We start from the raw sequence: 230,686 nt of genomic DNA on the forward strand, positions 1-230,686 counted from the left end.
GTGCAAGGTGAATCATTTTCGCACCTGCATCTTGGTGCTGACCTTTACCTGCTAGGGCAATACTTAATGTCATACCTCGAGCACCTTCACCTTTTAGGATGACCGCTGGGTATTTCATTGTCAGCTTAGAACCGATGTTTCCATCAATCCATTCCATTGTCGCATTTTCTTCACATACTGTACGTTTCGTCACAAGGTTGAAGACGTTGTTTGCCCAGTTTTGAATCGTTGTATAACGGCAGTAGCCGCCCTTTTTAACGACGATTTCAACAACCGCACTGTGAAGTGAGTTTGTTGTGTAAACTGGTGCTGTACAGCCTTCTACGTAATGCACATGTGCGCCTTCATCAACAATGATCAGTGTACGCTCGAACTGACCCATGTTCTCAGAGTTGATACGGAAGTATGCTTGAAGTGGTGTATCTACTTTGACGCCCTTTGGTACGTAGATAAATGAACCACCAGACCATACAGCCGAGTTAAGCGCAGCAAATTTGTTGTCAGTCGGAGGAATGACTTTTGCCCAGTGCTCACGGAAGATGTCTTCGTTCTCTTTTAATGCGCTGTCTGTATCTTTAAACACAATGCCTAGATCTTCAAGGTCCTGCTTCATGTTGTGATACACAACCTCAGATTCATACTGAGCAGATACACCTGCTAAGTACTTTTGCTCTGCTTCTGGGATACCAAGCTTATCAAAGGTTTGTTTGATTTCTTCTGGTACTTCATCCCAAGAACGCTCAGAGCGCTCTGATGGCTTTACGTAGTACGTAATTTCATCAAAGTTTAATGCATTTAAATCTCCGCCCCATTGTGGCATCGGCATGTTGTAAAAGTGCTCAAGAGATTTCAAACGGAAGTCGAGCATCCACTGAGGCTCTTCTTTCATACGAGAAATTTCTTCAACGATCTCTTTTGTCAGTCCGCGCTCTGAACGGAAAATGGAAACGTCTTTATCAGAAAAGCCGTATTTATATTCACCAACATCTGGCATTTTTTTAGCCATCCATTTTCACTCCAATCTTATGATTTGCCGTTATCTTCGGCAGATGCGCCTTTTTCAAGCGCCTTCCAGGATAATGTTGCACATTTGATGCGGGCTGGGAATTTTGCCACTCCCTGCAGCGCCTCAATGTCACCAAGATCAATGGAATCGTCGTATTCTTTTCCTAGCATCATATCGGAGAAAATCTGAGACATTTTCAAAGCTGTTTCAATATCTTTCCCTTTAATTGCCTGCGTCATCATAGAGGCAGATGCCATCGAAATAGAGCATCCTTCTCCTTCAAATTTCGCATCAATGACTTTTTCGTCTTCGATTTTCATCGTGAGACGAATGCGGTCACCACACGTTGGGTTGTTCATATCGACGACAATACTGTCGTTTAACACACCTTTGTTTCTCGGATTTTTATAATGATCCATAATCACTTGTCTGTACAGTGTGTCTAAGTTTACATTAAAAGACATTCGTAAAATACTCCTTTGTCTTACGGAGCGCTGCGATGAGCTCGTCAATCTCTTCTTCTGTATTGTACAGATAGAAGCTTGCTCTTGCAGTCGCTGATACACCAAGCCATTTCATGAGCGGCTGTGCACAGTGGTGTCCAGCACGAATGGCGACACCTTCCGTATCCAGAACAGTTGACGCATCATGTGGATGGACGTCGTCTAAATTAAACGTCACAAGTCCAGCTCGGTGCTGCGGTCCATAAACAGTCGCACCGTCAAGCTCCTTAAAGCGCTCAAGCGCATAAGTGGCAAGCTGATGCTCGTAACGGCTGACTTCCTCCATGCCAATGTCATTTAAGAAATCAATCGCTTTTCCTAGTCCAACTGCTCCGGCAATAATCGGTGTTCCCGCTTCAAATTTCCACGGCAGCTCTTTCCAAGTAGAATCATACAAATCCACAAAGTCGATCATTTCACCGCCAAACTCAGCAGGCTCCATATTATTCAAAAGGTCCTTCTTCCCGTAAAGTACACCGATGCCAGTCGGTCCACACATTTTATGCCCAGAGAATGCGAAAAAGTCACAATCTAAGTCCTGAACATCAATTTGCATGTGTGGCGTGCTTTGCGCACCATCGACGACAATGATTGCCCCATGATCATGGGCAATTTTAGCGATCTCTTTAATCGGGTTGATGGTTCCTAATACGTTTGAGACATGTGTGACAGCGACGATTTTCGTTTGATGTGTGACCGTTTGCTTCACATCTTCAAGCGATAGCGTGCCGTCTTCCTGTAACGGAATATATTTCAATGTGGCGCCAGTTGCTTTTGCTGCTTGCTGCCAAGGGATGATATTCGCATGATGCTCCATGTGCGTAATGACAATCTCATCGCCTTCTTTGAGGTTTGCTCTAGCATAGCTGATCGCCACTGTGTTTAGTGCAGTTGTTGTACCTCTAGTAAAAATAATCTCCTGGACAGATGAAGCACGGATGAATGCACGAACTTTCTCTCTCGCACCCTCGTATGCGTCCGTTGCTTTTGTGCCAAGGGTATGAACACCCCGGTGGACGTTCGAGTTGTAAGACCGGTAATACTCATTCATTGCATCAATGACCACTCTTGGTTTTTGAGAAGTCGCTGCACTGTCCAAATACACCAAATCATGTCCGTTCACTTGCTGATGAAGGATTGGAAATTGCTCACGAACGTCTTTGATATTCATTATTTTACTTTCCTTTCAATCACAGAAACGAGCTGCTTTTTAACTCCTTCAATCGGCAGTTCTTTGACGACTGGATTTAAGAAGCCATAAATCACAAGTCTTTCTGCATCTTCTTTGGAAATCCCGCGGCTCATGAGGTAATACAATTGAATTGGATCGACACGTCCAACAGAAGCAGCGTGCCCTGCTGTGACATCATCTTCATCAATTAATAGAATTGGGTTTGCGTCACCGCGTGCTTTTTCACTCAGCATGAGAACACGTGATTCCTGCTCTGCATTTGACTTCGTTGCGCCATGCTCGATTTTACCAATTCCGTTAAAGATAGAGGATGCTTGATCCTTCATCACACCATGCTTCAAGATATACCCTTCAGAGTTTTTACCGAAGTGGATGATGCTTGTTGTAAAGTTTTCTGTTTGATTGCCCCGGCCGACAACAACGGATTTTGTATCACCGAATGTACCGTCGCCCATAAGCTTTGTGATATTTTCAGACACGACGTCTCCATCATTCATCAGGCCAAGCGCCCATTCGATTTTACTGTCACGGCCATTTGCCATACCACGTCTGTTCACATACACTGTGACACCTTCTGCAAGGTTATCTACTGCACCGTAAGTGACGCGGGCGTTTGCTCCCGTGAACACTTCAGACACGATATTGAAGATCGCATCTTCCGGCTTTGCCGTACTGATGTAGTTTTCTACATATGTCACAGCACTATGGTCGTCTGCTACGACGATGACATGGTTGAACAAAGTCGTGTCGTCATTTTCATGCAGGTAGACGGCTTGAATTGGTGCTTCAAGCTCCACATTTTTCGGTACATAGAGGAAAGCTCCGCCATTGACTAAAGCAGCGTGTAAAGCTGTTAGTTTATGCTCATCTACTTTCACTGCATCAGTCATGAAGTATTTCTGCACTAGATCTCCATGTTCGCGGATCGCTGTATGAAGGTCAGTGAAGATCACGCCTTTGTCTTTCGCTTCCGTTGAAAGAGACAAGTATGCTGGCGTTTGATCACGCTGAATGTAGACTGTCTTATCCGTGTCCTCTAAATCAATGAGAGATTTCACTTCTTCAGGAAGCTCTTCTAATGATCCAAATGGCGCACTTTCGACTGTATGCTGTTTGAAATTGGTTAAATTCCATTTAGAAATATTCGTTTTGTCAGGCTTTGGCATTGGAAGGTCTTCTGCTTTTTCAAGAGCCTGTAAGCGAAGGGAGCTCATCCATGCCGGTTCCTGATGCTTCTCGGAGAAGCTTTTGACATAATCTTGATCTACTGATAATTTCGTTTCTAATGTCATCAATAATCCTCCTAACGCTTACGCTTCTTGACCAACAGTTTCGTCTTCAATTCCTAACTCTTTTTTAATCCAGTCATAGCCTTCTGCTTCTAAACGCTGCGCGAGCTCTGGTCCGCCAGATTTCACGATACGTCCTTGCATCATGACATGAACATGATCTGGTGTGATGTAGTTCAGTAGACGCTGATAGTGAGTGATCATTAAGCAGCCGAAGCTTTCGCCGCGCATTCTGTTAATTCCTTTAGAAACCACTTTCAAAGCATCGATATCAAGACCAGAATCGATTTCGTCAAGAATCGCAATCTTTGGTTCAATCATCATTAATTGAAGAATTTCATTGCGTTTTTTCTCCCCGCCTGAGAAACCTTCGTTTAGGTAGCGCTGCGCCATGTCTGGGTCCATTTCAAGGAACTCCATGTTTTCGTCCATTTTGCGGATGAATTTCATCAGAGAGATTTCATCGCCTTCTTCTCTGCGAGCGTTAATAGCAGAACGAAGGAAGTCCGCATTTGTGACACCACTAATTTCAGATGGGTATTGCATCGCAAGGAAAAGACCTGCTTGAGCGCGCTCATCTACTTCCATTTCAAGCACATCTTCGCCATCTAGCAAAATGCTGCCTTTTGTTACTTCATATTTAGGGTGTCCCATAATTGCAGCAGATAAAGTTGATTTACCTGTACCGTTTGGTCCCATTACTGCGTGGAATTCTCCACCTTTTATCTCGAGGTTTACACCCTTTAAGATTTCTTTCCCTTCAATCTCAACGTGCAAGTCCTTAATTGTTAATGTCGAAGCAGTCATATATCGATACCTCCAAAATAATCATTATTCTCAATTTATTCTCATTCTAATTTTATAACAAATTAAAAGTGAATACAACACATTCACGATATACGTGAGAGGATGCTCTCAAAATTCTAACAAAAAAAGCCGGTAGATAAAAGGATTTATGTCGAAAAGACTGTTTTCATAAAGAAAGGACGGGAAACTGTTCTCCCCGTCCCTTAGCTATTTAATAGCCTCGTATATTCATTTTTGCGAGCTGTCTTTTCTCATCTCGATAGGACTGCTCTCGTTTATATTCCACTTTCATCCGTAAGTCATGGTCTCTTTCGTACTCTGCATAGCTCATGCCATGAGCTTTATGCATGGCCTTTTCCATCTCGGCGGTATAATCCAATCCCAGTGTACTATGGTCCGAACAAATAATAAACCATTCCCTTCTTTGAGTGTAGCTTTATTATATCAAAGACATGCGGCTTCACTCAAAAGGGATATGACGTTCTATGCTGGCATATTTTCTCACACAATCTGCTGAGAACGACTCAACTCCCTGATATGGAAAAATACCGTCTTATCCTTCCCTTAATGCGTCTGTCCTCCAAATTCATCAATACATTGCTGAACGACAGTAATCCCTTGACTCAGTGCTGCCCCGCCGCCAAATGCTGCCGCCACGCTGACAACCTCCAGCAAATTCTCTTCTGTCGCGCCTTGATCGAGCGCTCCCTTTGTATGATAAATCATGCAGTATTCATCCTGTGCATGAATACTGATGCCAAGGGCAATCATTTGCTTTTCCTTTTGCGTTAATGAATCGCTCTGAAAGCATTGCTCCGTAAATTCATTGAATTTCTTCCCAAACACCGGCATTTTCTTCTGAAATTCACCCATTGCCGTTTTATAATCCGTCAATGATTGCTGCATAGATCCGCTCATATGCTGTTCATTCATCTTTATTCCATCCCTTCAGGTCATTTGTTCGTTTTTATTATGAGCGAGATTTGAAAAAATACACAAAAAACCTCGCTTTGATGAAAGCGAGGTTGAATCGTTGTTATTCAGATACCGGTAGAACTGCACCGTCGTATTTTTTGTCGATGAATTCTTTAATTTTATCAGAGTGAAGAACTTCCATTAATGTCTTGATCTTCTCTGATTTTTCTTCACCTTTGCGAACAGCCACGATGTTTGCATACGGGTTGTTCTTTGTTTGCTCAAGTTCGATTGAATCGTTTTTCGGATTCAATTTATTTTGGATCGCATAGTTGACGTTGATAAACACAGCAGCGCCTTCACTGTTTTCATAAGCTTTCGCTGTTAGTTCAGGAGCGATTTTTTTGAACTTTAGGTTCTTTGGGTTTTCTTTGATGTTCTTTACCGTTGAGTTGATTGTATCAACCTTTGGATCAAGCTTAATGACACCGGCATTTTGTAATAGAGCAAGCATACGTCCTTGCTCAGCTACGTTGTTTGTCATAATGATGGTGCCGCCATTTGGAATATCTTTTACTGATTTGTATTTCTTAGAGTAGATACCGAAAGGCTCAAGGTGAACCGCACCAGCACTTACTAGGTTATAATCTTTGTTTGATTTGTTCTCTTCGTTCAAGTAAGGGATATGTTGGAAAAAGTTTGCATCCACTTCTTTTTCAGCTAACGCTTTGTTGTACATTTTATAATCACTAAGTACTTTCACTTTGAGATCGTAGCCTTTTTCTTTTAGAAGTGGTTTTGCTTCTTCAAGAATCTCGGCATGTGGTGTTTTTGAAGCCGCAACCGTAATGGTTTTGCTATCACTTGCGTTATTAGATGAACCGCATGCAGCTAAGATGCCTGCAAATGCTAGTAATAGTGCACTTAAAATCAATTTCTTCATGAATAAATCCTCCCTTAACGTTTATCAATTTTATTTGTAATCAAATCACCGATTATTTGAATAATAAAGACGATGATGAGAATAAACACAGTGGCGACAAGTGTGACATCTGTATTACCAGATTGGTATCCCTCTACATAAGCGAGGTCACCAAGTCCGCCTGCCCCAATTGCACCTGCAATCGCAGTTGAGCCAATTAGAGCAATCGCTGTTACGGTAATACCTGAAATGAGGGCTGGCAATGATTCTGGTAGCAATACTTTGAAAATGATGGTCGACGTTTTCGCTCCCATTGATCGTGCTGCTTCAATGACTCCTTTGTCTACTTCACGCAGTGCAATTTCGACAAGGCGTGCATAGAATGGAGCTGACCCTATGACAAGGGCAGGGAGGGCTGCATTGGGACCTAGAATTGTGCCCATAATAAGTTTTGTAAACCCTAATAATAGAATGATTAAAATGATAAAAGGAATCGATCTAAAAATGTTGACGACTGCACCGATGACGGTGTTGATTGGTTTATTCTCCCAAAGACCGCCTTTACTTGTGAGAAAGAGCAGGAGTCCAAGAATAATACCGATGACAAAGGCAAACGCCAATGAAATGAGTGTCATATAGACTGTTTCACCCGTTGCATTCCAAATGACATCTAAATCAACGTTCGGAAACCATTTCTCAAACATGTGTCATCACCTCGATTTCAACCTGTTTGCTTTGGATATAGGCGATGGCTTTTTCTACCTCGGTCTCTTCTCCATTAATATGGATAAAGAGTGTTCCAAACGCGCCTTCCTGCGTTTGAGAAATCTTTCCTTGAAGGATGTTTACATCGACATTGAAGGATCGAATGATTTCAGTGATGAGCGGCTGCTCGGCAGAATCACCAATAAAGGACAACCGTACGACCTGACCTTCTTTTACACGCTCTAAGACGTGCTCGATTGTTTCTTTCGCTTCCTCTGGCTCAGCAAGCTGCTGTACAAATCGCTTCGTCATTTCTTCCTTTGGCTGTCTGAACACGCGTAATACTTCGCCTTCTTCGACAATACGTCCATTCTCCATGACCGCCACGCGATGACAAATTTTGCGAATGACGTGCATTTCGTGTGTAATCAACACAATCGTGAGCCCTAGTCGTTTATTGATATCCGCCAAAAGCTCAAGGATGGAATCGGTTGTTTGCGGATCAAGCGCAGACGTCGCTTCGTCACAAAGAAGAACCTTTGGATCATTTGCTAATGCTCTCGCAATCCCCACACGCTGCTTTTGTCCGCCGCTTAGCTGAGACGGATACGCATTTTCTTTTCCTTCTAAACCGACTAATTTAATCAGTTCATTCGCACGTTCTCTCCGTTTTGATGCCTTTACACCTGCGATCTCAAGCGGGAACATAATATTTTGTCTCACCGTTCTTGACCAAAGTAGGTTGAAGTGCTGGAAGATCATACTGATTTCTTGTCTTGCTTTTCGAAGTTTCGCATTCGATACTTCATTGATCCGGTTGCCTGCCACTTCAACAATTCCTGCTGTTGGCAGCTCCAGACCGTTTAATAGGCGAATAAGCGAGCTTTTTCCGGCACCGCTATACCCGATAATTCCGAATATTTCACCTTTATCGATATCCAAGTTAACTTCTTTCACGGCATCAACATTTCCGCTTTTAGAGTGGTACGTTTTTGATACATTCTGTAAATGGATCACAGTCTGTTCACCTGCTTTCTTGCTGAATCTATAGGTTGCCATCACATACGTTATTTATTCTTCCTGCTGTCATGCCTCTAGCCTGACACCAGGTCAGTAAAAAAGACCTAACTGCAACGCAAGCAGAAAGGCCTTTTATGTTCAATACGCCTTTCTCTCATCTTTCAAAGCATTGCGGCTTTGAGTGAATTGGCACCAATTTCAGCTATGCTGACGGTTGCCGGGTTTCATAGGGCACGTCCCTCCACCTCTCTTAATAAGAGAAAATATGTTGTTTTATGTGATGTTCATGTTTTTACTAACGTAGAATATCATGCTACCCGAGATATGTCAACGCTGTAAATCGCTAATTTCCAAGTAAACGACTACGTTATCATTTTTCGAAAAAAACCGTTCGTCAGCCAAAGCACAGCCTCTAGTCTTAGGAGCGCACGGAATGATCCTTTTACTTTTACTTGTCCTCTGCTAATTAACTGCTGTAAGGACATATCTCCATCTAATAATTGAAGTATTTCTTTTCTCTCACCATAAAAGATGAGATCCGATAACTCAATTGCAGGTAGTTTCTTCACTTCACCACGCTCATCCACAATCAATGTACAAGAGTCAGTTTCCGCCTCAAATGTAATCTTCAAGGATGATGATGAGAGCAGCGGTTTTAATAATAAACGCTGCCCTGTGTTCCCATGGGTTTTCACATTTTCCACATGTATAACCTCCCTGTCATTTGGTTATACATAACATTTCTCTACAAACATTGGCTTGTCCTTTATAAATAACTCGACAAATTTTCAGACGAATTGCTTGAAATATGACAAAAAACCGCTTTATTTAGCGGTTTCAATCATTTCATGAAGATATGGAACGGAGTGAAAGGCATAGCCTTTTTGCACCAGCAGCTCACCTTTTTTAAACAGTAGAAAGCAAGGAACGCTTTCGATCTCAAAAGCTTTTGCAAAGCCTGGTGAGTAGTTTAAATTGTTTTCATAAAATGGTACATCCGGCTGCATGGTGTCTACGACTGTCAGCATTTTCTTTGCCAGCTGACATGTCCCGCAAAACGGTGTATATAAGTATAAAAGAAATAAATCGTCCTCTATTTCCTTGAATTCGTGTTCTTCAATCTCTTTCATAATACGTCCACCCTCATAAATATTTCGAATGAACATCAATGTTTGCAGCTAATAGGATAGATGCAATGTGGGCTGACGGTGAAGCGGCCACTTCGCGGTATGTTCTGTCGACAAAAAGATGAAGTGCTTCAGGGAATTCTTTTCGAAATTGCTTCCGCAGTTTGTCGCCTGCATCGTCGCTGTCTGCTAATATGTAAACGTCTTTCCCTAATAATTCGTCTACAAGCTGATCCAGCTTCGATGTACTGATCGTGCCATTGGTGCAAATGATGGTAACAGGTTCACTTATGACTTCTTTTAGCTTTTGTTTGTCTGTTTTACCTTCTACAATGATGACCTTTTCTACCTCTACATTCATCACGATCACCCGGCCCTTTTGACGTTGTTCACTTCTCCCTTAGATTACAATCTTTCATTCAGGTTGTAAAGATTGGGCGCTTGCACTAAAAAGACTGCAGCTTATGCTCACTGCAGCCTCATCTGTGATTAGCACCAGCCATTTTCATCATCACAGTCTACATATTTTTCTGTCCCGTGGGTCAATGTATCCGTCAGACGATAAAAACGATTTTGATCATAGGAATAACCTGATTTTAACTCATAGTGGTTTTCACTAATCATCGTGCCAATCTCTTCATTTTGATGATACAGCACCATGCCGCTTTCTTTGAATCGTCCAGTGACATGATCTGTTATATCCACCTGTTCTTTTTGAAAAGACAAATTGGACACCCCCCATAAAGGTAGAGTGTCCAATTTCACGTGAATTAGTCTTCTTTTGTCATTTCTTCATATTGCTCAGCAGTCATCAAGTTCTCGATTTCAGATGCATCAGCTGGCTCTACCACGATCATCCATGCTTTTTCGTATGGAGAGTCGTTGACGAATTCAGGGCTGTCATCCAGCTCATCGTTCACTTCGACGATTGTGCCGTTGATCGGTGCGTAAAGCTCAGAAACTGTTTTCACTGATTCTACACTTCCGAAAGGCTCGTCCTCTTTGATTTTGTCTCCTACTTCAGGAAGCTCAACGAACACGATATCGCCTAGCTCAGATTGAGCAAAATGCGTAATACCGATACGCACCTTATCCCCTTCTACTTTGACCCATTCATGTTCTTCTGAATAACGTAAATCTTTTGGTGTGCTCATTCAATACCCCTCCAGTCTTTTCTTTCAATCTATATTGAAGATACCACAATCTGAATGAAAGTTACATCATTTCCAGACGCTTTTAAAGGTATCTTCATTAAATCCAACTGTGACTCGTTTACCGTCTGTTGTAATCGGACGCTTGATCAGCATTCCGTTCGATGCGAGTAATTCTAGCTGCTCGTCCTCTGACATTGCAGGAAGTTGATCTTTCAGCTGTAGCTCCCGGTATTTCTGTCCGCTTGTATTAAAGAACTTCTTCAGCTCTAAGCCGCTTTTTTCGTAAAGGGCTTTTAATGTTTCTTTATCAGGCGTCTCTTCGACGATATGTATGCTGTTGATGTCTTTATTGTGTTCTTCCAACCATTTTTTTGCTTTTCGGCATGTACCGCAAGATGGGTATTCATAAAAATCTAAAGCCACCATTTTCACCTCCTGCAAATTGTGAGAACATTTTATCACAAAATATTTTAAAAACCTAAATGTATGCTTACAAAAAGGTGCGGATATCACTCCGCACCTTTTAAGCTGTCCTTATACGATATATTTCTCTGCTTCAAAGATTCGTTTCGCCACTTCGCGCTTTTTGGCGATGACATTGATCGGGGTGAATCTTGTCAGTTTGCGAAGAGCTGACAGACTCATGCGGAGTGAATCTCCTTCTTCCATCGCGATCAAGGATTCTTTTGCATGGGCTTCAATTTTTAAGAAGGCTTCCTGCGTGAAAATTTGTGTGTAGGCAAGCTTTTGAGCGTTCTTTTCTAGCCCTGATGAAGCGATTGCCTTTTCGGTACGCAGAATCGCCGATTCAGCAGCAAAAATTTCATTGACGATATCCGCTATGTTCACAAGGATTTCTTGCTCTTTGTCTAAAGCTTTTCCATACTTCATCGCTGCCATACCAGATACCATAAGGGCGATCTTTTTCGCATGGGCGAGTAAATATTTTTCTTGATCGAGCGGCTGATCACCCGGCTCTTCCGGCATCATCATCATGAGCTCTTCCTGTAAGGTTTGCGCTTTTTGAAGCAGCGGAAGCTCCCCTTTCATCGCTTTCTTCAGGAATGTGCCTGGCACAAGCAGACGGTTGATTTCGTTTGTCCCTTCAAAAATACGGTTAATCCGCGAGTCACGATAGGCTCTTTCGACCTCGTATTCTTGCATGAATCCATATCCGCCGTGAATCTGCACGCCTTCATCTGCAATATAATCTAAAGTTTCAGAGCCAAGCACTTTACAAAGAGAGCATTCAATCGCATATTCTGCAATGGACTGGGCAATTTGTTTGCCGTCCTTTTGCTCTTCTTCACTTAATAGACCCATGCGCTGTTCAAATAATCCGACTGTGCGGTAAACAGCACTTTCCATCGCATAGAGCTTTGCAGACATGTTGGCTACTTTTTCACCAATTAAGCTGAATCGAGAAATTGGTGTTTGGAACTGCTTACGCTGGTTTGCATATTCTGCCGATAATTGAATGACACGTTTTGACGCACCAATTGTCCCGACAGCCAGCTTGTAGCGTCCGATATTCAAAATGTTAAAGGCAATGACATGACCTCTGCCAGCTTCACCTAGTAAATTCTCCTTCGGCACTTGAGCATCTTCAAGAATTAACGTTCTCGTCGAGGACCCTTTAATGCCCATCTTTTTCTCTTCAGGTCCAGTTTTGACACCTGGAAAATCCTTTTCTACGATAAAAGCAGAGAAGTGTTCACCATCAATCTTCGCATATACGACAAAGACGTCGGCAAATGCGGAGTTTGTAATCCATTGTTTTTCCCCATTAAGCACATAATGGGTTCCAGCATCATTCAGGACTGCAGTCGTTTTTGCTCCAAGAGCGTCAGAGCCTGATCCTGGCTCAGTTAGAGCGTACGCCGCAATCGTTTCTCCAGAAGCGAGTCCAGGCAGGTATGCTTCCTTTTGCGCTTGATTTCCAAACAGCACGATTGGCAGAGATCCAATGCCGACATGGGCGCCATAGGAAAGTGAGAAACTCCCTGCTCTGGAGAATTTCTCGGTAATGATGGCTGAACTGATTTTATCTAATCCGAGTCCGCCGAATTCTTCAGGCACATCAGCTCCTAGAAGTCCAAGCTCTCCAGCCTTTTTGAGAAGCCTGACGGAATGCTCGAATTCATGATGTTCAATTTGATCTATATACGGAACAACGTCTTGTAAAATATAATCCTCTGTTGTCTTTCCAATCATTTGATGCTCATCAGAGAAATCCTCTGGTGTAAAGATATGCTCATAATTCGTCTCATCAATTAAGAAGCTTCCACCCTTTTTTACCTCTTCCATTGCTTTCATCCTGATTCCCCCTTTAGATCAATTCAAAAATTCCTGCTGCTCCCATGCCCCCGCCGATACACATTGTGACGATGCCAAATTGCTCGTTTCGCCGTTTCATTTCATGAATGAGTGACAGTGTCAGTTTCGTTCCTGTACAGCCGAGCGGATGCCCTAGCGCGATTGCCCCGCCATTGACATTCACTTTCTCTTCATCGATCCCTAAATGACGAATGACTTGAATTGCCTGAGAGGCAAACGCTTCGTTTAATTCAAACAGCCCGATATCCTTCAGCTCAAGTCCAGCGATTTTTAGCGCACGCGGAATGGCTTCAATCGGACCGATTCCCATCACCTCAGGCGGTACGCCGCCAACAGCAAACGCCCGGAACTTGGCAAGAGGCTGAAGGGAAAGTGAGGATGCTTTCTCACGGTCCATCATCATCACACACGCAGCACCGTCACTTGTTTGAGAAGAGTTCCCTGCGGTCACCGTGCCTTTTGTTGAGAAAGCCGGACGCAAAGTGGAAAGAATCTCCTCCGTTGTGCCCGCTCTCACGCCTTCATCCTGTGAGAACGTGAATTGATGTTCTTCTAATTGATATTGCTCCCCTACCCGCCGCTCTGTTACATCAACGGATACGATTTCATCTGAAAATTTACCTTCCTGTAATGCTTTGGCTGCCTTTTGATGACTTCTTACCGCAAAGGCGTCCTGATCTTGACGTGTGACCTGATACTTTTGCGCCACTTGCTCTGCCGTGTGGCCCATGCTCATATAATATTCAGGCGCTTGCTCTGCCAATTGAGCATTCGGACGAATGGAATGACCCATCATCGGCACCTGTGACATCGATTCGACTCCTCCGGCTAAGATCGTTTCTGCCTGGCCGAGCATGATTCGTTCACCCGCATAAGCGATTGACTGAAGACCAGATGAGCAGTAGCGGTTAATGGTGATGGCAGGTACTGTATAAGGAAGTCCTGCTAATGCTCCAATATTCCGAGCCACATTTAACCCCTGCTCTGCTTCTGGTGTTGCACATCCGATGATCAAATCATCTATCTGTCCGTCGTAATTACCGGCACGCTTTAATGTTTCTTTTACACACAATGCCCCCATATCATCAGGCCGAACATGTTTTAACGATCCTTTTTTCGCCTTCCCTACTGGTGTTCTCGCGCCAGCGACAATGACTGCTTCTCTCATTTTGACTCCCCCTTAGTTACGTAAAGGTTTTCCTTTGACGAGCATGTGCTGCATGCGTGCCTGTGATTTCACTTCTCCTACAAGACTTAAAAAGGCTTCCCTTTCAAGCTCTAATAAGTATTGCTCCTCTACCTCTGTTCCAAATGGCAGTTTCCCGCCGGAAATGACATGAGCTAATTTTTTGACAATGGTCATGTCATGCTCTGAAATGTATCCAGACAATCTCATATTTTCAGCCGCCAATATCATTGCTGCATAGCCTGTTTCTCCCATGACGGGCACCTTTTGCTTGAGCGGTGCACGATAACCCGCTTTATCAAGAGAGAGAACAAGTTGTTTCGCATCATAGATCAGGTGGTCCCCGTTCATACTGATTCGGTCACTCACGCGGAGCATGTTCATATCCCGCGCTTCCTCAGCCGAAGTGGATACTTTAGCCATTGCAATCGTTTCAAATGTTTTCAGCGTGGCATCTTGTATAGCGGTCTGCGTCGGCTTAGCTGATCCTTGCAGATGGCGAAGGTATAATTCTTTGTTTCCACCACCGCCCGGAATCAGTCCAACTCCAGCCTCGACAAGACCCATGTATGCTTCACTGGACGCTTGAATAGCTGCTGCCGGCAGACAAACCTCTGTTCCGCCTCCGAGTGTCATACCAAACGGTGCAGCAACGACTGGACGGTCGCTATATTTCACCTTCATCATTGCCTGCTGGAAGCGGCGGATCACAAAGTCAATTTCAAAGAAATTATCGTCCTGAGCTTCCATTAAAATCAGAGCAAGGTTGGCACCAACACAGAAGTTCTTCCCTTGGTTTCCGATGACAAGCCCTCTATAATTCTGTTCCACCTCATCGACAGCGCGATTGATCATGTCAATGACATCTAGTCCAATGGCATTGCTTTTGGAGTGAAATTCGAGCAAGACGACATCATCACCGATATCAATCAAGCTCGCACCAGAATTTTTAAAAATCACGCCCTGCTTCTTTTTCAATTTCGCTAAAGAAATATTCTTTTCGTTTCCTTTTTCCTGTTCATAAGCCCCATTGTGATAAAACGCACGCTCTCCATCAGCATTCTCTTGATAGAATGTGTCGTGTCCTTCTGACAGCATGTCTTGCACCCACTGCGGGATGCTGTGACCTTCTGCTTCCATGCGCTCAGCTGCTTTTTTCACACCGATTGCATCCCAGAGCTCAAATGGACCGTGCTGCCAGCCAAATCCCCATTTCATTGCGTTATCGATGCACTGAATATCATCCGCAATTTCGCCTTTTAACTGAGCTGAATAAAGGAGCACAGGTGCCGTCATGTTCCAAAGCAATTGTCCTGCACGGCCATCTTGATAAATAAGCGCTTTCAATTTCGCTTTCGTCCCTTTTTGCTGCTTCGCCATCTCAATGCCTGGATCTTTAAGCTTCGTTCGTTCTCCATATGTGAGCGTCACAGGATCAAGTTCTAAAATGGCCTTTCCATTTTTTTGATAAAATCCTTGCCCTGCCTTGCTGCCAATCCATCCTTTTTCAAGCATTCTTTCAATAAACTCAGGCAGCTGGAAAATATCTTTTTCCTTTCCTTCTACTTGGTCATATACGTTGCGAGCTACATGGGAAAACGTGTCGAGCCCTACGACATCAAGTGTACGGAAGGTCGCACTTTTCGGTCTTCCAATGAGGGGGCCTGTGACCGAGTCCACCTCTCCAATGGTGTATTTGTTTTCAAGCATTTCACGCACTGTCACAAGGAGTCCATAAGTACCAATACGATTGGCAATAAAGTTCGGCGTATCTTTCGCTTCAACGACGCCTTTACCAAGTACATCCTCGCCAAACGTTTTCATAAATTGGAGTACTTCTGGATCTGTTTCTTGAATAGGAATGATTTCTAAAAGCTTTAAATAACGGGCTGGGTTAAAAAAGTGTGTGCCTAAAAAGTGGCGTTTAAAATCATCTGATCGGCCTTCTGCCATTTTTTCAACCGAAATACCGGATGTGTTACTTGATACGATGCTGCCTTCTTTGCGGTGTTCGTCGATGAGAGAGAATACGTGTTGTTTGATGCTGAGTTTTTCAGTGACGACTTCAATGATCCAGTCAGCATCATGTAATAAGGAAAGGTGATCTGTGAGATTTCCCGGTGTGATGTATGATAGGTTTTTTGCTGATGTAAGAGGTGCTGGCTTTTGCTTTAACAATTTTTTCATCGCTTCTTGACTTAATCTATTCCGAACACTAGGGTGATCAAGCGTTCTCTTTTTCGCCGTTTCTTCCTTTGTCAGTTCGTTTGGCACAATATCTAGCAATGTTACTGGTATCCCGATATTGGCTAGATGCGCAGCAATGCCTGAGCCCATGACACCTGAACCAATGACAGCCGCCTTGCGAATATGTTTGCCCATAAATATCCCCCTAAACATTTTGAATGAACAGTCATTCATTTTTTGTCCAAAAAAAAGCAATGCCTCTTTCTTTATCTTAAAAGATTTTCCGAAACAGTTCAAGAGCGGATTTCAAAAATTTACACATTCTCATGTGCCTTACTTTGCGGCGTATGAATTAAAGATGAGAGGGCATTGTAAGAATGGAGGTGATGTCCACATGTCTCGTTTGAAGAAAAACCCATCGAAAGCAGGCGTAAGTGCTGCAAGTGTAAAAGGAAACGCAGGTCCATCACAGGAAGCAGACCTAGGCGGCAAAAAGACCAGTCAAAATCAGCAATATAAAAAGAATCAGTAAGGAAACAAAATCGTAAGGAGGAACACATCTTGAACAATCAGCAAATGAATATGCCCCCGCAAGTCATTTCAGTGAAGGATTCCTTGTACTTAGAGGATATGCTGAATTGGAACTTGATCGCTATGAAAAAGGCTCACTTTATGGCCGAGCACTGCCAAGACCAGACTTTGAAACAAGAATTAAATCAAGTGGGCCAAATGCATCATCAGCATTACACACAAATTCTTCAGCATTTAGGCAGCTCAGGGCAAGGCCAGTCTACTGGCTTTATGCAATAGGAGGAAAAAACATGGAACAACAAAACCAACAAAAAATCGGGAATCCACAAACTCCGGTTCCCACGACAACAAACATGAATGATCGTGATTTTGTCACAGACCTTTTGTCGACTGAAAAATATATGACAAGCGGTTACAACACAGCGCTCAATGAATTCAGTCATGAATCTCTTTACCAAGATATTCAGCGAATTGCACTGGAAACACAGAAGACACAAAGACATTTATACGATGTCATGTTCCGATATGGCTGGTATTCTGTTGAAGCCGCTGAACAGCAAAAACTCCAGCAGGCACACCAGAAATTCCAGCAAACACTGACAGATCAATCTCCATACGGACCATCACAGATGTCATAAAGAAAAACTGCCAGTGTAGTGCTGGCAGTTTTTTAACGGTCTTGATTGGCTCGATGAGCTTCGTTCATTTGTTTGATCCGCTGAATTGTTTCTTTGATTTCTTCCTTCGCCTCTGGATACGTTTCATTAAAGTGCTTTGCTAGAGGCGGCATGCTTTTTGCAATATGAGAATAAATCACCCACTGTTTCACATCTTGTTTCAGCGCGTCAAGTTGATTCACCAAGCAGCAGCTCTGTATATTTATCAAGCAAGCCCTCAAGCTTTTCATCTAATTCATTTCCCATTGAGTTTCCGCTCCCTTTTTAAGAAAAAAGCCTGACTCTGTGCGTAACAGATGTCAGGCTTTTGACATACGATTATCTTGCAGCAAGAAATGTCTCCGCTTGCGCTTGCTGCACAATACAGCGTCCTCTACCGTGCGGAATACATAATGGTGTTCCAAATAAAGGATCTGTCGTCACTTGGCAGTTCATATCAAAGACATTTTTCACGAGATCACAATTAATAACTGTTTCTGGTCTGCCTTCTGCATAAATCGTCTTGTCTTTAATCGCTACAAGGTGATGAGCATATCTGCATGCGAGATTCAGGTCATGAAGAACCATGACAATCGTGCGCTGCTCTTTTTCATTTAAGTCAAACAGAAGGTCTAGAATTTCAATTTGATGCGTCATGTCTAAATACGTCGTCGGCTCATCTAACAAGATGATATCCGTCTCCTGCGCTAACGTCATCGCAATCCATGCACGCTGCCTTTGTCCACCTGATAATGAATCGACTGTTCGATCAGCGAGGTCTTCCATCTTTGTTGACTTCAGTGCGCGATTCACCGCTTCCTCGTCTTGCTTCGACCACTGCTTCAGCCAATTTTGATAAGGATATCTGCCTTGCTTCACTAATTGATGCACCGTCAATCCTTCTGGCGCTTCTGGTCCTTGCGGAAGAATGGCGAGCTGTTTCGCTACTTCCTTTGTTGGTAATTTGGCAATGGAATGACCTTCAAGCAGGACAGAACCACCCATTGGCTTCATGAGACGGGCCAAAGAGCGAAGTAGCGTGGATTTACCGCATCCATTGCTGCCAATAAATACTGTGATTTCACCCTTAGGGATTGATACATTTAGTTCATCTATGATCATTGTTTCTCCGTAGCCTAAGCTTAAACCTTCAGTAGAAATGGCACTCATTCCGCTCAAACGCTCCTTTTCTCATGCAAATTTTTTATATGAAATATCGTCTATGTATAGACGGAAAAGATCACTTATCTCAATTTAGTGTATCAGATTTAAGTGATCTTGAAAATCATTTTCAATTAAAAAATGAGAAAGTCTCGTTTTACTTCTTCTTTTGGAATGTACGTTTGGTCCCATCTTCAAGCTTAATATCGACCTGAATCCGCTGATAATCATCGTCTAGATTAAAAGCGGCTAATAGCTCATTTACATACGCATCATTGATCTTCTCACTAGGAATAGACATATCATTTAGCTTCATCTTCATCTCGCGTAATGCTTCTTCACCTTCATAGCGGACACCGTTCATATGATCACGGATAAGTGCTTCTTCTTTGCCTTTCGCCTGACGATAGGTGGCTTCGTATAATTCGCTTTTCTGCCCGTATTGAACATGCAGGTGGAGATGCTCAAATGGAAGTTCCTTCATTTGAACCGCTGAGAGACTCTCTGCTTCTGCTTCCTTTGTTTGCTGCAGCGGTTCGATTGATTGGCAGCCAGACAGCATAAAAAGCAGCACTCCTATTTGTCCCGCCTTCTTCCAACACATCATGTGCTTCCTCCTATTTCTTATCATCGCTTTTTATTCTTCTCCATCCTGCTTTTCGTTATTCAATAAAACAGCGGACTATGGTAGATTGAAACAAAAAGGAGAACGAGATGATGAAAAGAACAGCCATTGTAACTGGTGCCAATAGCGGCTTCGGCAAGCTCATCACGATAGGTCTCGCCAAGCAAGGCTATACAGTGATTGCAGGGGTCAGGCAGGAAGCCAATGCAAAAAAGCTTGCCGAAGAGATCAAGCAAGCCTCTTTATCCGAAGCGATACATATTGAAGCATTAGATGTGACAGATACGCAGTCGATTCAAGCATTTCAGAAAAAGCTACATGCTTACGCCCCCATAACCTTGCTTGTCAACAATGCGGGAACAGCCTATGCGGGTTTTGCTGAAGAAGTTCCTGTTGACACGTACCGCCGGCAATTTGATGTAAACGTCTTCGGAGTCATGGAAGTGACACAAGCCGTCCTTCCGTTTATGACAAATGGTGCAAAGATATTCAATATGAGCAGCATCAGCGGATTAATGGGAATGCCCGCACTTTCTCCATATGTATCCTCCAAGTTTGCTTTGGAGGGCTATACAGAGAGCTTGCGCATTGAACTGGCCTCGTTCGGTATACAGGCAGCCTTGATCGAGCCAGGCTCTTTCCAAACAAATATTTGGAACACGTCTATGAACGAGCACATGTTGCAGCCAGGGGAAGGATCGAAATACACAAGCATCTATCAAAAGATGATGGTTTATATCAATGCCCAGAAAACCAACTACGGTGACCCGCGTGAAGTCGCAGAGCTTGTGATTCGATTAGCCGAGAAGAAACGGCTGAAAAAGTTGAGATATCCGATTGGGAAAGGGGTGCGACTTTCATTCACAGCAAAGCAGCTCTTGCCTTGGAGCATGTGGGAAAAGATCATATTACGTACACTCTCTTCAAAAAAATAAGCATAAAAAAACAGGTAGACCTTTAACGTCCACCTGTTTTTTCATTTATTCGGTTTCAGACTGTCCAAGGGTAATGTCTAGATTTTTATTTTTCCCTTCACGAATGACAGTCATTGTCGTTTTATCGCCGACTTTTGTTTCTTTGTACAAAATTTCTTTCAGCTGAGAGCTGTTTGCCACGTTTTTCCCTTTGAATTTGATGATGACATCTCCAGATTTCAAGCCTGCTTTTTGTGCAGGTGATCCTTTTGATACATCTTTTACATAAATCCCTTTGCCGATTTGTTTATCAAATAAGCCGAGCGTATTTTCTTGATACGTTTCAGGCACTTGCTCAAGGTCAATCATTTGTACGCCAAGGTAAGGACGTTCAACCTTTCCATTTTTCAACAGCTCATCTACAATCGGTTTGACATCGTTACTTGGAATCGCAAAGCCAAGTGATTCCACACCGCTTTCGCTAATTTTTAAACTGTTGATGCCAATCACTTGACCATCTGTATTGATAAGCGGTCCCCCGCTGTTCCCGGGGTTAATCGCTGCATCTGTTTGCAGTACATTCATTTCCACCGTACCAGATGATGTGTTCGCTTCAACTGTACGATCAAGACCACTAATAATCCCTTCTGTCACAGTACCAGAGAACTGTGCACCGAGCGGGTTCCCAATTGCGATCACTTTGTCTCCAGCACGGAGCTTAGAAGAATCACCAAAGCTCGCCACTTTATCAATGCCGTCTGCATTGATTTCAACAACAGCTAAATCTGTCATCACATCATTGCCGACCAGCTTTGCGTCTTTTGTTTTCCCATCATAAAGTGTGACCTTCAGTTTATTGGCACCCTCGACTACGTGGTTATTTGTAATAATGTACGCTTTTTTGCCATCTTTTTTAAAGACGACACCAGAACCCGTTCCAGCTTCAGCTTCTGTTGAGTCACCGCTAAGGCCAAACGAATTTTGTGTAGATTGATAGTTTGAGACTCCTACAATGGTTGGCTCTAAATCTTCTACCATATCAGCGACATTCGTGGCATTGGTGATTTGTTTTGTTGAGAAATTATCAGAAGCTGCCGGCTCACTTGAAGCTGTTTGCGTTTGTGTGTTTGCAGCTGTGTCCTGTGACTGCGGCAAAAGCGGTGTAATGCCAAGCACAAGGCCTCCGCCAATAATCCCTCCAAGGATCGGACTGAGCCATGCCGCTTTCCGCTTTTTCTCCTTTTTCGACGCACGGTCATCCTCCATTTGAGGAGAATGGTTTGTCACACTCTCCTGAGTGGCAGATGCTTCGTTTTCATGAGGTTGATAAACGAGTTCCTTTTCTTTTTCTGGTTCGTCTATTTGTTTCTCATTCTCTTGATGCACATCTTCTTGATGATTCATCTTCTTCTCTTCATCTTCTCTTCGGAAATCCATCGCTTGCACTCCTTTACATCGTGTTCATGACTGCTTGATTCATATGTTTAGATAGGACTCATGTCCTCTTAATGGCAATATCATTGAAGATACTTCATGACAATATGTCAAATTATATAATACTTATTGATAGAAAAAAAGCAAGGTGCGCACATTCGTGAAAAGCACCTATTTATCTACCTTTTGTCTATGCCCTTTTTTCCCTTGAGCTTATCATAAACAAACATTATGGGATAATGATGAGAAGAATATGTGAAATTGTGAAAAAAGCATGTGATTGTTGACATGCCGCCTTTGTATCCCGTTATAATGACGTTGAGAGGATGTGGAAGACTTTGTCGTACACCATTTATTTAGTGGAAGATGAACAAAACTTAAACGAACTTTTAACCAAATATTTAGAAAGTGAAAATTGGAATGTCTCCTCTTTTTTAACCGGAGAAGCGGCACGCCGGGCAATGAACAAGCCGCCGCATCTATGGATTTTAGATATCATGCTGCCTGATACAGATGGCTACACACTCATTAAAGAAATCAAAGCCGCATCACCTGACATACCGGTCATTTTCATTTCGGCACGCGATGCAGATATCGACCGTGTCCTCGGCTTAGAGCTGGGAAGCAGTGATTATATTGCGAAGCCATTTCTTCCGCGCGAGCTGATCATTCGGGTACAAAAGCTGCTTGAGCTTGTGTACAAAAATAGCGATACTCCGCAGCAGAAAAGCGTCACACCCGTCTCCTCCTATGTCATTCATGAGGATGTAAGAGAGGTGTATGAAGGAGATCAGCTGATTAACTTAACTTCTAAGGAATTTGACTTGCTGCTTTTATTTACACATCATCAGGGACATGCTTTTTCTCGTGAAGATATCCTCGTCAAAATTTGGGGACACGATTACTTCGGAACAGATCGTGTGGTCGACGACCTTGTCAGACGGCTACGCAAAAAAATGCCCGACTTAAAGGTCGAGACCATCTATGGATTTGGCTATAGGATGCTAAAAGGATGAAGAACAAACCGCTCGCTTTTCAAATTTGGGTCGTCATCTCTGGTATTTTGCTCACGATCTCGATTGTCCTGATCATCCTATTTTCCAATACATTACGAAACTTTTTCACGAATGAAATTTATAAAAATATCGAAAATGAACAGCAGGTGCTCACAGAATATCCGTTGAACCGAGACGGCTCGCCAAAGTCGACACCGGAAAACCGCTCGGTGCAGCACATTCTGATTCCGTCAGATGAATTAAACCAAATGACGCAGTTTTTCCCGCACGCCTTTATTGAGAAAATCCAAGCCTTTGTGAAAAAACAAAAAAGCGCAACGAAACGCTATTCTGAAGAGGTGAATGGCCAGCACATCTTTTTTGTCATCAAAAAAGTATCAACAGACAATACACAATATATTCTTCTGTCCTATGCACCAGACTCTTATCGAGACGACCTGTCCTTTACGCTGTTTAAACAGCTGATATTTATCCTGGGCACCGTTATTTTATTAAGCTGGATTCCATCGATTTGGCTTGCCCGCTACTTATCCCGTCCAATCGTTGCGTTTGAAAAGCACGTGAAGCGGATTGCGCAAGAGGACTGGGACGACCCTGTCATCGTTGACCGGCAAGATGAGATCGGGAAGCTTGGTCATACCATTGAAGAAATGAGACAAAAGCTCATTCAAAAGGATGAAACAGAACGGACTCTTTTGCAAAATATATCACATGACTTAAAGACACCTGTCATGGTCATCCGCGGCTATACGCAGTCGATTAAAGATGGTATTTTTCCTAAGGGAGATCTTGAACAAACGGTGGAAGTCATTGAAGGTGAAGCGGAAAAACTTGAGAAGAAAATCAAGGATTTGCTGTACTTAACAAAGCTTGATTATTTATCAAAACAACACCCCGCACATGCTTCCTTCCTACTCAGTAATACGATGCTGGAAGTGGTCGACCGAATACGCTGGTCGAAAAATGAATTGCAGTGGAACGTGGACTTAGATGATGAGGCTGCTCTTGAAGGCGATCCAGAACAATGGAGCAAATTATTTGAGAATGTACTAGAAAATCAACTCCGCTACGCAAAAAGTAAAATTGATATCCAAATGAAACAGGAAGAGGATCAAATACGCATTGTCATTCGTAATGACGGTCCTCACATTGAAGAACATATGCTATCCAACCTATACGAACCTTTTAGTAAGGGAAAAAAGGGCGAATTCGGTATTGGATTAAGCATTGTCAAAAAAATTCTCTCCATGCATCAAGCGTCTATATCAATTGAAAATGATGATCTAGGTGTACGTTATACGATCACGGTTCCAAAGAAGAGACTGTAGGTTTTTGACCGCAGTCTTTTTTAGATGAATGAATACCCATTGAAATCACGGTATGTGGCTTTGATTTTCTTGCCAGCTTGATACATCCATTTCTTTTCAATGGTTGTCTCTTTCGGCATTTTGACTTTTTCTACTTGTATTCCTTTTGTTCGCAAGCGTCTCATCATATCATCGATTTCTCTCATGGAACATCATCCTTTCACATTTTTTGACCAGTTGGTCACCTTACTTTATAATATAAAGAATTACACTGTAAAAAACAAGTTACAATCTGATTAATTTTTGAAAACTTTCGTCGTTTATGACCGATAAGTCATATCTCTTTGCGCACGTTTCCTAAGACATTTGTCTCTCGGTAAGAAAGGATGACATTCATATTGAAAAAGAAAGAAAAAATGATCATTGAGGCCGGCATGAAATTGTTTGCCAGCAAAGGCTACAATACAACGTCTGTTCAGGAAATTGCGGATGAATGCCACATGTCAAAGGGTGCTTTTTATCTTTATTTCAAATCAAAGGAAGCACTGCTCATTTCAATCTTGCATTACTATTATGATAAGGTATTTACCCGGATTCATGAGGTTCAAACAGAGGGCGGCACACCAAAAGAAGCCTACCGCAAACAGCTCACTGTCTACTACGATAATATTTTGCAGCAAAAGGATTTTATTAAAATGCAGCTGAGCGATCGAGCACTGCCAATGAATGAAGAAACGCAGCAGCTCGCAAAACAAATCAGACTTGCCACCATTCAGCTTCACATTGATAACATTAAGCAGGTATATGGAGATGCAGCGATTCCTTATATGGCTGATCTTTGTTTGACGATTGAGGGCATGAGCCACGTTTATTTCGAGCTTGCGATTTTATATGATTTTCAGCTGGAGGCTGAGGAGCTAGCTGCAACGATGATTCACCGTATCGATGATTTGATGGGCGGTATGATGGAGCGAAATGATTTTCCGCTCATATCTGTAGATCAAGCGAGCGATTGGTTTGGTCCTATTTACGAACGGTCATTCGACCCGCTGACAGAATCTCTTTTAAAAGAATTAAGAGAGCAGGCTGAAGCACACTATGAAGTGAAAGACGAGCCAGATTTATTTGAAGCGCTTGGCATTTTAGAAAATGAATTAAACAAACAAAAACCAAGACAAGTCATCGTAAAAGGCATGCTGTATCAATTAAAATTATACGCACCGCTCCAAACCAACTCTGAATCACTTTTGCGTATTTTGAAAGAGGATCATTTGTAGAACCCAGGGCAGTCCCTGGACTTTCATTTTGTTCGATACTCTCAAAGAAAAAAACCAGGGGCTGCTGCCCCTGGTTTCTTATTTTGCTTTCGGTGTCACCATTTCTTCTGGTTTCACAAACTCTTCAAATTGCTCTTCTGTTAAGAGCTCTAATTGAAGTGCTGCTTCTTTTAATGTTAAACCTTCTTTGTGAGCAAGCTTTGCAATTTTCGCTGCATTTTCATATCCGATGTGCGGGTTGAGTGCCGTCACAAGCATCAATGAATTGTTCAAGTTTTTCTCGATTGTTTCTAGGTTTGGTTCGATTCCAACTGCACACTTGTCATGGAATGAGTTCATGCCGTCAGCAAGTAATTCAACTGATTGTAAGAAGTTATAAATGATGACCGGCTTAAATACGTTCAGCTCAAAGTTTCCTTGGCTAGCGGCAAAACCGATTGTTGCATCATTCCCCATGATTTGTGCTGCAATCATTGTTAAAGCTTCACTTTGAGTTGGGTTGACTTTACCTGGCATAATGGAGCTTCCTGGTTCATTTTCAGGAATGATCAATTCACCAATTCCGCAGCGCGGACCACTTGCCAGCCATCTCACATCATTGGCAATTTTCATTAAATCAGCTGCAAGTGCTTTTAGGGCACCGTGTGCATACGTAATTTCATCATGGCTTGTCAGCGCATGGAATTTGTTTGGTGAAGAATTGAATGTTTGACCTGTCAGTTGGCTGATTTCCTCAGCGACATATTGTCCGAACTCAGGATGTGCGTTAATCCCTGTACCAACAGCTGTTCCGCCAATCGCAAGCTCTCTCATTTTTTCAGTTGATTCTAGAATCATTTCTTTTGAACGATCCAGCATGTACACCCAGCCGCTAATCTCTTGACCTACTGTCAGTGGTGTTGCGTCTTGTAAGTGCGTACGGCCGATTTTAACAATCTCTTGATACGCTTTTGCTTTCTCATCAAGAGTGGCTCTTAATTGATCAATCGCCGGCAATAATTTTTTATACACAGCTAAAACAGCTGCCACGTGCATAGCAGTTGGGAATGTGTCGTTTGAGCTTTGGCTGCGGTTGACGTCATCATTCGGATGAATGCTGAACTCACTATTTTTATCTTTCAAGTAAGCAGTTGCTCTATTTGCAACGACTTCGTTCATATTCATGTTACTTTGTGTTCCACTGCCTGTCTGCCATACAACAAGCGGGAAATGCTCGTCATACTTTCCGCTGATGATGTCATCACATACAGCAGCAATTGCTTTTGCTTTTTCGCTTTCAAGGTTGCCAAGACGTTCGTTGGCAATCGCTGTGCTACGTTTCAAAATTGCAAACGCATTCACAACTTCCTTTGGCATTTTCTCAGAACCGATTTTGAAATTTTCTTTGCTTCGTTGTGTTTGTGCACCCCAGAACTTGTCCTTTGGCACCTTGATTTCGCCCATTGTATCTTTTTCGATTCTAAATTCCGTCATTATGTATCCCTCCATAGCTTCTCATCACTCAACTCTATTCTATACAAAAAACCAAAATCCTTTAAGCGTTTTCAATTAAAATTTTATCTTTATTTTAATTTTAGTTCAATATAAACGCGGACATCTTTCGAATATTTGTATTTTGGGTTCGTTTTTCCGTAATCCTTTGATGTATATGTCACTTCATAATGCTTGTCAAACGACTGTAGAATACGGTCAATCTCCTCTTTTGTTCCTGCTAAACGAATTTGCGCCATCTTGTTTCCTCCAAAACCCTCATTCTTTCTTTTACCACAAAATAATGTAACACAGAATATTGTTTTTTCAAGCAGGTAATGCTAAGAAAAAGTTATTGAGGCGGGTGATCCTTTTGAATCAGACTCCATTGAAAGAGCACTTATACGATAATCTCTCCGTCATTCTCCCGCAATTAAAGGAAATGGACGATTTGGTTCATGAGAAAAAAACGCTGCCTCACGGGCAAGTCGTTTACTATTTATACATAAAAGAAATGAACGAAAAGATGGAGATTCAAACCTTTTTGAAGCTGCTTCTCCAAGATCAAGATCATACGTCTCTCACAAAAGAGAAGCTGGAATCCAATTTATCGATGATGACCACACGTTCGGTGAAGACCTCTGAACAATTGGTCGATGCGATTTTTGAAGGGCATTGCGTGGTGCTCATTAATGGATTTCAGCATGCTTATATTTTAGAAACGCATGGAACGAAGAAACGCAGTTTAGGGGATGCTACCTCTGAAACAGTCGTGAGAGGACCAAAAATTGGCTTTATTGAAGATTTAAATACGAATTTAGCGCTTGTAAGACAGCGCTTGAAAAACCCCGATCTTAAAACCGTCGATATGAAGATTGGTCTACAGAAATACACTCAGGTGACCATCATGTACATCGACGGTATCGTTCAAGTGCCTGTTTTAAAGGAAGTCAAAAAACGGCTCAAGCAAGTCACCATTGATGATATACAAGACTCTGGTGTTCTTGAGGAGCTGATTGAAGACAATGTGTATTCTCCTTTTCCACAAATTCAAAACACAGAACGGCCGGATAAAGTGGCGTCTGCTTTAAATAATGGCCGGGTCGCCATCTTTGTCGATCATTCACCTTTTGTGTTAATTGTACCTGCATCCCTTGCGACGATTATGCAATCACCCGATGATTATTATGAAAGATGGATCGCCGCCTCTCTTATTCGTTTGCTGCGGTTTACCTCAATCTTTCTGACGTTATTTTTATCAGCCATTTATATTGCGCTTGTGTCGTTCCATCAAGGTCTTTTGCCAACCACTCTGGCTATTACGATCTCGAGCACAAGGGAAAATGTCCCGTTTTCACCCATTGTCGAGGCACTCATCATGGAGATAACCATTGAGCTGCTGCGAGAAGCTGGCTTAAGGCTGCCAAACCCGCTCGGTCAAACGATCGGACTTGTTGGCGGGGTTGTCATTGGACAGGCTGCCGTTCAGGCACATATTGTCAGCTCAATCATGGTGATTATCGTTAGTGTCATTGCACTTGCATCCTTTACTGTTCCTCAATATGGGATGGGCATGTCCTTTCGTGTGCTCCGCTTTGTGTCCATGTTTACTGCGGCTACCTTTGGTTTATATGGGATTGTGCTGTTTATGCTTGTACTCCTTACTCATCTCACGCGGCAAAAAAGTTTTGGCACGCCTTATTTCTCACCAGATTTTGTATTCAGCTATAAAAACGAAGACAATTCCATTATTCGATTGCCTTTAAAAAATCAAAAGAAAGGAGAACGACATGGTCAATCATAAAGAGTCGATTACCAGCTATCAGGCAAGTGCCATTATTGCCAATACAACACTAGGCGCAAGTATGATGATTCTACCAAGATCAATGGCTCAGGCTGCGGCTACACCTGACGGCTGGATTGCACTCTTACTCGTGAGTGTCATTTACATTGTGTTTATTTTTGCAAATGTCCTCATGATGAAAAAAGTCCCCTTCTCCTCTTATTATGATTATACGAACGAGGGGCTTGGAAAATGGATTGGCGCTCTTGCCAACCTCTTGATTATTATTTATTTTCTTGGCGTCGCCAGCTATGAAGTACGAGCGATGTCGGAAATGGTGAAATTCTTTCTGCTTCAAAACACGCCTGTAGCGGTGACAATGATCAGCTTTATTATAGTTGGTTTTTATCTTGTGATTGGCGGGATTGGTGATTTAGCCAGGCTTTTTCCTTTTATTTTGATTGTGACGCTCATCATCTTATTTGTCGCTTACGGACTTAGCTTGCAAGAATTTAAGTTAGATAACCTCCGGCCCGTTTTAGGAGAGGGGTTCTCCCCTGTCTTCAATTCCTTTAATGCATCAGCCATATCGTTTGTCGGCATTGAAATGATGCTGTTTATGCCTGCTTATATGAACACGCAAAAACACACTTTTGCTTATGGAACAGTCGGCTTTTTGATTCCTGCGATTATTTATATTTTCACTTATATTCTTGTGATAGGTGCGCTGACGGTCAAAGAAACGGCGGCTTTGACTTGGCCGACCATTGCCTTATTCCAATCGTTTGATATTCAGGGGATTTTTATTGAACGAATTGAATCATTTTTGCTTATCGTTTGGCTGGTTCAGCTGTATACAAGCTTTGTCGGATATACATTTTTTGCCGCAATCGGGGTATCCAGACTGACCAAGTTTCCTAAAAAGGTAGTCGTCGCTCTAATGGGAATTGTCATTTACTTTGCAGCGATTTTCCCAAAGGATGTCGATACAGTGCGAGATTATTTAACCTATGTGAACAACCTCTTTTTTCTGCTGTTCGGCATTCTCCCGTTTCTCTTATTTATAATCGTTTTTTTCAAAAGGAGGCGGAAAACAGCATGAAAAAGAAGGCAGCTTGTGCTCTTTTGATGCTGGTTCTATTAAGTGGTTGCTGGGATAGTACAAATATTGAGGAGCTCAACATGGCGATTGGGTTTGCAGTAGATAAAGGGGACCAAGGACATAAATTAAAGGTGTCTATGCAAGTCCTCGTTCCTCAAAAGATTGATCAGGAAGCAAGCGTCAAAGACCCTACGAAAATCATTGAAACAAGCGGGGATTCTATGCATCAAATTTTCCGCACAACGGCGCTGAAAAGCCACCGCATTTTCGCCCAGCAGCTAAGGGTGTATTTGTTTTCTGAGGAGCTCATCAATGAGAATAATTTCGACCTCGTCATTAATCAATTCATTCGAGACAATGAAACGCGGAGAGGAAGCCTCGTCTTTATGACCTCTGAGAAACCTGGGGACATGCTGAAAATCAATGACGACGGACAGCCAGCCTCTTCGACCTTATACGATCTTTCAGAAAACAGAAAAACGACCATTTCCATGTTCAAGACGGTCTCATTAGGAGATATTTCTTCTGCCATGCAAAACAATGTATCTTTTGCTCTTCCGAAAGTCAGCGTCGATCAAGGAAAATTAATACTCGACGGTGCCTCTATTATTAAGAATAGACGATTTCTCACCAATATCTCTCCGTCAGCAGTGGAGTCATATAATTTGTTAACAGGGGACGGAGAAGGCGGAGTCATACAATTTGAATATGATCACAGCCTCTACTCTTTTGAGATTTTCAAAATCAAGCACCATATCAAAACGCATAAATCAGCCAGTGGAAAATATCAATTTGATGTGTCAGTGGAGCTTGATGGGCGATTGTCTGAGGATTGGAATGAACGCGAAAACGCTTTTAATGAAAAGTATCTCAGAGAAATCGAAGGCGCTGTCAAGCGTCGATTAGAGAAAAGCGTTAAAGATTTCATCGAGGAATTACAGCATGAGATCAAAGCAGATATTTGCGGGTTTTATCAAAAGGCGAGTATTGCCTACCCAAAGGACTTTCGAAAAGAAGCAAAACATTGGGATGAGATTTTTAGTGAATCAGATATTCGTTACAAAGCAAATGTGAAAATCCGTGACTTCGGGACTAAGGGCGCAACACAATCCTGATAGAGTATGTTAAAATGGTAAGAAAAAAAGGGTGTCAATCATGAAACGAGCTTTACTTTCGGCCGGCATTCTATTTTTGATTCTAGGAATACTCCTGTTAGTCGTTGTATTCATGCAATCAAAAGAAGATTTCTTCATTGAAGCCGACAGCTTTTCGAGCACATTTTTGATTGTGATTTATTATGGACAAACCCCTGCGCTCCTTCTTATTGGAGGCGGTTTATTCGTCGGACTTTCACAGATCATTGGTTTGCAGGAGAAAAAAGCAGCAGTGGCAAAGGAGAGCGTACAGCTATTATCCGAGATGAAGAAAGCCCTAGAAGACAAATCGGCCGAGGAGCAGGAGGCTTTTCCAGTTCCTGAGCTCCATCAACTATCCGAACGTCCGATCACAGGACAGAAGGACTAATTTTACGCATGTTCTAGCAGCTTTCATTTGAAAGCTGTTTTTTTATTTTATTGAATCAGCTTATGACGATGCGCATACACAGCCGCTTGCGTCCGGTCTTCTACATCGAGTTTGGAAAGAATGTTGGTAATGTGTGTCTTCACTGTTTTAATTGTAATAAATAGTTCCTCAGCAATGACCTTATTCGATTTTCCATCCGCAATCAGCTTCAAGATTTCCATTTCTCTTGCTGTTAATGCATCATGAAGGATCGATCCATTTGAGGAATGACGGAGTTTATTCATGACCTTTCCAGCCACTTTTGATTCAAGTCTTGGTTCGCCGATACTTGCAGACCGAATGGCATCCGCAATTTCTCCTGCCTTGGATGTTTTTAATAAATAGCTTAAAGCACCTGCCTCAATCACTGGATAGACTTTATCATCGTCAATAAAGCTCGTCAGAACGATAATTCGAGCATCTTCAATTTCTTGGCAAATTCTTTTCGTTGCTTCGATGCCATCCATTCCTTCCATGACAAGATCCATTAAAATCACATCTGGCTTTAATTCAACCGCAAGCTCTACACCTTTTTGTCCATCTGACGCTTCACCAATGACTTCAATATCAGCCTGCGCCTCTAAAAAGGCAGCAAGCCCCATTCTCACCATTTCGTGATCGTCGATTAAAAGTACTCGAATCATCGAACGTTCTCTCCTTTTCCTTCATCAAAAATGGGGACCTTCACATCGATTTGTGTTCCTTTTCCCTCAAATGACATAATCTCTGCGACACCGCCTACTTCACTTGTTCTTTCACGAATCGATTCAAGTCCGTAGGAAGCTGTCTTCACATGATCTGTTTGAAAACCGATCCCATTGTCGATAATCTTCAGCTGCACCTGCCGATTTCGAATGAGCAGACGTACCGTCACCTTTGTCGCCTTTGCATGCCTGAACACATTTGATAGGGCTTCCTGTACAATTCGGAAGAGGTGATCCTCTACTCCTTTAGACAGCGGAACATCATCTTCTATTTCCCAATCAATATCAATCGGCTGCTTTGCTTGAAATTCATTTAGGAGTTCAATCAAGCCTTTTTTCAAGTCTTTTCCTTCAAGGGTGATCGGTCTTAGATGAAGCAAAAGCGCACGCATTTCATTTTGTGCATCGCCAGCCATTCGTTCGACTAGGCGCATTTGCTTTAAAATCTTTTCATCCTTTTCCTTCATGCCTTCAAGAATCGCAGAGGTCATCATCGAAATCGCAAACAACTGCTGGCTGACCGCATCATGCAGTTCTCGTGCTAGACGCTGACGTTCTTCTGAGACGACGGATTTCTTCATTTGCACCTGCCATTCAGCCCGTTCATTCGAGAGCTTTTGCAAAGAAGCTACTTGCCCTTCAACTCGTTTCGCCATTTCATTTAATTGATCTGCCGCTAAGCCAATTTCATCGTCGCCAAGAGACGGCAGTCTGTATGCAAAGTTCCCATTTTCAAACTTTAAAATCGACTCTACAAGCTGATCGAGACGCTTCTTATGCTGATAGCCAAATACATGCGAGGCAGAAACCCCAATAACAAGACTAATGATCAGTAAAATACAAAAAAACGGAATGCCGAACCAGCGGGTAGAGAGGAGAATCATCGGATCAAGCTGATAATAAAAAAACATGGGCAGCATCGTCATGATGACAACACCAAGCGAGATCCCTACTCCAAGACGAATAGATTGCCACTGGATACCTAGATGGAGTTTCCTCATAAGTATCTCACATCCACATCTCCAATCAGTAAAGAGATGGAGATTTTCACTTTTCGTTTGCTCTCATCGTAATTGTTGGTCATCACATACACTTTACTGCCGAATCCGCTTCTTTTTTCATCAATAATTTTCATATCACCAATTGCAGCTGAAGCACTCACACATACTTCAATATCCTGCGGTACGTAAATATCCACATCTCCGATGAGCCCGCTAATCACGATCGTGCTCTCTTCTTCTGCGATGATGGCCTTTGATAAGTCGATTTTGACATCCCCGATAAACCCTGAAATCGTCAAATCACTTAATTGAAACGGCTTTTTCATCAGCCTGACTTCACCGATAAAAAAGTCATGCTCTTTGCGCGGCTTTGTCTGGCTCTTTGTTTTCTTTTGGTCGCCCTCTTTTTCAAGATTGACTTTCAGCGAAGGCTTTCCATCGTCCGATGCTTCCTTTTTATCGACATCAAAAACGGGTTTATTCTTCAATAAGCGATAGCCGGCATATATCAAAAAGGCCGCAAATAAATATCCTGTTAGACTAAATGTAATATTGAGCAGGAATTTTAAAAAGAGAAAGCCAGCAAAAATATAGGAAACTGAACCGAGCCAACGTTTGGATCGTGAGTGCAGCCAATAGCCAGCCAGCGCAAAAAATACAGGCCAAAACAAATCGGCTCCGATCCCAATAATTTTGAGAAATAGATTAATCCCAAAAATCACGACAATGATGCCTAAAATTTGATTCCTTGAAAAACGCAGTTGACTCGCCTCCTTCCTTTCTTCCGTTCATTACCGTAGCTTTAAGTTTCCACTTGTCATTTCAATATCGACTAAGTGTGTTCCTTTTCCCCGCGTGCCTGTAAATCCGCGCCCTTCACTATCCACTTGATCAAATTGATAGGAATGATCGACACTGCCACTTGTTTTTTTCACCCGGACATTGAAATCTCCTTCATCCGGTAAATTAAATTTGGCACTGCCTGATGTCATATGAAAGGAGACAGGTGACGCAATGGTATCAAAACTTGCCGTTAATCTACCGCTTGTCATGCCTAGTTGCAGCTCCCCTTTGACATCTTTAATATCGGCACGTCCCGAGGTTGCCCCAATATCACTATTTTTCGCATCGATGTGAGACACGGAGAGTCTGCCCGATGTCGCTTTGATTTCTACATTTTTTGCTGAGAAATTCTCGGCTTTGAGGTTTCCGCTTGTTGATTTGAGCGTCACATCTTGAAGAGACAGCTTCCCTTCGCCATCCATCTCGCTGACCCCGCTTCCACCCGTAATCTTCACATTTTTATGATAATCTGTTGGAATTTTGACTAAGAGTTCTCCTTTTTCAAATGAGGAGAAAAACAAGAATCCTTTATTTTCAGCACGGACGTTGAATGTACTGCCTGTTTGGTCCGCATACATTTTCCCTTTCCCATTAACGACAATCACGGAAATATCGGAACGATTTTCAGGCTTTACCTTCACGCGAAACCCAGAAAGAGAGATATCTAATTGATCAATTTCATCTTTTTTCGCTGAAGCTGTTGTGACTGCTTTTTCACGGGAGAAACTCAAATGAAAGAGATCTTCATTTTTGAAAAGCATCCCAATCATTAAAAAGACACCTACAAGTATACAAATTAGACCGATTAACCGCTTCATTCGTACCATCCTTTTATCTTCTGACCTTTTCATTATAAGGAAAAGCGAAACAGAAAGAAATCAAATATCGGAAGAAAAATCCTGCTTTTCTTCCGATCTGACATCGATTCCTTAGTTTGCTTGCTGCTCAGGCTTCTTCTCCAGCTTGAGCTTCTGCCATTCTTTTTCAACCTCATCCGCATAGTCTAGATGAGCATATGCTCCTTGATCGGCAAATTGTGCATAGCTGCCCGCTTTTGTCTCCATTTCTTCGATACGGTTCTCCATTCGAAGAAATTCCTTATATGCACTTTCACTGTCTACTTTGTTCATGGATTCGTTCATATGCTGCTTTGCCTGTGCAGCATTTGCTCTTGCAATCAGAGCCTGCTTCTTGTCTTTAATATCACGCAGCTTCGTTTCTAACTGCTGCAATTGCTCTTTCAGCTCTTTCAATTGTTTCACAGAGTGCTGATAAGCTTCCTGATATTCCTGGTGCTTTTCTTCAAAATACTTCATTTCTGTGAGCGCTTTTCGTGCAAGTTCCTCTTCTCCCGCATGATATGCCAGCTCAGCCTGCTTCTTTCTTTTATCAGCAAATGCTTCTGTCTCTTCTGCTTTGTGCAGGAAGCCTTGTTGAATCGTTTGCTGTTTGATGATCGCATGTTTCGCTTTGGCAATATCGTCCTCCATATCACGAACGTACTGATTCAGCATGACACGCGGATTCTCCAATTTATCTAAGCCTTCATTGACCGTTGCAACAAACATATCTCTTACTCTTCTGAATACCATTTGATATTCCTCCTCTTATTTTTTCTTTAAAAAGTCTTCCCATTCTTGATCAAATGACGTGTGAATAGGTTCTTCCATTTTCGGTGCCGTGTTTGGCTCCATATATGATCTGCTTGATGATTCTTTTGCCTGTTCACCATTGATCATCGTCCAGCCGAAGTAGAGAAGCCCCCCAGCCAATGCGATTCCAAGGATAAATGGCAGAGATTGCACAACAATCAGTACACCAATGACCGCTAGAATGACACCGAAGGTTTGACTGCCTTTCTCATATTTCTTTATACCTACATAGATGAGCCACGCCCCAATCAGAATCGGGATCAGCCCTCCTAGTGAACCACCGAAGAAGATGGATAGACCGACAAACATTAAAATCGAACCGATGATGGTTTTACTTGTTATTTTCATCTTCATGCCTCCTTTCTTGCTCCTTGCTTTTACTTTAGTCAAAAAAGAGAGCTGGCAAAACGTGTCGCAGATTGATCTTTCATTGCGACCAGAGTCGTAACTTCGCTCAGACTAAGCGATAGAACCTAATAAAAAAGCACTCTTCTCATTCGAAGAGTGCTTCAGATTGTTGACAAAGGGCTAAAATGATCTTTATTTTAGCCCTTTGTCTTCTTTTCAGCGTGTAGACCGAAACACGTCTGCGCTTCGTTCATATTCAACATCAGCTTCACCGAGCCGATGATTCACGACTCGTGCGGCTGCAAATAAATAGTCGGATAGACGGTTCACATAGGTGAGTGTAACCGCTGGAATCTCCTCCTGCTTCGCAAGCGTCACAATATGCCTCTCTGCTCTTCTGACGACTGTCCGCGCCACATGTAAGAGAGCAGCGCCTTCCTGGCCGCCCGGCAAAATAAACTTTGTGAGAGGCGCGGCTTCTTCTACATAGACATCCATTCTTTGTTCAAGGACTGCCACTGATGCTTCAGTTAATTTGCCTTCTTTACGTGGTTTGACTGCTGCCAAATCACCGCCGCAGTCAAAGAGCTCGTGCTGTATCACAATCAGCTCTGACAAAATGTCTTGAAACAATTCTCCATGCTGACGTAAATGTGCATGTGCGAGTCCAATGAAGCTATTCGCCTCATCTAACGTGCCGTACGCCTCGACTCTTACATCATCTTTATCGGCTCTCCCGCCGATCAAGCCTGTTTGGCCTTGATCCCCTGTTTTTGTATAAAGTTTCATCGGTGTCCCTCCTTGTCTATTGCTTTGTCCTTTTAGTATAACCTGAAGTGCAAAGGATGTATTTGTTTAACTAAAGCACTGTGATTTTCATCGCATCATAAACAAAAAAGCGAACCCTTTGGTTCACTTTTGAATGGCATTCAATGTATAAAGAAGACGGTGCACTTTCTGTTTTAATCTTTCATGTAAATGCTCATCATCTTCTGTTTCTTGCATACCCGCAGCAGCGATACAAAGATGATGAATGGACATGCTCGTCTCCTGTTTAATCATGTGGACAAGCTGCCCCATGAGCTGAACAGACGATCCGTCTGATAAAGATTCTTTCAGTACAAGCCAAATGGTCAGCTCTTCTTGATGACGCATGCCGTAAAGCACCATGTCGTTTTCTGTGTCTTCAGCAGCAAATTGGTTTGGTCCACTCGTTTGGTCGTAAAACAATATTCCTTCACGATCATCCAGCTCGTCACGAAGTATCTCCGTTCCTGTTCCGAGAGATCTTTTCCAAAAGAAGCCGCCCCTTTTCTGATGTGAGGAAAGGACGCGGAGCGGCTGTTTGAGGGAAAACGTCATTCCTTCTGAGCCATACGTTTTCCAGCCATCCGCTAACTTTGCATTTGATGCTATAGAAGCCCCCGCAGGCTCAATGATCAGCTGAGGGTTTGCTCTTCGCGGGTGTTGGAGCGGTGTTACCTCTGTTTCATACACACGGTTGATTCGCTCAGGCGTCAAGACGTGATGCGGCAGTCCTATCATTTCCGTCTTTCCTTCATCAAGCAGCAGCAGCCGGTCACAATATAAACTGGCGATGTTCACATCATGAAACACGCCGATCACCGTTAGCCTAGAGGTAGTGGTCTCTTCTTTAATTAAATCAAGCAAGTCTTTTTGATAGGCCAAATCAAGAAAACTGGTTGGTTCATCCAGCAATAAATATTCAGGCTGCTGGGCTAATGCCTGTGCCAAGTACACACGCTGCTGTTCTCCCCCGCTCAACTCATGAATGGATTGATCCTTAAATTGTGCAACATCCGTTTGTTCCATTACTTTGTTTACGACCTGCATATCTTCTCGAGTAACAGATTGCAGCCATCCTTTTTGATATGGGTAACGACCGAATTGAACCGTTTCTTCCACTGTAAATGAGAAGGCTTGGTCCGTTTTCTGCGGTAGAACAGCCATTTTTTGCGCAAACGCCTTTGGACGGTAGGATTGAACCAATTGACCGCTCAGGCGTACCTCGCCACTCTCAGGTGCCAGCATCCCAGAAATCATTTTAAGCAAGGTCGACTTCCCGCTTCCATTTGGACCAAGTATACCGAGAAATTCTCCTTGCTTTACCTCAAGGCTGATGCCACGTATGACCTCTTTCTCTCCATATCCACCTCTGATTTCCTTCACTTGAATCATAGATGTGTCCCTCCTCTATATTTACGGATGAGGATGATACCGAATACAGGGGCACCAATTAACGCAGTAATGATGCCAATCGGTAATTCAGTCGGTTCAATGATCGTACGGGATAACACATCTGCTAAAACGAGAAAGGAAGCGCCGTTCAGCATAGACAAAGGCAGGAGGTGCCGGTGGTCTGTGATGGCTAAGAGGCGAATAAAATGCGGAATCACAAGTCCCACAAATCCGATCGTCCCTGACACCGCTACCGCACTACCAGTCAGAATTGAGCCAGCAAGCAGCACTATATATTTGCTCCTTTTCACATGTACACCTAATAGCTGTGCCTTCTCCTCGCCATACGTCATGACATTCAAATCTCGTCCCATCAGCATTAATGCAAAGGTCCCCACAAGAAAGAAAGGAAGGAAAAGCGCAATATAGCGCCAGCCCCTCATGGACACACTGCCGAGAAGCCAATGAATAATCTCTTTTAGATCATCACCTGTTAAAGCAATCATCAATGATATAAGCGCACCCAAAAAAGAGCTAAAAATCACCCCTGTTAAAATTAAAGAAGAGATGCTCATCCCCCGATGAACAAGACGCGCAAAAAAGAGGACGAGACATAGGGTCACAAGCGCTGTTGTCATACTGAAAAAAGGCAGTGTGAAACTGCCGAGCAAAGGGAGCTGCAAGCTGAAAAATAGTGTCGCGACGGCTCCAACTGATGCCCCTTGAGATACACCTAGCGTATATGGGTCAGCGAGAGGATTTTTTAATAAACCTTGAAAGGCTGCACCTGATAACGCCAGCGCTGCTCCGACTAGTGCCGCTAATATCACTCTCGGCAGCCGGATATTCATCATAATATTGCGATCAATTGAATCTATTGTGCCAATCTGCACCCCGAATAGTTCATGAACAAATATACGGAGAATAGAAGGAATGGGAATCCCTAAGCTTCCAAAGGAGATTCCCATTCCAATGCTCACCACAAGAAGTAAAACACTTAGTGTGTATGCGATGATGAATTTATTTGAACGTGTCAGGATAGATGCTTTTCGCAAGAGCCTCGACTCCTTCAACCAATCGCGGTCCCGGTCTTGATGCGAGATCCGTATTCAATTGAAAGACTTGTTTTTCCTTCACTGCTTTGATCGCATTCCAGCCGTCTCTCTTTTTCAGATCAGCTAAGCTGGAACCATCAATTGTGACGATCACATCAGGATTTCGTTTGATAATCGCTTCTTCTGTCATTTGCACCCAGCCAGTTTGATCGCCAGCAGCATTTTTCGCATGGATAACAGAAAGCATTTCGTCCATAAATGTATTTGTACCTGTTGTATAGATTTCAGGCGCACCTGATACTTCGACAAAGACTGTTTTTTGTTCGTCTTTGGAGATCGCCTCTGCTTGTTTCTTGATGTCATTCAATTTTGTTTTCATCTCATCTACAAGCTTTGTTGATGCTTCTTTTACACCTGTTGCTTCACCGATCAAATTGATCGATTTGTACACATCCTTAAAGGAGGTGGCATCATTTACAGTCAGTACTTGAATTCCTGCATCTTCAAGCTGTTTAAATCCATCTTTTGATCCCATCTGCGATGCATGAGCTAATACTAGATCAGGCTTTAAGGAAATGACCTTCTCGACATTGAATTCAAGTCCGCCAATCTTCTCTACCTTTTCAACTTCCTTTGGATAATTGTCAAAATCTGATCGTCCAACCATTTTATCGCCAAGACCAAGCGCATAGGCAACCTCTGTATTACTTGGAATTAATGAAACAATACGCTTAGGCTGCTCTTTGATTTCGACTGTTTTACCAGCTGCATCTTTAATCGAGACAGGAAATGCCGCAGCCGCTGTTTCGTTATTTTGTGAACTCTTTGCTTTATGGTCTGTCTCAGCACCTGCACATCCTGCTAAAACACCCATCACAAGCAATAGCGATAGCCAAATGGCCGTTAACTTTTTCATGAATGAACCCCCTGGTTTATGTACTGCTTGACGTCATCTCTTCCGTCAATTCTTTTCTAATTTCGGGAATATTATACTACAGTGCAGATAGGTTGTATATGTGATTTCTAAAAGCGTCTTTTTCGTTCTTACTAAAAGAAAAACAGCCTCCGAAAAGACTGTTTTTCACTCATCTATCAATTGATTTGTTCCCCATTGATGACGACTTTCTGAAAAGAAGGAGATACTGCATGCTCCAAAGAAAGTGGATACGTCACATGATCTATGACACAATTTTTCATGTTGAAGTGTGTAACGGGGGAATGTGAGTAGGCGGCTATTTTCACACCATATCGTCCGCCGCTGCTTTTCAGTCCTTCTACTTCAATATGACGCACAACAGGACGATGTGGACCCGCATCCCCTTCCTCATACATCATGTCGATACAGACCACTTCATGCTTTAAGCTTTTGACTGTGTTGTTTTTAAAGTAAATATGTTCAATGGTACCGCCTCTGACAGAGTTGGTTTTAATACGCAGTGCCCGGTCAAGGTTCGGACTATCCATTACATTATTCTCTGCATATACATACCTGACCCCGCCAGAGATTTCACTCCCGATCGTCACTCCGCCGTGTCCATCACGCATCTCATTTCTACGAATGACAATGTTTTCAGATGAAACCCCTATTCTCCGCCCGTCCTCGTTTCTGCCAGATTTGATGGCAATACAATCGTCTCCATTATCAAAATAACAATCTTCAATGAGCACATTCCGGCAAGACTCCGGATTAACACCATCTGTATTTGGTCCATGCCCGATGATATGGACTCCACGGACGATGACATTTTCACTTAGCACAGGATGAATTTGCCACATCGGTGAATCCTTCACTGTCACTCCTTCAATGAGAACTTGCTGGCATTGGTAGGGCTGGATAAAGCTTGACCTTAAATAATGGCCTTCTCCAAACACTCTTTCTTCTACTGGTATCCTCTTTTCAGCCATTTCAAATAGAAGCTGCCGATCCCGGTCCTGAGACGGCTGGCCATTCGTGCCATACTTCCAAGGCCACCAATGATGTTCATCCCCTCTGCCATCAAGCGTTCCAGCTCCTGTGATGGCGATATTTTCTGCATGGTGTGCATAAATGAGAGGTGAATAATTATAAAGCTCAATCCCTTCATATCTTGTCAGTACAATCGGCAGATAATCCTTTGGATCTTGGCTGAATGCCACATAGGCTTTCTCATGCAAATGCAGCTCTACATGACTCTTCAATTCTAGAGCACCTGTCACAAACGTCCCTTCTGGAATAAGCACACGTCCCCCTTTCAAACGGTGCGCATCATCAATCGCAGACTGGATAGCATCTGTTGAAAGCTCTATCCCTTTCCCATCTGCACCATAATGAACCACATTAAATTCACGATCAGGGAACAGCGGCGCTTTTATCTGCTTTAACACTTGATCGATTCCGTTTGCTTTTTTGTCTTTCTTCTCTTGCCTTGCTAAACGCATGAGTCCGATTCCTGTGAGTACCGTTCCTGCTGTGATATACATCAAATCCCGCATTTTAAACACGTTCTCATCCCCCAGTCGCCTTAAAGTGTGACACCTGTTTTGAAAATAGCCAGCTCTCTAAAATTGTTTTTTTCATGATTTAATAGCTTTCCGCTCGCCACATCAATGACAGTTGAAATGAATTTTTCTAATACAACATCTTCTGGTACATCTTCAAGCAGTTCTCCCGCATTAAAGTCAATCCAGTGCTTTTTTGTTTCATATAAGGCTGTATTCGTCGAGACTTTCATTGTAGGGACAAACGTACCAAATGGTGTCCCTCTTCCTGTTGTAAAAAGGACCAACTGACAGCCGGAAGCAGCAAGTGCGGATGAAGCAACCAAATCATTACCTGGCGCACTTAATAAATTCAGGCCCTTTCGCTTCAGCAATTCCCCGTATCTCAATACATCTTGAATGTCAGAAGTCCCTGCTTTTTGTGTACAGCCGAGAGATTTATCCTCTAATGTCGAAATTCCACCAGCTTTATTTCCCGGGGAAGGATTTTCATATACTGGCTGTCGATGATCCATGAAGTATTGTTTAAAGTCATTGATCATTTGCACAATATTGTCGAAAGTCGCTTCTGATTCCGCTCTCTCCATTAAAATCGTTTCAGCTCCAAACATTTCGGGCACTTCTGTTAACACTGTCGTGCCGCCTTGAGCAACAATAAAATCGGACAGCCTTCCTAAAAGCGGATTTGCGGTAATGCCGGAGAATCCATCTGATCCTCCGCACTTCAAGCCGATTTTCAGCTCAGATAACGGGATCTCTTCACGGTGATCTTCTTTCGCCGCATCATAAATTTCCTTGAGTAAAGCGACTCCCGTCTCAATCTCATCTCCTACTTCTTGGCTTCTTAAAAATTTCACTCTCTCACGGTCATATTCACCTAATGTGGACTGAAAATCTTCAATATCATTATTTTCACAACCAAGTCCAAGGACGAGCACCCCTCCAGCGTTAGGATGCTTCACGGCATTTTGTAAAATGGTTTTTGTATTTTCATGATCGTCCCCAAGCTGGGAGCATCCATAATTGTGCTTTAATACGAGAGCTGTTTCAAACGGATGGATGTTTCCGCCCATTTCAGCGGTGAATATTTGGATGATTTGATCGGCAATGCCATTCACGCATCCAACGGTTGGGACAATCCAAAGCTCATTGCGAATCCCGCTTTCCCCATTTTTTCGTTTATATCCTTTAAATGTAAGATTCGTTTTTTCATAGGGGTTGTCTGTGAATGAAGGCTCGTATTCGTAATCGAGCTTTCCTGATAGATTGGTTTTGATATTATGCGTATGCACCCATTCTCCAGCAGAAATGGTAGTCGTTGCATGCCCAATGGGGTAGCCATATTTCATGATATTCTCTCTTTGCTTGATATCAGCCAAAGCAAACTTATGACCTTTGGGAACGTTCTCTTTTAAGACAACAGAGTGATCTTGATGATGCAGCTCCTCACCTTGTTCAAGTACTTTTAATGCAATACCGACATTATCTGAAGGGTGAATCACAATAAAATCTTTCATGCCTTCTCCCCCTGACTTTCATATTGATGATGCAGCATTCGTTGAACAGCCGCTCTCATCCCTTGCTCCTGTATGAAGGTAAGCTGATCAGCTACAGCGTGACTCAAATCATCTACATCCGTTAAATTTTTCCCCCATAATGGCTCACATGATAGAATCCTGGCTGCGATCGCTTCATTGGATTGGTTCTCCCCTTCCCAGGCTTCCTTCATAAATGCCATTACAGTCTCATCATCCTTTATCCTTTCTGCATATGCTCTGTAAAAATAAATGAGACTGCTGAGTGAAAACACGAGTTTCATTGGCAGCTGTTTCTTTTGCTCAACATAATCAAGCAATGACGGAAGAACTCGGGTTCGGAACTTGGATATACCATTGAGCGCAATATCGAGCAATTGATGCTTCACAAATGGATTGCAAAAACGATCCCAAACCGATTGTGTATAAAGAAGAAGCTCATCTTGAGAGAGCTCAAGCCCTGGCAGTACTTCCTCCTCCAGCATACGCCGGATGAACGGACCAACATGCTTGTCATCCACAGCTTCTTTTACAGTGTCTATACCACATGAGTAAGCGATTGGCACCATTGCTGTATGTGCACCATTTAAAATTCGTACCTTGCTCATGCGATAAGGCGCAATATCTTCTACAAAAAGGACATTTAATCCTGCTTTTTGAAAGGGAAGCTCTTTTTGTACGAAGGCAGGTGCTTCAATAACAAAGAGGTGATAATATTCTGCCGTGACAAGCAACTCGTCGATATACCCATCTTCCTTTTGGACAATTTCAGCTGCTTCCTTAGAAAACCCAGGAACAATCCGATCCACAAGCGTATTACAAAACGTGTTGGCTTCCTTGATCCATGTGATAAACGCAGGCGGCAGGTCCCACTCAGCTGCCATGTCTATCACATATTCCTTCAAGCGGTCACCGTTATGTTCGACCAGTTCACATGGAAGGATGATCAGCCCTTTTTGTTCATCTCCAGTAAATGCTTTAAAGCGGTGATATAAGAACGCTGTCAGCTTTCCTGGAAAACTGGCTTGCGGTCGATCCTCCAAGCGATCCTCCTTTCTGAACATAAGTCCTGCCTCTGTCGTGTTTGAGAAGACAAAGCGGAGATCGGGGTTTTCAGCTACGTATAAAAAACCATCGTAATCCGTATACGTACTGATTCCTCTGCTGATCGATTGAATGATCATGCGCTCATTCATTTCTTGCTGGTCATGATAGCCCTGTATACATAAAGTATATAAGCCATCTTGTTCATTTAAAGCCGCAACGGATCCTTTTCGCGGAGGAACAACAACAGCTCTTCCTTTAAAATCTGTGCAGTCGTTCAGCTTCTGGATGTGCCAATTAATAAATCCTCGCATAAAATTCCCTTCACCGATCTGCAAAATGGTTTCCGGAAACTCAGGCACCGGGCATATGGTTTTTGATAAACGTTTCAAATATATTCCCCTCTCTGCGCTTTATGCACACGTGAACATTTTTATTTAAAAGGTGCTGATTACTGCACCTTTTTGACTGAATCTCTGATCATCAGCTCTGTGTGGACATAGATTTTTTCCATATGATCTTCTTCCTGCTCTTCACCGTTTATGACTGATAGGATGGCTTCTGCTCCAAGTGCACACATTTTTTCGATAGGCTTTTTTACCGTTGTCAGTGCAGGCGTGGTGTAGGATGAGAATGCTATGTCATCAAAACCGATAATAGAGATATCACCTGGACATGTCTTGCCTTTTGCATATAAAGCATTCATCGCACCAATGGCCATGTCATCGTTAGAGCAAAAAAGCGCTGTTGGCGGATGATCAAGGGTCAGCAGGGATTCCATTGATTCATAGCCGCTTTTCATGTGGTAGTCACCTGTGATCATATATTCTTTCTTCATAGGAATATGGTGATCAATTAACGCTTGGAGAAAGCCAGCTTTTCTCTCCTGAGTCGATTTAAAGCCTTCTTTTCCTTCAATGATGGCGATTTGATGATGGCCTTGCTGAATGAAATAGTGCGCTGCCTGATATGCTCCTTGACTATCATCTGCTAATATATTCATCACTTCATTACTTTCTACACGGCGATTCAGCACAATGATTGGAATGCCCTGTTTCTTGACATGATGGATAAACGCTTCATCGTGCTCGCTTTGACTCATAAGCAAAATGCCATCGTAGCGCTGTTTATGAATGGTTGTGTAATCGTGAAAGTCGTCAATTCCCCTTACAAACAGATTATAATGCTCAGTCATCACGCTATTGACGCCCTTTAACGCATCTACAAAGAAGCTTGAAGATGTGCCTTCTGTTAAACTCGTAAAAAACAGACCGATTGTAAACGATTTTTGTGATACAAGGCCTCTGGCATGGACATTCGGTGAATAATTCAGCTGTTTTGCAATCGACAAAATCTTTTGTTTTGTCTTCTCTTTAATAAAAGGACTATTATTCAAAGCCCTTGATACCGTAGTATGAGAGACGTTTGCCAATTTTGCTATGTCTTTAATTGTGACTGTCATGCTATTCCGCCTTTTATGATTTTTTTCCATCTTATCATAAAACCGCTTTCATTTTCTTACCTTTTTCCTCATGTGATTTTACTTTGATGCTGGAGCTGCTTTGCCCGGTCAAATTGAAAATATTGCCTGGCATTTTCATAGCTGATTCCTTTCACGATCCCCCCTAACAGCTCAAGGTCATAGGGGACTTCTCCTTTTTCTACCCAATCTCCGATGATATCACAAAGCAGTCTTCGGAAATATTCATGCCTTGTATACGACAAAAAGCTTCGTGAATCAGTCAGCATCCCGATGAAACGGCTGATCAGTCCAATACTGGAAAGAGCCATCATCTGCTCTGTCATTCCTTGCTTCGTATCATTAAACCACCAGGCTGTGCCGTGCTGCATCTTCCCCGGTGTCTTCCCGTCTTGAAAGCTTCCAGCCAATGTTGATATCACCACATTGTCCCTAGGATTCAAGGAATAGAGAATGGTGTTTGGCAAAGCATCTTCTTGTTCTAAACGATCTAATATTCGGCAAAGCGGCTTTGCAATGTCCTCATCATTCATCGCATCATACCCCGTATCTGGTCCGAGCCGCTCAAACATTTTTGTATTGTTGTTTCTAAGCGCATTGATATGAAGCTGCATCGCCCAGCCACGCTCACAGTATGCCTGACCTAGCATAATGAATGTCTCTGTTTTAAACTTGATCTTCTCTTCTTCCGTCAATGGATGACCAGACATTCTTTTATGAAAGATGGTCTCCACTTCTTCTTCTGACGTTTCTTCATATGTCATTTCATTTATAGCATGATCTGAGATCAAACAGCCGTGTTCATGGAAGAAATCAATTCTTGCACGGAGTGCTTTTAAGAAGTCTTGGTAGGATTGTATTGGAGTAGCTGAAACCTCTGCCAGCTCGTGAACATATTTTGCAAACAGATCATTCGCTATATCGAGTGCTTTATCAGGTCGAAACCCTGGGAGCACTTGTACAGAGAATTCCTCTTCCCGCAGTTTTTGATGATAGTGAAGCGAATCGACCGGATCATCTGTTGTCACAACGGTTTCAACGTTTGATTTCACAATGAAGTCCCTCGCACCAAATCCCTCTCCTTGCAGCTTTTCATTGACTTTCTTCCAAATAATGTATGCGTTTTTTTCGTTTAATAGGTCTTCGACTTCAAAATATCGTCTTAGCTCTAGATGAGTCCAGTGATAGAGTGGATTTCCAATGGTCATGGGTACGGTCTTCGCCCACGCCAAAAATTTCTCATGATCTGATGCATCCCCCGTAATGTGCGTTTCAGGGATGCCATTTGTTCTCATGGCACGCCATTTGTAATGATCTCCATAAAGCCATGCTTCGGTGATATTTTGGAAGGTTTTATTTTCATAGATGTCTTTAGGACTTAAATGACAATGGTAATCTATAATTGGAAGGTCCTTTGCAAACTCATGGTATAGCTTTTCCGCCGTTGGACTGTTTAGTAAAAACTGCTCATCTAAAAAGGCTCTCATCAAATTCCCCCATCCCTCTTATCGTATGAAAAATAATTTGTTCACGTTAACAATTTAATTGTAATCGTTTACAAAGTTGATTTCAATCCTAAAACAGGAAAAAACGATCTCCTTAAGAAAGGAAAATCGTTTTTTGCCTATTTTACAGAAGGTGATTTTTTAAGGATAATCGCAATAGTTGTTCCAGCACCTAGTTCACTTTCCACTTGAATATCACCGTCATGCAGCAAGACAAGCTCTTTTGCTATTGCCAGCCCAAGTCCTGTTCCATTCGTTGGGTCATTTGTATTTGTCCCTCTGTAGTAGCGGTTAAATAAGTGATCTACCGTTTCTTGTGCCATTCCGCATCCGTTGTCTTTCATTTCGATCCGAACTTCTTCATTTGTTTCAGATAAAACAGCTGTAATATGAGTGCCTTTTTGGTTATGCTTGACTGCATTCGCCAGCAGGTTCTCAATCACTCGTCTGAACCAGGCTTTGTCGATCTCAAACATGACACCGTTTGTTTGATCTTCAAAAGAGGATGAAAAATCCTCAGAAAAGGAGCTTCTTGAAAACTCGTCCATAATAGAGGCTAAAAATTCACCCAGCTCGACCGGCTTTCGATTAATAGGCAAGGCCCCATTTTTCAATCGGTACGTGAGGTTTAAATCCTCAATCAAGGTCGACATGTATTCTGATTTCTCACGAATCACCTGTCCCATTTCCATGACTTCTTCCTTGGACCATTGATATTGATCAGATTCAAGCATGAGCCCATAGCCGTAAATCGTACTAAGAGGTGTTTTCAAATCATGAGACAATCCTGCAATCCATTCTTCCCTTGTAGTTTGAATTTTTCTTCGGTTTGCTTCATTCTCTTTTAATGTAAGCGTGAGCTGATCCATTGTTTTTAGGATATCCTCAAATAATCGGTATTCCCGCTTAATACGACCTTTTTTATTTTTACTGATTGGAATTCCTTTTCTATTTGTTGGTTCCTGCAATTTATTTCTTGATAAGAAAATCAGCCAGCGGATAATGTGATAGATCGGCAGACCATAGCGATACGAGTACCATAATGTCATGACGATAATAACCGTAAGTGCAAGACCTGCAATTAAAATGGTTGTATATTGATTTAAAGCGTCTGTCTCTTTATCGTAAAGTTTGTCTGGGCTGTATACTTTATTTGGTACCGAAACGATGATATACAGGTTTTTATTCACTTTGATATAAGACAGGTCACTTCTAAACTCCCAAGGCTTCGATTGATACTTGAGCAGTTCAACATCTGTTACATCATGTTTCAAATTGGTATTGGCTCGAATGCCTTTTAAATATTTTCCTTCATCATTGAACAGATGCACCGATCCATTCATTCTCTTCAAAAATTCTTTCGTTTCAACCGAATATTGAGATAGTGCAGCCAAATCTTTCTCGTGCTGCTTCAGATAATTGGCGACCTTTGTGCTGTTCGTTTTGAACCCGTATAACACGATAAAGCTTTTTTGATCAATCTCAATTGGCCAGAAGTACATCTTGTAATCTTTAAATTGTCTTTTTTCAAAGATCTTGATCATTTCATCCTTTTGATAGGATGTTGGAATGGTCTTAGGACGGTGATAGCTATAGACGTTATGTTTTTTTGAATCAATCACTTGCAGCCAGCCGTCTCGTTTTTTCACTGCTTGCTTGAGCTGATCATCGGCTTCCATTTTTCCATCCTCGTTAAAATAAAGCCAGCTCATGAGTGTGTCTCCATCAGCTTTTGTTAAACCGGTTTCGGCCATGTTCTCGTAGTGTTTTTTAAAATATAAATTCTCAGAGAACGTATTCCCGATCATCAGAATGGCAATCACAATAAACATCTGTCCGACAAAGTGAAAGAAAAGTTTTGTTCGTAAATTCATGAATTAATTAAGAACCTTCACAGGGTGCGGAATAAATTTATATCCCATACCACGGATGGTCACAATATATTCAGGCTGACTTGGATCTAATTCAATCTTTTCTCTCAGCTTTCGAATATGAACCATGACGGTGTTGTTATCACCATACGACGGGACGCCCCATACTTTCTCATAGATTTGATCTTTTGAAAGAACCACATTCGGATGATCACAAAAGTACTTCAGCAAGGATAGAAGCTGAGCTGAGCATGCCGTCATCTCTCCTCTCACTTTCAGTTCGGCTGAATGAGGATGATATGAGAAATGGGCATATTCATATTGGTTTTGAGCCTCTTCTTGCTCTTCCTGTAAGGAGATATATGTTCGGTTTAAGTGAGCCTTAATTCTAGCCACAAGCTCTAGTGGATTAAATGGCTTTGTAATGTAATCATCTGCCCCCTGCGCAAAGCCGGTCAGTTTATCTACATCAGACGTTCTTGCAGTTAAATAGAAAATGGGTGCTTTCGTATATTTTCTTATTTCAGGAAGAACATCAAAGCCAGACTTACCGGGCATCATCACATCTAGAAGTAAGAGGTGGATGTCCTCGTTTTTGACAACATCTAATGCTTCATCTGCATGGTAGGCTTTATAAATATGCTTGAATCCTTCTTTTTTTAATACGCGTTCAACCATTTTTACAATTGCTTCTTCGTCATCTGCAATCAATATTTTTGCTGTTTCCACGCATCTCTTTCCTTTCTAGCTATGATCTCTAACCGTATATTACCATTGTCTAAAGTAAAAAAGTACCTCTTTTTCTGCATAAAAGCGAAAAAATATCAACTGGAGAAAATGGAAGTACTAGGAAGTTTCAGAGACGCAAAAAAACTCGGCTATTCCACCGAGTTCCTTTTACTTTTATTATCCATTCACAGCTTCTAGCTTTCTTTCATGATTCATTAAGTCATATGTTAAACAGATCGGCTTATTTGTTCTAGGATCAAGTACAATTTCTGCATCAATGTGGAATACCTGACCAAGCACCTCTTTGGTCATGACCTCATGAGGCGTCCCATCTTTGATGACTTTTCCTTGATTGAGGGCAATCATGTAATGAGAAAAACGTGCCGCATGATTCAAATCATGAATGACCATCAACACAGTTCGTCCCTGCTCTCTGTTTAACCGTTCTAACAGCTGAAGAATCTCGAGCTGATGCGCAAGATCCAAATACGTCGTTGGCTCATCTAATAGAAGCAGTTCTGTTTCCTGGGCAAGTGCCATCGCAATCCATACACGCTGACGCTGTCCACCGGAAAGTGCTTCAATTGGCCGGTCATGAAAAGCGATCATGCCCGTTTCCTCAAGTGCCCATCTGATGATTCGTTTATCTTCATTTGATAAGCGACCAAATCCATTTTGATGCGGGAAACGTCCATATGACACAAGCTCATACACTGTCAGTCCGCTTGGTGCTTCGGGCGTTTGCGGTAAGATCGCCATTTGTTTTGAAATTTCTTTTGTAGGCGTTTGATGAATAGCCTGGCCATTTAAGTAAACAGCGCCTTGATGGGACTTCATGATCCGGGACATTGTTTTTAAAATCGTTGATTTCCCGCATCCATTCGGCCCGATCAGTGTTGTCACCTTGCCTTTTGGGATACTGATATTTAAATCATCTACAATCAAACGGTCCTGATAACCGATACAAAGCTTTTCTGTTTCGAGCGATTTCATATGTTTTTCTCCTTCCTCATTAGTTCGTTTTCATCAATAAGTAAATGAAGTAAGGTGCGCCTAAAGCAGAAACGACAAGGCCAACTGGCACCTCTGATGGTGCAAGTATGACGCGGCCAAGTGTATCTGCCAGTAATAATAACAGTGCGCCAATCAACGCGGAGGCCGGTATCATTCCTTGATGCTTTGGCCCAACAAGCTTTCTCGCCAAGTGCGGTGCGGCTAACCCTAGGAACGAGATACTACCTGCAACAGCGACACTTGCACCTGCTAATGCAACGGCAATCAGCATCAGAAAGCTTCTTTCTTTATGAACCGAAATCCCTAAGCCATAGGACAGCTGGTCACCTAAATTCATGATATTTAAGTAGCGTGCTCTCACAAGCGCTAACACAAGGAAAATGAGCATCCATGGCAGAACAGAAAGGACATACGTCCAGCTTGAGCCCCAAATGCTTCCTGATAACCACACGATGGCTTGGTTAAAATCATTTGGGCTCATTTTTAATTGAATGACCACAATTGCTGCTGAAAACGCAGCATTAACGCCAATTCCCGTTAAAATCAATCGAACAGGTGTGATGCCTTTTTTCCACGCTAACACATAGATGAGAAATGCAGCAAAGCCTGCACCTGCAAATGCGAAAAGCGGCAGTACAAAAATCGTCAAATTACCTAAGTTCGACATCGTGCCTTGGAATGCAAAGATAAAGAGCACAACGGCAAATCCTGCACCCGCATTCACACCAAGAATACCGGGATCAGCCAAGCCGTTTTGAGAAACACCTTGCCAGATAGCTCCTGATACAGCGATGGAAGCACCAACAAGTAAAGCGATGATCATTCTTGGAAGTCTGAATTCGAACAGCACCAGCTCATCCATTTCACTTCCGAATCCAAAAAATGTTTTCAATGTATCTATCGGAGAAATACGAATTTCTCCGGTATTTAAACTAATCAGAAATACCGCGACGATGGCTAAAAAGATCATGAGCATCGTTCGTTTATATTTCTTTTTCTTTGCCTGCTGGACCATTTCCATTTAAATTCCGCTCCTTTCACGTCTAGCTAAATATAAGAAGAAAGGAACGCCTATAATCGCAGTAATGGCACCGACTGGCGTTTCAAATGGAGCATTGACCAGCCTTGCAGCAATGTCTGCATAAATTAACAAAATGGCACCTAAAATAGCTGAGCAAGGGATAATCCATCGATAGTCCACTCCGACCAAGAATCTAGTGACATGGGGAATGACAAGCCCGATAAAACCAATTGAGCCTGCCACCGACACAGCAGCACCGGTTAAAAGAATTACGACCAATATTCCTAGCACCTTGACCGTTTTCGTATACTGCCCGAGCCCTTTAGCCAATTCATCACCTAAGCTCAGTACAGTGATCGAGCGAGCAAGGATCATCGCAATCAAAAGTCCTGCAATGGCGACTGGAATAATGACCTGAATGTTGCTCCAATTCACACCTGCCACGCCGCCCGCATACCAAAAGCTCATGTCCTGAGCGACATCAAACCGGATGGCAATTGCTGAAGAGATGGAGCTTAAAAGTGCTCCAACCGCCGTACCTGCTAGTGCGAGCTTCACTGGGGTCAGTCCTCCCTTAGACAGAGTACCGACACCAAACACAATAGATGCACCGAGTGCGGCTCCAGCAAATGACCAAAGAATTAATGTGAAAGAAGATTGGCCTGGGAAAAACGCAAATGCTATAGCAATCGCAAATGCAGAGCCATTTGTCACGCCCATAATTTCAGGAGACGCAAGCGCATTTCTTGTCATCCCTTGCATAATGGCACCTGATACGGCTAAAAAGGCACCGACGAGTGCAGCCCCAACTGTACGCGGCAGCCTCAATTCCCGAATGATTTGATGTGAAGTTTGCTGTGGATCAAAATGAAAAATGGCTTCCCATACAGTGTGTAGATGAATGTTTGCCGCTCCTAATGATACCGATAAAAAAAGACCAAATGCTAAAGCGATAATTCCTATGATGACAACAGCTGCTGTTCCAAAAGGCTTCGTGACAATATCCATTGCATCGTCCTTGGCTGGCAGCTGTTTATTCGATTGTGAGCCCAAAACCAGTCTCTTCCTTTCCGTTCATATCTATTCCTCATTAGTGATAATGATTATCAATCTCGAAGTCTAGTATATCATTTTCTTTTCTTTTTGAAATCATTGTTCTGAACATTTTCTTTATTTTCATCAAAAAACCGGGAGAAACTTACCATTTTTCTTTAGGTCTTAAAATAGCCGATGCATTTTTCATCCCATCATGTTACGATATAATTGAAATTGAGAATCATTATCAAAAGAAAGTGAATAGGAGAGAATCTTTGTGAAAAAACGATCGGGATTTCTTTTGATTTTCTTAGCCATTCTTATGCTTTTTACAGCTGCTTGCGGCAGCACTTCAAATAAAAAATCTGGCGCCAACCAGAATGACACAATCACCTATCAGGATGTCAAAGGTGAGGTCAAACTCCCTAAAGATCCGAAACGAATTGTGCTTCTGGCAGAAAGCTACTACGGAGACCTCGTGACACTTGGCAAGACGCCAATTGCTGCAACTGCACCCATCTTTAAAAACCCTTTCTATAAGGGAAAAACGGATGGTGTCAAAAACCTTGGAACAACCCCTTCTGTCGAAAAGGTAGCGGCTTTGAAGCCAGATATGATTATCGCTTGGGGAGAAGACGAGAAATTTGATCAATACAAAAAAATTGCTCCAACCGTTGCAATTAAATACAATCAATATTCCTTTAAAGATCAGCTAAAAGAATTCGGTAAAATGACAGGTACACCGAAAAAAGCAGCAGAATGGATCACAAAATGGGATACAAAAATAGCTGAGGTAAAGCCTAAAGTAACAAAAGCGGTCGGCAGCAAAACCGTTTCAATCGTGTCGCCTTTTGATAAAGGTATTTATATCTTTGGAAACACCTTTGCGCGCGGAGGCGAAATTATTTATGACGAGCTGAAATTACGTGCGCCAAAGGCAGTTAAAAAAGACGCTATCGACAGCGGTGTCGGCTATGCAAATATTTCCCTTGAAAAGCTGCCAGAATACGCAGGCGACTATATTTTCACTAGTCCATGGAGTGGTTCAAAAAGTAAAGGAGACCAAGTGTATGAAAGCAGCATTTGGACATCACTGCCTGCTGTACAAAATAAACACGTATTTGAAATCGATCCTGTCGGGTACTTCTTTAATGACCCAGTGTCACTAGAAGGACAGCTTGAGTTTATTGTGGACCGATTAACATCCGCATCATAAAAAAAACGTTTCTCCATTTCTGGAGAAACGTTAACCTTATTCTGTTCCTTTGGCGAATCCTTTTGACATGAATGGATAAAGCAAAATACCTACTAAGAACAGACCGATCCCAAGTCCAAATGTTTTCAAATCAGCTGTGCCTGAAATAATGACCCAAGCGGAATACCCCATCGCAACAAGCGCAATGATTCCGTCTCTTGTTCGCTTCCCTTTTTGAAGATCATACGTGTCACCTTGCATGATGACCTTAAAGCTATAGATCGAAGATACAATATACGGAATGAGATACGCAAGTGTCGCTGATGTCGTTAAAAAGGTAAAAGCTTCATTAATCGTACGGGACATCACTGAGAAAATAAACAGTTGTGACATGATATTTGTAACTGTCAAAGCAAAAACAGGACTGCCTTTTTTGTTTGTTTTTGCAAATACTGCTGGGAAATCGCCAGCCTTTGCTGCTTGATACGGTACTTCTGAACCAAGTAAGATCCAGCCAAGCATCGAGCCAAATAAACAAATGATCGCAAGCAGTGCCATGACTATTCCGCCAGCCGGTCCAATAATGAGCTGAAGCACGTCAACGAATGGTTTATCTGAGCCTTGCAACTGATCATGCGGCAGGACGCCCATTGTAATCAATGTAATAATCATGTAGATGGAAAGTGCGATTAAAAGACCTGTAATCGTTGCACGTTTCACATCGCGCTGCGAGGATGCTCTCCCTGATAAAATCACAGCTGATTCGATGCCAATAAATGCCCATAGTGTGGAAATGGCCGCATGATGAATTTGGCCTCCAAGTCCGAGCACTCCTTCGCCTTCTGCTGCAACTGGGAAGTAATAATGTTCAAATAATGCCGTTTGGAATGCAAATAATCCCGCAACAATAAAAAGGACGAATCCAAGTACCTTTGAAAAGGTCGTAATAAAGTTTAATTTACTTGCAGCACTTAAGCTTGTAATCAAGATCGTATGTGTGCCCCAAAGAAGAATGGTACATACAATAAACGTTGTCAGCTGACCAAGTGTGATCGCTTCTTTTCCAAAGGTGAAAATCTCCGTCTTCACGGTGAGAATAGGGAAAAATGTCGTTAAATAACCGGCAAGACTCGTAATAATTGCGACATTACTAATCCAGCTTGCCACCCAATATCCCCAAACCATTGTAAAACCGGCCGCTTTCCCTTTTTTCGGATCGTTAAAAAGCGCTCTTGCATAACTTTGTGGTCCAGCCGTCAGCTGCGGCTTATGAATGGACAAATGCCCAAAAACAAGTGCAATCATCAGCACACCGCCACCTGTAACAAGCCATGCCATCGTCACACCTAAAGGACTGGCATGCTGGGCAAGTGTACTTGGCAGCATAAAGATGCCTGACCCTACCATATTTCCGACGACAAAAGCCGTCAATAACCAAAAACCCCATTTTTTTGTCTGTTCCATTTCCGTACCTCCGTTATATTCACTTCGGACCAGACCCGGCAGTATCTTCATTGATATATTCGTGAAGCAATGACTTGTATTCTTTATGTTCATCATGGGTCACTTTCTTAACAGCATACCCTTATCTTAGATACTCAGAACATAAAAAAAAGCCTGAACAACAGTCCATGCTTTTCAAAACATACACCTTGATCTCCGGATAGCCCTCCACGCTTCAAAGACGTGGCAGTCCTGCATTTATTCAATGCAGACCCAGCATAAAGAAAGTTGGAGCTCTCTCTACACTTCGGCGCTGATGCCTTTTTTCTCATGATCTTCGATTCCATCTCTCCCATGAGTGACTCATCATCCGCGCAACCTCTACCTCACTGAGACATAGCGTGAGGATTTCTATTCATTTTTACTACACGAAGGTTATCAAACATTCTCACATCTGTCAAAGGGAAAAACATAGAAAAAAGGCAGAGAATCATTTCTCTGCCTATTACCTGCTTATTGATCGTTGTTTTTCTTCTTTTGTACAGCTTCCTGAAGCGGATCGCCTGCTAGCTCTTTGCTTGCTTCTTCTAACAGCTGATCAACCTGCTTGTGGTCTTGCTCGCTTTTCGCCTTTTTATCCTTTTGGAAAAATGACATCGCTGTTTCCTCCCTTTTCATAAAATGCGGTTGCCTGTTTAATTTGTGCTACAGTGCGCCTCATTATACAAGGTGGAAAGGCTCAATCATCATGGAAGGTCTGTCTCATTTTTTGCAAATACGTCAAAAAGGTCTTTAAGTCTTCCTTTGTGAAGTCTGACATCATATGCTGAATCACCTTTCCGAAAAGACGTGTATGCTTTTCATAAATCGCTACCCCTTTTTCCGTAGCTTCTAACCGGACTAGCGTGGGGTCGTCTTTGTCACGTTCTCTCTGAATATAGCCCTGCTCACATAATTTATTGAGTGCAATGGAGGCTGCACCTGGGTTTAAGGAGAGTCTTTGTTTCAGCTCTTCGGCATGTGATACTTTGCCTTGTATCAAAATAGAAAGAGCATATATCTGCGGTGGCGTGATGTCTTTTTCTAACTCAAGTAACTTGCGGTTTAATTTACGGCTGACTTCATAATGTACGAGAACAATTTCTTTTAAAATGTCTGCATTACTCATCCGAATCGCATCCTTATCGTTAGTATCAACATGACTTCCCCCTTATTATAGAATGTTTTTCCAATCAGCCAACCCTTTTGTCCTCTTTTTCTTTAGAAATAAGCCTTGCTGAATGAATTCACCCTTGATATAGTGAGTACTTGAACAAAAGATAGAACAGGAGTACGCATCATGACAGGAAAAACACACATTATGGGCGGAATCGCCGCCTCAACGGCCGTCGCCTACTACTACGGACTCGACCCAGTCATCATGGCTGCAGCTGGATCAGCAGGTGCTCTGATCCCCGATCTTTGCCATACAAAAAGTAAAATCGGCAGAAAATTTCCGCTGCTCTCGACACTAATCAGCAGCGTGTTCGGTCATCGCACGTTTACACACAGTTTATTATTTCTGCTGATCATTTATTTTCTCGCGACAACATACATTCCAAATGACAGCTTAAGTACCGGTTTACTCGTTGGAATGGCGAGCCACCTTATCCTTGATGCTGGAACAGTGAACGGCATTAAATTTTTATTTCCAGCTTCCATTAAAGTGCGTCTCCCCTTCTATGTCAAAACAGGCAGCACAGGAGAACAAGTCGTACTAGCTGCTCTCACCGTCGTCACCTGCTATTACATCGCCGTCATCTGCGGCATATCCATCCCAATCCAGTTCTAACAGAATAAAAAAAGAGTTTTGCGAAAAAGACAGGATATGAATTGATCATTCCTCATTTTTTTAGTAGGTTTAAGATAAGTGTTTTTGCCTTGCAGCTGAATACAGAATGGTGAGGAGATACATAAATGAAAGCGTTTTTCAAAAATCACTGGTTTTTAGTGTATTCCATCCTTTTCATGTGGATGAAAACATACATCATTTATCAATTCGGATTTCACATACGAACGGCCAATCTGTTTCATGAATGGCTGCTTTTGATCAATCCACTTAGCTTTTTGCTCCCTTTGTTTGGGATTGCTCTTTTTTTAAATGAAACCAACCAAAAGGTTTTTTTATTGACCGCAAATTTTATTCTAACGGCGATTCTCATCTCGAATACGATCTTTTATGGTTTTTATATTGATTTCATTACCATTCCCGTGTTATTCCAAGCGAAAAACATGGGAGATATGGGCAGCAGTATGACGGAATTATTCCACCCGCTCTTTGTGCTGATGCTCATTGATTTTGTGGTACTGGCATGGCTGCTCAAGCGCAAACCATTAGCCCCAAAAGCGTCATTCAAGACGATCAAAACGTATTATGCGGTCTGCTGCAGCTTCTTATTGTTTCATGTCAGCTCAGCTATGATGGATCACCCTCGATTTCTGACAAGCTCTTATGATCGTGAAGTCATTGTCAGAAACCTCGGGCTTTTCCAATTTCATCTGTATGACGGTGCTGCCCAAACGGCACGCATTGGACAAAAGGCCTTTGCAGATGAAGATACGCTTTCTACTGTAGCAAACTACACAAAGGCTGATTACAGCGCACCAAACGAAGAGTATTTTGGACTTGCTAAAGGCAAGAACGTTGTGTTCATTTCACTTGAATCGACGCAGCAATTTGTCATGAATCAAAAGGTGAATGGACAATCCATCACTCCCTTTTTAAATCAACTGGCTAAAAAGAGTTTTTATTTTGATGAATTTTATCAGCAGACAGAGCAGGGGAAAACGTCGGATTCAGAGTTTATTGTCGCTAATTCCCTCTACCCTTCTAGCAGCGGCGCTGTCTTTTTCACAGCGAGTGACAACGAATATGACACGTTATACAAGCAGTTGAAAAAGGAAAACTATCAATCCGTCCAATTTCATGCGAATAATAAAACGTTTTGGAATCGTGATGTGATGTATGAATCGCTTGGAATTGATCGTTTTTATGATGTCGATTCATATCATGTCAATGAACGGAATTCAACTGGCTGGGGCTTAAAAGATATCGACTTCTTTGATCAATCCATTGATCATTTAAAAAAGTTGAAGCAGCCTTATTACAGCACATTCATTACACTGACCAATCATTTTCCATTTGAAATTGACCCGAAGGATCAGTTTATTGATGAATATGATTCGTCCAGTACCATTTTAAACCGCTATGTGACGACCGTCCGCTATCAAGATGAAGCGGTTAAAATGTTTTTTGACCGTATGAAAGAAGAAGGATTGTATAACAATACGATGTTTGTCCTCATGGGTGACCACTATGGCATCTCAGAGGCACATCATGAGGCAATGGCACAGCTGCTCAATAAAGAGGAAATCACGCCGTTTGATGCGGTCAAACTGCAGCGGGTACCCTTTTTGATTTACATTCCAGGTGTCACGGATCAAGCACCGCAGACCATTTCTGAAACAGCTGGTCAAATGGACGTAAAGCCGACACTTCTTCACTTACTTGGGATTGAAACGAAGGATGCCATTCAATTCGGCAATGATTTATTTTCAAATGAACGTACGCCTTTCGCTGTACTGAGAAACGGGAACTTTATTACAGATGATTATCTCTATACAAAGAACACCTGCTATGATCAAAAAACAAAAGAACCTGTTGAACAGGATGAGGTGTGTCAGCCTTATATCGAAAAAGCCAATAAAGAGCTTTCCTTATCAGACAAAGTGATCAATGGGAATTTGCTGCGTTTTTATCAGAAGTAAACAGGATAAAACGATCCCTTTTATCTTCACGCTGAAAGTCGCCATTTGGCGGCTTTTTCTTTTCTCTTTTTACTGAAAGCCTATGAATGCTCAAATAAGTTTGCTTATAATAAAGGGAAACACATGATATTGAATGATAAGAGGTGTGAACATGAAGTATACATTCTTAGCCTTCATCTCCATATGTTTGCTCCTGAGTGGATGCCAAACAGAGATGATGCCATCTAATTCGAATAAAAAAACAGAGCTTGTGATTTCAGCAGCAGCAAGTCTTCAGGATGCACTAAAGGAAATTGAAGCCTCCTTTCACAAGCAACATCCGAATGTGTCATTAACGAATAACTTCGGGTCATCCGGCGCATTGAAGCAGCAAATCGCTCAAGGAGCAAAAGCGGATCTTTTTTTCTCAGCAGCTGAGGAGCCCTTCGATGAACTTGTTCAATCTGGAGACATTGATCAAGATTATATCAAGAACGCTATACAAAACGAGCTAGTCCTTATTGTGCCAAAAGATGGCTCTTCCTCTATTAAAAGCTTTCAAGACGTCCGGCACGTAAAAGGAAAGATTGCTCTTGGCACACCTGAATCGGTTCCTGCTGGTACATATGGCAAAGAGATCTTCACACAACTGAACATATGGGACCAAGTGAAAAAGAATGCTGTCTACGGCAAGGATGTGCGGCAAGTCCTAAGCTACGTCGAAACAGGAAATGTAGAAGCAGGTGTTGTGTATAAAACAGACGCCCTCGTTTCCAAAAAAGTAAAGATTGCAGCTGAGGCAAATCCGGACATGCACTCCCCGATTATGTATCCAGTAGGGATTGTAAAAGGGACAGAACATCTAACGGAAGCCAAGGTCTTTTTTCAATTTCTTCAATCTGATAAAGCCAAATCCATTTTTAAGAAATACGGCTTTCAAGTGTCGTAATGGCTATGCTGACTGAAGAATTTCTATCACCCATTTGGCTGTCCATTCAAGTGGCCATCGTCAGCGGACTGTTGGCCACTGTTTTTGGCACAACGGTCGGCTTTTGGATGACGCGAACAACTTTTAAAGGGAAAATGATTGTGGAAACGTTCCTGATGATGCCGCTCGTTCTCCCACCAACAGTCGTTGGCTTTTTATTGCTCGTCGTATTCGGAAAACATAGTGTAATAGGGAGCGCGATTGAATGGATCTTCCATCAGCCGGTCATTTTCACATGGTGGGCGGCGGTCATTGCTTCGACAGTCGTGGCATTTCCGCTCATGTATCAATCAGCAAAGGCGGGCTTTTCTACAATTGAGTCAGATATTGAAGGGGCTGCAAAAGTTGATGGTGCTCATTCATTCCAAGTCTTTGCCTATATTACGGTACCTCTTGCCCTGCCTTCCCTGCTGTCTGGCAGCGTCCTCAGCTTTGCGAGAGCCCTAGGAGAATTCGGAGCGACCTTAATGTTTGCCGGCAACATCCCAGGAAAAACTCAAACACTCCCAACCGCTATCTATGTGGCGATTGACTCTGGACGAATGGAACTTGCTTGGGCCTGGACGATTTGTATTGTGATCTTATCTTTTATTATGCTTTTGGCTGTGCGCAGAAGCAGTACATAAAAAATCCCCTTTCTCATATGAGAAAGAGGATTTTTTTCATTTATTCAAACCCAACCGTCATCGTCTCTGGATTCGAGCCGACGCGCTCGTTATTGTTTAACGCATCGATTTTTTCCATGTCTTCTTTGGATAGTTCGAAATCAAAAATATCTGCATTTTGTTTAATGCGTTCTTCGTTGATTGATTTAGGAATCGTCACGACGCCGCTTTGCAGATCCCAGCGCAAGATGACTTGCGCAACAGATTTGTTGTAGCGTGCAGCAATGTCCTTCAATACGTCATGATCTAATAGCTTTCCTTGCATCAGCGGAGACCACGCTTCAATTTGAATGCCTTTTTCTTTTGCGTATTGACGCAGTTCGACAAGTGTCAGTTTCGGATGAAATTCAACTTGGTTCACGGCTGGAACAACCTCAGCATCTTTTAACAGCTCTTCTAAATGCTGAATGTAGAAGTTGCTGACGCCAATGGCTCTCACTTTCCCATCCTTGTAAAGCGTCTCAAGCGCACGCCATGTGTCTTTAAATGTATCTGCATTTGGGCCAGGCCAATGAATCAAATAGAGGTCTAAGTAATCAAGACCTAATCGATTCAAGCTTGCGTCAAACGCAGCCAGCGCTTTGTCATAGCCTTGATCCGTGTTCCATACTTTAGACGTAATGAACAAGTCTTCTCGTTTCACGCCAGATTCTTTAATCGCTTTGCCTACGCCTGTCTCATTTTTATAAACGGCAGCCGTATCAATACTGCGGTATCCGTTTCGTATGGCTGCTTTTACGGCATCTACCACTTGATTGCCGTCCTCCACTTTGAATACACCTAAACCAAACCAAGGCATTTCCACTCCGTTATTCAGTGTTACGGTATCATTCAAGCTTTTGACCATTTTAACAACCACCTTTTTCATAGATTCCATCTTTTTCATTATCTCACGTTGTCCATTAAAACTCTATTATCAGGCGTTTTTCTTCGCTTCGATGGCTAACAGCAAAGCACCTGTCATGCCGGCCTTGTCCTCAAGTCCAGGAGAGACAATGTATGTATCAAGCGGCGGCAGGTCTACATAATCATTGAGATAAGCAGCAAGCTTCTCTCGAATCAGTGGAAACAGCTGCTTTTGCTTCATGACACCCCCGCCCATCATGATGCGCTCTGGGCTTAAAATGAGCGAGTACTGCATCAGCGCCTGAGCCAAATAATCAGCTTCAAGTGCCCAAACTGATTCTTCCTCCGTGAGCTCTTTGGCAGATTTCCCCCACCTTTTCTCAATCGCTGGGCCAGCTGCCAGTCCTTCTAAACACGTCCCATGCGCTGGGCAGACTCCTTCAAACGGGTCTGATTCATGCTGCCTGACAAGGATGTGCCCCATCTCTGGGTGCGAATGACCGTGAAGAAGTTCGTTTTTTACAACAGCGCCAGCACCGATACCCGTACCGACCGTGATATACATACAGCTTTTCAGCCCTTTGGCTGCTCCTTTTGTTAATTCACCTAAGGCTGCCGCATTAACATCTGTTGTAAAGGATACTGGGACCCGTAATTGCTTCTCTAGTTCTGGAATGAACGGGTAATGCTTCCACTCTACTTTCGGCGTGTTCATGATATAACCGTAAGAAGGATCGTCTTTTTGAACACAGATTGGTCCAAAGGAGCCGACCCCTAATGCTTCAATGTCATGCTGCTCGAAAAATGGAATGAGCTTTTGTAATGTTTTTTCTGGGTGCTCTGTTGGAATCGTCATTTCCTCGAGAATGTCCCCATGCTCATTGCCGATTGCACAACAAAACTTTGTACCGCCAGCTTCAATTGCTCCATAATACGCCATCATTGATCTCCCCCTGCTTGTTCTCTTTCTTCATCATAAAACATAGGGGAGAAGATCACAACATTACGTATTAGTCAGGAGAACAGCTTCCATGTCATTGATATACTCCCTTAAATGATGGGCAATGTCACGATTGATTTCACCATCTTCATACAGAGTTTGAATTTCATTTCGTATTGTCTGTACAGCTTGGAAGTTAAGCTCTTTTTTCTTCCGGTCAAATGAACGGTCTTTTTGCTGAAAGAAGCTTGGACCGTGTTCACATCGATAAATGACTTGGTTGTAAAAACCAATCACTTGATGACACGTTTGTTTATTTTCATCGGTCATATGCTGTTTGATCGAGTCCACAGCAGCCTCAGCCGTTTTCTTACGGATTTGTTTGTACGAGCCCTCGTTTTCTAAAATGCCGCTGGAAACGTGCTGATTCGGCCGCCATAATTGGAGCCATTGAAGCAAGCGCAGAAACTTCACTTTTGAAAAACGGATTTTGAAGGAGTTTGAATACAGCATTTCTAGCTCATGAAATCTTTCTTGCAGCTCATAGGCTTCTTCTTTATCGATTTTCTCTTCCTCAATGAGCTGTTGCAGCTTCATCTGCTCAGCTTTGATTCCGTGCAGCCTGATCTTTCTCTCTTGTTTTCTCATCCCGAATTGATACGGTTCACGCTGGATATTGCGCAGCTTCATTCGGTAATCATTGATGAGTGCAAGAGACACTTCCCTATTGTCTTCATTCATTCCTTCTCTTAAGGTTTTAATGGCACTTCTTAGCAGCTTCCGTTTCGCATGCTGAATCTTTGTATCCAAATCCACAGCGATTTGCTTGTCTTTTTTCTCAGATAAAAGAGGCAGTAACACACTAGCTAAAATGAGTGTACATAAGATGACGCCTGCTGCGAGGAAAATAATCAAATGCCGTTCAGGAAACGGTGATCCGTCCGCAAGTGTAAATGGGATGGAGAAGGCACCGGCTAATGTCACAGCCCCACGAACACCAGAGAATGTCATGAGCATCGAGGCGCGAAGCTTCGGTTTTTTCACATTTTGCTTTTTCGTTGCACTCCAATTCCCTGCCCAGAACAGCCATACCCATAAGAACCTCAGGATCATAAGACACAGCGTGATGATTAAGATGTAACTGATGACCTGCATATTATTAAAGGCTTCATCCTGGAAAATGACCGTCGATACATCAGGAATCTGCAATCCAAGGATAACGAAAACAAGTCCGTTTAAAATAAATAAAATAATATTCCATGTGTTTGATGAAGCAATTTGCAGTTTGGCTAAATTTGCTTCCATTCGATCCTGCTCAATGGCATGTGTCACACCACCCGCTACAACCGCTAAAATTCCGGACACACCGATTTCTTCCGCTGCTAAATAGATCACAAATGGTGTAAGGATTTGCAGGATGATGTGCATCGTGACATCGTCCATTCCTAACCGGCGGAGGAAATAGCGGAAACGAATGATAAAAAAGGATAGAATAAATCCAGTCAATAGACCGCCTGCGGCAATCAGGACAAAGCTAAAGGATGCCTCAGCAATCGAAAAAGCGCCAGTCACCGTTGCAGCAATAGCAAATTTAAAAGCGACAAGTCCTGATGCATCGTTCATCAATCCCTCGCCTTCCAGCAGTCTCATGATGCCCTTTGGCATGTTCACACGGCTGGAAAGAGCACTTACTGCTACCACATCTGTCGGTGATAAAATCGCTGCAAGCGCAAATGCGGCTGGAAGCGGAATGCTTGGGATCATCCAATGGATGGTATATCCTGCTACAATGACTGTCGCAAATACTAACCCTAGGGCTAACAGAAGAATCGGCGCTCTTAATTTCCACAGCTCGTCCCTTGGGGTACGCTTCCCGTCATTAAATAACAGCGGCGCAATGAATAAAACGAAGAATAGTTCGGGATTTAAAGAAATATGTAAACCTGAAGGAAAAGCCGCCACCAATATTCCTAAGCCCACTTGAATTAACGGGACTGGAATAAAGGGGACAAAACGATTGATAATATTAGATGATGCGATGAGTGCTAGTAATACGAGCACTGCCAAAAAAATCTCCACTAGTACGTGTCCCTCCTATTTTAATTTTTTCGTCAAGTTTTGCTTACATGCAAAGATGTGTTCATTCCATGTTGATTCATCCGTCCGATCATAGGTGCTTCTTTAGTATTCCGCAAAATGTGAAACCAACACATAACAATCCATCTAGGCAAAAAAAGCTGAATCCAGATATTCAGCCAGCTGACAAAATTTTCATCCCATGTATTGTTCCAATGATGAACAAAAAGACCCTGCTTTTATTTTACACGAAAACTCCATTACCTGCTGACATCCAGCTCGTATCAAACACAAAAAAAAGAGCGAAACCGCTCTTTTCTCGTTTTACCCTTTATTTAGAAAATAAGACCTAGCGGGAAGCCGCCATTTGAATAGGTAGGAACAAACCCTGCATACGACAAGGATGAGAAACAGCAAATACAAAGCAATCTCTCCTTGTGCTAAACCGAGTCCTACGAGTAAGCCGCCAAGTGCTGCCCAAACTGCGTAAATCTCCGCTTTTAGCACAAGCGGCTTTCGCCCTGCCAATAAATCACGCACAATTCCGCCTCCGCTTCCAGTCAAAATGGCTGCCACAATGACCGCACTGAGCGGAAGCTCTCTTTGCACAGCAAATAATGCACCTTGAATCGCAAACGCTGCTAAACCAATCGCATCCGAGAAATTCCCCCATGTGCTCCAGTGCTTGAGCAAAAGCTTTGGAAAAAGAAACACAATCGTAATGGATACAAGAGCAATGGTAAACATTTTGCCCTGTGACCATAAAGCAGACACCGGAAGACCGATTAATAGATTTCGAATCGCTCCACCGCCAAATGCTGTCACAATCCCTAAAATGTACACACCAAGAATATCGTACTCTTCCTCCATTGCTACTATCGCACCACTAATGGCGAATGCGATAATACCAATGATACTTAAGACTTCCCATGCCATTTTCCGCTTATCTCCTTACATGATCTGATCATCTAACACTACTCCCTTAATGTATATCTGACATAAGCGAAAAGCAATACAAATTTTCTTTAAATTTTATCTTTTTGCAAAAATAAAAAATAGCCCGCTTAAAAGCAGGCTATCTCTCAATCTTCTTTTGCATTTAACAGCAGCATACTGAGGATGATAAGAATAAATGCAATGAGAGCCAATAGTGGAATGGTAATAAAACCAAACCAGTTCAGATAATCAACGGAACAAGGAATGCCGCTTAAGCAAGGACGAATCGACGCAAAGCCCGGGATCTTTTGTTCCATATAATGATAGATGGAAAAGCCAGCACCGATCACAGCCAAAGGCAGTACGTAATACTTCACTTTGACATCGCCCCGGAACGTAGCAATTCCAAGTAAGAGCACGAGCGGGTACATGAAAATGCGCTGAAACCAGCACATATCGCATGGGATAAACTTCTTTATTTCACTTAAATACAGGCTGCTCATCGTCGCAACGATAGAGACAATCCAAGCACTGTATAAGTAAATGAGCTTATTCTTCATGATTTTTTCCCTTTGAGCTCTTGATCAATTAATTCTTTGATTTCATCATAGTCATAAAAGTTTTGAACTTGTTTATTGTTAATCAAAATCGTTGGTGTTGAATTCACTTTATATTTGTTCACAAGCTGATCGTCTGTGTTCAGCTGCGGCTGATACGTTTTCTTTGATAAGTTATCTTTGAGTTTGTCCGTATCAATTTTTGTTGTCTTTTTCGCTAGTTCAGTCAGCTTAGCAGGCGTAACCCATTCTGCTTCACTATCTGGCTGTGCTTGATAGACAGCTTCATGGAATGCCCAGAAGTTTTTTGGATCTTCTTTCCACACTTCTTCAGAAGCTAGTGCTGCTAACACTGCGCCATCTCCATGAACAGGCAGTGGTAAATTAATAAATGAAAAGGATACATCGCCTTTATCTATGTAGTCTGCTTTCAGCTTTGGGAAAATGTCTGTTTCAAATGATTTACATGACGGACATTTGTAGTCCCCAAACTCAACGACTTGCACCGCTGCGTTTTTGTCCCCTATGACAGGCTGTCCTTTAATCGAAGGCTTACTGTCAACTGTTTGTGCTTCTTGGCTGTTCTTGTTCCCAATCACAACAAATAGACCGATGAGAAGAGCTGCGATGATGGTTAAAATGACAGCAAATTTAATGGATGAAGATTGATTATTTTTCTTACTCACATAAGCACCTACCTTATCTTTTTCATTCCTTAAAAAAAAAAGGATAATAGCTTAGAAAAATGCCATTATCCAACTTCTTCTATTTTAACAAGAGGGGGTCGATTATGAAAGATGGTATTCATGAAATTTTCCTTACAATTTTATTTCATGACCCTCATGGCATTTAAAACAGCGAGTACGGTGACACCGACATCCGAGAAGACGGCTTCCCACATGGTCGCAATACCGAATGCACCGAGTAATAGGAAAATGCCTTTGACACCAAGGGCAAATGCGATATTCTGCCATACAATCCTTCTTGTTCGTTTCGCGACAGCGATGGCTTCTGCTACCTTTGATGGCTGGTCCGTCATGATGACGATATCAGCCGCTTCGACAGCTGCATCTGATCCAAGCCCGCCCATTGCAATTCCTATGTCTGCTCTTGCTAATACAGGTGTATCATTAATGCCGTCCCCAACAAATAACAGTTTTTCTTGAGGCGCTTTTTTCTGATCAATTTCTTCTAATTTCGTTACTTTATCCTGCGGCAATAATTCTGCATGTACTTCGTCGATACCAATTTGCTTGGCGACCGCAGTTCCGACTTGCTTAGCATCACCAGTGAGCATGACGGTTTGAATACCAGACGCTTTTAGAGCAGAAACGGCCTCGATTGCATCATCCTTCAATTCATCTGCAATCAAGATCGATCCGGCAAACTCACCGTTAATCGCCATGTACACAACGGTTCCGCTTCTTTTTTCTTTTTCATACGCAATGCCTTCTCGCTCCATCAAGCGATGATTTCCCGCTAAGACATGGGAACCGCTAATGGTCGCTTTAATTCCATGTCCCGCGATATCCTCATATGCTTCAATCTGGCTTTCATCAAGCGGCGAGCTGTATGCCGCTTTAATCGATTCTGCAATAGGGTGTGAGGAATGGGCTTCTGCCAGTGCTGCAAAAGAAAGCAGCTCCTCTTCTGACCACTTGTCACTGGTTGTGACGATATTGGTCACCGTAAAGTTTCCTTTTGTGAGTGTGCCCGTCTTATCAAATACAGCATATCTCACAGAATTCAATGCTTCTAGATAGTTACTGCCTTTCACAAGGATGCCTCGTTTAGAAGCTGCCCCAATTCCCCCGAAAAATCCTAATGGAATGGACACAACAAGAGCACAAGGACAAGAGATCACGAGAAAGACAAGTGCCCGGTACACCCAGTCAGACAATTGTGCCGATGGAATGAAAAGCGGCGGCATAAAGGCAAGCAATAAGGCAAGCAAGACGACAGCCGGTGTATAATATTTTGCAAACTTTGTGATGAAATTTTCTGTCTGTGCTTTTCGGCTGCTCGCATTCTCAACCAAATCTAAAATCTTCGTCACTGCCGATTCACTTAGCTCTTTTTGCACTTCAATTTCAAGTATACCATTTTGATTCACAAATCCTGCAAGAACTTCTTTTCCCGCTTCTACATCCCGCGGCACCGACTCCCCTGTTAATGCAGATGTATCTACGAGCGAGAAGCCTTCAACAACGAGCCCATCCAGCGGAATTTTTTCAGCTGGCTTCACGACAATACGGTCACCGGCTTTTACTTCTTCCGGATTCACTTTTTTCGTTTCATTTCCTACTTTTAGATTCGCGTATTCTGGACGTATATTCATTAATTCACTAATTGATCGTCTTGAACGGTTCACTGCCGCCCCTTGGAAGAGCTCTCCAATTTGGTAAAACAGCATGACAGCAAGCGCTTCTGGATATTGCTGAATGACAAAAGCACCAACCGTTGCAATCGTCATTAAGAAGTTCTCATCAAATACTTGGCCGCGCACGATATTTTTCAGCGCTTTAAAAACCACATCACCGCCGACTAGTAAATATGCTGCGAAGAACATAATGAACTTTAATACACCATCTTCAGGTATAAAGAAAGCTGCTGTTCCAATGACTGCACCGCCAATTAATTTCAGCACAATCGTTTTTAAATTTTTCGTCCCATGATCATGATCGTGATGATGTCCTTCTTCTTTCGGTGATACACTCACATGAGGTTCAATGGACTGAACGGTTTTTTCAATGCGCTTTGACATCGTTTCTTGCTTATCTGCATGCGTAACAGTCAATGTGCCTGTCGCAAAATTAACAGAGCAAGCTTCAACACCATCCATTTTGCTGACACCTGTTTCTATTTTACGTGCACAGTTGCCGCAATCAAGACCGCTTAATACGTATTCATCCTTCATCTTTTTCATGTTCTCACCTTTTTCTTTATAAGTAGCCTTCCCTGATTCAATCAAACCTATCAGCTGCTGTGGATATTATATATGAGCACATATTCATATATTGAATTATCTTTATTATATGAGGAGTTCTGATCAGCTGTCAATCATTTATAAGCAAATGTTTGGTTTTTTTATGCCCAATCCTGCCACATGGATTTTCAATAATCCAAGCTCATGTCCCCCGCTCCCCGCATAACATAAAAACGATCGTTTGACCTCTGACAGAAAAAGTGCAGCTTTTCTCTTTACAAAAGAAGGACATACACTTAGAATGAAATAAAAGTTTCCCTAAGGAAACAAATTAGCATTAGAGAATCATTTCATCCTTTAGTCAAAATTATTTAATGTATGCATATATCTTTAGGAAGTGCAATGATGATTGAAAGGGGCCGCAAGACATGCCAAATGCTTTAACAATCGACCGTCTTCATGTCTCATATCACGGGCAGGATGCATTAGAGAACATCTCTCTTTCCATACAGGAAGGAACGATGACAGGAATCATAGGTCCAAATGGTGCCGGTAAATCGACTTTACTCAAGGCATGTTTGGATTTAATTGAAAAAGACCAAGGGGATATTCGCTTTTTTGAACAGCCCTTTAAACAAGTCAGAAAACAGATCGCCTATGTACCACAGAGAAATGATCTAGACTGGACGTTTCCTATTCATGTGCTGGATACCGTGCTACTTGGAACATATCCGAAGCTTGGCCTGATGAAACGTCCGAAAAAAGAAGACAGGGCATATGCGTACCACTGTTTAGAAAAGGTCGGCATGCAGGACTTTGCCAAAAGACAGATTGGTGAGTTATCCGGCGGTCAGCAGCAGCGTGTCTTCCTTGCAAGAGCACTTGCGCAAAACGCACAGCTCTTCTGTTTGGATGAACCGTTTGTTGGGATTGATATGGCAAGTGAAGAAACGATGGTTCGCATTTTGCAAGAATTACGGGATGAAGGAAAAACCATTTTGGTTGTCCATCATGATTTAAGTAAAGCCGATGATTACTTCAGCCATCTCGTTCTGTTAAATAAAAAACTCATCAAAGCTGGACCTGTACACGACATCCTTCGCCCAGAGGTCATGCTGGAGGCATATGAAACGCAGCTACCATTCTTAAAAACAGCAGGAGGAGACGTGTAATGGAATTTTTAACCGGACTCTTTGAATATGCGTTTTTACAAAAAGCGTTATTTACATCCGTCATGGTAGGCATTATTTGCGGGGTCATTGGCTGCTTTATCATTTTACGGGGCATGGCCCTGATGGGAGACGCCATTTCGCATGCAGTGCTGCCAGGTGTCGCCATCTCTTATATGCTGGGAATTAACTTTTTCTTCGGGGCCGTTTTAACTGGAGTGTTAACAGCAATTGGGATCGGATACGTGAGTCAAAACAGCCGCATTAAAAATGACTCTGCCATCGGCATTGTCTTCACCGCCTTTTTCTCAATCGGAATCATTTTAATCACATTTTTGAAAAGTTCCAGTGATTTATATCATATCTTGTTTGGAAACGTCCTAGCTGTTCGGTCATCTGATATGTGGATTACACTTGGCATCGGCATTTTTATCCTGCTGGCTGTTATCGTTTTCTACAAAGAACTGCTCATTAGTTCATTTGATCCGGTCATTTCTTCGGTTTACGGTTTACCGAATCGAATGATCCATTATTTTCTCATGACCTTGTTGACCCTTGTGACCGTTGCGTCACTGCAAACTGTTGGGATTATTCTTGTCGTTGCCATGCTTATTACGCCGGCAGCCACTGCTTATCTCTTAACAGACCGGCTATGGATCATGATTTATTTATCTGCTTTTTTCGGTGCAGTTTCTGCCGTCGTGGGACTTGGGCTTAGTTTTACGTATAACTTGTCGTCTGGCGCTTCTATCGTGCTGGTCGCGACCATTTTATTCGGGAGTGCCTTTATCTTTTCACCAAAGCAAGGAATTCTATGGAGATCATTAAAATCTAAACGAAAACGAACGCAGCTAAAAAAGGAAGCGTCTATGTAAAAGGAGGACATATATGAAGAAGGTATTTGCAATCCGTTTGATCGCAGTATTCATTGCCCTTATGATCATCGCAGGCTGTTCTACTAAGCAAAATAATTCCGGCAAAGTTGACGGCACATTAAAAGTCGTCACGACCTACTCCATTCTTTATGACATTGTGAAGGAAGTAGGCGGAGAGCACGTCTCTATTCACAGCATTGTTCCCATTGGTACAGACCCACATGAATTCGACCCACTGCCAAAGGATGTTCAGCATACAACGGATGCAGACCTTGTTCTATATAATGGCTTAAACCTTGAGACAGGAAACGGCTGGTTTCAAAAGCTGCTCGAATCGAGTGGCAAGGACGGGGATGATGCACCTGTAGCCGAATTAAGTAAAGGCGTCAAAGTAAAGCATTTATCTTCAAAAGGACTCGAAAGCCAGCAGGACCCCCACGCCTGGCTGAATGTCGAAAATGGGATTCTTTATGCTCAAAATGCCCGGGATGCGCTTATTGAAGCGGACCCTGAGCATCAAGAGGATTACGAAAAAAATACAGAAGCCTATATCAAAAAGCTTCAAGCGCTTCACGATGAAGCAAAAGACAAGTTTGATCAGCTGCCAAAAGACAAAAAGCTCCTTGTGACAAGTGAGGGAGCCTTCAAGTATTTTGCAGATGCCTATGGACTGAAAGCAGGCTACATTTGGGAGATCAACACAGAAAGTGAAGGAACACCTGGACAAATGAAGCGCATCATTCATTTTGTCAAAGATCATCAAGTTCCTGCGCTCTTTCTTGAAACAAGTGTCGATCAACGCAGCCTTGAAAGCTTATCTGAGGAAACCGGGGTTCCGATTAAAGGAAAAGTATTCACTGACTCTATTGGAAAGAAAGGTGAAGACGGAGACAGCTACTATAAGATGATGAAATGGAATATTGACACCATTTACAAAGGGCTTTCATCATGAGAAAAGACAGGCGGAGTGATTCTGCCTGTCTTAGATTGTTGACAAAGGGCTAAAATGATGTTTATTTTAGCCCTTTGTCTTCTTTTCAGCGTGATAGAAAACCTTTGCAGTCTAGGAAGGACAGCTACTTTTGCGGAACGAATTTGACATTCGTGAGCACCAGCGCGCAGGACTGACAACGAATGCGAGGGTTTGTCTTCACGCTGAGACAGGCGGAATGAATCCGCCTGTCTTTTTTGTTAGCTGGCTATATTTTGCGGGTGTTTTTTCGGCCAAATGACATAGCTAATGCTAATGACGAAATCAATGGCTAAGACCATCCCCCACACACCGGCGAGCTGCATCAGTGATTCCGTTCGTTCTGGTGCTTGTATGAGATAGGATAAACCAAATAGCAGACCAGCTCCGATGACATAAGAGACGAAATGCCGCGTCCAGCTGACCATTTCATACACTGACCGTTCCTTCCCGTACTTAGGTCTTCCCTTCGGCTTAGGGCCTCCTGCAAATCGATAAGCAAACCGAGCATCTGCCCATTTCACCATTTGATGTCCAAAGGCGAGACTCACCCCAATATAAACAGCCGCAAGCCCGTGGATGACACTCGCCACAGCCCCTTGCCTTAAATCCATATAAGTAGCCGCAAGAAGGATTAGATCCAAAATCGGCGTACAGACCAGAAAGAAGGCGCCCCACTTTTTCTGTCTAAACACATAACGCAGTGTTAAACCCACCAGAATAAACAGCCAAAAACCAATTTCACATGCCACAATCAATAACCCGACCAATATTCCCCACATCCTTTTTAACACAATTGTATTAAATAAAAAATAACACAACTGTGTTAAAAAAACAATAGCTGTGCTAAAATCAATGTATGCCAAAAATCGTCGATCACCATAAACAAAAACAAAAAGTCGCTCAAGCTGCAATGAGAGTGATTAAACAGGATGGATTGGAAAACGCTTCTGTACGAAAAGTTGCGGTAGAAGCTGGTATTTCAGCGGGCTCTATGCGTCATTATTTTTCCACACAGCAAGAGTTATTTCTTTTCTCTATGACATTGATTCAGGAAAGAGTCAAAGAGCGTATGACAGGACTTCAGCTTAATGGTTCAACGGAAGAAAATGTCCTCACGTTATTGGAGCAGGTTCTTCCACTTGATGAAGAACGAAGATTTGAAATGGAGGTGTGGCAGGCTTTTATAGTCAAGTCGCTGACTGAACCAGATTTACAGCCGCTCAATGCAAAGATGTATGACGAGCTTCTCCAAACGACCCAATTTTGTTTAATGAAATTAAAAGAGGATGGGCTTTTGCTTGATCATATCGATCTTTTAGTCGAAACTGAGCGGCTTTATGCGGTCATCAACGGGCTTGCATTGAATGGAATCTTGCAGCCTCATCGTTTACCGCCTGAGCTCATACGCTCCGTGCTGCAGATGCACCTGCAATCCATCACCAAAAAAGACATGTCTCCCTCATGAGGGAGCATGTCTTTTTTAATCTTCCATAAAAATACGTTTTGCTTCGTAGTAGAGCACCTGCACAAATTTCTTCACATTGATACGAGTATGTTCTTCTCTACCGCTCGTCTCTTTTGTTAATTCACTCATTTTCTTTCGCACGATGGTGAAATCAAAGAATTTAGATGCGTAATTTTCAAACGTTGGATGAGAAAAATCAGTTAACCCAAGTGATGCGATGTGTTTCAAAGATTGGTTGATCGCACGTCTTACCCGCTGTTCCGCTGCCTTCGCTTCTCTTGCAATGTCAGCCGATGTGTAAGGCTCATTTAATTTTTCCTCGGTGACACCCGTGAAAATGACCTTTAAAGAAGGAAATGAATCATGATGTTCGGTATGCAGCGCTACATACTGATCTGTGAAGAGAATCATATCTAATAAATCTTTAGATCCCTTTTCACCCACAATCCCAAGCTCTGCCAGCAAGAACTGACCTGCCTCTGCAAGACTTTTCCCCCGCTGCTTCGTTTTCGTCTGACCGCGCTGCTGAAACTGCATGACGGATTTGAGTGAGTGCTGAATGTTTTCAATTGAATGCTCTAAATGAAGACGTTCAATCATGAGATGGAGCACACTTAAGACCTCTACACGATTGATTGGCTTTGTCACATAATACTCAACACCAAGCGTATACGCCTGGCCGATTAATTCCTTTGTTTCTACCTGCGACAGCATTAAGTATTTCCCATGAAACTCATCCTTAATGGCTCGAATCGTTTCAAGACCGTCTCTTTCCGGCATCAATAGATCAATACATAAGATATCAATGTGCAAATCATTTAAGTAGCTTGCCGTTAACTCTGCGCCATCCTCTGCTTCCCCTGCGACAATGCCAAGCTCTTCATCTTCAATGAGCTGAGCCAGTGAAGAACGCACGGCTTCATCATCATCAACAATAAAAAATCTCATCTCCCAATCCCCTCTTTTCTACTGACTTGATCCACTGGTATCGTTAACGTGAAAATCGTTTGTTTATTTGGGATACTCTTCATCTCAACACTTCCGCCAAGCTTCTCCGCTGTATCCTTCACATAGGAAAGCCCGATACCGCTTGATGGATTCCCAGCCTGGTCGTATTTTAAAGTAAAACCGGGTTTAAAAATAACATGATGATTACGCTCTTTAATGCCAGGCCCGTTGTCACTGATTTGAAAGATCACCTGGTTCTCTTTCTGTGAAATAGAGAGTGACACCTCTCCATCCACTGGAATGGCTTCGACAGCATTGGAAACAATATTATTTAACAAAGATAGAATGGTATACACGTGATAGACGGGATGCTGCCCATCTTCATCATAATGAAAGACAATGTTTTTTTTAAGAGATTCTGCGTAATTTTCATGAATACGAATCACGAGCCCAGCAATATGCGCAGGACTTGCATAAGCCTGAAAATTTTCTTCATGAATCAGCTTTGATAATGCAGAAAAAATCCGCTGGTTATCCTTTTTGATCTCATGTACCTCTCCTGCAATTTGCAGGGCTGTTTTTCCGAGCTTTTTCAAATCCAATGATTCTGTATCCTTTGCGTGGTGCAGGGATTGATACAATTGATAGGATGTCGCTGTAATGTGCTCAGCATGTGCAAGTGTTTTATGAAAGTATGTAGATTCCGTATAAAGGTTAGACAGGAGCATGAGCAGATGTTCCTTTTCCTTTTTCATCTGACGCTCTCTCGCCTGCTCTTCATATAATCGAATCATTGTATAACAAGCCAACACGAAAAAGCTTCTGAAAATCGCTAAAACAAAAAGTTGAAACAGCGTCCGCATCGTTAAAATTTCATCGATGGTGCCACGAAGTGCAATCATCTCAACAACGCTCGCACACAGTTCCATGATGATGCCTGTCGCACCAATCAGCCAAGGCTGATCGCGGAAACGTCTGACCTGTAATAAATAAAAGAGCGTGCCATAGACGACATAATAAAGAAGGGAAGGAAATCTTAATGAAACCGCCTCTTCCAGCGGAAGATGACCTGTGACGGCTGTATCAAGAAGCACGCGAAACGCAAAAACAGATACCCCTGCAATAATACCGCTTGCCCATGCCGGGAATTTTTTCATTTGAAGCAGGATAAAGAAAAAGACAACGGTTCCAAAACTGACCCGAAAGCTGTCCTCAAATGGATAAAATTTGAACTCTCCGCCAATCGGTGTCAGTACAATGAGCATCACAATTAAATAAGGCTCTGTATTCAGCCATTTTTTCAGTAGATTCAAACGCAGTCACATCCCTAATAATTGACGATAGTATACTATGTGAGCTTGAGAAAAACAAACATCCATGAAAAAGCGCACACCGGAACTTTGTCGGTGTGCGCTTCTCATGATGCCGCTTAATCTTCTAAACGATCCTTTTCTAAAAGTGATGCGCCAGCAATACCTGGTTTGGTCATTTCAAAAGGATTCAAGATGACGTCAAGCTCTTCTTCTGTTAACACATCATTTTGCAGACAAAGCTCACGTACAGATGCGCCTGTAAGAATCGCTTCTCTTGCAATTCGTGCAGCAGCTTCATAACCAATATGCGGATTCACCGCTGTCATGACACCAGCACTTTTTTCTACATATTCTTTTAATCTCGTTTCATCTGCTTTTAGATCACGCAAGCAGTTGTCCATGAAGGACTCAAACACATTTTTCATCATGCTGAGAGATTGTAGTAAGTTGAATATTAAAACTGGTTCCATAACGTTCAGTTCAAGCTGACCAGCCTCTGATGCAAGACAGATCGTATGATCATTTCCGATGACTTGGAATGCCACTTGGTTCATGACCTCAGGCATCACTGGGTTGACTTTCCCTGGCATGATGGATGAACCTGGCTGTCTCGGCGGCAGGTGAAGCTCACCAAAACCTGCTCTTGGCCCTGAAGCCATCAAACGAATATCGTTCGCCATTTTGGACATATTCATCATACATACTTTAAGTGCAGCAGATACTTCTGTATAAGCATCCGTATTTTGCGTGGCATCGACTAAGTCTTCAGCTCCAACTAACGGTAATCCGCTAATGTCAGATAGATAGCCTACCACCTGACGAATATATTTAGGATCAGCATTCAATCCAGTTCCGACTGCTGTTGCTCCCATATTGACTTCATATAAATGCTGTCTAGACTGCTTGATACGTTTAATATCACGAGCAAGAACCTTTGCATAAGCACTAAACTCCTGACCAAGTCTGATTGGAACAGCGTCCTGAAGATGCGTACGTCCCATTTTGATCACATGATCGAATTCCTGCGCTTTTTCCGTCATGACTTGATGCATGTTTTCCATCGTATAAAGTAGTTTTTCAATCATATTCAATGTTGAAATATGAATCGCTGTTGGGAAAACGTCGTTTGTTGACTGCGACATGTTCACATGCGTGTTTGGACTTAGCTCAGTATAAGCGCCTTTTTCCTTTCCTAGTAGTTCAAGCGCTCTATTTGCAATGACTTCATTGGCATTCATATTCATTGAAGTGCCAGCCCCGCCTTGAATTGGATCGACAATAAATTGATTGTTCCATTTTCCTTCAATAACCTCATCTGCGGCTTGAACAATTTTTTCTCCAAGACCAGAATATAGTCGTTGTGTATCCATATTTGCAAGTGCGGCTGCCTTTTTGACAATCCCTAATGCTTTGATGAGTTCCTCATGAACATGGTAGCCAGTAATTGGAAAGTTCTCTACTGCACGTAATGTTTGAATTCCATAATACGCTTGAGTGTCTACTTCCTTTTCACCTAGAAAGTCTCGTTCGATTCGAACTTGCTTGTCCTGTAGCTTCGTCATTTGAAAAGATCTCCTTTTACGCTGCTTTTGTTTGTTGTTTTAATTCCTCAATATACTTCTTCGATTTCTCTTGATCAAAAACTTTTTCCCACTTAGACATGACAATGGCGGCAAGTGAGTTACCAAATACGTTAACAGTTGTACGAACCATGTCAAGTATACGGTCGATCCCAACGATGAAGGCAAGTCCTTCAAGCGGCAGTCCCATTGCACCAAGTGTTGTGATGACAACAACGATTGATGCACCTGGTACACCAGCCATTCCTTTAGATGTCAGCATCAAGATTAATAGTAACGTAATTTGCTCATAGATGGAAAGCGGCATGCCGTACATTTGTGCAACAAATATGGCGGCAATGGATTGATAGATGGCACTTCCATCTAGGTTAAAGGTGTAGCCTGTTGGGATAACGAACGACGTGATCGCTTTCGGGCAGCCGAACTTCTCCATTTTATCCATAAGTCTAGGCAGTACAGCTTCTGAACTTGCTGTTGAGAATGCAAGAATGATTTCTTCTTTTAGCACTCTAAATAGTGTAAAGACGCTTGTTCCAGCTAATTTTGCGATAATGCCAAGTACGACAATAACGAAGAATGCCATTGTACCGTAAACGACAAGTACCAGTTTACCTAGCGGGAGAAGCGCTCCGACCCCGAATTTGATCACCGTCACACTGATGAGCGCGAATACACCAAATGGTGCAAACTTCATCACTTTATTGGTCACCCAGAACATGGCTTCGAGTATACCCTCAAAGAATCCTAATACTGGTTTCCCTTTGTCTCCTACTGCGGCAATTCCTAATCCGAATAAGACTGTAAAGAAGATCGTTGGTAATAGATCACCTTCTGCAATGGATTGGAAAACGTTTGTTGGCACTAGATGCACAATGGTTTCAGAGAAACTCGCTTTTTCGGAAGAAGCTTTCGATGTCTCTTCATATTTAGAGATATCGCCTTTTTCCATGTTGCTCATGTCAATTCCTGTACCAGGATGGAAGACGTTTGCTGCAAGCAGTCCCACTGCTAATGCAATCGTTGTCACAATTTCGAAGTAAAGAATGGTTTTTCCGCCGAGTCTTCCGATGGTTTTCATATCCCCTACACCAGCTACTGCTACAATCAACGCAGCAATAACAATTGGAAGAACGATCATTTTAATTAAATGGATGAATATATCGCCAATCGGCGTTAACACATTAATAACGGTTTCATTTTGATAAAACAGCGCTCCCACGATAACACCCAGAACAAGTGCAATGAGTATTTGAGAAGCTAACCCTAACTTTTTCATACGTGAACCCCCTTTTTTTGATAACGCTTTCTTTGTTGCTTAATCGCATCTTAACGATGAACCTACAAAAAACGACAAAAAGGAACAAAAAGAAGTGAATTTTTTATGAAAAATCTTTTAAAAGGTGGGTTTTTCCACAAAATTGTTAAAAAAAGACTTCGCTTTTGGCGAAGTCTCAATGATCTTGCATATGTTCACTTGGCGGTTCTTGCTTTGGATAAAATTCATCATACATAGCATATCCAATAAGAACAAGAGCAACATAGAACAATGCACTAATCGTCCAAATCCATTTGACATTCAGCTTCATTGTGCCACTCCCTCTCTAACTGGTTTCAATCGCTGCAATCTGAGCGCATTCAATACAACCGACACGGAGCTAAAGGCCATTGCTGCTCCTGCAAGCCATGGCGCAAGAAGTCCAAATGCAGCTATCGGTATCCCAATACAGTTATAAGCAAGCGCCCAAAATAGATTTTGCTTGATGTTTCTCATCGTTTTTTTACTAAATTCAAGCGCATCTGCAATGGCATGGAGGTCTCCTGTCATGAGCGTGATATCTGCTGCTTCCATGGCAACATCTGTCCCTGTTCCAACTGCCATCCCAATATTCGCTGTCGCAAGAGCCGGGGCATCATTGATGCCATCTCCGACCATGGCGACTTTCTTTCCTTGTTCCTGAAGCGCCGCAATGTGAGCAGCCTTTTCCTCAGGCAGGACTTCCGCAATGACATGATCAATGCCCGCCTGTTTCGCAATCGCCTCTGCCGTCAGCTTGTTATCACCTGTCATCATCACAACGTGAATCCCTTGCTCTTTCAGACGCTTGATAGCTTGAGGTGAGGATGATTTGATCGTATCTGCCACTGCGACAATGCCGGCGACTTCGCCGTCAATAGCGACAAGCATAGCCGTTTTCCCTTGCTGCTCCAGTAGTGTGACGGATGCTTCGACTTGATCATATGGGATATGATATTTCTGTAATAGCTTACGCGTTCCAATCAAAAGCTTGTGTCCTGCGGCCTTTGCTTCAATTCCATGGCCTGGGTCTGCTTGGAAGGCTTCGATCTCGACCGCTTCAAGACCTTGTTCCTTCATTCCGTCTGTGATCGCTCTGGCAAGCGGGTGTTCCGACTGCTGTTCTGCCGATCCTGCTAGCTGAAGCAGCGTATCTTCTGTCCAATTGTCAGATACCATCACATCTGTCAGACTCGGCTCCCCTTTTGTCACAGTCCCTGTTTTATCTAAAACCACCGTGTCAAGTGATTGGGTCACTTCTAAATGCTCCCCGCCTTTAAACAAAATGCCTGATTCAGCTGCACGGCCGCTTCCAGCCATTATAGAGGTTGGTGTGGCAAGACCAAGTGCACAAGGACACGCAATGACAATGACCGCTATAAAGGTTTCAAGTGCTGAAGTCACATTCCCTGGATCAACAAAGAAAAACCATATCAGGAACGTGAGCACAGCAATTCCTACAACGATAGGAACAAATATCCCTGATATTTGATCTGCCATTCTTTGAATCGGTGCTTTTGAGCCCTGTGCTTGTTCTACGACTCGGATAATCTGTGAAAGGGCGGTCTCTTTCCCAACCTTTGTCGCTTTCACTTTCACAAACCCATTTTTATTGATGGTTGCCCCGATGACCGCATCACCAGCCGTTTTATCAACAGGCAGACTTTCTCCCGTAATCATGGACTCATCAATTGCGGTTGTTCCCTCCACGATCTCTCCATCTACCGGCACTTTTTCCCCCGGTTTGACAAACACAAGATCATTCACTTTTACTTCGGAAATAGGCACGGTCATCTCTTTTCCATCTCGCTCGATGACCGCTTCTTTCGCTTGTAGGCCCATCAGCTTTTGAATCGCTTCTGATGATCTCCCTTTTGCTCTTGCTTCCATTAATTTTCCGAGCACGATCAACGTAATAAGCACAGCACTTGTTTCATAATAGAGGGCTGCCTCATGTGTGCCTTGAACCGCTGACTGAATGCTTTCGTATAAACTATAGAAAAACGCAGCTGATGTCCCAAGTGCGACAAGAACATCCATGTTGGCACTTTTATTACGTAAAGCTTTATATGCTCCTACATAGAAGGGCCAGCCGACAATGAACTGAACCGGCGCTGCTAAAGCCAGCTGAACCCATGGATTCATGAACGCTTCTGGCAGCCAAATAAAAGACGTGAAGGAAAAATGGCTGACCATTGCCCAAAGAAGCGGCAGTGACAAGATCATTGAAAATAAAAAGCGTGCCGTCTGCTTCTCTATTGCTGCTTGGCGATGATCTTTCTTTCCTTCCTCTGCTTCATCTGCAGCTGGTTCAATTAAAGAATATCCAATGGACTGAACCGCATCCTTTATATCACTTGTAGACGTTTGGCCAGGATGATACGTGACCTGAAGGGTCTCAAGTGCAAAGTTCACAGATCCGTGATCAACACCGTCCAGCCGGTTAATTTTTTTCTCGATTCGGTTGGCACACGCTGCACACGTCATTCCCTCTATATCAAATTCTGCTTGCTCCATCACCACATTGTAGCCAAGGGATTGAATTTTTTGCTTCAGATCATCTGGTGTTAGTTGTTCTGTTTCATACACAATATGAGATGTTTCCAGCGCCAAATTCACATTGGCATCATCCACACCTTCCAGCTTGTTCAAACCCTTTTCAATGCGTCCTGCACAGGCAGCACAGGTCATCCCCGTAATATGAAAATCAATTTCCTTTTTCATTCATCTCACCTCTTCACATACTCCATGGGGGTATCTTTTTTTGAAAAAAATACGCGCTGTCACATGCAGCACGTATATCATTTATACGACATCATATCCCTGTTCTTCAATCACATCAGAGATTCGGTGTAACGTGACTTGATCAGGATGAAAAGAAACCTCCACCTGTCCCTTGTCTAAATGGACTTTCACAGATTCAACACCTGCTAATTCTCCTACATTTCCCTCGACTGCTTTCACGCAATGTCCGCAAGACATGCCCTGCACTTGAAGTGTTGCTTGTTCCACTTCTCATCGCCTCCATCAATCATTTTCTACACCTTACTATACCCTAGTAGGGTATCAATGTAAACATATAAATGCTACGATTTTGTGAGCTTATGAAAGACGTTCATTAACTCTTCAATGGCTTCATCCCCATTGCCGCTCTTAATAGCATCCGCTACGCAGTGATGTGTATGCTTTTCCATCAAATGAAGACTGACTTTTTTCAAAGCTGCATTGACAGCGGAGATTTGATTGACAACATCTATACAGTAACGATCGTTTTCAATCATTTGCTGAATCCCGCGCACTTGTCCTTCCACTCGTTTCAACCGATTGATCAATTGATCTTTATCCTTCTCGGCTCTAGGCGAAGCCATATGTCTTTCTTCATGTTCTGTCATGTGATCACCTTTTTTCTAATATGACTTGTCTTTCCTTAAATTAAAGCATATCTCCACTGGAAAAGGCAAAGATATGCTGAATGCGCGTCTAAGAGCTGTGTTTGTCCTAGTTTGTTAATTGTTCAATATCCTGTAAAAGATTGACGGACTGCTGAAGCTGCTTGATCAACCCTTGCTGGTCCTCAAGCATAGCAGCAACGTCGATGTTGTCCGCTTTCAATTGCTGTAAATACGTTTGAATTTCCTCTGACAGCACCTTATTTTTTTCAATGATCTGCACATGCAGGTCTGCTGCTATTTTTGGTGCTGTCAGTTCATTAAATTCTTGAATGTCTGCCTTCAATGATTCAAGCTGCTGGGTTAATTCTGCTTTTTTGGCGGCGTTTTTTACAGCTTCTTCTGCGAGCTGTGGAAAGTCCTCCGTAAATTGCTGAATGTCCGTCACATACTCATTTGCCTCTGTGACATATGTCGTTGTATCACTTACTTGGTCAAGCAAACCGGAGCATCCACTTAATACAAGCGTGCCCGAAAATAACAAAGAGATCACATGTTTTTTCAAGATCGATCATCCTTTCATCTGCGGTATTGAAAACATCATTTGTCCCGCTCCCCCATCACACAGATGCAATAAGACCTTAAAAAAGCCAGACCTTTGCCTCATGTGTGATAGGCAAAGGTCTGGCTAACATGTTCATGCCGGAATGGCCGAGAAACAACGTGAGTTTCTGTAATGACGACCAAACCGTAAAAGCTACTCCCCTTTAGGAAACCGTTCAAATGTTATGTTTATCATATCGAATGTCAGGACAACAGTCAATGAGAAGCTGGCGGTAGATCATGCTCTTCATACAGCATATAGCCCGCTCCAGTTGACGCATAAATCCGGTTGCGCCCTTGGCGTTTTGACATATACAAGGCTTGGTCCGCTTCAAATAGAAGAGTTTCTAATACATTTGGATCATAAGCTGTATGAGCGATTCCAAAGCTCGCTGTCACTCGCACTTTTTCCTCATCAGTCTCAAAGAAACTCGTCTCAAACGAATGTCTCATTCGCTCCGCAATATGACATGCCTCTTCAAATGAATGATGCGGCAGACAAATAGCAAACTCTTCTCCGCCATATCGTCCGAATAAATCGTCCATCTGTAAATGCTGCTGACAAATGGTGACAACATGACGCAGCGCCTCGTCTCCAATATGATGTCCATGCGTGTCATTGATTTGTTTAAAGAAATCAATATCAAACAGCAAGATCGCCGTATCCTGCGCATCCTCTTCCAAGATCATCTGCGTTCGTTCAATAAAAGAAGAACGATTGAAGATATTCGTCAACCCATCAATATACGCACGACGCTCCAGCTCTTCCTGCAGCAAACGCTGCTCTGTTACATCACTGATCACAATTTGCCTGCCCTCGATCTCTCCTCTTCTATTAAATAGGGACGATGCGGTCAAGTGATAATAGCTGGAATGATCTTTTTCCCTTTTCAACATTAAATCATATTGCGAATGATCCTGCGGAGAACGCAGCCACTGAATGAACGCGGTATCTTTGATGATCCCTGAGAAAATATCGTCAATTTTAAAGCCAATCCCCTTTTTATTAGAAAGTGCTGGAATGATCGATGCAGCAGCGGGGTTGTAATCTATGAGTGTCCGGTATCGATCTAAAATGAGAACCCCTTCAGACATATGCTCAAACACACGCTCCATTGCAATGGGAGAGAGCTTAAAGAGCTGGAACGACATAATCGCCCATAAGTAGAGTGCATTGGTTAAAAACATCACCACAGGGACCGGGTCAATATGAAGAGGCGTAACGCCTAATAAATAGATAAAAGATGTCGTGATTGGCAGTAACATTCCCACTAGCAAAATGAGGATCTGCTTTAAATATTCTTTTTTTGTGACACGTAAAAACCAAACCAGCATAAAAATAGCGAGCATCGAACAGCCAAATGTATAGACGCCATGAATGATATACCAATAGCCAATCGTAAAATCAGCCAATAAAAAACCGTCTACTGGATTCATCGTGATGCTACGATAAAAGAGTGAATGAAAAGAGTTGGTGAACACCATAATGGTAGTGAGAGTTGGAATCAGTAAGATGAGAAGCACGCGGCGCTTTGTGAAATATTGATGGAATCCCGTAAATTGCAGCACAATCATCAGACTGAATGGTGCGATGAACGGAAGACCTATGTATTGAAAACAAACCCAGAACATGATCTGTCCAGGTGTACTTGCCAATAATTCAAACGTGTGCCCAAAGATATAAATCGCAGTTGCTCCAGACATATACATAAACAATTGACAGCCAATATACCGGCGGCGGTTCGCATGAGCAATGATTGATAATATCACGGACAGAATGCCAGAAACACTCATGATCACAATAAAATGTAAAACAATCGAATCCATGTAAACGCCCCAATTTCAGTTATTTAGAACTAGTCTAATATTACTATATATGAGGAAGTCATAAATGGGAAGATGTGATTTTGATTTGGTTGGAGGTTTTTTGTACAGTTTCGGTCATTATCTGTTCGTGATCCCTTATATTTTCACTACTTTTTGCTTAATTTGAGGGAGAAGTATGTTGCGGTAGGTGAAATATCTGTACAATGTGGAAATCGGGGATCAATGACGAGGAGGCTTACAAGGTATATGACTTTTTTGATTATTATGGCGGGGCTATTTATGCTGATTCTCTTGGAGAAGCCATTTGAGAAGAGAAGTTCTGGGTTGATATTTTTGGTGAGTTATTTACTACTGATTGCAGTTTATGTGATTCAAACAACGTTTGTGGAACTCTTATCTAATCAGCTCTTACTCATCATTGCTATTATAGTTGTTTGTCCTTTGTTAATTCGATTTTTACAGTTGTTTCGGGGAACATAAGTTGACCAATACATTAAAAAAAGATGCTGGCTATCGGCATCTTTAAGTTTTCCGAGAAAATCTCGTCAGTCTTATTTTCTTCTTAATTCCATCCATTTTATAATAGAGAAATTTCTCGTTAAAGCAAGGTGTTGTTCTCATATTCCACTCTAGAAATCCTTCTCAACACAGAGCCGATTTTGTATTGCTAGATTATTCCGATTAATGGCTTGAAGAATAATCTCATTGAAAATGTCCTAGAAAATCGTTGTATCTTTAAATCGAGTAAGGCGATGCCAAATGATAAGGAACGGGGTCATTGATGCTCAAACCTAAAAACATCAATATTCTATGCTATGCCGATTGATCTAGTGGTAGAGGCCACGTTCTTTTAAACCGATTCACCCCAACTTAAAGAAATGCAAACAACATCAATAAATATCCACGACCCTGTTCCTTATCATGAAGCAATGGATCTAAAACGTTTTGATATATTAGTCGTACAAAACCTCCCTCATATTAAACATAATATAACCTCTTTTTATAAAGCGGAGCCACATATATAATGAGGGGTAATAGTCATCATAAATATACAGTATATATTTTTATTTAATAGCACTATAAGGGTAGCAATTATCATTTAAGAATAATAAATTAGAACCTTTTAGTCTTCATACTCCATTCATAATGTCCTCGAACACCATTCTCCAACCTAGATATGAATTTAATCATACCACTATCAAAAGGCTCATTACTGATAAAGACTTTATTTTTAAGTTCAATGAATGTATTAATTTCTATGTTTAACATTTCCTTTGCTCTATCTAAAGCTGTCTCTATTGAACAATTTTCTTGTTTTTGCAGAATGATAACCAAATTATGAATTTCATCATTCTCAAATTCTTTTTTAAAAGATAATAAATCATTTGTCCAATTTACTATTTTATTGATAGAGTTAATTAAATCTCTCAGTAAAATACTACGACTAGAAGCAGGAATAAAACTTCTCCCTCCTCTTTCTATTAGATCAAAACAGACAAAAACACTCCCACTATGCATCCTATGATTGACGTACTCTTCAAGAGTCGGTATGTACTTTTCTTTTTCATTTTTAATTTCCCATTTAATAGAATTAAAACAATTTTGAATACTTTGAATAATTCTTTTTTTCCATTCATCAGGCATTCCTATACTAAGACGTTTCCACCAATCATGCCACGCATATAAAAAAGTATCATCATCATAAAATGCTCTTTCATTAAGAATTTCAATTATCTTTTTAGAATATATATCATATAACTTTTGATTGTTCAAATTGTCGCTATAATCATCCAATATACAAAACAATAAAAGATAATCAGAAGACAATCTTACACTGTCGTAAGAGTCATAAGGTTGAGAACGTCCTGCCAAGTATGAAATTTTTTGTCTTTCATATCTTTTTATGTTTGAATCATTCATTAAATTATTAATTTTAGCCCAATTAACTGTGTCTTCATGTACTTTTTTAACATAAGGATTGATAGAACTTTCGAAACATTCTTCTATTTTCGGTATGTTTTTTACTTCTAACATTTCGTCCTCCTAAAAATTATTTTCTTTTTTATGTATTTACCCTGTTTAAATTTTCAAAAAACGCAGTTAATAATCTTGTTTTTCTGTCTAAAAAAAGATAAACAGAAAAATGCTTATCTTAACAGAATAATTAATAAAAAATACCATTTACCTGTTTCCGCAGGGTAAACTATAAAGAGACTTGAACAATATTCCATTATTAAACAAACAGTTGGTTTAACTTTGTTCTTGTCTTTGTACAGAATCTCTTTGAATTAATTGCGTATATGCTTCTTCATAAAATGAAGTAATGTTTGGCCTAAAGCAGTTAGGATAACACCTTTCCCATCACATTTTGGGCATATTTTTTCTTCGTTCTTAATAGAAATATGACTTGTTCCATTACAATTAGGACAAACATGCTCTAAATCGTCTGTTGATATAATGACTGACATCTCTTTCACCTCAACTTATAGAATAATGATGTTTCTTGGCTAAACCTTAAATCTAATAAGATCCATAAACATACATTTTTTAAATAAAATTTCTATTTGGCAATAAAGATATCATATTATAACATAATTAAAGTGCTCAATGTTTGAGTGACAAATTAATCTATTAAGGAGGCTTTAAGAGAGCTGCATCGTGCAAACCATTAATTGAGCGACCAACATAAAGCCCTGAACAATTAAGGAATCTCGATACACCACAATGATTAAGGATGTTTTTAGCGATTTAATTAAATATTTATCATTTTTTGATCCTCTATAAACTGCACCATTAGATTCTGCTCCGACATACGCTTCACAAAGTCTGTCAAATCAAGTGATGGATCTATTAAAGAGCATAAAAAAAGACGCTCATAAAATAGCGCCTTTTAAAAATGATGATAGAGTTTTGGAACTTCTAAAATGATGCCAAACCCGTATCAAGGGCTTTCAAACCCTTGATACCCGACTGCATTCTAAAAATTTTGATGGAGACGGTGGGAGTCGAACCCACGTCCAGAGACATCGATTACTTAAGCGTCTACGAGCGTAGTCAACATATTTCGTGTTCACTCATCCGCATGCCTGCTGACGGGCGCTTGGAGAGCTAGTCTGATGGATCTCTTCTTACGTCCTCAGACGGAAACGTAAGCGTAGCCTACTTCATTGGGCTCCTCACAGACACATAGGCGATGTCAGGAAGAGCTCGCTGCACTTATTAGGCAGCTAGTGCTAAGTTTTGGTTAAAACTTTTAGTTTTGCCAGTTACATTTAAGTGCGTGTTAACGAGATCGCCTCTCGGCTCGCAGCCTAAGCTCGAACCATCCCTGTCGAATCCGTAACGTCCCCTTGTAAAAGGGATATACGGGATGGAAACGTTCAGCTTAACTGCTTCCGTATATAACTATTATAACAATCTCTTCGCTTGAAACAACTGGTGGTTTCTGTAAGAAAAGCAATGATTGTTTACTGCATAACATATTGTAGCATAATGCTTCCGCTCTCAGCAAGACATCTGCATGAATCTAGAATTGCTTTTGGCGATCACGGAAAGCACGCTCGATTTCACGTTTTGCATCTTTTTTCTTCAGATCGTCACGTTTATCATATTTCTTTTTCCCTTTACCAATTCCGATCAGCACTTTGGCAAAGCCATTTTTTAAATAGAGTTTCAGAGGCACGAGTGAGTAGCCCTCTTCCTTTGTCGCACCAATCAATTTGCTGATTTGCTTGCGATGAAGCAGCAGCTTTCTCGTTCTCAGCGGATCATGGTTATAACGGTTCCCCTGCTCGTATGGGCTTACGTGCATGTTGTGAAGAAACACTTCTCCTCGCTCGATTTTGGCAAAGGAATCTTTTAAATTCACTTTTCCTGCACGAATCGATTTGATTTCAGTTCCTTGTAACACAAGGCCGGCTTCATACGTTTCTTCTATAAAATAGTCATGATTTGCTTTTTTGTTTTGGGAAACAACCTTTCCCTCTCCCTTTGGCATTGGCGTACACCCTCCTTTTGACACAAACACGGTCCAAATCGTACGGATTATTTTATCAAACAATCCAGCTTTCGACAATGCTGACGCCATGTGGTCAAAAAGCAAATAGAGCATCACGCTCTATTTGCTTTTTGGCACGTTACTTTTTCTTTTTACGCTTTTGTTTTGGCGCGTTATCAAATACGCGTTTTTTCTTTTTCTTCTTATGGCCTGTGAACCAGTCACTTCCGCCTTTATCCTCTTTGGCTTTATCCCCAGAGGCATTTTGACCTCCACGCCCTTTTTTCGCTGGTGAATCTGTCCGTTTTTTGAACTTAAAATCTTTTGGCGATTTACGGCGGGTGCCTTTCATGCCGACGATTTCAAAATCAATGGAGTGCTCATCTTTATTAACACTAACCACTTTGACAGTGATTTCGTCACCGATACGATATACATTCCCTGTGCGTTCACCGATCATGGCAAAGTGCTGTTCATCAAAGCGATAGTAGTCGTCTGTCATGTAGCTGACATGGACAAGACCTTCAATTGTATTCGGCAGTTCAACAAATAGTCCGAAGTTCGTCACGGAACTAATCATGCCATCAAACTCTTCACCGATTTTATCAAGCATAAATTCTGCCTTCTTGAGGTCATCTGTTTCACGCTCTGCATCGACTGAACGGCGCTCCATAGTAGACGCATGATCTGCGATTTCAGGCAGCAGCTGGCCCCACTTTTCTAGGGTTGCTTCGTCTGTTTTTTTCTGAATCAAATAGGTTCTGATCAGTCTATGCACGATTAAATCCGGATAACGGCGGATCGGTGATGTAAAGTGCGTATAGAATTCCGTTGATAACCCAAAATGGCCGATGCTTTCTGGATCATATTTCGCCTGTTTCATCGAACGAAGCATCACGGTTTGTATCACAACTTCTTCTGGTTGATCCCTCACAGCATCAAGTACACTTTGAAGGGCACGCGGGTGGATGTTTGTCGACGTTCCTTTCACAATGTAACCAAACGTTGTCACGAACTCTAAAAAGCGCTGAAGCTTCTCAGGATTTGGTTCTTCGTGAATTCGATATATGAAAGGTACATTCAACCAGTGGAAATGCTCTGCAACCGTTTCGTTTGCAACAAGCATGAATTCTTCAATTAATTTCTCTGCGACAGATCGCTCACGAATGACAACGTCTTTCGCCGCTCCTTCATCATCTACAAGCACTTTTGCTTCCTTGAAATCAAAGTCTACTGCTCCGCGCTCCATTCGTTTGTCGCGAAGAATCTCTGCAAGCTTCTCCATCTCTTGGAACATTGGCACAAGCGGCTCATATTTGTCTAAAAGCTCTTCGTCTTGGTCGACTAAAATCTTATTCACATCAGAATAGGTCATTCTTTCCGTCGTTTTGATCACACTTTGGAAAATCTCATGTTTGACGACCTTCCCATTTCGATCGATGACCATTTCACAAGACAGGGTGAGACGATCGACCTTCGGATTCAATGAGCAAATACCGTTTGACAGGCGGTGCGGGATCATCGGAATGACGCGGTCTACGAGATACACACTCGTTCCACGCTCATAAGCTTCCTGATCAATCGGGGAGTTCTCTGTGACATAATGAGAGACATCTGCAATATGCACCCCTAGCTTATATTTGCCATCATCCAGCTTTTGCACCGTAACGGCATCATCTAAGTCCTTCGCATCTGCTCCGTCAATTGTTACAATCGTTTCGTTGCGCAAGTCACGTCTGCCTTCCAGGTCTTTTTCATCAATCGTTTCAGGTGTGTCTACTGCCTGCTGAAGCGCTTCTTCTGGGAACTCACCTGGCAGGCCGTGTTTATGAATGATCGATAAAATATCAATGCCAGGGTCATTTTTATGACCGAGGATTTCAGTCACTTCGCCCTCTGCACTCATTCTTCCTTCTGGGTAGCTTGTCAGCGTCACGACCACTTTATGCCCTTCGACCGCTCCATTTTTAGCGGATTTCGGGATGAAGATATCGGTTGTGATTTTTTTATCATCAGGAATGACAAAGCCAAAGCTTTTCGTTTCTGTGTAGGTACCGACAACCGTCTGAGTATTACGCTCCAAAATTCGGATGACAGTTCCTTCTTTTTTTGTGCCGTTTGATTTGTGGCTGACACGAACCATGACCGTATCACCATTCATCGCTGTGCCTAGCTCATTAGGCGGAATGAAAATATCATCCTGTCCAAACTCTTCTGGTGTCACAAATGCAAAACCTTTTGCATGAGCAGACAGCTTTCCTTTTACCAAGTTCATTTTTTCTGGTACACCGTAGCGATCGCTGCGCGTGCGAACAATGAGTCCTTGATCTTCCAGCATCACAAGTGCTTTGACGAGCTCTTTATAATCATCAGGATTGGTAATCTCCATCATCACTTCCAGCTCTTGAACGGTTAACGGTTTATAAGCTTCATCTTTCATAAAAGCGAGTAATTCATCCATAAATTCTTCTTTTTGCACACTCTAACCCCCTATATATTTAAATTGACCAATTAAGTGATTCTAAGAATGCATATACATCCTGATGAACCTTCTCACGCTCTTTATCAAGCGTGATCACATGGCCTGATTCTTCATACCATTTCAAATGCTTTTGATCTGTCTCTACTTCGTTATAAATGATATTCGCACTGTCTGTATTAATCATATGATCGTGACGTGCCTGAACAACAAAAGTAGGTGAATAAATCATGTCGACATTGTTTCTGACATCTGCAATCAGTTCTTGCAGGCTTTTGAGTGTATCCATTGGCGTTTTCTTGAACTCTTCCATTTCCTGTTCAATCTGCTCCTCTGACTTACCCTCGAATTTCTTATAGTTACGGGCATATTCTAGTACACCCTGGTACATGACTTCTTCACTTTTTATGTACATAGGTGCACACATAGGTACAATTCCCTTTACAGGTACAGTGTAACCTAATTTCAATGAAAAAACTCCTCCGAGGGATAGTCCGCAAACCGCAATTTCCTCATAGCCTTCATCTTTTAAGAATTGATAGCCTTCTTCTACATCTTTCCACCAGTCAGCCGGGCCAGATTGGACAAGCTCTTCTGGCGGCACACCGTGTCCTTTATATTGAGGTGCATGGCATGTATACCCTCTTTCGTTCAAATAACGGCCTAGCATTCGAACATCGGCTGTATTCCCAGTAAAACCGTGAAGAAGAAGCACCGCCTTTTCTCCACCTTTAAACGTAAATGGTTTCGGTGTAACAACTTTCATGATGTGACTTCCTTTCCTTCTGATATGGTTTATATTTTCCACTTGTATGTATGAAACAAACACAAAAGAGTGCTGATAATAAAAAAAGGTCTGAAAAAAGATCAGACCTTCTGTTACTCGCGCCTTACACGCCTAGATATGCCAATGCAAGTGTTAAGATGAAGAAAAGCACTGACAAAATAACCGTTAATCGGTGAAGTATCAAGTCAAGGCCTCTCGCTTTTTGCTTACCGAAAAGCTGCTCGGCTCCACCTGAAATAGCGCCTGACAGTCCAGCACTTTTACTTGATTGTAACAATACAACGATGATAAGTGCGATACTGACAATTACGAGTAATGTGATAACAAATGCGTGCATGAAAACACCTCCAGACAAACTGGTACACATAACTTTATTTTACATGAAAACAAGGTGCATGTCACGAAACATCAAAATAAAGATTCCCTCTATATTGTCGACTTTATTCGTTATTTTGATTCAATTTCATTCCAAAGAGTAGTATGCAGCATTTTTTATATGCAATTTTCGGTTAAAAATACGTTTTTAACGGGTTGCTTCTTCTTTCAATAGCTGTTTTAATTCTACTAACAAACGTTCAGCTCCTTCAGGACTCAGCATCACATTCCCATTTCCATAGCTTTTGTTATACTTCGTCACTTGTCCAGTTAACAGGCAGCTCTTATCTGCATCATATTTTTTCAGCATAATGGTTTGATCTTCAATGAAAATTTCTAATAGCTGCTCTTCTTTAATATTGAGCACCTTGCGCATTTCTGAAGGCAGAACAATTCTGCCTAGTGAATCAATATGTCTGACCATCCCAGTTCTTTTCAACGACATTGCCTCCTTGATCATTTCATTCGTTGACTTTTGTCAATATCTTCATAGTAAAATAGATCTTCAAATTTTTTATCAAAGTAATGAATCATTTTGCCAATGACAAGCTGGCCTGGTTTCCGGTGACCATTTAATACCCTGCTGAGTGTGGCAGGAGAAATGCCAATTTCATCAGCGAGCTGATTTAAAGACATATCGTTTTCGATCATATACTGCATGACAAAAGCCCGCCTGATCTGAATCTTTTCGACCATCATTACAACCTCCTATGGAATCAATATGTACAACGTGCAGGTGCTCACATGAAACAGATCTATTAACTTAAGTCAACACTTTTACCCCTCTGCTATTTCCTTTGGTCAATGATCATACTAAAATAAGTCATATACTGAAATGTGAGGTTCGATGTCATGAATCACTTTGGTGAACAATTACGCATTTTAAGAGAAAATAGAAAAATGTCTGTCAATCAACTCGCCATGTATTCAGGTGTAAGCGCTGCTGGAATTTCTCGTATTGAAAATGGAAAGCGCGGTGTGCCAAAACCTTTGACTATCAAAAAATTAGCACATGCCTTGAAGGTGCCTTATGAGGATTTAATGCTGCTTGCCGGTCATATTGAACAGGAGCAAGTTCATGAAATGAAACCAAAATATGAATCCATGTTGAAAATCTATCAAACGGCGCTTCAAAAGGATGTAGAACATCTTCCCATTTTTGATGGGGACAAATGGGAAAGGCTCTCCGCACAAGACATCAGCCAGCTGAATGAATACTTTCTCACGCTCATCAACCAAAAAAAGGCGAACAAATAGCGGGGCATAAACCTAATGTACATCCACTATTAACTAATGTCAATATTTTCATAGTATACTTGTTGCCAATAGTCAACAAATCAGATAAAATAGACATATCTAATCTATAACCATGTGAGGTTTTGCCTTGATGAACTTTGGTGCATATTTAAGAGCATTACGTGAGGAAAAGAAGCTGTCAGTGAACCAATTAGCGATGTATTCAGAGGTCAGCGCTGCTGGTATTTCTCGTATTGAAAACGGGAAACGCGGTATTCCAAAGCCTCCTACGATTAAAAAACTAGCCGGTGCATTAAAGGTCCCTTATGAGGAAATGATGCAGGCTGCGGGCTATATTGAGGAAGCCTCTTCTGTCCATCAGTTGAAGGAAGAGGAAATGGCATTATCCAAAATAAAGGAAGCTGCAGTGCTATATGAACTTGGTGATCTCGAAATATTTGATGGAGACATTTGGTCAACTCTTTCGAAAAAAGAAATAGAGGATCTTAACCGCTATCTGTTATTTATGTTAAACAGCCGTTCGTCATCATAGAATGTTTTGAGCATTGACAAGCTTTTCGAGCTGATTTATGACAGATTTACGGTATAATGAGTTCAGATTGGAGTGAAGAAAGATGAATCAATCTGACATGTGCCCGCGGTTTGAAAAAGCAGTTGAGTTATTGAGTAAACGCTGGGTTGCACTGATTGTTTTTCAGCTTCTCTCAGGTCCGCAGCGCTTTAGTGAAATTGAGGCTGCTCTGACAAATTTAAGCGGAAGAGTATTATCTGAGAGATTAAAAGAGCTGGAAGCAGCAGGCATTGTAAAACGGGAGGTTTTTGCTGAAACACCCGTGCGCATTGAGTATTCTTTAACTGATATGGGGCGTTCCCTTGCACCCGTTTTTGAGGAAATTTCGAAGTGGTCCTCTGAATGGATCACGCTTGAATCATAAAATACCTGCATGTGAACCGCCTGATCATCATAAAACAACCTCCCTTACAGATGTAAGGGAGGTTTTGTCTTTTTAACCGCTTAAGCAGATGTGATGTTTTTTGCAGCTAATGCTTTTCTTTCTTTTTTCTTGTTAGTTGGGCTTAAATAGCGTTCGAGCCAGCCCATGACTAGGTCAGCGATAATGGCCATGAGCGCAGTTGGAATAGCACCTGCTAAAATGATGGCTGTTCCGTTTGTGGCGTTTGATCCTCTGATGATGATATCACCTAGACCTCCCGCACCAACAAATGTCCCAATCGCTGTAATGCCGATGGCGATGACAAGGGCGGTTCTTAAACCAGCCATAATGACCGATAAAGCAAGCGGTAATTCAACCATTCTCAGCACTTGCCATTTCGTCATGCCCATCGCTTTACCCGATTCTAAATAAGCATGTTCAATGCTGACAATCCCTGTATACGTGTTGCGGATGATCGGCAGAAGCGAATACAGAAAGAGTGATAAGATGACTGTATTTGCGCCAAGTCCTAATACAAGCATCAGCACGGAAAGCATCGCTAACGCCGGTATGGTTTGTATAACATTGGTAATGGCGAAGATCCAATTGCTCAGCTTACGGTAATGCGCCACAAAGATGCCTACTGGAATTCCGACAATCGCCGCAAACAGCACCCCATACGCTGACATGAGAAAATGCCGATAAAATTCTTCTAACACATATGAACCGTTCTGCTGATAATACGTCCATAATTGCTGCAGTGTGTCCATCAGCCGTGACACCTCCCCATCTTACTCAAAGTAATTGTGCTTTTTCAGGAAATTTTTCGCAACGGTGGCTGGTTCTTGAAGCTCCCCGTCGACTTGATAGTTAAGCTCTTGCATTTGCTCTGTATCGATTTTTCCGATCAGCCTGTTGATCACCTTATCAAGCCCTGGGTTCTCTTTTAGGACTTTTTCCGGGACAACTGGCGATGCATCATATGGCGGGAAAAACCGCTTATCATCTTTTAAAATTTTGAGGTCATAGGCTTTGATTCGTCCATCTGTTGAATAGGCAAGCACAATATCCATTTTTTCATTTTTTAATGCATCGTAGACTAAACCAATCTGCATTGGATACGTGCTTCCAAATTCAATTCCGTATGTTTTCACGAATCCTTCATAACCGTCGCCTTTCTTTTTGAGCCAAATATTATCGACACCGAACCGGTAATTTTTCGCATTCTTTTTCAAGTCAGAGACGGTTTCTAACTTGTTTTCCTTCGCCATCTTTTGCGTCACGGCAAAGGCATACGTATTATCAAAGCCATAGGAATCAAACCATTTGTAATCATAGCGTTTCTTAAATTCTTTTTGGACGATCTCCATCGCACGCTCCGGGTCTTTTTCCGCATCCATTCCAAGCGTACTCGTCAAATCTGTCCCTGTATATCTTGTGGCAGAAATGTCGATATCTCCGTTTTCCATTGCTTTCTGCTGTACGGTATTAGAGCCTAGGTTTTTCACAATGGTTGTCTTTTTATCTGTGTAATGTTCGATGATATCGCTAACCATGTAGGCCATAATTTCTGATTCGGTAAAGTTTTGTGCTCCAATTCGCAGCGTATTGCCTGAGGAGCCGGCTAGTCCAGGAAGTGAACAGCCGCTTATCAATAGCAAGCATCCGGCAAGCAGTGCACTGATCCATTTTGTTTTTCGATTCTTCACATAAGCCAACTCCTTATGAAACTTCCTTCAATCCTTTTAAGCCTTCTGGTGTTACTTTTTTCTCCAGCTTCATCAATGAAAAGTCGATGATGACCGCTAAAATGGTGACTGGGATGGCACCTGCAATAATGTATTCCGGCTGGTATAGCTGAAGTCCAATCAAAATGTAGTCACCAAGACCTCCTCCACCGATAAAAGCAGCAAGTGTTGTCCAGCCAATTAAATAAATCGTTGACGTTCGAACGCCTGCCATAATGATCGGTACAGCAAGCGGAAGTTCCACAAGACGAATTTGTTCCCATGTGGTCATGCCGATCCCTTTACCGGATTCAAGCATGTTTTTGTTCACACCTTGGACGCCCGCATACGTATTTCTCAAAATAGGCAATACCGAATAGAAAAAGAGAGCAACGATTGCAGGTATTTTCCCCACCCCCAAAATAGGAATAAAAAATGCAAGAATCGCTAAACTAGGGAGTGTTTGAAAGATATTCACGACACCGATGACAAAACCTGCGCCTCGTTTCATTCGTGTGAGAACGACGCCTAAAGGAACGGCAACGATAATTCCTAGCACGACGGCAATTAAGGAAATATATAAATGCTCCCACATTTTTGTGAGGAGTTCCCCACCATTTTTCTCTAGAAAATCGATGATTTGATCCATGTGTCCACCTCCCTTAGTTCATTTCAATGGCAGACGCCGGCGTATCGTCTCCCCAAATAGAGTCGTACACAACATCTACAAGACTTGCCCGTGTTACAATGCCTTTTAAATGCCCTTTGGCATCCACAACCGGTACATATTTAATACCGCGTATTAAGATTTTCCGAACGGTGTCTCTTAGAAGTGCGCCTTCTTGTACAGTATAGAACTCTGTATTTAAGATCTCACCAACGAAAGCCGCTTTTCTGCGGTTCGCATCGATTGTTTCAATATCGATATAGCCTTTTAGCACATGATGTTCATCTACTACAAGCAAGGAATCGACCCGCTTTTCTCTCATGATGTAGATGGCATCAGTCAACGTTTGTTCGACTGTAATGGTGACTGGTGACGTGTTCATCATTTGTTCTACACGTTCCATATTCGGATTTGATTGAAGCAGGCGTTCTTTTCCAATGAATTCTTCTACGAACTCGTTGGCGGGGTTACGCAAAATATCTTCAGGTGTGCCTACTTGGACAATCTCTCCATCTTTTAAAATCACAATTCGGTCAGCAAGTTTAATAGCTTCATCCATGTCATGTGTGACGAATACGATGGTTTTATTTAACGTTTTTTGCAGTTTCTTAAATTCTTCCTGCAATGTATCTCGTGTAATTGGATCAAGTGCACCAAATGGTTCATCCATGAGGATCAGAGGGGGTTCTGCTGCCAGTGCGCGAAGAACTCCGATGCGCTGCTGCTGTCCTCCACTGAGTTCATGAGGATAGCGCTCTAAAAATTCCGGGCCCATGTCGACGAGCTTCAGCAGTTCGCGAGCTCGTTCTTTCCGTTTTTCTTCCGGCCATTTTAAGAGCTTCGGCACAAGTGAGATGTTTTGCGCGATGGTCATATGGGGGAACAGTCCAATTTGCTGAATCACATAACCGATTTCTCTTCTTAATTGAACTGGATCTTTTTTCATAATATTTTCTCCCTCGATGAAAATGTTTCCTGAGGAAGGTTCAATGAGTCGGTTGATCATCTTCATGGTTGTTGTCTTACCACAGCCACTCGGTCCAATAAAACAAATAAATTCTCCTTTTGCTATTTCTAAATCAATATTTTTGACAGCTTTTTTTCCGCCTTTATACGTCTTAGATACATTCTCTAGTTTCAGCAAATGAGACACCTCCAATTAGTTGGATCTATATATTCAGAAAATTTACACCTTATTCATTATAGTGCAAACTTTATAAAATAAAAAGTTTATGATGTGTTTGTATTGCATAAGATTTATATAAAATTTTCAGTTAACGCTGTAATATCTAGAGATCTCTCCTTTTTCCTTCAAATTACTAGCAATTACTCAATATTTATTGTTTTCATCAACAAACAGGTATATGATATATTGTGTTACAAATTGTCAGTCGTGAAGGGATGAAGCGGGGAGTGGACAAGCAAGCGTTAGGCGCCATTCAAAAAGCACAGGATCATTATATTGAAAAAGCTGCGGAGAACATGAATGCCTTTGGTCTTTCTTCTACAGTGGGTAGAGTGCTTGGTATCATTCACATGAACCGTAAACCAATGACGCTGGAAGAGCTATCAGAGGCGACCGGCATGAGCAAAACGAGGATGAGTCAAGTCGTTCGAGAAATGCTCGATTTGAATATTGCGGAAAAGGTTTATGAAAAAGGAATACGTAAAGATCTTTATGAAGTTGAGCAAGATCAATACCAAACGTTTATTTCATTGTTTGCAGCCAATTGGTCCCGAGTTGTCAGCAAAAACCGTAAAGCACATAAGAAAACGTGCAAGGAATTGCAAGAGCTGCTTGAACAGGACGACTTACCTGAAGAAACAGAGGATAAAATCAATCTGCTTCTTTCAGAAATCAAGGAAAGTCTTGATTACTATGATTGGATTAGCCGCTTAATTGAATTCTTTGAAAGTGAAGAAGTATTTAAGCATGTGCCGAAACCTTAAAAAAAGCTGTTTTATTTTACATCATTGTAGAAAAAAAACAGCTTTTTTATATACACTTATGACATAAACATCGGAAACATCCCTTTTAAGCCTGCGCCGATCATCTCAACTGCCACTACAGCAAGAATTAATCCCATCAAACGCGTCACAACATTCATCTCTGTTTTCCCCATTTTCCGCATAATGAAACTGGAATAATGAAAGGCATAATACGTCATGGCAAGAACAATGATAATGCCGATTAGAATCGAAAACATGTGGAGCATCCCTTGACTTCCCGGGGTTAAACTCATTACTGTAGCGATTGTACCGGGCCCAGCGATGATCGGGATTGCCAGCGGCGTAACGGAGATATCTGCCTTCTCTTTGCTTTCTGCCTTTTCCTCCGAATGAGGATTTTGGACGTGTGATTCTTTTGCATTCAGCAAATTGTAAGCGATACCAAAAATAAAAATACCTCCGGCGATGCGGAGTGCATGAATATCGATCCCAAACAATTTGAATATGAGCCTGCCTGCCAATAGAAAGGCAATCAAAATAATGAAAGAGACCACGATGGCTTTTTTGGCTGTCTGAGCGCGTTCTTTCTCTGTATAGCCTTCTGTTAAGGTGATGAAAAGAGGCACGTTTCCAATGGGGTTTGATACAGCAAATAATGAGACCACAACATGAATCATAAAGGAAATCAACAGACACCCTCCTTTTTTCATAGTGTCTGCCAAACTGATGTGAATATTCCCTTTGATGTTAAAACCTGTTTATCTTTAACCGATGATAATAGAGGTTTAAAGAAAGGGGTTCACACTTGAAAAAACCATTACGATCATTCTTCTGTCTGTTGCGGTGTTAGGCGCAGCTGGCTGGATTGTTTGGCAGCAGCAGAGGAAAAACATCAGCAAGAAAGCAAAACGAACACTAAGCAGCTTTCGAAGTTAAAATCAGATCAAACGGATATGAAGCATGAAAACGATGAACAAAAAAAGCAAATAGCCACCGTCACTAAAAAGCTCAAAAAAGAAAAGAAAGCCTATGAAAAAGAGGTCAAACAGCGTAAAGCGCTTGAGATAAAAGTCGACCAGCTTCAAAAAGAGCTGGCAGCAGCAAAAGCTACTGCTCAAGCGAATAAGCAGACCGCACAGGCTACAAGAAAACCAACTGTCAAAAAAGACCCGAATGTCACTCATCACCCTCCCTCTCAGGTGGGTACAGGACCAATATGATTGGGGCGTGACAAGGGGATATGAAAGAATAGAAAGGATGAAAACATGTGATACAGATTCAGCGATTATCTCATGATCAATCTCTCCCAATGGATCTTTTACTATTAGCTGACCCTTCAAAGAAAAAGGTTCTCGCGTATGTGCAATCCGGCTCTTGTTATGCCGCCTTTCATGAAGAGGATGTGATTGGTGTTTATGTGCTATCATCGCTACCTCAGCATACAGTCGAAATCATGAATGTTGCTGTGAAGGAGTCATGGCAAGGAAAGGGAATTGGGAAACAGCTGATCCGTCATGCGATCGCTGAAGCGAAAGCCGCTGGTTTCCATAGGATTGAAATCGGCACAGGCAACTCGAGTATTCAGCAGCTCGCACTTTATCAAAAATGCGGCTTCCGCCTGACTTCGATCGATCGCGATTTCTTCCTTAAGCATTATGATGAACCGATTTATGAAAACGGGATTCAATGTATGGATATGGTACGGCTGTCTCTCACGTTTCAAGCAGACTGACTTTTTGCTCAGCCTGCTTTTTTTATGATCTTCGCTTTTTCACAGCATGAATCACATATTGAATCAAAAAGTAAAGCACAGCGCCAGCTAAAAAGCAGACAACACATCCAAAAAGCGTCGCCTCTGAGCTGAATTGATACTCTTCAATTTTCATGATATAAAATGGCATACCAAACAGTGTCGGACTTGATTCAACATGATTGACTTCTAGCAGCAGTAAAAAGACAGGGGTCATAAACACAGCAAATATATACAGCATCGCAAGTGTTAAGCCGCTAGAAAACGAATGAAATACTTTGATCATCTCTTTCTCTCCTTCATCTCTTTTAAACTGGCTGTGATATTTTTCCCATCTGGGCAAGCTGGATGCAGCATCACAGTGTTCAGTAAAGAAAAAAACAGCAGCTGATGACTCACCGGATGCTTCCACATTATAAAAAGCACACTCGAGCAGAGCACAGGAAACAGCGGACCCGCAAGTGCCACCATCAGATTAAAGCTCGGCCGGGCAAATGTCTCATGGACGATCGCCACTTGCTTCCAATCAATCATCATCACAAAATCAAAAAGGGGTCTTTTTTCGAATTTGTTACACACCATGACCATCAACATATGACCGAGTTCGTGAATGAGCACAACAGCTAGTAAACTAATGACAAGCCCCATCATCGCAATACAGGCCTTTTTAACATCGCAGCATATATACAACTGAAAAAGGCAAGTGAACCAAGCAGATAAGCGGTGGCGAGAAGAGATACATCAGATGAAAGCCATTCTAATAAAAGCATATCGATAAAGCTGAATACAGCAATCATCAACACGATCACAAACAGCTTATTAAAATCACTGATTTTCACGACAAACCCTGTACAGGCCGCCATGGCGGTAATCAATAAAATGGACAAACTCGCCAATCCATGACCTTCACTTTCAATACCGATCACCAAATAGGCAAGCCCAATATACACAAAATATGTCAGCAGATTAATGGTGTAATAAAATAACATTCTCGACATTAAATAAGCGCCCTTTGATGTATTTAACATAAAGATGGCCCTTTGATTGATATGATATTCCCTGCCAATCATCAGCGGAAGCATGATCAATATTTCCTTTAACGCAAACTGCACAATAAAGGCATACAGCCAGCCAGTTTCTGCCGGTGTAAAAACAAAAGGCAGCCCCGCCGTCAAACAAATGAGAAAGAGAAACAAAATGCCTTGCTCTTTAAAAACAGCTGATCGGCTGAAATAGACCAATTCCTGCCGCAGATGCGTCAGAAAGGAAGAGTGCGTTCTGATTTTCTGGTAGGAAAACGACTTCACCTCTTTTTTCAGCTGCAAAAACATCTGATGAACATAGCAAGCTGCTAAACCCTTCACCCATAGCCATCCAGCGCTTAGGATGATGACAAGTAACAACAGATAGACAGCCGGCCATACATGGATCATCTCCACCGCTTTTTGAAAAAGGAGAAATATTAGTACATGAAGCGCCGCAAAGCCGATCGTTTGAAGCAGCAAATGCTCTTTTGTTTTTGATACGAAATGGCTCACACCGATCCGCAGCAGCATCCATGAAGAGACCGTATAAAGTGCCAATATGCAACATGTGATGCAGACAACGATGATCCAATACAGAGATGGAGTGACACCCGTGATCAAAAGACCTAATATAATCGGTAAAAAAAGCAGTCCAGCCATGAGGAAGCAAAAAAGAACTGGAAAGAAATACGCACAAAGGACAAAGGATACACTTTGTATCGCGCTGTTCAAAAAGTAGAATTGATATTCTTGGCGCTTCAGTTTATTCCGGGATAACACAATCCCTGCTCCTAATAGTAAGAGCGACATTTTGACAAATTGGAGGTATAGCGTAGCTGGCTCACTTTCACCTACCTGCATGTAAAAGCGCAGGCTGATGACAACGTATATCGCATAGATCAGCAAGAGAAAAACGGCAGCTGCGAGAAGCTGCAAAGGATACTTTTTTCCAAGCTGCTTTCCTTTCGCTGTCAGCATGCCCCATTCTATTTTATGAAGAACGTGTCGTGTCCAAATCATTGAGTAACCTCTCCACCTGCATATAGTAATCTCGATTTACTTCTTTATAAATCTCTTCAAGTGCCTGATGAGGAAATGTCTGAGTCGTTTCTTGGCGGGACATATTCAGCTTGACGTCACCATTTCTTAAGATCATGAGATGGTCATATAATGTATCACCAAAGCTCAAATGATGAGTTGATATCAGAATGCCAGCGCCTTGATCTCTCAGCTTCATGAGCACCTTTCTTAAGATAATCATCATATCTGGATCAAGTCCGTTCGTTGGCTCGTCGAACACATAATAATCACATGGCCTGAGAAGCTGCGAAATGATTTGTGTTTTTTTTTGATTGCCATGGGACAGCTGAGCGATTGGCTGATCCATATACGGACTCAGCTCAAACAAATCGATGAATGTCTCTTCACGTGTGATATCTTGCTCATGTGGCAGCTGAAGTAATTGAAAGTATTCCCTCGGTGTTAAATAATCGAACAACGCATGTTCGTCAGGAATATAGGAAACGTGTTTTTTCAATAGGGAAATATGTGCTGAGGATTGAAGGTTCAGCTGTTCACCATGTAAGGAAACAGAGCCAGTAAATGGCGTTAGCCCAAACATAGCTTGGATCATTGTTGTCTTTCCTGCACCATTGTGTCCTAAAAGAAGCATCGTTCGGCCTTTCTCTACGTTCATTTGTATATGGCGGAGAGAGAAGGTGCGGCTATACGTTTTTTCTTGTATTTGTAATGTCAGCATCATATTCCTCCGTTTGTTTCAGATGGAACAGATGACCTCGCATCTGTTCTCATCCCTGTTAGAAACCGCATTTGATTTTCACGTACATGCCTAAGAACTTGAATTCGCCTAAAAATTTAGAGCCTTTTCCAAAGGTCTTGCATGCCCAAATCAATGCTGCGACTGTCACAATACCTAAAATAGCGGCAAGGACATAAATCCAAAATGCATTTTTCTGTATGTTCTTAGAAGTTAGAATTCGTTGCTTCCTTTCATCATAGGCCGCCAGTAGGTGAAGGACATACATATACACACCTACTGGAAAACGAAGGCTAAAAGGATTCAGCATCTCATCACCCCCTAATATATGTAAAATGATACCACCCCCTTACAGAAAGCATAAGTTCATTTCAGATCATATTTTTAGTCGATTTTTCATGATTTAGTGCTTATAAATGGAGGGGATTTTGACTGCTTCTCTAACTGAAGGAGGATTTTTTACAAAAATAGGATAAGACAAATGAATTAGCTATCGGATTTCGCTCAACACAAAAAAAACGCTGCGTCCCGCTCTCATGAAAGAGCGGGACGCAGCGCGTAGCTGGCATTATTTATTCAAGTTATAGAATGTTGCAATGCCGTGATATTGTGCTGTTTCAGCCAATTGATCTTCGATGCGAAGTAATTGGTTGTATTTCGCCACACGGTCCGTACGAGACGGAGCACCTGTTTTGATTTGTCCAGCGTTTGTTGCAACAGCGATGTCTGCAATTGTGCTGTCTTCTGTTTCACCAGAACGGTGAGAGATGACTGCTGTGTATCCTGCGCGTTTTGCCATTTCGATTGCATCAAATGTTTCAGTTAATGTACCGATTTGGTTTACTTTGATCAGGATAGAGTTACCAACGCCGTTTTTGATTCCTTCAGAAAGCTTCTTCGTGTTTGTCACGAATAAGTCATCTCCTACTAGCTGAACCTTGCTGCCAAGGCGCTCAGTTAATAGTTTGTGACCTTCCCAGTCGTTTTCATCAAGGCCGTCTTCGATCGAGATGATTGGGTATTTCGATACCATATCTTCATACCAGTCAACCATTTCAGCAGATGTTTTCACAACACCTTCGCCTGATAAATGATATTTACCGTCTTCTTTGTTGTAGAACTCAGAAGATGCAGCATCCATTGCAAGTTTCACTTCTTCACCTGGTTTGAAACCAGCTTTTTCAATCGCTTCTACGATTGTTTGAAGTGCTTCTTCGTTAGAACCAAGGTTTGGAGCGAATCCGCCTTCGTCACCTACAGCTGTGTTTAAGCCTTTTGCACTTAATACAGATTTCAGGCTATGGAAGATTTGTGCGCCCATGCGAAGTGCTTCACGGAAGTTCGGTGCACCTACAGGCATAATCATGAATTCTTGAATGTCTACGTTGTTATCCGCATGCTCTCCGCCGTTGACGATGTTCATCATCGGCACTGGAAGCGTTTTGGAGTTGAATCCACCAAGGTATTGGTAAAGTGGAATTTGTAAGAAATCAGCAGCCGCACGTGCTACAGCGATAGATACGCCAAGGATTGCGTTTGCGCCTAATTTCCCTTTGTTTTCTGTTCCATCAAGTTCGATTAACATTTTGTCAATCGCTACTTGTTCTGTTACATCAAAGCCTAAAAGTTCTGGTGCAATGATTTCATTTACGTTGTTTACAGCTGTCAGAACACCTTTTCCAAGGTAACGGTCTTTGTCTCCGTCACGTAGTTCTACTGCTTCATATTCACCAGTAGAAGCACCACTTGGTACTAATGCACGGCCAAAGCCGCCAGATTCTGTGTAAACTTCTACTTCAACTGTTGGGTTACCGCGAGAGTCTAATACTTCGCGTGCATATACGTCAACAATGTATGGCATCGTTATTTCTCTCCTTTTGAATCAATTTTTTTATTTCTGAATCAATGATGTTCCTGTCATCTCTTTTGGTTTTTCAAGACCAAGTAAGTCTAAAAGCGTTGGAGATAGATCGGCTAGAATGCCGCCTTCTCTAAGCGTTGCACCTTTTTTCGTCACGATGACTGGAACAGGGTTTGTCGTATGTGCAGTATGCGGCTTGCCTTCTTCGGTTATCAGCACGTCTGCGTTACCGTGGTCTGCCGTGATGATGGCATGTCCGCCTTTTGCTAGGATTGCGTCGACTACAGCTCCTAAGCACTCATCTACTGCTTCAATGGCTTTGATTGTTGGCTCGAGCATACCTGAATGACCAACCATATCCGGGTTAGCAAAGTTCAGGATGATCGCATCATGCTTATCAGCATTGATGTCTGCAACAAGTGCATCCTTTACCTCGTAAGCGCTCATTTCTGGCTTGAGGTCATAGGTTGCCACATCTGGCGAATTGATCAAGATGCGGTCTTCACCAGGAAATTCTTCTTCACGCCCACCACTCATAAAGAACGTCACATGAGGATATTTCTCTGTTTCAGCAATCCGCAGCTGTTTCAATCCATTTTGAGAAAGCACTTCTCCTACTGTGTTATCCAAATTCACTGGTTTGAAGGCGACATAGCCATCAACCGTTTCACTGAAGTGTGTAAAGCAGACGAAGTGTAAATCCTTCGGATGTGCTTCCCCGCGATCAAATGAGCGGAAATCTTCATTTGTGAAGGTGTTCGAAATTTGGATCGCACGGTCTGGACGGAAGTTATAGAAAATCACAGAGTCTCCGTCGTTTACTTTTGCAACTGGCTCACCATTTTCTCTCGTGATGACAGATGGAATAACGAATTCATCGTAGATTCCATTTTCATAGGAGTCATCAACGACATCATAAATGTTTTGATAACTTGGGCCTTCACCATACGCCATCGCGCGATATGCTTTCTCCACACGATCCCAGCGTTTGTCACGGTCCATTGAGTAATAGCGTCCAGAAAGTGTTGCCACTTCTCCGACACCGATTTCTTTGATTTGTTCTTCAAGCTGTTTTAAGTACACTTTGGCTGTCTTTTGACCAACATCACGTCCGTCTAAGAAGCCATGAATGTATACCTTTGTTAAGCCTTCTTTTTTCGCCAGCTTCAGCAGGGCAAAGAGATGCTGGATGTGGCTGTGCACACCGCCGTCTGACAAGAGACCGAATAAATGAAGGGCCTTGTCATTCTCTTTTGCATAAGTCATTGCATCTAGGAACGTTTCGTTTTTCTCAAATTCCCCTTCACGAATGGCAACATTCACTCTTGTTAAGCTTTGATACACAATGCGTCCTGCACCGATGTTCAGATGCCCAACTTCAGAGTTACCCATTTGACCTTGCGGGAGGCCTACTGCCTCACCTGAAGCCGTTAAGGTTTGATGCGGGAATTCATTCCAGTAGCGGTCGAAGTTCGGTTTCTTTGCTTGGGCAACAGCGTTACCGACTGTTTCGCCTCTTAAACCGAATCCATCTAAGATGATTAATGCAGCTGGTTTCTTACTCATATTGACCTTCCTCCAATAATTGAACGAAAGACTGAGGTTCTAAGCTTGCGCCGCCTACCAAAGCACCGTCAATATCGGATTCTGCCATATATTCTTTAATATTCGCCGGCTTCACGCTTCCGCCATATTGAATGCGAAGGCTGTCTGCCGCTTCTTGACCATATTCGCTTGCAACGGTTTGACGGATATGCGCGCAAACGTCGTTTGCATCTTTCGCTGTAGAAGATTTCCCTGTACCGATCGCCCAGATTGGCTCATATGCAATGACAGATTCAGCGACTTGCTGAGTCGTTAAACCAGCTAGTGCTTTCTTCACTTGATCAGCGACAAGTTCATTTGTTTTGCCAGCTTCACGCTCTTCAAGCGTTTCACCTACGCAGATAATTGGAACGATGCCATGCTTGAATGCAGCATGTGCTTTTTTGTTCACTGTTTCATCTGTTTCAGCGAAGAATTCACGGCGCTCTGAATGACCGATCACTGAGTAGCCGATGCCAAGGTCTTTTAGCGCAGCAGGGCTGATTTCACCAGTGAATGCACCATTTTCTTCAAAGTGCATGTTTTGTGCACCAATTTTAAGGTCTGTTCCGTTAGAAAGGCTGTTTAGCTTTTCAAGGAAAAGTGCTGGCGCACAGACAATTGATTCCACTTTGTCAGGAGATGGAATGGATGACTTGACTTCTTCAACGAAGCTAACCGCTTCGCCAAGTGTTTTGTTCATTTTCCAGTTCCCAGCTATAATTGGTTTTCTCATGATTGACACTTCCTTATAGCAGTTTTGGTCTTATTTATCGTTTAATGCAGTAACACCTGGAAGCTCTTTGCCTTCCATAAATTCAAGTGAAGCGCCGCCGCCTGTAGAAATATGGCTCATCTGATCAGCAAGACCAAACTTCTCAACAGCTGCTGCTGAGTCTCCACCGCCAATGACAGAATATGTATCTTTTGCTTCTGCCAGTGCTTCTGCGATTGCTTTTGTTCCTTTAGCGAATGCATCAATTTCAAATACACCCATTGGTCCGTTCCAGACAACAAGTTTGCTGTTTTTAATGACATCAGCATACTTCTCTCTTGTCTCTGTTCCAATATCAAGTGCTTCTAGATCACTTGGAATTTCAGAGATTGGCACAATGCTTGTATTCGCATCATTTGAAAAGTCGTCGGCTACCAGAACATCTGTTGGAATCAGGAAGTTCACGCCTTTTTCTTTTGCACGGTCCATAAAGGATTTCGCTAAATCTACTTTGTCTTCTTCTAATAAAGATTTTCCTACTTCGTGGCCAAGTGCTTTCACAAATGTGTAAGCAAGTCCGCCGCCGATGATGAGGTTGTCCACTTTATCCAGAAGACTTTCAATCACACCGATTTTATCCTTTACTTTTGCACCACCGATAATCGCTGTAAATGGACGATCAGGGTTTGAAATGGCTTTTCCTAGAACCTCAAGCTCTTTTTGCATGAGGAAGCCCGAAACAGCCGGAAGATATGCTGCAATACCAGCAGTGGATGCATGTGCACGGTGTGCAGCACCGAACGCATCATTGACATACACATCGGCTAAATCAGCAAATGCTTTTGATAATTCAGGATCGTTCTTTTCTTCACCAGGATAGAAACGAACGTTTTCAAGCACTAGCACATCTCCTTCTTTTAAGTCAGAGATTTGCTTTTTCACGTTGTCTCCGTAAGCTTCATCCGCTTTTTTCACTTCTTGTCCAAGAAGCTCTTGCAGACGTTTTGCCACAGGTGTCAGACGCAGTTCTTCAGTAACTTGACCCTTCGGACGACCCAAATGACTAGCTAGCAGTACCTTTGCGCCTTGTCCTGTTAAATACTCAATCGTTGGTAATGCTGCGCGAATACGAGTATCATCCGTCACTTCTCCGTCTTTCATTGGAACGTTAAAATCTACGCGGCAGAACACAACTTTACCTTTTACGTCAATGTCTTTTACTGATTTCTTATTCATGCTCGTCAGGAGATCCTCCTTTATTCTGGTTTCCTTACGCATTGGACAAGTCTCTCTTTATCCTTTTCCCATTTTGCCCTCATCAAAACGAGAAATCGTGCAGAACGGATAAAAACAGAGAAAAAGGGAAAGGGATGCTTCCCCTTCCCTTGTCCGTCTTCATTATATCGTGTCTCTAGGAAAGAACCAAGTGAGTTCCTTCAGTGTGAGAAATTAAAGACCTTGTTTTGCAATGTAAGCTGCAAGGTCAACAACGCGGTGAGAATATCCACTCTCGTTATCGTACCAAGAAATGACTTTCACCATGCTGCCTTCCATCACCATTGTAGAAAGAGCATCGATTGTTGAAGAGTTTGCATTACCATTGTAGTCACCAGATACTAATGGCTCTTCGCTGTAGCCAAGGATTCCATTAAGTTCTCCTTCAGCTGCTTCTTTAAGTGCTGCATTTACATCTTCAGCTGTTACATCTTGGTTTAATTCAGCCACAAGGTCAACTAAAGAAACGTTAGGTGTTGGAACACGCATAGCGCCACCGTTTAATTTACCTTTAAGTTCAGGCAATACAAGTGAAACAGCTTTCGCAGCACCTGTAGAAGTTGGGATGATGTTTTCCGCAGCTGCACGAGCACGACGGTAGTCTTTGTGCGGAAGATCAAGAATTTGTTGGTCATTTGTGTATGAGTGAACAGTTGTCATCATACCGCGTTTGATACCAAATTTATCGTTAAGTACTTTTGCAAATGGAGCTAAGCAGTTTGTTGTACAAGATGCATTAGAGATGACATCGTGGCTAGCTGCATCGTATTTGTCTTCGTTTACACCCATAACGATTGTGATATCTTCTTCGTTAGCAGGGGCAGAGATGATGACTTTTTTAGCGCCAGCTTCTAAGTGTTTTGCAGCGTCTGCACGTTTTGTGAAGAATCCAGTAGATTCAACAACGATTTCTACGCCTTGTTTACCCCAGCTTAATTTCGCAGGGTCACGCTCAGCTGATACTTCGATTGTTTTACCGTTCACTACTAAGTTTGTACCGTCTACAGAAACCTCTGCATCTAGTTTTCCGTGAACAGAGTCATATTGTAAAAGGTGTGCAAGCATGTTAGCGTCTGTTAGATCGTTAACCGCTACTACCTCAACTTCAGGATTGTTTAATGCTGCACGAAATACGTTACGTCCAATACGTCCAAATCCGTTAATACCGACTTTTACTGCCATGATGTTTCCTCCTTTTATAGGTAACAATGTTTTATATTGAGGGATCAATTGACTCCCTTAATAACTCTTTTGCGGCTCCTTCGTCTGTGACGAGAACCGTTCGGCGGGGTTTTTTGAAATAAGCTTCAATGGCCCCTGCCTTTGATGATCCACCTGCAACAGCAATGATGTGTGGAATGCTTTCTAAATCATCTAGCTGCATGCCGACGGAGTGCACTTTGTGGACGACCTCACCATCACGATTAAAGTAATAGCCAAAGGCCTCTGTCACTGCGTCATGCTCATCAATCTTTTTTAAATCTTCAGCTGGTGTATTTCGTCTCATCGCCATTGTTTTTGCTTCACCGATCCCATGAATGAGCATCGTGGATGATTTAATCGTTTGAAGCACTTCTTTGACTGACGGCTCTTCAATAATAGAAGAGTAAGCACCTTCTGACAGCTGCCCTGGAACAAACAGCAGTTTGTAAGTACCGGAAGCTTTTTCAGCCATGTGGGCACAAATGGTGTTTGCCTGATTTTTTACATTCTCCCCAAGACCGCCTCTCGCAGGGACAAACATCATGCCTCTGTTTTTGGCATCAGGGGTCATCATTTCGGCAACGGCTTCCATCGTCGTTCCGCCAGTGACGGCGACGATATTATTTCCAGTAAACCTTTTTTTCATACATTGGACAGCAGCTCTTCCCATTTCTTGCTTCACCCACGGGGATTCGTCACTGTCACCAGAAACGATGATGACTTCTTCTAGGCCTAACTTCCTCTTTAATGTATTTTCCAAAAAGGTTAAACCTAAAACGTCCTTCATCATTCCTTCAAGCATTTCAAGCAAAGCGTGGCCTTCACTCGTCAGCATCATGCCGCTCGTTTTGACATCCAGCAGGTTTTGTTCTTTTAGAAACTGAACTTCAGCTCTTAAGATGCGCTCACTGAGACCTAGGCTCGTCGCAAGGCTTCTGCGGCCGATTGGTTCAGCTAACCTGATGTATTGCAAAATGTCGTAGCGTTTTTGCATAACGATGAGAAGATCTGGCAATAATTTTTTTTGAGCTTCCAATAAACGATTCATGGCTAACGACCCTTTCTTTTCACGTTGGACTAAAAACGTCCCACTGTGACAAAAAACGTCCCGCCACAGCCAAAAAAAATCAATCCCTGCTTTCTTTAATTATTTTAACAGGATAATCTTGCATTTTCAACTCTTACAAACACATTTAGACAAAAAATAGACACATTTTCACCGATAACCTGCTTGTCATCAAGGTTCTTGCTATGATATTTCTTTTCAAAATATTTATTTTCTTCTATATTCAATGAATTCACCATTGAAAATGTGCATGCGTGTGAGATCCGCATGCACATTTTGTTGATATAGTTGGTCTTTTATGTTTTTGGGATGGTTCCTTCCTCTTCAGCGAAACGCTTTGCCTCTTCCTTCGGTTTGATTTTGAAATAATAAATGATGTAGCAGACAGCCATGAACGGAACGCCGCAATAAAGGCCAATCCGCTGATCCTCAATAAAGAATAGGCTGATGAGAACGATGCCAAATGCGATGAAGCCTGCCAATGGCACAAATGGATAGAGCGGTGTACGGAAGACGAGATCCTTTACATCTCTACCCGCTTTTATGAATTGTTTTCTAAAGAAATACTGAGACAAACAAATGGACATCCACACCACAACTAGAACCATTCCGGAAATCGAAATGAGCCACACATACACCGTTTTTGGTGCCACAACACTTGTGAGCAGGGATAAAGCGGATACACCCATTGTCACCAATAATGCATTGATCGGGATTTTACGCTTGGACAGCTTTTTCGTAAAGCCAGGTCCTTTCCCGTCCTTTGAAAGCGACCAAAGCATACGTGATGATGCATATAATCCAGAGTTTGCTACAGATAAGACAGCTGTGATGATAATAAAATTCATGATATCTGCAGCATATGGGATGCCGACCTTGTCCAGCACGACCACAAACGGACTGTCAACAGTGCCTGCTGTCTGCCATGGAAGAAGCGCGGCAAGAACCGCAATTGATAAAACGAAAAAGACCATCGTTCTCCAAATAATATTCCGTATCGATCGAGGCAATGTTTTTTCAGGGCTTTCACTCTCACCTGCTGCAATCCCTACAAGTTCTGTTCCTTGAAAGGAGAAATTGACCGTGACCATGGTTAATAAAATAGCAAAAACACCATTAGGAAATAGTCCGCCATGATCCGTCAAATGACGAAATAAAGGGGCTGGTTCTCCGCCTTTTAGATGAATCATTCCGAAAATTGCGCCAATTCCGATGATAATAAACAATAGGATGGCTGCAACCTTAATGGCTGAAAACCAAAATTCTGTTTCAGCGAAGCTGCGAGCTGAGATGGCATTCACGGCAAATAATATCACGCTAAATGCTAGGCACCAGAGCCAAACCGGGATATCTGGGAACCACCTTTGGAGCAATATGCCTGCTGACGTAAACTCCAGTCCAATCGTACACGCCCAGCTAAACCAATACAGCCAGCCGATCATAAAGCCTGTGGACGGGCCTATATATTTGGTTGCATACTCCTGAAAGGAACCGGCTGTCGGCATCGCCACTGCTAATTCTCCAAGACACAGCATGACCAAATACATTAACAGTCCGCCAATGATAAACGATAGAATGGCTCCGCCAGGTCCTGCCTGATGGATAATCAATCCTGATCCAAGGAAAAGGCCCGTACCGATGACGCCGCCTAAGGCAATCATAAAGAGATGTCTGCTTTTCATGGAACGCTCTAGTTCATTATGCTGTTCTTGCTTCAAATCCACTTCCCCACTTTCTTTCTTCTATTCATCATCCTTTGACAAAATTCGCTGTTCGTTGAAAAAGAAAGGGAGAAAGTGAAGGTTCCTCCCCCTTTGGCTTTTAGGCTTGAAACAGTGCTTCAATATGACCAATTGCCCAGTCTAAATCTTCTTTTGAAATGGTCAGCGGCGGGGCAAAACGGATAACTGTCTCATGGGTTTCTTTACATAACAATCCTGCTTGCTTCAGCTTTTCACAATAAGGTCTAGCTGCCTCTGTCAGCTCCATTCCTATAAATAATCCGCGGCCGCGCACTTCCTTAATCACAGGGCTTTGAATGCGTGATAGTTTGTCTTTGAAGTATTCGCCAAGCTCCATGGAACGGGCTGCAAGTTTTTCGTCGATTAAAACATCCAGTGCAGCAAGCGACACCGCACACGCAAGAGGATTTCCTCCGAAGGTAGACCCATGAGAACCAGGGTTAAACACGCCTAATATATCGCGGTTTGCTACGACACACGAGATTGGAAAGACGCCGCCGCCTAAAGCTTTCCCGAGGATCAGCATATCTGGCTCAATGTCTTCCCAGTCACACGCAAACATCTTACCTGTTCGTGCTAACCCCACTTGAATCTCATCCGCAATGAACAGCACATGTTCTTTCTCACAAAGCGCCTTGGCATCTTTCAAGAAGCCTTCTGGCGGCATGACAATTCCTGCTTCTCCTTGAATGGGCTCAATGAGGAAAGCCGCTGTCTGTGGTGTGATAGCTTCACGTAACGCTTCAATATCTCCGTAAGGAATCAATTTTATTCCGGGAAGCATTGGACCGAAGCCTCTTTGGTATTCTGCTTCAGAGGAAAGAGACACAGCCGTCATCGTTCTCCCATGGAAATTGCCAACACACGCAATGATTTCTGCACGATTCTCTTCGATTCCCTTAACATCATAGCCCCAGCGTCTTGCTGCTTTTACAGCGGTTTCTACAGCCTCAGCACCAGTATTCATTGGCAGTGCCATGTCTTTATTCGTCAGTTTGCAAATTTTTTCATACCAAGGACCAAGCTGATCATTATGAAAAGCTCTCGACGTGAGTGTCACACGGTCTGCCTGTTTTTTGAGCGCTTCAATAATGCGGGGATGGCGATGTCCTTGGTTCACTGCGGAATACGCACTGAGCATATCCATATATCGATTGCCTTCAGGGTCTGTCACCCACACTCCCTCAGCCTCTGAAATCACAATTGGCAGCGGATGATAGTTTGCCGCTCCATATTGTTCTGTTTGTTGAATCAATTCATTTGTCTGTGTCATCATCTATTCCTCCTTCTGTAAGGTAGCTTCTTTCAATTGGGTTCATCTTCATCCATATGTTATGCAAGGATCGTGCCAACTTTCTGACTGCTTGATCATGAGGGTCTACCTCATTATTTACGCAAAATTTCTTTGCGCATGCCAAATTTTTTAGAGGAAAACGCAAAATTTTTCATGTAAAATAGAGGTAACGTCAGGAGGTGGCACAAGTGAAAAAAGATCTGCATGCCGCAAAGCTTGAAAATGAGATTGATTTGTATAAACAAATGCTCGATTTAATTGATGTCGGGGTTCATGCAATTGACGAGAATGGCCATACGGTTGTTTATAATAAAAAAATGATGGAGATTGAGTCTTTAAAACGCTCTGATGTTCTCCATAAAAATGTACTCGACTTCTTCACCTTTCAAGATGAGATGCACAGTACACTTGTCCAAGCGCTTCGTACCGGGAAACAAACCGTTCATGCCAAGCAGACGTATCATAATTACAACGGAAAAGAAATCACAACGATTAACCATACATACCCGCTCGTTCGAGACGGCCTCATTCAAGGGGCAGTTGAAATTTCAAATGATGTGACCAAGCTGGAACGGCTGATTCATCACAATATGAAGAAAAAAGGAAGCACACGCTTTACCTTTGATTCCATTATTGGACAAAGCCCTGCATTTTTAGAGGTGATTGAACATGCGAAACGAGCGACACGCACCTCTTCTTATGTGCTCATTGTTGGCGAAACAGGGACTGGGAAAGAACTGTTTGCTCAAAGCATTCATAACGGCAGCAGCCGGTCATCTGGACCATTTATTACCCAAAATTGTGCAGCACTGCCTGATAATCTGATTGAAAGTCTGCTCTTTGGTACACAAAAAGGGGCTTTTACGGGGGCAACTGATCAGCCTGGTTTATTTGAACAGGCGCAAGGAGGAACATTGCTTTTAGATGAGATCAACTCATTAAATCCTCCTCTTCAAGCAAAACTGCTGCGCGTCTTACAGGAGAAACGCGTGAGAAGGCTAGGCAGCACAAAAGAAATCGCTGTTGATGTAAGAGTCATTGCCAATATGAATGAGGACCCTGTTGATGCGATCGCAGGTGGACGCATGCGCAAGGATTTATTTTATCGGCTCGGTATTGTCACCTTATTTATCCCGCCGCTTTCTGAGCGAAAAGAGGACATTCCTACGTTTGTGAATCATTTTATTCAAAAATATAATGAGCTGTTTCAAATGAAGGTGAAGACGGCTGACGAAGAGGTACTTGCCCTTTTCCAAGCGTATCATTGGCCAGGCAATGTAAGAGAACTGGAGCATGTGATTGAGGCGGGGATGAATATGATGATGGATGAAGACGACTTAAGCATGCATCACCTTCCCTATCATTTTAGATTTAAGCACGGGGAAGGCCGTCCTAAGGCGCAATTGCAAACAAATTCTCTGCAGCAAACCGCAGCTGCTGACACCTTTGTCTATACAAGCCCAGAACAGACGACTGATTTCCAAACCCAAATGGAGCGATTCGAAAAACAATACATCGTCCATTACTTAGAAAAAATGGACGATAATATTTCACAGACTGCAAAGTTATTGGGCATGAGCAGGCAAAGTCTGCAATATCGAATGAAAAAGCTACATATTTCTCGTCAATAATAGAGCTGTGCCATCATTCGGCACAGCTTATTGTGTATCTGACTGTTCTGCTGTTTTTTGCAGCACATCACCGAGCAGATTTTCTACATTTTTCAAATGCGTAAGCATTGCTTTCTCTGCTTCTTCTGGCTGCCTTGCCATGACGGCTTTGTAAATTTGTTCATGTTCTTCGTAAAGCTGCCGAATGGAGGCTTTCGTTGAGAATAATACGACTTTTCTCGTTTCCCGCATCGTTTCTACTAACAAGGTTGAGACTTGATTCATTAACACCTTTAATACATCATTCTTCGAGGCTTTGGCTAAGGCGAGATGGAAGGTGAGATCTGCCTCTTCACCAATTTCTTCATGTGCTTCTGCCAGCTTCATTTGTTCGAGTGCATCACGCAGCTGATGAAGGTCATCGTCCGTCCGAAGCAGCGCCGCCTTTTTAACAGCACCTGTTTCAATGATGGTTCTCACTTCAAGGAGCTGCCTGACATCATGCTGCTTCATTAAAAATGCAGGAGATAAAGAAAATGCGAGCTGTTCAGGATCGAACTGCTTCACATACGTGCCTTCCCCTTGCTTCATCTCTATTAATCCGATCGCTTTGAGAGCAGACAGCGCCTCTCTTACAGCGGAACGGCTGACTTGAAAGCTTTCTGAGAGCGCTTGAACCGAATCTAATTTTTCCCCCGGAAGAAGCTCACCTGTACGAATGAATTCGATTAATGCATCCGCAATTTCTTCATATATTTTTTTGGTTTTGATTTGTTTATATTTCAATTGGTCTCACCTCATCACTGTTGTCTATCCTTATCGGCTCATGCCCTATCTTATACTTTACCCCAAAATTTCCGTTCAGACGTCTCCCCGATTTAATTTTCAAAAAATCTTCTGTGTGCCTTGCTTTCAACAAAAAAGAAGCACCTGCCCTATTTCTGGCAAGTACTTCTTTTTAATCATGGCGCTTCCGCAGTGTAGATGATGGAAGATTCATTTGTTCACGATATTTCGCAATGGTTCTCCGCGACACACGGATACCAAAGGTTTGCTGAAGCTGCGTCATCATTTGCTGATCTGAATACGGTTTTTTCTTATTTTCCGTTTGGATCAGCTCTGCGATGTGCGTCTTGACTGTGTAGCTGGACGCCTCTTCCAGCGAAGGTCCTTCTAGTTTTGCTTGGAAAAATTGTTTCATTTCCATGAGACCATAAGGGGTTTGCACCATTTTCCCTTTCACCGTTCGGCTGACTGTTGACTCATGCACTTGCAATATATCTGCGATTCGCTTCATCGTAAGCGGTTTCATTTTATGTTTCCCTGTAAGGAAAAAATCTGTCTGATGGAAGATAATCTCACGAACGACATGGGTCATCGTTTGTTTTCTTTGCTTCAGCGCTTGGACAAGCCAATTGTATTGCTGCTCTTTTTCCTTTAGATACACATATGCTTCATGCCGCTTCTGGTCTTGAATCATGGCGAAGTATCCTTCATTCATTTCAACGTCTGGAAAAGCGCGCTGATTCAGCTCAAATGTGATGTGGTCCTGCACGACAGTAATCGTCACATCTGGCTCTATATACACAGGGTCCTCTTCATATGAGAAATGTATGCCCGGTCTTGGTTCCAGCTGCGACACCTCATCTTGTACCGCTTGAAGTGTTTTCATTGAAACGCCTGTTTTCGCCGCGATTTCCTTCCAAGCCTTTCTTGCAAAGAGAAAGAAGTGCTCGTCGATGATCAGCTCGGCTTCATACCAGCGCTCCTTTTTTCTTCTCAGCTGAAGCAGAATGCATTCTTGTAATGATCTTGCGCCAATACCGGCAGGCTCTAGCGATTGAAGCTGATGAAGGACGGCTTCTACTTCTTCAGCTGGCACCTCTAAGACAGCTGCCATCTCGTCAACCGGTTCATTTAAATAGCCATTGGAATCAATGGACTCGATCATAAAGTCAAAGATCCTTTGATTCTTTTCACTTAGATTCAAATCAATAGCTTGTTTCTTTAAATACATTTGCAGGCTTTCTTTTTGATGCGTTCGATACGGCTCTGTCATTCGATCTTGAGATTTTTTATGATAAACTGGTTGATAGCTGTCCGTGTCTTTCCGCTCAATCAGAGGGTTCTCAAGCGCTAACTGGTCAAGATACTCGCCAAGCTCAGCGCTATTCAGCTGGAGCAGCGTAATGGCCTGCCTGAGTTCTTGTGTGAGCACCTGCTTTAATACTTGTTCTTGTTGCAGATTAAGGCTCATTGTCTCCCCTCCCTCTCATCATTTTACATGAAGATTGACGGACCGTATATACGAAATAGGAGTGATTCCCATGTCTGAACTTTTTTCCGTTCCATACTTTGTTGACAACTTGAAACAGCACATCGCCATGAATCAAAATGAAGACAAGATTCATGCCATGAATGCCTATTACCGCTCAGTGGTGTCCACACTTGTACAAGACCAGCTGACCAAAAACGCTGTGGTCTTGAAGCGTATTCAGCATCTTGATGAAGCATATCAAAAAGTGAAAAAAGAAAGCGAATGAATGAACGAAAAAGAGCACCCTTTGTCATGATGGCAAAGGGTGTTTTTCATTTGCGAAAAGCTTCTGATCCAGCCTTGATTTGTACATCATCAAAAAGCCAGACCGTCCGGTAGTATAGATGATAAAGGCAAACCATATTCCGTGATTGTGCCAAATAGGCGTGACCGCTGCTTGAACAACGATAAACAAGATCATCGCAAACAGCATCGAATTTCTGACAGGGGCAATTTCTGTCGCACCTGTAAATACGCCGTATATGACCAAACCGAAACAAGCGGCAAACGGATAGAGAACGAGCCAGTCTGCATAGCCTAATGTCACATCAAGAAGCCGGGGAAGATTTGTAAACAAGCTCAAGATCGGCTCTTTTAAGAGAAAATAAACCGACGCAATGACGCATGCCATGACAAGTGCCCACTGTCTCGAAAGAGTTAAAGTTCTTTCATAAAGGGTACGGTCATTTGCACCAACTGATCTGCCCACAAGGATGCTGGATGCATTGGCAAAACCATCGAACAAATAAGCCATGATGTAGTGAATTTGAAATAAGATGGCATTGGCCGCCAGCATCTCTGTTCCAAAAGAAGCACCTTTTGCTGTAAACATGTTAATCACCACTAGCAGACAAATCGTCCGAATAAACAAATCTTTATTCACATGAAACATTTTCTGAACTGCCTGTGTATCCATGATTTTCTTAAGAGAAGGTATCTGGAACCCGTTTTTTGAATGCTTCATGATGATCCATGCGCCTAGCACAAAGGCGGTTAATTCAGATATCAATGTCGCAGCCGCCACCCCTTTGACTGCAAACGAAAACACATGAACAAGCAGAAGGGCAAGGACCATATTCATGACATTGATCAAGATTTGTAAAGAGAGGGCTTCTTTCATTTTTGCCATTCCCATCAGCCACCCTAATATCACATAATTCATCAAGGTAAACGGGGCACCCCAAATACGAATATGAAAATAATCTGCTGCAAATTGCCGGACATCCGCAGCGGGAGAAATCACTAGAAAAGCAGATTGAATAATTGGCCATTGCAGGGCAATAAAACAAAGGCCGACAATGATGGCGATTAAAAAAGGTCTTAGAAAAGCAAGTACGCCCTGCTCCTCACTCTGCGCCCCGTTTGCCTGGGCGGCAAAAGCAGATGTACTCACCCGCAAAAAACCAAAGAGCCAATATAGTGTACTGAAAATGAGACTGCCAACCGCGACGCCTCCAATATAAGCGGGATTGGCGAGCTGACCGACAACTGCTGTATCAACAGCTCCAAGTAATGGGGTGGTCATCGTTGAGATGGTTAAAGGAATGGCCAAAGCTAAATACGCTCGATGGTTCACGATGCCACCTGCCTTTCATGAAAAATAGCCTCTTCTAAAAGAGGCGTTGATGAAATGAAGATTTACCGAACCGGCCTGCCAATTGTTCGGGACAAAGGATGGTCTGCGAGCATTGCATCTCTCATTTTCTGCACCGCTGTCTCTTCTGATGAAAAGAAATCATCCTTTGATTGAAATTGAGCAACAAGTTCACCTTGATCCAATATCGCCAATTGATCACTTACATGATAGGCTGCCGTCATATCATGTGTAATAAATAAGTAAGCGACACCCAGTTCCTTCTTTAATTCTACTAATAAATCTAAAATGACAGCCTGTGTAACCATGTCTAAGCTGCTGACGGATTCATCCAGTACGACGAGCTTTGGCTGCAGCAATAAGGCTCTTGCGATGTTGATCCTTTGCAGCTGGCCGCCGCTGAATTGATGCGGATATTTAGACAAGTCCTTTTCACTGAGCCCGACTCTTTCCAGCCAGTGAATCAACACGTTTTTGCGTTCTTGTCGGCCCATAGCTTCATAGTTTTCAAGCGGCTCGGATAAAATTTGTTCGACTGTCCACCTTGGATTCACCGCCGAATATGAATCTTGAAACACCGCTTGCACATGCCGGCGATAATGTTTGCGTGTTCGCTGATCTGCACAATATATATCCTGCCCTTCAAAAAGGACCTGACCGGCTCTTGGTTTCTCTAGACCAAGTATGATGCGGCCTAGTGTACTTTTCCCTGCGCCGCTTTGCCCCAGCAATGCGAGGCATGTGCCTTCTTCAATGATTAAATTGACGCCGCTTAAGACTTGGTCTGCGCCTTTTTTTCTCATCAGAAACGACCGGCTGTTGTATGAATGACTAACTGCTTTCACTTCTAATAAATGCAAGGGCCTTCTCACCTCAAATCGGGCAAACAGCTGGGATGGATGGACGAGCTGCTAATAGTTTCTTTGTATAATCATGCTTCGGGTTTTCAAAAAGCTCAAGCACTTCTGCCTTTTCAACCATTTCTCCTTGTCTCATGACGACAACCTGATCTGCCATTTCTGCAATGACGCCAAGATCGTGAGTAATGAGCAAAATGGCAGTTCCATACTCATGACGAATTTGGTTTAGGTGCTCAAGCACCAGCTTCTGCGTGTGTACATCTAAAGCAGTTGTTGGTTCATCTGTTATGAGAAGAGGCGGGTGCATGCAGGCAGCCATGGCAATCATGACACGCTGCAGCATGCCGCCGCTTAGTTCAAAGGGATACTTGTTTAACAGCTTATCTGGCTGCGGCAGATTCATCTGCGCTAACGCATCCATTGCCTTCGCTCGTGCCTGCCTTTTACTGACAGCGGTATGCCGGCGGATGGTTTCAATCAGCTGATGACCGATCGTCCATACTGGTGTAAAGCTGTTCATTGGATTTTGCATAATATATGAGATGTCTTTGCCCCGAATAGAGCGCATATCCTTTTCACTCATACCGATCAATTCTCGTCCTTGTAATGTGATGCTGCCAGTGACTTCCGTTGTTTTCGGGTCAAGCATATGTAAGATCGACATACTTGTCACCGTTTTCCCGCAGCCGCTCTCACCTATTAATCCAACGATTTGACCACGCCCTACTTCAAACGATACGTCCTGAATAAGAGAGGTTGTCCCATGAGGCGTTTTCGTCTGCACATGCAGGTTCTCTATTTGTAAAATGGACTCTTGCACATCGATCATTCCTTTACACACGGCGTTTGATACCATATTTCTCTGAGAGGGCCTCTCCTAGTAAATTAAAGAGGACCACGACAGCCATGATCACAAGACCTGGGTACAGCATCAACTGAGGATTCGTTTGAATGTACGACTTCCCTTCATGGATCATCGCCCCCCATTCAGGCATAGGAGGCTGAACGCCTAATCCGAGAAAGGACATCGCAGAAATGTCCATAATCGCCCAGCCCATTTCGAGTGTACCTATGACCGCGAGTGGCGGCAGGACATTTGGAATCATATGCTTTCTCATGATGTTCCAGTGGGACGTCCCGCTGATTTTTGCGGCAGCAATAAAGTTCTGTTCTTTTAAACTCAGCACCATTCCTCGAAAGACGCGAGCATAGTATACCCATTGTACCAGCATCAAGGCAAGCACTACTTGAGAAAGTCCAGGACCGAAGATGCCGACTAATCCAAGAATCAGCACCAGGTTCGGGAATGCCATGATCCCGTCACAGATTCTCATCAAGACGTGATCGATCCAGCCGCCTTTGTAACCTGACAACAAACCAACGATTAACCCAATCAATAAAGAAGAGAGAAAGATTAATAACGCACAGCCTAGTGAAACACGTGCACCATATAAAATTCGAGATAAATTGCATCGGCCTAATTGATCTGTCCCAAGAGGATACTCCCACGAAGACCCCTTTAGCTTCATCGCTAGATTGACAGCCGCCGGATCATGTGGAGCGATCCACGGTGCACATACTGTCACAATCAGCAATAGACCAAGGAGCACCACACAGATCGAGATCATCTTTTGATGAGAGAAGAGATATTTTCCTTTTGTCATCATGGCTGGCGGCCTTCCTTTCTGGAAATACGGGGGTCAATGATCAGCTGGAGCAAGTCCACAATCAAGCTGCTCAAGATAAAGATACATGCTGCCATGAGGACATAGAATTGAATGACCGGCAGATCCCGGTTAAAGATCGCTTCAATAAAGAAGCGCCCAAACCCCGGCCATGAAAAAACCGCCTCTACGATAATGGTTCCTGTCAGCAGCTTGCCAAGATTCACCCCAAGCCCTGTCAGCATTGGCGATATCGCGATTCTCAATACATGCTTGAACATGATCGACCGTTCCTTTAGTCCTCTGATTCTCGCATATTGAACAAAAGGCTCTTGAAGCGCCTCACTCACACTTGATCGTAATAGCCTTGTATACGTAGCAATTAAAGGGACGGCCAGTGTGATCGACGGCAGGATGAGATGCTCCCATGTTCCGACCCCTTCAACTGGTAAAAGATCGAGCTTCACTGAAAAAAAGAAGATGAGCAAATACCCCAAGACAAACGTCGGGATAGATGCTCCTAAAAAAGAAATAAGCCGGCTCATATGATCAACGACGCCATTTTTCCTCATGCCGCTGAAAAAGCCGAGCGGAATGCTGACACAAATAGCTATCAGCAGACTAGTCAGCGCCAATTGAATCGTCGCTGGTATTCTATAGATCACCTCATTGAGCACAGGCTGGTTCGACATATACGACTGGCCAAAATCAAGGTGAATGACTTTTTCAATGGTGTGAAGATACTGCATATAAAACGGTTGGTCTAAACCAAATTCATTTCGTTTTTGCGCTAAAATTTCATCCGTAGGCTGGATATGAGCCGCTGCTAAATATGCCTCAGCCGGGTCAACTGGTGAAAGGTGAATCATACCAGTCGTAAAAAGTGTGGCTAATAAAAATACAGGGATGATTGATAGCATGCGTTTGACGATATAGCGGCCCATTTCCTTACCTTCCTTCTATTACTTCAGCTTAATGCCTGTGAATGGATGTTCATCACGATTTGCTGGGAACTCAAAGTCCTTCACATTTTTTTGATAAACGGCTGTCTTTTTAAAATAAGAGATTGGCACAATCGCCCCTTGATCCTGTAATGAAGATAACACAGACGAATAAAGTGCTTTTCGTTTGTTTTCATTGGTTGTTGATGGAATTTCGCTCATTTCTTTGATCAGCTTGTCCTTATTTGGATAGGCTGAGATGGCTTCTTTGAATCCAAAACCATCTGATGAGACGACGTTCATAAATGTATGCGGATCATAAGGCGCTCCGTAGTTGCTAAAGAAGTTCATATCAAATTTGTTGGCTTTAAAGCGCTGCACCTGTGTTGCCAGCTCCACACCTTCAAGTTTGACGCCAACGCCAATGGCTCCCCATTCTGCTTGAAGCGTCTCAGCCATCGCTTTTTGAATCGATTCTGCTGAGTCATACATCATACTAAATTCAAGCGCTTTTCCATCTTTTTCACGAACGGTTTTTCCTTTTGGAAGTGTCCAGCCTGCTTCATCCAGCAATGCTTTCGCTTTGTCTACATCATACTGGAAAGACTTCACCTTAATATCAGATGTGTAAGGCATGTTGGTCGGCAATATGTGATCTGCTTCATCCTCTAAGCCAGAGGTGACACCTTCTACCATTGATTTCTTATTAATAGCATATTGAAGGGCATGACGCACTTTCTCATCTGACAGCTGATCCACTTTTGTGTTCATGACAAGCTGTCTCGTTGCTACAGGCTCTGACATTTTTGTTTCATACTTGCCGCTCGCCTCTAGCTGTTTGTAGGCATCAAGGCTAATGGTTCCTTCTCCGTAAAGGACATCTACATCGCCTTTTTCAAATGCCATGACTCTCGTTTCCGCATCTGGGATCACCTTGACTTTGATTTCTTTAACCTTTGGTTTTTCTCCCCAATAATGATCATTTCGTTCGAAAATGGCATAGTCATCTTTTTGATATGTTTTTAATACCCAAGGGCCTGTCCCCACTGGTTTTTCAATCCCTTTTGACGTATCTCCGTTTTTAGGGAAGCCTGCTTCTCCTAAGAAACGAACCGGGCGGACAACTGCTAATTCTTGAACAGTTGGATAATATGGCTCTGTTAATGTGAGTTTAAACGTTTTCTTGTCTACTGCTTCTGTCTTTTTGATTTTTTTTATAACACCTAACCAGCTATGTATATCCTTGTTTTTTAAGATGGAATCAAAGTTCTTTTTCACAATGTTAGCATTAAACTCAGATCCATCTGAGAACGTCACATTGTCTCTTAAATGAAAAGTATACACCTTGCCATCCTTTGAAACATCCCATGATTTCGCTAATTCAGGTTTTAGCTTTCCATTCTTTTGATAGCTGACCAATGGCTCATAAATCATTGATTGTGCAAACAATTGCGATGGGTTGTATACGTGCGGATTCATTTCGCCAATATCTCTCGGCCAAGCCATCGTGATCATGTCAGGATGATCCTTGTTTCCTTCTGCTCCATTGTTTGCTTGAGAGCAGCCTACTAATAAAAAGATTAGCAGGAAAGGTAATACTGTATTTATTTTAATTTTCGGAAAAAATTTACTCCAAATAGACATAAGATGTTCCTCCTAATTGACGCTGATAATCATTTTCATTTTAAGGAGGAAGGACCCCTTTGTCAATATCATATTTAAAACGAATTGACAATACATATACCTATTTATTCCATTAATTGATGAATTTGATAGAAAGAGAGACAGGCTGCTTACGAATGAGCAGCCTGTGAAGAGGTGAATGTTTTTTCTCGCAGGGCATTACGAAGTGTGTCAATGATACGATCCTGTTCAGCTTCTGTCATACTTGTTCCAGAGGGGAGACAAAGCCCTGTTTCAAATAACAACTCAGATACGGGAGTGCCTTTCGCTGCTGAATAAAAAGGACAATTACGAAAGAGCGGCTGCTGGTGCAGCGGCTTCCATACACGCCTTGCTTCGATCTGTTCTTTTTCTAGTGCAGCAATGATGTCCACTGGAGACGTTCTCTTATCACGATCAATAGTCAATGTCGTCAGCCAGCGGTTGGACTTGGTGCCTTGATATTCTGGCATGAAATACAGGCCCTCTACCTTAGATAAAGCATCCTGATAACGCTTGAAAATGCGTCGCTTCTGTTCAACACGCTCGTCCAATATTTCCATCTGAGCAATCCCGACGCCTGCTAGCAGGTTGCTCATGCGATAGTTGTATCCTATCTCTTGATGCTCATAATGCATGGCGCGTTCTCTAGCCTGTGAAGCGAGAAAGCGGCAGCGTTCGATCGCAGCTTCATCATCACTCACAAGCATACCGCCACCTGATGTTGTAATGATTTTATTTCCATTAAACGAATAGACACCGAACCTGCCCATTGAGCCGCTTTTTTTCCCTTTATATAGAGCACCTAACGATTCAGCCGCATCCTCAATGACTGGTACATCATATGCTTCACACAACGCCAGAATCTCGTCCATTTTTGCGCTTTGTCCATATAAATGCACGACAATAACAGCACGGGGTCTTTTTCCAAGTCGTTTTGATTCCACAAAGGCTTTCTCTAAAGCAAGCGGGCACATATTCCATGTATCTCTTTCAGAATCAATAAAAACGGGTGTGGCTTGTTCGTATAAGATCGGATTTGCAGTTGCAACAAATGTGAGGGTGGAACAAAAGACAATGTCACCTTTTTGAACGCCAATAAGCTTTAATGCAAGGTGAATTGCTGCTGTTCCAGAAGATAAAGCCGCTCCTGCATTCACTCCTGCATAGCGTGCGACTGCCTGCTCAAATTCATTCACAAGAGGTCCAAGCGGTGCAATCCAGTTACTCTTGAAAGCTTCCTCTATTTTCAGATACTCTTTTCCGCTCATATGCGGTGGTGATAAGTAAATTCGTTTCCTTTCTTGCATCATTTCCCACCTTCTCTCCGATCTTTGATTTCTATTGCAGGAATGCCTACAGCGACTTTCTGATCGTGTATATCTTTTGTTACTGCGGCTCCTGCGCCAATGATTGTCCAGCTTCCGATCGATATCCTGGGTATCACAACAGCACCTGCCCCAATATGGGTACCCATTCGTACAGACACACAGCCAGTTAACACTGCTCCTGGTGATAGGTGCACAAACGATTCGAGTATACAGTCATGCTCTACGATAGATCCTGTGTTGATAATCGCATGTTCACCGATTGCTGCATCTGCTTGAACCACTGCTCTTGCCATCACGACAGTTCCCCCTCCAATCACCGCTGATGGACTTATGACCGCCTCTGGATGGATGAGTGTGGCAAACGCCTTGTTTTCAAATGAGAGGCGTTCCTTTACTAGCTGTCTCATCTCATTTTGCCCAATAGCAATCAGCCATTTCATATGAGGCATTGTCTCTCTCAGCTGTTGACTCATGGAGATCGGTCCATACAAGATGCCGCTTTGAGTGGCCTCCTCTTCAAATTGATCATCTAATACGGCACATAATGAGTAATCGGGATGTGCAACAATCATTTCCTGAATGACTTTGCTATGCCCGCCAGCACCAATTAAACCTATGGGTTGCTCTTTACATATCGGTTCCTTTGAATTTTTCAGCTGTGGCATGATGCGGCTGCTGCACCCCCTCTGTTTTGATGACTTTCAGCAAGGTCATCCATAAAATTTTCATATCCAGCCAAAACGTTTGATGCTCGACATACCAGAGGTCATAGGTGAATTTCTCCTCCCAGGAGATCGTGTTCCTTCCATTCACCTGTGCCCATCCAGTAATGCCAGGCTTTACAAGATGGCGCCTTGCTTGCTCCTCTGTATACATCGGCAGATACTCCATCAGAAGAGGCCTTGGTCCAACGAGACTGAGCTCTCCTTTTAGGACATTGACTAATTGCGGCAATTCATCAAGACTGAGCTTGCGAATCAAGGCGCCGGTTTTTGTTAATCGAAGATGATCTGGCAGGAGCCCTCCGTGCTCGTCGCGTTCATCGGTCATCGTCCGAAATTTATATAGCATAAATGGCCGGCCATACAGACCAGGCCGCTTCTGCCGAAACAACACAGGCGTCCCAATTTTCCACCGAATCAGCCCATAAATCAGAAGAAAAAGAAGACTGCCTGCGATGAGCAGCGTCAATGCCACCATCACATCTAACATTCTTTTCATCATTAAATCTCCTTATCTCACTAGCGGGAAACAGCTTGTTTTACCTTATGCACCAGCTGCTGCCGCTCTCGTTTTGTTCCTGCAAATTGATACAAGTAGCCCATATAGAGAATGAAACAAAGACCACCAATACAAAACAGCTCCAACCATGAGTTCACGTCATAAAACGCCTGAATCCCTGCACAGACGCCCCAAATCATGAGTGCTCCTGCAAGTGGAACCAATGTATGTTTGTAAAAGATGGTGCGTTTCTGATTCGTGATGCGGGCCGTATAAAATGGCAGAAACACGATATTTTTCATCAATAAAACTATCGCTCCTGCTGATGCAATGCCATATAAGCCAAGCTGAAGCATATGAGTCAATCCATAGGCAAAAATCACATTGGATACTCCTAATATGAGCGTGACCACCGCTGGAACTTTCAATCGATTAAAAGCGGTCGGCACATATGTCAGCGGTAAAAACATCAAGGTCAAACATAAATAAGCTGCATGAATCATGAGAAGCCATTTCAGCTCTTCAAAGGCAGGTCCAAGCCATAAAAGCATGAGCGGACCGGCGAGCCCTCCTAGTAGAGCGGCTGGGAACGCGACAAATAAACCGCTCCATTTAATGGCACTGGCTGCATATTGGATGAGACCTTCTTCATCTTGATTCGAGTAAAATTTCGTGATCGTTGGGGCAAATACAACCGCCAGTGTCCCTGCGAGTGTGCGTAATAATAATGGGAATTGTAAAATCGCCGCATACTGTCCCGTCGCTTCCGCTCCAATGAGCAGGTTGGTCATCAATAAGTCAATTTGTAAAAACAACAAAATTCCCATTTGCTCAAAAGAATGCCAGACCCCTGATCGAACAAGTGTGAGACTAGAAGATAATGAGACGTGCCGCCACTTAAACGAAAACCAAGGAATGAGTTTTTTAAAATAATAGATACCGATTCCCATAGCCGCCAAGCTTCCTATGACGGCCGCAAGCGGAATATGCCAGATGGCTGGTGCCGTCCATGTAAACAGCATCATAATCATAAATGCCCTCAAAAACATCTGAATGGACTGACCAACACTTGATACATATAACTTATTCGCATAAAACGGCGCAGCCCCAATGCCGGACATGACAAAATTGAGCATAAATAAAAGACCCCCTAATATAAAGGCGGTCTGTGTGTCTTTTGCGAGATAATCAGGCACATGAAGCCACTCTACCAGCTGACGGGACATGAACAGACAAAACAGAAAAAGACTGATCGATAAAAAAATGGAACTAACGAAATAAGATGAGAGATAGCGCTGCGCCTTCTCCATTTCTCCTTTATGAGCCGCCACAGAAAAAAAGCGCACAACAACAGCACTTAATGAAGCCGTAATAACCGATAAATAGTTGATCATATTTTGCGTCAGATGGATTAAGCCGAATGCTTCCACTCCAAGTGTATGAACGATGTACGGTGTTAAACAAACAGACATAAGCATCATCAAGACAAACGTCATGAAGTTTGCACTGGCATTGTAAAGAAACGCTCGATTCATTTTGTTTTCACGCAGCGTTTAAAAGCTTTCATCCAGCTTCCTCTCCCTTTTGTCCGCTCGTTTTCATCAGCTGATGAATCGCCTCTTTCACAGCCGCCTCATTCGGTTCTTTCAATAGCGTCAAAAACGGAAGATGAGCCACCCATTCATACCCTTCCATCACCTTATGATCAAACGACCTGAGGACAACACACGGTGTTTGCGTAATCGCACAAAAAATCATGCCGTGAAGCCGGTCTGTCACGACGACCTGAGCCTTACTTAACTCTGTCCATAAGGCAGATAATTCATCTAGGCGAGTCGTTCGATCAACTCGTTTGCCAATTGTCGTTGTAATCAAACCGACTTGATCATACGTCTCTTGAATATGCTGCTTTAGCTGCCGCCGCTCCTTTTCAGTGAGATACGCTTCCTTATCCTCTCGCAAACAAAGTAGAACCCCTTCACGTTTTTGTTCCTTAGTCGATTCATCTAATGTCAGCACCATATCAGGCTGTTTCCACACATTTTGATCAGGGAAGTGCTGCTTCATCCAGGTATAGGTTGTTTGATCTCTTGCCATGAGAAGCAACCTTGGATGGTGTTTGTATGTTTGAATAGCGCGGCGTTCCTCTCTTTTTCCTCTCTTTGTTTCTGTAAAATGGGCAGTAGCCGGCAATTGAATCACCGGATAGGACTTGAAGGTTTTCATGATAAATTGTCTCGTCCATTCTTCATAACGGTATAAGTCCCCCATATTGCCCCCACCGATGATACAGACGATGTCTTCTGGGTGCCGCATACGCTTTAACGGACGGGCGAGGCGATAGATCTCTTTCATGTCCACTTCCATGATGTCATAAGCGGGAAAGTGCTCTTTTAAAAAACAATAACTCGCATAGGCAATCGCATGATCCCCTAAATTATCATGCCCCGGCAGCAGCGTGAGAATGATTTTCTTCTGATGACTCAGCTCTGGCAGGCTTTGGCGGCTCAGTCGATATTCAAGTGGATATTTAACCTTTAAGAGCAGCCACTCTGCGGCGTGCGCCTTCAATTGCTGCAATGTCAATCTCATCACCCCTATTTCCTTGTTTGATATTCGATCCATTTTTGATAGCTTGAAGCGGCGGCAGAAAGCGGATAAACCAACCGGCACTTAGCAAGGAATAAAATCATTCGCTTTCGAGCGGTGAGCTTCGATGGTTCCACTTGTTTGACGGCATACAGAAAGGCCTCGTGTGTCACCATTTCCCGCATGTGATCAAGCTTTTCCCGAATAGAGAGGGCATTTTGGCTCTTCCATTCGTTGAGCATACAATGAAGAGTATGATTGACAATAAAAAAATCAAGTGCCTTCTCATACAGAGAGATGTCATCATATTCTTTCAAAAACAAGCGCTGCGCATGATAAAAGGTCAGTCCATGATGAAAATACTGCTTCTGATATCGCTGCACAATAGATGACAGATGAACCCTGTAGTAATAAAGAGGTTCATGAACAAAGGCGATGCTGCGTGATAAAGAAAAACAGCGCAGCGTCACATATTGATCTTCTATGTTCTCAAGTTCCCCCCGCAGCGGAAATCGAATGTGATGTTCTTCGATAAAGGCACGCCGATACAGCTTATTCCATGAAAACCCCGTGATGTCTCCGTGCAATAACGCTTCAATTAAACTCGTCTTTTCGGCTGATCGCTCGGCTAACAGCGTTGTTGGTATGGTTCGCTTTGACTGTTCAAATTGAATCCAGTACTCACTGACAACAAGATCTGCGCCGGTCATTTCAGCTTTTTCATACAAGGCTTCACAGTAATGAGGCGCGAGAATATCATCTGAATCAATAAAGGCGATATACGTCCCTTTTGCTTCTTCGATGCCCCGGTTCCTCACAGCGCCTAACCCTTGATTGGTTTGATGAATGACCCGAAAGCGCTGATCTTGCGCAGCAAACGCTTCAAGATATTCTCCGCTGTGATCCGTCGATCCATCATTCACGAGAATCACCTCTATATCTGAAAAACTTTGATCTGCAATTGATTGAAGGCATTGCTCCACATATTGACTCGTATTGTAGACTGCGACCAATAGACTGATAGCTGGCATTACAACATGCCCCACCTTTCTCCAAATCTACTTTGTAAATATCGTCCTGTACGGTAAAACAGATGAATCGAACGGCATCAGCATGATGCTGTACAGAATATAGCAAACAGCAATCCCTACATAGATAAAGACATTAGACCGCTGATCAAAAATACGGGTGAAATATGGCAGTAAAATGAGCTGATACAAGCCAAAATAAATATGAAATCTTGCATAAATGACATCCTTTGTAGCAAGGATGCCAAACAAGAAACCGAGCAAACAAAAATTCACAACGTAATCACTCTCAGGCGTCAGCTCACGAAGTCGTTTTCGATAAAGGAAAGCAAGCAAAAGCGGCAAAACCAACACACCAATTTTTGTCACATTCATTCCATTCGTATTCGTTGTGAGCCATTCCTCGTAATGCCCATATGAACTGCCTTGCAGCATCACGACAAACACGGAAACAAAGCGGTCATAAAGAGCGGTTAACCCTAAGAAAATCATGCATAAAACCAGCATCATCCAAGACCACGATTTTGTTCTCACGATAAAATACACAGGAATCATGATGAGAGCCGATGAATGAAACAATGAACATACGAGGACAAGCGGAAAATACAATTTCCACTGACCATTGATCACAAGACGGATGGCATAAAAAAGAACCGCAGCCACCATATACTGACGCATGCCATTAAACGAAGCGTAATAATGAAAAGTGCCGAGAAAAAGCAGCATACTCAGCTCAAAGGGACGGCCATATTGAACGAGCGTCTTGATGATAAAAAAATAGGTGATCGCCCCAACCGAGATATACATGATTTGCGGATCACGGGACAGTTGATTGAGCATCCATAAAATAAACGTAAATCCTGGGTCAGTGGCCGCCTTGTCCACACCAAGTCCGAATATATGCCAAGGCTTTTCATAATTGACGGAGAACTCATACATCTGTCCATATGTGACAAAATCGGTTCCTACTTTGTACCGAATACCAGCGACAATACAAAGAAACAAAAACGGAAATAACACCAGAATCTTGTTAGGCCGCCATCCGCTTTGAATGGTATCATCACGCCTGCCGTAAAATGCGGCAAAGCTCGACCATAAATAGACCATGATCATGTTCACCAAATAAACCGCCATCTGCCATTCCTTCCTTACAGTCCATATCCATTCATCACACGTGTGATGTTCTGTTTGACATCAAATCCTCTTTGTTCAAGCTGGGACGTAATGGTCTCTTGAAGAGGAGGCTCTGCATGATATGCTTCAAGCACCGCCTTCATCCATTCATGCGCAGAATCCCCCAGCGACATTCTTTTCACAAGACCGCAGCCTAAATCCACTTCCTCTGTAATATGATCTGAAATCACACAAGGCAATCCAGATGCCTGTGCTTCCACTAATACAAGCGGAAGTCCTTCAAACAAGGATGGCATCACAAATACATCAAATGCTTTCATATACTGCGGAACGTCTGATACGACGCCTGTAAAGACAATGTCGTCTAACAAGCCTGCCTTCTCCGCATATGATTCAACCACCTGCCTCAGTGGTCCATCCCCTACAAGGACAAGTTGAAATGAGACCCCTTGTTTCTTTAAGGTCTGTGCCAGTTCCATAAAAAAAACGTGATTTTTTTGCTCATGAAACCGGCCAATATGACCAATAATCATGCTCTTTTCGTGAAGACCCCGCTGCTTTTTGATCTTCACCTTTTCGTCTGGATCAGGCTGAAAGAAAAGGGATAAATCAATCCCATTCGGCAGCACCTCAACTTGTCCATTCTTCATTTTTTTCTGCCCAAATAAAAAGGAACCGGCATCCTCACCGCATGCAACAAGCTGTGTAGAAAATGCAAAGATCAGCTGGCGAAACCCTTTGAGCATCATATGGTCTACCCAATTTGGCGACTGTTTCCAAGCTGTATTATGCGAATGACAAATCCGCACCTTCACACCCGCCAATTTCGCAGCAAGTGCGGAGAAACCTGTTTGAAAATCCGTATGGGCATGCACTGCCTGATACGGTCCTGTTCGTTTGATTGTCTTTGTCAATGTTTTCACAAATGCCAAAGGAGAGGACGCCCCAATACTTGGGACGTACAAGATGCGTCCCCCGAGCCTCTGAATTTCCTCATCATAATCACAGACATCCTTTCGGTGGGTAATGAAGTCAAATTGAAGGACATTTCTATCGAGTGCACGATAGATGTTCATAATCATCGTTTCAGCCCCGCCGCGGTTCATCCCGCCCACAATATGGAGTACACGCTTTGGCTCACTCATCCCGAATCGTCCTCCTTTTCAACAAAGACGCCTCCAACTTCCGCTGGTGATAAAATTTCATGATCTTCGGTGATAAACAGGCGCGGACCACCGGCTTTATTGCAAACAGATAATGAACCGGCGACAATTTTAATAACCAGCATGCTTTTAAAACAAGCCAGGCATTATCCATCGAATATTGAAACTTACGGCGCTGAAAGGCCGCTTCATCCTCTCTCACAAGGTATAACGGCTCTTGTAAATTAAAGCCTTTTCTCCCCGCAGCAAAAAAACGGATCCAAAGATCGATATCTTCCATCCGCCTTGTTGTTTTCACAGAGCGATACCCATGTAAAGCCTTGTATGCAGCAGCCCTCATCATAATGGTTCCATGACAAAACGGCGTCCCTCTTGCCAGCACTTTCCGATCAGGCTCTGAAATCAGTGCACGTACACCTTTTGTACCCGATTCATCAAACACCGTCATCGCCGTACCGACCACATCATATTCAGGATGTGTTTCTAGGAAATGAACCTGTTTTTCTAAACGAACTGGTACTGATACATCGTCGCCATCCTGCCGTGCAATCAAGTCTCCCCTTGCTTCAGCGAGACAGCGATTCAGACTGGCAGCGAGCCTTTGATTATGTTGATTGCGGATAAGGCGAATTCTTTCAGGGTCTCGTTTTGTATAAGACAGCACTTTTTCATAGGTGCCGTCTGTTGATGCGTCATCACATATGATGAGCTCCCAGTTGTCATATGTTTGATGAAGAATGGATTCAATACTTTCTTCTACTGTGTCTTGGCAATTGTAGACGCCCATGATGATAGACACCTTTGGCTTACGCATGCTCACATCACCTTCTCTGCTTGATCCATATAAGTTGTATAAATTTCTTCCATAGCACTCACCGCCTGCTCCTGTGCAAATGCATGCGCTAAGGAGCGTCCCGCTTTTCCCATGAGGGGCAGCTGATCCCTTTTGTGATAGAGCTGGTGCAAATAATCAGCCAAGTCATTCACATCATGCGGTTTGACTAAAAAACCATTGACGCCATGTCTGATCAGCTCACAGTGTCCTCTATTCTCCGTTGCAATGACCGGCTTTTCCGCAGACATCGCTTCAAGCAGATTCATGCCGAGGCCTTCTCTCAGACTAGTCGACACACATACATCACTCATATGCATCCATTCCTCAATTTGTTTGCAAAAACCAGCAAAGTGGACATGCTTTTCAAGATGGAGCCCGCAAACCAGCTTTTCATACATCGGCCTCATTGTGCCTTCCCCGGCAAACACGATCTTCACATTTGATATTTTCCTATATAGCTGGGCACATGCTTTGATGAGCATCCCTTGGTTTTTATTCGCATTTAATTCGCCAGCACACAGCACAATAAAATCTTCTGAAGAAAAGCCATAGACTGCACGAAGACGCTGCTTCTCTTTTTGATTAACTGGTGCAAATCGTTTCATATCCACACCCATACCGGGAACATAATAGACAGATGAACGCTCTTTTGATAGACGATCTGCTCTTTTAAAATCCTCTCCATTAATAGTGATCAAAGCGTCTGTATGGCGGGCGAGCCATCGCTCAATCGGATAATAGAGCAGCCAGTTTTGAAGCGGCGCCCCCTGCCAAAAGTGAAAGCCGTGTGCTGTGTAAAGAACCTTCGTCCCTTTTTTGCGCGCGCTTTTGGCTGCGAGTCTGCCAATGACACTTCCCATTGGCGTGTGACAATGGATGAAGTCGTAGTGCTCTTTCGCTAACAGCTTCTTCAGCTCCACATACGCAAACCGGTTGTGCACATGAAAAGGGGAGCGCTGAATCGGAATTGAGTGCGCTTGATCCACATAGGGCAGCTCCAGCTGACCATTTGCTGCTGTATGCACTTCCCATCCTTGTTCCTGAAACCACCGGAAATAGGGAAGGTGAAATGCCTTAAAATGATAGTCAACCGTTGCGCAAAACAAGACTTTTTTCTTCATTGGCAAGCGCTTCCTCCTCTCTGGTCATCTGTTCAGACAACAAATCATGCGATTCGATGGCAGCAAACAATGCTTCTCTCATTTGCTCTTCACTCATCATGTCAAATTCATGGATAAAGCGGTTCAGCACATATGGGTCCCCATCCAGCGCATGGCCGATATGAATTTTCGGGAAAATTTGTTCCTGCGCTTTTTCATGCTGGTTGAGTAATTCTTCATACATTTTCTCCCCTGGACGAATGCCTGTGAACGTAATCGGAATCTGGTCTGTGGTATAGCCTGAGAGGTGAATGAGGTTTTCTGCGAGGTCAACAATTTTCACTGGCTCCCCCATATCTAATACAAAAATCTGTCTTCCTTCTGCCAGTGCACCCGCCTGAATGACAAGCCTTGATGCTTCTGGAATGGTCATAAAATATCTTGTCATGGCTGGGTGTGTGACCGTGACCGGTCCGCCTTGTTCGATCTGTTTCTTAAAAATTGGAATGACGCTTCCCCTGCTTCCGAGTACATTTCCAAATCGAACCGCTACAAATTTTGTTTCACTGCTTGCCCCCATTTGCATGATCAGCATTTCAGCAAATCGCTTTGTGGCGCCCATCACATTGGCAGGATTGACCGCTTTGTCAGAGGAAATGAGGACGAATGTTTCAATGCCATGCTCATGTGCAGCTTCTGCGACATTTTTTGTCCCGATAATATTGTTTTTCACTGCTTCTTTTGGACTGATCTCCATGAGCGGGACGTGCTTATGTGCCGCGGCATGATAAATCATATCCGGCTGAAACTGACCAACGATTTCACTCATTTTCTGTTTATCTTGGATATCTGCAATTTGTGGATAGAGACTGATGGTGTCCCCATAAATTTCTTTCAGCTCTAGTAAAATAGAATGAATGCTAAATTCCCCGTGTCCCACAAGCACAATCGCTTGAGGAGCAAACACACAAATTTGACGACAGATTTCTGACCCAATCGATCCGCCTGCCCCTGTGACCATAATCGTTTTCCCCTTTAAATGGACAGATAGACGGCTTGAATCTAATTGAATCGGTTCTCTTCCGAGTAAATCCTCTGGCTGTACATCCCGTAATTGATTCAGCGCATGAGTTCCTTTTAAAATCTGCTCCATCTCTGGCATGATCTGCGTTTTGACCCCAGTCGCTACGCATTCCTTATACAGCCCTTTTAAAGTATGGCTGCTTTTGGACGGAATGGCGATGATGATCTTTTGAATATCCATCATCACAACAGCTGTTTGAATCTGTTCTTTTCCCCCTAGAACAGGCAGTCCCATGATTTCAAGCTTATGCTTCGTCTTGTCATCATCTATGAAGGCGACTGGTTCAATATGTACATCACTCGATTGCTGAAGCTGACGAACGATGATGGTCCCGGCTGATCCGGCGCCAATGATTAAGGCCCGCTCCTTTTCTACCTGCAGCCGCTTTGCACCATCATGAAATAGCCGAGAGGCCATTCGAGATGCACCGATGAATAATACGTGGAAAAGCCACACAATGAACAAAAACCGAAAGGGCCATGTCTGCACGAAAAGGTACAGCATTGCCATTGAAAATAAAAAAGAACACACAAAGGTCTTCATTAAAGAAAATAGCTCTCTTACCCCTGTATAAGCCCATACTTGCTTGTACACGTGAAAAATATACGAAAACAAATGGTGCCCAATGAGCAGACTGAGCGAAGAAATGACGAGCATTTCAAATGTATAAACAGTTAACGCCGCTTCTTGGACAAATTGAAAGCCAAAAAAGACAGCCACTAAGATGAGATATGAATCTAGTGCCACGATGATTGATAATCTTTGGGCGTAAGTCAACGCTCCTCCCCCTTTTTCAACATCACTATTCTTACGTAAAATGGGCATCAAACCCGTCCTCACACCCCACTATTGATGACGAGCATCTAAGGCATTTGTCATGCCCACAGCAGGATCGAGTGCCTCCATTGTTAAAGATTAGGAGACATCACCTATCAATCTTGTTAATACATATACAGCCTTCCCTTTTTCTCTTTCTTGCCATTTAGCATAGCCCCAAGCAGTTTACCTGTTGTTCCTTCTAACACTTCTTTTGATTTCTTCACAGCCGCTATCTTTGTTTTGCCGCTTAAGACAACAAGAATGCTCCCATCGGTCCGGTTCGCCAGGATCTTTGCATCGGCCACTGGCAGAAGCGGCGCGGAATCAACAATCACCATGTCATATTGCTGTTCAATTTCATAAAACAGCTGCTTCATGACAGAAGAGGAGAGCAGCTCAGCTGGATTCGGCGGAATGGTTCCGCTCGGAAGCAGCTCTAAATGCTCAATGGGTGTAGGCAAAATAGCTTCCTCCAAGCTGCAATTATTTAATAGTACATTGGTCAAACCCGTGTGATGACTCAGGTCAAAATATTCATGAACAGCCGGCTTTCGCAAATCAGCATCCATCAGCAGCACCCGCTTTTTCTGCTGTGCAAAAACAGCTGCTAGGTTTGCAGCCGTAAATGATTTCCCTTCCTTCGGCAAGGAGGATGTCACCAATATGGATTTCAGCCTTGTTTGGATTGATGTGAATTCGATGTTAGTTCGGATTGTACGGAATTGTTCTGCAATGACAGAGTGAGGATTTAATACAGAAATACAGGATAAATCTCTCTTTTCTCTTTTCTTCCTCTTAAAGATCAATGTTCTGTCCTCCCGTTATGACGGACTGCTTGTCTTTTTTTGCCCTCCTGTCTGCCTGCATCTGATAGACACTTCCGAGCGACGGCAATCCGATCTCTTCTCTTATTTGATGTGTTCGTTTTACAGTATCATCGAGTAAATTCATTAAGAAAATGAGTGTCATCCCCCCTAATAAAGAGGCACCTAGTGCCAGAACGATATGAACGAATTTTCTTGAATTCATGAGAATCGTATTGGACAGCTTGGCTTCAGACAAAACATTAATGCGATCCATATTCATGGTTTTTTTGATTTCTTCTTGCAGCACCTCTGTTGCGGTATTCGCAATGGCGACTGCCTTTGCGCGATCCTCATCTTGTACAGAAATATTGATGACCTCAGACTCATTTTCTGTACTTGTGGCAATTTTGTGTTTTAATCCTTCAGCTGATTCTGTGAGGTTGAGTGTTTCTTTTACTTTTTCAATGACGATCGGACTTTTTAATAAAACTTGAAAGGTACGTGTATATTGAAGGTTCATCTGAATATCGTTTAAGTTTGCTTGTGCGTCATTGCTGCGTTTATGAACAAGAATTTGAGTGGTTGCCTGATATACAGGAGTCGAGACATAGAACTGATAGTAGGCTGAAGTGCCCGTTACGATCAGGACAATCAGGATCAGAAGGGCCATTTTCTCTTTAATGACAGAAAACAGCTGCTTAAAACCTATATTCTCATTCATAGATACCTCCCGATTTCATCATAAAAAGGTTATATATGGTTTCTTTTTGTTAATGATTGGATTATAAAAGATAATACCCGCAAAGAAAAATGTCATAATAGGTCTTATAGTTCTTTTTAAAGAACGAAATCGTTCGTTTTCTTTTGTTTACTTCCTGTTTCTTACGTTTTTGAATTTTATAAAGAACAATTTATTTCTTATAATGAACGAAAAGGTCGCAGTACGATTCGCCAGGGAGAAGGGAGATCATTGATAAGAATGATAGGAAAGGTGATACGCATTTACCGAAAGAGGAAAGGATACTCCATTCAGCAGCTGGCTGAAGATGCCCATGTCTCTAAGTCGTATTTGAGTAAAATTGAGCGTGGTGTCCACAGAAATCCATCTGTCCAGTTTTTAAAAAAGGTATCCTCTTCACTAGAAATTGATTTACAAGAGCTGTTTGATGCAGAGACGATGATGTTTCATTACTCTGAGGGTGGTGAACACGAATGGCGGGAGCATATCGTCAATGCCGTCCAATCCGGCATGCCGAAAGAAGAACTCTATCAGCTGCTCCAAACGTACCGAAAGGAGCAGGAAGAAAAGACGTTACATGTCACTCATAGAAAGCTGACTGATTCGAATATATCAGAGTGGAAGCGTCTGATGAGTGAGGCGAAAGCTATCGGCTTAAGCATTGAGGAAGTAAAAGCATTCCTCGCCAACATGGGAGAACGACGGGCGTAAGCCTTTCAGGAAGAGTCAAATTGCGGGGAGAGGCGTTTGACGCTTCGCTGAAAAAGAGCCTTTTATCATGAAAAGGCTCTTTTTTCTCTTATTCTTCTTTTTTTGTTCGTGCTTTTTTCGTTATATCATTGTTTTTCCAATAGGCCCATAGTGATGTAATCCCAAGAAAGGCTAACGTGATAAATTGCTGAATACCTTCTTCATCAATAGGAATTGGGCTTTTTCCCGCAGCGGTTAGAGCACTGTTGACAAGCGCGAGCAAAAGCAGCACAAGCCTTGCGATTGTACCTGCACTAATTTTTTGAACCTTCAACTGTATCCCCTCCCTTTCTTCCCCTTCACGGGCGGTACTGCTCGTTCTCTCTCATATGTATGCAAAAACCGAATGAATAGAAGACCGGATCAAAAAAAGAGACATCATTCCCATATAAGGAATGATGCCTGATTTCATTTTATTTTGATGTAGAAAACATCTCTTTTGCTTCATCCAATGCCATTTTATTGCCTAGTGCTGAGTAATCGAGCCATGGCTGATCGGCAATCGGATAGACTTGATTTTTCTTCACGGCTTTTAGACCCTTCCAAATCGGAGTCTTTTCTAATTGCTTGAATGCCTGCTGCGCTTTATCATCACGATTCACGACGACAAAGATAGCATCTGCATCATAGTCAGGAAGAACCTCTTGAGAAATCACTTCAAATGGCCGCTTGCTGTCCAGTTTCTTCACACCATCGACAGGTGTCAGACCTAAATCCTCGTATAAAATAGGACCCATTGGGCGCTTCATGCTAAATACTCGAAGCTCCTTTGCCGTCACACGGATCGCCATTACTTTCCCGTTTCCAATCTTTTGTTTGATGAGCGATTTGACTTCTTTTGCTTCTTGATTGTAATCCTGAATATATTGATCGGCTTCTTTTTCTTTATTGACGAGCTTGCCGATTTTTTTCAAATGATCACGCCAAGTGCCGTCATTTAAATTAAACACTTCCGTTTTGGCGATTTTCTTATATTTCGATAAGTCTTGTCCAGCTAGTTCTTCATCGACATAAATGACATCTGGTTGTAATGCAAGCAGTGACTCCATATCGGGATCGGCTGCGATGCCCAGCTTCTTCGTACCACTCAGCTGCTTTTTCGCATGTGGAAGGAAATCTTTTAAGTCCCCTCCTACAACAGAGCCTGCCGGCTTGATACCGAGTGCTAATAAGTCATTGGTTAAATGGATAGACAAGGAAGCAATTTTCGGTGTTCCATGATCATTTTGAGTTGTTGTATTCTTTGTTTCCTGTTGACCACAAGCGGCAAGCATAATGAAACAGAGCGTTAAACCAAGCACAAGTAATTTTTTCATGATGAGTTCCTCTTTCACATTTATTTCGTTTTTGTTAATAAATAGAGAAAATAAGGTGCGCCAATAAAAGCCACAACCACACCCGCTGGTATGGCATTTGGGGCAAAGATGGAACGTCCTATTGTATCGGCACTGACCAAAATCAACAAGCCAAGCAGCGCACTAACCGGTAAAAAATACTGATGGAGTGAGCCGACAAGCCGCCTTGCCAAATGCGGGGCGACAAGTCCAATAAAACCAATACCGCCTGTCATCGAAACACTTGCACTCGCCAAACCAACAGCTAAGGTCAGCAAAAGGAGACGTTGACGCTGGACACGTACACCTACACTTGAGGCGACAGCATCTCCTAATGTCAATGCATTGAGCGTGTTTGACTGCATCAGCGTAAGCGGCACAAGGCATACAATCCAAGGCAGAAGCGCTAACACATGAATCCAGTCTCTACCCCAGACATTACCGACAAGCCATCTTGAAGCAAATGTGTAAGTATCTTCATCCAGCTTCAATGACAAATATAACGTCAAAGCACTGAATCCCGCCGCAACCGCAATTCCTACTAGGATCAGCCGGATGGGAACAAGCCCTTCCTGCCGGTCATACGCCAGAAGCACGATGACCGCTGCCGCAAGAAGCCCTCCGCCAAATGTAAAGAGCGGAATAAGAAGAGATGGATTGCCTTCTAGTGCATGGAAATACGTCACAAACACGATTAAGCCAAATGCTGCTCCTGCATTCAGTCCAATAATTCCTGGATCGGCCAGCGGGTTACGAGATAAGCTCTGCAAAATGCTGCCCGCAATGCCAAGACCAATTCCCGCCAGCATCGTCACCACGATTCGAGGCAGACGATAGTCAAACAGCACCGTTTCACTTTGAAAATCCCCAAAGCCGAATAACGTTTTGACGACCACAAGAGGACTTAGTTTCAGCGTGCCGGTATTTAAGCTATACAGCACAACAGCCGCAGTCAAACAAAGCAAAACGACTGTCACGACAAGAGCCCGCTGTTTCTCTCTCATGACAGGTTCCTCCCTTCTTTTCTGGCAATATATAAGAAGAAAGGAACACCGACAAGTGCCACCATCACGCCAATGGCAAGCTCTCGGGGCGGATTAACGGTGCGGCTGGCAAGGTCAGCAAAGACTAGCAGCACCGAGCCTAATATCGCCGACATCGGAATGACAAAACGATAGTTTACACCAACCAGCTTTCTTGCGATATGCGGGATGACAAGACCGACAAACCCAATCGATCCGACTGCTGATACAGAAACCCCTGCTAATAATACGGCAGCTGCCATTCCTAGTATTCGCACTTGTCGTGTTTTCACCCCTAAATTTGCCGCTACATCTTCACCGAGCGACAGCAGCGACAGTGAACGCCCTAATAGCATCGCCCATACGATCACTATCAGAATGACTGGGGCAAGAATCGTCAGCTGCGGCCATTTCACACCAGCCACACCGCCTGCATACCAAAACGCAAGGTCCTGACTCAAGTCAAAATAAATCGCGATCCCAGAGCTAAGCGCATGAAGCAATGCAGCCACAACGGCTCCTGCTACAGTTAAGCGCAGCGGTGTCAAAACTCCACCAGCCGCCCCAATCGCAAAGATCAGCAGCGTACTAAGCACTGCACCAATAAAGGAAAAAAACATAAGTGCCGAATAAGGCATTTCTGGGAAAAAGGCAAAACAGAGAGCGACCACAAACATCGCACCGCCATTAATGCCCAGAATCCCCGCATCTGCCAGCGGGTTTCTTGTGATGCCCTGCATGAGCGCACCTGCTACGGCAAATGCCGCTCCAACAAGAGCTGCTCCTAAAACACGAGGAAGTCTTAATTCATGGATGATCTGCTGCTCTGTAACATCTGACTGATAGTCAAATACAGCTGTCCAAACCGTTTGCAGAGACAATGTTTTGGCACCATATGACACAGCCAAAAACATGGCAGCCGCCAAACCAATGACGGCGAGAAAAAATATCAAAAAGAACAGAATATGTGATGATCGTTTTTGTTGAGGTGTTCGCTTATCCTGCAAAATCGGTGTCATCCTTTTCTTCATTAAAAGTCAGTTTGAAAATGAGAATCATAATCATCAAAATTATAGCCGTCTGCCTCTGAAAAATCAATGTACGCCCTATTTTTTAATTAATGAAGGTATGTGCGTGGCAGCAAAATGAGGTGTCTTTTGCTCGTTTGGAATGGCCTATCATTTTTTCTCATAGTTTAATAGGAAAATAGTTGACATTCCGCCTGAACATCCTCTAAAATTACAAAAGTAAGTCAAATGTTATAAAAATATTACAAAAAGATGTCAAACTGATAAAGAATGGCCCGTCATGAGAGGAGATTTGAACGTTGTGTCATTAAAGGGAAAATGGAGTATCAGCCTATTTGCACTTGCGATCATCATTGGAGTCGTTGCTTTCTTTCAAAATCAACAAGCAAGCGGTACAGAGAAGAAAAATGTAAAGCAGGATACGAACTATAAAAATGTCGAAATCGTTACTCTCGTAAATGACGGGAAATTTATGAGATATGCAGTCAACTATCCTCTTTTTCATCAAAAACAGCTAGATGACAAGATTCAAAGCTACGCCAATTCAGCATTAGAGCATTTCAAAAAGACGTTTAGTGAAGCCAAGGACATCGATGAAAACAAACGCTTTGAACTGAATATTGATTATGATATGGTGCATTATGCGAAGCAGTCTGCTGCTATTCGCTTTACGACTTATACCTATACAGGTCAGCAAAATGGGACCACCAATCATCTCACGATCAACTATGATTTTCAGAAAAAAACCTTTCTTGACACAAAAGATTTATTTCTGCCTAAAACCAACTTTTTGAAGAAATTATCCTACATTACATATTCAGAGCTTCTAAAGGACAAAACCTTATCTAAGGATCAGACTCTCCTTCAGAAAGGAACAGCCCCTACTGCTCAAAACTTCAGTCAATTTGCCTTGAAAGAGAAATATGTAGAATTTTATTTCCCAGCATCTCAAGTAGCCGACAAGGATCTTGGTCCGCAAACACTCGCGATTAAAAAGACGCTGCTGAAAGATATATTAAAGCCAGAATATATGAATAAAACCAATAACCAAAATGAAATGAAAGAACCAAATCCGAAAAGAAAAGCCGTCAAGCTGCCGCAAAAATCAAAGCTTGACCCTAATAAAAAAGCCATCGCCCTCACATTTGATGATGGTCCGAACCCAGCGACAACATCAAAAATTTTAGATGCATTAAAGGCAAATAAAGGACATGCGACCTTTTTCGTATTAGGCAGCAGGGTGCAGTATTATCCTAGTATGCTTGCAGATATTCTAAAAGGCGGGAATGAAATCGGAAACCATTCTTACAGTCATCCTTTATTAACAAGACTGCCTTTAAAGGAGGCGGTGAAACAAGTGAAGGACACCCAGCAGTTGATTGAGAAAGCGAGCGGGTATACACCTACGCACTTTAGACCGCCATATGGTGGAACAAATCAAGACATCAATCAAGCGGTTGGGATGAAGGTCTCTTTATGGGATGTTGATCCAGAGGATTGGAAAATTCGCAACAGTCAGCAGATCACAAACCACGTTCTCTCACATGCAGCAGATGGCAGAACAGTGTTAATGCACGATATTTATGACAGCTCAGCTCAAGCAGCAGTGAAGATCATCCATGAGCTCACCAAACAAGGCTATCAGCTGGTCACGGTAAGTGAACTTGAACAATTAACAAAAGAACGGCATGAACAAGCCCCTGTGCAGTAAACACAGGGGTTTTCTTTATGACTCCAAAGACTTCTTTTGTTTCAATAATGCTTGAAATGTCTCTTCCAGCTCCTGAGACGGCTCAATACTTAAACGGCTGAGCACTTCAGACAGCTGCATATCAATTAAAAGAAGCTCCTCTTCTCTTTGTGTAACAGCTGGTTTGTCGTCCTTTTGTTTATACGCTTCATATGTGCCGTCAAATGCTTCAATTCGTTTTTCGTGAACATGGAAAATACGAGTGGCCACCTTCTCAATCAGTCTGCGATCATGGGATACAAACACAACGGTACCCGGGTAATCCTTCAATAGACCTTCGAGCGCTTCAACTGCCGACAGATCTAGAAAGTTCGTCGGTTCATCCAGCATGAGGACATTGGCATCGCTGACAAGCAAGGACGCAAGCATGGTCTTCACCCGTTCTCCCCCGCTTAACACCCTAACAGGTTTATGCACATCATCCCCTCGAAATCCGAGTCTCGCTAAAACCGTTCGTACCACTGTCTCATCTTGAACAGCCTCTTTCAGCGCATTTTGTAAAATCGATTCATCTACCTTCAATCCTGAAAGATCCTGACGAAAATAGCCGAGCTTGACAGCTTCTGAGCGAGACACTCCGGGATGCCCATTCACCAGCATTCGGAGAAATGTCGTTTTCCCGCTCCCATTCTTGCCGATAATGGCGACTTTGTCCCCGCCTCTCACTTCCACATTTGCCTGCTTCCAAAGCAATTGATCGCCCGCCTTGCCATCTACATTTTTCACTCGCAAAATAGTACGGCTCGCTACTTCCTTCATTGTATGCTGAGTCATTTGAATGGGCTGAATGTCTTTTACTTTCTCAACCTTTTCTAATTTCTCCATCCTTGTCTCAATGGATTTGGCTGTTTTTTGCAGCTTTTTTTGCTTATTTGCATAGTAGGGCTTTGCAATTTTTGGCCCTGAGGATTTCAGCTTTTGGGATGGCTTTGTTGCTTTGTCGGCTTTTTTCTTTTTCTTTTCAAGCGCATGCTCTAACTGTTTTTTCTTTTGTGTATAAGCTTCGTACGCTTCCACCTGCTGACGATGCGCCAGCTCTTTTTGCTGTGCAAATTGCGAGTAGTTGCCTTTGTATTGATTAAGCCGTCCATGATCCAGCTCCCAAATCTCCGTACATACCGCATCTAAAAAAGCACGATCATGTGAAACGACAATGAGGGCCCCTTGATAATGATGCAGCTTCTCTTCCAACCACTCAATGTGCTCTGTATCTAAATGAGTCGTTGGTTCATCTGCTAATAAAAGGGCAGAAGGACGGTTTAACGCGCTTTCAATATAAGTCTGGGTCATCTCACCACCACTCTGTGTGCCATCAGCTTGTTTCAGCTGAGGAAGCAGTGTGCAGGTCGTTGTGGCAGCAAACGTGCCACTGTCTGGTTTCTCTTGCCCAGCCAGCACATGCAATAAAGTCGTTTTCCCGCTGCCATTTGTCCCCACAAGGCCGATGCGGTCATCTTGATGGATGGCAAGCTCCTCAATATCAAATAACAATCGATCTTTTCGAAAAATCTTTAACTGATTGGCTTTTACTAACATCCAACCCTCTCCTTTCGTATCAGGAGACATGAAAAAGCCTCCCATTCTCAGAATAGGAGGCAAAATGGTGTACAAAAATAAGCAGATCAATCCAGGATGACGTGCCGCGTTCCTATCTGAACACACACATCCCCCGTATCAATCACCTCATTCTTTGATTCCCAAGCTGTACCATCCTATTCCGAAGCTAAAAAATGAAAACGCAGCAAACATGGCAAACCAATCGTTTGCTCACTGCCTTCGTTTTTTCATTTTGCTTACAGGTCATAGGATTAGTACTTCATTGCATTGGGTCACCCTTCCGTCGTTTGTTACGTATACGATAAAAGATTGGTTATTTTTTGTCAAGCTGAAATGGCATAAGTGAGTCCATTAATTTCAGCGTAAATGGATGGACCGCATCAAGCAGTTCATCCTTTTTGCATTCTTCCACTATGCTTCCTTCATGTAAAAAAAGGAGACGATCACATAGATACACCGCCGCTTCTATATCATGAGTAATCATAAGGATGGTCATGTCTAGCTCTTGTTTTAATGTCTCGAGCAGCTCCAATATTTGCACCTGAACAGAGACATCCAGTGAGCTCAGAACTTCGTCTAGTATGAGAATGGCTGGATGCGTTGATATGGCTCGTGCGATGCACACTCGCTGGAGCTGACCGCCGCTTAGCTGATGTGCATATTGATACAGCAAAGAAGAGGGTAGTCTGACTTGTTCAAGCAACGATAAAACCTTCTGATCCACATTTTTTTCCTGCTTTAACAATCGCATAGGCTCAGCAACGATTTCTTTCACCGTAAAGGAGGGGTGAACAGAAGGTCGATAATCCTGAAAGACAACACTCATTTTTCCAAGGTTCATCTTTCGCCATGTGTCAGCTGGCTTTCCATCAATCTGTACCCTGCCGCCATCTATTTTTTCTAAACCGAGCAGAATTCTTGCCAATGTACTTTTGCCGCTGCCGCTCTCACCGACTAACCCGGCACATTGTCCTTTTTCGATTTCAAACGAGACGTTTGATATGCGTGGTTTTGACTGCATTTGTCGAGAGAAGAAACCTTTCTTCTCTCCATGTTTGATGAGGCTATCAGCTGTAATCAACATGGAAATGCCCTCACTCTCTGCTGCTGCCGCAGTGCTTCAAGGGGCGCAGATAATCGGCGCCTCGTCTCAAGTAAATGCTTCGTTTGAGGATGCTCAGGCGATGTGAATACCTTATCAGCTGGGCGATGCTCAAGCATCTCGCCTTGATGCACCACCAACACCTCGTCAGCGATCGCCTGAACGACGCCTAAATCATGCGAAATGATGATCAAGGCCGCGCCTGTTTCTTCTTTCAGCCTCTGTAATTGCCTGATGACTTCACGCCGATTATATGCATCAAGCGACGCCGTTGGCTCATCGGCAATGATCACATCAGGAGAAAGCATCATCGTGATCGCAATCATCACTCGCTGAAGCATACCGCCAGATAATTCATAAGGATATTGCTTCAACAATTCATTTGGATTTTTTAAATGAACACGCTCAAGTCCTGCGATGGCATGTGCTTTCCCTTCTTTTCCTTGTAAGCCCAAATGACGCTGGAACGTTTCCATCATTTGATGACCAATGGTTTCGATGGGATTGAACGCATTCATCGCATCTTGTGAGATGAAGCCAATTCGTTTGCCTCGCCACTGCTCAGCTGTCTGAGTTGTCAATGTTTCGCCGTCAAACATGATCGCTCCCTCCACTTCTAGCGAAGAAGGAATCAAGCCAATTAACGCTTTTGCGACGGTTGATTTTCCGCTTCCACTTTCTCCAATAACAGCTAAACAACGTTGTTGCTGTAGGGAGAACGTTATGTTCGCCACTAAATCCTTTTGCTGCACTGGATCATGTACGGACAGATTTTTTACGTCGATGAAAGGCAAATGGTCTCCCTCCCTTTTGATTGTTGTGATACATGGCAGGGGTCGTGGCCTGCTGAAGGCTGTCTCCTAAAAAGTTCAGCGCCATGACCACAAATAAGATGGCAAGTCCAGGCGCAAGCATATGGGCTGGATGTGTCACCATGACATTCTTCGCTTCGTTGAGCATCATCCCCCATTCCGGTGTAGGTGCGCTCACGCCTAACCCAAGAAAAGACAGAGCAGATATATTTAAGATGACCCAGCCCGCATCAAGTGTCGCAAAGACAGCAATTTCTCCTGAAATGCGAGGAAATAAATGCTTCCTCAGTATGTAAAATGGGGAGCCGCCAGACACTTTTACATACTGAACAGATGGTTCATTCGCATACTGCAGAACGGACGAACGAATCATTCTTGTATACCAGGCCCATTTCGCTAGGACATTCGCCAAAATAATATTGAATAATCCAGGCCCCAGTATCCCCACAACAGCTAGAATCATTACTTCTGCTGGGAAGGAGAGCATGACATCACACAGTCTCATCAACACGCCATCCACTTTTCCTCGGAAGAAGCCCGCCATGAGTCCAAGTGTGCTGCCAATGAGCATCGTGATACACATCGTCAGCATGGCCGCAAGCATCGTAGTCCGAATGCCATATAAAAGCCGTGACAATACGCATCTCCCGAGCTGATCCGTTCCGAGCGGATAAGTCAGGCTGATGCCGGCATATTTTTGAAGAATGTTCGTTTCTGTTGGATCATGTGGTGCTAACACTGGTGCAAGCAGTCCTGCTAAAGCGACAAGTACTAACAGCCAGATAGAAACAACCGCCATACGGTCTTTTCTTAATTGATGCCATCCTATCATCATTCTCAGACCTCCTTTCGCAACTGCGGATTCATGGTCATTTGCACAACATCAGCCATGAGGTTACACACAACAAAAAGGAACCCCATCACAAATAAATAGGCTTGAATCATAGGGAAATCGGCATGAAAAATAGCTGTTACACACAACCGGCCAACCCCTGGCCAAGCAAAAAGATTTTCAATAATAACTGTGCCAGCAATGAGTTTTGGGATAGACATGCCAAGTGCTGTCACAGCTAATTGAAGTGCATGTCTCATCACTTTCAGTTGAACAGCCCGTTCCTTTAAACCGCGAGCTCTTGCATAAAAAACAAAGGGCTCGTGCTGAAATTTCAGGATTTGATTGCGGATCAGTCTCACATAGGTTGATAAGTACCCAAGTGATAGTGTGACAGCTGGTAGAAGAATTGATTTGAATCCTTCCATTCCACTCGTATTGACCCAATTGAATTTGACAGAAAAAAGCCAAATAAACAAAATCCCTAACCAAAAACTAGGCATTGAAGCAGCGATAAACACAAAGGCTCTCAGTACTCGGTCCACCCATGTATGAGCAGCATATGCACAGATCACTCCGAATAACAAACTCAATACAATGATGAAAAAGAGCGCTGCTCCCGCAAGCTGCAATGTGGCAGGCAGCGCCTCCATGATGAGATCAAAAACTGGCTCTTGTGTAACATAACTCCTGCCAAAATCACCTGTTAATCCATCTTTAAGCCATGTGGCATATCGTATAAGAAATGGCTGATCTAAGCCTAGCTCCTGCCGCATCGATTCAATCATGTCTTCTGTTGGAGTGACTTGATTCACCCGCAAAGCGACCTCAGCTGGATCACTTGCCCGCATCGTCAGCAGTACAAAAGCAAAGAAGGTGATGAAGATCATGAGTGGGAAAAGCAGTAATATTCGTTTTAAGAGATAGCGTGTCATCTTTCTGCCTCCGCTTTATGAAGAAAAATACATACGGTCAAAGGGAATTTCATACTGTGACACATGAAAACCTATGCCTTTCAGGCGCTTATTATAAACAGCCTTTGTCACAGAATAAGAAATTGGGATGTAGACATTTTCATCATGGATATACGTCAAGATGTCTCGATACATTTGTTTCCGCTTTTGCTCATCTGGTTCTACCAATACTTTCGTAATCGTCTCGTCCAGCCACTTTTTCTTCTTCAATCCTAACTGGGCTTGATAATCAGCATGCGATGCTACACGGAACGAAGAAACATAGGTTTGTGGATCATAAGGAAGTCCCCACGATAGCGAGTACATCAGATCGAATTTCCCTGTTTTTTGGCGATCTAAAAACGCCTGTTTTTCTTCTCCTCTAATATCCAGCTTGATCCCCACTTGCTTGAAATCTTGTTGAATGGATTCACTTATCGTTCTTTCACCTGCATTATCGGAATTATAGTAAATGGCGACACTCAGCCTTTTGCCATTTTGATAGCGGTAGCCGTCTTCTTTCAGCTTCCAGCCTGCCTCATCCAGTAATGCCTCTGCTTTCTCTTTTTGATAGGTTTTCTTTTTCAGCGGGATATCTGCGTAAGGAACGGACGGGGCAAGCAGCGTATGTGCCACCTGTTCCGTTCCATTTAAAATGCCTTTTGTGATCATCTCTTTTTGAATGGCATATTGAAACGCTTCTCTGACTTTCGGATCTTTTGTCATTGGCTGGTTTGAATTGATGACGATCGATCTTGAACCAACAGGAGGACTCACGGTCACACCGTATTGACCTGCTTCCTTTAAAGCCTGGAATGAGTCTCCGTCGATCATGTCGCCATCTGCTCCAAATAAGAGATCAATCTCTCCTTTTTGCAGGGCAAGTAAAATCGTTTGGTGATCCGGCATGACTTTCCACTTTACTGTTGAAATGTTTGGCTTTTTCCCCCAGTAGTGGTCATTCGCTTTAAAAACGGCAAATTGATTTTTTTTATGTTCCTTTAGCACATAAGGACCTGTGCCTGCATAGCTTTGAACTCCTTTTGCTGTCGTTCCATCAATGAAGCTTTTTGGAGAAATAAAACGGAAGGGGCGTGTTAAGCCCAGTTCTTCTAACGTAGGGTAATAAGGCTCCTTTAACGTAAGAACAAATGTATCGTCATCCACCGCCTTTGTGGATTTGATTTCGGATACGAGATTAAGCCAAGCGTTCTTTTCAATATTTTTGACGACAGCGTCCATGTTCATTTTCACTGCCTTTGCATTAAAAGGCTCGCCATCTGAAAAAGTCACGCCTTTTCGAAGGTGAAAGGTGTAGGTCCTTCCATCTTTTGAAATATCCCAGCTTTTCGCTAAGGCAGGCTGAACGCCTTTCTCTGTATTGACGACTAGCGATTCAAACACCATATTTTGAGCGGCCATCTCTCCACCATATAAATGGGGATTGATGTCCCTTATATCTTTTGTACTTGCATACACCAGCTCATCTTCTTCTCTGTCATTCATGCTGGAAGATGCTTTATTATCAGAGCATGATGCCAATAAAAAACATGCCATGACTGAAAACAGCATCAAGGTGTATGTTACATAGGATTGCTTTTTCTTTATGTAAACAGGCTGATCACTCATATGTACTTCCCCCAAATTTATATTATCGTAATCATTACGATTATTAATCGAAATGATTACGAATTGAATAATATCATACAGAAATGGGGAATACAATCTCTTTTTTTATCAAAAAAACAGACTCACGATTGAGTCTGTTTCGTTTGCAACAATTGATCGATCACCCGCAATGCTTTTTCTGTTCCACCTGCTGTTTGGAAGCTTTCTTCAATTTTTTCAATCCCAGCACGGTACGTGTCACTTCCCAGAACAGATTCCACCGTTTCTCTTAGCTGCTTTGCTGTCAGCTGATCTTTATCAAGTGCACGGGCAGCAGATAGCTCTGTCAGTCTTTGTGCGACCATCGGCTGATCTTTGTCGACCGGAATGACGACCATCGGAACGTGATAATGAATGCCTTCATTGACACTGTTCATTCCACCATGGGTCACAAACACATCTGTCAGCTCAAGCACTTCAAGCTGCGGTACATAAGGTTCTATCAGAAAATGAGAAGGCGCCTCTTTCAAGAGAGACCGATCCACTTTTTCACCTGTTGCGAGCACCACTTTTCCGTCAAAGTCGGCAAAGGCATCAATACACATATTAAAAAATGCTTCTGTATCCCCAAGAACTGTGCCCATCGAAATAAAGACGACTTTTTCTTGCTCAAGTGCTTCCAGCGGGAAATCATGCTGATCTGCCCTTTTTAGAAAGCTCGGTCCAATGAAAACAAACGAGTCGTTCACTGCATCGACAGACGGCTGGAAATATTCACTTGTATACACGATATTGAGCTCTCCGCGGTTTTTCATGAATTGCATCAAACGCGTTGGCTGAACGCCAAAACGCTCTTGTATGTTTTCTAACAGATGATCGGCTTTCTCATCCTTTCTGTATAGCGGTGTATCAAAATGCGCCTCTTGCAGCACAAAAGATGGGTTTGAGCCGATCCCTGGAATTTGTAAGTAATCTCGAACAAGCTCTCCTGCCCCAAACATATCAAAATAGACAAAATCAAATGAATGCTGCTGAGAAAGTGTTTCCACCACCTCTAAAATATCAAATGATGTTTGCAGCATGGCATGAAAGAACGGCTGCATGGAATCGAGATTTCCTTCATCCACATGTAATGTACGAATATAGTCTGGATGTTTATGTACGTGAGCTCCTAAGCGTTTGATTCGCTGCTCATAATGTACAGTTGTGACCGCATGTACTTCATCTCCTCGATCCGCCCATGCTTTGATGATCCCTAACATAGGGTTCACATGCCCTTCAGCTGGAAATGTAATCAATAAAATCTTCGCCACAAGAAATCCCTCCTCATTGTCAATTCTCTTCCATGTTAATCATATACAGCCAGCAGGCTCAACAAATACGCCTGTAAAGGGAAGAAATGAGTCTTATGACCAGTATTTTAAGAGATGACAAGAAGAAAAAAGACAAAGCCCCATGTTATGTGCTTTGTCTTTTTTCTATTATTTTTTGAGCAGCATTTGTTTAAACGCAGCAGACTGTTTTTCAATTGAGATTGGATCCGCATAGATAAATTCATTAATTGAATAGTACAGGACATGTCCTTGTTTCACTGCTTGATTTTTCTTCCATACACCGCTGTTTGTGATATCAAGATTCGGTGCTTTTCCATCCTTTGTGGGTACAAGTAAATAGTCACCTGTATACTGGTTCATCTCTTCTAATGAAATACCAAGATAGCCTTCTTTCGGAAGAGCTTTTTCTGCCTTTTCAGGCAAGCTGAATCCATACCCTTGATAGATGACTTCCCCGCCGCGGCCAAAGTCTGTACCAAATAAGTATACTTGCTTTGGCTGCACGTCCATAATGGAGAACGTCTTGTCATCACCAATTTTTGCTTTGACCTCTTTGCCGTCTTTCTTCAGCTGCTCGTCCATTTCTTGTATTTGTTTTTTCGCTAACGCTTCTTTTCCAAGAATCTTTCCGATTTCAATATGCATCTCTTTGAAGCTGTGTTCACTTGTCGTAAACGTGATCGTTTTGGCAATCTTTTTATACTTTTCAATCTGTTCGTTTTGGGAATATGCAATGATCAAATCAGGCTTTAGCTTGGCAATCGCCTCTACATTTTCGATCGGTACCCGCTTCACACCTGATTCATCTAAAAACGACGATTCTGGGTAAACATCTGTCATGCCAACAGGTGTCACACCTAACTTTTTAAAGTTTCCAAGCTGCGCTGTTAACACAACAACACGCTTCGGCTTGGCGGGAATGGTGATCTTTTCACCCGTTTCAGTTGTATATGTACGTGTACTTGCTGCTTGCTCTTTATTCTCTTTCTGCCCGCATGCCACTAATAATAATGCCAGCAGACTGACCAGCCAAATCATTTTTTTCACTTGTGAAACCACCTTTAATTGAGAATGATTATTAATTATAGCATAAATGGCTAGTCATAAATGAAAAATTTTAAAAGTGAATGATATATATGTGTAAACGAAAAAACCCTCTCAAAGGAGAGGGTTTCAGCGTGTAGACAAACCCTCGCATTCGGTGTCAGTCCTGTGCGCCGATGCTCACGAATGTTAAATTCGCTCGCTTCGGTGCTCGTCCTTCCTAGACTTCAAAGGTTTTCTATCACGCTGAAAAGAAGACAAAGGGCTAAAATAAAGATCATTTTAGCCCTTTGTCAACAATCTGAAAACCCTCTCAAAGGAGAGGGTTTCATTGGACCTTTATCGATCGTGAACAAGATCAAGTACGCGCTCGGAGGGATTCGAACCCCCGGCAGACGTGGTACCGGAAACCACCGCTCTATCCAACTGAGCTACGAGCGCACGATATGTTTTTGAACGTCAGCATATCAAATTATAAGGGAAATGCTGCAAGAAAGCAATGATTAATCATCAGTCCTGAACATGTATTTTCTTCTTTTGGATACATAGACTAATATGATGGTTTGAAGTGGAATGAGTTTGGGGAAAATGGATAGGGGTATTTGAATTTAGGTCAGCGTTTTGTTTGACCTTTATTGACCAAAAATGTATCATTGAATTACATACTTACCTAAAAGGTGAAGGAGGAACATTATGAATTTAATACCTACAGTCATTGAGCAAACAAATCGTGGGGAAAGAGCTTACGACATTTATTCTCGTCTTTTAAAAGACCGTATTATCATGCTTGGTTCTGCGATCGATGACAATGTTGCCAACTCCATCGTGTCACAGCTGCTTTTCTTAGAAGCTGAAGATCCAGAAAAAGATATTTCTATCTACATTAACAGCCCTGGCGGTTCGATCACAGCTGGTATGGCCATTTACGATACGATGCAATTTATTAAACCAAAGGTATCAACCATTTGTATTGGTATGGCTGCATCTATGGGTGCGTTCCTGCTTGCTGCTGGTGAAAAAGGTAAGCGTTATGCCCTTCCAAACAGTGAAGTCATGATTCACCAACCACTAGGTGGTGCCCAAGGTCAAGCAACAGAAATTGAAATTGCGGCAAAACGAATCCTTTCTTTACGCGATAAACTGAACCAAGTACTTGCTGAACGTACTGGTCAGCCAATTGAAGTGATTGAGCGCGATACAGATCGTGACAACTTCAAAACAGCGGAAGAAGCACTTGAATACGGACTCATTGACAAAGTCTTGACCCGTAATTCAGAAGAACAAAAATAATATGACAAAACAAACCGTCTGCTCCTTGAACAGACGGTTTTTTGTGATTCAAAAACGCTTTAAGACAACTCTGTCCATTTCTGCTGAAGAGATGGTGTTTGATAAGAAGCCATCTGCGTGATTAATTCCTCCGGTTCGCTGGAAGCATGTAACAATTGAAGGTGTGATTCATTCGAAAAACCTTCCTGTACACTAAACTTCACCATGTCAATGAGCGGATTGAAATACTCATTCACTTGATACAAGCCGATTGGCTTTTGGTGGATGCCGATTTGTGCCCAGCATAGCACCTCAAATAATTCTTCATATGTACCAAAGCCGCCTGGCATCGCAATAAATCCATCAGCCAGCTCGCTCATTTTCGCTTTTCGTTCATGCATTCCTGTTACCTCGATTAATTCTGTCAGCTCTTGATGCACAACTTCTCCTCTAAAAAGCCCCTTAGGCATGACCCCAATCACTTGCCCGCCTTGTCTTAAAACCTCATCTGCAATGGCACCCATTAATCCAATTCGTGAACCGCCGTATACAAGACGGATGTCTTGCTCTGCCATATAAGTCCCCAGCTCTACAGCCTTTTGTTTGTAGACGTCCTTCACGCCTGGATTCGAACCAGCAAACACACAAATCGTTTTCATCAGAACAGCTCCATCTCTCTCTATGATTTCTTCTCCCACTCATTCTACTATAATTAATTGTAAAAAAACAGCCGATCCATCTATATATAGTGTAAAATCAAAAGGTAAACACCATATAAGGAGATGTATAAAGAAAATGCAAACAACGGAGATGGAGAAGTGGATCAAGGATTTTTATGAAATGAGAAATTGGACAAAATACGGGCCGTTTATCCGGTTAGGCTTCCTCATGGAAGAAACGGGAGAACTCGCTCGTGCTGTTAGAGCAATAGAAATCGGACGTGACCGGCCTGATGAGCAAAGACAAAAATCATCCGAGTTGAAGAAAGAACTCGTTGAAGAAATGGGTGATGTGTTAGCGAATCTACTTATTTTAGCCAATCTCTATGATGTCACAGTAGAAGAGGTCTTCTCCTCTCATCAACAGAAACTCACAAAGCGTTTTTCAGAAGAAATAGAGCAAGTGAAAAGCACGTGACCACATTGTCACGTGCTTTTTTTCCACCTTATAACTGCTGTGGCGAGATATCATCTGTTCGTTCAAAGAAATGCTGCTTTCCAATATGATGAAAAAGACCCGTTCGACGCAAAAGCTCTTTCGGCTGCGATTGAAGTCCGACAATCATCAGCTTTCCATTATGATGCTTTAAACGATTGGAGATATTCATCAGAACCGCTTCTGCTGATGTGTCCATATAATTGACTTTATTCATGAGCAGAATGAGCGTTTTTGGCTTTGTCTGAACATGGTCCAAAATCGAATTTTCCAATGAATCTGTTGTTCCGAAAAACAGCGGCCCTTCAATGGAGTACATACTGATGCCTCGCTGGTCTGTCTGTTTTTCTAAAGCAGCTGCCGTTTCCATTTGGGGAACCGCAACATTAGTTTGAATGCTGGTCGTCTGGCTCATTTTTTTGATAAAAGCGATAAATGCTAAAATGAGACCTGCGGTGACGCCAATAATCAAATCACCGATGACCGTCAGCAGGAAGGTCACAACAAGTACAAGTGAATCCGCATTTTTCACTTTTACAATATTGATAAACTCTTTTTTCTCACTCATATTCCAAGCCACAAACATTAAAATCGGTGCCATCGCAGCAAGTGGAATCATCGACGCATATGGCGCAAATAGCATTAAGATGAGCAGCACGACGACGCCATGTACCACACCAGAAATCGGGCTTGCTCCGCCATTTTTGATGTTTGTTGCCGTACGGGCAATCGCCCCAGTCGCCGGAATTCCTCCGAACAGCGGTGCCGCCATATTGGCGATCCCTTGTCCGACAAGCTCCTTATTGCTGTCATGCTTTGAGCCTTTCATATTATCAGCAACCATAGCTGACAAGATTGACTCCACTCCGCCTAAAAGCGCAATGACAATAGCTGGAGGCAGGAGGTATATCATTTTTTCAATCGTTAATTCAGGAAAAGCGAAGCTTGGCAGCTGACGAGGAATTTCCCCATATGCCGAGCCAATCGTTTCAACTTGTCCTTGGAAAAAGAGAACAGCTAGAAACGTTGAAGCCAATAGACCTAATAGAGCACCAGGTATTTTGGGAATGTATTTTTGAGCCGCCACAATCACGATGAGCCCAATAACGGCTGTGATGATGGCAAGACTGTTTGCGGTACCGAGATGGACCACAATTTCTCTCATATTGAGGAAAAAGCTTTCATGCTTTTCAACACCCTTTAACCCGAGGAAGTTGGCAATCTGCCCTGAAAAAATAATGACAGCAATGCCAGCAGTAAAGCCGATGATAACCGGACGAGGAATAAATTTCATGAGCTTCCCTAGTTTGAATATTCCGAATAATACAAGCATACAGCCTGCCATAAAACCGGCTATGAGTAAGTTTTCGATACCATACTGGCTGACGATACCAAATAAAATCGGAACAAACGCCCCAGTCGGCCCGCCGATCTGATACTTTGAACCACCAAACAATGAAATCAAAATGCCGGCAACGATGACTGTGTATAATCCATATTCTGGTCCGACACCAGATGCAATGGCAAAAGCCATGCCTAAAGGAATTGCCACAACGCCCACGACAAGCCCAGCGATTAAATCGCGTCTAAACTTTGATGAATCATATCCTTCAAATCTTCCATAAAAACGCATGGTATGTGTTGGCCTCCTTCAAGTATGTGTAGATGATTTAGGTATACTGCGCGTCAATCTGTTTATCTTTCACAACAACATCCAGCTTTCCCGTTGCTGGATGAATGACTAGTCCATGAACAGCCACATCACTTGGCATCAATGGATGCTCTTTGACCAATTTCACACTTTGGGACACGCTCTCTTCAACCGAATCAAAGCCTGTCAGCCACCCCTTTAAATCAACTCCTGAGTTTTTCACAATGCTCAAACATTTCTCTTCAATGCCGCGTGCTTTCGCCTTTTCAAGTAAAGGATCTGCCGCAAGACCTGCCATTCCGCATTCATGATGTCCTACAATGCATACCTCTTCTGCCTTTAGCTCATAGATGGCTAGTAGAATACTCCTCATCACACTGCCGAACGGATGAGTTACAATGGCGCCCGCATTTTTAATGATCTTGGCATCACCGTTGCGCAGCCCCATGGATTGCGGCAATAATTCCAAAAGACGTGTATCCATACAAGTTAATATGACCAGTTTCTTTTCGGGAAATTTCCCCGCTTTGTAAGGCTCATAATGTCTCTCTTGTACGAACTCTGAATTGTGCTGAAGAATCTGTTCTAATTTTGATCCCATCTTGCCATCTCCCATCTTTTTATAAGTCACGTAAGTCCCTGCCTGTCCCCCTTTTCTTTCGTGTGTTCTCAAGCATAGAGAAGAAAAATGATAGAAAAAAAAGAAAAAAATGAGAAAACGATGAGAAAAAAAGTCATCATTTTCTCTATTTTCCGCTTCAACGTAAGGGAGACGCGGTCTTCCTTTCAATCTATCGTTCTCAGATCGCCAAAAGACGATGAAATGGTTTAGTAGAAAACGACCTTCCCGTTTAATACGTTTCAAATATAATCATTTTTCTATCAAAAAATCTCGATCTATTTTCCAGTTTGTCAGATAATCTCTCAGAAAATCAGGCTTTTTCATATGTCACATCTCCCATTAGCTGACTCTTATCGATGTAAAAAATGGATCAGATGGCATATGAATATACTTTTTCACTAAGAAAATGTCTCTCTTTTCCGTTATTTTAGTATATTAAATATTGAGCAGATAACCTTCAAACGTGTTCAGCCGAAATGGTTGCTTTATAATAAAAGGAGTAAGATGATCATGTGAAAGGAGCGAGTTGACAGTGAAACCACACATTTTTGTCGCCAAACCATTACCTGCTTCATTTGAGGAAATACTAAAGGAACATTGTACATACGAGGTGTGGCAATCCAAAGACCCCATTCCAAAAGATACTTTATTTCAAAAACTGCAGCATGCTGATGGTCTTTTAACGTCTGGAACGAAAATCGATCAAGAGCTATTAGATCACGCACCAAAACTCAAAGTAGTGAGCAATAACTCTGTTGGCTATGACAATTTCGATATAGAATTGATGAGGCAAAGAGGCGTAATTGGTACACACACGCCTCATACACTCGATCATACTGTTGCTGACCTTGCATTTTCACTCATTCTTTCCTCTGCGCGAAGAATTGCCGAGCTTGATCGTTTTATCCGCGAGGGGAAATGGACGAAATTTGTACAGGAAGAAGATATCTTTGGCATCGATGTCCATCATCAAACGCTTGGCATTATTGGCATGGGACGAATCGGAGAGCAAGTAGCCAAACGAGCCGCACATGGTTTTGATATGAACGTCCTGTATCATAACCGCAGCCGGAATGAAAAGGCTGAATCAGCATATGGCGCTTTATATTGCACACTTGATGACCTGCTAAAGCAAGCCGATATCATTGTGTTGATTACACCGCTGACCAATGAAATGTATCATATGATTGGAGAACGGGAATTGAAGTTAATGAAGCAAACGGCTTTATTTGTAAACATCTCACGCGGGAAAACAGTGGATGAAAAAAGCCTCATTCAAGCGCTTCAGGAGGGATGGATCAAAGGCGCAGGTCTTGATGTGTTTGAGCAGGAACCGCTTCAGGAGAATCATCCTTTCAAAGAAATGAACAATGTCACCCTTGCTCCTCACATCGGTTCTGCTACTGAAACAACACGGGATCTTATGCTGAAACGAGCCATTCATAATGTGATTCATGGAATTGATGGCAAAGCCCCTGTTGATATTGTGAAGGAGCTTGCTTCATCTTAATCGGAAAAGACGCAGGATTCGGAGCTGCGTCTTTTTATTTATTTCATCAGAAGGTTATCAGGAAAAAAGCCTCATTTTAGCAAAGAACCTGTTTCTTTACATTTCCTTCATGTTCGGGTGCTATAATATGAGGTAGACAAGCATCAAGAGGACAGCATCCGATTTCCTTAATAGGAGGATGAAGATGAAAAAAATCAGTTCGGTTTTTACTATGTTTGCTCTGATCGCTGCTATTCTGTTTTCTGGTTTTATTCCGCAGCAAGCCTATGCCGAAACACCTCTTACACAGACCGCCACAAATGAAACAGCTACTATTCAACTTACATCAGATGTTCATACCCTTGCCGTCATTAATACGTTTGATGGTGTAGCAGATTATTTAATTCGCTACAAACGACTGCCTGATAACTACATCACAAAATCACAAGCAAGTGCTCTTGGATGGGTGGCATCAAAGGGAAATCTAGCAGAGGTTGCCCCAGGTAAAAGCATCGGTGGAGATGTTTTCTCTAACCGGGAGGGACGTCTTCCTTCAGCAAGCGGCCGAACATGGCGTGAGGCAGATATCAACTACGTCTCTGGCTTCCGAAATGCTGACCGCCTCGTGTATTCAAGTGACTGGCTCATTTACAAAACAACAGACCATTATGCAACTTTCACACGTATTCGATAATCAATCAAAAAAACAGCCCCATTTGACCTAGGGCTGTTTTTTTGATGCTGCTTACGGCAAAAGAGTTTTCACGTATTCCTCAAAAGGCAGTGGCAGCGGTTTTTTCGACACTTCTTCATGTTCATGTGTGGTGACATGATCCTCGGTGACGACTACACGTCCTGTTGGTGTGAGCTTTGACGCAAGCGGTCTTTTGTTAAAAGGAGAGGCTTCATTTTCATAAATCTCATGTCTCATTTGGACCAAAGTAGGCTCGCTCACCTCTTCCAATGTGAAAGCATAGCCTGTTTCAGCGCCTTCCCCCTTATCTAATTGGAGCAGATGCGTTCCTTTTTCGGTTTCCTCTTCTTTGACTCGAAACCGAATAGACGCTCCTTCCACCCATTCTTCTGTAAAAGGTACAGGCTGAAGAGGTAAATTCACACCAAATCCCGCATCAATAAGGAAGCGTTCGTTGTGATGGTTCAACGTCATGGCTACGTGCGTGCCATCAATTGCCCATGTGCACGCTTCTTTGTTATACACGGTCCCTTGAACGAGCTGTACAGCAAGCCCTGCCTCTTTTAACACATAATATAAGAGAGGATTGAGATCGTAGCAAAGACCTCCTCTTTCTCCTTCAAGAAGATGCTGCTTCAACCCCTCTTGATTCAAGGCATAGGATTGTTTGTTCAGCACAGATCTATTTTCAAATGGAAAGGTGTAGGCCATCTTTTTTAATAATACAGGCAGGTCATCAAAGGTGATGGACTGGCCTTCGTATCCGATCTTCTGTAAAAATGCTGATTGCATCATATTCATTCCCTTCTAAAAAAACTGAGTCTGTGAAGAGACTCAGTTTTCTTGATTGATAAAATCCGTTAACGCATCAATGGCTTCTTGTTCATCCGCACCATCTGCTATCAGTGTGACAGTGACCCCAGAGCTGATCGCAAGGCTCATGAGACCCATAATGCTCTTCGCATTGACTTTTTTTCCGTCCTTCTCTAGAAAAATTTCAGCCCCAAAGCGATTGGCTTCTTGTACGAACAAAGCAGCGGGACGTGCCTGCAAGCCTGTTTTTAACTGGATGGTGACCGTTTTTTCCACCATATGATCTGCCTCCCTTTTTCATTCTCCTATTTGAGTGTAACAGCTTGTCCGTTTCGTAATTGTTCTGCAATTTGATCTAGCTTTCTTAAGCGGTGGTTAATGCCTGATTTGCTGATCTTGCCGCTTTCCACCATTTCTCCCAGTTCCTTTAGCGTGACCTCTTGATAGTCGACTCGCAGTTTTGCAATTTCTCGCAGCTTATCCGGCAGGGCATCAAGTCCAATTTTTTCATCAATGAATTGAATGTTCTCGACCTGGCGCAGTGATGCACCAATCGTTTTATTTAAGTTTGCTGTTTCACAATTGACGAGCCGGTTCACGGAATTTCGCATATCACGGACGATCCGAACGTCTTCGAAGCGAAGAAGTGAATTATGCGCACCTACAACGCTTAAGAATTCGGTAATTTTTTCGGCTTCTTTCATATACGTGATGTATCCTTTTTTACGCTCAAGTGTTTTACTGTTGAGTTGAAATTGATTCATCAGCTCACAAAGGGCATCATTGTGTTCTTTATATAGTGAAAAAATCTCAAGGTGATAGGAAGACGTTTCTGGATTATTCACAGAACCGCCTGCTAAAAAAGCACCTCTCATATAGGAGCGCTTGCAGCATCTTTTCTTTACAAGCTCTTCTGAAATATTGCGCTCAAATACAAATTGCTCACCTAATATTTTCAAATCCTCTAAAATGGTTTTCGCTCGTTCTACCAGTCTGACAATATACACATTATTCTTTTTTAATCTCATTTTCTTACGAACGAGCAGCTCGACTGTGACATCATATTTCTTTTTCAGCAGCGTATAAATCCGTCTTGCGATGGCTGCGTTCTCTGTCTGTATATCTAGAATTAATTTTCGATTAGAGAAAGATAATGAACCGTTCATACGGATGAGGGCAGAAAGCTCTGCTTTTGTGCAGCAGTCCTTCACGTCCAGATTAGTCAGCTCTTTTTTTGTTTCGGATGCAAATGACATCCTTGCCACCCCCATTCCTATTTTTTCTTATGCAGCAGGTCGACAAGCAGCGAGGCTACTTTCAGCGTGTCGTGACGAATCACATGCTGGTCATATGTAATGATTTCCCCAGGGATGACTTCCAGTCCCATTGCCTTGAGTACATCTGTGTCGAACTGTACAGGCTGTGCCTGTTCTTCTGCATATTTTGCTTTGATCTCTTCTGGAATTTCTTTATTGTTCACAAAAATGGTATCGATAAATGGACGAACCATATGATCATTTAATGCCTGCACATGATCAGCTGCACTGTAGGAAAGCGTTTCCCCTGGCTGCGTCATGACATTGCAAATATACACTTTTTTCGCCTTCGAGCGAATCACTTCTTCGCCAATATGCGGTACAAGCAAGTTTGGCAGGATACTCGTATACAAGCTGCCTGGCCCAATCACGATCAAATCAGCTTCACGAATGACTTGAATCGATTCTGGGAGCGGTTCAATCGTATCGGGTGTGAGGAACACTCGTTTAATTCGCTCACCGTAGGTTGGGATTTTTGATTCTCCTGTCACCACTTGCCCGTTTTCTAATTCAGCATGAAGTACAACACTTGAATTCGCTGCTGGCAAGACTTTTCCTCTCACATTTAAGACCTTGCTCATTTCTGTGACGGCATGAAAAAAATCACCGGTTATATTTGTCATGGCCGCAAGAATGAGGTTGCCAAGAGAGTGGCCTGTTAAGTCATTCCCTTTGTTAAAACGGTGCTGAAATAAGTCTTCTACAAGCGGTTCAACATCAGAGAGAGCTGCAAGGACATTTCGAATATCGCCTGGAGGCGGAATATTCAAATCATGCCGCAGTCTGCCTGAGCTGCCTCCGTCATCAGCAACCGTTACAATAGCGGTAATGTCCACTGGTTTTGTTTTTAGCCCTCTGAGCAAAACAGATAAGCCAGTGCCCCCACCAAGAATGACCACCTTTGGAAGTGTCGTCATCTATTTTCTGCTTCTCTTTTCAATGTCCCGGTGAGTGACATGAGTGTAGTAGTCATTTTTAAAATACTCCGATAAGTAGTTAGCTAGCGTCACTGATCGGTGCTGTCCGCCTGTACAGCCAATAGCGATCACAAGCTGACTTTTTCCTTCTCGTTTATAGGACGGAAGCATAAAGCTGAGAAGGTCAATTAATTTCTCTGTGAATTTTTGTGTCTCGCTCCATTTCATTACATAGGAGCGCACTTCTTCATCGTTTCCAGTCTGTGGACGCATGCTCTCAATATAGTAAGGATTCGGCAGAAATCTCACATCAAATACAAGATCAGCATCAATCGGCAGACCGTATTTAAAACCGAAGGACATCACATTCACTGTAAACACCTGCCCTTGGTTCGTGGCAAAGTGCGCGACAATTTTTTCTCGAAGCTGTTTTGGTTTTAAATCCGATGTATCAAAAATCATTTGAGCCCGGCCTTTTAACTCTTCTAACAGGTCGCGTTCCATTGCGATTCCTTCGAGGGGCAAACCTGTTGTCGCAAGGGGATGCGAACGTCTCGTTTCTTTGTATCTTGAGACAAGCACCTTATCGTTTGAATCTAGAAATAATATTCTTGGTGTGATCCAGCCAAGATCACTCATTTCATCTAAAGCTGCAATTAAGCTGTCAAAGAATTCTCGTCCGCGTAAATCCATCACAAGGGCGACCTTGCTCATCTTAGAATTCGATTCCTTCATGAGCTCTAGGAACTTCGGTAAAAGTGATGGCGGCAAGTTATCTACACAGAAGTAACCTAAGTCTTCAAAGCTTTGAATGGCAACGGTTTTCCCCGCACCTGACATTCCTGTAATAATCACAAGCTGAATATCTTCTTGTTTGTTCGTATTCATGCCTGCTTCCTCTCCTTCTTTATGAAAACGGTTCATGTATTAGTCTCCTTGAGGATCTAACCGATAAGCAATCAATTCAAAATCAGGTGTATACGTAAAAGTACCGTGCAGAAGTCCTTTTCCCTTTAGCATGAAATCAAGAATATGAGAATCTCCTGGTGCCATCGGTAAATGAGGCACATCCTTTACTTCATGCCACTTTAAAATGCCTTCCTCTGACTCTGTCACGTTTTTTCCAGTAAATGAATCTGCCATAAAGGTGAACATCATCCACTCTTGAACGATTTGATCGCCTTCTTTTATGATAAAGGTAAAAACACCTTTTAACTGTGGATTTAAAATATAAATTCCTGTTTCTTCTCTATACTCTCGAACGACTGAATCCTTGACCGATTCTCCGCTTTCCATTTTGCCGCCCGGCGCTACCCACCAGCCCCGTCTTGGCTTTTGCAGCAAGAGAACTTGATCTTCGTGATGCAGCACACAATTGGTTACTCGTTGCATCAGCTGTCACCTACTCTTTTATGTCTTTAACTTATTATACAGGTTCATCCTGACTCTCACAATGAACATGCCCCTTCTTCACCGAAAACAGACCGGATTTCGTCTGAAAGAGGTGGCGGGCAATTTCTCTACTCTTTATTTTACAGCATCTAATGGTTCTCCATGCGTCATTTGTGAACATCTCATGAATTTCTGATTTTAAGCAAAAAAAAGGACACGGATTCTCATCCGTGCCAAACATGTATTCCTTATAAAAGGGGGTCAATTACTAGTTTTATCATAACGGAAAATTATTTCACCCGTGTTACATTCCAGTTAAAAGCCCATGACGCTATATTAAGGATTTACGACAGCCATTTATTTCGCTGCTTTCAGCTTTTCAGCAAGCTCTTCTACATAATGCTGTGCGCTTTGTGCGGCAATACTTCCATCACCTGTTGCTGTCACAATTTGACGGAGTGTTTTTTCACGAATGTCACCAGCGGCGAAAATGCCTTCCACTCTTGTTTCCATTCTTTCGTTTGTCTCGATATATCCTTCTTCATTTGTAATGCCGAGATTTTCAAATGGTTTAGATAGTGGGAGCATCCCGATATAGATAAAGACGCCGTCTGTTTTAAAGTCTTCTTCTTCACCAGTCACCGTATCAATCAAGGTCACACTGCCGACTTTACCGTTTTCTTCATTAATTTGTTTAACGGTTTTGTTCCACATGAAGTCGATTTTTTCATTATCAAAAGCACGCGCTTGTAAAATGCTTTGTGCACGAAGTTTATCGCGTCTATGAACGATCGTTACTTTTGACGCAAAGCGTGTGAGGTATACACCCTCTTCTACCGCAGAGTCTCCACCGCCAATGACCACGAGCTCTTTGTTTTTAAAGAAAGCACCGTCACATACTGCACAGTAAGAGACGCCCCGGCCGCCAAGTTCTTTTTCACCTGGTGCACCGATTTTTTTGTATTCAGCACCTGCCGCAATAATGACAGAGCGTCCTTTGTATTCTTTTGAACCGGCTTTGACGATTTTGTACTCTTCACCGTCTACGATTTCTTTGATATCGCCATATGCATACTCAGCACCGAATTTCTTCGCATGCTCAAACATTTTATTTGAAAGTTCTGGCCCTAAAATGCTTTCAAAGCCAGGATAGTTCTCGACATCTTCCGTATTTGCCATTTGACCGCCTGGAATCCCTCTTTCAATCATCAATGTTGAAAGATTTCCCCGTGATGTATAAACAGCGGCTGTCATTCCGGCAGGTCCCGCTCCAATGATGATCGTATCGTAGATTTTTTCTTCTGACACAACTGTCACTCCCTCTTCAATTGCTGCTAGCATTTCTTATTAGAATGCCCTTGGGTGATGCTTCCATTCATGACAGAGAGCATCAATTCCACTCTTACTTTTATTCCTTACCCATATCCTATTAAATCTGCGGATAATAAGCGAATCATTTGCTCATATCTTCAAAAAAAGAAAAAGCTTCCTTAAACTGCTGTTTAAGGAAGCCTGTTTACGGTTATATAGTAAGTAACGATTTATTCAACGACTCTTCTCACAACGCCATTGAATGCTTTTTTCCAGTAAACATTGCTCATAGAGTCAACTGAAACACCGCGAGAGCTGTTATCGTTCAAGAATGTACCGTTTCCTAAGTAAATACCAACGTGTCCATTTACTTTATACGTATCAAAGAACACAAGGTCTCCGCGTTTCATGTCAGATGCACTTACAGCTCTTCCTTTACCTACAAGCGTATCTGTTGTTGTACCGCCAACTGGTCCAAGGTTGATGCCTGCTGATGCGAATGCCCAGCGAACGAATGAAGAACAGTCAAAACGACGTGCATCAATATCGGCTTGTGATCTGCCGCCGCCCCATTTATACGGAGATTGTCCAACGATGGTAGAACCTGTGCTGATTGCACCTTCGATTCCGCCTACGTTACTGCTGACAGGTGATCCACCGCCAGAAGATGGCTTCTTGCTTGGTGAACTGCTGTTGTTATTATTATTTGAAGATCCACTGTTACTGTTATTTGAAGACGGGCTGCTGTCGTTAGTTGAGCTGTTGTCTTCCGCTTGAACACTCGCTTGACGCTGCTGTTGTCTTTGTGCTTTTTCTTCTTTTGCTTTTTGAGCTGCTTCTCTCGCTTCTTTTTCAGCTTGTTTTTGAGCAGCGATTGTTGCGTCTTTTTCAGATGCAATGCTGTTAGCCTCACTGTTTAACTCGCTGATTTCAGAAGATGCACTTCCCTTTTGCTTTTTCACTTGCTTGAATAGCTTGTCTTTTTCATCAAGCTGTTTATTCAAGTCTGTTTGAAGCGTTTCAAGCTTTGCAAGTGTCTTTTGAACATCTTCAAGCTTTGTGTTTAATTCGTTTTCAGACTTTTGAAGCTCAGCTTTGTCTTTTTCTTGCTCTTTAATGATTTCGCTGTCTGCGTTGATGAGTGTAGATACTGCACCTGCACGGCTGATGAAATCGCTAAAGCTTTTCGCTCCTAGTAATACATCTATGTATTTCGTAGAACCGCCGCTTTCTTGAAGCGCACGTACACGCTTTTTCAAGAATTTGTTTCTATCTTCAATACGTTTTTCAGTATCAGCAATTTCTTGTTTCAGTGCTTTGATTTCTTTTTTTGTTTGTTCATTTTCTTTTTGTTTTTCTTCGATTTGATCACTTGTTTTTAAAGCTTTCTCGTCAATTTCTTTTAGCTTTAGTGCAAGTGCCTCTTGTTTTGCTTCAAGCTTTGAAAGCTCATCTTTTTTCTTTTGAAGGTTTTTGTTGACCTCAGATTGCTTGCTGTCCAGCTCTTGTTTCTTTTGTTCAAAGTTCTGTGCGTTTGCTTCATGAGTAAATGGGATAAATAAACCGCTCGCTCCGATGACCGAAGCTAAACCGAAAGTAATAAACTTTTTCACGAATAGTTCCTCCTTTGACAATTTCCAAGCGACATGAGAAAGCAGCAAATTCTCTGCGGCCAATCTGTGCTATCTATGTCTTTCTTCCTGATTGATCAGTCAGATGTTGACCAGATTGTTTCTATCACTAGGTGTTTCATTATGTATAGTAAAATATCTAAATATATGTCTTTGTTTTAATCCACGATTTTCATTATACATGAGACATCGACAAAATGAGCTAATATTTTTATTACATTTATGTTTCAAAAACATGTCGTGATTGTCATACTTCGCCAAATCCTTGCAAATCCCACCTTTTTATCCAAGAAAAAAGCATGACCTTTTCGGCCATGCTGCAATCTGCTGAATCTATTTACCTATTTAATCAATTAACGCACAAATGACTTGTTCATATTTAGACAGTGTTTGAACGCTGATTTGAAAAGAGGCTGCAATCTCTTTTTTGCTCACAGCTGATCCTTCTTGCTCCTGCATCCATAAATAATAAGATGCTGCTGCCCATGCAGGCGCATTTTTCTTATCTACGCCAGAAGCACGTGCCTGCTGAATAATATGGAATAACCAAAAATAAGGCATATGGCTGTCAGGCTGAACAGCTTCTTCCAAGCTGGATGCCGCCTGTTTTGCGAAAACCGCATCTTCTGAAAACGACCGCACTTCCATTTCATCTTCGTATAAGAGCAGTTCGATGAATTGCTGTTCGAAGGCTGTTTTCGCTGCGTGTGCATCAAGGACAGATTGAAGAACGTCACGTTCCCCTTTTTGTTTGCTCACATAGTACGCAGTCAGCCGCTCCTCAATGGAGACCATTGGCTCAGTCTCCTCGGGTTTATCCTGCCACGGCTTGATTTCATCTGCATCGATATCTTCTTCGACCATCTTATTCCAAACCGTCTGTGCAAGCGTTTTGTGGCCTGTATAATAAGCTGCGCTTGCGAGCCAGTATAAAAATGTACTATCTCCCTGAAAGCCTGTTTTGTACAAAGAATAAAGCCATTTAAAGGCCCATTCAAATTCTCCAATTAGGGCAAATGTTGCGCCAAGCTTATAACGCTGTTCACTTAATATTGGATACACGTGCGTTAATTGCTTCGCTAACGTATTGACCTTTTCTTCTTCTTTTTCATAATGATAGAAGACAAGCTGGTTGCAAAGGGCATGCAGATTACCCGGATTTTCATGAAGAACTCGGTTCAACATCTCTTTCGCCTGATGGATTTGACCAGAATAAAAATAGGCCAAAGCGAGATTATTATACGCTGACCAAAATTCTGGATACTCAACAATCATCTGTTCCAGCATTTCAATGGCTTCATCAAGCCTGCCGCTTTCTAGCAAGTGATTCGCTTGATCCTGCTTGACAATCAGGTCATCCTGATCGTAAGGAAAATCTTCGTCCTCTTCGTCGCTCATATCGAGCAGGTCGAGGAGATCGTCATTTTCATCTGCAAATTCCCCGTTCTCTTCCAATGAAGCATAGGCAGTAGCTGACTTATATGCCTCTTGAAAGAGTCCTAGATTCGCATAATTATTGGCTTTAAAATAGTGACACTCAGACATGTTTTCATCGATATGTTCAAGTATGAAATCAAGCAGTTCATTTGATTGTTGGTAATGACCCATTTCAGTATAAATAATGGCAAGCTGTGATAGCATTTCTACATTTTCAGGCTCAAGTACGATAGCCCGCTGTATCAGCTTACTCGCTTTAGATAGATTTCTTTCTCTATAAGCTTTTAGACCTTTATGAAAAAAGTAATGCCCATCTTGGAATAGCTGGACGACTTGTGTGTGATTATTTTGAGAAGTGTATTTACTCACCGATACCCTCCATTTCGAACAGTGTACCGTGTGTAGTATAACATACTTCACGAGTCGTCACATAGAACAAAAGAAAAGGAAGGATTTGTTTTTCACTCAAAAACAAAAAGCCAGAGGTGCCCCCGGCTTTTCACTCACCTTGATGACGCTTTTTTAATACTTTTAATACCTCATCAAGCGGCAATTGCTGTTCACGTAATAACACAAGCAGATGATACAGGAGATCGGCTGTTTCCCATTTCAATTCTTCTTGATCCCGGTTTTTCGCTGCAATGATGACCTCTGACGCTTCTTCCCCTACCTTTTTTAGGATTTTATCGACCCCTTTTTCAAATAGATAGGTTGTATAAGCGCCTTCTGGCATTTCTGTCTGACGTTTTGCAATCACCTGTTCAAGTTCATTTAAAATCGCAAAACGATCCTGCTCTTCCGTTTGAAGCTTCACGCCTTCTTCCGAAAAGCAGCTATAGCTGCCAGTATGGCAGGCTGGTCCACTTGGTGTGACAAGAACAAGCAGAGCATCTTTGTCACAGTCATATCGAATGGATGTGACTCGCTGAGTATGTCCAGATGTGGCGCCTTTGTGCCAAAGCTCGTTTCTCGACCGGCTGTAAAACCATGTTTCCCCTGTCTCCAGTGTTTTTTCATAGGATCCTTGATTCATATACGCCAATGTCAATACTTCCTTACTTTGAGCATCCTGTACAATTGCAGGTATCAGGCCTGCCTCATTAAAGGATAATTCGTTTGCCTGTTTCATCTGACCTTCACCCCGTGTTCTCTCAAGTATGTTTTTACCTCTTGAATTGAAGTCTCTTTATAATGGAAAATGGAGGCTGCTAATGCTGCATCAGCTTCTCCTTTTGTAAATGCCTCCAGCATATGCTGGGCATTGCCAGCGCCTCCCGAGGCAATGACAGGCACGGTGACGGCTTCTGACACAAGCTTTGTTAATCGATGATCAAAGCCTGCTTTCTCACCGTCGGCATCCATACTTGTCAGTAAAATCTCTCCTGCTCCCCTCAGCACGGCTTCTTTTGCCCAATCGCTGACCTCTATATCCGTTTGACGGCGCCCTCCGTGTGTGTAGACCATGTACTCTTTTTTCTCTTCATCGTACTTTGCATCTATTGCGACGACGATGCACTGGGAACCAAAGAAATCGGCGCCTTCTGAAATCAGTTCTGGTCTTAACACTGCCGCTGTGTTCACAGATACTTTGTCTGCACCCGCTCTTAATATGCGCTTCATGTCATCAAGGTGGTTAATCCCGCCGCCTACCGTAAAAGGGATGGCAAGAGTGGACGCCACTTGCTTGACCACATCCACCATCGTTTTCCGGCCTTCATGAGAGGCAGAAATATCAAGAAAGACGAGTTCATCCGCCCCTTCCTCATCATACATCTGCGCTAATTCTACCGGATCACCAGCATCCTTTAAGCCGAGGAATTGCACCCCTTTGACCACACGCCCTTCCTTCACATCGAGACATGGAATGATTCGTTTTGTCATCATACGCGGTCAAGCCCTTCAATTGCTTCAGCTAAAGTAAACCGCTTCGTGTATAGGGCCTTTCCAATGATCGCACCAGAAACACCTGACTGTTTTTGTGCTGACAGCTTTTGAAGATCAGCTAGCGCGCTTACACCACCTGAAGCAATGACTTGTTTGCCGGTAGCTTCCGCTAAGCGAACTGTACTTTCCACATTGGGGCCAGACAGCATGCCATCCATTTGAATATCCGTGAAAATAAAGACCTCCGCGCCTTCCTTTGCCAATTCTTTGCCGAGTTCCTCCGCCTTCACTTTCGACGTTTCAAGCCACCCCTCAGTCGATACAAAGCCATTTCGCGCATCGATCCCAATCGCTATTTTCTCCCCATATTGCGCAAGCATTTTTTTCACAAAGGCGGGATTAGAAACAGCGGAGCTGCCAAGGATGACTCTAGCTACACCATTGTTTATATAAAAGGCAACGTCTTCTTCTGTCCGAATACCGCCGCCAATTTGTACATTCACATCTAAGGATGAAGCAATCGCCAGTACATGCTCATGATTGACGCGATTCCCTGCTTTCGCACCATCTAGGTCAACGAGATGAATCCACTTTGCTCCTTCATTTGCAAACCGCGCAGCCATATCAAGCGGCGAATCTCCATAAATGGTTTCTTGATCATAATCTCCTTGCACAAGCCGTACACATTTGCCATTTCTCATATCAATCGCTGGATACAATGTAAATTCACTCATTTGTTCACCCTCTGTTCGTTTGCTAATTGAATAAATTGTTTGAGCAGCGCCATTCCCGTTGTACTGCTTTTTTCAGGGTGAAACTGTGCGCCAAGCACATTCCCCTTGCCGACAACTGCTGGTACTTGAACGCCATAATCCGCACTTGCTAATTGCTCTTTTGGATTCATATCACTTACATAATAAGAGTGAACAAAGTACGCAAATCCTTCCGGTACACCATCAAACAATGGGGAGGGCTGATGAAATGTGAGCTCATTCCACCCCATATGAGGCACCTTCAGCCTTTGCCCATCCTGGTCGCGATCCTTTAAAAGAACGACACGCCCTTTTAACAGCCCCAAACCTTTCGTACGTCCTGCCTCTTCACTTTCTTCAAATAACAGCTGCATCCCGAGACAAATACCAAATAGCAGCTTTCCTTCCTGCACAACTTGGTGGATAAACTCTTCAAGTCCTGTCTGTTTTAACAGCTGCATCGCATCACGAAACGAACCGACCCCAGGCAAAATATAAGCATCTGCCTTTTTGAGCTCCTCCACATCAGAGGAGACGATATAACTGGCACCTGCTCGTTCCAGTGCTTTTGATACGCTGAACAAATTTCCCATTCCGTAATCAATGACTCCGATCATTAGAGCATCCCCTTTGTCGAAGGAATCCCTTTCACACGTGGATCAATGGTTGTTGCCTCATCTAGGGCGCGTGCCATCGCTTTAAAAATGGCTTCAATCATATGGTGCGTATTGGTTCCGTAGTGAACAATCACATGAAGATTTATACGAGCTTCTAGCGCAAACTTCCAAAGAAACTCATGCACGAGCTCTGTATCAAAGGTACCGACCTTTTGACTTGGAAAGGCCGCTCTCATTTCCAAATGAGGGCGATTGCTTAAGTCCACCACGACCTGGGCAAGCGTTTCATCCATCGGAACAAAGCTGGAGCCATACCGCTTAATTCCCTTTTTATCACCTAACGCTTCCTTAAACATTTGCCCAAGCACGATGCCGATATCTTCTGTTGTGTGGTGATCATCAACATCCGTATCTCCTTTCGCATCGACGGTCAAATTAAAGTGTCCATGCTTCGTAAATAAATCAAGCATGTGTGTCATAAAAGGGACATCTGTTTGAATATCTGCTTTTCCTTCCCCATCAATCTCTAACGCTAACGAAATATTCGTTTCATTTGTTTGTCTCGCTGTTTCCGCCTGTCTCATGACGATTCCTCCCGCTTTCTCGATTCAATCGACCTTGCATGCGCTTCGAGCCCTTCTAATCTGGCAAAAGCTGCAATGCTATCCCTGTGTGTCTCAAAGGCTTCTTGACTATATGAAATAATGCTCGTTTTCTTTTGAAAATCGGTCACACCAAGCGGGCTGGAGAATCTAGCTGTTCCGTTGGTTGGCAGCACGTGATTTGGTCCTGCAAAATAATCTCCCACCGGCTCAGGGCTATAACGCCCTAAAAAAATCGCCCCTGCATGCTTGATTTGACCAAGAAGTGATTCTGGATATGCTGTCAGCACTTCTAAATGCTCTGGCGCTAACTGGTTGACGACGTCTACTGCACGATCCATGGAATCTGTCACGTATATACGGCCATGATTTTGTATGGATTGTGCGGCGATTGATTTTCTTGGCAAGGTGTCCAGCTGCGCTTGCACCTCAGCCTGCACGTTTTCAGCAAGTGTCTTAGACGGTGTCACCAAAACACTAGATGCCAACGCATCATGTTCTGCCTGCGAAAGTAAATCAGCCGCTACCTCATGTGCCGATGCCGTATCGTCTGCTAGAACCGCAATTTCACTTGGACCGGCAATCATATCAATGTCTACCAGGCCAAATACTTCCCGCTTTGCCAGGGCTACATATATGTTGCCTGGACCTGTGATTTTATCAACAGACTGGATGCTTTCTGTTCCATAGGCAAGTGCCGCAATCGCCTGCGCACCGCCCATTTTATACATCTCAGAAATACCGAGCTCCTTTGCAGCAGCCAGTACAGCGTCTGAGAGATGGCCATCTTTCCCTGGAGGTGTGACAACGACAATTCGCTCAACACCAGCGACAAGCGCCGGAATCACATTCATTAAAACAGATGAGGGATAAGCAGCTGTTCCGCCGGGGACATACACACCGACTGCATCGAGCGGTGTCACCTTTTGTCCAAGCATCGAGCCATCCTGCTGGTGATAAAACCAAGAGGATGTCAGCTGACGCTCATGGTATGTGCGAATATGACGGATAGCCGTTTGGATCACCTGAATCATGGCTGGGTCCATGCGTTCGGAGGCTTTTGTCATTTCCTCCTCTGTGACAAGCGGATCTTCAAGCAGCACTCCATCAAATTGCTTTGTAAAAGATTGTACCGCTTGATCACCATTTAGCCTCACTTCTTGTATAATCCGCTGAACAGCCAGGCGCTGCTCTTTTGTGCCTGTATCTAAAGTCCGCTTGAGTGAGAGTGTCTCTGTCTCACCTTCTTGTATGTAGGTGATGTTCATGATGTTTCCTCCCCTTCAATGATTCTTGCAAGGCGCTGCGCCATTTCATCGATCACCGCATCCTTCATCCGATAGCTCACAGGATTGACAATAAACCGTGACGTAATATCACAAATATGCTCCGTTTCAACAAGTCCATTTTCCTTGAGTGTTTGACCTGTAGAGACAATGTCAACAATACGATCGGCAAGTCCGATGAGCGGTGCTAATTCAATGGAGCCATTCAGCTTAATGATCTCCACCTGCTCCCCTTGTTCTCTAAAATAGGAAGATGCGACATTTGGGTACTTTGTTGCCACACGCGGCGCGACACCGCCCCAGCTGGCTCCCGGTAATCCGGCAACCGCTAAATGGCATTTGCTGATGTTTAAATCGAGCACTTCGTACACATCACGAGCTTCTTCGAGCATGACATCCTTCCCTGCAATGCCAACATCCGCTACACCGTGCTCGACATAAGTTGTCACATCCATTGGCTTCGCTAAAATAAAGCGGAGGTTTTCTTCCGGTACATCAATGATTAACTTTCTTGAATCCTCGAATTCCTCTGGCAGCTGATATCCCGCCTGTCTCAACAACCCAGCTGCTTCTTCAAATATCCGGCCCTTTGGCATCGCCATCGTCAACACTTTACCCATTTGACTCTCCCTTTCTAGCGCCGATAAAATAAGTCACCTGCTCAAATGCCTTGGTCATCGCGTCAATATTTTCAATCCCTGCTAAGTCTTGCAGGACGATCTTTTTCCCTTTTGACCGCTCCTTTTCTGCAAAAGCAAAAGCCTCCAGTCTTTGTTCTTTACTAAAAATCACTGCCTCCTGCGGCTCATTGATTTCTTTTGCATCAAGCGCTTCAAGCAGACGGTCTAATCGAAGTCCGAACCCTGTAGCTGGTGCAGGTGCATCAAAATGAGCCAGCAATTGGTCATATCTGCCGCCACTTCCGATGACTGACCCAACATGATCTGCAAATACTTCAAACAAAATGCCCGTGTAGTAGCTCATATGACTCACCATGCTTAAATCTAAACGGATATATTCTGTACAGCCGTAATCTTCAAGAGTCTCCCAAAGCGATTTTAACTGTGTGAGCACCTCTTTTCCCTCTTGTGAAACGACGATTTCCTCTGCCCGCTCTGTGACTTCCTGGCCACCTCTTAACTCTAAAAGCTGTAACAGCCTCGTTTTATCGATGGAGGAGAGTGGCAATTGCTTCACATGCTGGCGGTATCCTACATAATTCTTTTCATATAAGAATCGGCGGAGGACGTTTGCACGCTCTGTATTTCCCAATACATCTACAAATAACGTCTCTGCTAAAGCGACATGCCCGATCGCGATTTTGAAGGACTTTAGCCCGGCATTTTTTAATGCAAATACGACAAGCGCGATCACTTCAGCATCTGCACTAATCGACCCGTCACCAATCAACTCAATTCCGACCTGCTCAAATTCTGATGGCCTTCCGCCTTCTCTTTCCTGCGCCCGGAACACATTGGCCGCATACCCAACGCGAAGCGGATACGCCTGTTCATGAAGCTTTGAAGCCGCCACTCTCGCAATAGGTCCCGTCATATCAGGTCTGAGTACAAGGGTTTGCCCGTTCTGATCTAAAAGCTTAAAGAGCTGTGTATCTGTAATCGCCGATTGAACACCGACTGTATCGTAAAATTCAAGCGTTGGTGTCTCCATCAAACGGTAACCCCAGCCATTCATGACCTCTGTTAATGAATGTCTCACTTTTTTCTTCGTCTCATACAATCCTGGTAATGAATCCCGCATACCATATGGTTTCTCAAACATAAACATGCTCTTCTGCACCTCCAACACATTAAAACAAAAAATTCCGAATCCTTTAGTTCGCTAATATGATAATATGCTAACAAAATAAAGTAATTAAATCAATCATTTTTATTTTCTCTCTATTTTCATGAAAAATTTGTGGAATTATTACATTCAAGTGACACCTGTCCCTTTTCTGCATGTTTGATAAAAGAACGTGCTATAATACTTAAAAATATTGAATAACACAGGAGATTACAGTGAAGTTCATCCAGACATTAATCTTAACTTTGTTGTGCGCATGCCTTGTTTATTTCGGCTTTATATACGTGACACAAATCGACCAAGTCAAGAAGGCAGCTTCACCACACAAAGCAGCCAAAGAAAAAGAAAGCGATACGGCACTCGCAGCTGAAGAAACACGATCAACGAAAAAAACAGACAACACATATTCTTCTTTAAAAGGAAGCAAAAAAGCCATGGACGTCATCCTCTACAATCAAATGGATGCCCCAAAGCTTTATAATGGATGCGAAGTCACAAGCTTAGCGATGCTTCTTCATTACAGCGGCTATGAGCAAGTGACGAAAGACGCATTGGCAAATGAAATCAAACGTGTTCCGCTCAATTATGAAAATGGCTTAAAAGGAGACCCGCATGACGGGTTTGTAGGCGATATGGAGAATGGACCAGGTCTTGGTGTTTACCATGAGCCTATTTATCAGCTTGCGAAAAAATATGCGGGCGCTCAAGTCGTCGATTTAAGTGGAAAACCTGTCAAAAAGGCCATCTATCAATCACTTGAAAAAGGGTATCCTGTTTGGGTAATTACCACATCCACCTTTGACAAAATAGATAACATCGAAACATGGAATACACCAAATGGCAAAATAGATGTGAGCTTTAATATGCATAGCGTGGTCATCACGGGCTATGACAAGGAACATGTCTACCTAAATAACCCATACGGTGAAAAGAATCAAAAAGTCGATCGCAATCAGTTTGAGGATTCTTGGGAACAGATGGGCCGGCAGGCGATTATCATTAAAGCGTAGAACACCTTTCTCATTGAAAACATGAAAAAACATCCTCTAGCCGTATAGAGGATGTTTTTTTCATGATGATCTTTCTAGTATTTCCTTCAGGCGGTCTTCAAGCTTTGCAGCTGTCATTACTCCTCCGCCTACAATGAAGTATTCAACCTTTTTTTAGTAAAAATGAGAGATAATTCTTGATCGTTAGACTTCTCACTCATCGTTTTTAGCGGCAGTGAAACGACTTATTCTGCTTCAGATACAACGGTAAAACGTTCTCCAACATGGGCAGCCTGCTCCATTTCATCGACAAGGGCAATGGCGTAGTCGGCATAGCTCACATAGCTGTCACCTTTAGAATTGACAATCAGCTGGTCTTTCCCTTTCACATAAGAACCTGTGCGTTTGCCTTCTGGGTCAAAGAATGCAGCAGGGCTGAGGAAAGTCCATTTTAATCCTTCTGTCTGTTGAAGATCTTTTAGGTTTTCACCTTGCTGTGAAGCAGTCGCCACATACTCCTTTGGAAATTCTGGTGTATCAACAAGTCTTGTTGTTTGAGCCTCATCAACAAATAGACTGCCTGCTCCGCCCACAACGATTAAACGCGTATCGGGTACCTCTTTCAAAATATCAATAAGCTTTTTCCCAGCCTCTACGTGAAGGTGCTCTTGTCCAGCAGGTGCACCAAATGCATTGACGATGACATCAAAGCCTTTGATGTCTTCTGCTTGTAAATGAAACACGTCCTTCTCGATAACAGCTACGGATGAATCTGTCACCTTTTGTGCATCTCGAACGATGGCTGTCACTTCATGTCCTCTAGATTGAGCCTCTTTTACAATTTCCTGTCCTGCTTTACCTGTAGCGCCAATAATACCAATCTTCATATGAATTCCTCCTGTAAAATGATTTTATTTAATAAATAAAGGTGTAACAATTATAGTTACAACAGAGGTAAAAAAAATTGAATAATCATCCAATTTTTTTGATTAACACCTGCGTTAGTTCACTTAATTTGATCTCAGCAAGCACTTGCTCCATCGCACTTTGAGCGCGGCACAAGATTAACTCAAGCACAGCCTGAATATTTGCACCGATCGGACAGTCAGGATTTGGGCTTTCATGGATTTGAAACAACTCTCCCTCATCCACGACTTCAACCGCTTTATACACATCAAGCAGCGTGATGTCGTCTTCACTGCGGTTCAACTGAGAACCACCTTTGCCAAGACTCGTTGAGATTAGGCCTGCTTTTTTTAATTTACTCATAATGCGGCGGATGACCACTGGGTTTGTATTCACACTTCCCGCGATATCCTCCGATGTCTGTAATGATCCTTTTTCAAGTGATAGCAAGGCCAGAATATGGACAGCGACAGTGAATCTGCTGCTGATTTTCATGTTTTCTCACCTCTGTTGTAATCATTATAGTTACACCACAACATATTGTCAACAAAAAAGTCTGCCGAACTACTCAGCAGACGTAGATTGACGTGCTTTCATTTCTTCTTTCGTATAAATCATGCGCATTGGATTTCCTCCAACAAATGAGCCTGCTGGAACATCCTTATGAACAAGTGTACCAGCCGATACGATCGCCCCATCCCCAATGGTTACACCAGGTAAAATGGTTGAATTGGCTCCAATTAAGACTTCATCACCAATATAGACTTCCCCAAGTCTGTATTCCTTAATCAAATACTCATGGGACAAGATGGTCGTGTTATAGCCAATCACACTATTTCGACCGACCGTGATTTTCTCAGGAAACATGAGATCCACCATGACCATTAAGGCAAACGCTGTATCCTCGCCGACCTTCATACGAAGAAAGGTTCGGTATATCCAATTTTTCATTCCCATAAAAGGCGTGTACCGTGCTATTTGAATGAAAATAAAGTTTTTCACCACTTTGAAAAAGGGAACCGTCCGATAGACTTGTCGTAACGAATTGACCCCTTTTACAGGATAACGATCTGTTTTTCTCAACTCAATCAGCTCCAACAATCGCCAGGAGATCACTCATTTTCTTCAGCATGAAATCAGGGCGATGCTTTAAAAGGGCCTCTTCTCCCTTAATCGTCCAAGCAACACCTGCTGTTTTTGTCCCTGCCGCTTGACCAGACAAAATATCGTGATAATTATCGCCGACCATCACCGCTTCATGCGGATCACTGCCAAGCTTGGATAATGCCAGCTGGACAGGTTCTGGATGCGGCTTCTCATTTTGGACATCATCGAGCGTCACAATCACCTCAAAGAATGGCTCTAAACCTGTCAGCTTCAAACCCATTAAAACCGTATCACGTATCTTTGTTGTGACTATCCCAAGTTTAAATCCTTGATCCTGCAGGACTTTCAATGTATCTAAAACAGTCTCATATTCAGTCACAAGCAGATCATGCTGTTGATGATTAAACGTTCGATACATCTGAATCATATCATCCGTTAGCTCAGGGTCCATCGCAGAGAATGTATCAAACAATGATGGACCAATGAAATGAAGGATCTCTTCACGGCTGTACTGACCAGGATAATAATGATCAAGCGTATGTTGAAATGAAGCAATAATTAATTCATTCGTATTGATTAATGTGCCATCTAAATCAAATAGCACGGTGTTAATAGTTGATTCGTTCATATGGCTTCCTTTCTAACAGCTGCAAGCTCCCGCTTCCGCCAAATATAGCTAATGGCAGCTGTTAATAAAATAGCAGATATCAGACGGATGACAAGAAGCGGCCACACAGGAATCCCAAGTGGAATAAATATCAGCGTATCTTCGACCACTGCATGGCAGGCAACAAGGAAAATAAAGGCAAGGGTTAAATCCTTTTTACTCACGCCGTCCTCTTCCACTGCCTTCATCATCACGCCGGCTCCGTATGCCAGACCGATGGTTAATCCAGCTACCATTGTCATCGACGTATTTTCTTTCATTCCAAGCATTCTCGTAAATGGAGACAGCCACTTAGACAGCGTATGGAGCCATCCAAAATCTCTCATGAATTGAATGATGATCATGAGAGGGATGACGATACAGGCGAGCTGGACCACACCGAGTACGGCTTTTTGTAAAGCGAGAAGGACAATCATGTACCAGCTGGAAGGCACATCAGCCGGCTGAGCTGCCGTCAGCAGTCCATATTGTGCCGGCTCCTGGCCTCCCTGCCAAACGAGATGAATGACAATAGCCGAAATAACAGCAAGGCTGATTCTGACCAGCAAAATGATAGACACTCTGAGTCCAACCTTTGCTGCCACTGTCGATTCGATGATCAGGTTATGGCAAAAGGACAGCATCACGGCCAAAATGAACACTTCCTTCACAGGAAGATCTAGTGTCAGAATGGCGGCTATGCCCGCATACAAGTTCAGCACATTTCCTAATACAAGCGGAATGGCCGCTTCTCCTGAAAGACCAAACAACCCCATAAATGGCCGTATGAATTGTATGATCCAATTCATAACAGGCGTATGCTGCAAGATACTGACGAGAATGGTAACCGGAAAGATGACTTTTCCAAGTGTCCAAGTTGTCGATAGCCCTGCTTTTAAGCCGCTTTTCCATGTCTCTCCCATCTCTTCTGATCCCCCCTGCTTAATTCGATGAGTTGTTCTCTTTATAAGGAATCGATGCGTATCCTTTCATTCTTCTAAAGATCATCAGCAGAACAGCCACTGCAAAAATGGCAATCGAAATCATTTGAGCGATTCGTAGATGTTCTGTCAGCATCAAGCTGTCCGTTCTCATCCCTTCAATGAAGAAACGACCGATTGAATACCAGATTAAATAAGACAAGAAGATTTCGCCTCTGCGCAGCGATGTTCTGCGTAATAAAATCAAGATCACAACACCGGCAAGATTCCATAATGATTCGTATAAGAACGTTGGGTGATAATAGGTCCCATCAATATACATTTGATTAATGATAAACTCTGGCAGATGCAAATTCTCTAAAAAGGCTCTTGAAACCGCCTCACCATGCGCTTCCTGGTTAATAAAGTTCCCCCAGCGACCAATCGCCTGCCCTAGTAAAATACTAGGTGCTGCTACATCGGCTATTTTCCAAAAGGATACCTTTTTCACTTTTGTAAAGACGATCGCTGTCAGCACAGCACCTATCAGCCCGCCGTGAATAGCAATTCCGCCATTCCAAATCTTAATGATTTCATTTGGATGCTGCTGATAGTAATCCCATTCGAAGGATACATAATAAATTCGTGCACAAATAATGGCTATTGGAATCGCAAATAAGATTAAGTCAATAAACGTATCTTTATTGATTCCTCTCTTCTCACATTCTCTCAGTGCGAGCCAGAGGCCAAGCAAAGCTCCGACCCCAATGATCACACCATACCAATGAACCGAAATAGGTCCGAGCTGAAAAGCGATCGGATCAATTGGCTGAATCGCTTCGTTCATATAGACAACTCCTATTCATCCTGGCCATTGTCTTCAATGACATCGGCAAGTTTACTTGTAAATTGTTCCGCCGCATTATGTCCCATGCGTTTTAACCTGAAGTTCATCGCAGCCACCTCAATGATGACCGCTAAGTTTCGTCCTGGTCGTACAGGGATGGTCAGCTTCGGTACATCTGTATCGATGATTCGCATCTTCTCTTCTTCAAGTCCTAAACGATCGTACTGTTTGCCTTGTTCCCAAAGCTCAAGGTTCATCACAATCGTAATTCTCTTATAGCTTCTGACAGCACCGGCTCCAAATAAGGTCATCACATTAATGATGCCTAATCCACGGATTTCTAAAAGATGTTCAATCAGCTCTGGTGCGCTTCCAACTAACGTATCCTGATCCTCTTGACGGATTTCCACGCAATCGTCTGCGACCAGCCTGTGTCCTCTCTTCACTAATTCTAAGGCTGTTTCACTTTTTCCTACTCCGCTTTTTCCAATTAACAATACACCTACACCATATACATCTACGAGCACGCCATGAATCGCGGTCGTTGGTGCAAGCTTACTTTCTAAAAAGTTGGTCAAACGACTCGAAAGTCTTGTCGTTTTCAGGCTTGAACGTAACACAGGTACGCCATTTTCATTTGAAGCTTCAATTAATTCCTTCGGCACTTCACGATCTCGTGACAAAATAATTGCAGGGGTAATATCTGTACAAAGAGACATCATTCTCTGCTTTCGTTCGCGTTCTGGAAGTTGTTCAAAAAAAGAAAGCTCTGTTTTCCCTAAAAGTTGAACTCTTTCTTTTGGGTAATATGTAAAATAACCAGCCATTTCAATACCTGGTCTGGAAAGATCACTGATTGTAATGGGACGATTAATCCCTTCTTCCCCACTTACCAGTTCAAGATGAAATTGTTCCATTATGTCCTTCGTACGAACTTTCGGCACGCTTCTTCCTCCTTTTATCACAGGCGATTCAGAAATACAGCTCTATTTTATCACTTTCAATGATGATCCCAAAACAGTATTTTATCCTGATCCTGTTTCCGTTCATTTACTGGTATAGACAACTATACTTAAAAAGGGTAAACTAAGTCAAAGACAATGACTAAAGGGGGCACAATCATGAGCAGCTCTTTATTGCTCTCCAATATTCATATTGTGACAAAGACTGAAATGATTGCAAACGGTTTTGTCGGTTTACGCGACGGCAAGATTGACTATATTTCAACATCACCACCGACAGGAAATTATGAAAAAGTATATATTTCACGGGAAAACTTTTATTTACTTCCCGGAATGATTGATATTCATATCCATGGTGGATATGGAGCAGATATGATGGATGCGACATCAGAAGCTATGAATACACTCGCTGACAACTTACCATCAGAAGGAACGACAAGTTTTTTAGCCACAACCATCACTCAAAACCATCATGAAATAGAGCAAGCACTTGAAAATGTCGCCCAGTGGAAACCATACAATGAAGAACAAGCAGGCGTTCAGGCACAATGTTTAGGTATCCATCTTGAAGGTCCTTTTATTTCTAAAGATAAAGCAGGGGCACAGCCCGTTCAATGGATAAAGCAGCCCGATCGCCCTCTTTTTGAAAAATGGCTGGATGCTTCTGAACAGCTTATTCGAATCGTCACGTTTGCACCTGAGGAAGACCCTGACTTTGCTTTTCTTTCTCTGTTGCAAGAAAAAAACATCATTCCTTCTATTGGACATACGAATGCCCATCATGACATGATTGAATTAGCAGCTAATCATGGTGCACGCCATGTCACGCATCTTTATAATGCACTGAGTTCATTTCAACATCGTGAACCAAACGCTGTTGGGGCTGCTCTTACGAACGAGAATCTTCATACTGAGCTGATTACAGATGGGATTCACTCCCATCCACTTTCCATCAAGCTTGCATATTTGGCAAAAGGAAGTGATCGTTTGATCATGATTACAGATTCGATGCGCGCAAAAGGACTCGGGAATGGGACGTACGAATTTGGCGGTCAAACAGTCACAGTCAGCGGCGAAAAAGCATTACTCTCAGATGGTACACTTGCAGGATCGATCCTGAGAATGAAAGATGGCGTCAAACGGATGAAACAGATTACACATTGTGAATGGACAGAGATAGCGAAGATGACCTCAACCAATGCAGCCATTCAGCTAGGACTTGACCAGCAGCTCGGTTCGATCGAAGTTGGAAAACAAGCAGACCTTGTGATTTGGGATCAATCTGGCGAACTAATGATGACGATCTGCCGTGGACAAATCGTCTTTGAGAAAAAGGAGGCCAACCACTAATGAAGATCATCGAATTTAAAGATAAAGAACAATTAGGAAAAGAAGCAGCAGCCCTTATCGCACGCACAATCGCTTCAAAACCAGATGCAGTACTTGGCCTAGCAACGGGCGGTACACCTCTTGATACATATCAAGAGTTAATTCACCTTCATCAAGCACACCAATTGTCTTTCAAACAAACAAAAACAGTCAACTTAGATGAATATGCAGGACTTGATCCAGATCATGAAAATAGTTATATGACCTACATGAAACGTCATTTATTTGATCATATTGATCTCCCTCAGGATCAGTATTTCCTTCCAAATGGCGCTGCACCTGATTTAGAAAAAGAATGCTTAAGATATGATCAGCTCATTCAAGATATAGGCGGCATCGACCTTCAGCTTCTTGGAATCGGTCAAAATGGACATATCGGGTTTAACGAGCCCGGTACCCCATTTAACTCAAAGACTCATGCCGTGCAACTAGATGAAAACACCCGGCAGGCCAATGCAAGATACTTTTCTTCTATTGATAAGGTGCCTACACATGCCATTACCATGGGCATTGCAAGCATCCTTTCAAGTAAAAAGATTCTCCTTCTTGCATCAGGAAAATCAAAAGCGAAAGTGATACAATATTTAGAACAGACTGAGATACATCCAGACTTCCCAGCATCTGCTCTGAAACTTCATGAAGATGTGACAATTTTGATTGATCGAGAAGCTGGTTCACTACGCTAAAGCTAAACACGAGAGGATTTTCACATGTTTATTGATAAGCAGTCACCTATTCCGATGTACCATCAGATTATGGAGAACTTGAAAAAACAGATTGAAGATGGAACATTAGCACCTGATACACTCATTCCTTCTGAAAGAGAATATGCCGAACGCTTTGATATAAGTCGAATGACTGTCAGACAAGCCTTATCGAACCTTGTGAACGAAGGATATTTGTATCGACAAAAAGGAAAAGGCACCTTTGTTAGCCGAAAAAAGTTTGAACAGCCGCTTCAAGGCTTAACAAGCTTTACAGAGGATATGCGCCAGCGTGGGCTTAAAGCTTCAAGCCAGCTGATTGACTTCAAAAAAACCGTATGTCCAGAGCACTTACTGCCTGTCTTACAACTGTCAAATAGCTATGCTATCTTTGAACTCAAACGGATACGCCTTGCAAATGATGAACCGATGGCGATTGAAACGAGCTATATCCCTGAAGCATTTGCAGGAGATTTAACAAAGGAACATTTAACTGGCTCTATATATGAATATATAGAGACTCAAACAGGCCTTGCAATTGCTCATGCAAAACAAGAGCTTGAAGCGAATGTAGCTTCAAAGGAAGAAGCACACGTGCTGTCTATTTCAACAGGCGATCCCGTGCTCTCAATCGCAAGAACGACTTATTTTCAGAATGACATTCCATTTGAGTATGTTCTCTCCGTGTATAGAGGGGATCGTTACAAACTCATTCATACAATGGAAAGATAAACAGTGCCCTCATAAAAGGAGGAGCACTGTTTTTTATTTCCTAAGAAATGTTGCTTCACGATCATCTTTTGTATGAATTTTCCATATAGGCGAAATTGCTTTTCCTTGAAAACGATCTTTTGCTACAGTGTACCAATAATAGTCTTCATTTGGCCTTAAGCCTTTCCACTCAAAGCTTGCTTTTTTGCCGCTTTTTACACCGCGTGCCTCTCCTATCAGGATATTTGTGTAGACATTAAGTTCAAAATAATTGGTTTTGACAGATTTCATTTTCGGCGTCAAATCCACATCAATTGAAAATTCATCCTGATCTCCATACGTTTTAGGATCATAGAAATGCTCTTGATTCATATAAGGTGAGTACGTCGTAAAATGAAGCTGGTTTTTTTCTTGATCGGCTGTTATCAGCCTCATAAACCCTTGTCCACCTTCAGGTCCTGACTGATAATCAGCGAGTATTTGATATACTTTCCGGTCTACTTTGCCATCCTGGTCATCGTCAAGCTCATCTACTTTCCTGCTTGCTCCGTGATAATGGCCGCTAAATACTGCCACAATATTGGGATGGCGTTTCACCACCTGATGGAAGATGAGGTCGCCAATCGGGCTGCGGTTGCCACTCACCAACAAATACTCATGGAAATTTAAAATGACGATGCGATCTGGATGCTCAGAAATCACACGGTTTAACCAATCAATTTCATCTTGCTTAATCCCCCAGCCCATGTATACCATCATATAATCATTGCCACCGGCAGAGATGAGATCATAATGACCTCGATTGTTTTGATAGGATTCACCATAGTAAGGTTTATTTGCAAAGCGTTTCTCCCCGAAATATTTCCCATATTCCGCATATAAGCCGTCCTTATGTCGAACATCATGATTTCCTGCTAAAACACCGTAAGGAATCTGATGCTCATCTAACACACGCATAAACGTATCGGCACGATGCCATTGTTTATCCTTTGAGTCATCCACAATGTCACCTGTATGGAACACATATTGAATGTTTAACTTCTCCCTCTGGTCTCGGATCCACTCGACCATTTGTTTAAAGATATGAGGATAGCTCTTTGCATAATATTGTGTGTCAGACATCCAAACCATCTTATATGGCTTTTGCGCTTTGCTGATTTCATCCTGTACAAGCAAATCAAACGTATGATTCTTCATGTACTGTCTTACTGACAGCAGTCCTTTCAGGTAAAATTCTTTTTGATCTTCAGCAAAATGATGAGTGATTTTATCCCACTTTTCTTGCTGATGATTCCATGCATACATGGTCACCTTTCTCCCTGACAATGAACTCCCTTTCCACATCGCTTCGACGACATCCTTTTCACGTACATCTTGATGAACCTTGATTTGAAAACGATGATAAGGAAAACGATGTAAATCCTTCGTTTCAACTGACTTACCATCAGCAAATGCAATGCGATTCCTTTCTTGATTAGAAAAGATCATTTCTCCTTTTTCGTTAAAGCTTTTTGGCGGTTCTGTCTCCGCTGCATATTTCAAAATCTTCATTGATGGATGCAGCGATGTATATTGGTAGGCACGGTAAAAGGAGTAATCCAGCTTATCATTCGTTGGATCCTTGGTGAGCACAGTTTGCTTAGACGATTTCATTTTCGTCTTATCTGCTACTCGTTCTGGTGTCTCAGGGTGTTCATGTACCGTTTTGAATTCTTTTTTCAACGTCGACATGTTCCCTGCGGCATCTTTTGCTTTAATTGTCAATGTGTGCTCACCCGGGTTTAATTCGCTAGAGGACGTCTGATATGGCAAGGAAATTGGCTTGCCATCTACATATGCCTTCATCTCCTCTATGTCACTCCAACGATCCGTTACCTTTGCTTTTAACGTAAAGGCACCTTTATATGGATACTTTGTTTGAACGTTGGTCTTGATTTTCGGACCTGTGTTATCGACATTCACATGTACAGATGCATGCTCGTCTGAGGTTTTGGCCTCAATCAAATGTGGCCCCTCTTTCAGCCTTCTTGTGTCCCACTTCATATAGGTTGAAACATAAGCTTCTTTTGGAATTTCAAATTGAAATATTCTTACCTTTTTGGCGTTACCGCTGTCTCCCATTTTCCATTCTTTTTGCGGCTTTGCATTGATTGGAGGAATTTGTGTTCCATTCGACAGGATCATCCGGACGTTTTTTAATTCAAAATCATCGTGATTCTCTCCAGGCAGCCGATCTACTGGAGAAGACTTCGTTCCAGCATGGAAGGAGATCGTTTGGGGACCTGCTTTTTTCATCTCTGCTTCTGGTATTGGCATTGTATAGGTACGATACACTTTTGTCGAATCATCAAAAATAGAAAGTAAGTGCTTACCTATGGACACACCATTTTTAAAATATAAATTTGTCCCTTTGACATCAAATGCGATATATGGATCTGCTTCAAGGGCAGAAAATACTTGCTGATTCCGCTTTCCATCTATCAATAATTCAATGCTTTTTTTCCGATCAGACGTTGCCTTTAATGGAAATAATCCTGAAACCGTATCTCCTTCTTCTACATTGAATCGAAGGCCGTGGGCTTTGCTAACCTGCTCCACATCAATCATTTTTTTCATCGTCATTGCTGTATTTTCGCCGTCTGACGCTTCAAGCTGATATTCCAATTGTTCTTTACCAATCAACTCGGGTGAGTAAATAATATGATGAAATAACCGGTCGTTATGATCTTTTTGAAGCAGTATTTCCTTGAAATCATCTTTCCGATTTGTTCGATAGCGAAGCTTGACGGTTTTGACGGCCTGATCATCCTGTACATCCGCTTTAATCTCTATGCTTTCAGTTGGTTTCACTGGTTTCCTCACTGTCATATCTTCAATCACAGGTTTATGGATATCTTGAGAAATTTCTTTTTTCTCAGATGGAATTTGTGCTTTTAGCACTTTTCCAGGCGTAGGCTCTTCTTCAATTTTCGAGATCAGCTTCATTTGCGAAGTACCGTCCATTGGATATTTAAACAGCAAAGATTTATGCTCACTAAACCATGATGGCTTCAAACGAAATGCTGCTGAAGAAATCTCCTCCCCTATATTTGTTGTGATTGAAACAAGACGAGATTTAGAGTTGGACAGCCCTTTGCTCTCGATGACAGATACATGCTCTCCCTCTTTTAATTGACTTTTGTACATGGCATTAAAGTCCGCTACACTTAAATGCTCCTGCCCTTTTTTCCTCAGCCAGAAAACATAAGGTTTTCCAGGTGAAATGGTGACTGGATTTGCGTGAAAGGAATACACATCATCCATTTCAGTTCCTTGTGCAGGATTGCGGTAGCGAAGTTGATAATGTTTAAGAGAGATTGGCTCATGTGTCGTGTTATACACCTCGATAAATTCAAAGGCATCTTTGCCTTTGCGATTCTTTGAATTGACAACAATTTCCGTGATGACTAAGTCCGGAATGCGAGAAAGATCCTCTTCAAATCCATTTAAGTGGACAGATTGTTCTGCCGTTTTGATCACGGACTTTTGCGTAAGAAACTCTGTATAGTAACGAACGGTTGAATTCCATAATTGATCTGGCGGAATTTTCGCTGTAAATTCTGGCTTCATACCTGGTAACCGTTCCATTGGGATCAAACGGTACCCTAGTTCATCACTTTGTTTATAGTACAAGTTCGCAGACAAAATTTGTTCCGGATCCGTAATAGACGCACGAAACTGGAGATCACGGCTTTTTTCCCCTAGAACTGGACGGACATCCACATGAAATCGATCAAAGATAAAAGGAGAAAAAGGCTTGTCCGGTATATTGACTTGTGTTTGAATAAAAGGCCCTGCTGAAGCAGGCTGATTGAAACAAAAAAGAATGATAAAAAAACATAAAAGCATGATTTGTCTGCTCACGTTCACCATCGTGCACCGCCTCCTTCGGATATTGTGTCTCCTGAAGGAAGTTTTTATGTCAGATGAAACGGAGAAACGATACAAAATGGTACAAAAAAACCGTTAGCTTTTTTTCGCTAACGGCTCCACAATTCCTTTTTGTATCAACAGATGGAAAATGGATAAAATGACAGCCATCCAAATGGCCGTTCCAAACCCATCAATGTTAAAACTATCACCCATAAAGCTCGATGTCATCATCAATGTGATGGCATTAATCACAAACAAGAACAATCCTAGTGAAAGGACGGTTACTGGAAGCGTTAAAATGATCAAAAACGGCTTCACTAAAATATTGAGCAAGGATAAAATGATACTTGCGACAATGGCTGCCCCAAACCCTTCAATATATACGCTTCCGAGCCCTGGCAGAATGCCTGAATCAAAATATCCAGCAATGACGATTAAAAGTAATGCATTTACTAAAATACTGACGATCCATCTAAGCATTTAGTTAGTGCCTTCTTCCGGAACAACAAAATACCAGATGAAGTAGACCAGGAAGATAGGCATAAATGCTGTCAAAAATCCGATGATGACCGTTAAAATGCGAAGCAGGGATGCATCGACACTTAAGTATTCGGCAAGTCCACCAACAACACCCGCTATTTTTTTATCTGTTGCTGAACGATAAAGCTTCTTCATGTAGAATCACTCCTTGTCTGATTGGTGCTTTACTTGAATTGAACCTGTTTTTGTTTCTGCAAAAATGGATATACTGTTCACTGCCTGTTGATTGGCTTTGATCATTTTCTCTTTTTGTAATGTTTCATTTTTCTCTTTAATCATCTCTGCATCAAGCAAATCATGAGAAATAGACCCAAGATTGCTTTTCAGTTCAGCGGTCACTGCACACGCACGCGGGATCTGGACGTCCACACTGCCTGTTGTCGTTTTCGCATAAATGGAACGGCACTTTTCATCCGACAGCTGAACAGCAATGTTTCCGTTAAAGCTTTGGGCATCAATTGATTCACTTTTCCCGCGCAGGTCAATGAGCCCATTGATGGTTTCTACTTCAATCATACCACACTCGTGATCCGCCAGTTTAATTTGTCCGTTTGCTGTTTCAATTCCGACCTTTTCTGCCTGTAACGAGGCAAAAGAGACAACACCATTGGTGGTTTTCGCAGCAAGTTCTTTTGTCTTTAGCTTTTCCCCGCGAATCGGACCATTAAACAGTTTAACCTTGATTTTATCGTATTGGATACGAGGTACATATAAAGTGACATTGACTTTCATCGTCTTCTTTTCGGTCCGTATAAAAAATTTATCCCCTTCCAGGCCGCAGTCCAATTGATTGAGAAATTGCTGTCTTGCCTGCTCTCCGTCCTCTGCACGGTAGATTTTCGCATGGCACTCTGCACGAATATCCCCATCGTCCCAAGGCATCACATTGAGACTGCCGTTCGCCAATTGAATATCTAAATGAGAGAGCGTGGCGTCTTTGAACTGAAAAATGTGCTCAACGTCGACCGACTGTCCAAAGTTTAAATCAAGATCTACGTCTTTCACCTTTTTCACCGCAGAATCTAACCAGCCAAACAGCTTTGCACCAAGATTTTCAGTACCAGTTCCTTTGCTCTCTGTGCCAGCTTTTTCTTCATGAAAGGTGTGATCAGCTGTAGACTTTTCTAATGAAACAGACTGACTTTCTTCTAGTTTTTCAAGCAGCGTAATCGCTTCTTTTGCCGATAATGTCCCGTCTTCTACTAATTTTAATATGCGTTCTTTTTCATTCATACAAAGCCCTCCTACGATTTGATGGATTGAAGTACTTTAATACCTTGAATGATATTCCAAATGACAGAGATCAAAAAGCCAATGGCGACTAAAAAGGACAAGATGAGCATCGTGATCACTGGAATAAGTGAGTCACTTGCCTGTGTCGCCAATAAAAATGGGATAGATCCAAAAACCAGTATCACGCACGCTGCGACTGGCAAAAGGTGTGACCACAATGCCCGCATCGCGTGCCGTTTCGTTTCCTTTTGATCAACTACAAAATATGCCACTATCGGTACAATAAACGGCATAAAAAATACACTAAAATAACAAATAGATGCAATGATCGACTGATCTCTATTCATATATTCGCTCCTTCATGATGAAAATTCCTTTCTAACTCATACGTTTAATGCGTATCAAAAGTTTCAAAATCATTCGAATTACATATGACCTTAGACACAAATTATATCTTTTTGCACCTAAGTATAGATTCTTCACGGATTACCCTTTAAAATATGTTGAAAAGATGGTGATTATCATTATAGGGGGTAATTATTTTGACAGATCATCATAATACTAACCACACGGCTCAAACGCTTTTAGACCTTATACAGAAACAGAAAAGCATGAACAGCGATATGATCAGGGAGCTTGAGACCATTCATCCGTCTCATCCAAAGTATGGTGATATCCGTTATTTAAAAGTACTGCTCGACAGCAGCAGCACCCATATTTTAAAGGATTTAACGCAACTCAGTCATTTAATGCCGAAGGAAGATGCGCAATAAAAGAAAAACCCCTCTTAACGAGGGGTTTCAGCGTGTAGGCAAACCCTCACATCTTTTGTCAGGACTGCGCGCTGGTACTCCCGAATGTCAAATTCGCTCCGCGCCAGTGCTCATCCTTCCTAGACTTCAAAGGTTTTCTACCACACTGAAAAGAAGACAAAGGGCTAAAATAAACATCATTTTAGCCCTTTGTCAACAATCTGAAACCCCTCTTAACGAGGGTTTTTTTATGATGACGTTACACTTTCTGTTTCTTTGACCAACTGTTTCATTCGTTCACGGTCACGTTCTAAAATAGGCTTCAAGTATTGACCAGTGTAAGAAGCTTCTTCTTTTGCAATCTGCTCAGGAGTCCCAGAGGCAATGATCGTTCCGCCGCCTGCACCGCCCTCTGGTCCGAGATCAACGAGGTAATCAGCAGCCTTTATAATATCAAGGTTATGCTCAATCACTAGCACCGTATCTCCGTTTTCGACCAAACGCTGAAGCACTTTTAATAAACGGGCAATATCATCCACATGCAGACCTGTTGTCGGCTCGTCTAAAATATAAAGAGACCTTCCGTTTGAACGGCGGTGAAGCTCAGATGCTAATTTTACACGCTGCGCCTCTCCCCCGGACAATGTCGTCGCAGGCTGTCCAAGTGTAATGTATCCTAGCCCAACATCAAAAATCGTTTGAAGTTTCCGCTTAATTTTCGGGATATTCTCGAAAAATTGGAGTGCGTCCTCCACAGTCATTTCAAGGACATCGGCAATGTTTTTCCCTTTATATGTGACCTCAAGTGTCTCGCGGTTATAACGTTTCCCGTGGCACACCTCACAAGGCACATACACATCAGGTAAAAAGTGCATTTCGATTTTAATAATGCCATCTCCACGACACGCCTCACAGCGTCCGCCTTTGACGTTAAAGCTGAATCTGCCTTTTTTATAGCCTCGTACCTTTGCTTCATTGGTTTGTGCAAACACATCCCGCACATCATCAAATACGCCTGTATACGTAGCTGGATTGGATCTCGGCGTACGGCCGATTGGAGATTGATCAATATCAATCACCTTATCTAAGTGATCCATTCCTTTGATCTCTTTGTGCTGTCCTGGCTTCGCCTTCGCTCTGTGCAGTTTTTGCGCAAGTGATTTTAATAGAATTTCATTCACAAGCGTACTTTTCCCTGAGCCGGACACACCGGTCACAGCTGTAAAGACGCCTAGAGGAAACTTCGCATTGACGTTTTTCAGGTTGTTTTCTTTTGCACCTTTGATCTCAATGTAGCGGCCGTCAGGCTTTCTTCTTTCGATCGGCAGCGGAATAAATTTCTCACCCGATAAATATTGTCCTGTTAAAGATTTCTTGTCCTTCATGACTTCTTCCGGCGTCCCAGCTGAAATCACTTCTCCTCCATGAACTCCTGCTCCAGGTCCAATATCAATCAAATAATCAGCGGCCAGCATCGTATCCTCATCATGCTCTACGACAATGAGGGTGTTCCCGATGTCACGCATGTTTTTCAATGTCCCGATCAACCGGTCATTGTCACGCTGATGCAGACCAATGGATGGTTCATCTAATATATAAAGAACACCTGTCAGCCTTGACCCGATTTGAGTCGCCAGACGAATCCGCTGCGCCTCTCCGCCGGATAGTGTGCCCGCTGACCGGCTCAATGTGAGGTAATCTAATCCCACATTATTTAAGAAAGACAATCGTTCTTTGATTTCACGTAAAATGAGCTGGGCAATCTGCAAATCTTTCTCAGACAACTCGATTTCACCATATAAATCAAGGGCATCAGAGACAGACAAATCAGTGATTTCTCCGATATGTTTGCCATTGATCAGAACCGCAAGCGTTTCTTTTTTCAGACGATATCCTTTACATGTCGGACATGGCTGATTGGCCATATATTTTTCCATTTGCTCACGAATATAATCAGAGCTGGTTTCCTTATAGCGTCTCTCAATGTTACGAAGAACGCCTTCAAATTCAATTTCATTTTCACGTACCTGACCAAAATCATTTTCATATTTAAAATAAATCCGTTCAGAGCCGCTGCCATATAAAATTTTATCGAATAAATGCGACGGTATATCCTTCACTGGAATGTCCATGTCGATGCCGTAATGTGTACATACTGCCTCAAGAAGCTGAGGATAGTATTGTGAGCTTTGCGGCTCCCATGGGGCAATAGCATGCTGTCGTAACGTCAAATCCTTATTAGGAATGACGAGCTCAGGGTCAACTTCTAGTTTAGAGCCAAGCCCATCACAGCTCGGGCAGGCACCGAAAGGACTATTAAATGAAAACATTCTCGGCTCAAGCTCACCAATAGAGAATCCGCAGTGCGGACAAGCATGATGTTCACTGAATAACAGCTCTTCTTGTCCAATCACGTCAATCATCACACGGCCTTCACCTAGTCGCAGCGCCGTTTCAAGGGAGTCAGACAGCCGAGCCGCAACACCTTCCTTCACCACGATTCGGTCAATCACGACTTCAATGGAATGCTTCTTGTTCTTTTCAAGCTCGATCTCTTCTGACAGATCTTCCATCTCTCCGTCGACTCTTACTCGAACATAGCCCTGCTTTCGAATTTGATCAAGTACTTTGACATGTGTTCCTTTGCGGCCAGATACAACCGGAGCAAGCACTTGCAATTTCGTTCTTTCTGGATATTCTAAAATACGATCTGTCATCTGCTCAATCGTTTGGGACGTAATTTCAATTCCATGTATCGGACAAATAGGTTTCCCGACTCGAGCATACAAGAGACGTAAATAATCATAGATTTCAGTAACGGTTCCAACCGTTGATCTAGGGTTCCGGCTCGTCGTCTTCTGGTCAATACTAATCGCCGGAGAAAGACCTTCAATGGCATCTACATCCGGTTTATCCATTTGACCGAGAAATTGGCGCGCATACGCTGAAAGAGATTCAACGTACCTGCGCTGACCCTCTGCATAAATGGTATCAAAGGCAAGAGACGATTTTCCTGAACCAGATAAACCCGTGATGACCACTAGCTGGTCACGCGGGATATTCACATCAATATTTTTAAGGTTGTGGGCTCTAGCACCTTTCACCTCTATTCGTTCCATAGCCATCAGGCAATCATCCTTCCGCTTTTAGCTCTAGCAATAGATCTCTTAATTCTGCTGCTTTTTCAAAATCAAGCGCTTTTGCTGCATCTTTCATTTCCATCTCGACCTTTTCGATCACTTTTTCTCGTTCTTTTTTGCTCATTTTTGACAGCTTTGGTGCTGCATTTGTTTCATATTCTTCCGATTCCTCATGTATCTTTGTTGCCTTAATGGCATCTCTGATTTTCTTATGGATGGTTTGCGGAGTAATCCCAAATTTCTCATTATACGCCTCTTGCTGCTCTCGTCTGCGCTTCGTTTCTTGAATCGCAATATCCATTGATTTGGTCATTTTATCTGCATACATAATGACCCGGCCTTCTGAATTTCTCGCTGCACGGCCAATCGTCTGGATGAGGGATCTTTCAGAGCGTAAAAAGCCTTCTTTATCCGCATCTAAAATCGTCACGAGCGACACCTCTGGAATATCCAGTCCTTCACGAAGAAGGTTGATTCCCACAAGCACATCATATTTTCCGAGACGTAAATCTCGAATAATCTCAATCCGCTCAAGGGTTTTAATTTCTGAATGCAGATAATTGACCTTGATTCCGATCTCTTTTAAGTAATCTGTGAGATCCTCAGACATTTTCTTCGTCAGCGTAGTCACGAGCACACGCTCATTTTTCTCAATCCGAGCATGAATTTCTCCAATTAAGTCATCAATTTGACCTTCAATCGGACGCACTTCAATGATTGGATCAAGTAAACCTGTTGGACGAATAATTTGTTCCACAACCTCTGGGGTTTTCTCAAGCTCATAAGGACCAGGAGTGGCAGATACATGCACAATATGGTTGATATGCTTTTCAAACTCATCAAAGGTGAGCGGTCTGTTATCAAGTGCTGAAGGCAGACGGAATCCGTGATCAACCAACACTTGCTTTCTTGCTTGGTCCCCGTTGTACATCGCGCGGATTTGCGGGATCGTCACGTGTGACTCATCGACAACAATCATAAAATCATCTGGGAAATAATCAAGCAATGTGTAAGGTGTTGAACCAGGAGGGCGCAAGGTCAGATGCCTTGAGTAGTTCTCGATTCCTGAACAAAAGCCCATTTCTCTCATCATCTCAAGGTCATATCTTGTCCGCTGCTCAAGGCGCTGCGCTTCTAGCAATTTTCCATTATCTCGAAGCTTTTCGAGCTGCTCCTCAAGCTCTTGTTCAATATTAATAATTGCTTTTTCCATTTTTTCTTCTCTTGTGACGAAGTGAGATGCTGGGAAAATAGCCACATGTTCACGATCACCGAGTATTTCTCCAGTCAGTGCATCCACTTCACGAATACGTTCAATTTCATCACCGAAAAACTCCACTCTGATACAATGCTCATCACGTGAAGCAGGAAAAATTTCAACGACGTCTCCTCGTACTCTGAAGGTTCCGCGCTGAAAATCTATATCATTACGAGAATACTGAATGTCCACCAGCTTACGAAGAAGCTGATTGCGTTCAATCTCCATTTCAGTACGTAAAGACAGCACAAGCTCTCGGTATTCTTCTGGCGAACCTAAGCCATAAATACAGGACACACTGGCAATGATGATGACATCTCTCCGCTCAAATAACGAGGAAGTAGCGGAGTGTCTCAGCTTATCAATCTCATCATTGATGCTGGCATCCTTTTCAATAAATGTATCAGTCTGAGGCACATACGCCTCTGGCTGGTAATAATCATAGTAACTCACAAAATATTCGACAGCATTATTCGGAAAGAATTCCTTGAACTCGCTGTATAGCTGACCGGCAAGTGTCTTGTTATGCGCAATGACAAGTGTCGGTTTGTTCACTTCTTTGATCAGGTTGGATACAGTAAAGGTCTTTCCCGTACCTGTAGCACCTAACAGCGTTTGATGCTGTTTCCCCTGATGGATCCCCTCAACAAGCTTTTCAATCGCCTTCGGCTGATCTCCTTGGGGCTGATAGTTAGAAACTAATTCAAAGCGGTCACTCACATCAAAGCCTCCGTTTCGTTACGAAATCTATCTAATGAATATATTATCATAAAAGAACACAAAAATACGAACTAAAGTTCGGCTCTTGCTTGATTTTTATTTCCAATACAGTCATACCCTCTCTTCCATGGCAAATAACTCTCTTACGAAAACCTTCCTTTCAGTATGGAACATTTTGGTGAGAGATATTCGATGAGCAGAAAAAGATCACAAAAAGAAAGCTGCACTCACTAGAATTCGTAAGCACAGCTTAAAAAACGTCACCTTTCGGCCTAGCACGCTCTTGATGATGACATCAATGATGTTTTTCAGCCTTTTCTCTTTTTTCAATTTCTTTTTTAGCCATATATAATGCCCCAGCTACTAAAGAAATTATATCTAATCCCACAATAAAGTAGGTTTCTGTATAGCCCTTCATGTACGAGGCAAATAAAAGCGCTGCTGTTAATGCAATGCCCACATAATGATTATAAGTAACCTTTGAAAATAAAATAACGAGCAGGAAAGGAAAAACAAGTGCAAATATGGCTTTTGTAATCACAAAAACCCTCCCTCTTCTTGGTCTACTTCCTTGATTATAGTAAAGATTGGCATATTGAACAATTCACAGTTTTCAATTTAACCTATTTTTCTTTCTGTTCGGAGACTTTTGTTATAGATATAGAAGGAAATTAGTGAGAATGTCCCCTTTGTAAAGATAGGTCTTTCCGTCTTTGACAGTAACATCCAATAAATCCTATGATTAAAATGATAGTGCGCACTATCATTTTAAAAACTATAGAGAGACATACAAATCATTGGCTATTTGGATAAGGGGGCATTCCCATGTATTCAGTTTTATTTCATGCGGCTGAAGAATCCACAGCACTCGCAGGGGCAAAAGGCCTGAATTTAATTAAATTAAACAATCACGGACTGCCAGTCCCAGATGGATTTATTATCAAAACCAACAGCTTTTCAAGCTTTCTTTCATATCACAACCTGCATCCAACTGAACAAAACCTTGCTAACAAAATCAAAGAAGCATCGTTTCCTTCTCAAATGGAAGCAGAACTCCTTTCGTCCTTTCAATCATTGCGGAAGACTTATCCCTCAGTTGCAGTTCGATCCTCTTCTGTTGCTGAAGATCTCGAAGGCGCCTCATTTGCAGGACAGTACGAGACCTATTTAAATATCAAAACAAATGAAGAATTCTTACAGGCTGTCAAAGAATGCTGGTCTTCTTATTTTGCAGCGAGAGTGACAGAATATAAGGAAGAGATGGATGAAAACGAGGAAGAGATGCCGCTCATGGCTGTTGTCGTTCAAGGATTGATCCATTCTGACGTCTCCGGAGTCATCTTTAGTGAGAATCCCGTATCAGGAAAAACAAATGAAATGATGCTGACAGCAAGCTACGGACTAGGAGAAGCAATCGTCTCCGGGCTTGTGACACCAGACACATTTATTGTAGACAAAGAGACACTTTCTATTGAAAAATCACTTGGAACGAAAGAGCTGCAAATTATTCCTTATCAAGAAGGTGTCATTGAACAGTCAGTAACGGAGGAAATGGCTGGGCAATATTGCCTGAATGATGACGAATTAGTAGAAATCACGCAAATCACCAAACAAGTAGAAGCACTTTATGGACATAGCGTCGATATCGAATTTGGAATAGCAAATGGCACATTTTATTTACTTCAAGCCAGGCCGATTACCGCAGCCCTCTCAAAAGCAGCAGATGAAACAGCGGGTACTTCTTTTCAAATGCAGCCAGATGAGCTGCAGGATTTCTGGATCTCAATGGACGATCATATGCCTGGGCCAACGAGTCCTCTCTTTTCAAGTCTGATCATCCCAGCATTAAAAAGCGGAATGAAGAAAAATGGTGAAAAATATCAAGTACCTGATCTGAATATTAAAAATATCAAGCTTTATAGAGGCCACCTGTACTCAGCACCGTCACTGCCTGAAGCGAGTGCAGAAGCTGCTCCAGTTTTTGATGAGCGCATATTTGAGTTATTTCCGCATTTAAGTGAACGTATGTATGAGATTTTAGAGAAAAATTTCTTTCCCTTTTACGAAAAACTCGATCACCAAATGAAAGAACCTATGACCATTGAAGAAGCCATCATCGGCTTCGAAGAATTAAAGGCTTTTTATATACAAGCCTACGATGATCATTTTGATATTGTCATACCACAAGTTATTCTATCGGCTATGATCGAAGACATGCTTGTGACATATACTGGTGATCAAACACAAGTGGTCCTGCTGCATGAGATGTTGATAGGCGTGATGAACAAATCTCTTGAAACAGACAAGAAGCTTTCTGATTTTGCAAAGAGTGTCCTTCAAGATCCTGAACTTCATCAAGCATTTATGAAGCATGAAAAGAACCCAGAGCTGCTTGATGCACTCAATCACTCGGAAAAAGGCAGACACTTCATTTTGGCATTAGAGGAGTTTCTTCAAGTCTATGGCTGGCGATCTGTTAAAAGTCATGACCTTACGGAAGAAACATGGGTGGAAAACCCTGAGTTTATACTAGATATCATCAGAAACAACATTCAATACCAATGTGATTTTGATGAAGAATTTGCACAAGCCGTCATCAAAAGACAAGAGACATATGAACATTTTATGAGCCAAGTGAAGGATGAAGCGTTTAAAACAAAATTTGAGACACTTTATCAATTTGCCCTACAGGCCGCTAATATCCGTGATGATCATCACTTCTACATTGATGCCATGTTAGATGCTAAAGCCAGAGTATATCTATTAAAAATTGGCGAACTTCTTGTACAAAAAGGAGCGATTCCTCATCAAGAAGATCTATGGTATCTCTACGATGAGGAGGTACACACAGCGCTCACAACGTCTACAACATTCGATACGGTCATTGCACAAAGAAAAATCGAAATGAAAGAAAATGAAGACATTCAACCACCAGCTTATATGGGCACCCCAACTGAAGCTGAATTGCAGCAAGTGGAAAAAATGCTCGGTTCATTAAGAGAAAATGAAAATAACACAAACGATATGATCTATGGAATTGGCGCATCTAGCGGTATTGTTTCTGGAAGAGTAAAAGTCATTACATGTGCTGAGGAATTCTCACAATTTCAAAAGGATGATATTTTAGTTTGCAAAACAACCACACCTTTATGGACGAGCTTATTTAGAGATGCAAAAGCAGTCATAACCGATGCTGGAGGCATTTTGTCTCATTCAGCTATTATCGCTAGAGAGTATATGATGCCAGCTGTCCTAGGTACCCGAATAGCGACTGAAACACTTCAATCCGGTGACCTTGTGACAGTAGATGGTAGCAATGGACGCATTCAGATATTAAAACAGCATGCACGTGTCTAACTTTATCGTTTTGGGTCATATTGGCGGTCATAGGTTTTATCGGTATACTTACTTTGTTGCAAACACATTCATAACCTGAGGTGAGTATGCTTGTTAAAATCTACAAATCAACGAATCATTCGCGCAACAATGGATTTATTAACTGAAAAAGGCTATCAAAAAACCACAACCAAAGAAATAGCCACAAAAGCGAATGTCAGTGAAGCGACTATTTTTCGCAACTTTAAAAACAAACGCGGCGTCATTGCTGCCATTATGAAAATGAAATCAACACCGACGAAAACCTTAGAAGCAGAATTTAAAGGCGATTTATACACCGATTTAAAGTTTCTCGGTTCCTATTTCCTTGAAGATTTAACTTCAAAAAAAGAATTTATTTATATCAGCATGCGAGAACCGGCTATGTTTAAAGATTTGACCAGTCATGAAAAAATTTATCCTCAAGAACTAAGGGAAATGCTGATACAATATTTCAAAAAGATGAGTGCTCAGCATCATGTCTTAAAAGGAAAAGAAGACATTTATGCAGACATTTTCATTAGTACGTATTTCGGTTTTTTTATTCAGCAGCTAGAGCAAGACTTTCAACTCGTTTTAACACAAAAAGATGATTTTATTGAGACATACACACACATTTTCATGAGAGGAATTTCTCCCGCTTAAAGGGTGGAATTCTTCTTTTTTACAAAAGGTGGTATACACATTGAGGTTACAAAAAGAGAGCTTGATCATCTATTCTTTGTTACTTGGAGCTATACTAGTTCCGGTCAACTCAACGATGATCGCAGTCGCTCTATCATCCATATCAACTTATTATGATCAATCCATTTCAAACATTACTTGGGTTGTCACGATTTATCTTATTGTCATGGCGGTCACTCAGCCTATCGCTGGTAAGTTAGGAGATATATACGGACACCGCCGCATGTATTTAACCGGAGTAACACTCTTTTTAATCGGCTCGATTGGCTGTGCTTTAGCACCTAATCTAGCATTTCTCATCATCTTTCGATCCATTCAAGCAGCTGGCGGGGCTATTTTAACACCGAATAGCATTGCATTGATTCGTGCAACAGTATCACCCGAAAAACTGTCTAAAACAATGGGTTACTTTGGATTTGGTGCTGGTATTGGTGCCGCACTTGGACCTTTTATTGGATCGATTCTCATACAGAGTTTTGACTGGCATTCCATATTCTTAGTGAATATCCCATTTCTGTTTCTTACACTTGTCACCGGTATTTTACTCATTCCAAACATAAAGCATACACGCTTACAAGCAAGGGTAGATATCATCGGTTCATTGTATTTAACCATCGGAATTGCCACAATCATTCTATGCACAAAAAGCCAGTTACTAAATGAATATTTAATTTATGGCATTTTAGCATTGATTGTGATTCCTTTATTCTTTAAACATGTACGGAAAGTAAAGAATCCGATCATCGATTTGTCCCTATTTAAAAACAGTTCATTTACAAATGCGAATCTGTCGATCATGCTAAGTAATTTTGTCATGTACGCCATCCTTCTTATTATGCCGCTGTTTATGGAACAACAACTTGCCCTTTCTCATACACAAGGCGGTATGATTCTATCGGTATTTTCGCTTTGTATGTCTCTTAGCGGTTTGCTAGGGGCTAGACTTCATCCGAAAAAAGGCGCGAAAAAAATGATTCGCTTTTCATTTCTCTGCCTCACTTTATCAGGCATCATGTTAATTACACTGAGTCAGTACCCCTCCTTACCACTGCTAATCGTGACACTAATCGCAGGTGGAATTTCATCAGGGATTGGTATGACCAGTATGCAGATGGCTTCTTTAACTGCTGTTGATCAAAGCTTATCTGGTTCGGCATCTGGTATTTTCTCTACCTTTCGATATTTTGGCAGTATCATTTCATCGACATTGATTGGTATCATGAGTGGTTTCCAATCTTTATTTATTGTATTAATGGGCGCAGGAATCCTTGGTTTCCTTTTATCTCAACGCGTCAAAACAAGTTCCACCTCTCCATCATCGGGGCATTCCGCCTAATGACTCCCTGCGCTCTATGTTGATTTAGAGCGGGGGAGTTTTCATCATTTGTATCACTGTAAGCTAGAGCGGGTACAGTAATCAAATATTGAAAATCCTTTTTTAAAGATGAAAAAAAGCCATATGACTAGACAAAAAAGGAACTTTCGATCGAAATTGTCCCCGTTCACCCACCTAAAAGCTGTTTTTCATCTCTTCCAGTACTGATAACTTCGATTTTTTTTCACAATTTTTGTGGTATGCTTTTTGAAAATATAGGACGCAAAGGAGCGGAAGAATGGAACGTGCAAAATATGTTTTGATCTGTTTATCAGCTCTAGTATTATTCCTGTCAGGCTGTGGCAAAGACCAGCAATTTAATCCACCTGGCAGCTCTCAATCGATCGCGGTCATCTCTCAATTAAAAAAAGCTTCCTTTTCAATAGTTGATTTACAAAAGAATAAAATGATCTCTTCCGTTGATTTAAAACATCCGCTCACTGACCTTATCCAAATCAACAAAGACGTCATCATTGCAACAAGTAAAGAAGGAGAATCGCTTATCGAAATTAATTTAAAAAAAGGTACAGCAACAGATTATATGGATGTGAATAAAGGGCTGACTTCTCTTACATATGATGCAGCTTCTCACACCTTAATTGCAGCGGATACACAGAAAAATGTCGTTTATTTTATTGATACGCAGCGTAAAAAAATAAAAGCAACTGTGAAGACCGGAAAGTTACCTTCTTCTATGACACTTTCTTCTTCAGGTACTTTATTTGTTTTAAATGCAGAAAGTCATACTGTCTCCGTCATAGATATTGAGAAGCAAAAACATATACGTACGTTCTCTGTACTTGAACGGCCTTCTGGTATTCATTTTGATGGAAAGTCCATTTGGGTCGGTGGACACGGTAAACAAGGTACCTTAAATAAAAGCATTTTTTCTTACGACCCAAAAACAGGTAAAAAGCAGCGAGAAATGAAACTAGGCGTTATGCCCGTTGCATTCTTTTCAGAGAAAAATTCTTCTACTTTATATGTACTTTGTCATGGAGATCATACGCTATACAAAGTAGATACAGAGACAAATAAGCAGCTTGCTTCTGTTGAAACTGGTCAAAACCCGAATTATATCACCGCTGATACCACATCAATATATGTGAGTAACTTAGATGACAATTCAGTATCAATTATCGATAAACATACATTCATGATGAAAAATCGACTGAATGTCCCATCAGGACCTTATGCTATCGTGTTGGAGGAAAAGAAATGAAAGAACAAATGCATATTTTAATCGTAGACGATGAGTTCGATATGCTTGAGTTAATCGGATCCTTTTTAAAGAGACAAGGCTTTCACATCATCACAGCTAATAATGGAATGGATGCCTTACGTCAGCTTGAAAAGGAACCCGTTGACCTTGTTGTACTGGATATCATGATGCCTGATATGGATGGATTTGAAGTCTGTCAGCGTATTCGGCAAACATCTCAAATCCCCATTTTATTCTTAACAGCTAGAAGTTATGAGGAGGATCGAATTAGAGGTCTAGAAATTGGTGCGGATGACTACATCATGAAGCCTTTCAGTCTACGTGAGCTTGCAGCAAGAATTGAAACAACCTTGAGACGAATTAGAGGTCTTTCGCTAAAGCGCAGCCGAATACAGATTGGTGACATGGAGATTGATCAGGATGGCAGACAAGTCTATATCCATCAGGAGCCCATTAATTTAACTAGAAGAGAATTCGATTTACTCATGTTTCTTTTACTCAATCAAGGCCAAGTGTTTTCACGAGAACAGCTCTATCAAAAATTGTGGGAATCACATTCCACGAGCGGCTCTTTACGAACAGTCGATACACATATCAAAACGCTACGACTGAAATTAAAGGGAGCGGAACGGCATATTAAAACCGTTTGGGGTGTCGGCTATAAGTTTGAGGAGGAAGAATGAAGCCTTTATCGATTAAAAAGAAAGTGCTCTTCTTAATCCTTGTAGTGACCGGAATCGTTGCTGCCTCAGCTCTTGCCCTTACCTATTACTTATACCAGCACTTATATATTGATAAACAGATCGATTCCTTAAGTTTACAAGGTAAAAAGTTGGCACAAATCTATCATAAACACGGGAAAGATACGTATTTTACCGATAGAATAAAATGGGCAAACGACTCAAGTCAGGCGAACATTATTTTTACAGATGACCCAATGGAGCTTTCAAGTGGTCTTCCTTTTGATACGAACACAAATGATAATCTCATTACGTTCAAGGAACGCCAAAAGCTCCTTCAAGGGGAAACCGTCGTGCTGATTAGAGAACACTCACAGTTTCATCAAGATATTCTTGGCATCGCTATCCCTGTTTTCTCAAGCAAAGATGAGCTATCGGGGACAATTTTTCTATCCATGCCCTTATCGGATGTGTATGAACCCTTTGTCCAAATCAGATTGACACTTGGCATATCCATTTTATTGATCCTGCTCCTGATTTTCTTTATCGGATATAAAAGCTCCAATAAAGTCGTGCGGACAATTAATCAAATGAAAGAAATTGCTATGGAAATGGAATCTGGTGATTTTTCAAAACGTATGGCTGTGACCAAAAACGGAGATGAGTTAAACCAGCTGAGCCGCTCCTTTAACAAACTGTCTTCTACCCTTGAAAAAGTTGAGCAGCACCGCAGGGAATTTCTTGCGAATGTCTCTCACGAACTTCGGACTCCGCTAAGTTATATGAAAGGATATGCTGAAGGAATTGAAGAAGGGATCATTGATCAAAAAAAAGGAATGCACATCATCCAGGATGAGGCCGCACGTTTAAGCCGGCTTGTTCACGATCTTTTAGACCTTGCGCAGCTAGAAGGTGATTCTTATCCACTAACGATGGAGCCAATTGTCTTTGCACAGCTGATTCATGACGTTCTTGATCAAATGGCATTTATCGCTAATCAAAAAGGCATTTATCTGAAACGAACACTTGATGAGGATTGTATTGTGTATGGCGATAGCGATCGGCTGCAACAAGTGGTTCGTAATTTACTGGACAATGCCATTCATTACACTCCCTCTGGAAAATCGATCTCGATTGAATTACTAGTTCACCAGCATATGGCTGAATTGAGAGTGACAGATGAGGGCAACGGCATTCCAAAAGAAGACCTTCCACATGTTTCTGAGCGATTTTACCGAGTAAATAAGGCACGTACGAGAAAAGATGGCGGCTCCGGTCTTGGACTAGCCATTGTCTATCAAATCATGAAAAAACATCATGGCACGTTCGATATTCAATCTGAGCCAGGATGCAGTACGACAGCCATCATTCAGCTGCCAAATACTCCGATCGATGAAAACCTGCCTTTGATATAACAAATTAGATTTTATAGGTAGGGTCATTCGCTTGATCCATATATGTGCATCAGTCGTCTAAATTCGAACAGCTATTTTCAGCCCCTTTTTGATCATCTACTTTTATGCATCAATTCCTTTCAAAAGGAGAGTCGATTGCTTCAGTTCAAACAATAAAACTATTAAAAAAGCGTGCCAGACCTTCTTCAAAAGTCCTGCACGCTTTTAAATTAAACAACTGTTTCAAACCGCTTTCTATTGATGAAGAAAGAAAGAGTGATGATGAGATAGATACCCATTGTGACCAAGGTTTGGACGATCGGAGTTGTTGATACTACGCCAATAAAAATGGCAATGATCGCAATGACAGAAAACCATGTCGTGAAAGGATACAGCTTGACGCGATATCCTCCTGGTGCTGTTACGCTTCGAGACTTTAGATGCCCAACAGCAATAATAAACCAGATGAATAAGACTGTGTAGCTTAAAGATCCCATTAAATAATTAAAGGTTTGACTTCCTACAAAAAGAGAGATTAATACGGCTGCATACAAAGTAGATGTACATACTAGAATCGCTCTGACTGGCACCTGCTGTTTCGACAGCTTAGAAAAACCCTTCCATACACGGCCATCCATCGCCTGTGTAAATAGTACCCTTGAAGAAGCATACAGACCAGAGTTCATAGAAGACAAGATCGCTAGTAAAATAATCCCGTTCATGATATCACTTGCATATGGCACACCAATCGTTGCAAACACCGTGACGAATGGACTCACTTGCTCATTGTTTACTTGATTCCAAGGAATCAAGCTGACGATGATGAAGAACGGAAGTACATAAAAACCGATGATTCGTACAAATGTACTTTGAATGGCCTTTGGGATGACTTTTTCAGGATTTTTTGTTTCTGCTAATGTGACCCCAATCATTTCAGTTCCCCCATATGAATACACGACCACCAGCATTGCCGCAATTAAGCCGCCCGTTCCATTCGGGAAAAATCCCCCGTGGTCGGTTAAGTTGGATAATCCCGGTGCTGCATGCTGTCCGAATGAGACAAACAGCATCGTTAACCCAATGATAATAAATAAAAGAATGACAGCAATTTTTATAGAGGCTAACCAGTATTCTGTCTCAGCAAACATTTTGACTGAACAAACATTGATCAATGTCACAACAAGTGAAATGATTAACACAAGTGTCCATATTGGTACTTGCGGGAACCAGTACTGAATAAAGATTGCAGACACGATCGCTTCTGCTGCAATGTTCAGCACCCACATTTTCCAATAGATCCAGTCTAAGAAATAGGCGGGGTATTTGCCTAACACAGGTTCAATTAAATCACGAAATGTTCTAGCGCCAGGTCGTGCAACCGTCATTTCGGCAAGTCCTTGCATAATAAATAATAAAATAAGACCACCAATCATATATGCCAAAATGACAGCAGGACCCGCGATATCAATGGCAGAACTGCTTCCTTTAAACAGACCAGCACCGATGGCACCGCCAAGTGCGAGCATCATGATATGCCTTGACGTCATTGTTCGTTTTAACTGCACATGTTCCTTTTCCATTTTCTATAGCTCCTTTAAATTTGAATCTTCAGACAAATATAAGATAAAAGCATATAAAAAGGCCAGTCATCTCCTTGAAGAGACGACTGACCTTGCAACCGCGTTACCACTCTTATTGATTCAGACATAGCTGAATCCAACTTGAAACCCGATAACGGAGGTCACACGTAAAGACTTACTATTCATTCAGTCTTGCCGCTCCTTGAGCGAGTTCAATGATTCGTTTTACTGCGTTGCACCATCCCGCAGCTCTCTTAGAAAACGGATATTCATTTACTATTCTCAAGTCAAAGCGTTTTATAGTCAATTTGTCTATTTATCAAAGATTTTATTTTTTAAATATACTGACTAACCACGCAATTGTCAACAGCCTTTTTCAGACATTTTCTTTTAACGAATCCAAACGGCTACTTCATCCATCGGACGACGCGTTTTGCCGCGCTTTGGCTCAATGACTCGATACCCAAAGGCTGCCATGACAGAGATGTCGTACTGACCACCTTCAAGTAATTCTTCTTCCTTAAGAATACGATGAATCTCATCGTAGCTGAATCCCTCAACAGGGCATGAATCAATGCCGATTTGTGCCGCGGCTGTCATCATATTTCCAAGGGCAATATACGTTTGTTTGGAAGCCCAATCGAAGAGCGTACGGTCATTTTCCATCAAATGAAGATCATTCTCTTGGAATTCTTTGTAGCGTTCTTTTACCATTTCAAACGTTTCGTCTGTCATTCCCTTGATTTCCTTGTTGATGTATTCTGCATATGCTGAATCATACCGGGCGTCTGTTCTTGCCAAAATGATCACAAAATGGCTGGCAGTTGGCAGCTGCTTTTGCGCACCCCATGTATATTCTTTTAATTTCTCTCTAAATGCTTCATTTTGAACGATGAGAAATTTCCAAGGCTCAAATCCGACAGAGCTTGGGGAAAGTCTTCCTGTTTCTAAAATGAACGCAAAGTCATCTTCTGGAATCTTTTTCGTCGGGTCAAACTCTTTTGTCGCATGACGGAATTCATACGCCTCAATGATTTCTTTTTTTAATTGCTCTTTGTCTCGCATGGTATTCATCCTTTCTAGTGAACGATTAGGGTGAGAAGTTTCATCAATCCAATTTCTTTCCATTCCCATATAGAAATTGTTATGATAATAAAACAAACAGCCCGAATGTGTGATGTGATATCTCTATGGTAAAAGAAAAGCTTCCATTGATTCAAGTACGCACATTTTTGTTCGTTAGGTACAATCATGTTCGTTTATCACCCATTTCGTCTTAGAAAGGAGTGTAAAGATGAGTGCACCATCCAATCCAATCAGTATTGTCAATCATGGCTGTCCCGTTTCAACCACAACGAGTGTAATAGGAGGAAAATGGAAAGGAGTGATCCTTTATCATTTGACTTGCGGTCCAAAACGATACAACGAATTACGCCGGCTTCTGCCAAGAATTTCTCAGCGTGTTCTCACGCTGCAATTGCGCGAGCTAGAACAAGACGGCGTTGTTCACAGAAAAGTCTATGAGGAGGTCCCTCCTCGTGTCGAATATTCACTCACTTCTCTTGGAGATACTTTAAAACCCATCATCTTCGCTATGCGTGAATGGGGCGAATCCTATGGAAAAGAAGCTCGCCCAAAAGAAAAAAGCTGCCATCTCTAGCAGCTTTTTTTTATGATGAAATCGCCGTTGATTCTTGCTGTGGATCATCCTTCACAAACAGGATGCCAAGCTGATGATGCTCCCCTTCGTAAGAAGCGCGTTTCTCAAACCTTGTCTGACCATTCAAGCCAATGATCTCAAGCTTTGTCAGAGCACGATTGGTTTGAAGGGCTTCGTAAAATTCCGAAACGGTTTTGACTTCAATTCCATTCACCTTTGTAATGACTTCTCCGATCTCAAGCTTTAAATCAGCTGCAGGTGTATTCGGAATGATTCCCAGCACCATCAGCCCTTGATTACGCTTAGAGAAGTAGAATGGAGCCGCATTGTCATTGACTCTCTGTTTCCATGAGAGGAAAGCTCTTCCGACAATCGCTATCAATACAGCTCCCCATGCAATCGGCTCAAACCAAATACTTGCAGCACCTAGTAAAGCAACAGCAAGTCCAAGCATGAGAATACGCCGTGCCGTAATTTGAATGCTCACAATTGGCAGTGATCCTTGAATCCGCTGCCCGAAACCGATGATGTATGGAATCAAAATAAATGAAAAGCTTTGATCGTGTACTTGAAGCACCGGCCACCATGGCAGAGAAGAAGTAAATTCACCTGCCGGCATCAGCAAAACAAGCGGTAAAAGCCACAGGCGGTTTGCCCGCTGCTGGCCAATCAAAAGTCCTCTCGCACTCATCACCATTGCAGGCGATGTTCGTAAATGCGCCGTTCGATAGGCTAGAATCCCCTCGGTCATTAATAAAAGACCTAGCAAAATAACAACGGCTGATGCATTCATCATTGAGAGCTGCGGCAGCCAAGAATGGCTCACTTGGACATACATTAGTCCAAGTGCCGCAATAAAACTGAAACCGAGTGTGTATGCAGACGAAAGCGCACTCGCCTTAAAGAATAAAGAGCAAACGATGGTCATCGCTGCAATCAGCACGATGAATCCAGGCGGGAGGGAAATCCCTAAGCCTACTGAAATGACGGATAGGCAAATCCCTAGAATCCATCCCTTTGAATATGTAAATTTAAGTTCATCGTATACATCTTCTATTCTTGTTTGAAACGCTTTTCTCTCCCGCTTTACGCGGATGTAGCCATGTAACAGGCTGATTAATATCATGAAATAAAAAAGAGGGTGGATTAAAAACAGACCGACCGCTTTTAATCCAGCTCCCATCCACTCCGAGCTCATTATCGTTCACCGCCCAAGTCAAGCATTTTCTCTTATTCTATCAAATAAATCGATGCTTGACACCAGGTTTATTTCTCCTGATTCATCCAAAGTGTGACATTCGACAGTGAAAAATCTTTTAAGTAGTGATTGACATCTACATCTAGTATGCCGCCGAGCAGCTGCATCGACCTCTTGATGTCGGTTAAGTTTATACCAAGTCTCTTATGATTATCCATTAAATAATTGAAGTATATCTCAGCACAGTCTTCATCGATTTCGTCGACTGATTCTACCGTTGTGTAATTGACCAAGTACCTGCTTAACAGCATGAGCAGACTTAATGCCTTTGTAGCGGAAAACGTCACATCTTTCGTACGACTCTTAAGCTCCTCTACCAACTCGTAATATTTTTTCTCTCTCACAATACTTGCCCTTTTCAATTGTGTACCCCCATTTACTAGTTCTTTTAAGAAAAGCGCAAACCTCGGTACAGCTTAATGCTCAAGCTGAATATCCGCAAAAAATAAAATATTTAAAATGAGTGCTACTTTATATTGTAAGAATTATTTATGTAACATACAACTTTCAAAAGTTTCATTTTCATGACATGTTTAAATCAACAGAAAGTCTCTTATATAAATATGTTATCGGGTAAAATCGAAGGAATGTTATGTTTTTTGTAAAATAAATGAATATATTTCTCGATATAATTTATTTTTAAGAATAAACTATTACATGTTCGTGACACTTATGAACCAAAAAAAAGAGGCATTTATTCGCCTCTTTATTTTTTAAGATATAGTGCTTTTAGTGCAGTCTGCAGTTGAAGATCATTTTTCTCATAGGATTTCACTTCATCCACCATTTTGTTCATCATTTTCGCTGTCTTCAGATCAATCACACCTGATTTATCGAGATTGTATGTGCTTTGGAAGGCTAGAACTGCCTTTTTCGTTTCTTCATCAAAGTAGCCGTCTACTCTGCCGGGGTCGAATGACAATCCCTTTAACAGCGTCTGTGCTTGTCTCACTTCTTCATTGTTCATATCCAGCTGAAGCGGTTCTTTCAGTTGAAGTGGGCCTACGGTAAAGTAATCTGGCTGATGAATCGCAATTGTCGGTACGACACCTTTTTTGTGAATCCAATTCCCTTTTGGCGTGAGCCATTTATACAGCGTTAATTTAATGTTACTGCCGTCACCCATTGGAACCGCCTGCTGCACAGTGCCTTTCCCAAAGGAGACATCACCGACGACTTCATATTTTCCGGCTTCTTTCATAGCACCAGCAAGTATTTCAGAAGCGGATGCACTGCCTTTATCGATTAAGACATTGACTGGATAAGGCTTCTGTTCTTTCCGTTTTGAAAAATACCGTTTCCTGTCGCCGTTCCGTTCTGCAATTTGAATATAAGGCTGATCCTTCGTAATAAAATGCTTCAAAATGTCTTCTACACTTTGCAGATAGCCGCCAGGGTTCCCTCTCACATCCAGCACAAGACCTTCTATGCCCTTTTTCTCGAGTTGTTTCAGGCTTGACGTGAAATCCTTCGCAGTATCTTCAGAAAAGCTAGAGATCGCGATATAGCCCGTTTTATGACCATTTACCTCTTTCACAGAAGAAGTCACGGTTTCAAGCGGAATTTCTTCTCGTTTGATATGGAATGTTAACTCTTTTTCAATCCCATTTCGTCTGATTTTCAGAGCGACAGATGTTCCTTTTTTTCCTCTGATTTTCAGTACAGCATCGTTTAAGCTTTTTTCTTTCATCGGCTCACCATCAATGCTGATGATTTCATCTTTCGGCTTTAGACCTGCTTTTGCCGCAGGGGATTTTTTAAAGGCAGAGACGATAATGATTTTTCCTTCATCCATTCCCACTTCTGCCCCAATTCCCTCAAAAGAAGAATCAAGCGAATCAGAAAATTGCTTGGCGGTTTGCTTGTCCATGTATACTGAATACGGATCATTTAAAGTTGAAAGCATTCCTTGAATGGCGCCTTCAAGCAGCTTTTGGCGATCCACTTCCTCTACATATTCATTCGATATCAGGTCATAGGCTTTCTCGATTTTCTCCATCCCATTCTCTTTCGCCTTATCACTTGATTGAGCTTGTCCAGCCATTGCAACAGCTGCTTGCGGTGACTCCGCATGAGTTCCCTCTTTATGCGTCATCACCCCTGCACTTATTAATAGAACGACACTTGCCATAATAGATGCGATTTGTTTTTTCATATTTGGCCTCCTTCTTCAACTCTTCCTGATGACCTGAGTTATTATATGCCAGAAGAAGGGATTTCATGTAAAGACATTCTCCCGCGAAGGCTTGACTAATCATTTCATTAGGTGTAATTTTTATTTTGTTATGATCGAGAAGGAGTCTTCGCTATGTATATTATATTGACGATGCTTTTATTAGGAATTTTATTAGGATTTGTAGGAGCAGGCGGGGCTGGTTTTGTCATCGCATTGCTTACGTTAATTTTTGATATCCCTATCCATACCGCACTCGGGACGTCTTTAGCCGCAATGGCATTTACGACGTTATCAGGTGCATACAGCCACTACCGGGAAGGGAATATTCAGCTGAAATCTGGTTTGATTGTCGGAGCTTTGGCTTGTGTTGCTTCTTTTGCAGGAGCTAAGGTTGCTCCTTTTATTCCAGAAGAAAGTCTGCACTATTTAACAGCTGGAATGCTCTTTTTATCCGCTGTGTTTATGATGATCAAATTATTTGTTCTTAAGGAAGACACTGAGCATCAGCCGCTTTCTTCACGTCAGCTGCTCATAAGGGGTATTATTTTAGGACTTGTATCCGGATTGCTGTCAGGTATGTTTGGTATCGGGTCTGCACCATTTATTCAAGTAGGACTTTTGATTTTACTGAGACTTTCCATTCGACAGGCAGTTGGCACGACAATGCTTGTCATTATTCCGATTTCCATCGGTGGTGGAATTGGATATATTACAGAGGGCTATGTTGATTTTATCTTGCTGATTCAAATTTTAATCGGAACAGTATTAGGGGCATTTATTGGCGCAAAATTCACACGCCTTGCACCGAAGCTCTTATTGAAATCGGCTGTACTGTTAACACCTATTATTGCCGGTTTACTGCTGTTATTTTAATTTCATTTAGAATCAAAAAGGCCGATAACATGATGTTATCGGCTTTTTGATTAACGGATATATTGCGCTGGATTGACTGCATTTGATTTAGCGCCATTCCATAATCCTTTATGAATTTCAAAGTGGAGATGCTGACCATGTGATTGGCCTGTATTCCCCATATATCCAAGGAATTGTCCTTGCTCGACTCTCTGCCCTGTGGACACACTTCTTGTAGACAGGTGGGCATATACCGTTTGATAGGTCTGTCCATTGATATTATGCGTAATGAATATCACATTCCCGTAGCTCGATGAGTAGCTTGAGTTCGTGACTGTTCCAGCTGCAGCTGCGACGACAGATACTGTGCCTTTTGCTGCAATATCTAAACCGTAGTGCTGTCCGCCTGAACGTCCGCCAAAGCCAGATGAGAATCGGCCAGCAGCTGGTTTAATAAAGCCGGAGCTGCTTGCTGGTGTATCAGATACTTGATCCGAGCCGCCGCTTTGAGGTGCAGGTGCACTTTTTTCAGCAGCTGCTTGTTCTGCTCTCTTCGCTTCTTCCTTTTGGCGGCGTGCTTCCTCAGACTTCACAGCCGCTTTTTGGTTCGCTAGAATTTCTTGTTCATTTTCAAGTTTGCCTAATTCATCATGGGCATGGTTCTTTTTATCTGTTACATCCCCTAAGATTTTCTCTTTTTCTTTTTGCTGTTTAGACAAATCCTTTTTCAACTCTTCTAGCTCTTTCAGAGATGTTTCAAGTCCATTTAGCTGATTATTTAGCTCTGCTTCTTTTTGCTCCACCAGCTTTAAATCATTTTCATGTTCTGTAATCATGTCTTTGTCTGCTTCGACAATGGTTGTGACAGCTCCAACACGACCGACAAAATCACTAAAGCTGCGAGCACCCAGCAGCACATCTAAATAGTTGATCGTACCGCCGCTTTTTTGCATCGAACGAATTCGATCTTTGAATATAGCTTTTCTTTTTTCAATTCGATCATTGATGACTTGAATGTCTTTTTTTAGTTTCTTGATCTCTTGCTTCGTTTGTTTGACTTCTTTTTCTTTTTCAGCGACTTTTTCAGTTGCAGCACTTACCTTGTGGTCAATCTTTTCAATTTCTTTTTTGAGCTTGGATTCTTTCTTTTCAAGCTTAGCCAGCTCTGATTTCTTTTTCTTCAAAGTGGATTCAGTCTTTGATGTTTTCTCTTCGATTTGTTGACGTTTTTGATCTAGGTCTTCGTATGCGAATGCACGATTCTCGTTCCCTGGAATGTATAGCCACGTTGTTCCAATAAACGCTGCCATTCCAGCCATCATCAGCTTTCTTTTCAAAACGATATTCCCCTCCTATGACAACTGCCTGCATAAAGAGTCGACCGGATGAATCGGTTCAACCGGTCACACCTTCTATCAAATTCTCGAGTGCTGCCATCAAAAATAGATTTATACTTTTAAGAATTTACGGATGGACGTCAAGCTTCCCCATACACCAATGGTTGCACCGATCAATAGAAGGACCAGTGAAACTTGATAGACAAACGGGTTATATGGAAGCATGGAAATAAATGAGCCTTGTACTCTCGGTGCCACCCAGCCCACTGCATATTGATATGTGCCAAGCAATAGAGCGATTGGTATAATAGAACCAAATACACCAAGCAGTAATCCTTCAATAAAGAATGGCCAGCGGATAAACCAGTTCGTTGCACCTACGAGTTTCATAATCTCGATTTCTTTACGTCTAGCAAAAATCGTAATTTTGATCGTATTAGAGATCAAGAACATGGCTGTAAATAAAAGCCCAATAATGAGCGCAATACCTACATTTCGCGCCACTCCGACCACATTAAAGAGTCGGCTGACTTCTTCTTTTCCATAGGTTACTTTATACGTACCCTTTAAGTTTTCTAATTTCTTCGCTACTTTTGGTGTATCGTGTGGATCAGATGTTTTCACAATAAACGCATCGTTTAATGGGTTTTCTTGATCAACAAGTCCCATGGATTGTCCATTTTCACCAAAGCTTTTAATCAGCGCTTTTAGTTCGTCATCTTTAGATGAGTACTTCACATCACTGATTTCAGGAATCTTCTCAATTTCTGCTTTTAATTCATCCTGCTGCTTTTGATTCGCCGTTAATTCGATTAACACTTTTACTTCTACTTCTTTTTCAGCGTTCGATGCCATGTTATTCAAGTTGAGCATAATCACAAGAAAAACCCCAACTAAAATCAATGTGACAGTGACCGCACTAATTGATGCAAATGTCATCCACGTGTTTCTTCCAAGTGAACGGAAGCTCTCACGTAAATGCCGCGAGAGAGTTTTAATCATAAATGCCGTACTCCCCTCTTGCTTCGTCACGCACAATCATTCCATCTTCGATTGCGATGACACGTTTCTTCATGCTGTTTACAATTTCTTTGTTGTGTGTCGCCATGACGACTGTTGTTCCGCGGTTATTAATCTCTTCGAGTGTCTTCATGATTTCCAAAGATGTGTCTGGATCAAGGTTTCCTGTCGGCTCATCTGCAATGACAACCTCAGGACTATTCACGATCGAGCGAGCGATAGATACACGCTGCTGTTCACCGCCAGACAGCTGGTCAGGAAATTGTCGTGCTTTGTGCTTGAGCTGTACCAAATCAAGTACATCCAGCACTTTTTTCTTAATGATATGAGGCTGTTCCCCAATGACTTCAAGAGCAAATGCCACATTCTCAAACACCGTGAGGGTTGGAAGTAGTTTGAAATCTTGGAATACTACGCCAATTTCTCTTCTTACGTAAGGAATTTCTTTTTCCTTAATTGAGGCTAAATCTCTGCTATTAATTAAGATTTTCCCTTTGGTTGGCTTCTCTTCACGATACATCATTTTGATGAAAGTGGATTTACCAGCACCACTGGGACCAACAACATACACAAACTCTCCTGGGTGGATAGAGACATTGATTCCATTGATCGCCTTTACACCGTTAGGATAGATCTTGTAGACTTCCTTCATTTCAATCATGTAATCACCTAATCTTTTCTTATTGCTGAATAACAGCTTATCATGATGTTTTGACACTTATCGTCAAAAAACGTTATGTATGGTCACGCACATACCCTTCGATACGTACAAGCAATTTATGTCCTTTTCATCCAAAAAGATGAAAAAAATGAATCGTCTAAATTTCAACAACTCCAATTATACGTCATGAATCGACGCAATGGTATTACATTTATATTTCAAAACTTATAGTTAAAAGGTAAAAGGAACAATTAAAACCGATAAACATGTCTTTCTACCCTTATTTTTTTAATAAAATTTAATATAATACGTTTTCATACTATTCAAAAATCTTTTTCTACATATAAAAACAAAAAAACCTTGTCGATTAGACAAAGGTTTTATTTTTTCTCTGCAAGCCATTTTGCCACTTCTTTTGCTTGCTTCTCATCTACCATTCCGCTTGGCATAGAGCCTTTACCATTCTGTGCAATATCTGCGATTTGGCTTTCATTATATTTCTTCCCTACTTCTTTCAGGCTTGGTCCGCCTCCACCAGATAGGTCTTTCCCATGACAGCCAATACAGTTTTGCTGATAAATTTCCTCACCACTGCTCACAGTTGAAGCACTTTTGCTGCCTTCTTTGTCACTGCTGCTTGAATTTCCTCCACAAGCCGCAAGAACAAGAAGCATCACTGCAAACAGCATCATTAATCCGCTTTTTTTCATCAATTCCCCTCCCTTACAATCATTTGGTCAACGCTATTATATCCTTGTTTACGCCCTTTTAAAACCCTCACCAAGCACCTCTTTTGCATCCATTACGATGACAAATGCTGATGCATCGATTGCTTTCACCACTTGTTTCAACTTTGTGAATTGTGACTGCCCAACGACACACATCAGAATTGGACGGTCATGGTCGGTATATCCACCGACTGCTGAGATCTTTGTGACACCACGGTCAATTTGATCAAATACTGCCTGCCTGACCTCATCCTCATGCCCTGTAATGATCATCGCCATTTTCGAATGACTGAAGCCGGCCTGTACGACATCAATCGTTTTACTTGAAATAAACACACCAATGACAGCGTACAGTCCCTCTTCAATCCCAAAAGCAGTCATCGCAGCCAGGACAATTAGGCCATCCATCATCGCTAAACAGGTGCCAAGCGTGAGACCTGTATATTTATTGATGATTTTGGCAGCGAGCGCCGTTCCACCTGTTGATCCATTCCCAAGGAACACGAGCCCTATTCCGATCCCAATCACCACTCCGCCAAAAATGGCTGCTAAGAGCGCTTCATGTGTCACAGGTGCAATATGTCTTGTGACAAACACCATCAAAGGTAAAAAAATAGAGCCAACGAGCGTTTTCACGCCAAATGTCCCGCCTAATAAATAAAAACCAGCGATAAACAGCGGAATATTGAGTCCCCATTGCACATACGCCGCCTCAAAGCCGAATGACTGCATAATCGTACTAATACCGCTCACTCCACCTGCAGCAATCTGATTCGGTAATAATAACGTATTAAATCCAATCGCCACAATGGCTGATCCGATTAAAATGAACAAGTAATTTTTCGCTTCAATCCATAATTGTGAATGTCCCTGCTTCATGTCTTTCTTCCTCCGTTACTTCTGAATGCACACCTATTTTAAGCCCTCCTAAAACGAATGTAAATAACAGCCAAATGCAGTGCTAATGGATTAATACTTTATCACACAAACGGATCAGCGTACTTGCCGTTTGGCATAGGAGCAAATGATGGTATATTTAATATGTACATGAGAAAGAAGGGACATGCGATGAAGAAAATCCTGAAGATAACAGGCATGACATTACTTGCACTGATCATCTTGGCTTTTGGTGCTTTCTATACATGGAGCCGCTTTACATACGGACCATCCGCCGCATTAAAAAAGCAAGTGAACATCGAGCAAGTGGAACATAAAAACGATGTGTATACATTTGCATCAGCAAAAAGCGATACTGGTATTATTCTCTATCCCGGGGCAAAGGTGGAACCAATTGCGTACACCTATATTGGGAATGAACTGATGAAAAAAGGTTATTCTGTCTTTATCCCTGACATGCCATTTTCGTTTGCGATTTTTAATACAAACAAAGCACACGATATTATGAAAGTTCATCAAACGATCAAACACTGGTATATTGGCGGTCATTCATTAGGCGGAACAGCTGCCGCTATGTTTGCAGAAAAAAACCAGCGCAAGCTCGACGGTCTCTTTTTCTTTACGTCTTATCCAGCATCAGATAACTTGAAATCATCGTCCTTGAACGTACTCTCTATATCAGGTGAAAAGGATGGGCTTGCGACACAAGAGAAAATCAAGAAATCGAAAACAAATCTGCCGTCTCAAACCGTTTACCATGAAATAAAAGGCGGGAACCATGCTCAGTTTGGCATGTACGGCAAACAAAAAGGTGATCAGCCTGCGGACATTCCAGCCCTCACGCAGCAAAAGGATATCATTCAGACCATGCTTGAATGGCTAAAACCAGGAAAAAAGCTCCCGTAATAGGAGCTTTTCATTTTTACTTTTTCGTCGCTTCTAAAAACTCTTCAGCGTCTGCTACAGCTAAACCAATGGCTTCCTCCCAAAAGGCTTTTTGGGTAAGATCGACGCCTAAATGCTTATGAGCCAAATCTTCTACTGTCATTGAAGCTGTATCCTTTAGTAATGCAATGTACTTCTCTTCAAACGAAGTACCAGCCCGCAAGGCTTTTGCATAAATCCCTAGTGAGAACATGTAGCCAAATGTGTATGGGAAATTATAAAACGGTACACCTGTGATATGGAAATGCAGCTTAGACGCCCAGAAATGTGGATGGTATTCATCTAAAGAGTCACCGAAGGCTTCCTTCTGCGCTTCTACCATCAGCTCATTCAACCGATCCGCCGGCACTTCTCCTTGTTTACGCTCTTCATAAAAACGCTGTTCAAATAAGAAACGAGATTGAATGTTCATGAAAAATGCTACACTCCGCTGCAGCTTATCCTCTAACAAACTGAGACGCTCCTCTTCATTTGCCGCTTCTTTTAATGAAGCATCAGCCACAATCATTTCTGCGAATGTCGACGCCGTTTCAGCTACATTCATCGCATATTTGCGATTAAGAATGCGAACATCCTGCATCACTTCCTGATGGAACGAATGACCAAGCTCATGCGCGAGTGTCGCCACATTGGACGGACTTCCTGAGAAGGTCATAAAAATGCGGGACTCTCCGCTGTCAGGGAAATTTGTACAAAAACCGCCAACTCGTTTATTTGGACGATCCTCAGCTTCTATCCAGCGTTCATTAAAGGCTTTTTCTGTAAAGGCAGCAAGCTCTTCTCCAAATCCAGCGAAATGTTTCACAATAAAAGCAGCTGCTTCCTGATACGGATAAATCTTGGTCTCACTGCCAATAGGAGCCCCAACATCAAACCAGCTTAGCTTATCCACTCCAAGCATATCTGCCTTTCGATGTAAGTAATCAATGAATGGCTGCTTATGTTCATCAATCACAGACCACATTGCATCAAGGGTTTCTTGTTTCATCCGGCAAATATCAAGCGGCTCTTTTAAAATATGATCCCAGCCTCTTGCTTCATATACTTGTAAACGAAAACCTGCCAGATGGTTTAGGGTGCTTGCAAATAGATGTTCATCCTGCGTCCATGCGTGCTCTAAGTTATGATATACGGCCTTTCTGACTTCACGATCTGAATCATCCATCGCATTTTCCGCTTGGCCGACAGAGATCATCTGCGTTACACCATCTTGTTCAAATGGAATCATAATCTTATTCACCAAGCTAGAATAAAGATCATCCCACGCATGGTAGCCATCTACAGCTAATCTTTGTATCAATGTTTCTTGTTCAACAGGCAATTGATCCTTCACGCGCTCTCTTCGTTCATTTAATATGTAGCGCACATCTGAAAAGGCTTCTGAATTCATGAGATCTTCCCATTTGCTAGGAGAGATGGCAGCAAGCGCTTGATCAAACAGCGCAAGAATGGTACCTAAATCAGCTTCCAGCTTGGCAATCGTACCTCGAAGACTGCCAGCCTTCATATCCTTTGTATTTTGAGATTGAAGACAGGAAACAAATGAACCTGCTTGAGACAGTTTTTTATATGTCGTTTCATACGTGTCAAGGACAGACGTTAACCTGCTTTCAATGTGTGTATCTTCTTTTGAAAAGGCATCGACCTTTTGTCTTAATTCATCTAATAGCTGCTGAATGTGTTGCAGGTATGTCTTAAATTCTGGTGAAGAACTGCCTCCTTTAAAAAAGGCATCTAAATCCCACGTCTCTTGTAATGGTGTTAATCCCAAAATATTTCCCCCTTTATTTGCTAATTTCATCATACAAAGGATATAGAGTCAGTATGGCGTATGTATTCCTTTATATTCATTATATTTTCTCACAATTAAAAAAACCCAGCAAGAAGCCGAGTTTTTATGATAATTTCGAACGTAAGTAAGCATCGATAAATGAATCTAAATCTCCATCCATGACCGCTTGAACATTTCCCATCTCCGTATTGGTTCGATGGTCTTTCACAAGAGAATACGGATGGAATACATAAGAGCGAATTTGGCTTCCCCAGCCAATTTCTTTCTGCTCTCCTCTAATTTCATCCAATTCAGCCTGCTGTTCTTCGATCCGTCTTTGATAAAGTTTCGATTTCAGCATTTTCATCGCACGTTCTCTGTTTTTGATTTGTGACCTTTCTGTTTGGCATGTGACCACAACATTGGTTGGTATGTGTGTGATACGAACGGCAGAGTCAGTCGTATTGACATGCTGTCCACCTGCGCCGCTTGCACGATACGTATCTACCTTGATATCTTCTGTCCGAATATCAATATCAATTTCTTCATTGAACTCTGGCATGACATCACAGGAAACGAAGGACGTATGCCTGCGGCCAGATGAATCAAAAGGAGAAATACGAACCAAACGATGGACACCTTTTTCTGCTTTTAAGTACCCGTATGCGTTATGCCCTTTGATGAGCAATGTCACAGATTTAATTCCTGCTTCATCACCAGGAAGATAATCAAGCGTTTCAACCTTAAAGCCTCTGCGCTCTGCCCAGCGAGTATACATTCTCAGAAGCATAGAACCCCAGTCCTGTGATTCAGTACCGCCTGCACCAGGGTGAAGCTCAAGAATGGCATTGTTTTTATCATATGGTTCACTTAAGAGAAGCTGCAACTCAAACTCGTTAAACTGCTTGGTTAAGTTCTTCAGCTCTTTTTCAAGCTCTGCATGAAGCTCCTCGTCATAATCTTCCTTTAATAGGTCATGTGTCATTTGCAGCTCTTCATGAGATTCACTGAGCTCATGGTATGCATTCACATTATCCTTTAGTGCATTGGCTTCATTGATGACGCCTTGTGCCTTTTGCTGATCATTCCAAAAATCAGCTTCTGACATTGTCGCTTCGAGTTCTGCAATTTTGGCTTCTTTTGTTTCGAGGTCAAAGAGACCCCCTAAAATCAGCTAGCCTGCTAGCCATATTTTCAAGCTCTTGTCTAATTTCTACTAATTCCATATCCTTCACCTCATAGATGTATGGGGGCTGACATGAATAGAAAGAGGTTTTCACCTCTTTCCATTACTTATTCTGTCTTCCCATGACAATTTTTATATTTCTTGCCGCTTCCGCAGTGACATGGTGAGTTTCGCCCAATGTCTACGACTTTACGTACCGGCTTCTTTTTCACTGTCTTCTCCTCATCACCCTCTTGAGGCTGATGAGCAGTTGTTTGGCCTTGAACGACTTCTTCACGTTCTAGGTTGTTTTGAATTTCTGATTTTAAGACATATTTGGCTACATCATCTTCGATTGAAGCAACCATATGCTCAAACATCGCAAATCCTTCCATTTGATACTCACGAAGCGGATTTGTTTGTGCATACGCGCGTAAATGAATCCCTTGACGCAGCTGATCCATTGCATCGATATGATCCATCCACTTTGAATCCACCGCACGAAGAACGATGACTTTTTCAAATTCTCGCATTTGTTCATCGCCATATGTTTCTTCTTTTGCATCGTATTTTTCTTTAATACGATCCATGATGAAGGAGGTGATTTCATCTGCTTCTTTGCCATAAATATCTTTGACCGAAATAGCTCCTTCATCTAAATAGTTCGTGTTGATTAATTCAACAAGCCCATCTAGTTTCCATTCTTCAGGAAGCTCTTCTTTCGGCGTATAAGAACCAACAGCCCGCTCAATTGAAGATTGCATCATATTGATCACAATCGATTTTAAGTTATCAGAATCGATGACTTCAAAGCGCTGTTTGTAAATCACTTCACGCTGCTGACGAAGTACATCGTCATATTGCAGAAGCTGTTTACGGGAATCAAAGTTGTTCCCCTCGACGCGTTTTTGAGATGATTCAACGGCTTTAGACACCATTTTACTTTGGATAGGTGTAGAGTCATCCATGCCAAAGCGGTCAAGCATCGCCATCGTGCGCTCTGCACCAAATCGGCGCATCAATTCATCTTCCATGGAGAGATAGAATTGAGTAATCCCTGGGTCTCCTTGACGACCAGAACGTCCGCGAAGCTGGTTATCAATACGTCGTGATTCATGACGCTCTGTCCCAATCACAGCTAGACCGCCAAGCTCTTTGACGCCTTCGCCAAGCTTGATGTCCGTACCACGACCTGCCATGTTTGTCGCAATGGTGACGGCACCTTTTTGACCAGCCTCTTCAATAATTTGTGCCTCACGCTCATGGTTTTTCGCATTTAACACTTGATGAGGAATCCCTTTATTTTTAAGCAGCTTAGAAATAAGCTCAGATGTCTCAACCGCTACTGTTCCGACAAGAACTGGCTGCCCTGTCATATAGCGCTGCGCAACATCCTCAGCCACTGCTTTAAATTTACCTTCCATTGTGCGGTAAATTAAATCAGGTCTGTCATCACGAACCACTGGTTGATTGGTCGGAATTGTCACAACCTGCATGTTGTAAATGTTACGGAATTCTTCTTCTTCCGTTTTCGCTGTACCAGTCATACCAGATAGCTTTTCATACATACGGAAGTAGTTCTGGAACGTAATCGTTGCAAGGGTCATACTTTCGTTCTGCACTTCGAGACCTTCTTTTGCCTCAATAGCTTGATGCAGACCTTCACTATAACGGCGTCCTTTCATTAAACGTCCTGTAAAAGAGTCAACAATAACGACTTGGCCTTCTTCAACGACATAATCTACATCTTTTTGCATCGCAACATGTGCCTTCAGCGCCTGAGCGATGTGATGGTTCAGCGCAACATGCTTAACATCAAATAAGTTCTCGATGCCGAATGCTTTTTCCGCCTTCGTCATTCCGCTTTCTGTTAGCTGTACACTTTTTGTTTTAATATCATATGTGAAATCATCTTCTATTTTTAATGTACGAACAAATGCATTGGCTTGTACGTAAAGCTTTGTAGATTTCGCAGCTTGTCCAGAAATGATAAGAGGTGTTCTCGCTTCATCAATTAAGATGGAGTCAACCTCATCGATCACGGCATAATGAAGCGGTCTTTGAACCATTTGCTCTTTGTAAAGCACCATGTTATCTCGTAAATAGTCAAAGCCCAGTTCATTGTTTGTTGAATACGTGATATCAGCGGCATACGCTTCTCTTTTTTCATCTTTGTCTAAGCTGTTTAAGTTTAAGCCAACCGTTAAGCCAAGAAATTCAAAAATCTTGCCCATTTCCTCTGCATCACGGCTTGCCAAATATTCGTTGACTGTCACAATGTGGACGCCTTTTCCAGAAAGAGCATTTAAATAAACAGGCATTGTTGATGTCAACGTTTTACCTTCACCTGTTTTCATCTCAGAGATGTTGCCTTCATGAAGCGCGATCCCCCCCATGAGTTGCACCTTAAACGGGTACATTCCTGTCACGCGGCGTGATGCCTCGCGAACCGTTGCAAATGCTTCAACCAACAGGTCATCCACGGATTGTCCTTTTTCAAGTTTTTCTTTAAATTCAATCGTTTTATTTCGTAAAGCCTCGTCAGATAATTTCTCGAAATCTTGTGCGAGAGCTTCGATTTCATTTGCTTTTTTTTCATATTTGCTGATCGTACGTTTCGTAGGATCAAACACTTTGTTTAAGATTCCAAGCATATAATAACGCTCCTCTATTTCATGCAATTTTTCGGCATGTCCAAAAGATTGACAGGTCCATATTTACCTGCATTTATCATACCATACCTTCCTTCATTTCCAAAGAATTTGCAATGATTTCGCACAAAAAACCCGCCCCTTATGAAGGGAACGGGTTTACTTTTTTTAGGTTGTTTTTAGATCAGATTAAGCGTTTGGCTCAATGAGTCCATATTTTCCATCATTTCGGCGATAGACCACATTGGTCAAATTTGTCTCAGCATTTGTGAAGACGAAGAAACTATGACCTAACATGTTCATTTGAAGAATGGCCTCTTCGCTATCCATCGGTTTTAAATTGAATCGTTTTTGTCTGACGATTTCTGTTTCATCAATTTCTTCGTCATCTTGAACAGCTACATCAGCCGTCCCATTTCCTCCAGCAAATAAGTGTTTTTTGGCACCTTGCTCGCGGAATTTACGGTTTACTTTTGTTTTGTGTTTTCGAATTTGACGTTCTAATTTACTGGCTGCTAGGTCTACTGCATTGTACATATCTTCATTATGCACCTCAGCTCGAAGTGCTAGATCAGTCATTGGAATGGTAACCTCAACTTTAGATTCTTGATCATTGTAAAACTTCAAGTTCACGTTGACTGAAGCATCTACGTCTGTTTCAAAATAACGCTCCAGCTTTCCAATTTTTTTCTCGACATGATCTCTTAGTGCAGGTGTTACGTCGATGTTTTCTCCTCTGACATTGTAATTCATGTAAAGAACGCCTCCTTTAAAATTAAGGATATGTAAACCTATTTCTACTTTTCCCTCCTTTTCTCCTGCTCAAACGTAAAAAAAATGTGAATATTCATTGAAATTTGTCGAATTTTGCGGTGCTTCAACTGTTGCTTGATAGGTGATGAATATATATTCGGCTCATTCTTGAAAAAGACCAGCTCACGTTTAAATCGTGAAAGATGAAATGGATGTTTTCAGCGAATGAGATAAGGTTTTTAAATCTTCCGCCGCTGCTTTCATCTCTTCATTTGCCGCCAATGATTCTTCAACAGCAGCAGACATGTACTCCGTCTCTTCTGAATTGCGTTTGGCTCCTTCTTCAATGACCCCAACCGTCTGAGATATTTCCTCTGTACTAGCTGAAATTTGCTCTGCAGTGGCTGAAAGCTCCTCTGCTTTCATCGAAATATCACGAATAGATTCCAGGATTTCATGAAAACTCTGTTCAGACAATTGCGATACTTTCACACCTTCTGCTACATCCTGCTCAACCTTTGTCATCGAGTGTGATGATTTTTCAGTATCTTTGTTCACGTTCGCGAGTAATTGACTAATTTGATCTGTCAGCTGACTAGATTCTTCCGCCAGTTTCCTCACTTCATCTGCTACAACCGCAAAGCCTCTTCCATGTTCTCCTGCTCTTGCCGCTTCAATAGCAGCATTTAAAGCAAGCAAATTCGTTTGGTCAGCAATGGCTTGGATATGACCTAACAAATCTTCAATGCCAGTAAACTGGGTTTGTACATGAGCCATTGTGGAATGGTGTTCATTCACAGACGCTTTTATAGAGTTCATTTGTTTTACAAATTGCTGAATAAGTGCTGCACCCTCTTCAGCCTTTTCAGTCACTGAAATTGAGTGACCCGAAACATCGGATGTATGTTCAGCTGCATTTTGCATACCAGTCGAGACTTCTTGAATCGCAGAAGCTACTTTTCCGACCGCGTCTGATTGTTCACGTGAAGCTTCACCGACCTGTTCAATCGAACTAGACGTCTGCTCACTTGCCGATATTGTTTGATGAATGGTTTCCTCAAACTGAGCAGCAGAATCAGCTAATTGTCTTGATCCATTTTGCACCTGTAAAATGAGTTGACGTAAATGAGTCGTCATTTGATTAAAAGCGGTACCGAGTTGGCCAATCTCATTTTTAGAGGTCACTTCAATCTCTTCAAGTGTAAGATCACCATCTGCCATCCTTCTCGCGGCATTTGTGACAGAAACAATCGGCTTTGTCATACGATGAACGAATCTTGTCCCAATCACCAAAAAGCCAACAATAATGACCGCACTAACTAGAATGAGTGTGAATAGTAATTGGTTACTGTCTTGATTGAGCTGATTGATTTTCTGGTCACGTTGCTTCAACTGGGTTTGAGCAAATTCTTTTGTAAAGGTATGTATTTCTTGTTCGATAGGCTGTAATTCTTGACTGAGGCGGGTGTTGAATTCTTTTTGATTTTGCATATTCAATGAATTAAATAGTCGGTTCGTTGAGGTGTAGTAAAGATAATTTTTTTCTGAGATTTGATCTAATAGATTTTTTGCTTGTTTGACAGCGCTCATTTTTGAAGCTTCAGTTGTTTTCTTATTAATCTCTTCATATGTTTGCTCAATTTTCTGTAAATTTTCAGCATCTTGCACGACAACATAGGTTTTGATTTGCGCTTCCTGCTTTTGCAAAAGCGCCTCTAATTCCAGTGAGGTCTGATAAAGCTTCACTTCTTTGCTGAGAAGCGTCTTGTAGGATTGATCTGTTTTGTAATAGATAAAGCTTGAGAACCCTAAAATACTGACAAACAATACACATATGACAATAAGCCCAAACAAAAATTGATTTTTTAGTCTCATAATTTCCTCCGAATGGTCTGAATTGAACAAAAATTAATGAATGACATACGGCCTCATACAGGCATGTATTTCATCCATCCACTTTCTATATTCAGGTATAAAATATGATGTAAGGAATGATTGGAAGTGTATTGAAGGGAATGTATAGAAAGCTAGTATATCAAAACTTAAAAAAATTTGATCAAACGAACGAATCGTTTTGGCAAAGTGCTCATTTTCTATAATTGAAAGCAGAAGGGGATGTGTTGTCTCTAAATGAAAGAAGGCATGGATCAGATCATTAAAGATCCGATCCCCTTCAGTTTTAGCAAAATCCTTCTCAATTTCATCTAAATATTTTAGACTCTCTTCTATCGTATATAGAAGTTCATAATATGTGGTTAATAAAATATAGTCATCTGAACGATACGCCACAGGTCTCACCTAATTATTTCCGTTTATCGTAATATACGCCGTCACTCGTCATAGGCTGGTATGGATTTTGATAATTCAGCTGTTTTGTTTTCTTTCTTTGAATGGCTTGAATATCTGCTCTTATCCCATTTTGGATCACAGTTAATTGCTTCGCCATCTGTTGATCTGTTTGGATGATTTCTTTGATTTTCTCTTTTTCTTGATCCGTCAGCTCATGCTGAATATCTCTCATTAATTCGTCTCTCTCAATTAAAAAGGCATCAAAATCTTCAACCAAGGTGTCACTTTGTGGATTTGCCGCTATTTCGGCTGCCATTTTTAATGTTCGGTCATACAGCTGGTCCACAATACTCATAGAGATCCCCCGATAGAGTGGTGGCGCCCTTTTCGATCGGTTTGAATAACTTCCTTCCATGCATCACGAAAATCAGTTACGTATTGCTCTACTTCATTCAACATCTCTTCGTCATTTTGAAGATTGGCTTCAATCAGTCTGCGATAAATGTAATCATACATACTTGCCATACTCTTTGATACGTCATAAGAACGATTTAAGGTAACATTTAATTCTTGAATGATGTTTTGAGCCTTTTTCAGGTTCACATTTCTCGTTTCTGCATCCTCTTTTTGAATGGCATACTTCGCTAGTCTAATGAACTTTAAGCAGCCTTCATAAAGCATAAGCGTCAACTCGGCAGGTGTTGCAGTCTCAATAGAATTTTTCTGATAGGCGGCATAAGGGTTCTGTATTGCCATATGTTATAAACCTCCAATTATTGTCCAAGCAGTTGAGAAAGATAGCCAGATTGGTTGTTTAGCTTTTGAATCGCGCTATCCATGGCGCTAAACTTTTTGTAGTAGCGGGTTTCAACCATTTTTAAACGATCTTGGAATGTATCCATTCGTTTTGTTAAAGAATCAAGGTCCTTACCAAGTCCGTATTCCTTTAATTGCATTGTTGTGCTGCCAGCTTTAGTTTGAATGCTCTTCGTGAAGGCTGATAAGGAATTTTTGATACGATGAATGATTCCTTGTTCTTGATATTGCTGCTGCGCTTTATCTTTATCTTTTGAATCCACATTTAGCGAACCTGACATAAATATTTGACTGATCTTCTGCGGGTCTTCTTCAATGGCTTTTCTTAGTTTCGGTTCATCAATGACAAGCTTTCCGCCATCTTTATATTTATCTGAAGTGGTAATTCCGATTTGTGTCATGTGAATTCTATTCCCATCACTTGTCGTAATATCAGCATAAAAATCACTTCTTATTTTAGAGGCACCACCTCGTAAAATGGAATCACTTCTCAGCAAGCCAGACTTCGCTGTCGTTTCCCATAGCTCCACTTCTTTGTCAGACATTGCTTTTTTCTCTTCAGCTGTTAAAGGATGATAGTCCCTATTTCTTTTTTCATTGACTTTGCCATTGACCTGCTCAACAAGTTCATTGTATTTATCAACAAATTGTTTAATTTTATCAAAGATTGTATCGACATCTGTTGAAACGTTTAAGCTGACAGGCTTATCGGTTGTCCCTTTAAGCTCGTACGTAATACCAGCTTGCTCAAATGTATTGTTGTTATTTTCCATTTTCAGACCATTAATCTCGTATTGTGCTTTTTGCCCTTGAGTGGTCGCAACTAATTTGTTATCTCCATCCACTTGGAAGCCTAATTGAGTGAAGAATGAAGCTGAATTACCATCAGCTGCTTTAATACTGACACCTTCTCCCGTTGTCCGTGAAGTGAGAGCGACCGTATCGACATAGTTTGATCCGTCAAAGATCTGTCCTTTGTAAGCCGTCACACCTAATTGCGAGTTGTTCAGCTTTTTCACGATGTCATCAATTGTATCGGTATCAGAAGTATTGATCGTCACCGTTTTCGGTTTTGTCGAATCTGGTGTCGTCACTTCGAATGTAAACGTGCCATTTGTTGGTGTAAATCCAGATGTACCAGATGATCTGAAGACGGAAGCTGTCGCTAATTGGGTGACATTGATTGAGCCAGAAGTAGCATTAGTTGAGCCAGTTGCTGTGACAGCAGATTCATTTGAGCTTGTCACCTTTTTTGCGCCATATGTACTTGGACGCGTTAAGTTTAAACTGTTGATCAAATCATCTAATTCTTTGACTTTCGAGTTCACCTCGCGATAGCTGTCTCTTTGCCATTCAAGTGTTTGTTTCTGGCGTGTCATTTTATCAAGTGGTGCTTGCTCAGTTTTCATTAGCTTTGATACGATTTCATCAATATCAAACACATTTGAAAATCCAGTAATTCGATTGACCATTTTTTATGTTCTCCCTTCACTTACATTCTTTTATCTACAAATAAACCGACAATTTCTGTCATTGCCGCATAGAAATCAAGCCATTCCTTGGAAGGAATTTCTCTAATGACTTCTTCTGTTTGGTTATCTACGACTTTGACATAATATTCATTGAGTTTTTCATGTAATTCAAATTGCAGATGAAATTGAGTGGGTTCAATCAGCTTGTTTGCTCCTTGAAGCGTTTTTTCAATTTCTTCTTTTGAAACGACCTTGCCATTTGCTTGTAAATCAGAGTTTACATTGTCATTCTGGTTATTAGAAACACGGGTTTGAAATGCATCGATAATTGGCTCTAGCGATGTCACCTTACCAACAGACATAGTTATTCAGCTCCTGTGCTTTAATCTACCTTTTATATCGGCTTTGAATTTTCAAATTAAATATAGATGGACCGATTTGTTAAAGTTTCATATAGATGGTGAACATCCACACAGAAACGTGGAAAAGGATAGCTGAATCAGATAAAAAAATCCTCACTTTTTTTGTGAGGATAATTGAGAGAGGAGATCTACAGATAAACTCGCAGCACGACTGTTCTCTTCTTGAATAGACAGGTACACTTCTTTTCTATGAATATCAATGTGCTTAGGAGCCTCAATCCCGATTTTCACTTGATCGCCTTCGATTGAAATAATCTTGACTTCAATATCATCGCCAATTTGAATCGACTGGTTTAATTTACGCGAGAGAACTAACATGAGGATGCCACCTCTAACAAATGTTTTGTATGATAGGCTGAATCATGCAAAATCACCTGCTTGGCTTTCATGTTTTTCCGGTTCACAATAATAGGCGCTCTTAAATTGGCTGTCGTTTTTTCAATAGAAGATTCCATTGTTAAGATCACCATGACTTCCACATCATTGGCATCTTCTACTTCTAGAATATCTACGACCGTTTCGTCTAGATCGAATTCA

General features: G+C 42.3%; 230 protein-coding genes, 1 tRNA gene, 1 other RNA gene, 1 pseudogene, 2 riboswitches and 1 other annotated feature (2 of these 236 cut by a window edge). Of the genes and pseudogenes, 48 read left to right on the forward strand and 185 right to left on the reverse strand.

Features of this window, described 5'->3' with window-relative positions; genetic code table 11:
* The 19 genes from sufB to C6Y02_RS01045 form a co-directional block, all read right to left on the reverse strand.
* Positions 1 to 1,006 carry the 5' portion of a Fe-S cluster assembly protein SufB gene (gene sufB, locus C6Y02_RS00960; protein ID WP_034659904.1) on the reverse strand. 392 nt of this gene lie to the left of the window's left edge, so 1,006 of the gene's 1,398 nt are visible here — the first part of the coding sequence; it begins with the start codon at positions 1,004 to 1,006; its stop codon lies beyond the left edge, outside the window.
* A gap of 17 nt (positions 1,007 to 1,023) precedes the next feature.
* The gene (gene sufU / locus C6Y02_RS00965) at positions 1,024 to 1,470 is read right to left on the reverse strand and encodes a Fe-S cluster assembly sulfur transfer protein SufU (protein ID WP_008347017.1); all 447 of its coding nucleotides are present in this window, start codon (positions 1,468 to 1,470) and stop codon (positions 1,024 to 1,026) included.
* A complete protein-coding gene (locus C6Y02_RS00970; RefSeq protein ID WP_034659905.1) occupies positions 1,460 to 2,680 on the reverse strand; it encodes a cysteine desulfurase in 1,221 nt (406 codons plus the stop codon). Before C6Y02_RS00970 ends, sufU begins: the two co-directional genes overlap by 11 nt.
* Entirely contained in the window at positions 2,680 to 3,993 is a 1,314-nt protein-coding gene (gene sufD / locus C6Y02_RS00975; RefSeq protein ID WP_034659906.1) for a Fe-S cluster assembly protein SufD, read from the reverse strand. The genes C6Y02_RS00970 and sufD overlap by 1 nt, the downstream gene beginning before the upstream one ends.
* An 18-nt stretch (positions 3,994 to 4,011) precedes the next feature.
* Positions 4,012 to 4,797 (reverse strand): Fe-S cluster assembly ATPase SufC, encoded by a 786-nt coding sequence (gene sufC, locus C6Y02_RS00980; RefSeq protein ID WP_003213654.1) that lies wholly within the window; start codon positions 4,795 to 4,797, stop codon positions 4,012 to 4,014.
* A gap of 211 nt (positions 4,798 to 5,008) precedes the next feature.
* Complete coding sequence (locus tag C6Y02_RS19230) at positions 5,009 to 5,146, reverse strand: YuzK family famiily protein (RefSeq protein ID WP_162839378.1); 138 nt, start codon at positions 5,144 to 5,146, stop codon at positions 5,009 to 5,011.
* A gap of 215 nt (positions 5,147 to 5,361) precedes the next feature.
* Complete coding sequence (locus tag C6Y02_RS00985; RefSeq protein WP_003212803.1) at positions 5,362 to 5,730, reverse strand: carboxymuconolactone decarboxylase family protein; 369 nt, start codon at positions 5,728 to 5,730, stop codon at positions 5,362 to 5,364.
* Positions 5,731 to 5,833: 103 nt separating this feature from the next.
* On the reverse strand, positions 5,834 to 6,655 hold the full coding sequence (metQ, locus tag C6Y02_RS00990; RefSeq protein ID WP_106030468.1) for a methionine ABC transporter substrate-binding lipoprotein MetQ: 822 nt from the start codon (positions 6,653 to 6,655) through the stop codon (positions 5,834 to 5,836).
* A 14-nt stretch (positions 6,656 to 6,669) separates the two neighbouring features.
* Positions 6,670 to 7,338, reverse strand: coding sequence for a methionine ABC transporter permease (locus C6Y02_RS00995; protein ID WP_066030429.1), 669 nt, complete (start codon positions 7,336 to 7,338; stop codon positions 6,670 to 6,672).
* Positions 7,331 to 8,356 (reverse strand): methionine ABC transporter ATP-binding protein, encoded by a 1,026-nt coding sequence (locus C6Y02_RS01000; protein ID WP_034660689.1) that lies wholly within the window; start codon positions 8,354 to 8,356, stop codon positions 7,331 to 7,333. The genes C6Y02_RS00995 and C6Y02_RS01000 overlap by 8 nt, the downstream gene beginning before the upstream one ends.
* Before the next feature lie 154 nt (positions 8,357 to 8,510).
* Positions 8,511 to 8,619, reverse strand: a riboswitch (SAM riboswitch).
* A gap of 102 nt (positions 8,620 to 8,721) precedes the next feature.
* A complete protein-coding gene (locus tag C6Y02_RS01005) occupies positions 8,722 to 9,063 on the reverse strand; it encodes an SCP2 sterol-binding domain-containing protein (protein WP_034659911.1) in 342 nt (113 codons plus the stop codon).
* 120 nt (positions 9,064 to 9,183) lie between these two features.
* Positions 9,184 to 9,489: a thioredoxin family protein gene (locus tag C6Y02_RS01010; protein WP_106030469.1), complete on the reverse strand. Its 306-nt coding sequence runs from the start codon at positions 9,487 to 9,489 to the stop codon at positions 9,184 to 9,186.
* 13 nt (positions 9,490 to 9,502) lie between these two features.
* A complete protein-coding gene (locus C6Y02_RS01015) occupies positions 9,503 to 9,847 on the reverse strand; it encodes a toprim domain-containing protein (RefSeq protein WP_034660691.1) in 345 nt (114 codons plus the stop codon).
* 128 nt (positions 9,848 to 9,975) lie between these two features.
* Positions 9,976 to 10,212, reverse strand: a complete 237-nt coding sequence (locus tag C6Y02_RS01020) for a YusG family protein (protein WP_106030470.1) — start codon at positions 10,210 to 10,212, stop codon at positions 9,976 to 9,978.
* 44 nt (positions 10,213 to 10,256) lie between these two features.
* A complete protein-coding gene (gene gcvH / locus C6Y02_RS01025) occupies positions 10,257 to 10,640 on the reverse strand; it encodes a glycine cleavage system protein GcvH (RefSeq protein ID WP_106030471.1) in 384 nt (127 codons plus the stop codon).
* Positions 10,641 to 10,706: 66 nt separating this feature from the next.
* The gene (locus C6Y02_RS01030; protein ID WP_034317446.1) at positions 10,707 to 11,063 is read right to left on the reverse strand and encodes an arsenate reductase family protein; all 357 of its coding nucleotides are present in this window, start codon (positions 11,061 to 11,063) and stop codon (positions 10,707 to 10,709) included.
* 111 nt (positions 11,064 to 11,174) lie between these two features.
* Positions 11,175 to 12,956 (reverse strand): acyl-CoA dehydrogenase family protein, encoded by a 1,782-nt coding sequence (locus tag C6Y02_RS01035; RefSeq protein ID WP_106030472.1) that lies wholly within the window; start codon positions 12,954 to 12,956, stop codon positions 11,175 to 11,177.
* 13 nt (positions 12,957 to 12,969) lie between these two features.
* Positions 12,970 to 14,145, reverse strand: coding sequence for an acetyl-CoA C-acetyltransferase (locus C6Y02_RS01040; protein WP_106030473.1), 1,176 nt, complete (start codon positions 14,143 to 14,145; stop codon positions 12,970 to 12,972).
* A 12-nt stretch (positions 14,146 to 14,157) separates the two neighbouring features.
* On the reverse strand, positions 14,158 to 16,545 hold the full coding sequence (locus C6Y02_RS01045; RefSeq protein WP_106030474.1) for a 3-hydroxyacyl-CoA dehydrogenase/enoyl-CoA hydratase family protein: 2,388 nt from the start codon (positions 16,543 to 16,545) through the stop codon (positions 14,158 to 14,160).
* Positions 16,546 to 16,744: 199 nt separating this feature from the next.
* On the opposite strand from C6Y02_RS01045, the gene C6Y02_RS01050 reads away from it, so the two are divergent.
* From C6Y02_RS01050 to C6Y02_RS01060, 3 genes are read left to right on the forward strand one after another with little or no spacing between them, the layout of a single operon-like run.
* Positions 16,745 to 16,882 (forward strand): YuzL family protein, encoded by a 138-nt coding sequence (locus C6Y02_RS01050; protein WP_003212904.1) that lies wholly within the window; start codon positions 16,745 to 16,747, stop codon positions 16,880 to 16,882.
* Positions 16,883 to 16,908: 26 nt separating this feature from the next.
* Entirely contained in the window at positions 16,909 to 17,160 is a 252-nt protein-coding gene (locus tag C6Y02_RS01055; RefSeq protein WP_223249598.1) for a hypothetical protein, read from the forward strand.
* Positions 17,161 to 17,171: 11 nt separating this feature from the next.
* A complete protein-coding gene (locus C6Y02_RS01060; protein ID WP_034659918.1) occupies positions 17,172 to 17,519 on the forward strand; it encodes a spore coat protein in 348 nt (115 codons plus the stop codon).
* A 32-nt stretch (positions 17,520 to 17,551) separates the two neighbouring features.
* On the opposite strand, the pseudogene C6Y02_RS01065 reads toward C6Y02_RS01060, so the two are convergent.
* The 3 genes and pseudogenes from C6Y02_RS01065 to C6Y02_RS01075 form a co-directional block, all read right to left on the reverse strand.
* Positions 17,552 to 17,804 (reverse strand): annotated as a pseudogene (locus tag C6Y02_RS01065) (YusU family protein).
* Between the two features lie 72 nt (positions 17,805 to 17,876).
* Positions 17,877 to 18,707, reverse strand: a complete 831-nt coding sequence (locus tag C6Y02_RS01070) for an ABC transporter ATP-binding protein (protein WP_003213584.1) — start codon at positions 18,705 to 18,707, stop codon at positions 17,877 to 17,879.
* 148 nt (positions 18,708 to 18,855) lie between these two features.
* A complete protein-coding gene (locus tag C6Y02_RS01075; RefSeq protein ID WP_170938423.1) occupies positions 18,856 to 19,302 on the reverse strand; it encodes a YusW family protein in 447 nt (148 codons plus the stop codon).
* A gap of 110 nt (positions 19,303 to 19,412) precedes the next feature.
* On the opposite strand from C6Y02_RS01075, the gene C6Y02_RS01080 reads away from it, so the two are divergent.
* Positions 19,413 to 20,258, forward strand: coding sequence for an oxidoreductase (locus tag C6Y02_RS01080; protein ID WP_223256471.1), 846 nt, complete (start codon positions 19,413 to 19,415; stop codon positions 20,256 to 20,258).
* Between the two features lie 45 nt (positions 20,259 to 20,303).
* Here the strand turns inward: C6Y02_RS01080 and C6Y02_RS01085 are convergent, their stop codons facing one another.
* Positions 20,304 to 21,674, reverse strand: coding sequence for a S1C family serine protease (locus C6Y02_RS01085; protein ID WP_034659926.1), 1,371 nt, complete (start codon positions 21,672 to 21,674; stop codon positions 20,304 to 20,306).
* A gap of 335 nt (positions 21,675 to 22,009) precedes the next feature.
* Between C6Y02_RS01085 and C6Y02_RS01090 the strand changes: the two genes are divergently transcribed.
* Together C6Y02_RS01090 and C6Y02_RS01095 are read left to right on the forward strand one after the other, a co-directional pair.
* Positions 22,010 to 22,687: a response regulator transcription factor gene (locus C6Y02_RS01090; protein WP_034659928.1), complete on the forward strand. Its 678-nt coding sequence runs from the start codon at positions 22,010 to 22,012 to the stop codon at positions 22,685 to 22,687.
* Positions 22,684 to 24,015, forward strand: a complete 1,332-nt coding sequence (locus C6Y02_RS01095; protein ID WP_106030476.1) for a sensor histidine kinase — start codon at positions 22,684 to 22,686, stop codon at positions 24,013 to 24,015. Before C6Y02_RS01090 ends, C6Y02_RS01095 begins: the two co-directional genes overlap by 4 nt.
* 20 nt (positions 24,016 to 24,035) lie before the next feature.
* Here the strand turns inward: C6Y02_RS01095 and spxO are convergent, their stop codons facing one another.
* Positions 24,036 to 24,200 carry an anti-adapter protein SpxO gene (gene spxO / locus C6Y02_RS19235; RefSeq protein WP_095285802.1) on the reverse strand — a complete coding sequence of 55 codons (165 nt, stop codon included), beginning with the start codon at positions 24,198 to 24,200 and terminating at the stop codon, positions 24,036 to 24,038.
* A 192-nt stretch (positions 24,201 to 24,392) separates the two neighbouring features.
* Between spxO and C6Y02_RS01100 the strand changes: the two genes are divergently transcribed.
* On the forward strand, positions 24,393 to 25,271 hold the full coding sequence (locus C6Y02_RS01100; protein ID WP_106030477.1) for a TetR/AcrR family transcriptional regulator: 879 nt from the start codon (positions 24,393 to 24,395) through the stop codon (positions 25,269 to 25,271).
* 78 nt (positions 25,272 to 25,349) lie between these two features.
* Here the strand turns inward: C6Y02_RS01100 and fumC are convergent, their stop codons facing one another.
* Both fumC and C6Y02_RS01110 read right to left on the reverse strand, forming a co-directional pair.
* The gene (gene fumC / locus C6Y02_RS01105) at positions 25,350 to 26,744 is read right to left on the reverse strand and encodes a class II fumarate hydratase (protein ID WP_106030478.1); all 1,395 of its coding nucleotides are present in this window, start codon (positions 26,742 to 26,744) and stop codon (positions 25,350 to 25,352) included.
* 89 nt (positions 26,745 to 26,833) lie between these two features.
* Positions 26,834 to 27,001, reverse strand: a complete 168-nt coding sequence (locus C6Y02_RS01110) for a YvzF family protein (RefSeq protein ID WP_003213147.1) — start codon at positions 26,999 to 27,001, stop codon at positions 26,834 to 26,836.
* Positions 27,002 to 27,114: 113 nt separating this feature from the next.
* Between C6Y02_RS01110 and C6Y02_RS01115 the strand changes: the two genes are divergently transcribed.
* From C6Y02_RS01115 to C6Y02_RS01130, 4 genes are read left to right on the forward strand one after another with little or no spacing between them, the layout of a single operon-like run.
* Positions 27,115 to 28,545 (forward strand): spore germination protein, encoded by a 1,431-nt coding sequence (locus tag C6Y02_RS01115; protein WP_106030479.1) that lies wholly within the window; start codon positions 27,115 to 27,117, stop codon positions 28,543 to 28,545.
* Positions 28,532 to 29,626: a GerAB/ArcD/ProY family transporter gene (locus C6Y02_RS01120; RefSeq protein WP_034659933.1), complete on the forward strand. Its 1,095-nt coding sequence runs from the start codon at positions 28,532 to 28,534 to the stop codon at positions 29,624 to 29,626. The genes C6Y02_RS01115 and C6Y02_RS01120 overlap by 14 nt, the downstream gene beginning before the upstream one ends.
* Positions 29,623 to 30,741 (forward strand): Ger(x)C family spore germination protein, encoded by a 1,119-nt coding sequence (locus C6Y02_RS01125; RefSeq protein WP_034659935.1) that lies wholly within the window; start codon positions 29,623 to 29,625, stop codon positions 30,739 to 30,741. Before C6Y02_RS01120 ends, C6Y02_RS01125 begins: the two co-directional genes overlap by 4 nt.
* 40 nt (positions 30,742 to 30,781) lie before the next feature.
* On the forward strand, positions 30,782 to 31,150 hold the full coding sequence (locus C6Y02_RS01130) for a hypothetical protein (RefSeq protein WP_034659936.1): 369 nt from the start codon (positions 30,782 to 30,784) through the stop codon (positions 31,148 to 31,150).
* Between the two features lie 47 nt (positions 31,151 to 31,197).
* Here the strand turns inward: C6Y02_RS01130 and liaR are convergent, their stop codons facing one another.
* From liaR to C6Y02_RS01230, 20 genes are all read right to left on the reverse strand, one after another.
* A complete protein-coding gene (gene liaR / locus C6Y02_RS01135) occupies positions 31,198 to 31,833 on the reverse strand; it encodes a two-component system response regulator LiaR (RefSeq protein ID WP_034659937.1) in 636 nt (211 codons plus the stop codon).
* Positions 31,830 to 32,894 carry a two-component system sensor histidine kinase LiaS gene (gene liaS, locus C6Y02_RS01140; protein WP_034659938.1) on the reverse strand — a complete coding sequence of 355 codons (1,065 nt, stop codon included), beginning with the start codon at positions 32,892 to 32,894 and terminating at the stop codon, positions 31,830 to 31,832. Before liaS ends, liaR begins: the two co-directional genes overlap by 4 nt.
* Positions 32,891 to 33,655: a cell wall-active antibiotics response protein LiaF gene (liaF, locus tag C6Y02_RS01145; protein ID WP_060597711.1), complete on the reverse strand. Its 765-nt coding sequence runs from the start codon at positions 33,653 to 33,655 to the stop codon at positions 32,891 to 32,893. Before liaF ends, liaS begins: the two co-directional genes overlap by 4 nt.
* Positions 33,656 to 33,685: 30 nt before the next feature.
* A complete protein-coding gene (liaG, locus tag C6Y02_RS01150) occupies positions 33,686 to 34,555 on the reverse strand; it encodes a LiaG family protein (protein WP_106030480.1) in 870 nt (289 codons plus the stop codon).
* A gap of 111 nt (positions 34,556 to 34,666) precedes the next feature.
* Positions 34,667 to 35,329 carry a stress responsive protein LiaH gene (gene liaH / locus C6Y02_RS01155; protein ID WP_060597278.1) on the reverse strand — a complete coding sequence of 221 codons (663 nt, stop codon included), beginning with the start codon at positions 35,327 to 35,329 and terminating at the stop codon, positions 34,667 to 34,669.
* Between the two features lie 15 nt (positions 35,330 to 35,344).
* Positions 35,345 to 35,737 (reverse strand): hypothetical protein, encoded by a 393-nt coding sequence (locus tag C6Y02_RS01160; RefSeq protein WP_106030481.1) that lies wholly within the window; start codon positions 35,735 to 35,737, stop codon positions 35,345 to 35,347.
* A gap of 216 nt (positions 35,738 to 35,953) precedes the next feature.
* A complete protein-coding gene (locus tag C6Y02_RS01165) occupies positions 35,954 to 36,526 on the reverse strand; it encodes a cob(I)yrinic acid a,c-diamide adenosyltransferase (protein WP_106030482.1) in 573 nt (190 codons plus the stop codon).
* 123 nt (positions 36,527 to 36,649) lie between these two features.
* Positions 36,650 to 37,936, reverse strand: coding sequence for a heme ABC transporter ATP-binding protein (locus C6Y02_RS01170; protein ID WP_106030483.1), 1,287 nt, complete (start codon positions 37,934 to 37,936; stop codon positions 36,650 to 36,652).
* The gene (locus C6Y02_RS01175) at positions 37,933 to 38,991 is read right to left on the reverse strand and encodes a FecCD family ABC transporter permease (RefSeq protein ID WP_106030484.1); all 1,059 of its coding nucleotides are present in this window, start codon (positions 38,989 to 38,991) and stop codon (positions 37,933 to 37,935) included. The genes C6Y02_RS01170 and C6Y02_RS01175 overlap by 4 nt, the downstream gene beginning before the upstream one ends.
* Positions 38,957 to 39,907, reverse strand: a complete 951-nt coding sequence (locus tag C6Y02_RS01180; RefSeq protein WP_060597282.1) for an ABC transporter substrate-binding protein — start codon at positions 39,905 to 39,907, stop codon at positions 38,957 to 38,959. Before C6Y02_RS01180 ends, C6Y02_RS01175 begins: the two co-directional genes overlap by 35 nt.
* A 176-nt stretch (positions 39,908 to 40,083) precedes the next feature.
* Positions 40,084 to 41,472 (reverse strand): glycoside hydrolase family 28 protein, encoded by a 1,389-nt coding sequence (locus C6Y02_RS01185; RefSeq protein WP_106030485.1) that lies wholly within the window; start codon positions 41,470 to 41,472, stop codon positions 40,084 to 40,086.
* Positions 41,473 to 41,492: 20 nt separating this feature from the next.
* A complete protein-coding gene (locus tag C6Y02_RS01190; RefSeq protein WP_106030486.1) occupies positions 41,493 to 42,986 on the reverse strand; it encodes a UxaA family hydrolase in 1,494 nt (497 codons plus the stop codon).
* Complete coding sequence (locus C6Y02_RS01195; RefSeq protein ID WP_106030487.1) at positions 42,983 to 44,440, reverse strand: tagaturonate reductase; 1,458 nt, start codon at positions 44,438 to 44,440, stop codon at positions 42,983 to 42,985. Before C6Y02_RS01195 ends, C6Y02_RS01190 begins: the two co-directional genes overlap by 4 nt.
* A gap of 59 nt (positions 44,441 to 44,499) precedes the next feature.
* Complete coding sequence (locus C6Y02_RS01200) at positions 44,500 to 45,510, reverse strand: LacI family DNA-binding transcriptional regulator (RefSeq protein ID WP_034659952.1); 1,011 nt, start codon at positions 45,508 to 45,510, stop codon at positions 44,500 to 44,502.
* 68 nt (positions 45,511 to 45,578) lie between these two features.
* Complete coding sequence (uxaC, locus tag C6Y02_RS01205) at positions 45,579 to 47,015, reverse strand: glucuronate isomerase (RefSeq protein ID WP_106030488.1); 1,437 nt, start codon at positions 47,013 to 47,015, stop codon at positions 45,579 to 45,581.
* 137 nt (positions 47,016 to 47,152) lie between these two features.
* Positions 47,153 to 48,907 carry a HAMP domain-containing sensor histidine kinase gene (locus tag C6Y02_RS01210; protein ID WP_106030489.1) on the reverse strand — a complete coding sequence of 585 codons (1,755 nt, stop codon included), beginning with the start codon at positions 48,905 to 48,907 and terminating at the stop codon, positions 47,153 to 47,155.
* A gap of 3 nt (positions 48,908 to 48,910) precedes the next feature.
* Positions 48,911 to 49,633 carry a response regulator transcription factor gene (locus C6Y02_RS01215; RefSeq protein ID WP_106030490.1) on the reverse strand — a complete coding sequence of 241 codons (723 nt, stop codon included), beginning with the start codon at positions 49,631 to 49,633 and terminating at the stop codon, positions 48,911 to 48,913.
* Positions 49,634 to 49,810: 177 nt separating this feature from the next.
* Positions 49,811 to 50,626, reverse strand: coding sequence for an ABC transporter ATP-binding protein (locus C6Y02_RS01220; protein WP_060597288.1), 816 nt, complete (start codon positions 50,624 to 50,626; stop codon positions 49,811 to 49,813).
* Between the two features lie 19 nt (positions 50,627 to 50,645).
* On the reverse strand, positions 50,646 to 51,668 hold the full coding sequence (locus tag C6Y02_RS01225; RefSeq protein ID WP_034659961.1) for a FecCD family ABC transporter permease: 1,023 nt from the start codon (positions 51,666 to 51,668) through the stop codon (positions 50,646 to 50,648).
* A complete protein-coding gene (locus tag C6Y02_RS01230) occupies positions 51,669 to 52,721 on the reverse strand; it encodes a FecCD family ABC transporter permease (protein ID WP_106030491.1) in 1,053 nt (350 codons plus the stop codon). It abuts the gene before it with no gap.
* A 259-nt stretch (positions 52,722 to 52,980) separates the two neighbouring features.
* On the opposite strand from C6Y02_RS01230, the gene C6Y02_RS01235 reads away from it, so the two are divergent.
* On the forward strand, positions 52,981 to 53,919 hold the full coding sequence (locus C6Y02_RS01235) for an iron-hydroxamate ABC transporter substrate-binding protein (RefSeq protein ID WP_106030492.1): 939 nt from the start codon (positions 52,981 to 52,983) through the stop codon (positions 53,917 to 53,919).
* 36 nt (positions 53,920 to 53,955) lie between these two features.
* Here the strand turns inward: C6Y02_RS01235 and C6Y02_RS01240 are convergent, their stop codons facing one another.
* The 3 genes from C6Y02_RS01240 to C6Y02_RS01255 form a co-directional block, all read right to left on the reverse strand.
* Positions 53,956 to 55,362, reverse strand: coding sequence for an amino acid permease (locus C6Y02_RS01240; protein WP_060597291.1), 1,407 nt, complete (start codon positions 55,360 to 55,362; stop codon positions 53,956 to 53,958).
* A 192-nt stretch (positions 55,363 to 55,554) separates the two neighbouring features.
* A riboswitch (Lysine riboswitch) is annotated at positions 55,555 to 55,733 on the reverse strand.
* Positions 55,734 to 55,854: 121 nt separating this feature from the next.
* On the reverse strand, positions 55,855 to 55,998 hold the full coding sequence (gene sspJ / locus C6Y02_RS01250; protein ID WP_034659969.1) for a small acid-soluble spore protein SspJ: 144 nt from the start codon (positions 55,996 to 55,998) through the stop codon (positions 55,855 to 55,857).
* 82 nt (positions 55,999 to 56,080) lie between these two features.
* Positions 56,081 to 56,509, reverse strand: coding sequence for a MarR family winged helix-turn-helix transcriptional regulator (locus tag C6Y02_RS01255; protein WP_034659971.1), 429 nt, complete (start codon positions 56,507 to 56,509; stop codon positions 56,081 to 56,083).
* A 171-nt stretch (positions 56,510 to 56,680) separates the two neighbouring features.
* Here C6Y02_RS01255 and C6Y02_RS01260 point away from each other — a divergent pair, with 171 nt between their 5' ends.
* From C6Y02_RS01260 to modB, 4 genes are all read left to right on the forward strand, one after another.
* Positions 56,681 to 57,172 (forward strand): metal-dependent hydrolase, encoded by a 492-nt coding sequence (locus C6Y02_RS01260; RefSeq protein WP_060597293.1) that lies wholly within the window; start codon positions 56,681 to 56,683, stop codon positions 57,170 to 57,172.
* Positions 57,173 to 57,297: 125 nt separating this feature from the next.
* On the forward strand, positions 57,298 to 59,148 hold the full coding sequence (locus C6Y02_RS01265; RefSeq protein WP_066030417.1) for an LTA synthase family protein: 1,851 nt from the start codon (positions 57,298 to 57,300) through the stop codon (positions 59,146 to 59,148).
* Positions 59,149 to 59,299: 151 nt separating this feature from the next.
* The gene (gene modA, locus C6Y02_RS01270; protein WP_106030493.1) at positions 59,300 to 60,076 is read left to right on the forward strand and encodes a molybdate ABC transporter substrate-binding protein; all 777 of its coding nucleotides are present in this window, start codon (positions 59,300 to 59,302) and stop codon (positions 60,074 to 60,076) included.
* A complete protein-coding gene (modB, locus tag C6Y02_RS01275; RefSeq protein ID WP_106030494.1) occupies positions 60,076 to 60,741 on the forward strand; it encodes a molybdate ABC transporter permease subunit in 666 nt (221 codons plus the stop codon). Before modA ends, modB begins: the two co-directional genes overlap by 1 nt.
* A 40-nt stretch (positions 60,742 to 60,781) precedes the next feature.
* On the opposite strand, the gene C6Y02_RS01280 is transcribed toward modB, so the two are convergent.
* From C6Y02_RS01280 to C6Y02_RS01315, 7 genes are all read right to left on the reverse strand, one after another.
* On the reverse strand, positions 60,782 to 61,627 hold the full coding sequence (locus C6Y02_RS01280) for an aldo/keto reductase (protein ID WP_034659979.1): 846 nt from the start codon (positions 61,625 to 61,627) through the stop codon (positions 60,782 to 60,784).
* Between the two features lie 69 nt (positions 61,628 to 61,696).
* Positions 61,697 to 62,566, reverse strand: a complete 870-nt coding sequence (locus C6Y02_RS01285; protein ID WP_060597712.1) for an ROK family protein — start codon at positions 62,564 to 62,566, stop codon at positions 61,697 to 61,699.
* A 63-nt stretch (positions 62,567 to 62,629) separates the two neighbouring features.
* A complete protein-coding gene (locus C6Y02_RS01290) occupies positions 62,630 to 64,645 on the reverse strand; it encodes a Na+/H+ antiporter (RefSeq protein ID WP_034659982.1) in 2,016 nt (671 codons plus the stop codon).
* 321 nt (positions 64,646 to 64,966) lie between these two features.
* Positions 64,967 to 65,578 carry a trimeric intracellular cation channel family protein gene (locus C6Y02_RS01300; RefSeq protein ID WP_003212961.1) on the reverse strand — a complete coding sequence of 204 codons (612 nt, stop codon included), beginning with the start codon at positions 65,576 to 65,578 and terminating at the stop codon, positions 64,967 to 64,969.
* A 146-nt stretch (positions 65,579 to 65,724) separates the two neighbouring features.
* The gene (locus tag C6Y02_RS01305) at positions 65,725 to 66,138 is read right to left on the reverse strand and encodes a disulfide oxidoreductase (RefSeq protein WP_060597297.1); all 414 of its coding nucleotides are present in this window, start codon (positions 66,136 to 66,138) and stop codon (positions 65,725 to 65,727) included.
* Positions 66,135 to 66,821 (reverse strand): DsbA family protein, encoded by a 687-nt coding sequence (locus tag C6Y02_RS01310; protein ID WP_060597713.1) that lies wholly within the window; start codon positions 66,819 to 66,821, stop codon positions 66,135 to 66,137. Before C6Y02_RS01310 ends, C6Y02_RS01305 begins: the two co-directional genes overlap by 4 nt.
* A gap of 140 nt (positions 66,822 to 66,961) precedes the next feature.
* Positions 66,962 to 69,061: a heavy metal translocating P-type ATPase gene (locus C6Y02_RS01315; RefSeq protein WP_106030727.1), complete on the reverse strand. Its 2,100-nt coding sequence runs from the start codon at positions 69,059 to 69,061 to the stop codon at positions 66,962 to 66,964.
* A 428-nt stretch (positions 69,062 to 69,489) separates the two neighbouring features.
* Here C6Y02_RS01315 and C6Y02_RS01320 point away from each other — a divergent pair, with 428 nt between their 5' ends.
* From C6Y02_RS01320 to C6Y02_RS01330, 3 genes are read left to right on the forward strand one after another with little or no spacing between them, the layout of a single operon-like run.
* On the forward strand, positions 69,490 to 70,233 hold the full coding sequence (locus C6Y02_RS01320; RefSeq protein WP_106030495.1) for a metal ABC transporter ATP-binding protein: 744 nt from the start codon (positions 69,490 to 69,492) through the stop codon (positions 70,231 to 70,233).
* On the forward strand, positions 70,233 to 71,105 hold the full coding sequence (locus C6Y02_RS01325) for a metal ABC transporter permease (protein ID WP_007500236.1): 873 nt from the start codon (positions 70,233 to 70,235) through the stop codon (positions 71,103 to 71,105). Before C6Y02_RS01320 ends, C6Y02_RS01325 begins: the two co-directional genes overlap by 1 nt.
* A 13-nt stretch (positions 71,106 to 71,118) precedes the next feature.
* The gene (locus C6Y02_RS01330; RefSeq protein WP_106030496.1) at positions 71,119 to 72,057 is read left to right on the forward strand and encodes a metal ABC transporter substrate-binding protein; all 939 of its coding nucleotides are present in this window, start codon (positions 71,119 to 71,121) and stop codon (positions 72,055 to 72,057) included.
* Between the two features lie 239 nt (positions 72,058 to 72,296).
* Here the strand turns inward: C6Y02_RS01330 and C6Y02_RS01335 are convergent, their stop codons facing one another.
* Positions 72,297 to 72,845, reverse strand: a complete 549-nt coding sequence (locus tag C6Y02_RS01335) for a hypothetical protein (RefSeq protein ID WP_034659988.1) — start codon at positions 72,843 to 72,845, stop codon at positions 72,297 to 72,299.
* An 89-nt stretch (positions 72,846 to 72,934) separates the two neighbouring features.
* Here C6Y02_RS01335 and C6Y02_RS01340 point away from each other — a divergent pair, with 89 nt between their 5' ends.
* Positions 72,935 to 73,543 carry a TetR/AcrR family transcriptional regulator gene (locus tag C6Y02_RS01340; RefSeq protein ID WP_106030497.1) on the forward strand — a complete coding sequence of 203 codons (609 nt, stop codon included), beginning with the start codon at positions 72,935 to 72,937 and terminating at the stop codon, positions 73,541 to 73,543.
* 15 nt (positions 73,544 to 73,558) lie between these two features.
* Here the strand turns inward: C6Y02_RS01340 and C6Y02_RS01345 are convergent, their stop codons facing one another.
* The 19 genes from C6Y02_RS01345 to C6Y02_RS01440 all read right to left on the reverse strand — a co-directional run bounded on the left by C6Y02_RS01345 (position 73,559) and on the right by C6Y02_RS01440 (position 92,834).
* Positions 73,559 to 74,491, reverse strand: coding sequence for a response regulator (locus C6Y02_RS01345; protein WP_106030498.1), 933 nt, complete (start codon positions 74,489 to 74,491; stop codon positions 73,559 to 73,561).
* Entirely contained in the window at positions 74,488 to 75,804 is a 1,317-nt protein-coding gene (locus C6Y02_RS01350) for a sensor histidine kinase (protein ID WP_106030499.1), read from the reverse strand. Before C6Y02_RS01350 ends, C6Y02_RS01345 begins: the two co-directional genes overlap by 4 nt.
* Positions 75,805 to 75,920: 116 nt before the next feature.
* Entirely contained in the window at positions 75,921 to 77,366 is a 1,446-nt protein-coding gene (gene aspA, locus C6Y02_RS01355; RefSeq protein ID WP_034659994.1) for an aspartate ammonia-lyase, read from the reverse strand.
* A gap of 16 nt (positions 77,367 to 77,382) precedes the next feature.
* Entirely contained in the window at positions 77,383 to 78,660 is a 1,278-nt protein-coding gene (locus tag C6Y02_RS01360; protein ID WP_003213370.1) for a cation:dicarboxylate symporter family transporter, read from the reverse strand.
* Positions 78,661 to 78,835: 175 nt separating this feature from the next.
* Entirely contained in the window at positions 78,836 to 78,970 is a 135-nt protein-coding gene (locus C6Y02_RS19585) for a hypothetical protein (RefSeq protein ID WP_262417031.1), read from the reverse strand.
* A complete protein-coding gene (locus C6Y02_RS01370; protein WP_106030500.1) occupies positions 78,967 to 81,402 on the reverse strand; it encodes a heavy metal translocating P-type ATPase in 2,436 nt (811 codons plus the stop codon). The genes C6Y02_RS19585 and C6Y02_RS01370 overlap by 4 nt, the downstream gene beginning before the upstream one ends.
* An 81-nt stretch (positions 81,403 to 81,483) precedes the next feature.
* Complete coding sequence (copZ, locus tag C6Y02_RS01375) at positions 81,484 to 81,690, reverse strand: copper chaperone CopZ (RefSeq protein ID WP_024423475.1); 207 nt, start codon at positions 81,688 to 81,690, stop codon at positions 81,484 to 81,486.
* A 74-nt stretch (positions 81,691 to 81,764) separates the two neighbouring features.
* Positions 81,765 to 82,070, reverse strand: a complete 306-nt coding sequence (locus C6Y02_RS01380) for a metal-sensing transcriptional repressor (RefSeq protein ID WP_060597306.1) — start codon at positions 82,068 to 82,070, stop codon at positions 81,765 to 81,767.
* Between the two features lie 106 nt (positions 82,071 to 82,176).
* On the reverse strand, positions 82,177 to 82,632 hold the full coding sequence (locus C6Y02_RS01385) for a DUF6376 family protein (protein WP_106030501.1): 456 nt from the start codon (positions 82,630 to 82,632) through the stop codon (positions 82,177 to 82,179).
* A 254-nt stretch (positions 82,633 to 82,886) separates the two neighbouring features.
* The gene (locus C6Y02_RS01390) at positions 82,887 to 84,497 is read right to left on the reverse strand and encodes a histidine kinase N-terminal 7TM domain-containing diguanylate cyclase (protein ID WP_060597308.1); all 1,611 of its coding nucleotides are present in this window, start codon (positions 84,495 to 84,497) and stop codon (positions 82,887 to 82,889) included.
* A gap of 1,113 nt (positions 84,498 to 85,610) precedes the next feature.
* Positions 85,611 to 86,531: a terpene synthase family protein gene (locus C6Y02_RS01400; RefSeq protein WP_066030409.1), complete on the reverse strand. Its 921-nt coding sequence runs from the start codon at positions 86,529 to 86,531 to the stop codon at positions 85,611 to 85,613.
* Positions 86,532 to 86,785: 254 nt separating this feature from the next.
* Positions 86,786 to 86,965 carry a tryptophan RNA-binding attenuation protein gene (locus C6Y02_RS01405; protein WP_080869546.1) on the reverse strand — a complete coding sequence of 60 codons (180 nt, stop codon included), beginning with the start codon at positions 86,963 to 86,965 and terminating at the stop codon, positions 86,786 to 86,788.
* A 519-nt stretch (positions 86,966 to 87,484) separates the two neighbouring features.
* Positions 87,485 to 87,847: a transfer-messenger RNA gene (gene ssrA / locus C6Y02_RS01410) on the reverse strand.
* A gap of 176 nt (positions 87,848 to 88,023) precedes the next feature.
* On the reverse strand, positions 88,024 to 88,494 hold the full coding sequence (smpB, locus tag C6Y02_RS01415) for an SsrA-binding protein SmpB (RefSeq protein ID WP_060597311.1): 471 nt from the start codon (positions 88,492 to 88,494) through the stop codon (positions 88,024 to 88,026).
* 139 nt (positions 88,495 to 88,633) lie between these two features.
* Positions 88,634 to 90,973, reverse strand: coding sequence for a ribonuclease R (gene rnr, locus C6Y02_RS01420; protein WP_106030502.1), 2,340 nt, complete (start codon positions 90,971 to 90,973; stop codon positions 88,634 to 88,636).
* Between the two features lie 19 nt (positions 90,974 to 90,992).
* Positions 90,993 to 91,739, reverse strand: a complete 747-nt coding sequence (locus tag C6Y02_RS01425; protein ID WP_060597313.1) for an alpha/beta hydrolase — start codon at positions 91,737 to 91,739, stop codon at positions 90,993 to 90,995.
* A 124-nt stretch (positions 91,740 to 91,863) separates the two neighbouring features.
* Positions 91,864 to 92,097: a preprotein translocase subunit SecG gene (gene secG, locus C6Y02_RS01430; protein WP_003212746.1), complete on the reverse strand. Its 234-nt coding sequence runs from the start codon at positions 92,095 to 92,097 to the stop codon at positions 91,864 to 91,866.
* Positions 92,098 to 92,283: 186 nt separating this feature from the next.
* Positions 92,284 to 92,574, reverse strand: a complete 291-nt coding sequence (locus C6Y02_RS01435; RefSeq protein ID WP_060597314.1) for an AbrB/MazE/SpoVT family DNA-binding domain-containing protein — start codon at positions 92,572 to 92,574, stop codon at positions 92,284 to 92,286.
* A gap of 17 nt (positions 92,575 to 92,591) precedes the next feature.
* The gene (locus C6Y02_RS01440) at positions 92,592 to 92,834 is read right to left on the reverse strand and encodes a helix-turn-helix domain-containing protein (protein ID WP_106030503.1); all 243 of its coding nucleotides are present in this window, start codon (positions 92,832 to 92,834) and stop codon (positions 92,592 to 92,594) included.
* Between the two features lie 153 nt (positions 92,835 to 92,987).
* Between C6Y02_RS01440 and C6Y02_RS01445 the strand changes: the two genes are divergently transcribed.
* The 3 genes from C6Y02_RS01445 (at position 92,988) to catR (ending at position 94,327) form a co-directional block, all read left to right on the forward strand.
* Positions 92,988 to 93,392, forward strand: a complete 405-nt coding sequence (locus C6Y02_RS01445; RefSeq protein WP_034660010.1) for a helix-turn-helix domain-containing protein — start codon at positions 92,988 to 92,990, stop codon at positions 93,390 to 93,392.
* A gap of 130 nt (positions 93,393 to 93,522) precedes the next feature.
* Positions 93,523 to 93,924 (forward strand): helix-turn-helix domain-containing protein, encoded by a 402-nt coding sequence (locus tag C6Y02_RS01450; RefSeq protein ID WP_106030504.1) that lies wholly within the window; start codon positions 93,523 to 93,525, stop codon positions 93,922 to 93,924.
* 82 nt (positions 93,925 to 94,006) lie between these two features.
* Complete coding sequence (catR, locus tag C6Y02_RS01455; protein WP_034660013.1) at positions 94,007 to 94,327, forward strand: catDE operon transcriptional regulator CatR; 321 nt, start codon at positions 94,007 to 94,009, stop codon at positions 94,325 to 94,327.
* Between the two features lie 80 nt (positions 94,328 to 94,407).
* Here the strand turns inward: catR and C6Y02_RS01460 are convergent, their stop codons facing one another.
* Genes C6Y02_RS01460 through C6Y02_RS01475 form a run of 4 tightly spaced genes read right to left on the reverse strand, consistent with a single transcriptional unit; the run spans position 94,408 to position 97,865 of the window.
* A complete protein-coding gene (locus C6Y02_RS01460) occupies positions 94,408 to 95,097 on the reverse strand; it encodes an ABC transporter permease (RefSeq protein ID WP_034660014.1) in 690 nt (229 codons plus the stop codon).
* A gap of 21 nt (positions 95,098 to 95,118) precedes the next feature.
* Entirely contained in the window at positions 95,119 to 96,036 is a 918-nt protein-coding gene (locus tag C6Y02_RS01465; RefSeq protein WP_106030505.1) for an osmoprotectant ABC transporter substrate-binding protein, read from the reverse strand.
* Positions 96,037 to 96,049: 13 nt separating this feature from the next.
* On the reverse strand, positions 96,050 to 96,703 hold the full coding sequence (locus C6Y02_RS01470) for an ABC transporter permease (RefSeq protein WP_060597318.1): 654 nt from the start codon (positions 96,701 to 96,703) through the stop codon (positions 96,050 to 96,052).
* 13 nt (positions 96,704 to 96,716) lie between these two features.
* Positions 96,717 to 97,865 (reverse strand): betaine/proline/choline family ABC transporter ATP-binding protein, encoded by a 1,149-nt coding sequence (locus C6Y02_RS01475; protein ID WP_034660016.1) that lies wholly within the window; start codon positions 97,863 to 97,865, stop codon positions 96,717 to 96,719.
* Positions 97,866 to 98,134: 269 nt separating this feature from the next.
* Between C6Y02_RS01475 and C6Y02_RS01480 the strand changes: the two genes are divergently transcribed.
* Positions 98,135 to 98,671: a GbsR/MarR family transcriptional regulator gene (locus C6Y02_RS01480; protein ID WP_034660700.1), complete on the forward strand. Its 537-nt coding sequence runs from the start codon at positions 98,135 to 98,137 to the stop codon at positions 98,669 to 98,671.
* A 56-nt stretch (positions 98,672 to 98,727) separates the two neighbouring features.
* Here C6Y02_RS01480 and C6Y02_RS01485 read toward each other — a convergent pair whose 3' ends face one another.
* Positions 98,728 to 99,360 carry a MarC family protein gene (locus C6Y02_RS01485; RefSeq protein ID WP_060597319.1) on the reverse strand — a complete coding sequence of 211 codons (633 nt, stop codon included), beginning with the start codon at positions 99,358 to 99,360 and terminating at the stop codon, positions 98,728 to 98,730.
* A gap of 180 nt (positions 99,361 to 99,540) precedes the next feature.
* Between C6Y02_RS01485 and C6Y02_RS01490 the strand changes: the two genes are divergently transcribed.
* Together C6Y02_RS01490 and C6Y02_RS01495 are read left to right on the forward strand one after the other, a co-directional pair.
* Entirely contained in the window at positions 99,541 to 99,891 is a 351-nt protein-coding gene (locus tag C6Y02_RS01490; protein WP_223250421.1) for a hypothetical protein, read from the forward strand.
* A gap of 47 nt (positions 99,892 to 99,938) precedes the next feature.
* A complete protein-coding gene (locus C6Y02_RS01495; RefSeq protein ID WP_106030506.1) occupies positions 99,939 to 100,403 on the forward strand; it encodes a GNAT family N-acetyltransferase in 465 nt (154 codons plus the stop codon).
* A 22-nt stretch (positions 100,404 to 100,425) separates the two neighbouring features.
* On the opposite strand, the gene C6Y02_RS01500 is transcribed toward C6Y02_RS01495, so the two are convergent.
* The 13 genes from C6Y02_RS01500 to C6Y02_RS01560 all read right to left on the reverse strand — a co-directional run bounded on the left by C6Y02_RS01500 (position 100,426) and on the right by C6Y02_RS01560 (position 113,942).
* Positions 100,426 to 100,707 (reverse strand): hypothetical protein, encoded by a 282-nt coding sequence (locus tag C6Y02_RS01500; RefSeq protein WP_106030507.1) that lies wholly within the window; start codon positions 100,705 to 100,707, stop codon positions 100,426 to 100,428.
* The gene (locus C6Y02_RS01505) at positions 100,704 to 101,072 is read right to left on the reverse strand and encodes a hypothetical protein (RefSeq protein ID WP_106030508.1); all 369 of its coding nucleotides are present in this window, start codon (positions 101,070 to 101,072) and stop codon (positions 100,704 to 100,706) included. The genes C6Y02_RS01500 and C6Y02_RS01505 overlap by 4 nt, the downstream gene beginning before the upstream one ends.
* Positions 101,069 to 102,466 carry a hypothetical protein gene (locus C6Y02_RS01510; protein ID WP_106030509.1) on the reverse strand — a complete coding sequence of 466 codons (1,398 nt, stop codon included), beginning with the start codon at positions 102,464 to 102,466 and terminating at the stop codon, positions 101,069 to 101,071. The genes C6Y02_RS01505 and C6Y02_RS01510 overlap by 4 nt, the downstream gene beginning before the upstream one ends.
* On the reverse strand, positions 102,438 to 103,205 hold the full coding sequence (locus C6Y02_RS01515; protein WP_106030510.1) for an ATP-binding cassette domain-containing protein: 768 nt from the start codon (positions 103,203 to 103,205) through the stop codon (positions 102,438 to 102,440). Before C6Y02_RS01515 ends, C6Y02_RS01510 begins: the two co-directional genes overlap by 29 nt.
* 58 nt (positions 103,206 to 103,263) lie before the next feature.
* Positions 103,264 to 103,533, reverse strand: coding sequence for a hypothetical protein (locus C6Y02_RS01520; protein ID WP_060597324.1), 270 nt, complete (start codon positions 103,531 to 103,533; stop codon positions 103,264 to 103,266).
* 258 nt (positions 103,534 to 103,791) lie between these two features.
* Positions 103,792 to 105,084: a phosphopyruvate hydratase gene (eno, locus tag C6Y02_RS01525; protein WP_003212752.1), complete on the reverse strand. Its 1,293-nt coding sequence runs from the start codon at positions 105,082 to 105,084 to the stop codon at positions 103,792 to 103,794.
* Between the two features lie 30 nt (positions 105,085 to 105,114).
* Complete coding sequence (gene gpmI / locus C6Y02_RS01530; protein WP_106030511.1) at positions 105,115 to 106,650, reverse strand: 2,3-bisphosphoglycerate-independent phosphoglycerate mutase; 1,536 nt, start codon at positions 106,648 to 106,650, stop codon at positions 105,115 to 105,117.
* Entirely contained in the window at positions 106,643 to 107,404 is a 762-nt protein-coding gene (gene tpiA, locus C6Y02_RS01535) for a triose-phosphate isomerase (protein WP_003213530.1), read from the reverse strand. Before tpiA ends, gpmI begins: the two co-directional genes overlap by 8 nt.
* A gap of 30 nt (positions 107,405 to 107,434) precedes the next feature.
* The gene (locus C6Y02_RS01540; protein WP_034660025.1) at positions 107,435 to 108,619 is read right to left on the reverse strand and encodes a phosphoglycerate kinase; all 1,185 of its coding nucleotides are present in this window, start codon (positions 108,617 to 108,619) and stop codon (positions 107,435 to 107,437) included.
* 213 nt (positions 108,620 to 108,832) lie between these two features.
* Complete coding sequence (gene gap / locus C6Y02_RS01545; protein ID WP_012011304.1) at positions 108,833 to 109,840, reverse strand: type I glyceraldehyde-3-phosphate dehydrogenase; 1,008 nt, start codon at positions 109,838 to 109,840, stop codon at positions 108,833 to 108,835.
* A gap of 31 nt (positions 109,841 to 109,871) precedes the next feature.
* Positions 109,872 to 110,909, reverse strand: a complete 1,038-nt coding sequence (locus C6Y02_RS01550) for a sugar-binding transcriptional regulator (RefSeq protein ID WP_106030512.1) — start codon at positions 110,907 to 110,909, stop codon at positions 109,872 to 109,874.
* A 314-nt stretch (positions 110,910 to 111,223) separates the two neighbouring features.
* The gene (locus C6Y02_RS01555; RefSeq protein WP_223256484.1) at positions 111,224 to 112,609 is read right to left on the reverse strand and encodes an amino acid permease; all 1,386 of its coding nucleotides are present in this window, start codon (positions 112,607 to 112,609) and stop codon (positions 111,224 to 111,226) included.
* A gap of 139 nt (positions 112,610 to 112,748) precedes the next feature.
* Entirely contained in the window at positions 112,749 to 113,942 is a 1,194-nt protein-coding gene (locus C6Y02_RS01560) for an ornithine--oxo-acid transaminase (RefSeq protein WP_066030356.1), read from the reverse strand.
* A 209-nt stretch (positions 113,943 to 114,151) separates the two neighbouring features.
* Between C6Y02_RS01560 and C6Y02_RS01565 the strand changes: the two genes are divergently transcribed.
* A complete protein-coding gene (locus C6Y02_RS01565; protein WP_106030514.1) occupies positions 114,152 to 115,594 on the forward strand; it encodes a sigma-54 interaction domain-containing protein in 1,443 nt (480 codons plus the stop codon).
* 27 nt (positions 115,595 to 115,621) lie between these two features.
* On the opposite strand, the gene C6Y02_RS01570 is transcribed toward C6Y02_RS01565, so the two are convergent.
* Together C6Y02_RS01570 and rpoN are read right to left on the reverse strand one after the other, a co-directional pair.
* On the reverse strand, positions 115,622 to 116,359 hold the full coding sequence (locus tag C6Y02_RS01570) for a FadR/GntR family transcriptional regulator (RefSeq protein ID WP_060597329.1): 738 nt from the start codon (positions 116,357 to 116,359) through the stop codon (positions 115,622 to 115,624).
* Between the two features lie 172 nt (positions 116,360 to 116,531).
* Complete coding sequence (rpoN, locus tag C6Y02_RS01575) at positions 116,532 to 117,830, reverse strand: RNA polymerase factor sigma-54 (RefSeq protein WP_066030354.1); 1,299 nt, start codon at positions 117,828 to 117,830, stop codon at positions 116,532 to 116,534.
* Positions 117,831 to 117,900: 70 nt separating this feature from the next.
* Here rpoN and yvfG point away from each other — a divergent pair, with 70 nt between their 5' ends.
* Entirely contained in the window at positions 117,901 to 118,116 is a 216-nt protein-coding gene (gene yvfG / locus C6Y02_RS01580) for a protein YvfG (protein ID WP_003213121.1), read from the forward strand.
* Between the two features lie 24 nt (positions 118,117 to 118,140).
* Here yvfG and C6Y02_RS01585 read toward each other — a convergent pair whose 3' ends face one another.
* The 19 genes from C6Y02_RS01585 to C6Y02_RS01675 all read right to left on the reverse strand — a co-directional run bounded on the left by C6Y02_RS01585 (position 118,141) and on the right by C6Y02_RS01675 (position 138,442).
* Positions 118,141 to 119,466: an MATE family efflux transporter gene (locus tag C6Y02_RS01585; protein ID WP_106030515.1), complete on the reverse strand. Its 1,326-nt coding sequence runs from the start codon at positions 119,464 to 119,466 to the stop codon at positions 118,141 to 118,143.
* Positions 119,467 to 119,528: 62 nt separating this feature from the next.
* Positions 119,529 to 120,344 carry an ABC transporter ATP-binding protein gene (locus tag C6Y02_RS01590; protein ID WP_060597331.1) on the reverse strand — a complete coding sequence of 272 codons (816 nt, stop codon included), beginning with the start codon at positions 120,342 to 120,344 and terminating at the stop codon, positions 119,529 to 119,531.
* A gap of 13 nt (positions 120,345 to 120,357) precedes the next feature.
* A complete protein-coding gene (locus C6Y02_RS01595) occupies positions 120,358 to 121,173 on the reverse strand; it encodes an ABC transporter ATP-binding protein (RefSeq protein WP_189318227.1) in 816 nt (271 codons plus the stop codon).
* A 4-nt stretch (positions 121,174 to 121,177) separates the two neighbouring features.
* Positions 121,178 to 122,011 (reverse strand): nickel ABC transporter permease subunit NikC, encoded by an 834-nt coding sequence (gene nikC, locus C6Y02_RS01600; protein ID WP_034660032.1) that lies wholly within the window; start codon positions 122,009 to 122,011, stop codon positions 121,178 to 121,180.
* Entirely contained in the window at positions 122,008 to 122,952 is a 945-nt protein-coding gene (nikB, locus tag C6Y02_RS01605; protein ID WP_066030350.1) for a nickel ABC transporter permease subunit NikB, read from the reverse strand. Before nikB ends, nikC begins: the two co-directional genes overlap by 4 nt.
* Positions 122,953 to 122,970: 18 nt before the next feature.
* Positions 122,971 to 124,593 (reverse strand): nickel ABC transporter substrate-binding protein, encoded by a 1,623-nt coding sequence (nikA, locus tag C6Y02_RS01610; protein ID WP_060597333.1) that lies wholly within the window; start codon positions 124,591 to 124,593, stop codon positions 122,971 to 122,973.
* A gap of 149 nt (positions 124,594 to 124,742) precedes the next feature.
* The gene (locus tag C6Y02_RS01615) at positions 124,743 to 125,921 is read right to left on the reverse strand and encodes a DegT/DnrJ/EryC1/StrS family aminotransferase (protein WP_106030516.1); all 1,179 of its coding nucleotides are present in this window, start codon (positions 125,919 to 125,921) and stop codon (positions 124,743 to 124,745) included.
* Positions 125,921 to 126,607: an acetyltransferase gene (locus tag C6Y02_RS01620; protein ID WP_106030517.1), complete on the reverse strand. Its 687-nt coding sequence runs from the start codon at positions 126,605 to 126,607 to the stop codon at positions 125,921 to 125,923. The genes C6Y02_RS01615 and C6Y02_RS01620 overlap by 1 nt, the downstream gene beginning before the upstream one ends.
* Positions 126,570 to 127,163, reverse strand: a complete 594-nt coding sequence (locus C6Y02_RS01625; protein WP_060597336.1) for a sugar transferase — start codon at positions 127,161 to 127,163, stop codon at positions 126,570 to 126,572. Before C6Y02_RS01625 ends, C6Y02_RS01620 begins: the two co-directional genes overlap by 38 nt.
* A 20-nt stretch (positions 127,164 to 127,183) precedes the next feature.
* Positions 127,184 to 128,698 (reverse strand): MATE family efflux transporter, encoded by a 1,515-nt coding sequence (locus tag C6Y02_RS01630; RefSeq protein WP_106030519.1) that lies wholly within the window; start codon positions 128,696 to 128,698, stop codon positions 127,184 to 127,186.
* A gap of 28 nt (positions 128,699 to 128,726) precedes the next feature.
* Positions 128,727 to 129,755 carry a polysaccharide pyruvyl transferase family protein gene (locus tag C6Y02_RS01635; protein WP_106030520.1) on the reverse strand — a complete coding sequence of 343 codons (1,029 nt, stop codon included), beginning with the start codon at positions 129,753 to 129,755 and terminating at the stop codon, positions 128,727 to 128,729.
* A 5-nt stretch (positions 129,756 to 129,760) separates the two neighbouring features.
* Entirely contained in the window at positions 129,761 to 130,783 is a 1,023-nt protein-coding gene (locus C6Y02_RS01640) for a glycosyltransferase family 2 protein (RefSeq protein WP_060597338.1), read from the reverse strand.
* Positions 130,784 to 130,810: 27 nt separating this feature from the next.
* Complete coding sequence (locus tag C6Y02_RS01645; protein WP_106030521.1) at positions 130,811 to 131,914, reverse strand: EpsG family protein; 1,104 nt, start codon at positions 131,912 to 131,914, stop codon at positions 130,811 to 130,813.
* Positions 131,915 to 131,928: 14 nt separating this feature from the next.
* The gene (locus C6Y02_RS01650) at positions 131,929 to 133,059 is read right to left on the reverse strand and encodes a glycosyltransferase family 1 protein (RefSeq protein WP_066030344.1); all 1,131 of its coding nucleotides are present in this window, start codon (positions 133,057 to 133,059) and stop codon (positions 131,929 to 131,931) included.
* Positions 133,052 to 133,891 (reverse strand): glycosyltransferase EpsE, encoded by an 840-nt coding sequence (epsE, locus tag C6Y02_RS01655; protein WP_106030522.1) that lies wholly within the window; start codon positions 133,889 to 133,891, stop codon positions 133,052 to 133,054. Before epsE ends, C6Y02_RS01650 begins: the two co-directional genes overlap by 8 nt.
* 2 nt (positions 133,892 to 133,893) lie before the next feature.
* On the reverse strand, positions 133,894 to 135,033 hold the full coding sequence (locus tag C6Y02_RS01660; RefSeq protein WP_106030523.1) for a glycosyltransferase family 4 protein: 1,140 nt from the start codon (positions 135,031 to 135,033) through the stop codon (positions 133,894 to 133,896).
* The gene (locus C6Y02_RS01665) at positions 134,999 to 136,873 is read right to left on the reverse strand and encodes a polysaccharide biosynthesis protein (protein ID WP_066030343.1); all 1,875 of its coding nucleotides are present in this window, start codon (positions 136,871 to 136,873) and stop codon (positions 134,999 to 135,001) included. The genes C6Y02_RS01660 and C6Y02_RS01665 overlap by 35 nt, the downstream gene beginning before the upstream one ends.
* Positions 136,874 to 137,037: 164 nt before the next feature.
* Positions 137,038 to 137,721, reverse strand: coding sequence for a CpsD/CapB family tyrosine-protein kinase (locus C6Y02_RS01670; RefSeq protein ID WP_034316653.1), 684 nt, complete (start codon positions 137,719 to 137,721; stop codon positions 137,038 to 137,040).
* Complete coding sequence (locus tag C6Y02_RS01675; protein WP_034660050.1) at positions 137,711 to 138,442, reverse strand: YveK family protein; 732 nt, start codon at positions 138,440 to 138,442, stop codon at positions 137,711 to 137,713. The genes C6Y02_RS01670 and C6Y02_RS01675 overlap by 11 nt, the downstream gene beginning before the upstream one ends.
* A gap of 258 nt (positions 138,443 to 138,700) precedes the next feature.
* On the opposite strand from C6Y02_RS01675, the gene slrR reads away from it, so the two are divergent.
* Positions 138,701 to 139,171 (forward strand): HTH-type transcriptional regulator SlrR, encoded by a 471-nt coding sequence (slrR, locus tag C6Y02_RS01680; protein WP_034660051.1) that lies wholly within the window; start codon positions 138,701 to 138,703, stop codon positions 139,169 to 139,171.
* 88 nt (positions 139,172 to 139,259) lie between these two features.
* On the opposite strand, the gene C6Y02_RS01685 is transcribed toward slrR, so the two are convergent.
* The 4 genes from C6Y02_RS01685 to C6Y02_RS01700 form a co-directional block, all read right to left on the reverse strand.
* Entirely contained in the window at positions 139,260 to 139,484 is a 225-nt protein-coding gene (locus tag C6Y02_RS01685) for a phage holin (protein WP_034660052.1), read from the reverse strand.
* Between the two features lie 139 nt (positions 139,485 to 139,623).
* Entirely contained in the window at positions 139,624 to 140,529 is a 906-nt protein-coding gene (locus C6Y02_RS01690) for an iron-hydroxamate ABC transporter substrate-binding protein (RefSeq protein WP_060597722.1), read from the reverse strand.
* A gap of 17 nt (positions 140,530 to 140,546) precedes the next feature.
* On the reverse strand, positions 140,547 to 141,548 hold the full coding sequence (locus tag C6Y02_RS01695) for a FecCD family ABC transporter permease (protein ID WP_106030524.1): 1,002 nt from the start codon (positions 141,546 to 141,548) through the stop codon (positions 140,547 to 140,549).
* Positions 141,545 to 142,573, reverse strand: a complete 1,029-nt coding sequence (locus C6Y02_RS01700; RefSeq protein ID WP_181185428.1) for a FecCD family ABC transporter permease — start codon at positions 142,571 to 142,573, stop codon at positions 141,545 to 141,547. Before C6Y02_RS01700 ends, C6Y02_RS01695 begins: the two co-directional genes overlap by 4 nt.
* A 322-nt stretch (positions 142,574 to 142,895) precedes the next feature.
* Here C6Y02_RS01700 and C6Y02_RS01705 point away from each other — a divergent pair, with 322 nt between their 5' ends.
* Positions 142,896 to 144,305, forward strand: coding sequence for a polysaccharide deacetylase family protein (locus tag C6Y02_RS01705; protein WP_066030339.1), 1,410 nt, complete (start codon positions 142,896 to 142,898; stop codon positions 144,303 to 144,305).
* Positions 144,306 to 144,320: 15 nt separating this feature from the next.
* On the opposite strand, the gene abc-f is transcribed toward C6Y02_RS01705, so the two are convergent.
* From abc-f to C6Y02_RS01750, 9 genes are all read right to left on the reverse strand, one after another.
* On the reverse strand, positions 144,321 to 145,880 hold the full coding sequence (gene abc-f, locus C6Y02_RS01710; protein WP_223256486.1) for a ribosomal protection-like ABC-F family protein: 1,560 nt from the start codon (positions 145,878 to 145,880) through the stop codon (positions 144,321 to 144,323).
* Positions 145,881 to 146,214: 334 nt separating this feature from the next.
* Entirely contained in the window at positions 146,215 to 146,985 is a 771-nt protein-coding gene (locus C6Y02_RS01715; RefSeq protein ID WP_106030527.1) for an ABC transporter ATP-binding protein, read from the reverse strand.
* Positions 146,979 to 147,797: an ABC transporter ATP-binding protein gene (locus C6Y02_RS01720; RefSeq protein ID WP_106030528.1), complete on the reverse strand. Its 819-nt coding sequence runs from the start codon at positions 147,795 to 147,797 to the stop codon at positions 146,979 to 146,981. Before C6Y02_RS01720 ends, C6Y02_RS01715 begins: the two co-directional genes overlap by 7 nt.
* Positions 147,760 to 148,647, reverse strand: coding sequence for a nickel/cobalt ABC transporter permease (opp1C, locus tag C6Y02_RS01725; RefSeq protein ID WP_106030729.1), 888 nt, complete (start codon positions 148,645 to 148,647; stop codon positions 147,760 to 147,762). The genes C6Y02_RS01720 and opp1C overlap by 38 nt, the downstream gene beginning before the upstream one ends.
* 5 nt (positions 148,648 to 148,652) lie before the next feature.
* Positions 148,653 to 149,582: a nickel/cobalt ABC transporter permease gene (opp1B, locus tag C6Y02_RS01730; RefSeq protein ID WP_034660061.1), complete on the reverse strand. Its 930-nt coding sequence runs from the start codon at positions 149,580 to 149,582 to the stop codon at positions 148,653 to 148,655.
* Between the two features lie 15 nt (positions 149,583 to 149,597).
* Positions 149,598 to 151,229, reverse strand: coding sequence for a nickel ABC transporter substrate-binding protein (gene nikA, locus C6Y02_RS01735; protein WP_106030529.1), 1,632 nt, complete (start codon positions 151,227 to 151,229; stop codon positions 149,598 to 149,600).
* A 122-nt stretch (positions 151,230 to 151,351) separates the two neighbouring features.
* Positions 151,352 to 152,521 (reverse strand): macrolide family glycosyltransferase, encoded by a 1,170-nt coding sequence (locus C6Y02_RS01740; RefSeq protein WP_066030336.1) that lies wholly within the window; start codon positions 152,519 to 152,521, stop codon positions 151,352 to 151,354.
* A gap of 168 nt (positions 152,522 to 152,689) precedes the next feature.
* Positions 152,690 to 153,580: an ABC transporter substrate-binding protein gene (locus C6Y02_RS01745; protein ID WP_060597723.1), complete on the reverse strand. Its 891-nt coding sequence runs from the start codon at positions 153,578 to 153,580 to the stop codon at positions 152,690 to 152,692.
* Positions 153,581 to 153,951: 371 nt separating this feature from the next.
* Positions 153,952 to 154,027, reverse strand: a tRNA-Arg gene (locus C6Y02_RS01750).
* 252 nt (positions 154,028 to 154,279) lie between these two features.
* Here C6Y02_RS01750 and clpP point away from each other — a divergent pair.
* On the forward strand, positions 154,280 to 154,876 hold the full coding sequence (gene clpP / locus C6Y02_RS01755) for an ATP-dependent Clp endopeptidase proteolytic subunit ClpP (protein ID WP_034660066.1): 597 nt from the start codon (positions 154,280 to 154,282) through the stop codon (positions 154,874 to 154,876).
* 59 nt (positions 154,877 to 154,935) lie between these two features.
* Here clpP and C6Y02_RS01760 read toward each other — a convergent pair whose 3' ends face one another.
* Positions 154,936 to 155,514, reverse strand: coding sequence for an LOG family protein (locus tag C6Y02_RS01760; RefSeq protein ID WP_034660067.1), 579 nt, complete (start codon positions 155,512 to 155,514; stop codon positions 154,936 to 154,938).
* Between the two features lie 136 nt (positions 155,515 to 155,650).
* On the opposite strand from C6Y02_RS01760, the gene C6Y02_RS01765 reads away from it, so the two are divergent.
* A complete protein-coding gene (locus C6Y02_RS01765) occupies positions 155,651 to 155,992 on the forward strand; it encodes a MazG nucleotide pyrophosphohydrolase domain-containing protein (protein ID WP_034660068.1) in 342 nt (113 codons plus the stop codon).
* 28 nt (positions 155,993 to 156,020) lie between these two features.
* Here the strand turns inward: C6Y02_RS01765 and C6Y02_RS01770 are convergent, their stop codons facing one another.
* Entirely contained in the window at positions 156,021 to 157,643 is a 1,623-nt protein-coding gene (locus tag C6Y02_RS01770; protein WP_106030531.1) for a SulP family inorganic anion transporter, read from the reverse strand.
* Between the two features lie 37 nt (positions 157,644 to 157,680).
* Complete coding sequence (locus C6Y02_RS01775; protein WP_034660712.1) at positions 157,681 to 158,262, reverse strand: beta-class carbonic anhydrase; 582 nt, start codon at positions 158,260 to 158,262, stop codon at positions 157,681 to 157,683.
* Positions 158,263 to 158,815: 553 nt separating this feature from the next.
* Here C6Y02_RS01775 and C6Y02_RS01780 point away from each other — a divergent pair.
* Positions 158,816 to 159,793, forward strand: coding sequence for a 2-hydroxyacid dehydrogenase (locus C6Y02_RS01780; RefSeq protein ID WP_106030532.1), 978 nt, complete (start codon positions 158,816 to 158,818; stop codon positions 159,791 to 159,793).
* A gap of 184 nt (positions 159,794 to 159,977) precedes the next feature.
* Positions 159,978 to 160,466, forward strand: coding sequence for a ribonuclease (locus tag C6Y02_RS01785; RefSeq protein WP_034660072.1), 489 nt, complete (start codon positions 159,978 to 159,980; stop codon positions 160,464 to 160,466).
* Positions 160,467 to 160,517: 51 nt separating this feature from the next.
* On the opposite strand, the gene C6Y02_RS01790 is transcribed toward C6Y02_RS01785, so the two are convergent.
* The 17 genes from C6Y02_RS01790 to C6Y02_RS01870 all read right to left on the reverse strand — a co-directional run bounded on the left by C6Y02_RS01790 (position 160,518) and on the right by C6Y02_RS01870 (position 176,212).
* Positions 160,518 to 161,261 carry an arylamine N-acetyltransferase family protein gene (locus tag C6Y02_RS01790; RefSeq protein WP_034660073.1) on the reverse strand — a complete coding sequence of 248 codons (744 nt, stop codon included), beginning with the start codon at positions 161,259 to 161,261 and terminating at the stop codon, positions 160,518 to 160,520.
* Positions 161,262 to 161,300: 39 nt separating this feature from the next.
* Positions 161,301 to 161,558 (reverse strand): HPr family phosphocarrier protein, encoded by a 258-nt coding sequence (locus C6Y02_RS01795; RefSeq protein WP_034660075.1) that lies wholly within the window; start codon positions 161,556 to 161,558, stop codon positions 161,301 to 161,303.
* Between the two features lie 26 nt (positions 161,559 to 161,584).
* The gene (whiA, locus tag C6Y02_RS01800) at positions 161,585 to 162,535 is read right to left on the reverse strand and encodes a DNA-binding protein WhiA (protein ID WP_034660076.1); all 951 of its coding nucleotides are present in this window, start codon (positions 162,533 to 162,535) and stop codon (positions 161,585 to 161,587) included.
* 17 nt (positions 162,536 to 162,552) lie between these two features.
* The gene (locus C6Y02_RS01805; protein ID WP_034660077.1) at positions 162,553 to 163,512 is read right to left on the reverse strand and encodes a gluconeogenesis factor YvcK family protein; all 960 of its coding nucleotides are present in this window, start codon (positions 163,510 to 163,512) and stop codon (positions 162,553 to 162,555) included.
* Positions 163,513 to 164,400, reverse strand: a complete 888-nt coding sequence (rapZ, locus tag C6Y02_RS01810; RefSeq protein ID WP_034660713.1) for an RNase adapter RapZ — start codon at positions 164,398 to 164,400, stop codon at positions 163,513 to 163,515.
* 39 nt (positions 164,401 to 164,439) lie between these two features.
* On the reverse strand, positions 164,440 to 164,904 hold the full coding sequence (locus C6Y02_RS01815) for an 8-oxo-dGTP diphosphatase (protein WP_003213484.1): 465 nt from the start codon (positions 164,902 to 164,904) through the stop codon (positions 164,440 to 164,442).
* A gap of 357 nt (positions 164,905 to 165,261) precedes the next feature.
* Positions 165,262 to 166,212, reverse strand: a complete 951-nt coding sequence (gene trxB, locus C6Y02_RS01820) for a thioredoxin-disulfide reductase (protein WP_034660715.1) — start codon at positions 166,210 to 166,212, stop codon at positions 165,262 to 165,264.
* A 233-nt stretch (positions 166,213 to 166,445) separates the two neighbouring features.
* Complete coding sequence (locus C6Y02_RS01825) at positions 166,446 to 167,828, reverse strand: C40 family peptidase (protein WP_034660078.1); 1,383 nt, start codon at positions 167,826 to 167,828, stop codon at positions 166,446 to 166,448.
* A 363-nt stretch (positions 167,829 to 168,191) separates the two neighbouring features.
* The gene (locus tag C6Y02_RS01830; protein ID WP_106030533.1) at positions 168,192 to 169,652 is read right to left on the reverse strand and encodes a tetratricopeptide repeat protein; all 1,461 of its coding nucleotides are present in this window, start codon (positions 169,650 to 169,652) and stop codon (positions 168,192 to 168,194) included.
* A 130-nt stretch (positions 169,653 to 169,782) separates the two neighbouring features.
* Positions 169,783 to 170,412: a bifunctional phosphoribosyl-AMP cyclohydrolase/phosphoribosyl-ATP diphosphatase HisIE gene (gene hisIE, locus C6Y02_RS01835; protein ID WP_106030534.1), complete on the reverse strand. Its 630-nt coding sequence runs from the start codon at positions 170,410 to 170,412 to the stop codon at positions 169,783 to 169,785.
* The gene (gene hisF, locus C6Y02_RS01840; protein ID WP_106030535.1) at positions 170,409 to 171,167 is read right to left on the reverse strand and encodes an imidazole glycerol phosphate synthase subunit HisF; all 759 of its coding nucleotides are present in this window, start codon (positions 171,165 to 171,167) and stop codon (positions 170,409 to 170,411) included. The genes hisIE and hisF overlap by 4 nt, the downstream gene beginning before the upstream one ends.
* Positions 171,164 to 171,901 carry a 1-(5-phosphoribosyl)-5-[(5-phosphoribosylamino)methylideneamino]imidazole-4-carboxamide isomerase gene (gene hisA, locus C6Y02_RS01845; RefSeq protein WP_106030536.1) on the reverse strand — a complete coding sequence of 246 codons (738 nt, stop codon included), beginning with the start codon at positions 171,899 to 171,901 and terminating at the stop codon, positions 171,164 to 171,166. Before hisA ends, hisF begins: the two co-directional genes overlap by 4 nt.
* A complete protein-coding gene (gene hisH / locus C6Y02_RS01850; protein ID WP_034660083.1) occupies positions 171,898 to 172,536 on the reverse strand; it encodes an imidazole glycerol phosphate synthase subunit HisH in 639 nt (212 codons plus the stop codon). Before hisH ends, hisA begins: the two co-directional genes overlap by 4 nt.
* Positions 172,536 to 173,120: an imidazoleglycerol-phosphate dehydratase HisB gene (gene hisB, locus C6Y02_RS01855; RefSeq protein ID WP_034660084.1), complete on the reverse strand. Its 585-nt coding sequence runs from the start codon at positions 173,118 to 173,120 to the stop codon at positions 172,536 to 172,538. Before hisB ends, hisH begins: the two co-directional genes overlap by 1 nt.
* Positions 173,117 to 174,406, reverse strand: a complete 1,290-nt coding sequence (gene hisD / locus C6Y02_RS01860) for a histidinol dehydrogenase (protein WP_106030537.1) — start codon at positions 174,404 to 174,406, stop codon at positions 173,117 to 173,119. The genes hisB and hisD overlap by 4 nt, the downstream gene beginning before the upstream one ends.
* Positions 174,403 to 175,044: an ATP phosphoribosyltransferase gene (gene hisG, locus C6Y02_RS01865; RefSeq protein WP_003213329.1), complete on the reverse strand. Its 642-nt coding sequence runs from the start codon at positions 175,042 to 175,044 to the stop codon at positions 174,403 to 174,405. Before hisG ends, hisD begins: the two co-directional genes overlap by 4 nt.
* Positions 175,037 to 176,212 carry an ATP phosphoribosyltransferase regulatory subunit gene (locus tag C6Y02_RS01870; RefSeq protein WP_106030538.1) on the reverse strand — a complete coding sequence of 392 codons (1,176 nt, stop codon included), beginning with the start codon at positions 176,210 to 176,212 and terminating at the stop codon, positions 175,037 to 175,039. Before C6Y02_RS01870 ends, hisG begins: the two co-directional genes overlap by 8 nt.
* Positions 176,213 to 176,445: 233 nt before the next feature.
* Here C6Y02_RS01870 and C6Y02_RS01875 point away from each other — a divergent pair, with 233 nt between their 5' ends.
* Positions 176,446 to 177,240, forward strand: coding sequence for a C39 family peptidase (locus C6Y02_RS01875; RefSeq protein WP_106030539.1), 795 nt, complete (start codon positions 176,446 to 176,448; stop codon positions 177,238 to 177,240).
* Positions 177,241 to 177,464: 224 nt separating this feature from the next.
* Here C6Y02_RS01875 and C6Y02_RS01880 read toward each other — a convergent pair whose 3' ends face one another.
* The 7 genes from C6Y02_RS01880 to hprK form a co-directional block, all read right to left on the reverse strand.
* Positions 177,465 to 178,106, reverse strand: coding sequence for an NAD(P)-dependent oxidoreductase (locus C6Y02_RS01880; RefSeq protein ID WP_106030540.1), 642 nt, complete (start codon positions 178,104 to 178,106; stop codon positions 177,465 to 177,467).
* An 85-nt stretch (positions 178,107 to 178,191) separates the two neighbouring features.
* Positions 178,192 to 178,620 carry an Rrf2 family transcriptional regulator gene (locus C6Y02_RS01885; RefSeq protein WP_003213266.1) on the reverse strand — a complete coding sequence of 143 codons (429 nt, stop codon included), beginning with the start codon at positions 178,618 to 178,620 and terminating at the stop codon, positions 178,192 to 178,194.
* A 69-nt stretch (positions 178,621 to 178,689) separates the two neighbouring features.
* Complete coding sequence (locus C6Y02_RS01890) at positions 178,690 to 179,208, reverse strand: acyltransferase (RefSeq protein WP_060597361.1); 519 nt, start codon at positions 179,206 to 179,208, stop codon at positions 178,690 to 178,692.
* 1 nt (position 179,209) lies between these two features.
* Positions 179,210 to 179,860 (reverse strand): pyrophosphatase PpaX, encoded by a 651-nt coding sequence (gene ppaX / locus C6Y02_RS01895; RefSeq protein WP_106030541.1) that lies wholly within the window; start codon positions 179,858 to 179,860, stop codon positions 179,210 to 179,212.
* A complete protein-coding gene (locus tag C6Y02_RS01900; protein WP_106030542.1) occupies positions 179,857 to 180,801 on the reverse strand; it encodes a nucleoside recognition domain-containing protein in 945 nt (314 codons plus the stop codon). Before C6Y02_RS01900 ends, ppaX begins: the two co-directional genes overlap by 4 nt.
* A 19-nt stretch (positions 180,802 to 180,820) precedes the next feature.
* On the reverse strand, positions 180,821 to 181,645 hold the full coding sequence (lgt, locus tag C6Y02_RS01905; protein ID WP_106030543.1) for a prolipoprotein diacylglyceryl transferase: 825 nt from the start codon (positions 181,643 to 181,645) through the stop codon (positions 180,821 to 180,823).
* An 11-nt stretch (positions 181,646 to 181,656) separates the two neighbouring features.
* Positions 181,657 to 182,589 (reverse strand): HPr(Ser) kinase/phosphatase, encoded by a 933-nt coding sequence (gene hprK, locus C6Y02_RS01910; protein WP_003212943.1) that lies wholly within the window; start codon positions 182,587 to 182,589, stop codon positions 181,657 to 181,659.
* A gap of 177 nt (positions 182,590 to 182,766) precedes the next feature.
* Between hprK and nagA the strand changes: the two genes are divergently transcribed.
* From nagA to C6Y02_RS01925, 3 genes are read left to right on the forward strand one after another with little or no spacing between them, the layout of a single operon-like run.
* Entirely contained in the window at positions 182,767 to 183,957 is a 1,191-nt protein-coding gene (gene nagA / locus C6Y02_RS01915) for an N-acetylglucosamine-6-phosphate deacetylase (RefSeq protein WP_106030544.1), read from the forward strand.
* A complete protein-coding gene (nagB, locus tag C6Y02_RS01920; RefSeq protein WP_106030545.1) occupies positions 183,957 to 184,682 on the forward strand; it encodes a glucosamine-6-phosphate deaminase in 726 nt (241 codons plus the stop codon). The genes nagA and nagB overlap by 1 nt, the downstream gene beginning before the upstream one ends.
* Before the next feature lie 24 nt (positions 184,683 to 184,706).
* On the forward strand, positions 184,707 to 185,432 hold the full coding sequence (locus tag C6Y02_RS01925; protein ID WP_106030546.1) for a GntR family transcriptional regulator: 726 nt from the start codon (positions 184,707 to 184,709) through the stop codon (positions 185,430 to 185,432).
* Positions 185,433 to 185,465: 33 nt separating this feature from the next.
* Here the strand turns inward: C6Y02_RS01925 and C6Y02_RS01930 are convergent, their stop codons facing one another.
* From C6Y02_RS01930 to C6Y02_RS01950, 5 genes are all read right to left on the reverse strand, one after another.
* Complete coding sequence (locus C6Y02_RS01930) at positions 185,466 to 189,323, reverse strand: lamin tail domain-containing metallophosphoesterase family protein (protein WP_106030547.1); 3,858 nt, start codon at positions 189,321 to 189,323, stop codon at positions 185,466 to 185,468.
* 93 nt (positions 189,324 to 189,416) lie between these two features.
* Positions 189,417 to 189,803: a phage holin family protein gene (locus tag C6Y02_RS01935; RefSeq protein WP_024423577.1), complete on the reverse strand. Its 387-nt coding sequence runs from the start codon at positions 189,801 to 189,803 to the stop codon at positions 189,417 to 189,419.
* Positions 189,804 to 189,998, reverse strand: coding sequence for a PspC domain-containing protein (locus C6Y02_RS01940; RefSeq protein ID WP_060597366.1), 195 nt, complete (start codon positions 189,996 to 189,998; stop codon positions 189,804 to 189,806). It abuts the gene before it with no gap.
* Between the two features lie 6 nt (positions 189,999 to 190,004).
* Entirely contained in the window at positions 190,005 to 191,096 is a 1,092-nt protein-coding gene (locus tag C6Y02_RS01945) for a DUF4097 family beta strand repeat-containing protein (RefSeq protein WP_106030548.1), read from the reverse strand.
* Between the two features lie 11 nt (positions 191,097 to 191,107).
* A complete protein-coding gene (locus C6Y02_RS01950; protein WP_034660105.1) occupies positions 191,108 to 191,443 on the reverse strand; it encodes a magnetosome magnetite crystal formation protein family in 336 nt (111 codons plus the stop codon).
* Positions 191,444 to 191,638: 195 nt separating this feature from the next.
* Between C6Y02_RS01950 and C6Y02_RS01955 the strand changes: the two genes are divergently transcribed.
* The gene (locus C6Y02_RS01955; protein ID WP_034660106.1) at positions 191,639 to 191,869 is read left to right on the forward strand and encodes a hypothetical protein; all 231 of its coding nucleotides are present in this window, start codon (positions 191,639 to 191,641) and stop codon (positions 191,867 to 191,869) included.
* A 227-nt stretch (positions 191,870 to 192,096) separates the two neighbouring features.
* On the opposite strand, the gene uvrA is transcribed toward C6Y02_RS01955, so the two are convergent.
* The 3 genes from uvrA to C6Y02_RS01975 all read right to left on the reverse strand — a co-directional run bounded on the left by uvrA (position 192,097) and on the right by C6Y02_RS01975 (position 197,507).
* Positions 192,097 to 194,973 (reverse strand): excinuclease ABC subunit UvrA, encoded by a 2,877-nt coding sequence (uvrA, locus tag C6Y02_RS01965; protein WP_060597368.1) that lies wholly within the window; start codon positions 194,971 to 194,973, stop codon positions 192,097 to 192,099.
* A gap of 7 nt (positions 194,974 to 194,980) precedes the next feature.
* Positions 194,981 to 196,966, reverse strand: a complete 1,986-nt coding sequence (gene uvrB / locus C6Y02_RS01970; protein ID WP_034660110.1) for an excinuclease ABC subunit UvrB — start codon at positions 196,964 to 196,966, stop codon at positions 194,981 to 194,983.
* Positions 196,967 to 197,261: 295 nt separating this feature from the next.
* On the reverse strand, positions 197,262 to 197,507 hold the full coding sequence (locus C6Y02_RS01975) for a CsbA family protein (RefSeq protein ID WP_012011392.1): 246 nt from the start codon (positions 197,505 to 197,507) through the stop codon (positions 197,262 to 197,264).
* A 284-nt stretch (positions 197,508 to 197,791) separates the two neighbouring features.
* Here C6Y02_RS01975 and C6Y02_RS01980 point away from each other — a divergent pair, with 284 nt between their 5' ends.
* The 6 genes from C6Y02_RS01980 (at position 197,792) to C6Y02_RS02005 (ending at position 205,717) form a co-directional block, all read left to right on the forward strand.
* On the forward strand, positions 197,792 to 200,323 hold the full coding sequence (locus tag C6Y02_RS01980) for a PEP/pyruvate-binding domain-containing protein (protein ID WP_106030549.1): 2,532 nt from the start codon (positions 197,792 to 197,794) through the stop codon (positions 200,321 to 200,323).
* 90 nt (positions 200,324 to 200,413) lie between these two features.
* Positions 200,414 to 200,986, forward strand: a complete 573-nt coding sequence (locus C6Y02_RS01985) for a TetR/AcrR family transcriptional regulator (protein ID WP_060597371.1) — start codon at positions 200,414 to 200,416, stop codon at positions 200,984 to 200,986.
* Between the two features lie 40 nt (positions 200,987 to 201,026).
* Positions 201,027 to 202,361: an MFS transporter gene (locus C6Y02_RS01990; RefSeq protein ID WP_066031692.1), complete on the forward strand. Its 1,335-nt coding sequence runs from the start codon at positions 201,027 to 201,029 to the stop codon at positions 202,359 to 202,361.
* A gap of 277 nt (positions 202,362 to 202,638) precedes the next feature.
* Positions 202,639 to 203,622: a YncE family protein gene (locus C6Y02_RS01995; protein WP_106030550.1), complete on the forward strand. Its 984-nt coding sequence runs from the start codon at positions 202,639 to 202,641 to the stop codon at positions 203,620 to 203,622.
* Positions 203,619 to 204,305 carry a response regulator transcription factor gene (locus C6Y02_RS02000; protein ID WP_060597374.1) on the forward strand — a complete coding sequence of 229 codons (687 nt, stop codon included), beginning with the start codon at positions 203,619 to 203,621 and terminating at the stop codon, positions 204,303 to 204,305. The genes C6Y02_RS01995 and C6Y02_RS02000 overlap by 4 nt, the downstream gene beginning before the upstream one ends.
* Positions 204,302 to 205,717, forward strand: a complete 1,416-nt coding sequence (locus C6Y02_RS02005; RefSeq protein ID WP_106030551.1) for a HAMP domain-containing sensor histidine kinase — start codon at positions 204,302 to 204,304, stop codon at positions 205,715 to 205,717. Before C6Y02_RS02000 ends, C6Y02_RS02005 begins: the two co-directional genes overlap by 4 nt.
* Before the next feature lie 209 nt (positions 205,718 to 205,926).
* Here C6Y02_RS02005 and C6Y02_RS02010 read toward each other — a convergent pair whose 3' ends face one another.
* Positions 205,927 to 207,276 (reverse strand): amino acid permease, encoded by a 1,350-nt coding sequence (locus tag C6Y02_RS02010; protein ID WP_034660121.1) that lies wholly within the window; start codon positions 207,274 to 207,276, stop codon positions 205,927 to 205,929.
* A 75-nt stretch (positions 207,277 to 207,351) separates the two neighbouring features.
* Positions 207,352 to 207,576 (reverse strand) — a binding site (T-box leader).
* A 90-nt stretch (positions 207,577 to 207,666) separates the two neighbouring features.
* Positions 207,667 to 208,341 (reverse strand): NAD(P)H-dependent oxidoreductase, encoded by a 675-nt coding sequence (locus C6Y02_RS02015; RefSeq protein WP_060597376.1) that lies wholly within the window; start codon positions 208,339 to 208,341, stop codon positions 207,667 to 207,669.
* Between the two features lie 229 nt (positions 208,342 to 208,570).
* Here C6Y02_RS02015 and C6Y02_RS02020 point away from each other — a divergent pair, with 229 nt between their 5' ends.
* On the forward strand, positions 208,571 to 208,936 hold the full coding sequence (locus C6Y02_RS02020; RefSeq protein ID WP_106030552.1) for a winged helix-turn-helix transcriptional regulator: 366 nt from the start codon (positions 208,571 to 208,573) through the stop codon (positions 208,934 to 208,936).
* Between the two features lie 10 nt (positions 208,937 to 208,946).
* Here the strand turns inward: C6Y02_RS02020 and C6Y02_RS02025 are convergent, their stop codons facing one another.
* From C6Y02_RS02025 to ctpB, 3 genes are all read right to left on the reverse strand, one after another.
* On the reverse strand, positions 208,947 to 210,134 hold the full coding sequence (locus C6Y02_RS02025) for a PDZ domain-containing protein (protein WP_060597377.1): 1,188 nt from the start codon (positions 210,132 to 210,134) through the stop codon (positions 208,947 to 208,949).
* Between the two features lie 68 nt (positions 210,135 to 210,202).
* Positions 210,203 to 210,556 (reverse strand): swarming motility protein SwrAA, encoded by a 354-nt coding sequence (locus tag C6Y02_RS02030; RefSeq protein WP_007500014.1) that lies wholly within the window; start codon positions 210,554 to 210,556, stop codon positions 210,203 to 210,205.
* Between the two features lie 344 nt (positions 210,557 to 210,900).
* Positions 210,901 to 212,349 (reverse strand): carboxy-terminal processing protease CtpB, encoded by a 1,449-nt coding sequence (gene ctpB, locus C6Y02_RS02035; protein ID WP_095285735.1) that lies wholly within the window; start codon positions 212,347 to 212,349, stop codon positions 210,901 to 210,903.
* Positions 212,350 to 212,502: 153 nt separating this feature from the next.
* On the opposite strand from ctpB, the gene C6Y02_RS02040 reads away from it, so the two are divergent.
* Entirely contained in the window at positions 212,503 to 213,243 is a 741-nt protein-coding gene (locus C6Y02_RS02040; protein WP_034660126.1) for a sulfite exporter TauE/SafE family protein, read from the forward strand.
* A 50-nt stretch (positions 213,244 to 213,293) separates the two neighbouring features.
* Here the strand turns inward: C6Y02_RS02040 and C6Y02_RS02045 are convergent, their stop codons facing one another.
* The 5 genes from C6Y02_RS02045 to C6Y02_RS02065 all read right to left on the reverse strand — a co-directional run bounded on the left by C6Y02_RS02045 (position 213,294) and on the right by C6Y02_RS02065 (position 217,847).
* Entirely contained in the window at positions 213,294 to 214,559 is a 1,266-nt protein-coding gene (locus tag C6Y02_RS02045) for a murein hydrolase activator EnvC family protein (protein ID WP_034660127.1), read from the reverse strand.
* A gap of 111 nt (positions 214,560 to 214,670) precedes the next feature.
* The gene (gene ftsX / locus C6Y02_RS02050) at positions 214,671 to 215,561 is read right to left on the reverse strand and encodes a permease-like cell division protein FtsX (protein ID WP_106030554.1); all 891 of its coding nucleotides are present in this window, start codon (positions 215,559 to 215,561) and stop codon (positions 214,671 to 214,673) included.
* Positions 215,554 to 216,240 carry a cell division ATP-binding protein FtsE gene (gene ftsE / locus C6Y02_RS02055; protein WP_034660129.1) on the reverse strand — a complete coding sequence of 229 codons (687 nt, stop codon included), beginning with the start codon at positions 216,238 to 216,240 and terminating at the stop codon, positions 215,554 to 215,556. The genes ftsX and ftsE overlap by 8 nt, the downstream gene beginning before the upstream one ends.
* 380 nt (positions 216,241 to 216,620) lie before the next feature.
* Positions 216,621 to 216,950, reverse strand: coding sequence for a cytochrome c551 (gene cccB / locus C6Y02_RS02060; RefSeq protein WP_106030555.1), 330 nt, complete (start codon positions 216,948 to 216,950; stop codon positions 216,621 to 216,623).
* Positions 216,951 to 216,998: 48 nt separating this feature from the next.
* Positions 216,999 to 217,847: a YitT family protein gene (locus C6Y02_RS02065; protein ID WP_106030556.1), complete on the reverse strand. Its 849-nt coding sequence runs from the start codon at positions 217,845 to 217,847 to the stop codon at positions 216,999 to 217,001.
* A gap of 189 nt (positions 217,848 to 218,036) precedes the next feature.
* On the opposite strand from C6Y02_RS02065, the gene C6Y02_RS02070 reads away from it, so the two are divergent.
* The gene (locus tag C6Y02_RS02070; protein ID WP_106030557.1) at positions 218,037 to 218,771 is read left to right on the forward strand and encodes an alpha/beta family hydrolase; all 735 of its coding nucleotides are present in this window, start codon (positions 218,037 to 218,039) and stop codon (positions 218,769 to 218,771) included.
* A 16-nt stretch (positions 218,772 to 218,787) separates the two neighbouring features.
* On the opposite strand, the gene C6Y02_RS02075 is transcribed toward C6Y02_RS02070, so the two are convergent.
* From C6Y02_RS02075 to fliW, 12 genes are all read right to left on the reverse strand, one after another.
* Positions 218,788 to 220,581, reverse strand: a complete 1,794-nt coding sequence (locus C6Y02_RS02075; protein WP_106030558.1) for a M3 family oligoendopeptidase — start codon at positions 220,579 to 220,581, stop codon at positions 218,788 to 218,790.
* 124 nt (positions 220,582 to 220,705) lie between these two features.
* Positions 220,706 to 221,807, reverse strand: a protein-coding gene (gene prfB, locus C6Y02_RS02080) for a peptide chain release factor 2 (protein ID WP_106030559.1) whose coding sequence is annotated in 2 segments (ribosomal slippage) — positions 220,706 to 221,734 and positions 221,736 to 221,807 — 1,101 coding nt in all. Because the reading frame shifts where the segments join, the coding sequence is not laid out codon by codon here.
* A 67-nt stretch (positions 221,808 to 221,874) separates the two neighbouring features.
* Positions 221,875 to 224,400, reverse strand: coding sequence for a preprotein translocase subunit SecA (gene secA, locus C6Y02_RS02085; RefSeq protein WP_106030560.1), 2,526 nt, complete (start codon positions 224,398 to 224,400; stop codon positions 221,875 to 221,877).
* 186 nt (positions 224,401 to 224,586) lie between these two features.
* Positions 224,587 to 225,150: a ribosome hibernation-promoting factor, HPF/YfiA family gene (gene hpf, locus C6Y02_RS02090; protein ID WP_003213481.1), complete on the reverse strand. Its 564-nt coding sequence runs from the start codon at positions 225,148 to 225,150 to the stop codon at positions 224,587 to 224,589.
* A 189-nt stretch (positions 225,151 to 225,339) separates the two neighbouring features.
* Positions 225,340 to 227,025 carry a methyl-accepting chemotaxis protein gene (locus C6Y02_RS02095; RefSeq protein WP_106030561.1) on the reverse strand — a complete coding sequence of 562 codons (1,686 nt, stop codon included), beginning with the start codon at positions 227,023 to 227,025 and terminating at the stop codon, positions 225,340 to 225,342.
* Between the two features lie 33 nt (positions 227,026 to 227,058).
* Positions 227,059 to 227,439, reverse strand: a complete 381-nt coding sequence (locus C6Y02_RS02100; protein ID WP_034660137.1) for a DUF8042 domain-containing protein — start codon at positions 227,437 to 227,439, stop codon at positions 227,059 to 227,061.
* A gap of 13 nt (positions 227,440 to 227,452) precedes the next feature.
* Entirely contained in the window at positions 227,453 to 227,794 is a 342-nt protein-coding gene (fliT, locus tag C6Y02_RS02105; RefSeq protein ID WP_060597386.1) for a flagella biosynthesis regulatory protein FliT, read from the reverse strand.
* Positions 227,791 to 228,195 (reverse strand): flagellar export chaperone FliS, encoded by a 405-nt coding sequence (gene fliS / locus C6Y02_RS02110; protein ID WP_058013567.1) that lies wholly within the window; start codon positions 228,193 to 228,195, stop codon positions 227,791 to 227,793. Before fliS ends, fliT begins: the two co-directional genes overlap by 4 nt.
* A gap of 17 nt (positions 228,196 to 228,212) precedes the next feature.
* Positions 228,213 to 229,727 (reverse strand): flagellar hook-associated protein 2, encoded by a 1,515-nt coding sequence (locus tag C6Y02_RS02115; protein ID WP_106030562.1) that lies wholly within the window; start codon positions 229,725 to 229,727, stop codon positions 228,213 to 228,215.
* Between the two features lie 20 nt (positions 229,728 to 229,747).
* On the reverse strand, positions 229,748 to 230,089 hold the full coding sequence (flaG, locus tag C6Y02_RS02120) for a flagellar protein FlaG (protein WP_106030563.1): 342 nt from the start codon (positions 230,087 to 230,089) through the stop codon (positions 229,748 to 229,750).
* 153 nt (positions 230,090 to 230,242) lie between these two features.
* Complete coding sequence (gene csrA / locus C6Y02_RS02125; RefSeq protein ID WP_003212955.1) at positions 230,243 to 230,467, reverse strand: carbon storage regulator CsrA; 225 nt, start codon at positions 230,465 to 230,467, stop codon at positions 230,243 to 230,245.
* A protein-coding gene (gene fliW, locus C6Y02_RS02130) for a flagellar assembly protein FliW (RefSeq protein ID WP_034660142.1) crosses the window boundary here: on the reverse strand, positions 230,461 to 230,686 show its 3' portion. The gene runs 209 nt beyond the window's last position; only the last 226 of its 435 coding nucleotides appear in the window; the start codon falls outside the window, past its right edge; its stop codon occupies positions 230,461 to 230,463. Before fliW ends, csrA begins: the two co-directional genes overlap by 7 nt.

The sequence above is a fragment of the Bacillus sp. NMCC4 genome (assembly GCF_002998555.1).
Classification (GTDB): domain Bacteria; phylum Bacillota; class Bacilli; order Bacillales; family Bacillaceae; genus Bacillus.

Coding starts and splice junctions, on each gene's coding strand:
- C6Y02_RS01255 (WP_034659971.1), bottom strand. CDS start 56,509: ATGAGTAATGCAGACATTTTAAAAGAAATTGTTCTCGTACATTATGAA.
- C6Y02_RS01560 (WP_066030356.1), bottom strand. CDS start 113,942: ATGACACAGACAAATGAATTGATTCAACAAACAGAACAATATGGAGCG.
- C6Y02_RS01505 (WP_106030508.1), bottom strand. CDS start 101,072: ATGATGGGGCTTGTCATTAGTTTACTAGCTGTTGTGCTCATTCACGAA.
- C6Y02_RS02070 (WP_106030557.1), top strand. CDS start 218,037: ATGAAGAAAATCCTGAAGATAACAGGCATGACATTACTTGCACTGATC.
- rpoN (WP_066030354.1), bottom strand. CDS start 117,830: ATGAGCCTTAATCTGCAACAAGAACAAGTATTAAAGCAGGTGCTCACA.
- C6Y02_RS01325 (WP_007500236.1), top strand. CDS start 70,233: ATGGAATTTTTAACCGGACTCTTTGAATATGCGTTTTTACAAAAAGCG.
- hisIE (WP_106030534.1), bottom strand. CDS start 170,412: ATGAAACAGGCAAACGAATTATCCTTTAATGAGGCAGGCCTGATACCT.
- C6Y02_RS02010 (WP_034660121.1), bottom strand. CDS start 207,276: ATGGAAAAGGAACATGTGCAGTTAAAACGAACAATGACGTCAAGGCAT.
- C6Y02_RS01625 (WP_060597336.1), bottom strand. CDS start 127,163: ATGAAAAGAATGTTAGATGTGATGGTGGCATTGACGCTGCTCATCGCA.
- C6Y02_RS01240 (WP_060597291.1), bottom strand. CDS start 55,362: ATGGAACAGACAAAAAAATGGGGTTTTTGGTTATTGACGGCTTTTGTC.
- lgt (WP_106030543.1), bottom strand. CDS start 181,645: ATGAACGAAGCGATTCAGCCAATTGATCCGATCGCTTTTCAGCTCGGA.
- C6Y02_RS00985 (WP_003212803.1), bottom strand. CDS start 5,730: ATGAATGAACAGCATATGAGCGGATCTATGCAGCAATCATTGACGGAT.
- C6Y02_RS01885 (WP_003213266.1), bottom strand. CDS start 178,620: ATGAAAATCAGCAGCAGATTCACTGTCGCTGTCCATATTCTGGCCTTG.
- C6Y02_RS01450 (WP_106030504.1), top strand. CDS start 93,523: ATGAACTTTGGTGCATATTTAAGAGCATTACGTGAGGAAAAGAAGCTG.
- C6Y02_RS01500 (WP_106030507.1), bottom strand. CDS start 100,707: ATGATCAAAGTATTTCATTCGTTTTCTAGCGGCTTAACACTTGCGATG.
- C6Y02_RS01130 (WP_034659936.1), top strand. CDS start 30,782: ATGAAACGAGCTTTACTTTCGGCCGGCATTCTATTTTTGATTCTAGGA.
- eno (WP_003212752.1), bottom strand. CDS start 105,084: ATGCCATACATTGTTGACGTATATGCACGCGAAGTATTAGACTCTCGC.
- catR (WP_034660013.1), top strand. CDS start 94,007: ATGAATCAATCTGACATGTGCCCGCGGTTTGAAAAAGCAGTTGAGTTA.
- C6Y02_RS01615 (WP_106030516.1), bottom strand. CDS start 125,921: ATGCAAGAAAGGAAACGAATTTACTTATCACCACCGCATATGAGCGGA.
- C6Y02_RS01695 (WP_106030524.1), bottom strand. CDS start 141,548: ATGAGAGAGAAACAGCGGGCTCTTGTCGTGACAGTCGTTTTGCTTTGT.
- C6Y02_RS01520 (WP_060597324.1), bottom strand. CDS start 103,533: ATGCTGAATCCTTTTAGCCTTCGTTTTCCAGTAGGTGTGTATATGTAT.
- modA (WP_106030493.1), top strand. CDS start 59,300: ATGAAGTATACATTCTTAGCCTTCATCTCCATATGTTTGCTCCTGAGT.
- C6Y02_RS19585 (WP_262417031.1), bottom strand. CDS start 78,970: ATGAAGCTGAATGTCAAATGGATTTGGACGATTAGTGCATTGTTCTAT.
- C6Y02_RS01405 (WP_080869546.1), bottom strand. CDS start 86,965: ATGTCAGTCATTATATCAACAGACGATTTAGAGCATGTTTGTCCTAAT.
- C6Y02_RS01110 (WP_003213147.1), bottom strand. CDS start 27,001: ATGGCGCAAATTCGTTTAGCAGGAACAAAAGAGGAGATTGACCGTATT.
- C6Y02_RS01285 (WP_060597712.1), bottom strand. CDS start 62,566: ATGGCGTATTATGGAGCAATTGAAGCTGGCGGTACAAAGTTTTGTTGT.
- C6Y02_RS01515 (WP_106030510.1), bottom strand. CDS start 103,205: ATGCTGACATTACAAATACAAGAAAAAACGTATAGCCGCACCTTCTCT.
- C6Y02_RS01035 (WP_106030472.1), bottom strand. CDS start 12,956: ATGAAAGCAATGGAAGAGGTAAAAAAGGGTGGAAGCTTCTTAATTGAT.
- ctpB (WP_095285735.1), bottom strand. CDS start 212,349: ATGAAAAAACAAATCGCATCTATTATGGCAAGTGTCGTTCTATTAATA.
- C6Y02_RS01300 (WP_003212961.1), bottom strand. CDS start 65,578: ATGGCATGGGAAGTCTTAAGTATCATTGGTATTATCGCATTCGCCATT.
- whiA (WP_034660076.1), bottom strand. CDS start 162,535: ATGTCATTTGCATCCGAAACAAAAAAAGAGCTGACTAATCTGGACGTG.
- C6Y02_RS01745 (WP_060597723.1), bottom strand. CDS start 153,580: ATGATTTGGCTGGTCAGTCTGCTGGCATTATTATTAGTGGCATGCGGG.
- liaG (WP_106030480.1), bottom strand. CDS start 34,555: ATGAAGCGGTTAATCGGTCTAATTTGTATACTTGTAGGTGTCTTTTTA.
- C6Y02_RS02040 (WP_034660126.1), top strand. CDS start 212,503: ATGTATATTATATTGACGATGCTTTTATTAGGAATTTTATTAGGATTT.
- C6Y02_RS00970 (WP_034659905.1), bottom strand. CDS start 2,680: ATGAATATCAAAGACGTTCGTGAGCAATTTCCAATCCTTCATCAGCAA.
- gap (WP_012011304.1), bottom strand. CDS start 109,840: ATGGCAGTAAAAGTCGGTATTAACGGATTTGGACGTATTGGACGTAAC.
- smpB (WP_060597311.1), bottom strand. CDS start 88,494: ATGCCAAAGGGAGAGGGAAAGGTTGTTTCCCAAAACAAAAAAGCAAAT.
- C6Y02_RS01595 (WP_189318227.1), bottom strand. CDS start 121,173: ATGATCGATGTGCAAGAGTCCATTTTACAAATAGAGAACCTGCATGTG.
- C6Y02_RS01645 (WP_106030521.1), bottom strand. CDS start 131,914: ATGGCGGTTTATTTGGTGAACATGATCATGGTCTATTTATGGTCGAGC.
- C6Y02_RS01390 (WP_060597308.1), bottom strand. CDS start 84,497: ATGGATTCGATTGTTTTACATTTTATTGTGATCATGAGTGTTTCTGGC.
- C6Y02_RS01200 (WP_034659952.1), bottom strand. CDS start 45,510: ATGACAGTCACAATTAAAGACATAGCAAAATTGGCAAACGTCTCTCAT.
- C6Y02_RS02095 (WP_106030561.1), bottom strand. CDS start 227,025: ATGAGACTAAAAAATCAATTTTTGTTTGGGCTTATTGTCATATGTGTA.
- C6Y02_RS01220 (WP_060597288.1), bottom strand. CDS start 50,626: ATGAAATCGCTCGAAACAGAAAAGCTTTGTATCGGTTATCAGGACCGT.
- C6Y02_RS01125 (WP_034659935.1), top strand. CDS start 29,623: ATGAAAAAGAAGGCAGCTTGTGCTCTTTTGATGCTGGTTCTATTAAGT.
- C6Y02_RS01775 (WP_034660712.1), bottom strand. CDS start 158,262: ATGGGATCAAAATTAGAACAGATTCTTCAGCACAATTCAGAGTTCGTA.
- C6Y02_RS01620 (WP_106030517.1), bottom strand. CDS start 126,607: ATGCCACAGCTGAAAAATTCAAAGGAACCGATATGTAAAGAGCAACCC.
- hisG (WP_003213329.1), bottom strand. CDS start 175,044: ATGGGTAAAGTGTTGACGATGGCGATGCCAAAGGGCCGGATATTTGAA.
- hisF (WP_106030535.1), bottom strand. CDS start 171,167: ATGATGACAAAACGAATCATTCCATGTCTCGATGTGAAGGAAGGGCGT.
- C6Y02_RS01795 (WP_034660075.1), bottom strand. CDS start 161,558: ATGGTGGAAAAAACGGTCACCATCCAGTTAAAAACAGGCTTGCAGGCA.
- ppaX (WP_106030541.1), bottom strand. CDS start 179,860: ATGAACGAATCAACTATTAACACCGTGCTATTTGATTTAGATGGCACA.
- C6Y02_RS01190 (WP_106030486.1), bottom strand. CDS start 42,986: ATGAAAGATTTTATTGTGATTCACCCTTCAGATAATGTCGGTATTGCA.
- C6Y02_RS01925 (WP_106030546.1), top strand. CDS start 184,707: ATGTTTATTGATAAGCAGTCACCTATTCCGATGTACCATCAGATTATG.
- sufD (WP_034659906.1), bottom strand. CDS start 3,993: ATGACATTAGAAACGAAATTATCAGTAGATCAAGATTATGTCAAAAGC.
- gpmI (WP_106030511.1), bottom strand. CDS start 106,650: ATGAGTAAGAAACCAGCTGCATTAATCATCTTAGATGGATTCGGTTTA.
- nagB (WP_106030545.1), top strand. CDS start 183,957: ATGAAGATCATCGAATTTAAAGATAAAGAACAATTAGGAAAAGAAGCA.
- hisH (WP_034660083.1), bottom strand. CDS start 172,536: ATGATCGGAGTCATTGATTACGGAATGGGAAATTTGTTCAGCGTATCA.
- C6Y02_RS01040 (WP_106030473.1), bottom strand. CDS start 14,145: ATGAGAGAAGCAGTCATTGTCGCTGGCGCGAGAACACCAGTAGGGAAG.
- C6Y02_RS01470 (WP_060597318.1), bottom strand. CDS start 96,703: ATGGATCAAATCATCGATTTTCTAGAGAAAAATGGTGGGGAACTCCTC.
- tpiA (WP_003213530.1), bottom strand. CDS start 107,404: ATGAGAAAACCAATTATAGCTGGGAACTGGAAAATGAACAAAACACTT.
- nikA (WP_060597333.1), bottom strand. CDS start 124,593: ATGTCTATTTGGAGTAAATTTTTTCCGAAAATTAAAATAAATACAGTA.
- sufC (WP_003213654.1), bottom strand. CDS start 4,797: ATGACTGCTTCGACATTAACAATTAAGGACTTGCACGTTGAGATTGAA.
- C6Y02_RS01070 (WP_003213584.1), bottom strand. CDS start 18,707: ATGAGTGCCATTTCTACTGAAGGTTTAAGCTTAGGCTACGGAGAAACA.
- C6Y02_RS01060 (WP_034659918.1), top strand. CDS start 17,172: ATGGAACAACAAAACCAACAAAAAATCGGGAATCCACAAACTCCGGTT.
- C6Y02_RS01045 (WP_106030474.1), bottom strand. CDS start 16,545: ATGGGCAAACATATTCGCAAGGCGGCTGTCATTGGTTCAGGTGTCATG.
- C6Y02_RS01995 (WP_106030550.1), top strand. CDS start 202,639: ATGGAACGTGCAAAATATGTTTTGATCTGTTTATCAGCTCTAGTATTA.
- uxaC (WP_106030488.1), bottom strand. CDS start 47,015: ATGAGAGCCTTTTTAGATGAGCAGTTTTTACTAAACAGTCCAACGGCG.
- hpf (WP_003213481.1), bottom strand. CDS start 225,150: ATGAATTACAATGTCAGAGGAGAAAACATCGACGTAACACCTGCACTA.
- C6Y02_RS01320 (WP_106030495.1), top strand. CDS start 69,490: ATGCCAAATGCTTTAACAATCGACCGTCTTCATGTCTCATATCACGGG.
- C6Y02_RS01015 (WP_034660691.1), bottom strand. CDS start 9,847: ATGAATGTAGAGGTAGAAAAGGTCATCATTGTAGAAGGTAAAACAGAC.
- rapZ (WP_034660713.1), bottom strand. CDS start 164,400: ATGAATACGAACAAACAAGAAGATATTCAGCTTGTGATTATTACAGGA.
- secG (WP_003212746.1), bottom strand. CDS start 92,097: ATGCACGCATTTGTTATCACATTACTCGTAATTGTCAGTATCGCACTT.
- C6Y02_RS01165 (WP_106030482.1), bottom strand. CDS start 36,526: ATGAAACTTTATACAAAAACAGGGGATCAAGGCCAAACAGGCTTGATC.
- C6Y02_RS02115 (WP_106030562.1), bottom strand. CDS start 229,727: ATGGTCAATCGAATTACTGGATTTTCAAATGTGTTTGATATTGATGAA.
- C6Y02_RS01935 (WP_024423577.1), bottom strand. CDS start 189,803: ATGCTTAGATGGATCGTCAGTATTTTAGTAAATGCATTACTTTTAATC.
- C6Y02_RS01050 (WP_003212904.1), top strand. CDS start 16,745: ATGTCTCGTTTGAAGAAAAACCCATCGAAAGCAGGCGTAAGTGCTGCA.
- C6Y02_RS01085 (WP_034659926.1), bottom strand. CDS start 21,674: ATGGATTTCCGAAGAGAAGATGAAGAGAAGAAGATGAATCATCAAGAA.
- C6Y02_RS01880 (WP_106030540.1), bottom strand. CDS start 178,106: ATGAAGATTGGTATTATTGGCGCTACAGGTAAAGCAGGACAGGAAATT.
- C6Y02_RS00995 (WP_066030429.1), bottom strand. CDS start 7,338: ATGTTTGAGAAATGGTTTCCGAACGTTGATTTAGATGTCATTTGGAAT.
- C6Y02_RS01660 (WP_106030523.1), bottom strand. CDS start 135,033: ATGAAGAAAAAAGTCTTGTTTTGCGCAACGGTTGACTATCATTTTAAG.
- fliS (WP_058013567.1), bottom strand. CDS start 228,195: ATGGCAATACAGAACCCTTATGCCGCCTATCAGAAAAATTCTATTGAG.
- C6Y02_RS01360 (WP_003213370.1), bottom strand. CDS start 78,660: ATGAAAAAGTTAGGGTTAGCTTCTCAAATACTCATTGCACTTGTTCTG.
- C6Y02_RS01010 (WP_106030469.1), bottom strand. CDS start 9,489: ATGAAAGAGATTGAAGAACACGAATTCAAGGAAATAGAGGACGATTTA.
- nagA (WP_106030544.1), top strand. CDS start 182,767: ATGAGCAGCTCTTTATTGCTCTCCAATATTCATATTGTGACAAAGACT.
- C6Y02_RS01160 (WP_106030481.1), bottom strand. CDS start 35,737: ATGAAAATAACAAGTAAAACCATCATCGGTTCGATTTTAATGTTTGTC.
- C6Y02_RS02065 (WP_106030556.1), bottom strand. CDS start 217,847: ATGAAGCAGGGACATTCACAATTATGGATTGAAGCGAAAAATTACTTG.
- uvrA (WP_060597368.1), bottom strand. CDS start 194,973: ATGGCTATGGAACGAATAGAGGTGAAAGGTGCTAGAGCCCACAACCTT.
- hisB (WP_034660084.1), bottom strand. CDS start 173,120: ATGAGACAGGCGGAAACAGCGAGACAAACAAATGAAACGAATATTTCG.
- C6Y02_RS01370 (WP_106030500.1), bottom strand. CDS start 81,402: ATGAAAAAGGAAATTGATTTTCATATTACGGGGATGACCTGTGCTGCC.
- C6Y02_RS01210 (WP_106030489.1), bottom strand. CDS start 48,907: ATGAATTTACGAACAAAACTTTTCTTTCACTTTGTCGGACAGATGTTT.
- C6Y02_RS01940 (WP_060597366.1), bottom strand. CDS start 189,998: ATGAAGAAGCTTTATCGTTCAGCAACAGATAAAAAAATAGCGGGTGTT.
- metQ (WP_106030468.1), bottom strand. CDS start 6,655: ATGAAGAAATTGATTTTAAGTGCACTATTACTAGCATTTGCAGGCATC.
- C6Y02_RS02025 (WP_060597377.1), bottom strand. CDS start 210,134: ATGAGCTCGGAGTGGATGGGAGCTGGATTAAAAGCGGTCGGTCTGTTT.
- C6Y02_RS01460 (WP_034660014.1), bottom strand. CDS start 95,097: ATGGACACACTGCAGCAATTATGGACGTATTATCAGCAGAACGGTTCA.
- C6Y02_RS01120 (WP_034659933.1), top strand. CDS start 28,532: ATGGTCAATCATAAAGAGTCGATTACCAGCTATCAGGCAAGTGCCATT.
- nikA (WP_106030529.1), bottom strand. CDS start 151,229: ATGAGTGATCAGCCTGTTTACATAAAGAAAAAGCAATCCTATGTAACA.
- epsE (WP_106030522.1), bottom strand. CDS start 133,891: ATGCGTAAGCCAAAGGTGTCTATCATCATGGGCGTCTACAATTGCCAA.
- C6Y02_RS01170 (WP_106030483.1), bottom strand. CDS start 37,936: ATGATTCAAGTGAAGGAAATCAGAGGTGGATATGGAGAGAAAGAGGTC.
- C6Y02_RS01265 (WP_066030417.1), top strand. CDS start 57,298: ATGAAAGCGTTTTTCAAAAATCACTGGTTTTTAGTGTATTCCATCCTT.
- C6Y02_RS01075 (WP_170938423.1), bottom strand. CDS start 19,302: ATGTGTTGGAAGAAGGCGGGACAAATAGGAGTGCTGCTTTTTATGCTG.
- C6Y02_RS01640 (WP_060597338.1), bottom strand. CDS start 130,783: ATGCCAGCTATCAGTCTATTGGTCGCAGTCTACAATACGAGTCAATAT.
- C6Y02_RS02005 (WP_106030551.1), top strand. CDS start 204,302: ATGAAGCCTTTATCGATTAAAAAGAAAGTGCTCTTCTTAATCCTTGTA.
- C6Y02_RS01425 (WP_060597313.1), bottom strand. CDS start 91,739: ATGAAAGTTGTTACACCGAAACCATTTACGTTTAAAGGTGGAGAAAAG.
- abc-f (WP_223256486.1), bottom strand. CDS start 145,880: ATGTTAGTAAAAGCCAATCAGTTAAAGATTTTTCGAAAAGATCGATTG.
- C6Y02_RS01315 (WP_106030727.1), bottom strand. CDS start 69,061: ATGAAAAAGATGAAGGATGAATACGTATTAAGCGGTCTTGATTGCGGC.
- spxO (WP_095285802.1), bottom strand. CDS start 24,200: ATGAGAGAAATCGATGATATGATGAGACGCTTGCGAACAAAAGGAATA.
- C6Y02_RS01550 (WP_106030512.1), bottom strand. CDS start 110,909: ATGAATCGTTTATTGGAAGCTCAAAAAAAATTATTGCCAGATCTTCTC.
- C6Y02_RS01225 (WP_034659961.1), bottom strand. CDS start 51,668: ATGGAAATGGTCCAGCAGGCAAAGAAAAAGAAATATAAACGAACGATG.
- fumC (WP_106030478.1), bottom strand. CDS start 26,744: ATGACGGAATTTAGAATCGAAAAAGATACAATGGGCGAAATCAAGGTG.
- C6Y02_RS01095 (WP_106030476.1), top strand. CDS start 22,684: ATGAAGAACAAACCGCTCGCTTTTCAAATTTGGGTCGTCATCTCTGGT.
- liaH (WP_060597278.1), bottom strand. CDS start 35,329: ATGGTATTCAGAAGAGTAAGAGATATGTTTGTTGCAACGGTCAATGAA.
- csrA (WP_003212955.1), bottom strand. CDS start 230,467: ATGTTAGTTCTCTCGCGTAAATTAAACCAGTCGATTCAAATTGGCGAT.
- C6Y02_RS01715 (WP_106030527.1), bottom strand. CDS start 146,985: ATGTTGATTACAGCTGATAGCCTCATCAAACATGGAGAGAAGAAAGGT.
- C6Y02_RS01510 (WP_106030509.1), bottom strand. CDS start 102,466: ATGATTTGGACACGACACGTTCTTCATAAAATAGAATGGGGCATGCTG.
- C6Y02_RS01650 (WP_066030344.1), bottom strand. CDS start 133,059: ATGAGTGAGCCAAAGCGTGTACTCCATATTGTGGGCGGGATGAACCGC.
- fliT (WP_060597386.1), bottom strand. CDS start 227,794: ATGAGTATTGTGGACCAGCTGTATGACCGAACATTAAAAATGGCAGCC.
- slrR (WP_034660051.1), top strand. CDS start 138,701: ATGATAGGAAAGGTGATACGCATTTACCGAAAGAGGAAAGGATACTCC.
- C6Y02_RS01675 (WP_034660050.1), bottom strand. CDS start 138,442: ATGAATGAGAATATAGGTTTTAAGCAGCTGTTTTCTGTCATTAAAGAG.
- C6Y02_RS02000 (WP_060597374.1), top strand. CDS start 203,619: ATGAAAGAACAAATGCATATTTTAATCGTAGACGATGAGTTCGATATG.
- sspJ (WP_034659969.1), bottom strand. CDS start 55,998: ATGTCATTTTTCCAAAAGGATAAAAAGGCGAAAAGCGAGCAAGACCAC.
- C6Y02_RS01540 (WP_034660025.1), bottom strand. CDS start 108,619: ATGAATAAGAAATCAGTAAAAGACATTGACGTAAAAGGTAAAGTTGTG.
- C6Y02_RS01815 (WP_003213484.1), bottom strand. CDS start 164,904: ATGCAACGAGTAACCAATTGTGTGCTGCATCACGAAGATCAAGTTCTC.
- secA (WP_106030560.1), bottom strand. CDS start 224,400: ATGCTTGGAATCTTAAACAAAGTGTTTGATCCTACGAAACGTACGATC.
- aspA (WP_034659994.1), bottom strand. CDS start 77,366: ATGACGAAGCTACAGGACAAGCAAGTTCGAATCGAACGAGACTTTCTA.
- hisD (WP_106030537.1), bottom strand. CDS start 174,406: ATGAACATCACCTACATACAAGAAGGTGAGACAGAGACACTCTCACTC.
- C6Y02_RS01635 (WP_106030520.1), bottom strand. CDS start 129,755: ATGAGATTGACATTGCAGCAATTGAAGGCGCACGCCGCAGAGTGGCTG.
- liaR (WP_034659937.1), bottom strand. CDS start 31,833: ATGATTCGAGTACTTTTAATCGACGATCACGAAATGGTGAGAATGGGG.
- ftsX (WP_106030554.1), bottom strand. CDS start 215,561: ATGATTAAAACTCTCTCGCGGCATTTACGTGAGAGCTTCCGTTCACTT.
- C6Y02_RS01930 (WP_106030547.1), bottom strand. CDS start 189,323: ATGGTGAACGTGAGCAGACAAATCATGCTTTTATGTTTTTTTATCATT.
- cccB (WP_106030555.1), bottom strand. CDS start 216,950: ATGAAAAAAAGCGGATTAATGATGCTGTTTGCAGTGATGCTTCTTGTT.
- C6Y02_RS01400 (WP_066030409.1), bottom strand. CDS start 86,531: ATGTTAGAAGTAAAAAACATACCGAAAATAGAAGAATGTTTCGAAAGT.
- C6Y02_RS01305 (WP_060597297.1), bottom strand. CDS start 66,138: ATGAAGAATAAGCTCATTTACTTATACAGTGCTTGGATTGTCTCTATC.
- sufU (WP_008347017.1), bottom strand. CDS start 1,470: ATGTCTTTTAATGTAAACTTAGACACACTGTACAGACAAGTGATTATG.
- flaG (WP_106030563.1), bottom strand. CDS start 230,089: ATGTCTGTTGGTAAGGTGACATCGCTAGAGCCAATTATCGATGCATTT.
- ftsE (WP_034660129.1), bottom strand. CDS start 216,240: ATGATTGAAATGAAGGAAGTCTACAAGATCTATCCTAACGGTGTAAAG.
- C6Y02_RS01345 (WP_106030498.1), bottom strand. CDS start 74,491: ATGAGATTTTTTATTGTTGATGATGATGAAGCCGTGCGTTCTTCACTG.
- clpP (WP_034660066.1), top strand. CDS start 154,280: ATGAATTTAATACCTACAGTCATTGAGCAAACAAATCGTGGGGAAAGA.
- nikC (WP_034660032.1), bottom strand. CDS start 122,011: ATGATGACAAAAGGAAAATATCTCTTCTCTCATCAAAAGATGATCTCG.
- C6Y02_RS01380 (WP_060597306.1), bottom strand. CDS start 82,070: ATGACAGAACATGAAGAAAGACATATGGCTTCGCCTAGAGCCGAGAAG.
- C6Y02_RS01445 (WP_034660010.1), top strand. CDS start 92,988: ATGAATCACTTTGGTGAACAATTACGCATTTTAAGAGAAAATAGAAAA.
- C6Y02_RS01180 (WP_060597282.1), bottom strand. CDS start 39,907: ATGAAAAAGTTAACGGCCATTTGGCTATCGCTATTGCTTGTGATGGGT.
- C6Y02_RS01440 (WP_106030503.1), bottom strand. CDS start 92,834: ATGATGGTCGAAAAGATTCAGATCAGGCGGGCTTTTGTCATGCAGTAT.
- C6Y02_RS01785 (WP_034660072.1), top strand. CDS start 159,978: ATGAAAAAAATCAGTTCGGTTTTTACTATGTTTGCTCTGATCGCTGCT.
- liaS (WP_034659938.1), bottom strand. CDS start 32,894: ATGAGGAAACTCCATCTAGGTATCCAGTGGCAATCTATTCGTCTTGGA.
- C6Y02_RS01330 (WP_106030496.1), top strand. CDS start 71,119: ATGAAGAAGGTATTTGCAATCCGTTTGATCGCAGTATTCATTGCCCTT.
- C6Y02_RS01555 (WP_223256484.1), bottom strand. CDS start 112,609: ATGAAAAGCAGACATCTCTTTATGATTGCCTTAGGCGGCGTCATCGGT.
- hisA (WP_106030536.1), bottom strand. CDS start 171,901: ATGAGTGAATTTACATTGTATCCAGCGATTGATATGAGAAATGGCAAA.
- C6Y02_RS02015 (WP_060597376.1), bottom strand. CDS start 208,341: ATGCGAGACAAAGAGCAATTAAAAAAAGAAATCATTGAGGCGTATGAA.
- C6Y02_RS01870 (WP_106030538.1), bottom strand. CDS start 176,212: ATGTTTATGTTTGAGAAACCATATGGTATGCGGGATTCATTACCAGGA.
- C6Y02_RS01980 (WP_106030549.1), top strand. CDS start 197,792: ATGTATTCAGTTTTATTTCATGCGGCTGAAGAATCCACAGCACTCGCA.
- opp1B (WP_034660061.1), bottom strand. CDS start 149,582: ATGACACGCTATCTCTTAAAACGAATATTACTGCTTTTCCCACTCATG.
- C6Y02_RS01080 (WP_223256471.1), top strand. CDS start 19,413: ATGATGAAAAGAACAGCCATTGTAACTGGTGCCAATAGCGGCTTCGGC.
- C6Y02_RS01280 (WP_034659979.1), bottom strand. CDS start 61,627: ATGGTCAAAAGCTTGAATGATACCGTAACACTGAATAACGGAGTGGAA.
- C6Y02_RS01760 (WP_034660067.1), bottom strand. CDS start 155,514: ATGAAAACGATTTGTGTGTTTGCTGGTTCGAATCCAGGCGTGAAGGAC.
- C6Y02_RS01950 (WP_034660105.1), bottom strand. CDS start 191,443: ATGAATAGAGATCAGTCGATCATTGCATCTATTTGTTATTTTAGTGTA.
- C6Y02_RS19230 (WP_162839378.1), bottom strand. CDS start 5,146: ATGCATAAAGCTCATGGCATGAGCTATGCAGAGTACGAAAGAGACCAT.
- C6Y02_RS01765 (WP_034660068.1), top strand. CDS start 155,651: ATGCAAACAACGGAGATGGAGAAGTGGATCAAGGATTTTTATGAAATG.
- C6Y02_RS02020 (WP_106030552.1), top strand. CDS start 208,571: ATGAGTGCACCATCCAATCCAATCAGTATTGTCAATCATGGCTGTCCC.
- C6Y02_RS01900 (WP_106030542.1), bottom strand. CDS start 180,801: ATGGGAGAGACATGGAAAAGCGGCTTAAAAGCAGGGCTATCGACAACT.
- gcvH (WP_106030471.1), bottom strand. CDS start 10,640: ATGAGCACACCAAAAGATTTACGTTATTCAGAAGAACATGAATGGGTC.
- C6Y02_RS01260 (WP_060597293.1), top strand. CDS start 56,681: ATGACAGGAAAAACACACATTATGGGCGGAATCGCCGCCTCAACGGCC.
- C6Y02_RS01630 (WP_106030519.1), bottom strand. CDS start 128,698: ATGAATCGAGCGTTTCTTTACAATGCCAGTGCAAACTTCATGACGTTT.
- nikB (WP_066030350.1), bottom strand. CDS start 122,952: ATGGGCCGCTATATCGTCAAACGCATGCTATCAATCATCCCTGTATTT.
- opp1C (WP_106030729.1), bottom strand. CDS start 148,647: ATGATAGGATGGCATCAATTAAGAAAAGACCGTATGGCGGTTGTTTCT.
- C6Y02_RS01945 (WP_106030548.1), bottom strand. CDS start 191,096: ATGAATGAAAAAGAACGCATATTAAAATTAGTAGAAGACGGGACATTA.
- modB (WP_106030494.1), top strand. CDS start 60,076: ATGGCTATGCTGACTGAAGAATTTCTATCACCCATTTGGCTGTCCATT.
- C6Y02_RS01805 (WP_034660077.1), bottom strand. CDS start 163,512: ATGACGACACTTCCAAAGGTGGTCATTCTTGGTGGGGGCACTGGCTTA.
- C6Y02_RS01770 (WP_106030531.1), bottom strand. CDS start 157,643: ATGCGTTTTTATGGAAGATTTGAAGGATATGATTCATCAAAGTTTAGA.
- yvfG (WP_003213121.1), top strand. CDS start 117,901: ATGTCTGAACTTTTTTCCGTTCCATACTTTGTTGACAACTTGAAACAG.
- C6Y02_RS01790 (WP_034660073.1), bottom strand. CDS start 161,261: ATGATGCAATCAGCATTTTTACAGAAGATCGGATACGAAGGCCAGTCC.
- C6Y02_RS01340 (WP_106030497.1), top strand. CDS start 72,935: ATGCCAAAAATCGTCGATCACCATAAACAAAAACAAAAAGTCGCTCAA.